This is a genomic window from Paracoccus hibiscisoli (genome assembly GCF_005048265.1).
In the GTDB taxonomy this organism is placed as follows: Bacteria; Pseudomonadota; Alphaproteobacteria; order Rhodobacterales; family Rhodobacteraceae; genus Paracoccus; species Paracoccus hibiscisoli.
Window position 1 is genome coordinate 54,994 of sequence record NZ_SUNH01000005.1, and the last position, 171,594, is coordinate 226,587.

Genomic DNA, 171,594 nt, shown 5'->3' on the forward strand with positions numbered 1-171,594 from the left:
GACATCGAGGCGCAGGAGGGGTTCGCCCCCTGGTTGTGGTCCTTCGTCGGCGGCGCCCCGATCCAGAACGACTGGCCGGACCTGAGCCACGTCCCCACCGACACGCCCGAATCGCACGCCCTGTCCAAGGCGCTGAAATCGCGCGGCTTCGGGTTCTGCGGGCCGGTGATCACCTATGCCTTCATGCAGGCCACGGGCATGGTGAACGACCATGTCGTGACCTGCCACAGGCACGCCTTGGTCAGGGCGATGTCAGCTGGGTGACAAGCGTCTTGGCGGCGTCCGAGTCCCATTCCGCATCGCCCAGATAGCGGGCGACCTCGCGCCCCTCGCGGTCGATCAGGACCGTCACGGGCAGGCCCACGACCCCCATCGCGCGCGCGACCTGCTGGCGCGGGTCCAGCAGCACGGGCAGGTTTTCGACGCCGACCTCCTCGAAGAAGGCGTCGATGCGGTCCACGGCGTTGCGGCCGGTGGCGATGGTCACAACCTCGAAATCGTCGCCGCCCAGGTCGGCCTGCAGACGGTCCAGGGCGGGCATCTCCTCGCGGCAGGGGGCGCACCAGGTCGCCCAGAAGTTCAGCATCACCACCTTGCCCTGCCAGTCGGCCAGCGTGTGCGTGCCGCCGTCGCGGTCGGTGAATTCGGTCTGGGCCACAGGGGCCGGGGTTTCCGCCACGACCAGCTTGTCCAGCCCCCCCTCGCGGGCGGCCTGCCAGTCGGGCTCTGCCGCGAAGGCGGTGTTTGCACCGAAAACAAGGGCCGTATAAAGCAGGGCGGAACGCAGCATGTGACCTCCGAAGGACGAATTCATGACCGACCGGCCCCAGACCTCCGCCAACAGCATGTGGGGCGGGCGCTTTGCCGCCGGGCCGGACGCGATCATGGAGGCGATCAACGCCTCGATCGGGTTCGACCGGCGGCTTTATGCACAGGACATCCGGGGCAGCCGCGCCCATGCCGCCATGTTGGCGGCCACGGGCATCATCGAGGGTAGCGATGCCGAGGCCATCGGGAAAGGCCTGCTCACCGTCTTGTCAGAGATCGAGGCGGGCCAGTTCGCCTTCCGCACCGACCTGGAGGACATCCACATGAACGTGGAGGCCCGCCTGAAGGAGATCATCGGCGAACCCGCGGGCCGCCTGCACACGGGCCGGTCCAGGAATGACCAGGTCGCGACCGATTTCCGGCTGTGGGTGCGCGACCAGTGCGACGCGGCCATCGACGGTCTGACCGCGCTGATCCGCGCGGCTTTGTCGCAGGCCGAGGCGGGCGCCAATTGGGTCATGCCCGGTTTCACCCACCTGCAGACCGCGCAGCCGGTGACCTGGGGCCATCACATGATGGCCTATGTCGAGATGTTCGGACGCGACCTGTCGCGGTTCCAGGACGCGCGCCGGCGGATGAACGAATCGCCATTGGGGGCCGCTGCGCTGGCGGGCACGGGCTATCCCATCGACCGCGACATGACCGCCGCAGCCCTGGATTTCGACCGCCCCATGGCCAATTCGCTGGACGCGGTCAGCGACCGGGATTTCGCGCTGGAATTCCTGGCGGCCAGCAGCATCTGCGCCGTCCACATGTCGCGCCTGGCCGAGGAGCTGGTGATCTGGTCATCGGCGCAGTTCCGGTTCGTGTCGATGTCGGACAAGTGGTCGACCGGGTCGTCGATCATGCCGCAAAAGCGCAACCCCGACGCGGCAGAGCTGATCCGCGCCAAGATCGGCCGCATCCTGGGCGCCACGGTCGCGCTGTTCACGGTGATGAAGGGCCTGCCCTTGGCCTATTCCAAGGACATGCAGGAGGACAAGGAGCAGGTCTTTGACGCCGCCGACACGCTGATGCTGGCCCTGGCCGCGATGACCGGCATGCTGTCGGACCTGACTGCCAACCGCGACCGGCTGGAGGCTGCGGCGGGGGCGGGGTTCTCGACCGCGACCGATCTGGCCGACTGGCTGGTGCGCGAGCTGGGCCTGCCCTTCCGCGACGCCCATCACGTGACCGGATCGCTGGTGGCGCTGGCCGAACAGGGCGGCGTCGATCTGCCCGATCTGTCGCTGGCGCAGATGCAATCGGTGCATGGTCAGATCACGCAGGATGTGTTCAATGTGCTGGGCGTACACAATTCGGTCGCCTCGCGCCAAAGCTATGGCGGCACGGCGCCCGCGCAGGTGCGCGCGCAGATCGCCCGCTGGAAGGAGAAACTGGCATGAGAAACATTGTCATCATCGTCGTCGTGCTGGTTGTCGCGGCCGTGGTCCTGTCGGGCTGCGGCGTGGACGGCGCCCCGCAGCGCCCGGTCGAAAAGCCCCTGCAGCAGCAGATGGGCGTTTCGGTCAGCGGTGACGCGCGGTTCGGCGTGTCGGCCAATCTGTAGATGGACCATTTCCTCTATCGCAACGGAGAGTTGCACGCCGAGGACGTGCCCCTGTCCTGCATCGCAAGCCAGGTCGGCTCGCCGGTCTATGTCTATTCCGCGGCCACGCTGACGCGGCATTTCGGCCTGTTCCGGCAGGCGCTGGACTGGACCGAGCATCTGGTCTGCTTTGCGGTGAAATCGAACAGCAACCTGGCCGTGCTGAAGCTGATGGGCGATCTGGGCGCGGGCATGGATGTGGTCTCGGGCGGGGAATATGCCCGCGCCAAGGCCGCCGGTGTGCCGGGCGACCGGATCGTGTTCTCGGGCGTGGGCAAGACCATCCCCGAGATGCGCATGGCGATCGAGGGCGGCATCCGCCAGTTCAACATCGAGAGCGAGCCCGAGATGCGCGCCCTGTCCGCGCTGTGCGTCAGCATGGGCGCGACGGTGCCTGTGGCGATCCGCGTGAACCCCGACGTGGACGCCAAGACGCATGAGAAGATCGCCACCGGCAAGTCCGACAACAAGTTCGGCATCCCGATTTCCCGCGCCATGGAGGTCTATGCCGAGGCCGCGTCCCTGCCGGGGCTGCGCGTCGTGGGCGTGGACGTGCATATCGGCAGCCAGCTGACCGATCTGGCGCCGTTCCGCGCCGCCTATCTGAAGGTGGCCGAGCTGACCCGCGCGCTACGTGCCGAAGGCCATGCCATCACCCGGCTGGATCTGGGCGGCGGCCTGGGCATCCCCTATCGCCGCGACAATTCCGCCCCACCTTTGCCCATCGAATACGGCCAGGTGATCCGCGAGACTGTGGGCGATCTGGGCTGCGAGATCGAGATCGAGCCGGGCCGCAACATCGTCGGCAATGCGGGCATCCTGCTGTCGCGCGTGATCTATGTGAAAAACGGCGAGGCGCGCGATTTCCTGATCGTGGACGCGGCGATGAACGACCTGCTGCGCCCGGCCATGTATGGCGCGCATCACGACATCGTCCCGGTGATGGAGGCCGCGGTCGGCGCGCCGGTGCGCCCCTATGACGTGGTGGGTCCGGTCTGCGAATCGGGCGACACCTTCCAGAAGGGCGCCGATCTGCCCGCATTGTCGGCAGGGGCGCTGATCGCGTTCCGCTCGGCCGGGGCCTATGGCGCGGTGATGGCGTCGGAATACAATTCGCGCCCGCTGGTCCCCGAGGTTCTGGTGCAGGGCGATCACTTCGCCGTCATCCGCGCGCGACCGACATATGACGAGATGCTGGGGCGCGATAGCATCCCGGCATGGCTTTGATCCGGCGACATCGCGGAACCGAAAGCCCGGGGGCCGACAGCCCCCGGAGCGCCGAGGGCATCCCGACCATGGCGCAGGGCCCGGTGGCCCGCGCCCTGCGCCTGACCCGCTATGGCATGATCTGGGAACGGGGCGCGCGCGCCTTCTGGCCGCTGGCCACGTTGATGGCCTTTGGGGTCGCGGCGCTGGCGCTTGGGGCGGTGGCGGCGCTGCCGGATGCGGTGCTGCCCTGGCTGGTCGGGCTGTGGCTGCTGGCGGTGATCGCGGCGGCGGGGCGCGGGGGGTGGCTGTTTCGCCGCGTGCGCCCGGCCGAGGCCGTGGCCCGGCTGGACGGCACCCTGCCCGGACGACCGCTGATCGCGCTGGCGGATCGCCCCGCCATCGGCGGCGACGGGCCGCTGTGGCAGGCGCATCTGGCGCAGATGCGCGATGCCGCGATGGCCGCCCGCGCGGTGCGGCCCGATGCGGATCTGGCCCCGCGCGATCCCTATGCGCTGCGGCTGGCGGGGATGGTGGCCCTAGTCATGGCGCTGATCTTTGGCGGCGGCGGCCAGGTGGGGCAAGGGCTGCGCGCGATTGCAGCGACCGTGAACCCGCTCGTGGCCGGGACCGCCCTGCCGACCGGCCCGCAATGGGAGGGCTGGGCCGAGCCGCCCGCCTATACCCGCCGCCCGACGATCTATCTGAACGCATGGGCCGAGGGCCAGCCGCTGGACCTGCCCAAGGGCAGCGCGGTCAGCTTTCGCCTCTATGGCGGCGGGGCCGAGGTCATGCAGGATATCGGCCCGGCCACGGGCGACGATCCGACCGCGCCCGCCTTTCGCGCCGAACAATCGGGCAGCATCACGGTCGCGGGCTGGCGTCTGGACGTGACCGTCCTGCCCGATGCCGCGCCGGTGATCCGCGCGGGCGCCGCCCCCACGCGCCGCGCCGATGGCCGCATGATCCAGGATTTCGAGGCCGAGGACGATCACGGCATCGTCCTGGCGCAGGCGCAGATCGCGCTGGACCTGGAGGCCGTGGATCGCCGGTTCGGCCTGGCCATCGCGCCCGAGCCGCGCGAGGCGGTGGCGCTGGACCTGCCCCTGCCGCGCGGCGACCGGCGCGCCGTGCAGGGCCAGCTGGCCGAGGATCTGTCGCGCCACCCCTGGGCGAACCTGCCCGTGCGCATCACGCTGCGCGCCGTGGACGGGATCGAGCAGGTGGGCCAGTCCGACCCGATGGCCCTGGCCCTGCCGGGGCGGCGGTTCTTCAACCCCTTTGCCGCGACGCTGATCGAGATGCGCCGCGATCTGCTGTGGTCGCGCGACAATGCCGGCCGCACCGCCGAGATCCTGCGCGCCGTCACCTGGCAGCCCGACGGGTTCGTCGCGGATGACCTTTACGCCGAACTGCGCGGCGCAGTTGGCCTGCTGGAGGGCGGCGCGCTGGCCCCCGATGATCGCGACCGCCTGGCCGAGGCCCTGTGGGAGGCCGCCGTGCAACTGGAGGATGGCGGGCTGGCCGATGCGCTGCAACGCATGCGCGCCGCGCAGGAACGCCTGTCCGAGGCGATCCGCAACGGCGCCAGCCCCGATGAGATCCAGCGCCTGATGGACGAACTGCGCGAGGCGACCGAGGCCTATACCGACATGCTGGCCCAGCAGAGCCAGCAGCAGGATCAGACCGACAGCCCCGACCGCGGCGGCCAGCAGGGCCAGACGATCACCGGCGACCAGATCCAGCAGATGATGGACGAGATCCAGCGCCTGATGAACGAGGGCCGCATGGCCGAGGCCGAGGCCCTGCTGGAGCAGTTCAACCGCATGATGGAGAACCTGCAGGTCCAGCAAAGCCAGAGCCAGGGCCAGGGAGAGGGCCAGCAAGGCAGCCAGCCGATGAACCGCCTGGCCGACACGCTGCGCGAGCAGCAGCAGCTGTCGGACGAGGCGTTTCGCGACATGCAGCGCCAGTTCGGCCAGGGCGAACAGCCCGGCGAAAGCGGCGACAGTCTGGCCGACCGTCAGCGAAGCTTGCGCGAGGATCTGGGCCAGCAGCAGGGGCTGATGCCGGGGCAGGGCTCTCCCGAAGGGGATGCCGCGCGCCGCCAGCTGGACGAGGCGGGCCGCGCCATGGAGGAGGCCGAACAGGCCCTGCGCGACGGCGATCCGGGGCAGGCGCTGCAGCGGCAGGCCGACGCGATCCAGTCCATGCGCGAGGGGATGCGCGCCCTTGGCGACATGTTGGCCCAGCAGGGGCAGGAGGGTCAGCAGGGCGAACAGGGTCAGGATGGCCAGCAGCCGGGACAGCAGCCCGGCCAGACCGCCGAGGGCGGGCCGGGGCGGCAGCCCTATCAGGGGCGGCCGATGCTGGACCCTCTGGGGCGGGAAAGCTCGGGCGGGGGGAACGTGATCACGAATGGCGATCCGCTGGCCGAAGGCGCCGACCCGGCGCGCCGCGCCCGCGATCTGCTGGACGAGATCCGCCGCCGCAGCGGTCAGCCCGACCGCCCCCAGGACGAGCGTGACTATCTGGGCCGCCTGTTGGACCGGTTCTGAGGGCCTATCGCCCGACCACCTGCGCCAGCCACAGGCGCAGCGCGTCCAGATCGGCGCGCCAGGACAGCAGCTGGCGCGACAGCGCGTCCTCGCGCCCGGCCAGGGCCGGGGCCAGCAGATAGACCGCGACCACCGCCCCCGTGACCGCCAGCATCAGCCCGAACCCCAGGGCAAAGCCGCCGCGTTGCGGCCCGGATACGGCGTCGCGCTGTGGGGCGGTCGGCACGGGCCGCGGCGTCGGATTCGGTTCGGTTGCGGCCTGGGGTTCCGTCCTGGGCTTCGGCTGTGCCACGGGGGCGGGGGATGGCGCGGGGCGGGGTTCCGGTGCGGGACGGGTGGCCGGGTGGCGGATCACGGTCGGCCCCCCGGGATTGGGCGCGGGGCCGCCCGGATCGGGGAGAACCACCGTGGTGGCGGGCCACTCGATCTCATCGGAGGGGTGCCCGGGGGCGGGCTGCGCCTCGGCCTCGCGCAGGCGGCGTTCATGCTCGACCTCGTCGCGCAGGATGTCCAGGACATCGGGGGGCAGGCGCTTGCTGGCCGGGGGCAGGGGTGGGGCGGGGCGCGAGTCGTCCTCGTCGAAGCGCAGGGCGTCGGACGCGCGCGGGCGGGTGAAGCTGCCCAGATCCAGGCGGCCCTCGGGGGCGGGGGGACGGGCCTGCCAGACATGGCCGCAATCGCTGCATTCGACCTCGCGGCCCATGGGGGGGATGGCATCGCGGGGCAGGGCGTATTCCGCACCGCAACCCGGACAGATCAACGTGAATTCAGCCATGCCACCCTCGCATTCGTCGTGGCGCTGTTCTATCAAGCGCAGGTCCGGCTTCCAAGACGCGCCGGCAGGCAGGGCCCGCATCAGACGGGCCAGAGCGGAAAAGAGGTGGCGCTTGATCGAGATGCGGGATGTCGGCTTTGGCTATCACGGCCAGGACGAGCTGTTGTCGGGCATGACGCTGACCCTGCAGCCGGGCATGTTCCATTTCCTGACCGGGCCGTCGGGTTCGGGCAAGACGACGCTCTTGCGCCTGTGCTTTGCGGATCTGCTGCCCAGTTCGGGCCAGATGACCGCATTCGGCCAGGACATGCGCGCCCTGTCGCGCGACGACATCGCCGATCTGCGCCGCCGCGTGGGCGTGGTCCATCAGGACCCGCAATTCCTGGACCATCTGCCCGTGGCCGAGAACGTGGCCCTGCCCCTGACCATCGCCGGAGAGGCCGTGGACATGGAGGCGCTGCGCGATCTGCTGGGCTGGGTTCAGCTGACCCATCACGCCCGCGCCCTGCCGCCGTCGCTGTCGGGCGGCGAACGCCAGCGGGCGGCGCTGGCCCGCGCGGTGATCCTGTCGCCCGACCTGGTGCTGGCGGATGAGCCGACGGGCAACCTGGACTGGGAGATGTCCATGCGGCTGATGCAACTGCTGATCGAGCTGAACAAGTCGGGCAAGACCGTGCTGGTGGCCACCCATGACCTGAACCTGATCCGCGCGACCAAGGCGCAGGTCACGGCGCGCGTCCTGCGGATCACCGGCGGCAGCCTGCATCTGGCGGGGGCGGATCTATGAGCGCGCGCATGAACATCGGATCGCTGTGGCAGGGCCTGATGGGCGACAAGGGGGGCGCGGGCGACCGGATCGTGCCGCCGACCGGGTTCACCGCGCAGCTGACGCTGTTCTCGGCGGGCGCGATGGCGTTCCTGGCGGTCTTTGCGCTGGCGCTGGCGCTGGCCACGGGGCGGCTGGCCGACCGCTGGTCGTCCGAACTGGCCGGCAGCGTGACGGTGCGCGTCAGCGCGCCCGCCGCCGATCAGGACGCGCTGGCCCAGGCCGCGATGACCATCCTGCAGACGACACCGGGCACCGGCACGCCGCGCCTTTTGCCCCCCGAGGATGTCGCCACCCTGCTGGAGCCGTGGTTCGGCCCCGACATGCCGGTCGATGCGCTGCCCGTCCCCGCGCTGATCGACCTGCCCGTCGATGCGGGTTTCGACACCGAGGGCCTGCGCCTGCGCCTGGAGGCCGAGGTGCCCGGCGCGGTTCTGGACGATCATACCGAATGGCGCCGCCCGCTGGTCACGGCCGCGAACCGGCTGCGGATGCTGGGGATCGTGTCGCTGCTGCTGATCGGGGCGGCCTCGGCCGCGATGATCACGCTGGCGGCCAAGGCGGCGCTGGCCGCGAATGTCCAGGTGATCCGCGTGCTGCGCCTGATCGGGGCGCGCGACCTGACCATCGCCACGGCCTTCGTGCGCCGGTTCACCCGGCGCGCGGCGATGGGGTCTGCGGTAGGCACGCTGGCGGGCATGGCGGGCATCGCCATCCTGCCCGATACCAGCGCGGCGGGCGGCTTCATGACGGGCTTGGGCTTTCAGGGCTGGGACTGGCTGCTGCCGCTGACCATTCCGCTGATCGCGGCGGTGGTGGGCTTTGCCGCGACGCGGTGGGCCGCGCTGAACATGCTGGAGGCCGTGCGATGAACGACCCGCGTCCGGGTGCCCTGACACCCTGGCAATACGTTCAGAACATCCTGTTCTATCTGCATGTGGGCCTGGCCACGCTGGTCATCGGCCTGCTGGGCCTGCCCGCTTTGCGCCACGGGCGCGCGGGCGCGAACCGCATCGCCACCCGCTGGATCGCCTATATGGTCTGGGCCGCGCGGGTGCATCTGCGCCTGACCTGCGAGATCCGCGGCACGCCGCCCACCGACGACTGCATCGTCGCGGCGAAACACCAATCGTTCTGGGACATCATGGTCATCGCCCATGCCGTGCCCCGCCGCGCCTTCATCATGAAGCGCGAGGTGATGCGCGTGCCCGTCATGGGCTGGTATGCGTGGAAGACCGGCTGCATTCCCATCGACCGCTCGCGCGGGCGCGACGCGATGGCCGCGATCAGCGCCACCATCAACCAGCGCATGTCGGGCGAGGGGCTGGGCCAGCTGATCATCTATCCCGAAGGCACCCGCACCCTGCCGGGGCAGCGCAAATCCTACAAGCAGGGCGTGGCCACGATCCGCGCCGCGACCGGTCTGCCGGTGGTGCCGGTGGCGGTGAACACCGGCCTGTTCTGGCCGCGCGGCGGGTGGGGCATCCGCCCCGGTCGCGCCGTGGTCGAGTTCCTGCCGGTGATCGGTCCCGACGTGCCCGCCGACGGCTTCATGCCGCGCCTGCAGGCCGAGATCGAGACCCATTCCGACCGCCTGATGGCCGAGGCCGGGCTGGCCCTGCCGGAACCGGGCGACGCCGATGACGCCGCCCGGAGCGATCGCTATCTCAGCTCGTAATAGCGGGGGACGGACGGGCCTGCGGGCGGCAGGCCGATGTCGCGCCGCATATGCGGGCTGAGGTGATAGGGGTCCGGTGGCCTGGGCCGCCTGCGCCGTGGCAGCAGGGCGGCGCGGATCGCGGCCCACAGGACCGCCGTCGCACCATGTCGGGCCATCAGGCGGTGGATCGCGGGACGCAGGCGGGCGCTTTGCGGATTCAGGTCGGCAATCATCGGGCTCTCCGAAAAAGGGACCGGACAGGGCGGGGCCTTGTGCGGTCGTTGGGGTTCAGGGATGGGATGACGCCAAGCGGACAGGCCCGCAGGATGCGGTCGTGTCAGGTCAGGGCGTCGGGTGGATCTGCCTTGCGGCGGTCAGGCGTCTTGTCGCGACGACAGGGCGCGCAGCGGACCGGTGCGGGTCAGGGCGGGGGCATTGGAACGTGATGTCATAAGGCCCCTCCTTTCGCGCATGGGGTGCAGGCAGGCCCCCACGCTGGCCCAGGCTTGCATGTCGCGCAAGATGGCATGTGGAAACAGCCGCCCCGTTTCAGGGCGGCTGTTGCAGGTCGGTCACAGATTCGTGTGCGTCAGGCCGCCAGACCCTTGGAGCCCATGGCCACGAACTTGGCCCGGCGGTCCTTGATCAGTTGGGCGGGTTTCTGGTCGGTCATCTCGGCCAGCATGGCGGCGATTTCTTGGCCCACGGCCTGGATCGCCTCGGCGGGGGCGCGCTGTGCGCCGCCCAGAGGCTCGGGGATGATGCGGTCGATGACGGCCAGCTTCTTCAGGTCCTGTGCGGTCAGGCGCAGCGCCTCGGCGGCGTCGCGCATCTTTTCCGCGTCCTTCCACAGGATCGAGGCGCAGCCCTCGGGCGAGATCACCGAATAGATCGAATGCTCCAGCATGGCGATGCGGTTCGCAGTGGCGAAGGCCACGGCCCCGCCGGACCCACCCTCGCCGATGATGACGCTGACCAGCGGCACGCCGATCTCAAGGCATTTCATGGTGCAGCGGGCGATGGCCTCACTTTGGCCGCGCTCCTCGGCGCCCTTGCCGGGATAGGCGCCGGGCGTGTCGACCAGCGTGATCACGGGCAGGCGGAACCGGTGCGCCATGTCCATGAGGCGGATCGCCTTGCGATAGCCCTCGGGGCGGGCCATGCCGAAATTGTGGTGGATGCGCGATTTGGTGTCGTTGCCCTTCTCGTGCCCGATCACCACGCAGGGCGCGTCGTTGAAGCGCGCAAGCCCCCCCATCACCGCATGGTCGTCGCCAAAGGCACGGTCGCCGGCAAGGGGGGTGTATTCGGTGAACAAGGCGGCGATGTAATCGCTGCAATGGGGGCGGTCGGGATGGCGGGCGACCTGGGTTTTCCGCCACGGGTCCAAGGACTTGTACAGATCGCGCAGCAGGTCGCCGGATTTGGCGTCCAGCGCCGCGGCCTCTTTTTCCAGATCGACGGCCCCCTCGCCCTTGCGGGCCATGGCGCGAAGTTCCTCGGCCTTGCCCTCGATATCGGCGAGCGGTTTTTCGAAATCCAGATAGACCATGCGGGGTGCCTTTGGGGTTCGGGTTTGGCGCTATATAGGGTCAGCGCGTCCGGGTTGCAACGCGGCCGGGGGGGGCGCACAGCCCGGCCACCCCTCATGCACAGGACGTGCACAGGCTGTACACCGACAACGCACGCTGGTGTTGCCTTACTGCAGATCGGCGAAGGCCGCGGCCAGGCGGTCGGTCGCCTCGATCACGCGGGCGCGGGGCGTGGCGATGTTGAACCGCATGAAGCCGTCGCCGCCCCGCCCGAAGGTCGCGCCATGATTGGCGGCGATGCGGGCGTCGGTCTGGATGCGGCGGGTGATCTCGGCATTGGTCATGCCGGTGGCGCGGAAATCGACCCAGGACAGATAGGTTGCCTGCAACGGCATCGACCGCAGCCCCGGAATCGCGTTCACCGCGTCGTCGAAGAGGCGGCGGTTGCCGTCCAGATAATCGACCAGCGCATCGACCCAGGCCGCGCCCTCGGGCGAATAGGCGGCGGCGACCATGTCCTGGCCCAGCATCGCGGGCGACACCCCCGCCGCGGCCAGCGCGCCCTGGAACCGCGCGCGCAGGGTCGGGTCGGCGATGATCGCGTTGCCGATATGGACGCCGGCGATGTTGAAGGTCTTGGTCGCCGCGGTCAGCGTCACCAGGCGGTCGGCCACCTGCGGCGCGACGGTCGCCATCATGCGGTGGCGCGGGGCGCCCGGCAGGACCAGATCGGCATGGATGTCGTCCGAGATCAGGATCAGGTCGTGGCGGATGCAGAAATCGGCGACCTGGCGCAGCTCATCCTCGGACCAGACGCGGCCGCCGGGATTGTGGGGCGAACACAGGATCAGCATGCGCTCGTGTCCGGTCAGCATCGCCTCCCATGCGGGCCAGTCCATGATGTATTGGCCGTCCTCCATGGCGAGTGGCAGCTCGACCAGGTCGCGCCCGCCCGCGCGGATGACCCGGCCAAAGGCGTGATAGACCGGCGCCATCACGATCACCCCGTCGCCGGGCTGGGTATAAGCGGCCATCGCCATCGCCACGGCGTTGACCAGCCCCGCGCAGGTCAGCACCCAGGACGGGTCGATCCGCCAGCCGTGGCGATGCTCCATCCACCAGCCGATCGCCGCCAGATAGGGCGGGTTCGCGCCCGGATAGCCATAGACGCCATGCGCCGCCGCCCGGTCCACCACAGCCTGCACGCAGGCGGGGGGCGCGAAATCCATGTCGGCCACCCACATGGCCAGCCCGTCATCGGGGTCCACGCCATAGGCCGCCTGCATGTCGTCCCATTTGCTGCACTGCGTGCCGCGGCGGTCGATGATGCGGTCGAAATCGGGGTGGGTCATGGCGGCCTCCTTGGGGGTGCGACACGCCTTGCATAGCGGGGTTGTTGCTTATGGTGAAGGCTTGGCCTAAATCCGATGCCATGAGCCTGAGACCCATCCTGATCCACCCCGACCCGCGCCTGAAGAAGGTGGCCCAGCCCGTTTCCCGCATCACGCCCGAGATCGAGACCCTGGCCGCCGACATGCTGGCCACGATGTATGACGCGCCCGGCATCGGTCTGGCCGCGCCGCAGATCGGCGTGGGGCTGCGCGTCTTCACCATGGACGCCACCCGCGAGCCCGAGGCCGAACCCGCGCCGCTGGTGCTGGTCAACCCCGAGGTGGTCTGGCAATCCGAGGCGCTGAACACCTATGAGGAGGGCTGCCTGTCCATCCCCGAGCAATACGGAGAGGTGACGCGCCCCGCCCAGATCCGCATGCGCTGGCTGGGCCTGGACGGCAAGACCCACGAGCGTGAGTTCGACGCGCTGTGGGCCACCTGCGCCCAGCACGAGCTGGACCACCTGGAGGGGGTTCTGTTCATCGACCACCTGTCCGCCATCAAGCGCCAGATGATCACCCGCAAGATGGTCAAGCTGAAGCGAGACCTGGCCCGTGCCTGAGCGCGCGGGTGCCAGCGGCTGGACGCGCCCCGATCTGACGGGCGATCTGGCGGGCGGCACCCTGCGCGACATCGTGCTGTGGCCCGACCCGCGGCTGCGCCTGCGCTGCGAACCGGCGGGCTTTCTCAGCGGGCCGGCGCTGCGCGCGCTGGCGGCCGATCTGCTGGCGACGATGTATCACGCGGGCGGGCGCGGTCTGGCCGCGCCGCAGATCGGCGTCGCGCGGCGCATCTTCGTGATGGATGCGGGCTGGAAGGACGGCGCGCCCGATCCGCTGGTCCTGTGCGACCCCGAGATCCTGGTGCAGTCCCCCGAAACCGAAACCCAGCAGGAGCAGTGCCTGTCCATCCCCGACCGCCCGGTCGCGGTCACGCGGTCCCTGCGCATCGGCATTGCGTGGTACGATCTGGACGGGCGCTATCATCTGCGCGACATGGAGGGACTGCCTGCGCGCATCGCGCAGCACGAGGCCGATCATCTGGACGGCCTGCTGATCGTGAAGGACTGACATGGCCACCCGACCCTTTCTGCCCTATGCCGACCCGCGCCTGCACCGACCCGCCGACCCGGTCGAGGCCGTGACCGACACCGTCCGCATGATCTGGGACGACATGATCGACACGATGGAGGCGATGCCCGGCGTGGGCCTGGCCGCGCCCCAGATCGGCATCATGATGGCGCTGGCCGTGGTCGATGCCTCATCCGCGCGCGGCCAGGCGGTGCGCATGGCCAACCCGCAGGTGCTGCATGCCAGCGGCCAGATGCGCGTCCACGACGAGGCCAGCCCCAACCTGCCCGGCGTGTCCGCGCCCGTGACCCGCCCCCGCGCGGTGACGGTGCGGTTCCTGAACGATCAGGGGGTGATGGAGGATCGCGATTTCGTCGGCCTCTGGGCCACCAGCGTGCAGCATCAGATCGACCATCTGGCGGGCCGCGTCTATGTGGACCACCTGACCCCCCTGCGCCGCAAGATGCTGGTCGCGCGATCGGCCAAGCTGTCGCGGCGCTGAGGGCCAACCGACAAGGAGACGCCGATGCGCGTGATCTTCATGGGCACGCCCGATTTTTCCGTGCCCGCCCTGCAGGCGCTGGCCGCGCGCCATGAGGTCGTGGCCGTCTATTCCCAGCCCCCCCGCGCCGCGGGCAGGGGGCAGAAACCGCGCCCTTCCGCGGTCCAGCAGGCGGCCGAGGCGCTGGGCCTGCCGGTGCGCACGCCCGCCCGGCTGCGCGATGCGGCCGATCAGGCCGATTTCGCGGCGCTGCAGGCGGATGTGGCGGTGGTGGTGGCGTACGGCCTGATCCTGCCGCAGCCGGTGCTGGACGCGCCGCGGCTGGGCTGCCTGAACATTCACGCCTCGATCCTGCCGCGCTGGCGGGGGGCGGCGCCGATCCATCGCGCGATCCTGGCGGGAGATTCGGAGACCGGCGTCGCGATCATGCAGATGGAGGCGGGGCTGGATACCGGCCCGGTCCTGGCGCTGGAACGCACCCCCGTCGGCCCGGATGAGACCACAGGAGCGCTGCACGACCGCCTGTCCACGATGGGCGCCGCGCTGATCACCGACGTGCTGGACCGCCTGCCGCTGTCTGCGGTGCCGCAGCCCGAGGCGGGCGTGACCTACGCCGCCAAGATCGACAAGGCCGAGGCCCGCATCGACTGGACCCAGCCCGCCGAACAGATCGACCGCCAGATCCGCGGCCTGTCGCCCTTCCCGGGCGCATGGTGCATGGTGGGCGACGAACGCGTCAAACTCCTGTCCAGCACGCTGGCGCAGGGTTCCGATACACCGGGCACCGTCCTGCCGGATTTCACCGTCGCCTGCGGCACCGGGGCGGTGCGCATCACACTGGCGCAGCGGGCGGGCAAGCGGCCCATGACACCGGATGACCTGCTCCGCGGCTGGGCACTGCCGACGCGGCTGGGCTAGGGGCGGGAACCGCCCCGTCGCGCCCGACCGTGGTGGGGGCGCAGCCCCCGCCCGGCGGGCGCGGCCGCCGTCGCGGGACGCAATCCGCGCGACGGCTTCGGCTCAGATCGCGCCGTGGCAGTGCTTGAACTTCTTCCCCGAGCCGCAGGGGCACAGGTCGTTGCGCGCCGGGTTCCCCCAGGTCGAGGGGTCCGCCTCGTCGAAACCGGGGCGGGCGCCGATCTGTCCGGCAGCGCCCGGCTGCTCGGCGGGGGCCGGAGGGCTGGCCTCCATCTGCGTCTGCGCGGCCTGGCTCTGGCGGGCGATCTGGGCGGTCATCTCGTCGCGCTCGGCCTGGGTCAGGGGCCGGATCTGGCACAGCCGCTGCGTCACATCGAAGCGCAGCCCGTCCAGCAGCGTCTCGAACAGCTGGAACGCCTCGGTCTTGTATTCCGACAGCGGGTCACGCTGCGCATAGCCGCGGAACCCCACGACCGAGCGCAGATGGTCCAGCGTCATCAGATGCTCGCGCCATTTGTGGTCGATCTGCTGCAGCAGGACCTGCTTTTCGATCTGCACCATCGTCTCGGGCCCGAAGGCCGCGGCCTTGTCGGCCATATAGGTATCGCTGGCCTCGGTGATCCGCTCGCGCATCACGTCATGGTCCACGCCATCCTCGGCCGCCCAGTCCGGGATCGGCAGGTTCAGGTTCAGCCGTTCGCGCACCGCGGTCTTCAGCCCCTCGGCGTCCCACTGGTCGGCATAGCTGCGCGCGGGCATGTGATCGTCGATCAGGTCGTCGATCACCTGATGGCGCATGTCGGCGGTGATCTCGCCCACCTCCTCGCTGTCCATGATCTCGCGGCGCTGGCCAAAGATCGCCTTGCGCTGGTCGTTCATCACGTCGTCGAATTTCAGCAGCTGCTTGCGCGTGTCAAAGTTCCGGCCCTCGACCTTGGCCTGGGCGCGTTCCAGCGACTTGTTCACCCAAGGGTGAATGATCGCCTCGCCCTCCTTCATGCCCAGGGTGGACAGCACCTTGTCCAGACGTTCGGACCCAAAGATCCGCATCAGGTCGTCATCCAGCGACAGGAAGAACAGCGACCGCCCCGGATCGCCCTGACGGCCCGACCGGCCGCGCAGCTGGTTGTCGATGCGCCGCGATTCGTGGCGTTCGGTGCCCAGGACGAACAGGCCTCCGGCCTCCAGGACGCGGGCCTTCTCGTCGGCATGCTCGGCCTCGATGCGGGCGCGCAGCGCGTCGGGATCGGCCTCGGGGTCGGCCTTGAGGGCCTCCATGACCTTCATCTCGACATTGCCGCCCAGCTGGATGTCGGTGCCGCGACCGGCCATGTTGGTGGCGATGGTCACCGCGCCGATCTTGCCGGCATCGGCGACGATCTGCGCCTCGGCCTCGTGCTGGCGGGCGTTCAGCACGTTATGCGGAATTCCGTCCTTTTGCAGCAGCGCCGACAGCATCTCGGATTTCTCGATGCTGGTGGTGCCGACCAGCATGGGCTGGCCCTTGGCATGGGCCTCCTGGATGGCTTCGACCACGGCGGCGTATTTTTCCTGCGCGGTGCGATAGACGCGGTCATGCTCGTCGATGCGGGCGACGCCGCGATTGGTGGGCACCTCGACCACGCCCAGCTTGTAGATCTCGGCGAATTCCTCGGCCTCGGTCGAGGCCGTGCCGGTCATCCCGCCCAGCTTGTCGTAAAGCCGGAAATAGTTCTGGAAAGTCACCGATGCCAGGGTGACGTTCTCGGGCTGGATCTCCACGCCCTCCTTGGCCTCGATCGCCTGGTGCAGACCGTCGGACAGGCGGCGGCCCTTCATCATGCGGCCGGTGAATTCGTCGATCAGCGCGACCTCGCCCTCGCGGACCATGTAATGCTGGTCGCGCAGGAACAGCTTGTGCGCGCGCAGGGCCTGGCTGGCATGGTGGACGATGGTGGTCGATTCCGGATCGTACAGCGTCTGCCCCTCGGGCAGGACGCCATCCGCGGTCAGGCGCTGTTCCAGGAACTCGTTACCCTCCTCGGTGAAGGTCGCGTTGCGCGCCTTCTCGTCCAGCTTGTAATGCTCCTCAGTCAGCAGCGGCACATAGGCGTCCAGCACCTTGTACAGCTCGCTGCGGTCCTGCGACGGGCCGCTGATGATCAGGGGCGTGCGCGCCTCGTCGATCAGGATGCTGTCGACCTCATCGACGATGGCGTAATTGTGGCCGCGCTGGACCATCTCGGCCACGCTGCCCTTCATGTTGTCGCGCAGATAGTCGAAGCCCAGCTCGTTGTTGGTGGCATAGGTCACGTCGCAGGCATAGGCGTCGCGCTTTTCGTCCTCGGGCTGGAAGGGGACGACCACGCCGCAGGTCATGCCCAGCTGGGCAAAGACCTTGGACATCCATTCGGCGTCGCGCTTGGCCAGATAGTCGTTGACGGTGACGACATGCACGCCCTTGCCCGACAGCGCGTTCAGATAGGCGGGGAAGGTCGCGACCAGGGTCTTGCCCTCGCCGGTCTTCATCTCGGCGATGTTGCCCTGATGCAGGAAGATCCCGCCCATCAGCTGCACGTCGAAGGCCCGCAGGCCCAGGGCGCGGCGCGCGCCTTCGCGGCAATTGGCAAAGGCCTCGGGCAGGATGTCGTCCAGCGACGCGCCCCCCGCCACACGGGTCCGAAACTCGGCCGTCTTGTCGATCAGGCCCTGATCGGACAGCGCGCGGAACTGCTCCTCAAGGGCGTTGATTTGCGCCACCAGGGGCCGCGTGCCCTTGACCTTGCGGTCGTTGGGCGTGCCAAAGACCATCTTTGCCAGATTACCGATCATGTTACCTTCGCCATCACGTTGTCGGGAAGGCACGTCACCGGGCGCCCACTTGCCCGCACCGGTCGCCTTGCCGTATCAGGGGCCAGAACGAACGCGGCGGCGGCGCCTTCCACGGAGTTGGTCTGGATGTAGGGCCCGCCTGCCTGACTGTCAATGTTGGCCCGGTCCCGGCAGGGGCGCGCGCCGTGAAAGGACCCGTCCCATGACCCGATCGTTTTTGCTGGCCTCTGCCCTGACGGCGGTGCTGTCCGTGCCGGCCCTGGCGCAGGATGCCGACCAGGTCGTCGCGACCGTCAACGGCCAGGAGATCACCCTGGGCCAGATGATCGTGATGAAGCAGTCGATCCAGGACCCGGCCATGGCGGGCATGCCCGCGCCCGCGCTGTGGGACATGATGCTGGACCAGCTGGTTCGCCAGACCGCCGTGGCCGATGCCGCCGCCGACACCCCGGCCGTGCGCGCCCAGCTGGAGCTGCAGCGGCGCAACACCCTGGCCTCGGCCACCGTGGCCCAGATCGCCGAGGCCGAGCCGACCGATGCCGAGGTTCAGGCCAGCTATGACCGGCTGTTCCAGGACGCGGGCAGCGTGACCGAATACAACGCCGCCCATATCCTGGTCGAGACCGAGGAGGAGGCCACCGCGCTGAAGGCCGAGGTCGAGGGCGGCGCCGATTTCGGCGACGTGGCCGAGGCCAATTCGACCGGCCCCTCGGGCCCGAACCGCGGCGATCTGGGCTGGTTCTCGGCCGATCAGATGGTCGCGCCCTTTGCCGAGGCCGTGTCGGCGATGGAGCCGGGCCAGCTTAGCGACCCGGTCCAGACCGAGTTCGGCTGGCATGTGATCCGCCTGAACGAGACCCGCCTGCGCGAGGCGCCCCCCCTGGCCGAGGTCCGCGACCAGATCGCCCAGATGGTCCTGCGCGAAAAGGTCGAGGCCGAGATCGCCCGCCTGGTCGATGAGGCCGACGTTCAGAAGACCGAGGGCGTCGACCCCGCCCTGCTGGACCGCGCCGACCTGCTGGAGGCGAACTGATGGGCAAGGCGGGACTGCCCGTATCCCCGCTGGCGCCGGCGCGGTTTCCCGACCTGCCGGTGATCGCGGGCGTCGATTTCGCCAGCGCCGCCGCGGGGATCAAGTATCAGGGCCGCAGTGACGTCACGCTGATCCGCATCGCGCCGGGCAGCACGGTGGCCGGGGCCTTCACCCGGTCATCCACGCGCGCGGCCTGCATCCTGGACAACCAGGCCAAGCTGGCGCAGGGGGGCGATGCGCCGGACGGCGCGGCGATCCTGATCAATTCGGGCAATGCCAACGCCTTTACCGGCGCGCGGGGGCAGGCCTCGGTCGATGCGGTCTGCGCGGCGGTGGCCGAGGCGCTGGACCTGCCGCAGGGGCGGGTCTTCACGTCCTCGACCGGCGTCATCGGAGAGCCGCTGCCGCATGAGCGGATCGTGGCCATCACGGGCGATCTGGCCCGCGGTCTGGACGCGGGAGGAGTGGCCGATGCCGCCCGCGCGATCATGACCACCGACACCTTCCCCAAGGGCGCGTCCGCGACCCTGGCGGACGGCACCCGCATCGTGGGCATCGCCAAGGGGTCAGGGATGATCGCGCCCGACATGGCGACGATGCTGGTCTATCTGTTCACGGATGCCGCGGTCCCCGCGGGCGTGCTGCAGCAGGCGCTGTCCTCAGGGCTGGACACGACCTTCAACGCGATCACGGTGGACAGCGACACCTCAACCTCGGATGCGCTGATCCTGGCGGCGACCGGGCAGGGGGCGGGCGCGCCCATCACCGATCTGGACAGCCCGGCGGGGCGCGATTTCGTGACCGCGCTGCATGGCGTGATGCGCGATCTGGCCCATCAGGTCGTCCGCGATGGCGAGGGCGCGACCAAGTTCGTCGAGATCGCCGTGACCGGCGCCACCGATGACGCGGACGCGCATCGCGTGGCCATGGCCATCGCCAATTCGCCGCTGGTCAAGACCGCCATCGCCGGACAGGACGCCAACTGGGGCCGCATCGTCGCCGCCGTGGGCAAGTCGGGCGCGCAGGCCGACCGCGACCGGTTGCGGATCGCCTTCGGTGACATGGTCGTCGCGCGCGACGGCTGGCGCGACCCGGATTACGACGAGGCCGCGGCCAGCGCCTATATGCAGGGCCAGGAGCTGCGGATCAGCGTCCACCTGGGGCTGGGGCAGGGGGCGCGGACGGTGTGGACCTGCGATCTGACGCATGGCTATATCGACATCAACGCGGATTACCGGTCGTGAAGACCGTCCTGGTGTCCGCCGTGGCGCTGATCGATCCCGACGGGCGCGTGCTTCTGGCGCAGCGCCCCGAGGGCAAGCCCATGGCAGGCCTGTGGGAGTTTCCGGGCGGCAAGGTCGAACACGGAGAGACCCCCGAGACCGCCCTGATCCGCGAACTGGAGGAGGAGCTGGGCATCCGCACCTGGAACAGCTGCCTGGCGCCGCTGACCTTTGCCAGTCACAGCTATGACACATTTCATCTGTTGATGCCGGTCTTTGCCTGCCGGCGGTGGGAGGGAATCGTGCAACCCCTCGAGGGGCAGGGCCTGGCCTGGGTCAGGGCAGGCGATTTGCGCAATTACCCTATGCCCGCAGCGGATGTTCCGCTGATTCCCGCCCTGCAGATGTGGCTATAGTGTCGCAAATTCGACGGATCCGGTTGCCTGACTGCTGAAAAAAGTCCTAGATGGTTAAGTTATGAACGCTTCTTTAACCATTTCATGACTAACTTTGTTTCAGGGCACAGAGGAGGGCTTGACATGATTCGCACGATTTCGATCGGCAGCTATATCTCGATCCAAGGGCTTTTCGAGGGGGCAACCTCGAACGGCAACATTCTGGTCCGCGTCGGCAACCGCACTTTCGAGGGCAAGCCGGTCGGCCACTGACAAGATCGGGCGCAAGCGAGGGGTTGCGCCAGATCGACGGACGATAGCGCGGGGGTGATCCGAAAGGATCGCCCCCTTTGCCATGTCGTCCATCGGGCAGGGCTTGGCCCCGGCGGATGGCCGCGCCCGCGGGCATGAAAAAACCGGGCGATGCTGCTGCACCGCCCGGTTCCCGTAATCTGTTGCAGCCTGATCAGAGCGTGCGCACGACCTCTTCGCGCTCGAAGATCTCGATGACGTCGCCGGGGCGGATGTCGTCGTAGTTCTCGAAGGCCATGCCGCATTCCTGGCCGGACTGGACGTCCTTGACCTCATCCTTGAAGCGCTTGAGCGTCTTGAGCGTGCCCTCGTGGATGACCACGTTGTCGCGCAGCAGACGGACGCCGGCCGAACGGCGTGCCACGCCTTCGGTGACCAGACAGCCGGCGACGTTGCCGACGCCCGTGACCCGGAAGACCTCCTTGATCGTCGCGTAACCGATGAAGTTCTCGCGGATCTCGTTGGACAGCATGCCCGAAGCGGCGGCCTTGATGTCGTCCAGCAGGTTGTAGATGATCGAGTAATAGCGGATCTCGACCCCCTTCTGGTTGGCGGCATTGCGGGCCGGAGCGTTGGCCCGGACGTTGAAGCCGATGACCGGTGCGCCCGACGCCTCGGCCAGGCCCACATCGGATTCGGTGATCGCACCGACGCCGTAATGCAGCACGCGGACGCGGACCTCGTCGTTGCCGACCTTTTCCAGGGCCTGCACGATGGCCTCGGCCGAACCCTGCACGTCGGCCTTGAGGACGACCGCCAGTTCGGACACGTTCACGTCCGCCTTGGCCTTGGCCATCATCTGCTCCAGCGTGGTCGCGGCACCGGCTGCGGCGCGCTTGTCCTTGGTCTGCTGGGCGCGGAACTCGGCGATCTCGCGGGCCTGGGCCTCGGTCTCGACCACGTTCAGCACGTCGCCGGCCTCGGGGGTGCCGTTGAGGCCCAGAACCTCGACCGGGACGGACGGGCCGGCTTCCTCGACGCGGTCGCCCTTGTCGTTGATCAGCGCGCGGACCTTGCCCCACTGCTCGCCCACGACAAAGATGTCGCCGCGGCGCAGGGTGCCGTGCTGGACCAGGACGGTGGCCACGGGGCCGCGTCCGACATCCAGCTGCGCCTCGATCACCGCGCCCTGTGCGGCACGGTTCGGGTTGGCGCGCAGCTCCAGCAGTTCGGCCTGAAGCGCGATGGCCTCCAGCAGGTTGTCCAGACCCAGGCCGGTCTTGGCCGAGACCTCGACATCCTGCACGTCGCCGGACATGGCCTCGACGACCACCTCATGCTGCAGCAGGTCGGTGCGGACCTTCTGCGGGTCGGCCTCGTGCTTGTCGATCTTGTTGATCGCCACGATCATCGGCACCTTGGCAGCCTTGGCGTGGTTGATGGCCTCGATGGTCTGGGGCATCACGGCGTCGTCCGCCGCAACCACCAGAACCACGATATCGGTCACGTTGGCGCCACGGGCGCGCATCGAGGTGAAGGCCGCGTGGCCCGGCGTGTCCAGGAAGGACAGGACGGCACCGCTGTCGGTTGTCACCTGATAGGCGCCGATATGCTGGGTGATGCCACCGGCCTCGCCCGAGACGACGGACGCCTTGCGGATCGCGTCCAGCAGCGAGGTCTTGCCGTGGTCCACGTGGCCCATGATCGTGATGATCGGCGGGCGCGGCTGCATGTCCTCGTCGCGGTCGACCGTCGGGGCGATGACCTGCTCGACGTCGCTGTCGCTGACGCGCAGGACCTTGTGGCCGAATTCCTCGATCACCAGCTCGGCGGTGTCGGCGTCGATGGGCTGGTTGGCGGTGACCATCATGCCCATCTTCATCAGCGCCTTGACCACGTCGGCGGCGCGTTCGGTCATGCGGTTGGCCAGCTCCTGGACCACGATGGTCTCGGGCAGGCGCACTTCGCGGAACTGCTTTTCGGCGCGGGCGGATTGGCCCATCGCCTTCTGGCGGGTCCGCTCCTGCTTGCGCTTCATGGCGGCCATGCTGCGCGGGCGGCCGGCCTCGCCGTTCAGCGCCTGGTTCAGCGACAGCTTGCCGCCGCGGCGGGCGTCATCGGTCTTGGCCTTGGCGGCCTTGTCGCGATCAGGGCGATCGGCAGCGCGGTCGGTCTTGCGGGCCACGCCGGTGGAGACGCCCTTGGTCTCGGCGCGCGAGGCCGCAGCCTCGATCGAGGCCTGGTCGGGTGCATCGGGCTTGGCGACGCCTGCGCCGGGCTTGGGACGCTCCTGGCGCGGCTCGGCCTTGCGGCGGGCCTCGTCAGCGGCGTCCTGGATGGCATTGGCCTCGGCGATGGCCTTGGCCTTCTGCGCGGCTTCACGCTCGCGCTCCTCGCGGGCCTTGGCCTCGATCTCGGCGCGGCGGCGCTCGCGCTCTTCGTCGCGGGCCTTCTCGTCGGCCAGGCGCTTGGCGGCGTCATCGGCCTCGCGGGCCTTGGCGGCGGCAAGAGCCTTCAGCCGGCGCTCCATCTCGGCATCGGAGATGCCTGCGGGGCGCTTGGAACTGTCGCCGGCCACACGGGCGGTCAGCGGGTTCTTTTCCTTCTGGGCATCCGTCATCGGCGTGGCTGCCTTGGGCACCACGACGCGCTTGCGCTTGGTCTCGACGACCACACTCTTGGTGCGGCCGTGGCTAAAGCTTTGCTTGACTGCGCCGGGGCGATTGCCGCCACCAAGGCCCAAGGGGGTTTTTCCGTCTTTGTCGCTCATCTGCGTCTTCATTCCTTCCCGACAGCCGTATTGCCGTCGTCATGCCCGCGCAGACCCGTCAGTCTGCCGGCTTCCAAGATCACCTTGTCCGTCAGGCCACCCTTCGCAAGCGCGCCGTGTATGACATGACTGCGCCCAAAGGACAAACCCAATTCTGATGCGGTCATGCAGCCGAACCAGCGTCCGCCCGTGGGCGTCCACAGCTTTCCCTTGCCGCGTTCCGATCCGTCGCTGGCCTGCAGCAGCACCTTGGCGCGGCCTTCGGCCAGCCAGCCCTTGACCTTTTCGAACCCGGCCACCGCGCGCCCCGCCTTGCGGGTCAAGGAGACCAGATCGACCAGCCTGCGGGCCACGCCCGCCTCGACCAGGTCGGCCAGGTCGGGCGCGGCCTGCACCGGTGCCTTGGCGGCACGGGAAAACAGCCCCTTGGTCACCGCCTTGTTCAGCGCGGCCTTGTCGGCCGCCACCCAGATGCCCCGACCGGGCAGCTTTTCGGCCAGATCCGGCACGACCTGCCCGTCCGGGCCGATCACGAAACGGATCAGCCCGCGTTTGGGTTGCACCTCGCCGGTGGCGATGCACCGGCGTTCCGGGTCGTCGTCCCGGTCCTTGTCACGTCCACCACGGCTCAAGCTTGTGTTCCCATCCGGAGCGATCAGGCTCCGGCCTCCTCGTTGTCATCATCATCCTGCAGGTCGTCTTCCGCCTCGGCGCCGTCCATCTCGGTCGGATCGACCCAGCCCAGCAGAACGCGCGCGGTCATGACCATGGTCTGTGCCTCTTCCAAGGTGATCCCATGCGGCTCCAGCAGGCCCTCGTCCTTGACGCGCGCGCCGTTGACGGTGGTCCAGCCACCGGCCAGTTCCCAATCCGCGCAGGTCGCGAAATCTTCCAGGGTCTTGACGCCGTCCTTGGCCAGCGCCTCTACCATCTGGGGGGTCAGCCCCTCGAATTCAATGAGGCTGTCCTCGGCGCCCAGGGCGCGCGCGGCTTCCAGGGCCTCGCGGTTCTTGGCCTCCAGCACGTCGCGGGCGCGGGCCTGCAGCTCGGCGGCGGTGTCGGCATCGACCCCGTCGATGGTCAGCAGCTCGTCCTGGTCGACATAGGCGACCTCTTCGAGATTGGTGAAGCCCTCGGCCACCAGCAGCTGGGCGAAGAATTCGTCCAGGTCCAGCGCCTCCATGAACAGCGCGGTGCGGGTGTTGAACTCGGCCTGGCGACGCTTGGATTCCTCCTCGTCGGTCAGGATGTCGATGTCCAGGCCGGTCAGCTGGCTGGCCAGACGCACGTTCTGGCCGCGACGGCCGATGGCCAAGGACAGCTGTTCGTCGGGGACGACGACCTCGATCTTGTTGGCCTCCTCGTCGAAGACGACCTTGCTGACCTCGGCGGGCTGCAGGGCGTTGACCAGGAAGGTCGCCTGATCCTCGTTCCACGGGATGATGTCGATCTTTTCGCCCTGCAATTCGCCGACGACGGCCTGCACGCGGCTGCCGCGCATGCCGACGCAGGCGCCGACCGGGTCGATGCTGCTGTCATGGCTGATCACGGCGATCTTGGCGCGCGAACCGGGGTCGCGGGCGACGGCCTTGATCTCGATGATGCCGTCATAGATTTCGGGCACCTCCATCTTGAACAGCTCGGCCATGAACTGCGGATCGGTGCGCGACAGGAAGATCTGCGGCCCCCGCGTCTCGCGGCGCACGTCCTTGATATAGGCGCGGATGCGGTCGTTCGGGCGATAGCTTTCGCGGCCGATCTTTTCGTTGCGGCGCAGGATCGCCTCTCCGCGGCCCACATCGACGATGATGTTGCCGTATTCCTCGCGCTTGACGACACCGTTGATGATGCTGCCGGCGCGGTCCTTGAATTCCTCGTACTGGCGGTCACGCTCGGCCTCGCGGACGCGCTGCAGGATCACCTGCTTGGCGGATTGCGCGGCGATGCGGCCCAGTTCCACGGGCGGCACGATGTCGATGATCTCGTCGCCGATCTGGGGGTTGTCCAGATAGGGCTTCGCCTGCTCGACCGTGACTTCGGCCTGATAGTTCTCGACGGCGTCGTCGGCCACGACCGTGCGCACGCGGGTAAAGCTGGCATTGCCGGTCTTGCGGTCGATCTTGACCCGGATGTCCATTTCCGCGCCGTAACGCGACTTGGCGGCGCGGGCCAGGCTGTCCTCCATCGCTTCGATGACCAGCTCGGGCTCGATCATCTTCTCGCGGGCGACGGCTTCGGCCGTCTGCAGCAGTTCAAGCTGGTTGGCAGAGGTGATCGCCATCACTCACTCCTTGGGTTCTGCGGCGGTGGCGCCGGCATCATCGGTTTCGATCGCGTCAAAGGCGGTTTCGTCCAGGTTGTCGATCTCGACCCCGGCTTCCTTCTTCTGACGCAGCATTTCCTTGATCAGCTCGTCGGTCAGGACCAGCTTGGCGTCCGACAGCAGGTCGAACTCCAGCCCGATCGTGTGGGTCTGGCCCTGGTCCTCGATGTTAATCAGCACCTCGCTGCCCTCGACGCCGGCCAGCGTGCCCTTGAACTTCTTGCGCCCGTCGATGGCCTGGTTCAGGTCCAGCCGCGCCTCGTAGCCCTCGAAGGACGCGAAATCCTTCAGACGGGTCAGGGGGCGGTCGATGCCGGGGCTGGACACCTCCAGGTGATAGTTGTCCTCGATCGGGTCCTCGACATCCAGCGTGGCGCTGACCGCGGTCGAGATCTGCGCGCAGTCGTCCACGTTGATGCCGCCATCTGGACGGTCGGCCATGATCTGCAGCGTGGCGGTCTTGCCACCCTGCAGGCGCACGCGCACCAGCTCATAGCCCAGATCCTCGATCACCGGGGTAATGATCTCGGCCAGGCGGCGGTCGATCGCGGTCTTGGCGATCAGGTCGTTCGTGACGGGCAGATCAGCGGACATGGGATCCTCTTGGACAGGAAAAAGGGGCCGTCAGCGGGCCCCATGCGGAAGTTCCGGTGGGCAGGGTTTGGACGCCTGCACCGCTGTTGATCGGTCCTATAGCCGGGGACGGCCCCGAAAGCAAGCGCAATGCATGCGCCCTCAGCGACCGACCGCATCGGGGTTGTCGCGCCAGACGCGCCAGTTCAGCGCCGTGGCGACCCCCAGCCAGGCCAGATAAGGCAACAGCAGCAGCCCCGCCCGCCAATCCAGCGACCAGAAGGACAGCACCATCGCCGCCACCGTCACCAGCAGCGTGGCCATGACGACCATTGCCAGCGCCATCTGCCGTGCGCCGAAAAAGACCGGCGTCCACAGCGTGTTCAGCGCGATCTGGGCCGACCACAGCGCCAGAGCCATCCCCGCGCCGGGCAGGGGCGCCACGCGCGTGGCGGCAATGGCGGACAGCAGGTAGATCGTCGTCCAGGCCACCGGAAAGGCCCAGTTCGGCGGGGTAAAGGACGGTTTGCGCAGGCCCGCATACCAGGCGCCGGGACGAAAGATCACCCCGGTTGCGGCGGCGGCGACGCTGGCCAGCAGAAAGATCGGGAACAGGGAGGCGGTCATGCGGGGGACTTTCGGCTGCGGTCCTCGTCGCGGATCGAATCCATGACGGCGGCCAGTTCGGCGGTGATGCGGGGTTCGGACAGCGCATGCCCCGAGGCCGGGACCAGCCGCAGCTCTGCCCGGTCCCACCCTTCGGCCAGCCTGTGCGCGCTGGCGGGCGGGCAGACCATGTCATAGCGGCCCTGCACGATGATCGCGGGCAGGTGTTCGATGCGCGGCCGGTCGCGCAGCAGCTGCCCTTCGTCCAGAAAGCAGCCATGGCTGAAATAGTGATTCTCCAGCCGGGCAAAGGCGCGGGCGTAATCGGCGGGGGCATGGCTGACGGGGTGCGATTGCAGCCCGGCCAGCGCGTTCTCCCACATCAGCCAGGGCTGGGCAAAGCGCGCCTGGCGGCCCAGATCGCTGTCGAACAGCCGCGTGTGATAGGCCGCGATCATGTCGTGACGCTCGGCCTCGGGGATCGGCTCCTGGAAGCGCGCCCAGAGGTCGGGAAAGAACCGCGCCGCGCCGCCGCCATAGAACCAGTCCAGCTCCTCGCGCATGCCCAGGAACACGCCGCGCAGCACCAGGCCGGTGACATGGTCGGGATGCGCCTGGGCATAGGCAAGCGCCAGCGTGGCGCCCCAGCTGCCCCCGAACAGCAGCCAGCGGTCGATACCCAGTTGCGCGCGGATCAGCGCGATGTCGGCGATCAGATGCGCGGTCGTGTTGGCCTGGACCGAGGCCGTGGGCGTGGACCGTCCGCAGCCGCGCTGGTCGAACAGCACCACGCGGAAATGCGCCGGGTCGAAAAAGCGCCGCATGAACGGGCTGCACCCGCCGCCCGGCCCGCCATGCAGCACCAGCACGGGGCGGCCGCGCGGGTTGCCGCATTCCTCGACATAGAGGGTGTGGCCGTCGCCCACCGCGATCTGGTGTCGGGCAAAGGGCTCGGATGCCGCGTGAAGGCGGCCATGTGACGCGGAGATTTGTCCTGCCAATCGGTCCATCCTGCCACTATAAGCACAGTCTACGCCGCCCGCCAGAAGGACCGCCCCCGAATGAGCACCCCCAGCAGCATCGACCAGGCCGAGATCGCGAAGTTCGAAGCGATGGCCGCCGAATGGTGGGATCCGAACGGCAAGTTCCGCCCCCTGCACCTGATGAACCCGCTGCGGCTGGATTACATCGCGGACCAGATCGCCGCCGAATACGGGCGCGACCGGCGCAGCCTGCGGCCCTTCGACGGGCTGCGGGTGCTGGATATCGGCTGCGGCGGCGGGCTGGTCAGCGAACCCATGGCCCGGTTGGGTGCCGATATGGTGGGCGCGGATGCGACCCAGGTGAACATCGGCGTGGCGCAGGCCCATGCCGATCAACAGGGGCTGACGATCGATTACCGCGCAACCACCGCCGAGGCGTTGGTCGCGGCGGGCGAACGGTTCGACGTGGTGCTGGCGCTGGAGATCGTGGAGCATGTCGCAGACCCCGCGGCCTTTGTCGCGACCTGCCATGACCTGCTGCGGCCCGGCGGGCTGCTGATCCTGTCGACGCTGAACCGCACCGCGCGCAGCTTTGGTGCGGCGATCATCGGGGCGGAATGGATCATGCGCTGGCTGCCGCGCGGGACGCATGACTGGCGGCGCTTCATCACCCCGGACGAGCTGGCCGCGCAGGCGCAGGCGGCGGGGCTGATGGTCGCGGACCGCAAGGGGATGGTGTTCAACCCGATCACCTTCGGCTGGTCGATCTCGGACCGGGATCTGGCGGTGAATTACATCCTGACGGCGCGTCGGGGTTAGGGTTTCGGCGGGTCCGCCTCCAGCCGCAGGCGCAATTCGCGCAGCACGGGCAGGGCGCCGCGCACCCGTTCGGCGCCGATGTCGCGCACCACGCCCGCGATCAGCGGCATGAACCCCGCGATGGCCTGGTCGCGCGCCGCCCGTCCCGCCGTGCTGATCGACACGAATTTCCGCCGCGCATCGTCCCAATCGGGGCGGATATGGACATGGCCCGCCCAGTCCAGCCGCGCCAGCGTGTTGGTCATGGCCCCGCGCGTGACATGAAAGGCCGCGGCCAGCTGGGCCGGGGTGCGTTCCTCGTTCACATGGGCCAGAAGGTTCAGCACCGAGAAATGCGAAATCTGCATTCCCTTGGGCAGCGCCCGCAGGATCAGGTTGCGCGACAGCTGGTCGGCGATCAGCACCTCGGCGAACAGGCTGGCGGCCAGGCGGTCGGTGGACCGGGCCTCAGCCGTCTTGTCGGGGGTGCTTGGGGGTGTCGTCATGGCCGTCCGGGGCCGCGAAGGGCCTGTCATGGGAAAGGGAAGGAATGCGGGACCGTGCCTCATCCACCGCCGAAAGGTCAAGGGAAACAATGGTGACGCCGGGCTGGTCGCCGCCATCGGCCAGCACCCGGCCCCAGGGATCGACGACCAGCGAATGGCCGTGGCTGCGCCGCGCGGGCCGGTCCGGGCTGTGGGGCGCGGCGTGCCGGCCGCATTGCGCAGGCGCCAGCACAAAGCACCCCGTCTCGATCGCGCGGGCGCGCAGCAGGGTCTCCCAATGGGCGGCGCCGGTGACCGGGTTGAAGGCCGAGGGCACGGTCAGCACCCGCGCCCCCGCCTGCGCCAAGGTCCGGTACAGATGCGGGAACCGCAGGTCATAGCAGATCGTCAGGCCCAGCACCGTGCCGGCTGCGGGGGCGATGACGGCCCGGTCGCCGGGGCGATAGGCGGCGCTTTCGCGATAGGATTCTGTATCGCTGATGGTCACGTCGAACATGTGCAGCTTATCATAGCGCGCCGCGATGGTGCCGTCCGGCGCGATCAGCAGGCTGCGATTCGCGAACCGCCCGTCCGCATCGCCCGTGGCCAGCGCCAGCGAGCCGATCAGCAGCCAGATGTCCAGCGCCCGCGCCTCGGCCCGCAGGGCGGCCAGGGTCGGGTCGTCGGCCTCCGGGCGCAGCAGGGCGGCCTGGCGCGCACGGTCGGGCGACAGCAGGTTCGTGGCCTCGGGCGTCAGGACCAGCTGCGCGCCCTGGCCCGCGGCCTGGCGGATCAGGTCGGTCGTGGGACCCAGATTCGCCGCCGGGTCGTCGCCAACCGACAGCTGGACCAGCCCCACGCGCATGATCAGGCGGCGCCTTTCAGCAGCGGGTCCAGCTTGCCCGAACGCTCCAGCGCATAGAGGTCGTCGCAGCCGCCGACATGGGTGGTGCCCACGAAGATCTGCGGGACCGAGCGTTTGCCCGCGCGTTTCGTCATCTTGTCGCGCAGGGCCGGGTCGGCGCCCACGTCGATTTCGGTATAGGACGCGCCCTTCTGGTCCAGCAGCTGCTTGGCGCGGATGCAGAAGGGGCAGGTGCGGGTGGTGTAGATCTCGATGGTCATGATGGTCCTTTTGGTGGCTGCCCTCCTATCTAGGTATCCTTGACCGCGCGTGCCAGCACCGCGACCGAAACCGGCCCCGATCCGGCCGCCAGCAGCGCCAGCGCCGCCGCGTGGATCGTGGCCCCCGACGCCATCACGTCGTCGACCAGCATCACCGGCCGCCCCACCAGCCCCGCTGCCCGCCGCGGATGCACGGCCAGCGCGTCCTGCTGGTTCGAGAACCGGTCGGCCACGCCGCGATGATCCTGCGCAGGCGTGTGGCGCAGCCGCACCAGCAGGTCCGACTGGTGGTCCAGTCCCAGAGCCCGCGCGACGCGGCCCGAGATCTGCGCCGACTGGTTGTATTTGCGCTTTGCCAGGCGGCGCAGATGCAGGGGCACTGGCGCCACGATCATGCCGGGCACAGCCAGCGGCGCCGCCGCCCGCGCCAGCCAGGCGGCCATGGGCGGGGCCAGATCCAGCCGGTCGCCATGCTTCAGCGCCAGGGTCAGCCGCCGCGCCGTGCCGCCATAGACCAGCGCCGCGCGCCCCCGCGACCAGGGCCTGACCGCGCCCAGGCAGTCGTCGCAGACCAGCACCTGCGCCGCCCCCGACCCGTCATCGGGCAGCGGCGCCCCGCAGCAATCGCAGCAGGCGCCGGTGATGAAGGCCGCATCGGGCCAGCAATCGGCGCACAGATGCACCGCGCCCGCGCCGCCATCCGCGACGCCTGCGCCGCAGGACAGGCATTGCGGCGGATAAAGCAGCCGCAGCGCCGCTTTCATCGCGCCCGAAAGCACCCTATGTTCCAGTCCCATGAGTGACCCCCGCCCCGCCCTGACCGACCGCATCGCCCTGACCCGCCAGCGTTGCCGCGCCGCGCGCCAGGGCATCGTGGACCTGTTCCACCAGATCGCCGCCGATGAGGTGCAGGATAGGCTGGCCGAGGTTAACAGAACCTTTACGGCGCCCGCCCTGGTGACCGGTTTTCCCGACCTCTGGGGCCCGCGCTTTCCCGACGCGCGGGTGGTGGCCGACGATCCGGTTCTGGACCTGGAGCCCGGTAAGCATGATCTGGTGATCCACGCCCTGTCGCTGCATTGGGCCGACGATCCGGTGGGGCAGATGGTGCAGTGCCGCCGCGCGCTGGGCCCCGACGGGCTGTTCATCGGCGTGATGTTCGGCGGCCAGACCCTGGCCGAGCCGCGCGCCGCCCTGGCACAGGCCGAGGCCGAGATCACCGGCGGCCTGTCCCCGCGCATCCTGCCGATGGGAGAGATCCGCGAACTGGGCGGTCTGCTGGGTCGCGCCGGGCTGGCCCTGCCGGTGGCCGATCTGCTGCCGCAGCGCGCCAGCTATCGCGACCTGGCGCATCTGGGCCGCGACCTGCGCGCCATGGGCGAGGGCAATGCGATGGCCGCCCGCGCGCGCCGCCCCCTGCCGCGCGCCGTTCTGGCCCGCGCCGCCGAACTGCTGGCCGCCCACAGCCCCGACCGCGACGATCCGTCCCGTGTTGCGGTCACCTTCGATCTGGTCTTTCTGACGGGCTGGGCGCCGTCCGACAGCCAGCCCAAGCCCTTGCGACCCGGCTCGGCCACGACATCCCTGGCCGACGCCCTGGCCAAACTCAGGAAATGATGATGCACAGCTCTGACGTCCCCGCCCCTGCGGCTGCCAAGGTCCCGACCCATGCGGCCCCCGACCATCCGGCGGTCATGCCTGCCAAGACCGGCATCCTGATCGCCAATCTGGGCACGCCGGACGGCTATGACTATTGGTCGATGCGTCGCTATCTGAACGAATTCCTGTCGGACCGCCGCGTCGTCGACATCAACCGCCTGATCTGGCAGCCGCTGCTGCAGCTGGTGATCCTGACCAGGCGGCCCTTCACCTCGGGCGCGAATTACAAGCTGATCTGGAACCACGAGGCCGATGAAAGCCCGCTGCTGACCATCACCAAGGCCCAGACCAAGGCGCTGGCCCAGATGGCCCATGACGAATGGGGCGATCAGGTCATGGTCGATTTCTGCATGCGCTATGGCAACCCGTCGACCAAGGACGTGGTCCGGCGCATGGTCGAGGCGGGGTGCCGGCGCATCGTGTTCCTGCCGCTTTATCCGCAATATGCGGGGCCGACCTCGGCCACGGCCAATGACCAGCTGTTCCGCGTGATGATGGAGGAGACCTGGCAGCCCGCCATCCGCACGGTCGAGCCCTATGTGAACCGCCCCGACTATATCAAGGCGCTGGCCGACAGCGTGCGCCGGGCGCTGAACGGCAAGGTGCCGAAAAAGCTGGTCGCCAGCTATCACGGCATGCCGAAACGCTATCTGATGCAGGGCGATCCCTATCACTGCCAGTGCCAGAAGACCTCGCGCCTGCTGCGCGAGGAGCTGGGCTGGCCCGAGGGGATCATCGACACGACCTTCCAGTCGGTCTTCGGCCGCGAGGAATGGCTGCGCCCCTATACGGTCGAGCATGTGGCCGAGCTGGCCAAGCAGGGCCATACCGACATCGCGGTGATTTCGCCCGCCTTCTCGTCCGATTGCATCGAGACGCTGGAGGAGATCAACGGCGAGATCAAGGAGGCCTTCGAGGAGGCCGGGGGCCACGAGTTCCAGTACATCCCCTGCCTGAACGACGACCCGGCCCATATCCGGGTCATGTTGGAGGTGATCCGCGAGAATATCGGCGGCTGGGCCCACCCCGCCTGAGGCCGCCCGCTCAAGGATGGGCGGCCCCCCACGGGGGCCTGCCCGCGTCACAGCACCAGGACCTGGGTGCCCAGCTTGGTGAAGTTGTACAGCTCGGCGATGTGTTCGTTGTAGAGGCCGATGCAGCCGTTGGACGATTTGCGGCCGATCTTGCGCGTATCATGCGTGCCGTGGATGCGGTAATACTGCCAGGTCAGCCACAGCGCATGGGTGCCCATCGGGTTGTCCGGCCCGGGCGGCACGAATTCCGGCCAGTCGGGGTTGCGTTCGCGCATCGCGGGCGTCGGCGCCCAGGAGGGGCCGTCGACCTTGCGGATGATCTCGGTCCGGCCGGTGCGGACCAGATCCTCGCTGACCGGGATCGAACTGGGATAGACGCGATAGGTGTTGCCGTCCTCGGACCAGAAATGGACCGCGCGCGAGGTCAGGTCGCACAGGATCGCGCCATTGGTCAGGTTCGGGAAATGCGGCCGCCAGTCCTGGCCGCGAAAGCTGGAGATGTTGTGCTGGGGCGCGGGGCCGGTGGCGACCGGCGCGCCGGTGGCGGGGTCGATCTCCTGTCCCAGGGCGGGCAGGGCCAGGGTTGCGGCTCCCAGGGCCGCGGCCGAGCCCAGAAAGGCCCGGCGGTTGAAAGCAGACGACGTGCTCATCGACTCATGTCCTTCGTTCGGATCACCGCTCTTGCGGGGCGGTCTGCAGGGGGAGGTGCCGCAGCGGGCGGCATGGTCGGAAATATAGCCCGGCCCCGGGGTTGCGGCAATTCAATCTGTCGATCGGGCACCACCCGCCCACCAAGCGCGGCGATCACGCCAAGTTGCGTTTGAACCCGTCCCCCACCTTGGATAGGACTGGGACATATGCGCGAGGAGTGTGCCGGAACATGAAGAAAATCAACGCGCTTGCGATTCTGGGGCTGGTGGTGCTGGGGGCGTGCGGGCCGCGCAACCTGGCGCAGATGCCGATGCCCGCCCCCATGGACCCCACCCAGGCCATGGCCCCCGCGGTCGAGGACAATGCCGCGATTGCCGGACGCGTGTTGCAGCAGATCAACACCCTGCGCGCCAATATCGGTGCCGCGGCGCTGATGCCCAACCCTCAGCTGGAGGCTGCGGCCATGGCGCATGCGCGCGACATGTCGGCGCAGAATCGGGCCTGGCATTGGGGGTCGGACGGATCGTCGCCCCTGGACCGCGCGCGGCGGCAGGGTTTCTCGGGCGTGATCATCGGAGAGAACATCTCCGAGAGCTATGAGAACGACATGCAGACATTGGCCGCCTGGATGTCCACCCGCGACACGCGCGACGTGATCATGGACCCCACGGCGACCCAGCTGGGCTTTGCCTGGTTCACCGAGCCGTCGGGCAAGATCTGGTGGACGCTGCTGACCGGCAGCTGAAACAAGGGGCGGGCGCAAAGGCCCGCCCGACCGCCTTTTCAGGGATAGATGACCACGGGCGTGCGCGGCTGCAGCATGGCATAGATCTCCTGGATCTCCTCATCCGTCACGGCGATGCAGCCGGCCGTCCAGTCGCGGGCCTGCGGAAACAGGTGGTTCCCCTGCGGGCCACGCCCGTGGATGAAGATGTCGCCGCCCGGGTTGCGCCCATGCGCCTCTGCAAAGGCGCGGTCGTTGGGATTGGGGTAGGAGATGCCGACCGACAGGTGGAACGCGCTGCGCGGGTTGAAGCGGTCGATGTGATAAATGCCCTCGGGCGTCTTGCCGTCGCCCTCGAACTGCTTGTGGCCGACGGGCTGGTTGCCCAAGCTGATGTCATAGGACCGCACCACGGTGCTGCCGCTGAACAGGTGCATGCGGCGCTGGCCCTTGTTCACCTGGATCTGGGTGATCGGCGGGCCGGAATAGCGCTGGAATTTGGTGGTCTGCTGCGGGCGTCCACAGGCAGCCAGCAAGGCCAGCATCGAAATCGTGAACGTCCGACGGGTCGTTTTGCTCATCACTGCCTCTGAAGCGTTTTTCATTATTTGTGATCCCGGAATATCACGGATAGCACGGCCCTGCCTAGCCGGGCGTTAACGCCGCGACCATTTCGACATGCGGCGAAAACCGGAACTGATCCACCACCCAGAGCCGGTCGATCCGATAGCCCGCATCGGCCAGAATCCGCGCATCCTTGGCAAAACTGACCGGGTCGCAGGAGACAGCCGCCACCCCAGGAACCCGCGTTGCGGCCAAGTGACGCATCTGCGCCTCGGCCCCCGCGCGGGGCGGGTCGATCACGATTCCGTCAAAATGCGCCAACTCATCGGGCATCAGCGGGCGCCGCGCCAGGTCGCGGACCTCGGTCGTGATGCGGTTCAGACCGGGGGTGGCGCGCCAGGCCGAATCAAGCGCGGCCAGCGGTTCGGCCAGCCCTTCGACCGCGTGGACGGCGGCGCGTTCCGCCAGCGGCAGCGCGAAGGTCCCGCATCCCGCGAACAGGTCCGCGACCCGCGTGGCCCCCGCCAGCGCCGCGCGCACCGCCGCCAGCAGCGCCGCCTGACCCTGTTCCGTCGCCTGCAGGAAGGCGCCGGGCGGCGGCACGACCTGGGCACGCCCCATCGGCAGGGCGGGCGCGCGGCGGGTGATGGCCTGGCCGTCCCAGTCCAGCCGGGCCAGATCGCCCTCCTCGGCCAGGGCGGCCAGGGTGGCGAACAGCGCGGGCTCCATCGGCTTGCCGCCGCGCACGGCCACGTCCAGCCCGGCGGGGCCGTGGATCACCACCAGCGACAGCTCTGCCGCCCGCGACGCGCCCGCCGCCACGATGCGCCGCAGCAGAGGCAGCGCGGCCACGATCTGCGGGCGCAGCACATGGCATTTGGCCAGATCGACGATCACCTCGGACGCGCGGCCGTGAAAGCCCACCGTGGCGCCCTTTTTCGTGCGCCGCCCCGACAGCACCGCCCGGCGGCGGCTGTAGGGGGGCGAGACATGCACCTGCGGCACGGGGGCGGCGATGCCCTGTGCGGCCAGGGCGGTCAGTACCACCTGGGTCTTCCAGGCGGTGGTGAAGTCGTCCGTCGCATGCATCAGCGAACAGCCCCCGCAGGCGCGGTAATGCGCGCACAGGGGCCGGATGCGGTCCGGGGACGGGGTGACGATGCGCGGGGCGGCGATGCGGCCGTTTTCGGCCTCGCCCTCGATCACCTCTCCGGGCAGGACCAGGGGGGCCAGCGCGCGGGCGTCACCGGACAGGGCCACGCCGTCGCCCTTGCGGCCAAGCCGCTCGATCGTCCAGAGGGTCATTCGGCGGCCTCCTCGGTGCCCAGGAACCCGCCCGACTGGCGGTTCCAGTAGCGGGCATAGCGGCCGTTCCGGGCCAGCAACTCGTCATGGCCGCCCTGTTCGACGATGCGCCCGTCCTCGATCACCAGGATGCGGTCCAGCTCGGCGATGGTGGACAGGCGGTGGGCGATGGCCAGCACCGTCTTGCCCCGCATGGCGCGGGTCAGGGCGTCCTGGACCTGGGCCTCGACCTCGCTGTCCAAGGCGCTGGTGGCTTCGTCCAGGACCAGGATCGGCGCATCCTTGAGGAACGCGCGGGCCAGGGCGATGCGCTGGCGCTGGCCGCCCGACAGCTTGACCCCGCGTTCGCCCAGATAGGCGTCATAGCCGGTGCGGCCCGCATAATCCTCCAGCGTCAGGATAAACTCATGCGCCTCGGCGGCCTTGGCCGCAGCGATGACATCATCCTGTGTCGCATCCGGACGACCATACAAGATGTTGTCGCGGGCCGAGCGGTTGAACATCGCCGTATCCTGGGTGACCATGGCGATCTGGCGGCGCAGGCTTTCCTGCGTGACGTCGCGCAAATCGTGGCCGTCAATGCGGATCGCGCCCTGTTCGACATCGTAAAGGCGCAGCAGCAGGCCGACCAACGTGGTCTTGCCCGCGCCCGACGCACCGACGATGCCGATCTTTTCGCCGGCCGCGATGGACAGGGTCAGGTCGCGGATGCCGCCCGCATCGCGGCCATAGGCGAATTCGACGTGATCGAAGGTGATCTGACCCTGCACGCGGGTCAGGGCACGGGCATCGGCGCGGTCGGTCAGGGCATGGGGCGGGGACAGGGTCTTCATGCCGTCCTCAACCTCTCCGATGCTGCCCCACATGCCCATCAGAGCCATGCTGACCCAGCCGGTCATCTGCGACAGGCGCATGGCGATCGCGCCCGAGGCGGCGACGTCGCCCACGGTCGCCGAGCCGTCGCGCCACAGCAGGATCGCCCCGCCCACCAGGATCACCGGCAGGATGCCCGCGACGATCATCAGCGACAGGCGGAACCAGGTGGACACCACACCGAAATCCAGCGCGCGTTCGCGGAAACCGGCCATCGCGCCCAGGGCGGCCTGATCCTCATGATCGGCATGGGCGAACAGCTTGACCGTCTTGATGTTGGTGATGGTGTCCACGACTTGGCCCGTGACATTGGCGCGGGCCGAGGCGCGCGCCCCCGATTTCGCGCGGATGCGCGGCAGAAAGAACCGGATCAGCGCGAAATACGCCCCCAGCCAGACCAGAAGCGCCACCGCCCCCCATCCATCGACCGCCAGCAGAAAGGCCGCCGACCCCAGCACCGAGGCGAGCGCAAAGGCCACGACGTTGACCATCTCGGACGCGACATCGGTGACGGCGCGGGCGGTCTGCATCTGTTTCTGCGCCAGCCGCCCGGCAAAGTCGTTGTCGAAGAAGGTGACCGCGTGCCCCATCGTCCAGCGATGCAGGCGCGACAGCACCAGGGGCAGGATGTTCGGCCCGATGATCACGTTCGAGCTGGCCGTGGACAGGCCATAGATCGCGGGGCGGATCACCAGAAAGAAGCCCGCGAACAGCGCGACCAGCCGCCAGTTCTCCTCCCAGAACATCCCCGGCGCGCTGGTCGAGACGGCATCGACGACCATCCCCAGCAGCAGCGCCGAGACGACGTCCGCGACCCCGCCCATGGCCGAGGCCACGGCCGCAAAGCCCAGGCCCCGCCAGGCGCCCGACAGGCACCAGCGGAAAAAGGCCATCAGCGTGGCGGGGGGCGGGCCCTCGGCGGGGCGAAACGCATCGACCATGCGGCCAAAGGTGCGGTGCAGGCTCATGTCGGGTCCTTTCCGGCCATGAGGGCCGCGTCGATCAGGGCAGGGGCAGGCAGCGTAAAGGCCGAGGCGATCCACGCGGCCTCGGCCGCCTTGAGGGCGCGGCCCAAGGCAGGCCCCTGCAGCGGGGCCAGATCGGCGGCGGCGATGGGCAGGGGGGCGTCGGCGCCGCGCGCGATGCGGGCCTGCCAATCGGCGGGCAGGGGGTGGCCGTCGGCTGCGGCCAGCAGGGCGTGATCGGTCGCCAGATCGGCGCCCATGCGGAACGCGGCCTCGTCCAGGGACCAGCCCCGGGCGCGGTGCAGGGCGGTCAGGGCGCGTTGATCGGCGCGCGACAGGCGCAGGTCGGGCGTGGCCGGGCACAGCGCGGCCAGGCGGCGCAGCCAGCCGCCGGGCGCGGGTTCCGCCGCCAGCAGGGCAGCCAGGCGGTCGGGCGTCGCATCGGGCAGCAGCACCGCCAGCACGCCGGTCTGCGCCATCAGCCCGACGGCGGGGCCGGGATTGGGCGCGGCCAGCAGCTTTTTCAGCTCGGCCCCGATTCGTTCGCGGGCGATGCGGCTCAGCCCGTCGCGATGCGCCGCACAGGCCGCGACCGCCGCCGGATCGGCCTGCTGCCCATAGCGCGCGAAGAACCGGAAGAACCGCAGGATGCGCAGGTAATCCTCGGCGATGCGGGCATCGGGGTCGCCCACAAAGCGCAGCCGTCGCGCCGCCAGGTCGGGCAGCCCGCCCATCGGGTCGATGACCGTCCCGTCGCGGTCGGCATAAAGCGCGTTCATGGTGAAATCGCGCCGCGCCGCATCCTCGGCCAGATCGGTCGAAAAGGCGACGACGGCATGGCGCCCGTCGGTCTCTACGTCGCGGCGAAAGGTCGTGACCTCGAACCCGCGCCCGTGGGCGACCAGGGTGACGGTGCCGTGGTCGATGCCCGTGGGCACCGCGCGCAGACCGGCGGCGCGGGCCAGCGCGAGGGTCCGCAGCGGCGGGGCGTCGGTGGCGATGTCGATATCGTCGATGGGCTGGCCCAGCAGCGCGTTGCGCACCGCGCCGCCGACCAGCAGGGCGCGGTCGCCCTGCGCGGTCAGCGCGTCCAGCACGCGCATCAGCGCCGCGTCGTCCATCACATGCGCGGGCAGCCGGGTCATAGCCGGTGCGCCAGTCCCAGCAGGATGCGCGCGGTCGCCCCCCACAGGTAATAGGGTCCGAAGGGCGCCGCGTGATAGCTGCGCCAGCCGCCGCGCCAACGCCGCCGCTCCACCCGATAGCGGGCGGGGTCTGCGACATGGGCAAAGGGCAGGGTGAAGGCCTCCTCGACCTCGCCCGCCTCGGGGATGGGGGCGAAGGGGCCGTCGATCAGCGCCAGGACCGGCGTGACCGAGAACCCGGTGACGGTGCGATGCGGCGGCAGCGTGCCCAGCACGCGGACCTGGGCGGGGTTCAGGCCGACCTCCTCATGCGCCTCGCGCAGGGCGGCGGCGGTGGCGTCGGTGTCGCCCGGATCGACCTTGCCGCCGGGCAGGGCGATCTGACCCGGATGATGACGCAGCCCCGAGGCGCGCTTGGTCAGGACCAGCCGCCCGTCATCGGCGTGAAACGCCGCCAGCACGCCCGCCGGACGCAAGGGCGCGTCGGGCGGCGTGGCATCCGGGTTCAGATCGTAATCCGAACTGGGACCGGATGCCCGGTGCAGGGCCTCGTGCAGGCGGGCCGGTGACCAGAGGGTCACTCGGCCGCCTTGTCGCTGCTGTCCAGCGGGTTGCCCTCGGGGTCGACGGTCGCCTCAAAGCCCAGGCTTTGGGGGTCGAACACGTAATGCGCGCCGCAGAACTGGCAATCGGCGGTCACGGTGCCCTCGGGGGTGGTCATGTGGGCGATGTCCTTGGCCGAATAGATGGCCAGCGTGCCCCGGACCCGGTCACTGCTGCACGAACAGCCGAACTCGACCCGGTGGGCGTCGAAGACGCGCGGGGTCTCCTCGTGGAACAGGCGCAGCAGCAGGTCGGTCGGCCCGACGGTGGGGCCGATCAGCTCCAGCGTCTCGACCGTGTCCAGCAGGATGTTGGCACGGTTCCAGTTCTCGGATTCGGCGCCCTGCAGGATGTCGGCGGCCTCGATCAGGCCGCCCGCGCCGCTGCCGCCCTCGGTCGGTTGGGCCGGATCGCCGGGCAGGGTCTGCAGCATCATGCCGCCCGCGCGCCATTCGGCGGGCTGACCCGACAGCCGCGACTGTCCCGAGGCCAGTTGGAACCGCGTCGGCAGCTGTTCGGATTGCGCGAAATAGGTCTGCGCGCAGGCCGACAGCGACCCGCCCGTCAGCGGCGTGATGCCCTGATAGGGGGTGCTGCCCGGCCCCTGGTCGATCAGGATGGCGAAATAGCCCTCTCCGATCTGCTCAAACGGGGGGCGGGCGTCCAGGCGGTCGGCGTCAAAGCTGGCCCAGGCCCGGATGCGCGCGGGCTTGCCCTCGCCCTCGGGGGCGAAATAGTCGGCGGCCAGCGTGCGGATCGGGCCGTTGCCGCGCACCTGCAGGCTCAGCTTCCAGCGCAGCTTGACGGTCGGGCCGATCAGCGCGGTCAGCAGCGCGATCTCGGCGACCATGGCGCTGACGGCGGGCGGATAGTCGTGCCGCGACAGGATGTGATCCAGCACCCCGTCCAGCCGCACGACGCGTCCGCGGATCGAGCTGCGGTCCAGTTGAAAGGGCAGGACCGTATCGTCCCAGGCTATCTGGTTGATCTTGTTCATCATCTATCCTTGAGGTGGCAGCGGCGCGGCCGTGGCCCGCCCGGTTGCGCCCAATATAAGGCATTTTCCGCCGATCCCAAGGGGGCAGGGGCCGCGCGGGTCGCCACCGCTTTCCCCGGTCGGCCGCGCGCGCTATCACCACCGCACAGCCAGACAGGATGCCCCATGATCCCGCGTTTCGGACAACCGCCCCACAGCGCCCCCCGCTATCGCCGCCGGCCGGGGGCCTATGCGATCCTGTGGCGCGATGGGCGCATCCTGCTGACCCATCAGCAGGCGCCTGTGCCGGAATTCCAGCTGCCTGGCGGCGGCATCGACCCCGGAGAGCACGCGCTGGCCGCGCTCCACCGCGAGGTGGCCGAGGAGACCGGCTGGACCATCGGTGCCGCACGACATCTGTGCAGCTATCGGCGGTTCTGCTTCATGCCCGATTACGACATGCACGCCGAGAAACGCTGCCAGATCTGGGTCGCGCGCCCGATCCTGCGTCTGTCGGAGCCGTCCGAGCCGGGCCACAGCGCGCATTGGATGGGCCCGGACGCGGCGCTGGCGCATCTGGTCGATCCCGGCTCGCAGGCGGCGCTGCGCGGGTTTCTGGCGCGGCTCTAGCCGTCGTTCAGGCGGATCACCTGGCCCGAGGCGCGGAACTCGACCAGGACGGCGGACATGTCGTCCTGTCGTTCGCCTCGGCAATATTCGGATACCGACCAGGCCATCGATTCCAGGAAGGAATGGCCGTGCAGGAAGGCGTTGGTGCGCATCACCGCCTCCAGCCCGTCGCAGCCCAGCTGTCGGCCGCTGGGGGTCGCGGCCTCGGTAATGCCGTCCGAGGCGATCAGCAGGCGGTCGCCCGGTTCCAGCGTGACCTCGATCTCGTCAAAGATGGGGCGTTCGAAAACACCGATGGGCATGCCGCCATTGCCCAGATGGGTCACGCGCCCGTCAGCGCGCTGCAGGGCAGGGTGGGGATGGCCGGCCTGGATCATCCGCACATGGCCGGTGACGTGGTTCAGCTCGGCATAGATCATGGTGAAATAGGTGTCGGTGTTCATCTCCTCCAGCATCATGGTGTTGAAGAAATGCGCCAGCGCGCTGGGCCCCGCGGCGTCGCCTCCGTCCTGCGCGCCGCGCAGCGCGATGTTCTGGTCCGAGGACGCCGACAGGTGCACCGACAGCTGCGCGGTCAGCAGCGCCGCCGTCACCCCATGGCCCGACACGTCCAGCGCATAGAGGCCCAGGCGATCCTCTCCGATGGGGAAGAACCCCACCAGATCGCCGCCGATATGGCCCGCCGGACGCAGCAGCAGGCTGATCTCGAAAGCGCCGAAGACGCCGGATCGTTCGCGGACCAGCCCCTGCTGCAGCTTGCGCGCCTCGCGCAGGTCGCGCTCCATCGCCGCCTGGGTTTCCGACAGCTGGGCCAGGGCGTGGCGCAGCTGGGTGTTGCTGGCGCGCAGCTCCTCCTCGACGCGAAGGATGCGTTCGCCCGCGGCCATGCGGGCTAGCAGTTCCTGGGGGGCGACGGGCTTGGTCAGGAAATCGTCGGCCCCGGCCTGCAGCCCCTCGGTGATGGCGCGGGCATCGGCATTCGACGTCAGCAGCAGGAAATAGCCGTAATTCGGGCGCGGCAGCTTTCGGAAGGCAGCGCAGAATTCCAGCCCACTCATCTCGGGCATCATCCAGTCCGACAGCACCAGATCCGGCACCAGGCGGGTGCACAGGTCCAGCGCCTCGGCCCCGTTGGCGGCCTCGATGACCTCATAGCCGCCCAGCTTCAGCAACCGGGCCAGCAGGCGTCGTTGGGAGGCACTGTCATCGACCAGCAGCACCAGCCGCCGTGTGTTGGGCGGGGTCGGGGCGGGATTGGTCTGGGGGCGATTCGCGGCTGTCATGGGATGTGTTTAGCCGCCGGGTCGTAAACTTGGGGTAAACCGCCCTGTCCATTGCCATTAAATGTTTCGCAACCCGAAGCGGCTAGACAGGAATGGTAACGATTCGAAAGGTATGGGTATGATCGACTGGAGCCGAGTCATCGAACTGCGCGACCAGCTGGGGCCGGACGATCTGGCACCGATCATCGACATGATCCTGTCCGAGGTCGAGGCGCATCTTTCGGCGCTGGATGGCCGGACCCTACACCTGGCCGAGGATCTGCACCTGCTGCGGGGGCTGGCTGCCAATCTGGGCTTTTCCGATTTCTGCGCGCAATGCCGGCGCGGAGAGGAGCAGCTGGCCCGAGAGGGGCATTTCACCCTGGGCCCCGCCGTCCTGCGCGCCAGTTTCGGGCAGACCAAGCAGCTGTTCCTGCGCGATCTGCCGCATGTGATGGGAGGCGAGCCGCCCGATGCGCAGACCGCTTGGGCCTCGTGATCAGACCAACAACTCGGACAGGATGCCGTCATTGGTGATGTCGCGATAGGCAAAGCCCGACTGGTCCAGCCGCGCCATCAGCGCCGTCAGGTTGGCGGGCTCGGAGGTCTCGATCCCGATCAGCACGGACCCGAAGTTGCGGGCCGATTTCTTGAGGTATTCGAACCGCGCGATATCGTCGTTCGGGCCCAGAAGCTCCAGGAAATCGCGCAGCGCGCCGGGGCGCTGCGGCATGCGCAGGACGAAATACTTTTTCACGCCTGCGAACCGCTGCGCGCGTTCCTTGACCTCGGGCAGGCGCTCGAAATCGAAATTGCCGCCCGAACAGACCGCCACGACCGTCTTGCCCGACAGATCGCCCAGATCGCCCAGCACATCCAGCGCCAGCGCGCCTGCGGGCTCCAGCACGACGCCCTCGGTGTTCAGCATCTCCAGCATGGTGCGGCAGATGCGGTCCTCGGGGGCCAGATAAACGTCATGCTCCGAGAACCGCGACAGCGCCTCGAAGGGCAGGGCACCGATGCGCGCGACCGCCGCGCCGTCGACAAAGCTGTCCACCGCAGGCAGGGCCACCGGCGCGCCCGCGCGGAGCGCCGCCTGCAGGCTGGCGCCGCCCAGGGGCTCGGCAAAGGCAAAGCGGGTGTCCGGTGCCTCGGTCGCCAGCAGCTTGGTCACGCCCGCGGACAGACCGCCGCCGCCCACGGGCAGCACGACCAGATCGGGCGCGCGACCCAACTGGGCCAGCATCTCAAGGCCCACCGTGGCCTGGCCCTCGATGATGTCGGGCGCGTCGAAGGGCGACAGGAACTGCGCGCCTTCATCGGCGCAGAAGGCCTGAGCCGCGGCCAGGGTCTGGTCGAAATAGTCGCCGGTCAGCACGATGCGGATGGCGTCGCCGCCGAACATCCGCGTCTTGTCGATCTTTTGCCCCGGCGTGGTGACCGGCATGAAGATCGTGCCGCGCGCGCCGAAATGGCGGCACGCAAAGGCCACGCCCTGCGCGTGGTTGCCCGCGCTGGCGCAGACGAAATGGGCGGGCGCCCCGTTGCCCACCAGCTTGCGCATCGCATTGAAGGCGCCGCGCAGCTTGTAGCTGCGGACGGGGGTCAGGTCCTCGCGCTTGAGCCAGATGTCGGCGCCGTATTTCGCCGACAGGTGGTCGTTGCGTTGCAGGGGCGTGGGCTCGAACAGGTCGCGAAGCGCGGCCTCGGCCAGACGGACGGCGGCGGCAAAGTTTTCCATGCCCCGCCCATGCCGCGAAACGCGGCCCTTGGCAAGCCGTCAGCGCAGCGCACGCCCTTCGACGAAGTGACCCCAGAGCGTAGTGATCAGCGACAGCGACAGCAAGGCGCCCAGCCAGGCGGCCAGAAGCGTGGCCACCAGCCCCACCAGACCGGGAATTTGCGACGCGAGGTTCAGGATGGTTTGCAGGATCTGGCTGAACACGGCCAGAAGGAGCAGGGTGCCCAGATGCGATTCCGTGGCCTTCCAGCCGGTCGTCAGCGGCTTTTCGGCGCCGATGGCCGCCCCGGCCAGTCCTGTTCCAAGGCGCAGGCCGATGATGGCCACGGCGATCCCGATTATCAGGCTGGCCAGCATAGTGACGTAGACGCTGCCGTTCAGCGCCGAGGTCAGCGCCACGATGAGGATCAGGGGCAGAAAGACGATCAGCATGATGACAAGGGTCATCCTGACCGCCGCCCAAAAATAGCGCGCCTCGGAGCGTCCGATGCTGCGGAAGACCTGCGGCCTCTCCTCCAGAAGGACGTGACGATGCCAGGACGCCGCGAGGACCACGATGGCCAGGATAAAGGTCGCGGCGATCGCGATCATCACCGCGCCGAACGCGATTCCGGACGGATTACCGCCCGCCAGGACCAGGCGCGCGACCACCCCGATGCCGATGCCAAGGGCGGCCAGCAGCAGCGGCAGGACAGAGAGTGTCAGCGCCGCGCCCAGATTGCCGGTCAGTTGCAGAATGGAATGGCGGAGAAGTCGAAAGGCCAGCATCAAATCACCCATCTGAAAACGCGCTGACCCTAATCGCCCCCGAACCCTTGTGACAACGCGCAAATCGCCGTATTCCCGCTGAAACTTCGACGAAGGGTTAACCGCATGTCCGACGCGCCGAAAAAAGTCGTCCTCGCCTATTCGGGGGGGCTTGATACCTCGATCATCCTGAAATGGCTGCAGACCGAATACGGCTGCGAGGTGGTGACCTTCACCGCCGATCTGGGCCAGGGCGAGGAACTGGAGCCCGCGCGCGAGAAGGCGCTGATGCTGGGCATCGCGCCCGAGAACATCCACATCATCGACGTGCGCGAGGAATTCGTGCGCGATTTCGTCTTCCCGATGTTCCGGGCCAATGCGCTGTACGAGGGGCTGTACCTGCTGGGCACGTCGATCGCGCGGCCGCTGATCTCTCAGCATCTGGTGCGGATCGCGCAGGAATCGGGGGCGGATGCGGTGGCGCATGGCGCGACCGGCAAGGGCAACGACCAGGTCCGGTTCGAGCTGTCGGCCTATGCGCTGGACCCGTCGATCAAGGTGATCGCGCCCTGGCGGGAATGGGACCTGACCTCGCGCACCAAGCTGATTGAGTTCGCCGAGAAAAACCAGATCCCCATCGCCAAGGACAAGCGCGGCGAGGCGCCCTTCAGCGTGGACGCGAACCTGTTGCACACCTCCTCCGAGGGCAAGGCGCTGGAGGACCCGGCCGTGGCCGCGCCCGATTACGTCTATCAGCGCACCGTGAACCCCGAGGACGCGCCGGATCAGCCCGAATTCATCGAGGTGACCTTCGAGAAGGGCGACGCCGTCGCGATCAACGGCGAGGCGATGTCGCCCGCCACGATCCTGACCAAGCTGAACGAGCTGGGCGGCGCGCATGGCATCGGCCGTCTGGATTTCGTCGAGAACCGCTTTGTCGGCATGAAGTCGCGCGGCATCTATGAGACGCCGGGCGGCACCATTCTGCTGGAGGCGCATCGCGGGATCGAGCAGATCACCCTGGACAGCGGCGCGGGCCACCTGAAGGATTCGATCATGCCGCGTTACGCGGAGCTGATCTATAACGGCTTCTGGTTCTCCCCCGAGCGCGAGATGCTGCAGGCCCTGATCGACAAGAGCCAGGAGCATGTGACCGGCACGGTGCGGCTGAAACTCTACAAGGGCATGGCCACCTGCGTCGGCCGCTGGTCGGACCATTCGCTGTACAGTGAGGCGCATGTCACCTTCGAGGACGACGCCGGCGCCTATGACCAGAAGGATGCGGCGGGCTTCATCCGCCTGAACGCGCTGCGCCTCAAGCTGATCGCCAACCGCAACGCCCGCGTGGCGAAATGACCGCCGGGGCCGCCCGCATCGCCATCGTGACCGTCAGCGACCGCGCGTCGCGGGGCGAATACGAGGACAAGGGCGGCCCCGGTGCCGAGGCTTGGCTGCGGGGTGTCATCACCTCGCCCATGATTATCGACCGCCACATCATCCCCGACGGCCGCGACACGGTGGCCGCCACCCTGCGCGATCTGGCCGATGGCGGCGCCGACCTGATCCTGGTCACCGGCGGCACCGGCCCCGCGCCGCGCGACCTGACCCCCGAAGCCGTCGCCGACGTGATGGACAAGGAACTGCCCGGCTTCGGAGAGGAGATGCGCCGCGCCTCCCTGCGCGAAGTGCCCACCGCCATCCTGTCGCGTCAGACCGCCGCGATCCGCGGGCGCAGCCTGATCATCACCATCCCCGGCAAGCCCTCGGCTATCGTGACCTGCCTGGACGCGATCTTCGCCGCCGTCCCCTATTGCCTGGACCTGATCGGCGCCGCACGGATCGAGACCGACCCCGCCCGGATCACAGCCTTCCGGCCAAAGGGCGCCTGACCCTTCTTCTTCACTCAAATATCCACCTTCAGCCACCCATCAGGCGCAGCGCCACGGGTGCGATGATCGCCGTCAGCACCGCGTTCAGCCCCATCCCGATGCCCGAAAACGCGCCCGCCGTCGCGTTCACCTGAAACGCCCGCGCGGTGCCGATCCCGTGGGCCGCGACGCCCACGGCAAAGCCCCGCGCCCGCCAGTCGCGGATCTTCAGCGCGTTCAGCAGCGGCGTCACCACAATCGCGCCGAAAATCCCGGTCAGCAACACCAGCGCGGCGGTCAGCGTCGGCTGTCCGCCCAGCTGTTCGGCGATGCCGATGGCCACCGGCGCAGTCGTCGATTTCGGCGCAAGCGATGCCAGCACCGACCCCTCGATCCCGAAACCCCGCGCGATCAGCAGGGCCGACACGACCGCCACCCCCGACCCCGCCAGCAGCCCCGCCAGCATCGGCAGCGCCGCGCGCCGCACGCGGGGCAGGTTGTCATAGAGCGGCAGGGCCAGCGCGACGGTCGCCGGGCCCAGCATGAAATGGACGAATTGCGCGCCCTCGAAATAGGTCGCGTAGTCGGTACCGGTCACCCCCAACAGCACCGCCAGCAGGATCACCGCGATCAGCACCGGATTGGCCCAGCTGGCCCGACCCAATCCCCGCGACACGGCGTCTCCGCCCAGATAGGCCAGCAGCGTCGCGGTCAGCCACAGCAGCGGCTCCTGCGCCAGATAGGACCAGATCAGGACCGGATCACTCACGGCCCTGGTCCCTCAGCGCCTCACGCTCTTCCGATCCGGTCAGGCGGGCGACGGCGGTGAAGGCCCAGGCCCCCGCCGCGATGGCCAGCAGCGTCGACCCCATCAGCGCCACCGCCAGCCCCAGCCCCTGATCGCGCAGCAGGTCCCAATGCGCCACGATCCCCACGCCCGCGGGCACGAAGAACAGCGACAGATGCGACAGCAGGCCGGTGGTCGTGGGCCGGATCGCCTCGGCCAAGGCCGGGCGCAGGATGCAGGCCAGGACCAGCGCAATCAGCCCCACCACCGGCCCCGGCAGGGGCAGGCCCAGACCGCGCGAAGTGATCTCTCCGGCCAGCTGGAAGGTCAGGATCAGGGCAAGGGTGCGGATCATCGCGCCAGACTATCGCGCGCGCCGGTCCCGCGCCAGAGGGGCCGGCGCGGTCCTCCGGTTGACTTGCCCCCCCGGCGCATGGAAAATCGCCCCCTGTTTCCTTGTCAGACCGGACCCGACCCTTGCGCTTTGACCGCCTTCGCCTGAATGGCTTCAAAAGCTTCGTGGACCCGACCGATCTGGTCATCCGCGAGGGGCTGACCGGCGTGGTCGGCCCGAACGGCTGCGGCAAGTCCAACCTGCTGGAGGCCCTGCGCTGGGTCATGGGCGAGAACCGCCCCACCGCCATGCGCGGCGACGGGATGGAGGACGTGATCTTTGCCGGCACAACGCGCCGCAGCGCCCGCGCCCATGCCGAGGTGTCGCTGACCGTCGACAACCGCGACCGGCTGGCGCCCGCGGGCTTTAACGACGACGATCAGTTCGACATCACCCGCCGCATCACCCGCGACGCGGGCAGCGCCTACAAGATCGCGGGCAAGGACGTGCGGGCGCGCGATGTGCAGATGCTGTTCGCGGATGCCTCGACCGGGGCGCACAGCCCCGCGCTGGTGCGGCAGGGGCAGATCAGCGAGCTGATCAGCGCCAAGCCCAAGGCGCGGCGTCGCATCCTGGAGGAGGCTGCCGGGATCTCGGGCCTTTATGCGCGGCGCCATGAGGCCGAGCTGAAGCTGAACGGGGCCGAGGCGAACCTGCTGCGCGTGGACGACACGCTGGATCAGTTGTCCGCGCAGGCCGCGACCTTGGCGCGTCAGGCCCGCGCGGCGGCGAAATACCGCGAGATCGGCGCAAGCCTGCGCCTGGCCGAGGGCGTGCTGCTGCTGCGTCGCTGGTCCGAGGCCGAGGCCGCGCGCCTGGCCGCCGTCGAGGCGCTGGCGCAGGCGGTGCGCGCGGCCTCGGATGCGGGGGCCGCTGCCGCTGCCGCTCAGGCGCGCCGCGCGCAGGCCGACGAGGCCCTGCCGCCGCTGCGCGAGGAGGAGCAGATCGCCGCCGCCCTGGTCAGCCGCCTGACCGCCGAGGCCGAGGCGCTGGACCAGGCCGAGGCCCGCGCCACCCAGACCATCGTCGCGCTGTCCGGGCGCATCGCCCAGCTGGACCGCGACATCGAGCGCGAGGAGGCGCTGAACCGCGACGCCGCCGAGGTCGTCGCCCGGCTGGACTGGGAGAAGACCCAGCTGGAGCAGGCCGCCCTGGGCCATGACGACCGGCTGGATCAGGCCGCGGCCCTGGCCGATGCCGCCTCCGAGGCCCTGCGCGAGGTCGAGGCGCGCCTGACCGAACTGACCGACGAATCGGCCCGCCTGGCCGCCCGCCACCAATCGGCCGAGCGTCTGGCCACCGACCTGTGCGCCATGTTCACCCGCGCCGACCGCGCCGCGACCGAGGCCGCCGAGGCGTTGGCGACCGCCAATGCCGCCGGAGAGGCCGCCGCCGCCGCGCTGGATCAGGCCGATGCCGCCCAGGATCAGGCCCGCGACCGGGTCGAGGCCGCCGAGGATGCGCTGGCCGCCGCCGAAGCCGCCCGGGCCGATCTGGAGACGCGCGAGGCCGCCGCCCGCGCCGCCCGCGCCGCGGCCGAGGGCGAGGCCGGGGCCCTGGCCGCCGAACGTACCGCCCTGCAGCGGCTGGTCGAACGCGGCCAGTCGGGGGGTGCGACCCTGCTGGACCGGGTGCAGGTCGCGCGCGGATACGAGGCCGCCTTCGGTGCCGCCCTGGGCGACGATCTGCGGGCGGGGGTGACGGGCGACGGGTCGGGCTGGCACGCGCTGCCCGGTTGGGACACGCCGCAGCCCTTGCCTCAGGGCGTGCATCCGCTGGCCCCGCATGTCGCGGGCCCCGACCTGCTGGCGCGGCGGCTGTCCCAGACCGGGCTGGTGCTGGACGCGGCGCAGGGGGCGGCGATGCAGGCCGCGCTGGCGCCCGGTCAGCGGCTGGTGACCCCTGCGGGCGATCTGTTCCGGTGGGACGGGATGCGGGTGATGGCGGGGCAGGCGACCTCGGCCGCGGCGCTGCATTTGCAGAAGGTCAACGAACTGGCGCAGATCGCCGCGCAATCGGACGAGGCCCGCGCCCGCGCAGACACCGCGCGCGACGCGCATGAGGAGGCCCGCGCCGCCCTGTCCGATGCTGCGGCCCTTGAGAAATCCGCCCGCGATGCGCGCCGCGAGGCCGAGCGCCTGCTGTCGGATGCCGCCCGTGCCGCGACGCGGGCCGAATCGGATCTGGCCATGGCCGCCAGCCGTGCCGACGGGGCGGGCGCCGAACTGGCGCGTCACCGCGCGGATGCCGATGACGCGCGCCTTCGTCTGGTCGATGCCGAACAGCAGCTGGCCGCCCTGCCGGACCGGGGCGATGCGGCGGCGGCGGTCGAACATGCCCGCACCGGGGTCGAGGCCGCGCGCATCGCCACCATGAGCCGCCGCGCCGCCCTGGACGAACTGAAGCGCGAGGCCAATGCCCGCCTGAAACGCCTGCAGGAGATCGCGCGCGAAGAGTCCGGCTGGCGGCTGCGGCTGTCTCAGGCGGGCACGCGCGCGGCAGAGCTGGCCGCCCGCCGCGACGCCACCGCGGATGAGCTGGCCGAGGCCCAGGACCAGCCCGCCATTCTGGCCGACCGCCGCGACGCCCTGACCGCGCGCGAGGTGCAGCTGACCGCCCGCCTGACCGCCGCCCGCGACGCGCTGCACACAGCCGAGGAGGCCGCCCGCAGCGCCGCCCTGGCCGAGCGCGAGGCCGAGCGTCTGGCCTCTGACGCCCGCGAGGCCCGCGCCGCCCGCGAGGCGCGCACCGAGGCCGCCCGCGAGGCCGAGGTCATGGCCCGCGCCCGCATCCATGAGGAGACCGAGCAGACCCCCGACCAGCTGCGCACAGCCCTGGGCCAGATCGACGACAGCGCCCCTGCCGACGCGCTGGAGGCGCAGATCGCCCGCCTGCGCCAGGCCCGCGACGCGCTGGGCGCCGTCAACCTGCGTGCCGACGAGGACAAGCGCGCGCTGGAGGAGGAGCGCGACACCCTGGCCGCGGAAAAGACCGACCTGGAGGCCGCGATCGCGAAGCTGCGCGCCGGTATCGGCAGCCTGAACCGCGAGGGGCGCGAGCGCCTGCTGGCGGCGTTCGAGACGGTGAACGCCAATTTCGCGACGCTGTTCACCACGCTGTTCGGCGGCGGCGAGGCGCGGCTGGTGCTGGTCGAATCCGACGACCCGCTGGATGCGGGGCTTGAGATCCTGTGCCAGCCGCCGGGCAAGCGGCTGTCGACGCTGTCGCTGCTGTCGGGGGGCGAACAGACGCTGACCGCGATGGCGCTGATCTTTGCGGTGTTCCTGGCCAATCCCGCGCCCATCTGCGTGCTGGACGAGGTGGACGCGCCGCTGGACGACGCCAATGTCAGCCGCTTCTGCGACCTGCTGGACGAGATGACGCGCCGCACCGACACGCGGTTCCTGATCATCACCCACCATGCGGTGACGATGGGTCGGATGGACCGGCTGTTCGGCGTCACCATGGTCGAGCAGGGCGTCAGCCAGCTGGTCAGCGTGGACCTGAAACGCGCCGAGGCTCTGGTCGCCTGACGCGGCCCGCGCTAGGGTCGCCCCGAACCACGAGCGAGGACCCCATGAGCATCGAGCAAACCCTGGCCGACAAGGGCATCACCCTTCCCGCAGCCCCCATGCCCGCCGCGAATTACGTGCCCTTTGTGCAGACCGGCAACCTGGTCTTCATCTCGGGGCAGATCAGCGCCGATGAGAACGGGCTGATCACCGGCAAGCTGGGCGACGGCACCTCGGTCGAGGAGGGCGTGGCCGCCGCGCGCCGCTGCGGCCTGGCGCTGATCGCGCAGCTGAAGGCCGCCGTGGGCGACCTGGACCGCGTGACGCGGGTGGTCAAGCTGACCGGGTTCGTGAACTCCACCCCCGATTTCACCGACCAGCCCAAGGTCATCAACGGTTGTTCCGACCTGATGGTCGAGGTGTTCCAGGATGCCGGCCGGCATTCCCGCGCCGCCGTCTCGGCCCCGTCGCTGCCCTTTGGCGTCGCGGTCGAGATCGAAGCGATCTTCGAGGTCCGCTGATGCTGGACCCCCGCTTTCTGACGGTGCCCATCACCCATCGCGGCCTGCACGAGGCGGGGGTTCCGGAAAACAGCCTGGCCGCCGCCCGCGCCGCGATCGAGGCCGGATACGGCATCGAATGCGACATCCAGCCCGGCCCCGACGGTGTGCCGATGGTCTTTCACGACTATCAGCTGACCCGGCTGACCGGGGCGCAGGGGTTCATGGCCGCGACCGATTCGGCGACGCTGGCGGGCCTGCGCCTGCTGGGCACGGACGAGCCGGTGCCGACGCTGGCGCAGTTTCTGGAGCTGGTTGCGGGGCAGGTGCCCCTGCTGATCGAGATCAAGGATCAGGACGGCGCCTGCGGCCCGAATGTCGGCACGCTGCCTGCGCGCGTGGCCGAGGCGCTGGCGGGCTATGACGGTCCGGTTGCGGTCATGTCCTTCAACCCGCACATGATCGCCGCCTTTCACGAGGCTGCGCCCGATGTGCCGGTCGGCCTGACCACCTGCGCCTTTCCCGAGGCCGACTGGACCCGCGTGGCCCCGGCCCGCCGGGATGATCTGGCGCAGATCCGCGATTTCGACGCGGTGGGTGCCTGCTTCATCTCGCATGATAAGGGCGATCTGGACAATCCGCGCGTCGACGCGCTGCGCGCGCAGGGGGTGGCCGTCCTGTGCTGGACCATCCGCAGCGCGGAGGAGGAGGCGCAGGCCCGCCGCGTCGCGCAGAACGTGACCTTCGAGGGCTATCGCCCGGTGCCGTGATGCCGGAAAATGCGGCGGGGCGCCCCATTCGGTGCCCCGCGACACAGGCGGCCCCTGACAAGGCGCTGCGGACCGCCTATCTTGCGGGCATGAGCGACATGCTGACCCTGACGACCCATCCCTCCATCGCCGCCATCGACCCGCATGTCTGGGACGGGCTAGGCGACGGCAACCCCTTTACCTCGCACCGCTTTCTGCTGGCGCTGGAGCAGTCGCGATCCGTTGGCACGGGTAGCGGCTGGCAGCCCCTGCACCTGACGGTGGAACGCGACGGCGCCATCGTCGGTGCCGCGCCGCTTTATGCGAAATCGCACAGCCAGGGCGAATATATCTTCGACCATAACTGGGCGCAGGCCTATGTGCGGGCGGGGGGGCGCTATTACCCGAAATTGCAATGCGCGGTGCCCTTTACCCCCGCGACCGGCGCGCGGCTGCTGGCGCGCGACGACATGGCGCGGGCGGCGCTGCTGGACGGGATGATGCAGGTCGCCGGGCGGCTCGATGTGTCGGGCACGCATGTGACCTTCTGCACCGAGGCCGAGGCCGCCCTGGGCGCCGCGGCGGGGTTCCTGCCCCGCATCACCCAGCAATATCATTGGCTGAACCGCGGCTATGCCAGCTATGATGATTTCCTGGGGGCGCTGTCCTCGCGCAAGCGCAAGGATCTGAGGAAGGAACGCGCCCGCGCGCAGGGCTTCGGCGGCACGATCCGGCACCTGACCGGCGACGATCTGAGGCCGCATCACTGGGATGCGTTCTGGGAGTTCTACCAGGATACCGGCGCGCGCAAATGGGGCCAGCCCTATCTGACGCGGGCGTTCTTCGACCGCATCCACGAGACGATGCGCGACGACATCCTGCTGGTTCTGGCCGAGGCGGACGGAATGCCCATCGCGGGGGCGCTGAATTTCCTGGGTCCCGACGCGATCTATGGCCGCTATTGGGGCTGCGCCGAGGACCACGCCTTTTTGCATTTCGAGCTGTGCTATCACCAGGCCATCGACCATGCGATCGCCCATGGACTGGCGCGGGTCGAGGCGGGGGCGCAGGGCGATCACAAGCTGGCCCGCGGATATGAGCCGGTGCCGATCCATTCGCTGCACTGGGTGCGCGATCCGGGCTTTCTGCGCGCGCTGGAGGGCTATCTGCGCCAGGAGCGCGACGCGATGGGCGCCGAGATCGAGGCGCTGGCCGAGTTCACGCCCTTTCGCAAGGGCGACCTGTCGCCGTGACCGGGCCTTTTGCGTCCCGCGACGGTCCGGGGGGCCAGCCCCCCGGACCCCCCGGTGTCGTGCGGTGGATCAGACCTTGTCCAACAGGGCTTCTCCGGCGCTGACGGTGCAGTTGCCGGGGCTGTCCTCGACGTCGATGGCCTTGATCTCGCCATCCTCGACCAGGGCGGCAAAGCGCTTGCAGCGGCCGAAGAAGCCCACCGGGGGCGCGGTGAAGTCCAGGCCCAGGGCCTTGGTCATGCTGCCATCGGCATCGGCCAGGACCTCGATCCCGGCCTCGGTCGCGCCGGTCTGGTCGGCCCAGGCCTTGACCACGAAGGGGTCGTTCACGGTGATGCAGACGATGCGCAACACGCCCTTGGCGCGGAACGCGTCGGCATGGCGCACAAAGCTGGGCATATGCGCGTTGGTGCAGGTGCCCGTGAAGGCGCCCGGCAGGCCGAACAGGGCGACCTTGCCCTTCATCAGTTCGGCGGTGTCGACGGCCTCGGGGCCGGCCTCGCCCACACGCAGCAAATGGCCCCTGGGCAGTCTGTCTCCGGCGGTGATGGTCATGGAACGCTCCTGAATTGCAACGGATTCGCGGCGACTATAGGGTGCTGCCGACGGACAGGCCAGCAGGGGACGCGGGATGCGCATCGTGATCGTGGGTGGGGGGCAGGCGGCGGCCTCGATGGCGGCGCGGCTGCGGGCCAAGGGGCACGAGGGGCCGCTGACCGTCATCGGCAATGAACCCGCCGCCCCCTATCAGCGCCCGCCCCTGTCCAAGGCCTATCTGCTGGGGCAGATGGGGCTGGACCGCCTGACGCTGCGGGCGCCCGACTGGTGGCGCGATCAGGGCATCGGGCTGCACCTGTCGGAGACGGCGCTGTCGATCGACCCGGCCGCACGGGTACTGACGACCGACCGGGGCACCTATCCCTATGACGCGCTGGCGCTGACGACGGGGGCGGTGCCGCGCCGCCTGCCCGCGGCGATGGGCGGCGATCTGCCGGGCACGCATGTGATCCGCACGCTGGCCGATGTCGACGCGCTGGCCCCGCAGATGCGCGAGGGGCGGCGGCTGGTGGTGATCGGCGGCGGCTATATCGGGCTGGAGGCGGCGGCGGTCGCCCGCAAGCTGGGGCTGGAGGTCACGCTGATCGAGGCCGCGCCGCGCATCCTAGGCCGGGTTGCGGCGGCAGAGACGGCGGATCTGATCCGCGCCCTGCACCGCGCGCATGGCGTCACCATCCTGGAAGGCGCGGCCATCAGCCGCATCACCGGAGAGGCGCAGGCCGACGGCGTGGCGCTGACCGATGGGCGGCAGATCCCGGCGGATCTGGTGATCATGGGCATCGGGGTGCTGCCCGACACGGCGCTGGCCGCGGCGGCGGGGCTGGCGCTGGACAACGGCATCGCCACGGACAGCCGGGGGCGGACCTCGGACCCGGCGATCTGGGCGGCGGGTGATTGCGCCAGCGTGCCGTGGCAGGGCGGCAGGCTGCGGTTGGAGAGCGTGGGCGGGGCCATCGACATGGCGGAATGCGCGGCCGACGACATGTTGGGGCAGGGCCGCGATTATGCGCCCAAGGCCTGGTTCTGGTCCGATCAGTTCGACGCGAAGCTACAGATCGCGGGGCTGAACGCGGGCCATGATCAGGTCGTGACGCGGGCCGAGCAGGGCGATCACACGGCCTCGGTCTGGTATTACCGGCAGGGCAAGCTGATCGCCGTGGATGCGCTGAACGACGCCCGCGCCTACATGATCGGCAAGCGGCTGATCGAGGGCGGCCTCAGCCCCGATCCGGCAGCCATCCCCACGGTGGCGGATCTCAGGGTGCTGCTGTCATGACCGGGTCCGGCCCGTTGGGCGGCCCAGGGGGGTGCGGGGGGCAGGATGCCCCCGGCTGCCACCGCGGGACGCAATCATGAGGATCGTCGGCGGCACGCTGCGCGGCCTGAAGCTGGCCGAGCTGGGCCAAGGCGACCCTGCCGCCCATCTGCGCCCGACGACCGACCGGGTGCGGGAGTCGATCTTCAACCTGCTGATCAACGGCAGCCACGGCAATCCGCTGCCCGGGGCGCGGGTGCTGGACCTGTTTGCGGGGACGGGGGCCTTGGGGCTGGAGGCCCTGTCACGGGGGGCGGCCCATGCGACATTCGTCGATGACGGGGCGCGGGCACAGGCGCTGATCCGGCAGAATGTGGACAAGGCGCGGCTGCAGGGTGCTACGGATCTGCTGCGCCGGGATGCCACCCGGCTGGGGGAGTGCCGGGGGGGTGGCTATCAGGTGGTGTTCCTGGACCCGCCCTATGCGCAGGGCCGCGGAGAACGCGCGCTGGCCTCTGCGATGGACGGAGGGTGGCTGGCGCCCGGCGCGACCGTGGTCTGGGAGGAATCGCGCCCTCCGCTGTTGCCGGCGGCGCTGACCCTGCTTGATCGGCGGGTCTATGGCGATACGGTGGTGACCCTCGCGCGGCTGGCCGCTCCGTCCTGAGGCGGGCGGGATGCGTCCATCCGCGTGGTCGCGGGCCGCGGCAGCGCCTGACGGCGCGGGGCCGCTGCGGTGGCGCCGGGCCTGCCTTCGGCGGCCCGGCGCGGCAGTGCCGGCCGCCGGTGGCGGTCAGGTCGTGCGGGCGATGCTGGCCGCAGCCGCCTCCAGCGCGCCGGTGCCGTGCGGGATGTCCAGGGCGGTCATGCCGGCCTCGATTGCACCAAGCGTGCCCAGAAGGACGCCTGCGTTGCAATGGCCCATATGCGCGATGCGCAGCGCGCCGGTCGGGTCGGGCGCGCCCAGACCCACCCCGAGCGTCACGCCGCATTCCCGCACCGTCCAGGCCCGCAGCGCATCCGCCCCCGGCAGCGTCACCGCCGTGACTGACAGCGCCCGCGCGGCCGGATCGGCCACCGACAGCCGCACACCGCCCGCGCCCACAGACCAGGCATCGACCGCGGCCCAGGTCGCGCGGGCCAGGCGGGCGTGGCGCGACCAGACGGCCTCCAGCCCCTCCTCGTCCAGGATCATCGTCAGCGCCTCGGACAGGGCGAAGATCTGCTGGACGGGCGGCGTGCCGCCCCAGAAGCGCCACAGCGCATCCGCCCCCGCCCGCAGATGCCAGTCCCACCAGGGCGAGGTCAGCGCCGTGCGCCCCCGCGCCGCCGCCCGGTCCGAGAACCACACGAAGACCGCGCCCGGCGGGCACATCATCCCCTTCTGGCTGGCCGCGATCAGCACGTCGACGCCCCAATCATCCATCCGCATCGGCGCGCAGCCAAGCGACGCGATGGCATCCACCACCAACAGCGCCGGGTGCCCCTCCATCGCCGCGCGGATCGCGGGAATGTCGGCCATGGTCGCGCTGGCCGTGTCGGTCTGGCAGACCATTACCGCGCGGATGCGCCCCTCGGGGTCGCGGGACAGGCGCTCGGCCAGGCGGGCGGGGTCGGGGGGCAGGGCGCCGAAATCCAGCCGCTCGACCGTGATGCCCAGGCCCTCGGTCATCTCGGCCCAGGAGCGGCCGAAATGCCCGCTGGTCACGACCAGCGCCAGATCGCCGGGCGCGAAGATGTTGGCGGATGCGGCCTCCCACCCGGCATGGCCGTTGCCGATATAGGGGGCCAGATGCGCCCGCGTGCCAGCCAGCCGCTTCAACTGGGCCATCAGGTGCAGGTTCACCTGCGCCAGATCGGCCCCGTAGATGTCGGGAGACGCGCGATGCGCCGCGTTCAGCACGCGCGCGGGCACCGGAGAGGGGCCGGGAATCGCAATCAGGTCGGGGCCAGGGGGCATCGCAAATCATCCTTCACAACGTGCAAGATCGGTAGGGCCACACCCTGTCCGCGTCAACGGGGGGCGGCCTTGTGGCACGGGGCCGGAACGGGGTATGGCTGGGCCCTGACCAGGAAGGGGCGCGCGCGCCCGCCACCGAAAGGCCCGACGACACCGTGGACCCGCGCCAAGACAGCCCCGCCCGCCTGATCGCCGCCGCCACGCGCGGGGGCACGGTCCCGCCCGGCCCCGACGCCGCCCGCGTGCCCGGCCTGCTGCGGCGGCTGTGGGACGATTACCTGCACCCGCACAAGGGCAAGATGGGCCTGGCGTTCTTTCTGATGACGCTGGAGGGGTCGACCCTGGCGCTGATCAGCTGGATGCTGAAGCCGCTGTTCGACCTGGTCTTCATCGGCCGGCAGGAGGGCGCGATCTGGTGGGTCGGCGGCGCCATCTTTGGCATCTTCGTGCTGCGGGCGGTGACGCTGGTGTCCAGCCGCGCGCTGCTGACGCGGATCTCTCTGTCGGTGTCGACGGCCATGCAGACGCAGTTGCTGGCGCATATCCTGACGCTGGACAGCCGGTTCTTTCGCGACAATTCGCCCGGAGCCATGATCGAGCGCATCCAGGGCGACACGATCGCGGTGCAGGGAGTCTGGGCCACGCTGATCACCGGGGCCACCCGCGACGCGATCAGCCTGGCGATGCTGTTCGGCGTGGCCATGACCATCGACCCGATCTGGACCCTGGGCGCGCTGGTGGGGGCGCCGATCCTGATCATGCCGGCGGCGCTGGTTCAGCGCTACATCCGCCGCAAGATGCGCCAGAACCGCGCCAATGCCAGCCTGCGCGCCACCCGCCTGGACGAGGTTCTGCACGGCATCGCCTCGATCCGCCTGAACCGGGCCGAGGCGGACCAGACCGCGCGTTTCGCGGGCATCGTGGGCCGCATCCGCGATGCCGAGACCAAGGTCGCGGCGACCTCCAGCGTGATCCCGGCGCTGACCGACATCGTCACCGGCATCGGATTCGTCGCCGTGCTGGCCCTGGGCGGCAACGAGGTGATGGAGGGCAACCGCAGCGTCGGCGACTTCATGGCGTTCTTTACCGCACTTGCCTTGGCGTTCCAGCCGATGCGGCGGTTGGGGGGGCTGGCGGGCATCTGGCAGACCGCCGCCGCCAGCCTGGAGCGGATCTATCAGGTGTTCGACACCCGGCCCACCATCGTGTCCGGCCCCCGCCAGACCCCGCCCGAAACCACCCGGATCGCGCTGGACGATGTCTGGCTGTCCTATGACGGGCAGGTGGTGCTGCACGGGCTGTCTTTCACCGCCGAGGCGGGGCAGACCACCGCGCTGGTCGGTCCGTCGGGGGCGGGAAAATCGACGGTGTTCAACCTGCTGACGCGCATGGTCGACCCGGACCGGGGGCAGGTCACCTTGGGCGGCGCGTCGGTCGCGGACTATGACCTGGGGGTGCTGCGCGACCAGTTCTCGACCGTGGCGCAGGAATCGGCGCTGTTCGACGAGAGTCTGCGCGACAATATCCTGATGGGCCGGCCTTCGGCATCCGATGCCGATCTGGCGGCGGCGCTGGATGCGGCCAATGTCAGCAACTTTCTGGACGATCAGCGCACGCTGGACAGCCCCGTGGGCCCGCGCGGATCGGCCCTGTCGGGCGGTCAGCGCCAGCGGGTGGCCATTGCCCGCGCGCTGCTGCGCGATGCGCCCGTGTTGCTGCTGGACGAGGCGACCAGCGCGCTGGACAGCGCCAGCGAGCGGTTGGTCCAGGACGCGCTGGACCGGCTGTCGGCGGGTCGCACCACGCTGGTCATCGCGCATCGGCTGTCGACCATCCGCAATGCCGACAAGATCGTCGTGATGGAGGCGGGCAGGGTTGTCGAACAGGGCAGCCATGACCAGTTGATGGCGGGGGGCGGTGCCTATGCCCGCCTTGTCGCGCTGCAATTCGGAGACCATGAATGACCCGCCAGATCATCCGCCTGACCGGCGAGGACCGCGTGCCCTTTCTGCAGGGGCTGGTGACGAATGACGTGACCCGCGCCCCCTGCTGGGCGGCGATCCTGACGCCGCAGGGCAAGTATCTGGCCGATTTCCTGGTGATCCCCGACGGCGACGCGCTGCTGATCGACGTGGATGCGCGGCTGTCGGATGACCTGATCCGCCGCCTGTCGATGTATCGGTTGCGCAGCAAGGTCGCGCTGGAGGCCGTGGACATGCCCGTGGCCCGCGGCACCGGTCCCGCGCCCGAAGGCGCCGTGGCCGACCCGCGCCACCCGGCACTTGGCTGGCGGCATTACGGGGTGGCGGGCGATGACGGCACCGATTGGGACGCGATCCGGGTGGAGCACTGCATCCCCGAGACGCTGATCGAGCTGATCCCGAACGACACCTATATCCTGGAGGCCGGGTTCGAACGCCTGCACGGCGTCGATTTCCGCAAGGGCTGCTATGTGGGGCAGGAGGTCACCGCGCGGATGAAGCACAAGACCGAGCTGCGCAAGGGCCTGACCACGCTGCGCATCGACGGCGCGGCGCCCATCGGCACGCCCATTACCGCCGAGGGGCGCGAGGTCGGCGCGGTCTTCACCCAGTCCGGCGGGCAGGCCATCGCCCATGTCCGCCACGACCGCGTGGCCCCCGCGATGCAGGCCGGCGAGGCGCGGCTGTCCCCGCTGTGACCGACCCCGCGCCGGGGCCGCGCAAGATCATCCATATCGACATGGATGCCTTCTTCGCCTCGGTCGAACAGCGCGATTTCCCCGAACTGCGCGGCAAGCCGGTGGCGGTGGGCGGATCGGCCGCGCGCGGCGTGGTCGCCGCCGCCAGCTATGAGGCGCGGGTCTTTGGGGTGCGCAGCGCGATGCCCTCGGTGACGGCGGCGCGGCTGTGCCCGGACCTGATCTTCGTGCGCCACCGCTTCGATGTGTATAAACAGGTCAGCCAGCAGATCCGCGAGATCTTTCTGGACTATACCCCCCTGGTCGAGCCGCTGTCCTTGGACGAGGCCTATCTGGACGTGACCGACCATCTGCAGGGCCGCACCGCGACCAAGATCGCGGCCCAGATCCGCGCCCGCATCCGCGAGGCGACGGGCCTGACCGCCAGCGCGGGCGTCAGCTACAACAAGTTTCTGGCCAAGCTGGCCTCGGATCAGAACAAGCCCGATGGGCTGTGCGTGATCACCCCCGAGCAGGGGCCGGGCTTCGTGTTGAACCTGCCGGTGGGCAAGTTCCACGGCGTGGGGCCAGCTACGGTGGCCAAGATGCAGGCCATGGGCATCGCCACCGGGGCCAACCTGCACGCGCAGGACCTGGATTTCCTGTTGCGCCGTTTCGGCAAGGCCGGGCGCTATTACTGGAACATCGCACGGGGAATCGACCACCGCCGCGTCAGCCCCGACCGCATCCGCAAGTCGGTGGGCGCCGAGAACACCTATTCCGCCGACATCATCACGCTGGACGCAGCGCTGGAGGCGCTGGAGCCGTTGGCGGCCAAGGTGTGGGCCGCCGTGGCGCGCCACGATCTGCGCGGGCGGACCGTGACCCTCAAGGTCAAGTTCAGCGATTTCCAGCAGATCACCCGCGCGCGCAGCCTGGGCCACGCGATAGCCTCACAGGACGAACTGCTGGCGGTGGCGCGCGATCTGGCGGCGGGCGTGCTGCCCGATCCGCGCGGCGCGCGGCTGCTGGGCGTGACCCTGTCGGGGTTCGAGACCCCCGATGACGGCCCCGCCCAGCTGTCGCTGTTCGATTAGCGCCAGCGCACCCACCGGCCCGGCCCCTGCGCCGCCAGGATTAGAAGGCCCCCGGCCACGGCCCAGTTCTTGACCACGATGGTGACCTGCCAGGGGTCGGCGCGCAGCTGCCAGTGAAACCAGCTGGTCCCGATGCAATAGACCGCCAGGATCAGCGCCCAGGCCCGCACGCGCGGCCCCAGGATCAGGCACAGCCCCGCGACCAGATTGAAGGCCGCCACCGGCCAGACCAGCGCGCCGGGCAGGCCCAGCCCCTCGATCATGGCGATGACCTGGGCGGGGTCGCGGAGCTTCTGCACCGCGCCGCCGATGAACAGCACCGCGATCAGCAGGCGGCCCGTCAGGTTCAGGGCGGGGTTCATGCGCGGGTCGCGAACCAGTCCTCGGGGACCCAGGCAAAGGCGTCGCCGCGCGATTCCACATGGCCGATGCCGGGAAAGGGCAGATGCGTGCCCGCCACGGCGATCCGGTCGGCGGTGACCATCTGCAGCAGGTTGCGCCGCGTCGTGGCCGCCTGAGCGCCGTCGATGTCAAAGGCGATGCCTGCATCGGGGTGGCGGAACTGCAGCGCGGCCAGCGCGGCCGCGTCGCCCAGGATGACCATCTGCGCATCGCCGTCCGACAGGCGCAATCCGCTGTGCCCCGGCGTGTGGCCGGGCAGGGCCATCACCGACACGCCGCCGCCCAGATCGGCATCGTCCGCGAAGGTCTGGACCCGGTCGCCATAGGCGTCGCGCACGCCCTGGGCCAGCGCGAAGAAGGGCTGAAAATCGGCGGGGGCTGCGGCGGCGGCCTCCTCATCGGTCCAGAAGGCAAGCTCGTCCTGGTGGACATGCAGGCTGGCATTGGCAAAGACCGCGCCCGCATCGCCGATCAGCCCGCCCGCGTGGTCGGGATGCAGATGCGTCATCACGACCCGCCCGATCTGGTCGGGCGCGACGCCGATCGCCTCCAGCGAGGCGGCCAGATGCCCGGTGGTCGGGCCAAAGGCCGAGCCGCCGCCCGCATCGACCAGGGTCAGCTGGTCGCCCTGGCGGATCAGGTGCACGCTGACTGGCACGCGGATGGGCTGGGCGGGGTCCAGATAGGCGGCGCGCAGCGCGGATTGATAGGCCGCGTTGTCCAGGTTTACGATTAGATCCTGCGCGAAATCGAAATGCCCGTCGGCGATGGTGGTGACCGTCATGCCCCCCAGAGCGCGGGTGTGGACCGTGGGCAGGAAGGCGGTCGGGGCGGGTTCCTGGGCAAAGGCCAGGCCACGACCCAGAAAGGGCAGGGCCAGGGCGGCGCCGGTGGCGGTCAGCATCAGGTGGCGGCGGGACAGGGTGGTCACGGGCATCTCCTTCGGGGGCGGTCGGGTTTTGACCGAATCTTCCCGCACAGGCACGGCCTGCACCACGGTTCCCGCGCATCCTCACGCAAAGGTGAGAATGCAAGGCGCCCCGCAGCGGGGCTGCGGGGCGCGCATGCGTCAGGCGGCAGCGATCAGGCGCGTTCGCTGTATTCGAACATCTCGGTGTTGACGATGATCGCCTCGCCCTCGCCGACGAAGGGCGGGATCATAATGCGCACGCCATTGTCCAGGATCGCCGGCTTGTAGCTGTTGGCGGCGGTCTGGCCCTTCACGACCGGCTCGGTCTCGGCGACGGTGCAGGTGACCTTTTGCGGGATCGAGACCGACAGCGCCTCCTCGCCGTAATATTCGATGGTGGCGGTCATGCCGTCCTGCAGGAAGGGGCGGCGGTCGCCCAACAGATCGGCGTCCAGCTCGGTCTGCTCGAACGTTTCGCTGTCCATGAACACCAGCTTGCCGTCGGTCTCGTACAGGAACTGCTGGTCCTTCTGGTCCAGGCGGACGCGCTCGACCTTGTCCTCGCTGCGGAACCGCTCGTTCAGCTTGCGGCCGTCGCGCAGGTTCTTCAGCTCGACCTGGGCGAAGGCGCCGCCCTTGCCGGGCTTGACGTGGCTGACCTTGACGGCGCCCCACAGGCCGCCGTCATGTTCCAGGATGTTGCCGGGGCGGATTTCGTTGCCGTTGATCTTGGGCATGGGATGGGTCTCGTGCGTTTGCGGAAATTTCGGGCCGTCCGGCCGGGGCCAGCCGTTGAACGACAATATCGGCCCCCTATATCGAGGCCTGATGTCACAGGCAACCAGAACGGATCTGCGGCGTTGTCAAGGCGGCACAACACACGCCGCAGCGTCAGCGGTGCAAGGCGGTCACGATTTTTGCCGCAATTTGCGCGGCATGCAGTAAGGACATGGCAGGCATGCGGCTGAGGGGATACCGAATCGGCGTCGATAAGGGCTAAGCCCGCTGGCACCGTCAGAGAAACGGATTCAAGAAACAGGGGGAACGTCAAGTTTCCCCCGCAAGGGCCCTGTTCCCCCAAAGCCGGGCCCCAAGAGATGGACGAAACAAGATGCGCGATTTTGTTGACGGCTCGGCTTTCAATTTCGAACAGGGCCAGCGGGCCCGCAAGCTGTTTGCGGCGGTGGTTCTGGCGGCACTGGATGACGCCATTGCCGATGACAAGAAATACGGCAACGGTCCCGAACAGATCGCCCGGTGGGCGCGGTCGCGCGATGGCCGCGAGGTACTGTCCTGCGCCGGGATCGACCCGAACGAGCGTGTCGTGAAGGGCCTGATGGAATTCGTCTCCAAGGGCGTGCGCACCTCGGTCGCGCTGTCGCGCGAGGAGAGCGAGCGCCGCATGGCCGCCGAGGCCGAAGAGGCCGAAGCCGCCTGAGACCCTGCGCATCGCCGGAACAGGGGCCGTCCTTCGGGGCGGCCTTTGTCGTTACAGGCGGGTGACGACGCGCTGCGAATAAAAATGGCGCACGTCCTCAGCGTGGCACAGCTCGGTCGCGGGGGTCATCACGGCGGCGGATGCGGCGGCGGCGCCCAGGGCCAGCGCCTCGGGGGCCGGCCAATCGCGCGCCATGGCCAGCACGAAGCCCGCGACAAAGCTGTCGCCCGCGCCGACCGCGCTGACCACCCGGACGGGCGCGGCGGCCGCGTGCCACGCACCATCCGGTCCGGCGATGACCGATCCGTCAGCGCCGCGCGCCACGATCACCGATCGGGCGGCCCCGTTGCGCACCAGCCCCGCCGCGAATTCCGCGCTGTCGGCACGGGTGGGCAAGGGGCGTCCGGCCAGGCCCTCGGCCTCGTGGCTGTCCATGCGCAGCACGTCCACCGGGATCGACGACCCCGCCAGCGCGCGCAGCGCATCGCCCGACGTGTCGACCAGCAGCCGCGCCCGCCCGTCCTTGAGGCGCACGGTCAGCATCTGTTCGAACCCCGGCGCGATGCCCGGCGGGTTCGACCCCGACACCACCACCCAGCCCCCGGCCAGGGCGGCCTCGGCGATGGCGGCGATGGTGCCGGCGACCTGGGTCATGTGCCATTCGGGGCCGGGCATGACAAAGCGGTACTGGCCCCCCGTCGCGCGGTCGGTGACGGCCAGCGACTGGCGGGTCTCTCCGGGTGCGGTCAGGCGCAGGATGTCCAGGCCGGATGCCTTGAGCATCTCGGCCATGCGCTGTCCGGTCGCGCCGCCCAAGGCCACCATGGCGGTGGACTTGCCGCCGATGATCTTGATCGCGCGGCTGACATTGATGCCGCCGCCGCCGGGATCGACCACCGGCTTGTCGCAGCGCAGCTTGAGGTCGGGCATCACGCTGTCGGCGGCGGTGGACAGGTCCAGCGCCGGGTTCAGCGTGACGGTCAGGATCGGGGCCTGACCGCTCATCTCATTCCCACCACTGGTCGATGGTGGCGATGTCGTCGTCTGACCAGCCGAAATGATGCGCCATCTCGTGCGTGACGATATGGACCACCAGATCGCCCAGGCTCACGTCCCCGCGCGACGCCCATTCGTCCATGATCGGGCGGCGGTACAGCCAGATGATGTCCGGGCCGGCCGGCTGGTCGCTGATCGACTTCTCGGTCACCGGGATGCCGTCATAGATGCCGGTCAGGTCGAACGGATCGTCGATCTGCAATTCGTCCAGCACGTCGTCGGGGGCGAATTCGGCGACGCGGATGGCGACCTGGGCGGCGGCTTCGCGAAATTCGGGGGGCAGGGTGGTCATGGCGTGCCGGGCCATGGCCTCGATCTCGGCCGCGTCGGGGGCCGTGCGGCCGTTCCAGTCACTCATTCCAGCGCCTCCTGCATGGTCCCCCCGATATGGACAAAAATGCCCGTCTGTGAAAGAGCAACAGCAACAGGAGACGCCCAATGACCATCACCCGTTTCGCGCCATCGCCCACCGGCCACATCCATGTGGGCAACCTGCGCACCGCGCTGTTCAACTATCTGATCGCCCGCAAGACCGGCGGCACCTTCATCCTGCGCCTGGACGACACCGACCAGGAGCGCAGCAAGCAGGAATATGTCGACGGCATCCAGCGCGACCTGGAGTGGCTGGGCCTGCACTGGGACCGGGTCGAGCGTCAGTCGCTGCGCATGGACCGCTATCGCGCCGAGGCCGAGGCGCTCAAGGCGTCGGGCCGCCTGTATGAGGTGTTCGAGACCCCGGTCGAGCTGGACCTCAAGCGCAAGAAGCTTTTGAACATGGGCAAGCCGCCGGTTTATGACCGCACCGGCCTGTCGCTGTCGGATGCGGACCGCGACCGCCTGCGCGCCGAGGGGCGCGAGGGATACTGGCGCTTTCTGCTGGAGCAGGAGCGGATCGAATGGACCGACGGCATTCTGGGCGACATCTCGATCGACGCGGCCTCGGTCAGCGATCCGGTGCTGATCCGCGCCGACGGGCAGGTGCTGTACACCTTCGCCAGTTCGGTGGACGACACCGACATGGGCGTGACGGATATCGTGCGCGGGTCCGACCATGTGACGAACACCGCGACCCAGATCCAGATCATCCAGGCCATCGGCGGCACGCCCCCGCGTTTCGCGCATCATTCGCTGCTGACCGGCGCCAAGGGCGAGGAGCTGTCCAAGCGCATCGGTGCTCTGTCGCTCAAAGACCTGCGCGAGGCGGGCGTGGCGCCCGAGGCGCTCCTGGGTCTGATGGCGCGTCTGGGGTCGGGGGTGCCGGTGGGGCTGGCCTCGCTGGAGGAGCTGGCGCAGGCCTTTGATCTGGGACAGTTTGGCGCGTCTCCGACCAAGTTCGATGCCGAGGACCTGTGGCCGCTGACCCGCGAGCGCAACCAGTCGCTGCCCTTTGCGGCCGTCGCCGAGCGGATCGCGGCTCTGGGCGTGCCCGACGATCAGGCCGAGCGGTTCTGGCGCGTCGCGTCCCAGAACATCACCCGGCTGGACGATCTGGCCGATTGGTGGCGCATCTTCAACGAGGGCGCCGAGCCGCAGATCGACCCCGAGGATGCCGATTTCATCGCGCAGGCCATGACCCTGCTGCCCGAGGGACCGTTCACCGACGCGACCTGGGGCGAATGGACGGCCGCGGTCAAGGAGGCGACCGGCCGCAAGGGCAAGGGCCTGTTCATGCCGCTGCGCAAGGCCGTGACCGGCCAGGCCCACGGCCCCGACATGTCGGACGTGATGCCGCTCTTGCGCGTGGTCAAGGCGCGCGCCTGATTGCGTCCCACGACGGCGGGGGGCCTGCTGCCCCCCGCACCCCCCGCCCCGCGCGAGACGCCTCCGGGTCGCGCGGAAAAACCCGTCGAAACCGCTTGACGCCCCCGCGGCATTCTTTTAGATCGCCGCTACTCTGTGGCGGAGTAGCTCAGTTGGTTAGAGCAGCGGAATCATAATCCGCGTGTCGGGGGTTCGAGTCCCTCCTCCGCTACCAAGACCCTCCTCACAATCGTCTGTTCAGATTGAACGCCCTGACATGGCGGTCAGTGGCGATTTTCCGCTGTCCGTCGGATGTCTTGAGGCGGGCACGGGTTTGATGAGCCGCCTTGGGGTTCGTCACGTATCGTCCGGGGCACATGATGCGCAGGCTTTCGTGATACAGTTCTGTTCCTTGACGAGATGCGCCTGATGAAGGCGCTGGATCGAGCCGTCGTGAGCCCTCGGGCTAAGGGCAATAGCTAGGGTCAGGACTCGTTCTTGATCACAGCCAGAACAGGACGGTTGCGGCCAATGCGATTGCGGAGAGGTAGGTTTCCGGGCACCTGTCGTAACGCGTGGCGGCACGTCTGCAGTCCTTCAGACGACCGAACATGATCTCGATGCGATTGCGGCGTTTATAGCGGCGCTTGTCGTATTTCACGGTTTTCTTGCGGGACTTCCGGCCGGGAATGCAGGCTTTTATCCCTCTGTCCTGCAACGATTTTCGCAGCCAGTCAGCATCATAACCCCGGTCCGCCAGGAACCAGTCGGCCTGCGCCAGACTGTCCAGAAGCGGCGCCGCTCCGGTGTAGTCGCTGACCTGTCCTGCCGACAGGAAAAACCGGATAGGTCTTCCTGTCGCATCGGTGACAGCGTGCAGCTTTGTGTTCCGTTCTCGGGCAAAACTGTCCACTGGACAGTTTCTTTCTCCCTCGAACCCTTTCGTTCGACCGATCAGACGTCCGCGCGTGTCATCGGACCCCCCTTTTTGGCGCGCAGGCTACAAGCCGTGCGATGCGCCTTCAGATACGTGGCATCGATCATGATCGTCTTGGGATCGGCGCCTTCGGCGGCCAGACCGACCATGATCCGCGCGAAGACCCCATTATCGCTCCAACGCTTCCAGATGGGATGGTTGCCGCCCTCTCCGGACGGCATCGCGATGTGCCAAGATCGTGGTGTTCAACGCCACGCAAGGGAGAGGACGGCGAGATGAAGGATATTATGATCGGGGTGGATTTGGCCAAGCAGGTTTTCCAGCTCCACGGTGCACAGAGGAGTGGCGAGATTGTGTTCCGCAAGAAGCTGTCGCGTGACCAGTTTCAGGGCTTCATGGCAGCGCAGCCTGCCTGTCTGGTGGTGTTCGAAGCCTGCGGCAGCGCACATCACTGGGCGCGTCAAATGGCGGTGCTCGGTCATGACGTCAAGCTGATCGCACCGCAATACGTGCGCCCTTTTGTGAAGCGCCAGAAGAATGACGCTGCTGATGCCGAGGCTATCGTGATCGCTGCGCGGCAGCCGGAGATGTGCTTTGTGATGCCCAAAACAAAGGAGCAACAGGCCAAGGCCGTCGCATTCCGGAGCCGCGAACGGCTCGTCCACCAGCGCACAGAGCTTGTGAATGCGCTCCGTGCCGTGTTCTATGAATATGGACATGCCTTTCCGATCGGCATCGCTCATCTGAAGCGGATGGAAGCCGTGGTCGAAGGACCGGGCATCGACCTGCCTGAGCTTGTCATCGATGAATGCCGTGATCTGCTGGCGCAGATTGCCGAGAAAACAGAAAGAATTGCGGCGAAGACCAAGACGCTGAAGGCACTTGCGGCCCAGACCGAAACCGCACGCCTCCTGCAAACGATGCCTGGCGTCGGCCCTTTGACGGCGCTGGCGGTCGAGGCCTTTGCGCCCGACATGGCGGAATTCAAAAGCGGCCGAAACTTCGCGGCGTGGTTGGGGCTTGTCCCGCGCCAAAACTCCTCCGGAGGCAAGGCGCGGTTGGGGCGTCTATCGAAAGCTGGCCAGAGCGATATCCGGCGCCTGCTGATCATCGGCGCGATGACCAGGACCACGGGGGGCGCACGCAGAAGGATTGCGGCTGATGGTTGGATTGGGCGGCTTCTGGCGCGCAAGCCAGGGATGTTGGTCGGGATCGCACTGGCCAACAGGATGGCCCGGCAGATCTGGGCCATGATGACACGGCGCCAAGCCTACAGGGATCCGGCGGTGGTGGCTGCGGCATGAACATCATGACGTGATCGCTCCTCACGGATGAAGGGGAGTGTGAGAAGCCGACGACCTTGAATGGGCACAACGATCGAACAGATCCGGATCAGGAAAACCAGGACAATCGCCAGAGCCAGACAGCTCGGCTTCCAGATCAGGACCTGATCCGCTGATCACCATACCGGCCCGCGGCTTCTGAAAGTGCCGCACCGAGAGGCCTGAAAGAAGACCGCACTCGATCACTTGCCGACAGGGACGAAAGCCTCTTGCATTACGGGCGGCAGCCAAAGAAGCGATTGTAGAGCGTCTTGGCCGGTCCGTATTCTCCGTTCGGGCATTCTCTCGAACCGGTGGCGTTCATGCCCTCACCATCGCACCATCGCACCATCGCAGGCCATTGCGATTGATGAAGATAATGCCGCTCAGAACCCGCAGATCATCGACTCGCGGAGGGCCGTGGGACTTCGGGAAAGAACGGGCGAAGACGCGCCATCTGCGCCTCCGTCAGCCAGAAGAGGTTGCTTATTGATCAGGTCTCCTTGCGGCGGCCTGAACCATCCAAAGAGCGTAAAATCAATGGGTCTGGGGTCTAGCGAAAACAGCCGTTCCAAGATGATCGCCGCCGATCTGACGCCGGATCGGGTAGACGGTGAGCGTGTGGGCGCCACCGGTCCGAGAGAACCCGCGAACGGACGCCATCTGCCGACAGGCCGCCAGCCGTCTTGGACGCATGGGCCTGCGCCGACGACGTCACCCTGAAGTTTTCATGCCTTTGGAAGGTTATAGCGGTGCCATCGGTTTAAGCCTGATCGTCCTGCATCATCCCGCCGGCGAGGCCAGCCTGTCGCTATGACAGGGCCGGAAAGCTCCAGCATCCGGTAGCCAAGGTCGAAAGGCGGCGCAACCTCAGGTGAACCCTTGTTGTGGACGAAGGACCAATGTGGGGCAGGTGAAGCCCGGCGTATGGTCGGTTGGCTACGGTCGCCCGCGTGGAGCATGACCCCGCGATTGACGGCCCGGCACCCGGCACGGGTGACCGGCAACGTCGCGTTGGGTTTGTCATGCCGGATGCAGGTCGCACGAGCGGCAGGGCGAGCCTGAGGCGTTGGTCGGGAAACCGGTCGGTCCGGGTTCGGTAAACAGCCGCGGAATTCGGCACAACGCGATGGCGGAGCGCGAATCTGAACCAACGGCAGTCGTCTGCGTGCTGTCCATGTCCGACGCGTCAGTCGTAATCCGGCCAGCCGCAGGGCAATCCGGCCAGTCGCCAGGTTCCCGAGAGGCCTTAGGGCCTTGCCCTGTTACGAGAGCCCGATTCCCGTGACCGGCGCGCCCTCGTTTCAGCCGGCTAGGGGCGCGAAAGTGCCCGTCTAGGCGATTTGCATGAAGGCTTGTTCATGGCCCGCCTGATTTCGTTGAGCCAGTGGTGTGTGCCGTATCCAAGTGCTCGCCATCACCCTTTGACGTGTCGCCGGGTTTGGGCCGCGCCCCGAGGGCATGGGGTCGACTCGGCCAAAGGCGCCTTGCAGGCCTTGGGCTGATGCGCCTTCCGCGCCATCGCGCCTTGGGTTGCGCTCGGAAGGGGTCTGCTCATATCCATCCGTTGCGATCTTGTGGCATGGCCGCGACAGGGCCCCCTGATCGGCCGCAATGCGGTCTCGGCATCGTATGCGGGGCGCGCCTGCAGCCGCGCCGCTTCGGGACGGAAAAGTGGCCTGCCAGCCATCTGACCCCACGTTTGGATGCGCATGATGGAATTGTCCTTGGCGCGGGCGGTGCGTAATCTTGGCGCCAATCGACCATCAGGGACCGAACTCATGAAGCCAGCCTCCGCGCCCCGCAGATCCGTCCTGCCCGTCCTGGTCCTGGCCCTTCTGGCCGCGCTGGTGATCGCCGCCGTCTGGTGGGCGACGCGTCCCGGTCCGCTGCTGATCCAGGGTGAGGTCGCCGCGCCGCGTGTCGATGTGTCGGCCCGGACCTCGGGGCGGGTCGTGCGGATCGACGCCGATCTGGGCCAGCGCGTCGAGGAGGGTCAGCCCATCGCCGGGCTGTCGAACCCGCAGCTGGTGACCGCCCATGCCGCCGCCGCCTCGGGCCTTGAGGTCGCGCGCGCCTCGGAGGCCGCGGCCGGCGCCACCCGCCCCGAGGTGATCCGCGCCCGCGAGGCCGAGCTGGCCGCAGCCCAGGCCGACCTGCGTCTGGCCGAGGAGCAGCTGGGCCGCGACACTGGCCTGTCGCAGCAGGGGTTGCGCCCGCAGGCGGCGCTGGACCAGTCCACGCGCAACCTGGATGCCGCCGCAGGCCGGGTCGAGGCCGCCGAGGCGCAGCTGGACCTGGCCCGCGCCGGGGCCTCGCCCGAGGAACGCGATGTCGCGGCCGCCCAAGTCGCCCAGGCCGAGGCCGCATTGGCCCAACGCCAGGCGGATCTGGACGAGCTGGAGATCTTTGCACCCCTGTCCGGCGAGGTCTCGGGCCGGATGATCGAGCTGGGCGAGAATGTCGGCCCCGGCGCGCCGCTGTTCACCATCGTCGATCTGGACCAGGCCTGGTTCACCTTCAACCTGCGCGAGGATCTGCTGGCGGGGCTGGAGATGGGCGACCGGCTGACCATCCGCATCCCCGCCCTGGACCGTGAGGCCGAGGCCCAGATCACCCTGATCAACGTGCAGGGCCAGTTCGCCAGCTGGCGCGCCACCCGCGCGACGGGCGATTTCGACCTGCGCAGCTTTGAACTGCGCGCCCGCCCGGTCGAACCGCTGGAGGGCCTGCGCCCCGGCATGTCCGCGCTGATCCAGCTGGACCGCTAGGGCCATGCTGGCCGTCATGGCACGCGAAATCCGCCTGCTGCCGCGCCGCCCGGCACTGGCGGGGCTGGTGATCGTGCTGCCGGTGATCATGCTGCTGGTTCTGGGCGGCATCTTTCGCGCGGGCATTCCCACCGGCATGGCGGTGGCGGTGATCGACTTGGACCGCTCGGATCTGTCGCGGGCCGTCACGCGGATGCTGGACGCCGCGCCCGAACTGACCGTGACCCATCGCGCCTCGGACTTGTCCGAGGCGCGGTCGCTGATCGTGTCCGGCGCGGTGCGCGGCGCGGTCCTGATGCCGCCCGATCTGGAACGCGACCTGATCCGCGGCGATCGCCCCGAGATCGTCACCTTCTACGACAACCAGCACATGAGCGCCGGATCGCTGGTCGCCCGCGGCGCCCGCAATGCCATCGACACCGCGCTGGCCGGGCTGCGCCTGTCGGTGCGCCAGGGCCAGGGAGAGGCGCCCGTGCAGGCGATGGTCGCCCTGCAGCCGATCCCGATGCAGGCGCATGCCCTGTTCAACCCGGCCTTCGACTATGTGCATTTCCTGCTGGCCGCGCTGATCCCCACGGTGCTGCAGATCATCGCCGCCGCCGCGACCGCCTATGCGGTATCGCTGGATTTCGGGCCGGGGCGGCATCCGCGCGTGCTGATGCGCATGGGCGGGGGCATCCTGCCTGCGATGCTGGGCAAGATCCTGCCCTATACAATCATCTTCCTGCTGATCCTGGGCCTGTCGGATGTGGCGCTGTACGGCTGGCTGGCCGTGCCTTTGCGCGGGTCGCTGTGGCTGATGGCGCTTGGGGCGGTGCTGTTCGTGCTGGCCTCGCAGATGATCGGGGCGCTGGCCTTCGTGCTGACCCGCGACATGGGCCGGGCGGCCAGCATGATCGCGCTGATCACCGCGCCCGCCTTCGGCTTCATGGGCCTGGGTTTCCCGCGCGAGGCGATGTCGACGCTGGCCCAGGCCTGGGGCGCGGCCATTCCCGGCACCTGGTATGTGCAGCTGCGCATCGACCAGTCGCTGCGGGCGACGCCCCTGGACATATCCGCCATGTCGGTCCTGTGGCTGGCGGTGATCGCGGGCGTTCTGGCGGCGCTGATCCTGGCGCAGCTGTCGCGCCTGGCCCGGCAGGAGGCCGCGCCATGAGCCCGCTTGCCACCGCCTTTCGCGCGGAACTGGCCGCCGTGCTGGGCGACAAGCAGGTGCGGATGATCGTGCTGCTGGCGCTGATCCTCTATGCGGTGATCTATCCGCTGCCCTATCGGGCCGAACTGCTGCGTGACGTGCCGGTGGTGCTGGTCGATCAGGACGGCTCGACCGCATCGGCCGATCTGGCGCGGCGCGTGGACGCGTCGGAGGCGGTCGCCCTGACCCACCGCGCCCCCGACATGGCCGAGGCCACCCGGCTGGTCCACGAACGCCGCGCTTACGGCGTCATGCTGATCCCCGACGGGTTCGAACGCGCCCTGCTGCGCGGCGATCAAAGCCCCGTCGCGCTTTATGCCGATGCCAGCTATTTCCTGATGTATCAGCGCGTGATGCAGGGCGCCGCCGTGCCCCTGCGCCAGATGGGCGCCGAGATCGAGGCCGGGCGCCTGATCGCCCAGGGCACGCCCCGCGCCGTGGCCACCGCCCAGGTCAGCCCCGCCGTCCAGGTCGAGGTGCCGCTGTTCAACCCCGCCGCCGGTTACGCGACCTATGTGCTGCCCGCGGCCTTCGTGCTGATCCTGCAGCAGACGATGATGATGGGCCTGGCGCTGGCCGCGACCCGGCGGGGGCCGCTGCCCGGCCATCCGGTCTGGCGGCTGATGGGCCGGGCGGGGGCGTGGCTGGCGATCTGGGCGGGGCTGCTGCCGATCTATCTGATCGTGCTGCCGGTCCTCTATGGCCTGCCGATCCTGGGCGGGCCGGGGGCATTGATGATGCTGGGCCTGCCCTTCGTGCTGGCGGCCGGGTTCCTGGCGCAGCTGGTCGCGGCGCTGTTCCGGTGCGGAGAGGTCGTGCAGGTCGTGCTGCTAGCGCTTGGGCTGCCGTTCTTCTTTCTGTCGGGCTTTGCCTGGCCGGTCGAGGCGATCCCGGCGCATCTGAACGCGGTGGCGCAGCTGATCCCCTCGACCCCGGCCATCGACGGGCTGGTGCGGGTGACGCAGATGGGCGCGACCCTGCCGCAGATCGCGCCGGTCCTGTGGCATCTCTGGGCGCTGGCCGGAGGGCTGGGCCTGACCGTGCTGGCGGTCGAGACGCGCCGCACCGCGCGGCAAGGCCACCGGCTGCCCACCTGACGGGCAAAGGGGTGTTTGCGAAACCGCGTGGCCTGCCCTAGGCAGGGCACCAGCACTGCCCGGCCCCGGAAGGACCCGCACCGTGAACGCCGATGCCGCCCACCAGAACAACATCATCGGCGCTGCCTGGATGATCGCCGCCATGGCGGCCTTTGCCGTCGAGGACGCGCTGGTCAAGGCCGTGACGACCGCGCTGCCCATCGGGCAGATCCTGATCGTCTTTGGGCTGGGGGGCGCGCTGATCTTTGCGGTCATCGCCCGGCGCCGGGGCGACGCGCTGATGACCCGCGATGTCGTCTCGCCCGCCATGCGCGTTCGCGTCATCTTCGAGATCACGGGGCGGCTCTTCTATGTGCTGGCGCTGGCGCTGATCCCGCTGTCGACCGCGACGGTGATCCTGCAGGCCACGCCGCTGGTCGTCGTGGCCGCGGCCGCCGTGATCTTTGGAGAGCGGGTGGGCTGGCGGCGCTGGACCGCCATCGGGCTGGGGCTGTCAGGCGTGCTGATCATCCTGCGTCCCGGGACCGAGGGCTTCTCGGCCCTGTCGCTGCTGGCCGTCGTGGGCATGTTGGGATTCGCCGGGCGCGACCTGGCCAGCCGGGCCGCCCCGCGCAGCCTTAGCACGGCGATCCTGGGCCTGTACGGCTTTCTGGCGCTGGCGGTCGCCGGGCTGATCGTCTGGCTGTGGCAGGGCGAGGCGTTTCGCCTCCCCGATGCGCAAGCGGGCTTGGCGCTGGCCGGGACCATCCTGGTGGGGGTGGGCGCCTATTCCTGCCTGATGAAGGCCATGCGCACCGGGGCCGTCTCGGCGGTCACGCCGTTCCGCTATACCCGGCTGCTGTTCGGCGCGGCCCTGGGCATCGTGCTGTTCGGAGAGACGCTGACCCTTGGCATGCTGGCGGGGTCCGGGCTGATCGTGCTTTCGGGCCTGTTCATCCTGTGGCGCGGCCAAAGGCGGGCAGCGGTCGGCTGACCCGCGCGCATCAGGCCGTGTGGCGCGCCCCTGGCGGTCTTGACCGGCCCGCGCCCGGACGGTTACGCTGGGGACCTGGATGAGGAGTGCGTGACGATGGACAGACCGGACCGGTAACCCCAGCCCCATGCAGGCCACGCGGCCTTCCGACCATCCGCATTCAGGAAATGATCATGCCCCGACTGTCAGGAAAGACCGCCCTCGTGACCGGGGCCGCGCGCGGCATCGGCGCGGCCATCGCACGCGCCTTTGCCGCCGAGGCGGCCCAAGTCATCGTCACCGATATCGACATGCCCCTTGGCCAGGCGATCGCCGCCGAAATCGGCGGCACCTTTGCCCGCCTTGATGTCGCCTCCGAGGCCGATTGGTCCGACATCGCGGACCGGTTCCCCGGGGTGGACGTGGTCGTCAACAACGCCGGCATCACCGGTTTCGAGGGGCCGTCCGACGCAATCCCGCCGGCCCATGACCCCGAACATGCCACGCTGGCCGACTGGCGCGCCGTGCACCGGGTGAACCTGGACGGGACGTTCCTGGGCTGCCGCTATGCGATCCGCGCGATGCGGGGCCGGGGCGCGGGGTCGATCATCAACATCTCGTCCCGCTCGGGTCTGGTCGGCATTCCGATGGCCGCGGCCTATGCCTCGTCCAAGGCGGCCATCCGCAATCACACCAAGACGGTGGCGCTGTATTGCGCGGCGCAGGGCCTGAACATCCGCTGCAACTCCATCCACCCGGCCGCCGTGATGACGCCGATGTGGGAGCCGATGCTGGGGCACGGCCCCGACCGCGCGGACCGCGAGGCGGCCATGGTCGCAGACACGCCGATGCGCCGCTTTGGCAGGCCCGAGGAGGTCGCGGCGCTGGCCGTCCTGCTGGCCTCGGACGAGGCCGCCTACATGACCGGCGCAGAGCTGACCATCGACGGCGGCATCCTGGCCGGATCAGCCGCCGCGCCGGGCAGCTAGGCGCAGGGCGCGTCAGCCGATCTGCGCTCTCCGGGCCTCACGGACCGACCTCCAGCCCCGCGATGGATGCGATCCGCACCGGCATGGGGTCTGCGGCTGGCGTGACGCCGCCGCCCTGCAGATCCACCGGAGGCGCGGCGGATCAGGGTTGGTGCCCGGGCACACCCGGCATGGGCTTTCGGTGCGGCCCGGCGCCTGGCCTGCGATCACCTGCCACAGTTCGGTCACGGGGTGGTCGGGGTCCAGCTGCTGGATCTCTCCCTCGATGCGGGTCTGGGGCGGGTATTCGACAAAGATCCCGGCACGATGCAGGATCGCGGGGGCCAGTTCCGTCTTGCCGGGACAGTCGCCGCCGACCGCGTTCAGATGGACCCCGCCGCCGACCATGTTGTCGGTCAGGATCGTGGCATATTGCTTGTCCGCGGTGCAGGTGGTGATGATCTGCGCGCCCAGGATCGCCTCCTCGGCGCTGGCGCAGGAGGTCACGCGCAGGCCGCGCCCGGCCAGGTTCGCGGCGCATTTGGCCGTGGCGGCGGGGTCGATGTCATACAGCCGCACCTCGCTGATGCCGCAGACGGCCTTCATGGCCAGGGCCTGGAACTCGGCCTGCGCGCCGTTGCCGATCATCGCCATGACGCTGGCGTCGCGGGGCGCCAGCCATTTCGCGGCCATGGCGCTGGTTGCGGCGGTGCGCAACGCGGTCAGGATGGTCATTTCCGACAGCAGCACCGGATAACCGGTCGCCACATCGGCCAGCACGCCAAAGGCCGTGACCGTCTGCAGGCCGCGGCGCATGTTGCCGGGATGGCCGTTCACATATTTGAACCCGTAATGCGTCCCGTCCGATGTCGGCATCAGCTCGATCACGCCGATGTCGGAATGGCTGGCCACGCGGGGCGTCTTGTCGAAGTCGGGCCAGCGGCGGAAATCGGCCTCGATGGCCTCGGTCAGCTCGACCATCAGCGGCTCGATCCCGATGTGGCGGACCAGGCGCATCATGTGATCGACGCTGACAAAGGGCACCATCGCGTGGCGGGAGGGCGGGGTCATGATGTGGGCTCCTGCGGGAAGGGGCGTTGCGGCCTTTGGGGCAGGATGCTGTGCGAAACGGGCCGGTTTCAACTGGACAATCCGTCAATCCGGTGGCCCTGCTGGCCGAAACGGACAGCAAAAGTGCCGAAATGGACGAACTGGACCAGAGGCTGATCGCCGAGCTGCGCCGCGACGGGCGCGCCCCCGTTCAGGCCTTGGCCGAGCGGTTGGGCGTCAGCCGCGCGACCGTGCGCCTGCGCCTGGCCCGCCTGCAGCAAGCGAACGAGATCCTGGGCTTTACCGCCATCACCCGCGGCGATGTGGCGGATGCGCCGGTGCGGGGGCTGATGCTGATCGGGATCGAGGGGCGGGGCGGTGACCGGATCATGGCGCGCCTGTCCGGCATGCCTGAGGTTACGGCGGTCCATGCCACCAATGGCCGCTGGGACCTGATCGTCGAGATATCGGCCCTGTCGCTGGCCGAACTGGACGAGGTTCTGCGCCGCATCCGCAATCTGGAGGGGGTCATGACGTCCGAGACGAACCTGCTGCTGTCGTCCCGCCGCGCGCGGTCGCGGGGGTAGAACTCTTAATGATGTTAAAAAACGGGATGAAACGATAAGAATTGTTGCGCGCATGCGCAGTTTGTGACTAATTGTGACAAACCGTGAGGGAGAGGGCATCATGACCGTGAATTCCAGCTATCGTGTCTGCGTGATCGGCCTGGGGTCGATGGGCATGGGGGCGGCGTTGTCCTGCCTGCGCGCCGGGCTGGCGACCAACGGCATCGACCTGGATGCGGGACGCCGCGACGCCTTTGCGGCGCAGGGCGCCGAGGGCGTCGCCGACGCGATCACGGGCCTGACCGGCGCTTTCGACGCGGTGATCGTGCTGGTCGTGAACGGCGCGCAGGCGCGGCAGGTGATCCTGGGTCAGGGGGGCGTCGCGGATCGCGTGGCACCGGGCGGCGCGATCATGGTCAGCTGCACCCAATCGGCCGATGATGCGCGCGCCCTGGGCGCCGATCTGGCGGCGCGCGGCGTGCTGATGCTGGACGCGCCGGTGTCGGGCGGGGCCGCCAAGGCCGCGCAGGGTGCGATGACGGTAATGGCCTCGGGTCCGGATGCGGCCTTTCACGCGCTGGCCCCGGTGCTGGAGGCGGTGGCCGCCAAGACCTATCGCATCGGGTCCGAGATCGGCCAAGGCGCGACGGTCAAGGTCATCCATCAGCTGCTGGCGGGCGTGCATATCGCCGTCGGCGCCGAGGCGATGGCCCTGGCCGCCCGCGCGGGCATCCCGCTGGACACGATGTACGACGTGGTCACCAACGCCGCCGGCAATTCCTGGATGTTCGAGAACCGGATGAAGCATGTGGTCGACGGCGATTACACGCCCACTTCGGCGGTCGACATCTTCGTCAAGGATCTGGGGCTGGTCACGGAAACGGGCCGCGCCATGGGCTTTCCCCTGCCGCTGGCATCGGCGGCCTTTGCCATGTTCCAGCAGGCGTCCAACATGGGTCACGGGGCCGAGGATGACAGCGCGGTCATCAAGACCTTCGCAGGCATCACCCTGCCGGAGGGCAAAGCATGAAGATCGGCGTCATCGCGGATGATTTCACCGGCGCGACCGACATCGCCGGTTTCCTGGTCGCGGGTGGCCTGACCACCACGCAGATGATCGGCGTGCCGGACGCGGATGCGCAGGTCGATGCCAATGCCGTGGTGATCTCTCTCAAAAGCCGCTCGAACCCTGCGGCGGAGGCGGTGGCCGACAGCCTGGCCGCGCTGGACTGGCTGCGCGCGCGGGGGTGCGCGCAGATCTATCAGAAATACTGCTCGACCTTCGATTCGACGGCTGAGGGCAATATCGGCCCGGTGGCCGATGCGCTGATGCAGGCCTTGGGCACCGACATCACGGTGATCTGCCCGGCGCTGCCGGTGAACGGGCGGTCGGTCTATCTGGGCCACCTGTTCGTCGGGCGCGACCTGCTGCAGGATTCGGGCATGCGCGATCACCCGATCACGCCCATGCGCGACAGCAGCCTGATCCGGCTGATGGAGGGGCAGGCGCAGGGCCGCTGTGGCCTTGTCGATGCGGCGACGGTCGATCAGGGGCCGCAGGCCGTGCGCGACCGCATCGCCGCGCTGCGGGCCGATGGTGTGCGTTACGTGGTGCTGGACGCGATCAGCGACGCGCATCTGGCGACCTTGGGGCAGGCCGTGGCGGACATGGCGCTGGTCACCGGCGGGTCGGGCCTGGGTTACGGCATCGCGCGGGCGGTGTCGGGCGGGGCCTGCGCGCAGGCGCAGGATGCGGGTGCGCCGCTGGACGGGCCGGGGGTGGTGATCTCGGGCTCGTGCTCGGTGATGACCAACCGGCAGGTCGCGGCCTATCGCGAATTGGCGCCGACGCTGGATGTGGACGTGGAGCGTTGCCTGGCGGACGCCGACGCCTATGGCGTCGAACTGGCCGACTGGGTGCTGGCGCAGCCGCAGGGCCGCGCGCCGATGATCACCGCGACCGCCGCTCCGGCGCGCCTGCGCGAGATACAGGGGCAGCACGGCGCCGCCGCGTCGGAGGCGGTCGAACGCACATTTGCTGCCGCCGCCGCGCGTCTGGCAGAGGGCGGCATCACCCGCTTCATCGTCGCCGGGGGAGAGACCTCGGGCTCGGTCACACAGGCGCTGCAGGTCACCGGCTTCGCCATCGGCCCCCAGATCGCGCCTGGCGTGCCGTGGGTCCGCGCGGTGGACAAGCCGCTGTCGCTGGCGCTGAAATCCGGCAATTTCGGGGCCGAGACCTTCTTCACCGACGCCCAGCAGGTGCCCGCATGAGCGCCGCCGACCGCATGGTGCTGCTGTGCCGCAGCCTGTTCGACCGCGGCTATTCCGTGGGAGGGGCGGGCAACGTGTCGGTCCGCAACCCCGATGGCGGCTTTATCGTGACGCCCACGGGCAGCAGCCTGGGCCGCCTGTCCGCCGATGCGCTGTCGGTGATCGGCGCGGATGGCGAACCGCTGCCGGGACCCAAACCGTCTAAGGAGTTCGCGTTCCATCGCGCGTTGTACGATGTGCGGCCGCAGGCGGGGGCCATCGTGCATCTGCATTCGACCTATCTTACCGCCCTGTCCTGCCTTGAGGGGTTGCCCCGCAACAACGCGATCCGGCCCTTCACCCCCTATTACGTCATGCGTATCGGGCACATGCCGGTCATCCCCTATTCCCGCCCCGGATCGCCGCAGATCGGGCTGGACCTGGCCGCCGCCGCGCAGGGCAGCAGCGCGCAGGCCTTCCTGCTGGCATCCCACGGGGTCGTGGTGCTGGGCCGCGACATCGACGATGCCGTCAACAATGCCGAGGAGCTGGAGGAGACTGCCAAGCTGCAGTTCATCCTGTGCGGCGAAAAGCTGCATTACCTGACCGAGGCCGAAATCGCCGAACTGGGCGGAGGATACTGACATGACCCGCATTGCCGCGAACCTTTCGATGCTGTTCACCGACGCGCCGTTTCTGGACCGGTTCGACCGGGCGGGCGCTGCGGGCTTTGACACGGTCGAGTTCCTGTTCCCCTATGACCACCCCATCGACGTGGTGAAGACCCGGCTGGACCGCAACGGGTTGCGCCTGTCGCTGATCAACGCGCCCGCAGGCGATTGGACGGCGGGAGAGCGGGGCTTTGCCGCGCGTCCGTCCAAACGCGCCGAATTCCGCGCCAGCGTGGAGCAGGCGATCACCTATGCCACGGGCCTGGGCTGTCCGCGCATCCACGTGATGTCCGGCATCACCGCGGGCGAACCCGACCGCGCCGCCTGCGAGGCGGTCTGGACCGAAAACCTGCGCGAGGCCGCCGACATGGCCGCAAGCGCCGGTCTGTTCATCAGCATCGAGCCGCTGAACAGCCGCGACGTGCCGGGATACTTCATCGCCCATCAGGACCCGACGCTGGCCCTGATCCAGGGGCTGGACCGCCGCAACGTCATGCTGCAGTTCGACGTCTATCACACGCAGATCATGGACGGCGACATCATCCGCCGGATCGAGCGGCTGAAGGGCGCCTATGGCCATGTCCAGATCGCGGGCGTCCCCGACCGCCACGAACCCGACACGGGCGAGCTGAACTACGCGGAGATCTTCGCGGCCTTCGACCGGACCAGATTCGACGGGCCGATGGGCTGCGAATACAACCCGCGCGGCCGGACCGAGGACGGTCTGGGCTGGGCCGCGCCCTATCTGCGCACGCCCGCATGATCCCCGCCGAACGCCAGCAGTTCATCCTGTCCTGCCTGGCCGAACGCGACATCGTCAGCATCGCCGACCTGGTGGACCGCCTGGGCGTGTCGCACATGACCGTGCGCCGCGACATTCAGGTGCTGGAGGATGCGGGCCGCGTCACCTCCGTCACCGGCGGTGTGCGCCTGTCGCGTAGGTTGGCGCAGGAGCTGCCGCACCTGCAGAAGGCCGCGATCAACACCGACGCCAAGCGTGCCGTGGGGCAGGCCGCGGCCGATCTGGTCCGCGACGGCATGGTGATCTATCTGGACGCGGGCACGACGCTGCTGGAGCTGGCGCGCCAGATCGCCGGGCGGCGGGGGCTGACGGTGGTGACGAACGATTTCGTCATCTGCGCCTGGCTGTCGACGCATTCCGACTGCACGCTGTATCACAGCGGCGGGCTGGTCGAGCGCGCGAACCAGTCCTGCGTGGGGGGCGCCGCCTCCGAGGCGCTGGCGCGGTTCAACTATGACATCGCCTTCATCTCGACTTCGTCCTGGACGGTGGCGGGGCTGAGTTCGCCCTCCGAGGCCAAGGGCCCGGTCAAGCGCGTCGCGGTCGATCGCGCGCGGCGCGCCGTGCTGGTGTCGGATTCGACGAAATACGGCGCGGTGGCGGCGATGAACATCCTGCCCGTCTCGGTCTTCGACACGGTCGTGACCGATGCGGGCATCGACGCAGAGGCGGCGGACGCCCTGCGCGAGATGGGCGTCCAGGTGATCCTGGCCCCCGACCTGAAGGGAGAGAGAGCATGACCATCGTGGTGACCGGCGGCGCCGGTTTTCTGGGCGCGCGCCTGATCGCCGCCCTGCTGAAGGACGGCGCAGAGCGCATCCTGTCGCTGGACCGGGTGGCCTGCCCGGTCGACGACGCGCGGGTGCACAGCCTGGTGGGCTCCATCGACGACGCGGATGCCGTGGCGCGGGCGCTGTCGGGGGGCGCGGAGACGGTCTATCACCTGGCCGCCGTGCTGTCGGGCCAGTCGGAACAGGATTTCGACACTGGCCTGCACATCAACGTCGATGCCACCCGCCTGCTGCTGGAAGCCTGCCGCAGGCTGGACCGCGCGCCACGGTTCGTGTTCACCAGCTCGCTGGCGGTGTTCGGCGGAGAGATGCCGCAGATCGTGCCGCCGACCATGGCGCTGATGCCCCAGTCCTCCTATGGCTGTGGCAAGGCCATTGGGGAACTGCTGGTCAGCGAATACAGCCGCAAGGGGTTCGTCGACGGGCTGACCGTGCGCCTGCCCACGATCTGCGTGCGCCCCGGCGCGCCCAATTCCGCGGCCTCCAGCTTCGTGTCCGGCATCATCCGCGAACCGGTGGCGGGGCAGGCGTCGGAATGCCCGGTGCCGCTGGACACGCGGCTGTGGATCAGCTCTCCGGGCGTGGCGGTGGACAACCTGGTCCGCGCGGGCCGGATTCCGGCCGCCGATCTGGGCCTCAGCCGCGTCATGGACATGCCCGGCATCACCACGACGCCCGCAGAAATGCTGGACAGCCTGGAACGGTTGGCGGGCCCGGAGGCCCGCGCCCGCGTCGCCCTGACCCGCGAGCAGCGGATCATAGACATCGTCTGCAGCTGGCCTGGCGCCTTTGACGTGACCCGCGCGCGTGCCCTGGGCTTTGGGGCGGATACCGATTTCGACGCGATCCTGCAGCAGTTCCTGGCAGATCGCTGAGCGTTTTCAACTGGAGGCGCCCCAACCGGGCGCAGTGGAGGAGTAACCCATGGCTGAACCCGGAATGGAGTTCCAGCTGATCGCAGGGCTTGGCTTTGCCATCTTCCTGCTGATCTTTCTGGTCGTAAAGACCAAGGTCCACGCGATCATCGCGCTGATCATCGCCGCATCCGTGTCGGGCCTGATCGGCGGCATGATGCCCGCCGACGTGATCAATTCGATCACCACCGGTTTTGGCCGCACGCTGTCCACCATCGGCCTGGTCATCGGCTTCGGCGTCATGATGGGCCGCATCCTGGAGGTGTCGGGCGCGGCCGAGCAGATGGCCTATTCGCTGATCCGCTGGGTCGGGAAAAAGCGCGAGGATTGGGCGATGGTCCTGACGGGCTATATCGTGTCGATCCCGATCTTCTGCGACAGCGCCTTCGTGATCCTGTCGCCGCTGGTCAAGGCGCTGGCGCGCAATTCCGGCAAGTCGGTCCTGACCCTGGGCATCGCGCTGGCGGGCGGTCTGATGCTGACCCACCATGCAGTGCCGCCGACCCCCGGCCCCCTGGGCGTCGCGGGCATCTATGGCGTCGATCTGGGGCTGATGATCTTCTGGGGGATCGTGTTCACCATTCCGGGCATGGCGGTCATCGTCTTCTACGCCCGCGCGATGGGCCCCCGGCTGGAGCGGATGATCCTGGCCGATACCGGAGAGGACATTGCCGCCGCCTATCGCCAGTTCGAGACCGCCGCCGATGACCGCCAGAAGGTCCTGCCGTCGCTGGGCCTGTCGGTCCTGCCGCTGGTGCTGCCGATCGTGCTGATCTTTATGAACACCATCGCCACGACCATCGTGCGCCTGTCCGACGACCCCGAACTGGCCAACAACATCGCGGTGCAGGCGATGTCGTTCTTTGGCAACCCGGTGATCGCGGTGGCGATGGGCCTGCTGGTCGCGATCTACACCCTGCTGCCGGGCTGCCCGCGGGAGGAGGTCCTGCGCTATATGGAGCAGGGCGTCGAAAGCGCGGGCATCATCCTGCTGGTGACCGGTGCGGGCGGGGCCCTGGGCTCGGTCCTGCGCGATTCGGGGGTGGGTGACGTGATCGGCCAGGCGGTGGCCGGGCTGGCCATTCCGGCGGTGCTGATCCCCTTTGTCATCAGTTCGCTGGTGCGGCTGATCCAGGGGTCGGGCACGGTCGCGATGATCACGGGCGCGTCGATCTCGGCGCCGATCCTGATGAACATGCCGGACGTGAACATGGTCTTTGCCGCGCAGGCGGCGGCTATCGGGTCGATGGTCTTCGGCTATTTCAACGACAGCTATTTCTGGGTCATCAACCGGATGCTGGGCGTGAAACAGGCGAAACACCAGATGCTGCTGTGGTCGGTGCCGACCACGCTGGCCTGGGGATCGTCGCTGGCGATGCTGCTGATCTGCAACGCGCTGTTCGGCTGACACGACCCCGAGACCGGCGGGCAGGGGCGGGCGCGACGTGCCCGCCCCTTGCCATGTCGGCCGCGCGGAACCAAAATGGCGCGACAGGGTTCCGCTGTCGCGCGCGATTGCGACACAGCAACAGAGGGTTGGCGAAACAGGATGGATGCTTCGAGTGACCGGCTGGCCCGTCCGGGGTGGAATTGCTGGCGGGTCGAACAGTCGGGGCGCTTTGCCGTCATTGCCGATGCCGACGAATATTTCCGCGTGGTGCGCCAGGCGATGCTGCAGGCGCGTCACAGCATCCTGATGATCGGGTGGGATTTCGACGCCCGCATTCATCTGGGCGACGCCTCGGACGGCGGCCCCCCCGCCTTGGGCGATTTCGTCATGTGGCTGGCGCGCCGCAGCCCCACACTGCATGTGCGTCTGTTGCGGTGGGATACCGGCGCGCTCAAGGCGCTGTTTCGCGGATCGACCCTGCTGACCATCCTGCGCTGGAAGATGCATCCGCGCATCACGCTGCGTCTGGACGGCAAGCATCCCTTTGCCAGCAGCCACCACCAGAAGATCGTGGTGATCGACGATTGCCTGGCGTTCTGCGGCGGCATCGACATGACCGAGGGCCGGTGGGACACGCGCGAGCATATCGACGACGATCCCCGCCGCACCAGCGCGGGCGGCAAGCCGCTCAAGCCATGGCACGATGCGACCAGCGCCTTTGACGGACCCGCCGCGCGGGCCCTAGGCGATCTGGCGCGTGACCGCTGGCGCATCGCCTCGGGCGAGGTGCTGGCCCCGATCAGCGATTCCTCGGGCTGCTGGCCCGAAGCGCTGGTGCCGACGTTCCGCGATGTGGCGCTGGCCATCGCGCGGACCCGCCCCGAGATCCCGGACGTGCATCCCGCCTTCGAGATCGAGCAGATGTATCTGGACCTGATCGCCCGCGCGCGGCGGGTGATCTATGCCGAAAGCCAGTATTTCGCATCCCGCCGCATTGCGCAGGCCATCGCCAAACGGCTGATCGAGGACGATCCCCCCGAGATCGTGATCATCAACCCGGTCAGCGCGCAGGGCTGGCTGGAGCCGCTGGCGATGGACACCGCCCGCGCGCAGCTGATCGAGGCGCTGCGCAAGCTGGATCATCGCGACAGGCTGCGCATCTATCACCCGGTGACCGATGCGGGCGCCGAGATCTATGTCCATGCCAAGGTCACGATTGTGGACGACACCTATCTGCGGGTGGGTTCGTCCAACTTCAACAACCGCTCGATGCGGCTGGACACGGAATGCGACGTGATGCTGGCGGCTGAACGCCCCGGCGCCGACGCCACCCGCGCCAGCATCACTGCCCTGCGCGACGACCTGCTGGCCGAGCATCTGGCCATGCGCCCCGAGGAGGTCGCCCCGGCCATCGCCGAACACGGCAGCCTGATCGCCATGATCGAGGCCCGCCGCGGGCCGCAGGGGCAGGGCCGCACCCTGATCCCCTACGAGATCCCCGAGCTGAGCGATTTCGAGGCCTGGCTGGCCGACAATGAGATCCTGGACCCGGAAGGGCCCGACAAGATCTTTGAGCCTCTGGGTAAGCGCAAGGGACTGATCCGCCGCATCCACTGGCCGCGCCGGCTGACCTGGCGGCGCAGGGCAGAGCGCCGCAAGGCGGGTTAATCCCCGTCAGGTCCGGTCGGCAGCCCCTTGCTGAGGCCGGACACGCTGACCCCGTTCAGCAGTCCCGCATCGATGGCCTTGCGGATCGCATGGCCGTTATCTTCGACCCCAAGGGCGGTGCGGGCCTGCCCCAGCCGGTACCGCAGCGCCGTCCGCGAGATGCCAAGCGCCGCGCAGGCCTGATCATAGGTCATGCCGCAGGCGATCGCCTCCAACGCGTCCACCAGGATCGGGCGCAGCGAGGCACCGCGTTCGACGATGTCATGCGCGCGGCGCAGCAGCTGGCTCATCCGGGTGATCTCGGTATCAGTGAAGTCGCGGTCGTCGCGAGCGGCCCCGATATAGGACCGCGATTCCGGCGGACCCCAGGACAGCGCCACCCCGTGGGTCAGGCCGTGGTCGCGGGCCTGGCCCATGACGTTCAGCGGGTCGGGCATGATGCGGGCCAGATCGCTCCAGCGGATGCTGCCCTGGTGCAGCACGCACCAGATGACCATCGGGTCGCCCACCCCCAGATTCGCGCGGGTATAGGCCTGGATCCAGCGCGACGGATAGGTCGAGATGCGCCGCACGGGCCGCGAATAGCGGATGTGCAGACCGATCGTAAAGCCGCGCGGCGCCAGCGCGGCCAGCGCCTCGTCGATCTGTTCGAGGGAAGAGGGGGACATGATGCGGACCCGGTCACCGTTTATGTGCAGGCATGTAGGCCCATGAGCCGGTCGCGGGCAAGGGCCGTGTCCTTTGTGCAACATAGCCTTCTGGGGCTATTTCGTTGCGGGGTGCGGGCGGGGTAACCCCTGTCGGGCGCAGGTTGCGCTTATTTTACCGGTAAAGGGCGACTTGCCCCGCTTTTCAGTTTTTCGGGGACGCCTTTCGGGGCGTCCCTTTTTTCATGCGCGGCCAAGACGATGCCCGGCCTTGCGCCCGGCTGGCGGATCGCTAGCCTGCGCGCCGGAACAGCATCGAGGAGGCGACGGATGGAACGCGTGACATTGGGCGGCAGCGCGGTCGAGGTCAGCCGGATCTGCCTGGGCACCATGACCTTTGGCAACCAGACCGACGAGGCCGGGGGCCACCAGCAGATGGACATGGCGCTGGAGGCCGGGATGACCTTCCTGGACTGCGCCGAGATGTATCCGGTCAACCCCGTTCGCCGCGAGACGATCGGCGTCTCGGAGGAGATCATCGGCCGCTGGCTGGCCCGCACCGGCAACCGCGACCGCGTCGAGATCGCGACCAAGATCACCGGGCCCAGCCAGATGGTCCGCGACGGCGCGCCCTTTGACGGGGCGACCGTGCGCGCGTGCATCGACGCCTCGCTGCGGCGGCTGCAGACGGACCGCATCGACCTGTATCAGCTGCACTGGCCGGTGCGCGGCTCTTATGGGTTCCGGCAGAACTGGGGCTTTGACCCCTCGGGTCAGGACAAGGCGCAGACCCTGGCGCATATGCGCGACGTGCTGGAGGCGCTCAAGGAGGCCGTGGCGGCGGGCAAGCTGCGCGCGGTGGGCCTGTCCAACGAATCGGCCTGGGGGCTGACGCGCTGGTGCGACGTGGCCGATGCGATGGACGCCCCGCGCATGGCCGCGATCCAGAACGAGTATTCGCCGCTGTACCGTCTGTACGACACCGACCTGGCCGAGGTGGCGGTGAACGAGGATGTCACCCTGCTGTCCTATTCGCCGCTGGCCGCGGGCCTGCTGACCGGCAAATACGCCGAGGGCGCGCTGCCCGAGGGCAGCCGCGCGGCGGTGGACAAGGCCACCGGCGGGCAGGGCAACCTGGGCGGGCGCAAGACCGGGCGCGGGCTGAAGGCCGCGGCCGCCTATGGCGCGCTGGCGGCCGAGCATGGCTGGGACGTGATCCACATGGCCATCGCCTGGCAGCTGACTCGGCCGTTCAAGGTCGTGCCGATCATCGGCGCCACGACGACCGACCAGCTGCGCCATCTGATCGCGGGCCTGGACCGCGACCTGCCTGACGAGCTGCGCCGCGGGATCGAGCGTCTGCACCGCGCCCATCCGCTGCCCTATTGATGTGAACCGCGTGGTCTCTATCTTGAGAGACAGGCAGACGAAGACAAGGATATGGCAATGGCAGGCGATCCCTATGCGGCCCTGGGCGTGTCGCGCGGCGCCAGCGCGGACGAGATCAAGCGGGCCTATCGGCGCATCGCCAAGACCGATCACCCGGACCTGAACCAGGACCCGGCCGCTGCGGCACGCTTTGCCGCGGCCTCGGCGGCCTATGACCTGCTCAAGGATCCCGAACAGCGCCGCCGGTTCGACGCGGGCGAGATCAACGATCAGGGCCAGGACCAGGGCCCGCGCTGGAGCGGGCGTCCCGGCGCGCAGGGCAACCCCTTCGGCCAGGGGCCGGGGCATGGCGGGGACCCCGACCTGTCGGACGTGTTCGCCGACCTGTTCGGCCAGCGCCAGACGGGCGGCCAGTCGGGCGGCCCGCGGGGCGGGTTCGGAGGCTTTGGCGGTTTCGGCGGTTTCGGGCGCGGCGCGGACATGCGGGGGCAGGATCTGCGGCTGGTGCTGCAGGTCGATTTCCTGACGGCGGCGCGCGGGGGGCGCACGCGCATCACCATGCCCCAGGGCGGATCATTGGAAGTGGCCATTCCCAAGGGCGTGCGCGAGGGCCAGGTCATCCGCCTGCGCGGCAAGGGAGAGCCGGGCCTCGGGCGCGGCGAGGCCGGCGACGCCTATCTGGAGGTTCGCGTGGGCGAGCATCCCCAGTTCCGGCGCGACGGCGACGACATCCATGTCGTGCTGCCGATCAGCCTGGACGAGGCGGTGCTGGGCGGCAAGGTCGCGGCACCGACCATCGACGGGCCGGTGAACCTGACCATTCCGCGTGGCGCCACCTCGGGTCAGCGGCTGCGGCTGCGGGGGCGGGGGATCAACGGCGGCGATCAGCATGTCGAGCTGCGCATTGCCATGCCGCCGCACGTGGACCCGGCACTGGCGGCCTTTTTCGAGGAATGGCGCCGCGAGAACGCCTATGACCCCAGGCGGGGCATGTCCGACGTTTCCTGACGGGCGGGCAGGTCCGCCATGACGCGGGCGCGGGCGGCGGGGGTCATGCGGCCCCAGGCGGCGATCTCGTCCAGGGTGCGGTGGCAGCCGAGGCACAGCCTGCTGTCGGGGTCGATGCGGCACAGCTTGATGCAGGGGCTTTGAGTCACGAGCGTCGGTCTTTTCGGGAGGGTGTCGGGGAGAGCGGGGGACGGGTCGGGCACAGCCCGACCCGGTCGCTGCCGCTGGGCCGCGCGCCGCGCTGGCGCGCGGCGGTCGTGCGGTCAGCCATGGGTGGCGATGTGGCGCAGCCGGTCCAGCGCGCCCTGCAGGATATAGCCGGCGGCGACCTGGTCGATGACCTCGGCCCGGCGCTTGCGCGAGGTGTCGCCCTCCAGCAGGGCGCGTTCGGCGGCGACCGTGGAGAGGCGTTCGTCCCAATAGGCGATGGGCAGGTCGGTCAGCCGCGTCATGTTGCGGGCAAAGGCGCGGGTGGCCTGGGCGCGCGGGCCTTCGGAGCCGTCCATGTTGCGCGGCAGGCCGAGGACGAGGCCCGCGAGGCCCCGGTCGGCGATCAGCGCCAGCAGGGCCTGCGCGTCCTGCGTGAACTTGGTCCGGCGGATCACCGTGATGGGCGAGGCCACGCTGCGCAACCCGTCGCTGATGGCCACGCCGATGGTCTTGGTGCCCAGATCCAGCCCGGCCAGGGCGCCGTGGCGGGGCAGGCTGGCTGCGAATTCGGTCATCTCTTCGTGGATCATGGGGTCAATCCGGCGCGTTCGGCGGCGGCCTCGATGGGGGCGATGGCCTCGGGGGTGGCGCCAAAGCGGTTGCGGGCCTCGGCGAGGATTCGCCGGGCGTGATCGTCGCGGTCCAGGACCGACAGCGCCGAGATCAGCCGCGCCCATTCGTCCGGCGTCCCGCCCTGGCTTGCCAGGCGGTCCTGCAGGCGGGCGACCATGTCCTCGGCCATGCGGGCCTGATCCGCGGGGGTCATGTCACGGGCGGCCTCCAGGTCCAGGGCGTCGGGGCCGGACTGGTCCGAGGGTGCGCGATAGCCGGCCTCTCCGGCCAGCCAGGCCAGTTCCTCGATGGCGGCGCGGATCGAGGGGACCCAGGGCGCATTGGCCGGCCCCTCCTCCAGCAGGAGGCGCCAGATCGGAAAGGCCAGATCGGGGCGGCCGTTCTGGATCAGCATGACGCCGCGCAGATAGCGGGCCTGGGGCTGGTCGGGGTCCAGGGTCAGGGTGCGGGCCAGCACGGCCTCGGCCTCGGGGGTGACCACACCGGCGGCGGCCTCGACCATCAGCGTGGCCAGCTGCATCAGCTGCACCGGATCGGCCTGGTCGCCCCGCAGGTCGACCAGGCGCTGCTGGGCGTCGCGTGCGGCGGTCAGGTTGCCCAGACGCATCTCGTTCGTGGCCAGCAGCGCCAGGCCCTGCTGATCCTGCGGGTTGCGGGCGACGGCGGCGCGCAGCTGGTCGATCATCGCCAGATATTCGGGGTCGGCCTGCGACAGGTCGGGCGCGGGGCGGGCGGGGGCCTGCGCCTCGGCCTCGGCCTGGGCGGGGCGGGCGCGATAGGCGGCATCGGCGGCGGCCACGCGTTCGGCCAGCGGCATGTCGGGCGCGCCGGGCACGCCCTCGCGCAGATACAGCACGACCGCCCCGGCCAGCATCAGCGCCAGGACCAGCGCGGGCACCAGCGCGCGACCGGCCCGGCCCGCAGGCCCCGCCTGGCCAAGACGGCGGTCGGCATCCAGCACCTTGCGGCCGATCTCGGCGCGCAGGCGCTGCGCATCCTCGGGGCCGATCACGCCACGTTCCAGGTCGCGCTCGACCTCGGCCAGCTGGTCGCGATAGACGCGCAGGTCGTAGGAGGCGGCAGGCGCAGGCCCGGCGCGGCCCTTGCGCAGCGGCGACAGGATGGCGAAAGCCGTGATCGCGGTCAGACCCGCAGCCAGTATCCAGAACATGCGTCACCTCCAGTTGGCCCGTTCCTATCGCGGATGGCCGCCGACCGAAAGCGCGCGCCGTCATCGCGGGCTGGAACAGGCCCGCCGGATTGTCGCATGTCGCATTTCGCCGCGATCTGCCGCAAGCCGCCTTGAGGGTTCGGCCCCGCCCCGCCATGGTGCCAGCAACCCACCCCCTGAGAGGCCCCATGCCCGACACCCCCCGCGCCGGCCGCTATTCCGTCTTTGCCATCGCCCGAGAGGCGCTGCGTCAGCATACCGGCTGGAAACGGGCCTGGGCCAGCCCCGAGCCCAAGGCCCGCTACAAGGTCATTGTCGTGGGTGCGGGCGGGCACGGTCTGGCCACGGCCTATTACCTGGGCAAGAACTTCGGCATCACCGATGTTGCGGTCATCGAAAAGGGCTGGCTGGGTGGCGGCAACACGGGGCGCAACACCACGATCATCCGGTCGAACTATCTGCAGGACCCGTCGGCGGCGCTGTATGAAAAGGCGCGCAGCCTGTACGAAAATCTGTCGCAGGACCTGAACTACAACATCATGTTCAGTCCGCGCGGTCTGATCATGCTGGCCCAGACCGAACACGAGATCCGCGGCTACAAGCGCACCGTCTATGCCAACAACCTGCAGGGCGTCGCCACCGAATGGCTGGACCCCCAGCAGCTTAAGGCCAAGGTGCCGATCATCAACCTGGACGGGCCGCGCTATCCGGTGCTGGGGGGCCTGTATCAGGCCCGCGGCGGCACGGCGCGCCATGACGCGGTGGCCTGGGGCTATGCCCGGGCCTGTTCCGACATGGGCATGCACATCATCCAGAACTGCGAGGTGACGGGGGTCGAGACCGAGGCCGGACAGGTCCGCGCCGTCAACACCTCCAAGGGCCGCATCGGCTGCGACAAGCTGGCGATCGTGGTCGCGGGCCATTCCAGCCAGCTGGCCGAGATGGCCGGGTTCCGCCTGCCCATCGAATCCGTCGCCTTGCAGGCCCTGGTCAGCGAACCGATCAAGCCCTGCATGGACGTTGTGGTGATGGCCAACACGGTCCACGGCTACATGTCGCAATCCGACAAGGGAGAGATGGTGATCGGCGGCGGCACCGACGGGTTCAACAACTTCACCCAACGGGGGTCCTGGCAGCATGTCGAGGAAACCGTCCGCGCCCTGATCGAGACCTTCCCGATGATCAGCCGCCTGAAAATGCTGCGCCAGTGGGGCGGCATCGTCGACATGACCGGGGATCGGTCGCCCATTCTGTCCACCACGCCGGTGGGTGGCATCTTCGTCAACTGCGGATGGGGCACGGGCGGGTTCAAGGCGATCCCCGGATCGGGCTGGGCCATGGCCGAACTGGTCGCCAAGGGCACGCCCGGCCCGCTGGCCGCCGATTTCGGGCTGAACCGCTTCCGAGAGGGTCGGTTCATCGACGAATCGGTCGCCGCCGGCGTCGCGCACTGACCGGGGGGGCGCGGGAATGTCCTTTTCGAACGGAACCTTGGGGGCGGCGTGCGACTTTGTCAGGCATGACAGGTTCGACCGAAAGGGTTCATCATGGCTGACCGCAACAACAATGGTCTCTACTTCATCGTCGGCGGCATCGTTGTCGTCGTCGCGCTGCTGTTCTTCTTCATGTCGGGCAGCGATACCGGCGTGGCCACGACCGATCCGGTCGCAGGCGACACCACGACCATCAATGTCGACACCCCCGACGCCGATCCCGCACCCGCAGCGCCCCCCGTCACGGTCGAGACCGACAGCCCCCCGGCCGTCGAATCGCCTGCCGAACCGGCCGCGCCCGCTCCGGCCAACTGACGGCCCGACGCGCGCGCAGCCCCTGGCCGCGTGCGCTGCAACGGGGGTCCGGGGGCAGTCAGCCCCCGGCCATCGTCCGACAGCATGTCGGACAGACGGCACCGCCGGCTTGCGCCGCTGCGGTGCCTTTTCGCATCCGCAACTCTCGCACCCCAAGGAAGCCCGATGCTGATCCTGACCTGTCCCTATTGCGGTGTGAACGCCGAGGAAACCGAGCTGCATCCCGGAGGAGAGGCGCATCTGGCCCGCATCGGCCCGAACGGCACCGACGACGAGTTCGAGGCCTATCTGTTCGCCCGCAAGAACGCCAAGGGCGTGCATTTCGAACGCTGGCGCCATGCCTATGGCTGCGGCAAGTGGTTCCTGGCCGCGCGCTGCACCGCAACGCTGCAGGTGTTCGGCACCTACCGGGCGCAGACGCCCCACCCGCCTGCCGACATCGTGGAGGCGATCCGCAAGGCCCGCCCCGACTGGACACCCGACTGGACCCCCGCCGAAGGCACCGCCGAATGACCCACACGCCCCCCTTCCGCCTGCCCGCCGGTGGCCGCCGCATCGACCGTGCCTGGCAGGTCCCGTTCCGCTTTGACGGCCGCCACCTGCGCGGCCTGACCGGCGACACCATCGCCTCGGCGCTCTTGGCCAACGGCCAGATGCTGATGGGCCGGTCCTTCAAGTATCACCGCCCGCGCGGCCCGATGGCCTCCGGCTCCGAGGAGCCGAACGCCCTCCTTGGCCTGGGCCAGGGCGGCCGGTTCGAGCCGAACCAGCGCGCCACCACGACGCCCCTGACCCATGGCATGATCACCCGCAGCCAGAACTGCTGGCCCAGCCTGGAGGCCGATATCGGCGCCATCAACAACTGGCTGTCGCCGGTCTTTCCTGCGGGTTTCTACTACAAGACCTTCATCCATCCGCGCCCCTTCTGGAAGCATGTGTTCGAACCCATCATCCGCCGCAGCGCGGGTCTGGGCCGGGCGCCGACCGATCCCGATCCCGACCGCTATGAACAGGCCTACGCCTTTGCCGACACGGTCGTGGTCGGCGGCGGCATCGCGGGCCTGACCGCCGCGCGCGAGGCGGCCGATGCGGGCGGCACCGTGCTGGTCCTGGAACAGGACGGGCATTGGGGCGGGCGCACGCCCACCGACCATGACGGCGGACAGGCGGCGATCGACGCGGCTCTGGCCGACCTGCGGGGCCGCAAGGGTGTGACCCTGCGCCGCAACACCATGGCCACGGGCCTCTACGATCACGGCTATCTGATCGCGCGGGAATCGCTGGCCGATCACGACCCGAACCAGGGCATCCCCCGCCAGCGCCTGTGGCGCATCCGGGCGGGCCGGGTGATCGCCGCGACGGGCGCATTGGAACGCCCGCTGTCCTTTGCCTGTAACGACGTGCCCGGCGTGATGCTGGCCAGTGCGGTTCGCGACTTCATCGCCGATTTCGGCGTGGCGCCGGGTCGGCGCATCGTGGTCGTCACGAACAATGACGACGCCTATCGCACCGCCCTGACCGCCCATGCCGCGGGGCTGGAGGTGCCGGCCATCATCGACGCGCGGCCCCTGGCCGACGGGGCGCTGCCGCAGGCCGCGCGGGACGCGGGCATCACCGTGCTGACCGGCACCGCCATCGCGAAGGTGAAGGGCGCCAAGCATGTCGAGGGCGTGGTGCTGTGCAGCCATCAGGGCGACGGCCGCCCCACGCAGACCATCGACTGCGATGTGGTGGCGATGTCGGGCGGCTGGTCGCCGGTCGTGCACCTGTATTCCCATTGCGGCGGCAAGCTGATCTGGGATGAGGGTCAGTCGATGTTCCGCCCCGACCCCGACCGCCCGCCCTTGGGCGCGGACGGGCAGGGCAACGTGACCGTCGCGGGCGCCGCCAATGGCGATCTGCGCTGCGCCGGCGATCTGGAACACCCCGAGGCCCCGACCATGCCCGTCTGGGTCATGCCCGCCCGCGCGCCCTACACGCTGCGGGCCAAGATGTGGCTGGATTTCCAGAACGACGTGAAGGTCACCGATGTCGAACTGGCCGCCCAGGAGGGCTATGCCAGCGTCGAGCATACCAAACGCTATACCACCCTGGGCATGGCGACCGATCAGGGCAAGCTGTCCAACATCAACGGGTTGGCGGTCCTGTCCAACGCGCTGAACCAGCCCATCCAGGCGACCGGCACCACGACCTTCCGCCCGCCCTATACGCCGCTGACCCTGGCCACCATCGCGGCCGAGGCCAAGGACGACGCGTTCCAGCCCCTGCGCAAGACGCCGATCCATGCCTGGCACGAAACCCACGGCGCCAGCTGGGAGCCTGTGGGCCACTGGCGCCGCCCCTATGCCTATCCCCGCGCGGGAGAGGACCGCCACACCGCCGTCCACCGGGAGATCCTGGCGGTGCGTGCGGGCGTCGGCACGCTGGACGCCTCGACCTTGGGCAAGATCATCGTCAAGGGACCGGATGCGGGGCGGTTCCTGGACATGCTGTATACCAACATGATGTCCACGCTGCCGGTCGGCAAATGCCGCTATGGCCTGATGTGCAACGAGAACGGGTTCCTGATGGATGACGGCGTGGTCGCGCGCCTGTCGGACGACACCTGGCTGTGCCACACCACCACCGGCGGCGCGGACCGCATCCATGGCCACATGGAGGATTGGCTGCAATGCGAATGGTGGGACTGGAAGGTCTATACCGCCAACCTGACCGAGCAGTTCGCCCAGATCGCCGTCGCCGGACCCAAGGCCCGCGACGTGCTGGAGCGTCTGTCCGGCACGATCGACCTGTCGGCCGAGGCGCTGCCCTTCATGCAATGGGCCGAAGGGGAGCTGGCGGGCATTCCCGCGCGCGTCTTCCGCATCAGCTTTTCGGGCGAGCTCAGCTATGAGATCGCCGTGCCCGCCAATCGCGGCCTGGAGCTGTGGGAGGCGCTGCACCTGGCCGGGGCCGATCTGGGCATCACCCCCTATGGGACCGAGGCGATGCATGTCATGCGCGCCGAAAAGGGCTTCATCATGATCGGGGACGAGACCGACGGCACCATCATCCCGCAGGATCTGGGGCTGGACTGGGCGATCTCGAAGAAAAAGGCCGACTATATCGGCAAGCGCGCCCAACGCCGCAGCCACATGACCGATGGCACCCGCTGGAAACTGGTGGGCCTTGAGAGCCTGTCGGACAAGGTCATTCCCGACGGCGCCTATGCGGTGGCCGAGGGGGTGAACGGCAACGGCCAGCGCAAGACCCAAGGCCGCGTCACCTCCAGCTATCATTCGCCGACCCTGGGCAAGCCCATCGCGATGGGGCTGGTGCGGCACGGACCGTCGCGCATGGGGCAGGTGCTGGATTTCCCGATGCCCGACGGCACGGTGATGCAGGCGCGGATCGTCGATCCGGTCTTCTACGACAAGGAAGGAAGCCGTCAGAATGGCTGAAGCGCTGGCTACCATCACCCGCGTCGCGGGGCTGGGCATGATCACCCTCCGTGCCGACCTGGACCGCGCCGGTGATGCCCTGGCCGAGGCCGCGGGCCTGGCCATCCCCGACACCACCGGCGCCACCACCGATGGCAGCCGCACCCTGGCCTGGATGTCCCCCGACGAGCTGCTGCTGATCCTGCCGCAGGCGGAGCTGGCGCAGGCGCTGGACGACCTGACGCAGGCGCTGATGGGCGAACACGGGCTGGTGGCCGATGTGTCGGATGCCCGCGCGGTCTTCGACGTGATCGGCGCGGGGGCCGCGGATGTGGTCGCCAAGCTGGCGCCGGTCGATGCCGCCGCCATGCCCCAGGGTCATCTGCGCCGCACGCGCATGGCGCAGACGGCGGCGGCGATCTGGCGGGTGGATGGCGGGTTCCGGGTCATCGGGTTCCGGTCGACCGCCGATTACCTGGCGCTGATCCTGACCAATGCGGCCATCCCCGGCAGCGGGCTGGCACCCCGCTAGCGTCACGGGGACGCGGGCGGGCTGGAACCCCCGCCCGCCCCTTGCGTTGGTCCCCCGAATGCGCGACCTTTCGCGCCGAGCCGACCAACCGTTTCGAAAGGACCGCAAAATGGCCTTCACCCTTCCCGATCTTCCCTATTCGCACGACGCCCTGGAAGCCGCCGGCATGTCGCGCGAGACGCTGGAATACCACCACGACAAGCACCACAACGCCTATGTCACCAAGCTGAACGAGCTGGTGGCCGGGACCGAATGGGACGGCAAGTCGCTGGAGGATATCGTCAAGGGCACCTATCAGAAGGGTGCCGTGGCGCAGAACGGCATCTTCAACAATGCCAGCCAGCATTGGAACCACGCCCAGTTCTGGGAGATGATGGGCCCCAACAGCCACGCCATGCCCTCCGAATTGGAAGCGGCGATCAAGGACAGCTTTGGTTCGGTCGACGACTTCAAGAAAAAGTTCACCGAGGCTGGCGTCGGCCAGTTCGGGTCGGGCTGGGCCTGGCTGGTCAAGAACGCCGATGGCGGGCTTGAGGTGACCAAGACCGAAAACGGCGTGAACCCGCTGTGCTTCGGTCAGACCGCCCTGCTGGGCTGCGATGTGTGGGAGCACAGCTATTACATCGACTTCCGCAATGCGCGCCCGAAATACCTGGAGAACTTCTTGGACAAGCTGGTGAACTGGGAGAACGTGGCCTCGCGCCTCTGACCCCTGCTGCCATCGCGACCGAAGGCCCGTCCCGCAGGGGGCGGGCCTTTCGCGTGGGCCCTGCGCCGGCATTGGCATTTCCCCGCGCGCCGGTATAAGACCACGGGAACGCAAGACAGATCGGGCAGGGCGGGCATGGCCAACCAGAACGACACCTTCATCGACGAGGTCACCGAGGAACTGCGCCGCGACCGGCTGTATGGCCTGATGCGGCGCTATGGCTGGATCGTGATCCTGCTGGTGGTCGCGGTCGTAGGCTATACCGCCTGGCGCGAATACGACCGCGCCCAGGACCGGGCCGCGGCCCAGGCCTGGGGCGACGCGGTCCTGACGGCCGAGGCCGGGGGCGACCCCGCCGCGATCCTGGCGGTCGATCCGCAAGGATCGGCGGGCCGCCAGGCGCTGTCCGGCCTGCTGGCCGCGGGTGCCCAGCAGGACGCGGATGCCGCGGCCCAGGCCCTGCGCGACGTGGCCGCCGCCCAGCCCGACACCGTGTTGGGAGAGCTGGCCCAGCTGAAGCTGGTGATGCTGCAGGGCCAGCAGATGGACGTGGTCGAACGCGACGCGATGCTGACGCGCCTGTCGCGCGCCGGCGCCCCGTTCGAGCTGCTGGCACTGGAGCAGAAGGCCGTGGCGCTGATCGGCGCGGGGCGGCCCGACGACGCGATCACGCTGATCCGCCAGATCCAGGACAAGGACGGCCTGACCGAGGCCTTGCGCCGTCGCCTGTCCGAGATGATGATCGCCCTGGGCACCGAGCCCGAACCCATCGAATAACGGCCGCCCGCGCGGCCAAGACGGATTGCTTGAGGGATAGACAGGGATGACCGCCATGCTGCGACTGACCTTGGCGATGGCCGCCGGACTGGGACTGGCGGGCTGCGCCGACCGCGACATCATCCTGCCCGGAGAGCGTCTGGACCCGATGGCGGTCACCTCGCCCGACGGGCCTGCGGTCCAGGGCGCGCCCGGCGTCAGCAGCACCGCCCTGTCGCTGGCGGCCCCGGTCACCAATGGCGAATGGACCCATCGCGGCGGCAATGCGGCCCATGCGCCCGGCCATGTGGCCCTGGGCACCGCCAGCCAGCGACTGTGGTCCGCGCCCATCGGCCAAGGCGACACCCGGCGCCACCGCATCACCGCCGATCCGATCGTCGCGGGCGGGCGCATCTTTACCCTGGACAGCCGCGCCCGCGTCACCGCCACGGCACTGAACGGCGCCCGCGCCTGGTCCACCGACGTGACGCCCGCGCTGGAGAACCCCGACAGCGCCTCGGGCGGCGGGCTGGCGCATGAGGGCGGGCGCGTCTTCGTCACCACCGGCTTTGGCGAACTGGTCGCGCTGGACGCGGCCAGCGGCGGCGTGCTGTGGCGCCAGCGGGTCAATGCCGCGATCGGCGGCGGCCCTGCGGTGCAGGACGGCGTCGTCTATGTGGCCGGGCGCAATTCCGTGGGCTGGGCGGTGCGCGCCAGCGACGGGCGCGTGCTGTGGCAGACCTCGGGGACGGGCTCTGGCTCGGGCGTGATGGGCGTGTCGGTGCCGGCGGTTCAGGGCGGCACGGTGGTCTTTCCCTTCTCGTCGGGGCAGATGCTGGCGGTGGATCGCCAGTCCGGCCTGACCAACTGGACCGCGCAGATCGCGGGCACCCGTCCCGGCCGCGCCATCGCGGTGATCCGCGACGTGACCGGCGATCCGGTGATCGCGGGCGGCCGCGTCTATGCCGGGACGTCGTCGGGGCGCATCGCCGCCGTTGATCTGGCCAGCGGGCTGGAGGACTGGTCCGCGCGCGAAGGGGCGAACAGCCCCGTCGTCGTGGCGGGCGGGTCTGTCTTTGCGGTGAACGACCAGGCGCAGCTGGTGCGGCTGGATGCGGCCACCGGCGGAGTGATCTGGCGGCAGGCGCTGCCCTATTTCACGACCGAGCGGGTGCGGCGTCAGGATGCCATCCACGCGCATTACGGCCCGGTGCTGGCGGGGGGACGGTTGCATGTCACTTCCAGTGATGGCATGTTGCGCAGCTTCGATCCCGCCTCCGGCGCGCTGGTCGGTCAGGTGGCGATCCCCGGTGGGGCGGCATCGGCCCCGGTGGTTGCCGGTCAAACCCTTTACGTCGTTGCGCGCAACGGCCAGTTGCATGCGTTGAGATGACATTCACACTCGCCATCGTCGGGCGGCCCAATGTGGGCAAGTCCACCCTGTTCAACCGACTTGTCGGGAAAAAGCTGGCCTTGGTCGATGACCAGCCCGGCGTGACCCGCGACATCCGCGAGGGCGCGGGCCGCCTTGGCGACCTGCGTTTCGTCGTGATCGACAGCGCCGGCCTCGAAATGGCCGAGGATGACAGCCTGCAGGGCCGCATGCGGCGCTTGACCGAACGCGCGGTCGATGAGGCCGACATCTGCTTGTTCGTGGTCGATGCCCGCATCGGCATCACCGCCGCCGACGAATATTTCGCCGAGATCCTGCGCAGGCGTGCGAAACACGTCATAGTCGCCGCCAACAAGTCCGAAGGCCGCGCCGGGGAATCGGGCGCGATGGAGGCCTATGCCCTGGGCCTGGGCGAGCCGCTGCGCATTTCGGCCGAGCATGGCGAGGGGATGGACGATCTGTATCGCGTCCTGATGCCCTTGGCCGACCAGCTGGAGGCCGAGCGTCCCGCCCCCATCGAGGCCGTGACCGACCTGGACCTGTCCGAGGAGGACGCCGAATCTGGCGCAGGCTCCGAGGAGTGGCGCCCGTCCGAGGCGCGCCCGCTGCAGATGGCCGTGATCGGTCGCCCGAACGCGGGCAAATCGACGCTGATCAACAAGATCCTGGGCCAGGACCGCCTGCTGACCGGCCCCGAGGCCGGGATCACCCGCGATTCGATCAGCGTGACCACGAATTTCATGGGCACGCCCATGCGCATCTTTGACACGGCAGGCATGCGCAAGCGCGCCCGCGTGACCGAAAAGCTGGAAAAACTGTCGGTCGCGGACGGGCTGCGCGCCGTGCGCTTTGCCGAGGTCGTGGTCGTGCTGCTGGACGTCGAGATCCCCTTCGAGACGCAGGACCTGCGCATCGCCGATTTCGCCGAGACCGAGGGCCGCGCCGTCGTCATCGCCGTGAACAAGTGGGATACCGAGGACGACAAGTCCCACAAGCTGAACGAGATGCGCGCCAGCTTCGAAAAGCTGCTGCCGCAGCTGCGCGGCGCGCCGCTGGTCACCGTGTCGGCCAAGACCGGCAAGGGGCTGGACCGGCTGCACAATGCCGTCATCAAGGCGCATGAGGTCTGGAACCGCCGCGTGCCGACCGCCCGCCTGAACCAGTGGCTGGGCGCGATGACCGAAAGCCACCCGCCCCCGGCACCCGGTGGCCGCCGCATCCGCCTGCGCTATATGACGCAGGTCAAGACGCGTCCGCCTGCCTTCATCGTGAAATCGACCCATACCGACCAGATCCCCACCAGCTATCAGCGGTATCTGATCAACGGGCTGCGGACCGATTTCGACATGCCGGGCACGCCGATCCGGCTGTTCTTCCGCGATCAGGGCGGGGAAAACCCGTTCAAGGCCAAGGCCACCAAGATCGTGCAGTCGGGCGCCCTGTCCAAGCACAAGAACCGCCAGAAGCCCAAGGGCAACTAACTGGCGGCACGCACCAGAACCGACGCCATGGCCGAGATCCCCAGGATCGCGGCCAGGGCGATCATCGGATCGGTCCCCATGGTCGAGATGGCCAGCCCGCAGAACGCCCAGATCAGCGCCGCCGAATAGCCGATGCTGGGTCCGATCCAAAGCTGGGCGGCCATGCCGACGGCGGCTGCGGGCAGGATGGCGATGACGGGAATGACATGGCCCGGCAGGCCCAATTGGGTCGAGGCCAGTTGCGCCAGCGCGGCGGATGCCACCGCCGTGGCCCAGCCCGCGAAAAATCCGATGGCCGGGCGATGTCGCCCCGCCGCACGCCGCGCGCCCATGATCATCAGCCCCGCGCCGGCCCCCGCGACCACGGTCAGCACCGCCGGATGGCCCGACAGGCCCGGCCACAGCGCCGCCCCGCCCACGGCCACCACGATCAGCGGCCAGACGCGCGGGCGCCCGTCACGCAGCGCGTTGGAATCGGTGGGGTCGATCCATTGCCCGACCGCATCCAGCAGCACCATCGCCCAGATCGCGATCAACAGCGCCCACATCAGCGGATTGTCCGGGTCCAGATAGAACGAGGGAATCGGCACCTGCGGCATCACCGGCAGGGGCAGCAGCGGCCCCGCCAGATGCGCGGAATCGGTGACCACCGCGCGCGGCGCAAACAGCGCGTGCCGCAACCCGGCGATCACGAAGATCGCCGCCGTCACCAGATGCAGGAGTGAACCGTTCCGTGTCATGCGGGCCAACGCGCGCCGGGGTCCGGCAGTTTCGCATGGCCCGCAATCGCGTCAGTCCAGCGCGCCTTCCGCCGTCAGCCGGGTCGCGCCGCCCAGATAGCGGTGCAGCACCGCAGGCAGGGTGACCGAGCCGTCAGCCTGCTGGCCGTTCTCCAGCACCGCGATCAGCGCGCGGCCCACCGCCAGGCCCGATCCGTTCAGCGTGTGCACGAATTCCGGCTTGCCGCCGCCCGTCGGGCGATAGCGCGCGTTCATCCGCCGCCCCTGATAATCGCCGCAATAGCTGACGCTGCTGATCTCGCGATAGCGGTTCTGGCCGGGCAGCCAGACCTCCAGATCATGGGTGATCCGCGCGCCCGCGCCCATGTCGCCGGTGCACAGCACAATCGTGCGATACGGCAGCTCCAGCGCCTCGAGGACGGCCTCGGCGCAGCGGGTCATGCGGTCATGTTCGGCAAGGCCCGTCTCGGCATCGGTGATGGACACCATCTCGACCTTTTCGAACTGGTGCTGGCGCAGCATGCCGGTGGTGTCGCGCCCCGCGCTGCCCGCCTCGGATCGGAAGCACTGGCTGTGCGCGACCATGCGGCGGGGCAGGGCTGTCTGATCCAGCAGGTCGCCATGCACGGTGTTGGTCAGCGTGACCTCGGCGGTGGGGATCAGCCAATATCCCTCGCGGGTCTTGTAGCTGTCCTCGCCGAACTTGGGCAGCTGGCCGGTGCCCAGCATCATGTCCTCCAGGACCAGGACCGGGGTCCAAGTCTCCTCCAGACCGTGTTGGTCGACATGCAGGTCCAGCATGAACTGCGCCAGCGCGCGGTGGATGCGCGCCACCGCGCCCTTCAGCACGACAAAGCGGCTGCCGGACAGTTTCGCGCCGGTCTGGAAATCCATGCCGGGGATGACGCCCGCGATCTCGAAATGCTCGCGCGGGGTGAAATCGGGCGTGGCAGGGGTGCCCCACCGGCGCAGCTCGACATTGTCATCCTCGTCGCGGCCATCGGGCACCTGCGGCAGCGGCAGGTTCGGGATGCCCAGCAGCAGATCGCGCAGCTGGCCGTCCAGATCGGCGGCCTCGGCCTGCTGGCGGGCGATGTCGGCCTTGGTCTGGGCTACCAACGCGCGCAGACGCTCGAACTCGGCATCGTCGCCGCGGGCCTTGGCGGCGCCCACGTCCTTGCTGGCCTTGTTCTGGGCGGCCTGCGCGGTCTCGGCGGCGGCGATGCGCGCGCGGCGCGCCTCGTCCAGCGACAGGATCTGGGCGGTCAGGCCGGTCAGCCCGCGCCGGTTCAGCGCAGCCTCGAAGGCGTCGGGATTGTCACGGATCGCACGGATGTCATGCATGGCGGCACCTTCGCGGGTCAATTGGGTCACGACTGCCTAGCGCAACCGCGCGGCAGGCAAAAGCCCAAGCGCCACCCTCAGGCCGCGCAGAACAGCCGATACATCAGTGCCACGACCTGGGCCGCGCGGGGGTCGGACACGGAATACAGCCGCGTCTTGCCCTCGCGGCGGCAATCGACCAGCCCCTCGGCCCGCAACCGGGCCAGCTGCTGGCTGACGGCAGCCTGCCGCTGGCCCAGCAGGGCCTCCAGCTCGGACACGGTGCGCTCTCCGCCCGACAGGTGGCACAGGATCATCAGCCGCCCCTCATGGGCCAGGGCCTTCATCAGGGCGCTGGCCTCGGTCACGCTGGCCTGCATGTCGGCGGCGGTGGGCTGATCGGGCGCGGTCATCAGGATGCCCCCGGCAAGGCCAGGCCGGCCTCGCGCATCATCGCCTCCAGCACCGGGTGGAAATGCCGGGCACCGACATAGCCCTCGACCCGGCCCCGTTCGAACCCGTCCGACAGCAGAACGAAGGTGGGCGTGATCCACGGCCTGCGATCCAGCGCCAGCCCGTCGGGATAGGGGCCGTCGACATCGACATGGATCATCGGTGCCGCCCGCCCGGCGCGCGATGCGGCATAGCCAGGCCCGATCTGGGCGTGCCAGGCGCGGCAATGATGGCAGGCAGGCGATTCGACCATCATCAGCCGCCAGCCCGGGGGCGGGGCTGCGCGTCCCGAAACCGGCAGGACCGCGACGGCCGCGCCCAGCAGGATCGCGCGGCGGGACAAAAGCCGGGATGGGGTGGGCATGGGCGGACCTTTGGTTGCACGCTTCACAGTTAGGCAGGCGGCCTGTCGGGCACAAGCCCGACGGGCTTGCCCCCCGGCGGGCGCTGGTCCACTGTTTGGCGCAAAGCGGGGCGTGCGTAGGGCTGCGATGACGGACGATCTTCTGACACCTTTGCTGCAGGGCGACCGCCGTGCCCTGTCGCGGGCCATCACGCTGGTCGAATCGACCCGCCCCGATCACCGCGACCGGGCGCAGGCGCTGATCGCCGCGCTGCCCGATGGCGGGGCGCTGCGCATCGGGTTGTCGGGGACGCCGGGGGTCGGTAAATCGACCTTCATCGAGGCGTTCGGCACGCGCCTGACCGCCCAGGGGCTGCGGGTGGCGGTGCTGGCGGTGGACCCCTCCTCGACCCGGTCGGGGGGCTCGATCCTGGGGGACAAGACGCGGATGGAGCTGTTGTCGCGCAACCCGCGCGCCTTCATCCGGCCCAGCCCCTCCAGCGCGCATCTGGGCGGCGTCGCCCGCCGCACCCGCGAGGCGATCCGCCTGTGCGAGGCCGCGGGCCATGACATCGTCCTGATCGAGACCGTGGGCGTGGGCCAGTCGGAAACCCTGGTCGCCCAGATGTCGGACCTGTTCATCCTGCTGCTGGCACCTGCGGGCGGCGACGAATTGCAGGGCGTCAAGCGCGGCATCATGGAGATGGCCGACCTGATCCTGGTCAACAAGGCCGATGGCGACCTGCTGGCCCCCGCCCGCCGCACGGTCGCCGATTACGCGGGCGCGCTGCGCCTGCTGCGCAAGCGGGCGCAGGACCCCGAGGGCTTTCCCAAGGCGATGCCGGTCAGCGCCACGACCGGCGCGGGCCTGGAGGAGGCCTGGACCCAGATGCACGATCTGACCGCCTGGCGGCGCGATCACGGCCATTTCGACCGCATCCGCGCCGAACAGGCCCGCGACTGGTTCATGGCCGAATTGCGCGGCGGTCTGCTTGCGCAGCTTGATGCGCCCGCCGCGCGCCGGCGCATCGCCGATCTGGGCACCCGCGTGGCCCAGGGCGGCCTGCCCCCGGTCGAGGCCGCGCGCCAGATGCTGGACTGGCTGCGCGCGCCGCGATGAGATGCCCGAAACGGCACCCCATGCCATCCGCGAATCGGCTATGACCGGTCGGGCTGGACAGGAGGGAGCGATGCCCGATCACGATACGCTTTATGCAGCGCTGCTGGCGCGCGATCCGCGGTTCGAGGGGCGGGCGCTGGTCGGCGTCACCTCGACCGGGATCTTCTGTCGCCTGACGTGTCCTGCGCGCAAGCCGCGCGCCGACAACTGCCGCTGGTTCGCGGATGCCGATGCCGCGCGGGCCGCAGGCTTCCGTCCCTGCCTGCGCTGCCACCCCGAGGGACGCCTGCCGCCGCTGGTCGCCACGCTGGAGGCGGCGCTGGCCGCCGACCCCGCCCGCCGCTGGTCCGAGGGCGATCTGCGCGCTTTGGGCCATGACCCCTCGACCGTACGGCGGCTGTTCCTGCGCCATCGCGGCACCAGTTTCCTGACCTTGGCCCGGGCCGCCCGTTTGCGCCAGGGCCTGGCCGCATTGACGAAAGGAAGTGCCATGATCGACGCACAGCTGGAGGCCGGGTTCGATTCGGCCTCGGGGTTCCGCACGGCCTTTGCGCGGCTGTTCGGCCACCCGCCGCACCGGATGCAGGGGGCGGCTGACCTGCGCGCGGACTGGATCGACACGCCCCTGGGCGGCATGATCGCCATCGCCGACGATAATGCGCTGCACCTGCTGGAATTCACCGACCGCAAGGCGCTGCCCCAGGGGCTGCGGCGGCTGTCGGTCCTGGCGGGCGGGCGCATCGGGCTGGGCCGCAGCGCCGTCACCGACCGCACCGAGGCCGCGCTGCAGGCGTTCTTTGCCGGGCGCTGCGGGCGCCTGGACGTGCCGGTGGCGCTGCGCGGCACGCCGTTCCAGGTCCGCGTCTGGCAGGAATTGCAGGCGATTGCGCCCGGCGCCACGCGCAGCTATGCCCAGCTGGCGGCGGCCATCGGGCGGCCCACGGCGATGCGCGCGGTGGCCGCGGCCAATGGCGCGAACCGGCTGGCGCTGGTCGTGCCCTGCCACCGGGTCATCGGATCGGATGGCAGCATGACCGGATATGCGGGCGGTCTGTGGCGCAAGGAACGCCTGATCGCGCTGGAACGCGGCTATGGAATCGCCTGATCAGGCTTGACGGCGACCCCCTCATGCGGTAGCCACCCGCGAACGGAATTCCGGGCGCTGCCTCGCGGCGCCCTTTCACATTGGGACGGACCCCCCGCCCGCACAGCTGAGACGAAGGAACACACCATGTCGCGCGTCTGCGAACTGACCGGCAAAGGCCCGATGAGCGGTAACAATGTCAGCCATGCCAACAACAAGACCCGTCGCCGGTTTCTGCCGAACCTGAACGAGGTCACGCTGCTGTCCGAAAAGCTGGGTCGCGGCTATTCGCTGCGCATCTCGGCCGCGGCGCTGCGTTCGGTCGATCACCGTGGCGGCCTGGACGCCTTCCTGGCGAAGGCCAAGGACACCGAGCTGTCCGACCGCGCCCAGAAGATCAAGCGCGAGCTGGTCAAGGCCGAATCGGCTGCCGCCACCGCCTGATCGCACGGCATCTGATCGGACACTGCATCGCCCCGCCCCTTCCGGCGGGGCTTTTGCATGGGCGGCTGCCCCGTGCCGCTGCCGCTGATGCGGCCGATTGTCTGCTGACCCCGCCCCGCCGACCGGTTAGAGTGCGCGCCATGTTCCGACCCGTGCCCCTGATCCTGATCCTGGCCGTGATGCTGACCAGCATCGGGCTGGGCGCTGCGCGGGGCACGGTCCGCATGGACGACCAGATCGTCCTGTGCACCGGCCATGGTGTCATCGTCGTGCCGCGCCCCGACGGGCAGGGCGAGCGCGTGCATCTGTGCCCCGACATGGCGCTGTCGCTGATGGCGGGGCTGGCCCCCGCCGACGTGGCCCTGCCGCAGCGCGTGGCCGTGCCGCGCGCGCTGTCCCGCGATTCCGGTCCGCCCGCCACTCCGCAGGCGCGGGCGCAGGTCCGGGTGCGCGACCCCCCGCAGGGGTCGCCCGCCTGAGCCCAAGCCGACCCTATCGAAGGACCAAGACATGAAGACCCTGACCCTTGCCGCGCTTGCGGCCCTGATGCCCGTGGCCGCCCTGGCCCATGACGGCATGCACGCCAACGATGCCTATGCCCGCAGCACGAACCCGATGGTGGGTGCCGTGTTCCTGGAGCTTGAGAACCACCGCGAAGTGGATTGCACCCTGCAATCGGCGGCCTCCGACGCGGCCGAGCGGGTCGAGCTGCACACCCATCTGGAGGAGGATGGCGTGATGAAGATGACCCGGATCGAAGACGGCATTCCCGTCGCCGCCGGCCAGACCCACGCCCTGGACCGGGGCGGCGATCACATCATGATGCTGGGTCTGACCACGCCGCTGACGGATGGCGACACGGTCACGTTGACGCTGGATTTCGGCGATTGCGGCACAGAGACCGTGGAGGCGGTGGTGGATAATCAGCGCGCCGCGGACGGGCATGACCACGGCCACGCCCATGGCGCGGGCGATCACGCCGGGCACTGAAAGGCCGCCTCAGCCCAGCTGGGCCACCAGCTGGGCCGCGACCGGTCCCAGGTGCTGCACCAGCACCCGCACCCCTTCAGCCGAGGGATGCACCCCGTCGCGCAGCAGCAGCGGCGCGCGCTGCGCCGCAGGCACCTGCGCCAGCGGCGCATACAGGTCCTGCAGCAGAAGCGTGCCGTGACGCTCGGCCAGGCGCGGCCACATCCGGCCCCAGGCCCGCCGCCATTCCGGGTCGCCCGCAGGCGCGTGGATGCCCACCAGCAGCGCGGGCCTGCCCCCCGACCGGGCCGTGGTCAGGATCGCGTCCAGATTCTCCTCGGCCTGGGCGGGCTGCCAGCGACGCAGCATGTCATTGCCGCCCAGCTCCACGATGACGGCGTCGGGGCGGTGGCGGCGCATCGACACCGGCAGGCGCACGCGACCGCCATAGGTCGTGTCCCCCGACAGCCCTCCGTCGATCAGATCGGCAGGCCGCCCCGCCGCCTCCAGCCAGGCCGACAGCTGGGGCACCAGCCCCTCGGACCGCGCCAGGCCATAGCCCGCGGTCAGGCTGTCGCCAAAGCACAGGATGCGGGGCAGGGTCTGCGCCCGCGCGGGGCGGGCCAGCGGCAGGGCGGCGGCGGCGGCCAGCAGGGATCGGCGGGTCAGGGTCATCGGGCAGCAGTCCTCAGGCGCAGGGCATTGGTCACCACAAAGACCGAGGACAGCGCCATCGCGCCCGCCCCCAGCATGGGCGACAGTTGCGGTCCACCAAAAGGCACCAGCACGCCCATGGCAACCGGGATCAACGCAACGTTATAGGCGAAGGCCCAGAACAGGTTCTGGCGGATGTTGCGCATCACCGCCCGCGACAGGCGGATGGCGCGCACCACCCCCTGCGGATCGCCCGACATCAGCACCGCATCGGCCGATTCGATGGCGATGTCGGTGCCGGTGCCGATGGCCAGCCCGGTCTCGGCGGCGGCCAGCGCCGGGGCGTCGTTGATGCCGTCGCCCACGAAGACGCTGCCCGGGCCCAGATCGCGGATCGCGTCCAGCTTGGCCTCGGGCGACAGGCCGCCCTGGATGCGGCCCAGCCCCAGGCGCGCGCCCACCGCCTGCGCGGTCGCAGACAGATCGCCCGACAGCATCACCGTCTGCAGCCCCATCGCGTCCAGGGCGGCGATGGTGGCCGCGGCCTCCGGACGCTCGGGGTCGGCCAGGGCAAAGACCCCGCGATGCGTGCCGTCCACGGCCAGATGCACGGGCGTCGCGCCTTGGCGCGCGGCCGCGTCCGCATGGGTTGCCAGCGTGGGGTCCAGGGCGATGCCCGCCTCTGTCAGCGCCGATGCGTTGCCGATCAGCAGGGCGTGGCCCTCGACCGTGGCGGTCAGGCCGCGACCGGGGGCGGCGGTCACCGATTGCGCGGGCGGCAGGTCCAGGTCGCGCGCGGCCTCCAGGATCGCGGCGGCGAGGGGGTGTTCGGACCGCGCCTCGGCCGCGGCGGTCAGGCGCAGGGCCTGATCGGGGGCGATCCCCGCGACCCAGGTCCCGGTCACGCGGGGGTGGCCTTGGGTCAGCGTGCCGGTCTTGTCAAAGGCCACGACCCGCGCGCCCGCCAGCTTTTGCAGCGCGTCGCCGCGCCGAAACAGCACGCCCAACTGCGCGCCGCGCCCGCTGCCCACCATGATCGAGACCGGCACCGCCAGCCCCATCGCGCAGGGGCAGGCGATGATCAGCACCGATACGGCTGCCACGACCGCATGCGCCAGATCCGGCCCGAATGACAGCCACAGCGCGAATGTCAGCGCCGCCAGCCCGATCACCACCGGAACAAAGACCCGCGTGATGCGATCGACCAGCGCCTGCACCGGCAGGCGCGCGGCCTGCGCCTGTTCGACCAGCGCCACGATCCGCGCCAGCACCGTGTCGCCGCCGGTGGCCGTCACCCGGCAGGTCAGCGCCGCATTGCCGTTCACGGTGCCGCCCGTCACCCGGTCGCCGGGCAATTTCACGACGGGAACCGGCTCTCCGGTCAGCATGGATTCGTCGATGGCGCCAGTCCCCTCGGTCAGGACGCCGTCCAGCGCGATGCGTTCGCCCGGCGCCAGCAGGACGGTGTCGCCGGGTCGCAGATCGGCCACCGCGACGCGCACCGGCCTGCCGCCCCGTAGTGCGGTCGCGTGATCGGGGGCCAGCGCCACCAGCGCGCGGATCGCGGCCCCGGCGCGGCCCTTGGCGCGGGCCTCGAACCAGCGGCCCATCAGGATCAGGGTGACGATGACGGCGGCGGCCTCGAACCAGACATGGCGGGACTGCGCGGGCACCAGATCGGGCGCCAGCGTGACCACGGCCGAGAACAGGAACGCCGCCCCCGCGCCCAGGGCCACCAGGCTGTTCATCTCGGGCGCGCCGCGACGCAGCGCCGCCAGCCCCGTGGCAAAGAACCCGCGCCCCGGCCCCGCCAGCACCGCCAGCGTCAGCGCCATCTGCACCAGCCACAGCCCGCGCATCGGCACCAGCCCGTGCAGCCAGTGATGGAAGGCCGGGACCAGATGGCCGCCCATCTCCAGCACCACGACGGGCAGTGACAGGGCGGCGGCGGTCAGAAAGGCGCGGCGCAGGGCGGGCGCCTCATCCACGGGCGGGGGCGCCGGGCGGTCATCTGCCACGGTCGCGGGATAGCCCAGATCGGTCACGATCCGCGCCAGCGCCTGCGGGGTCAGGTCGGGGGCATGGGTGATCTGCGCGCGATGGGTGGCCAGCTTCACCTGCGCCTCGGCCACCTGCGGATGGGCCGACAGCACGCGGGCGACGCGGCCCGAACAGGCGCCGCAGCTCATCCCCGCGATGTCCAGCCGGGTGACGGGCAGATCGGCGGGATAGCCCGCCTGATCCAGCGCGGCCTGCACCTGCGGCAGGGTCGCGCCGGCCAGGCGCATCCGCGCATGTTTGGTGACCGGGTTCACGGTCAGGTCGGTGATGCCCGGCAGGTCGCTCAATGCGCGGGTCACGCGGCCCGCGCAGGCGCCGCAGCTGATCCCTGGCAGGGGCAGGTCAAGGGTGATGTCTGTGGTCATGTCCATATCCGCTGATGATGCAAAGGGTGTGCTGCATCATCGCGGCAGGTGGGGCCTGCGGTCTGGCGGGGGCGCGGTCGGGCTGATCGCGCCGCGCCCAGGCATCGGCCACGCGCGGGGCGGGCCGGGGCGCGGGGCGCGCATGGCGGGGTCGCGCCGACAGGTGGCACCGGCAGGCCCGGTCGCCCCGGCCCCGGCACAGATGCGTCGGACGGGAGGTCGCCGCGCGAGCGCGGCAGCAGGGGCGGGGGTTGTCCATTCCCTACAGATGTGGCCGCAGGGCCGCGCGGTCAAGCCCGCCTGCACCAAGAACGCCGACGTGAGTTGCGGGCGGGGGCGGTTTGGCTGTATCCGGGGGAAAACCACGGACTAAGGACCACGCCATGAACCGTCGTCAGATGATCTCGCTGGCCGCCCTGATGGCCGCCGCCCCCGCCCTGGCGATGGCGCAGGCCGCCCCCACGGCCACCGGAGGCGACCGCTTTGCCCCTACAGAGGTCGCCATCCGCGACGATTTCGAGACCGGCAGCATCGTCGTGGTCAGCCGCGATTTCTATCTGTATCACGTCGTGGCCCCCGGCCGGGCGATCCGCTACGGCGTGGCCGTGGGCACCGCCGAACTGGTCTGGAAGGGCAAGGCCACCATCGGCCGCAAGGTCGAATGGCCCAGCTGGCGCCCGACCAACGACATGATCGCCCGCAACCCCGACGCCTATCAGAAATACGCCGACGGCATGCCGGGCGGGCCGCAGAACCCCCTGGGGGCGCGGGCGCTGTATCTGTATGACGACCGCGGCAACGACACCGCCATCCGCATCCACGGCACGACCGATCCCGGCTCCATCGGGCGGGCGGTGTCCAACGGCTGCCTGCGCATGCGCAACGAGGCCGTGATCAGCCTGTTCGACCAGGTGCCGATCGGCACGCCCGTCTACGTCTTCTGATCTTGGACGCGCTGCGGCTGGCCAGTGCGGCGGACCCGGTCCTGGCCGGGTATGACGACATCATCGATGTCCGCGCCCCCGCGGAATATGCCGAGGATCACCTGCCCGGTGCGATCAACCTGCCGGTGCTGTCCGACGACGAACGGGCGCAGATCGGCACGATCTACAAGCAGGTGTCTCCGTTCGACGCGCGCAAGCTGGGCGCGGCGCTGGTCGCGGCCAATGCCGCGCGGCATCTGCAGGGGGTGCTGGCCGACCGGGGCGGGGCGTGGAAGCCGCTGGTCTATTGCTGGCGCGGCGGGCAGCGCTCGGGCAGCTTCGGCACCATCCTGGGCCAGATCGGCTGGCGCGTGGGTCGGGTCGAGGGTGGCTACAAGGCGTGGCGGTCGCTGGTGGTGGACCGGGTGCAGAACGGGCCCATCGCGGCCCCGGTGATCGTGCTGGACGGCAATACCGGCAGCGCCAAGACCGCGATCCTGCAGCGGCTGGCGCTGCGCGGCCATCAGGTCATCGACCTGGAGGGCCTGGCCAACCATCGCGGCAGCCTGTTCGGCGGCCACCCCGAGGGCCAGCCCAGCCAGAAGATGTTCGAGGGCCGCCTGGCCGTCGCGCTGGAGCGTCTGGACCCCACCCGCCCCCTGCTGGTCGAGGCCGAGAGCAGCCGCATCGGCCAGATCACCGTCCCCAAGGCCATGTGGCAGGCCATCTGCCGCGCGCCGCGCCTGCAGTTGCGGGTGCCCGTCGCGGCCCGCGCGGCCTTTACCGCCGCCACCTATCGCGACATGGTCGCGGACCCCGATCAGGTCGCCGCCATCCTGGACCTGATGGCACCCCTGCACCCCGCCGAGCGGGTCGAGGCCTGGCGCGCGGCGCTGGCGCAGGGCCAATGGCAGGCCCTGTCCGAGGGGTTGCTGCGCGACCATTACGACCCGCGCTATGACAAGCACCGGTCGCGGCATGACGATGGGCGCGGACAGATCGTCGCACTGGAGGGGCTGTCCGACCTGGACGCCGCGACCGGTCAGGTCGAGGCTGCGCTGGCGATCATGACCCTCTGAGGGGTCATTGGCCGCAGGGCCGCGCGGCACAGGTCGCCCTTTTGTGATCGGGCGGGGGCGCGGGTTCGGCCTAGGCTGCGCGTCGTGCAACCCAAGGAGAGCCCGATGACCCGGATGAGTGCCAAGGATTTCCCGCAGGAATTGCTGGAGCTGTATGACTTTTACGCCCACGGCCGCATCACCAAGCGGCAGTTCCTGGACCGTGCGGGCAAGTTCGCGGTGGGCAGCGTGACCGCGCTGGCGCTGCTGAACATGCTGCGCCCGAATTATGCGCTGGCCCAGCAGGTGAACTTCAACGACCCCGAGATCGTGCCGGAATACGTGACCTATCCCTCGCCCGAGGGGCACGGCGCGGTGCGCGCCTATCAGGTCGCCCCTGCAGGCGACGGCCCTTGGCCCGCCGTGCTGGTGATCCATGAGAATCGCGGGCTGAACCCCTATATCGAGGATGTCGCGCGCAGGCTGGCCAAGGCCGGCTATCTGGCGCTGGCCCCCGACGGGCTGACCTCCAAGGGCGGCTATCCGGGCAATGACGAGGAGGGGCGGGCTTTGCAGGCCGAGGTGGACCCCACCCTGCTGATGAACGATTTCTTTGCCGGGGCCGAGCATCTGATGGGCCACGACGATGCCACCCGCGTGGGCGCGGTGGGGTTCTGCTATGGCGGCGGGGTCTGCAACGCGCTGGCGGTGGCCTATCCGGAGCTGGGCGCGTCGGTGCCCTTTTACGGGCGACAGGCGCCGGTGGCGGATGTGCCCAAGATCCAGGTGCCGCTGCTGTTCCAGTTCGCCGAGATCGACGAGAACGTCAACGCCACCTGGCCCGCCTATGAGGCCGCCCTGCAGGCTGAGGGCAAGACCTATGAGGCGCATGTCTATCACGGCACGAATCACGGCTTTCACAACGATTCGACGCCGCGATACGACCCCGAGGCCGCCGATCTGGCGTGGCAGCGGACGCTGGACTGGTTCGCCCGCTACCTGACCTGACCCTTCAGGAACCGGCGCAGCACCGCCTCCAGCTTGGCCGCGCCCAGGGGGGCCATCGCCTTGGTGTGGTCGTGGCTGATCGATTCGTCGGACAGCCCGGCCCCCATGTTGGTGATGACCGAGATGGCCGCCGTGCGCAGCCCCAGGAACCGCGCCAGGATGATCTCCGGCACGGTGGACATGCCCACCGCATCCGCGCCCAGCACGCGGGCGGCGCGGATCTCGGCCGGGGTCTCGAAGCTGGGGCCTGAGAACCAGCAATAGACCCCCTCGGGCATCTCGACCCCTTCGGCGGCGGCGGCGTCGCGCAGGGCACCGCGCATCTCCGCGTCATGGGCGTCGGTCATGGGCACGAAGCGGGCGTCGGTTGCCTCTCCGATCAGGGGGTTGGTGCCGGCAAAGGCGATATGGTCGTTCAGCAGCATCAGCCCGCCCGTCGGGATGTCCGCGCGCAGCGATCCGGCCGCATTGGTCAGGATCAGCTTTTGGCACCCCAGGGCCGCCAGCACCTCCAGCGGCAGGCGCATCGCGTCCGCCCGCCCCGATTCGTAGTAATGCGACCGCCCGCCAAAGACCGCGACGCGCCGCCCCTCCAGCTGGCCGATGACCAGTTGGGGGACATGGCCCGACACGCCCGCATGGGGAAAGCCCGGCAGATCGTCATAGCGGATCGCCACGCCATCGACCTGGGCCGACAGATGCCCCAGGCCCGATCCCAGGATCAGGCCGTATTCCGGGGCCTCCGGACCCGCGCGGTCGCGGATCAGGGCGGCCAGCTCAGCGCTCTTTGACATAGGGCTCTCCTCCGGCGCGGGGCGGGATGGCGCGGCCGACGAAGCCCGCCAGGATCACCACCGTCAGGATATAGGGCAGCGCGTTCATGAACATCGACGGCACCACCACGATCCCCAGATCGAGGTTCGGATAGAGGTTCGCGATCGCCTCCAGCAGGCCGAACAGGAAGGTCGCAAACAGCGCCTGCCAAGGCCGCCACTTGGCAAAGATCAGCGCGGCCAGCGCGATGAAGCCGCGCCCGGCGGTCATCTCCTTGACGAAGCCCGCCGAAAGGCCGGTCGCCAGATAGGCGCCCGCGATGCCGCACAGGATGCCGCAGATCGCCACCGCCGTATAGCGTAGCCGGGTGACCGACACGCCCGCCGTATCCACCGATGCGGGGTTTTCCCCCACCGCGCGCAGGCGCAGGCCGAAGCGGGTGCGGAACAGCACCCACCAGGTGATCGGGACCATGGCAAAGGCCACATAGACCAGGATCGTCTGCCCCGAGATCAGCCCCGAATAGATCGGCCCCAGCACCGGCACATCGCGCAGGGCATCGGCCAAAGGCAGGGTGATCGGCTGGAACCGACCCGCCCCGGTCAGGGACGGCGTCCGCCCGCCCAGACCGAATGCGTTCTGCCCGATCAGCACCGTCAGCCCCGAGGCCAGGAAGTTGATCGCCACGCCCGAGATCAGCTGATTGCCCATGAAGGTGATCGAGGCGAGGCCGTGGATCAGCGACAGCGACAGCGACCCCGCGATGCCCGCCGCCAGTCCCAGCCAGGCACTGCCGGTCAGATAGGCGACCGATGCGGCGGTAAAGGCCGCCATCAGCATCTTGCCCTCCAGCCCGATGTCAAAGACCCCGGCGCGTTCGGAATAAAGCCCCGCCAGACAGGCCAGCAACAGCGGCGTCATCAGGCGCAGCGCGCTGCCGATGCCCTGCTGGGCGGCGGCCCCGTCGGCCAGCGCCCAGATCACGCAGATGGACAGGACGATGATCGCGATCAGCGATTCGCGGATGTTCATTTCACCGCCCCCCGGCTGGTCCGTTTCATGGTCAGGAACAGCCGCTCCAGCGGCATGCGGACCATGTTGTCCAGCGCGCCGGTGAACAGGATGACCAGCGCCTGGATCACCACGATCAGCTCTCGCGGGATCGAGGTCCACAGCGCCAGCTCTCCGCCGCCCTGATAGAGGAACCCGAACAGCAGCGCCGCCAGCAGGATGCCCAGGGGGTGGTTGCGGCCCATCAGGGCCACCGCGATGCCGATGAAGCCCGCACCCTCGACCGCGTTCAGGACCAGACGCTCGGCCTCGCCCATGACGTTGTTGATGGCCATCAGGCCCGCCAGCCCGCCGGAAATCAGCATGGCGATGACGGTGATGCGCACCGGGCTGATGCCCGCATAGACGGCGCCGGGTTCCGACCGGCCCAGGGCGCGGATCTGATAGCCAAGGCGCGTGCGCCAGATCAGCACCCAGATCAGGAAGCAGGCCAGCACGGCCACCAGAAAGGTGATGTTGGCGGGCGTGTTGCGCCCCCAGGTGATGCCGATGGCTGCCGCCATGTCGGTCAGGGACGGCAGGTTCGTGGAGGCCGGGAACCGCGCCGTGGCGGGGTCCATGCTGCCCACCGGGCGCAGCAGGTTCACCAGCACATAGTTCAGCGTCGCGGCGGCGATAAAGTTGAACATGATCGTGGTGATCACGATATGGCTGCCACGTTTCGCCTGCAAGATCGCCGGGATAAAGGCCCAGGCCGCGCCAAAGGCCGCCGCCCCGATCATCGCGGCCGGCAGCGCCAGCCCCCAATGCGGCAGCGGCAGGTACAGCAGCACCAGCGCGACCCCCAGGCCGCCCATCGCCGCCTGCCCCTCGCCGCCGATATTGAACAGGCTGGCGTGATAGGCGACCATCACGGCCAGCCCGGTAAAGATGAAATTGGTCGCGTAATACAGCGTGAACCCCCAGCCATAGCTGGAGCCGAGCGCGCCCTGGACCATCGTCTTGAGCGCCTCCCACGGGCTTTCGCCGATGGCCAGGATCACCAGCGCGGAAATGCCCATCGCCAGGATCAGAGAGATCAGCGGCGTCAGGATCACGTCCGCCCATTTCGGCATCTTGTCCATCAGGCGCGTCCTTCCGGCATGTCATGGGTCGTCTCGGGCGGAATACCGGCTTCGGCGGGGGTGTTCTGCGTATCGGTGATGCCCGCCATCAGCAGGCCCAGCTCGCCCGTGGTGGTCTGGCCGGGCAGGCGTTCGCCCATGATGCGGCCGTCGAACATCACGGCCACGCGGTCGGACAGGGCCAAAATCTCGTCCAGCTCGACGCTGACCAGCAGGATCGCCTTGCCCGCATCGCGCAGCGCCACGATCTGCTTGTGGATGAACTCGATCGCGCCGATATCGACGCCGCGCGTGGGCTGGCCGATCAGCAGCAGGTCGGGGTTGCGTTCGATCTCGCGCGCGACGACGATCTTCTGCTGGTTCCCGCCCGAAAAATTGCGCGCCGCCAGATGGCAGTCGCGCGGGCGCACGTCGAAACGCTCCATCTTGGCCTGGGCGTCGCGGCGGATGGCGTCATTGTCCATCAGCCAGCCCTTGTTGAACTCTGGCGCATCGTGCCAGCCGAAGGCCACGTTCTCCCAGGCGGTGAAATCCATGATCAGCCCCTCGACCTGACGGTCCTCGGGGATGTGGCCCACGCCGTCGCGGCGGCGCTGACCGGCATCGCAGCCGCGCCCGGACAGGGGCAGGGGGGCGCCGTTCAACTGCACATCGCCGCTGACCTTGGCGCCCTTTTCGGGGTATCCGCCCAGAATCTCCAGCAGCTGCGTCTGACCGTTGCCCGACACGCCCGCGATCCCCAGGATCTCTCCGGCGCGGATGTCCAGGTCGATGCCGCGCAGACGCTCGACCCCGTCGATATCCACCATGGTCAGGCCGCGCACCTCAAGCACCGGGGCCTGGGGCCGCGCCGGTTGCTTGTCCACGGACAAAAGGACCTTGCGGCCCACCATCAGCTCGGCCAGCTGCTCGGGGCTGGTCTCGGCGGTCCTGACCGACGCCACCATCTCGCCGCGGCGCATGACGGACACGTTGTCGGTGATCTCCATGATCTCGCGCAGCTTGTGGGTGATCAGGATGATCGTCTTGCCCTCGTCGCGCAGCCCCTTGAGGATGCGGAACAGGTGGTCGGCCTCAGCGGGCGTCAGCACGCCGGTCGGCTCGTCCAGGATCAGGATGTCGGCCTGGCGGTACAGCGCCTTGAGAATTTCGACCCGCTGCTGGTGGCCGACGGACAGGTTCTCCACCACCTCGTCGGGGTCCACGTTCAGCTGGTATTCGGCCGCCAGCTGCTTCAGCACGCCGCGCGCCTTGGACAGGGAGGGGCGCAGCAGCGCGCCATCCTCGACGCCCAGGATGATGTTTTCCAGCACGGTGAAGTTCTGCACCAGCTTGAAATGCTGGAACACCATGCCGATGCCCGCGCGGATCGCGGTCTGGCTGTCGCTGATGCTGATCGGCTGGCCGCCCACCAGGATCTGCCCCGCATCGGGCTTGTAGAACCCGTAGAGGATCGACATCAGCGTCGATTTCCCGGCGCCGTTCTCTCCGATGATGCCGTGGATGGTGCCGCGGGGCACGGACAGGCTGATGTCGCGGTTCGCCTGAACCGCCCCGAACGCCTTCGAGATGCCGCGCAGCTCGATGGCAGCGGGGGCGGCCGTGTCCGACCGCCCCCCCAACATGTCGCTTGCGGTGGTCATTACGAGGCCGGGCAGGCGTTGTCGGTCATGTAGTCATGCACCACGACCTCGCCCGAGGCGATGGCGGCGCGCGCCTCGTCCACGGCGGCCTGCATCTCGGCGGTGACCAGATCGGCGTTGTTGTCGTCGATGGCGACATCGACGCCCTCGGCGGCCAGGTCCATGACGCGGATGCCCGCCTCCAGCTCGGTCCCCGCCGTGAAGGCGTCGAACACCGCGTTATCCACGCGCTTGACCATCGAGGTCAGCACCTGCCCCGGATGCAGCGCATTCTGGTTGCTGTCCACGCCGATGGACAGCACGCCCAGATCGGCCGCCGTCTGCAGCACGCCGATGCCGGTGCCGCCCGCCGCCGCGTAAACCACGTCGGCGCCCTGCGAGACCTGCGCGCGGGTCAGCTCTCCGCCGCGGACCGGGTCGTTCCAGGCCGCGGGCGTCGTGCCGGTAAAGTTCATCAGCACGGTCCCCTCGGGCTGGACCGCCTTGAAGCCCTGCGCAAAGCCGCAATGGAACTTGTGGATCAGCGGGATGTCCATGCCGCCGATGAATCCGACGGTCCCCGATTCAGACGCCTGACCGGCCATCACGCCCGCCAGATAGCTGCCCTCTTCCTCGGTGAAGACGATCGACTGGACGTTCGGCGCCTCGACCACCATGTCGATGATGGCGAATTTGGTGTCCGGGTAATCGCCCGCCACCTGGGTCAGCACGTCGCCAAAGGCAAAGCCCACCATCACGATCGGGTTCGATCCGCTTTCGGCCAGGCGGCGGAGCGCCTGCTCGCGCTGCGCCTCGGACTGCATCTCCAGCTCGCGATAGGTGCCGCCGGTCTCCTCGACCCACCGCTGCGCGCCCATGAAGCCCGCCTCGTTGAACGACTTGTCGAACTTGCCGCCAAGATCATAGATCAGGGCCGGATCGGCCAGCGCTGCGCCGGTCGACAGCACCGCCAGGGCCGAGCCCGCCAGAAGCGATTTCATCAGGGACATGTAAGCAACCTCATCCTGTTTTTCGCGGGCGATTCAACGGGCCCGCTGATCGCCCGATTAGGGCGCATCGCATGGGGCCGGTCAACCGCCTTCTTGGGTGGCACGCAGCGTCAGACGCATGACGATCGCATCCGTCGCGGGGCCGTAATATCGCCGTCTGACGCCCGCTTCCAGCCATCCCGTGGCCTCATACAGCCGCCGTGCCGCAAGGTTGTCTGCCGCGACCTCCAGATAGGCCGCATCGGCCCCCATCCGGGCGGCTCTGCCTGCGAAATCGGCAACCAGACCACGCCCGATGCCCGCCCGCCGCGTATCCGGGTCCACCGCCAGGGTCAACAGTTCGGCCTCACCGGCGATGGCGCGGCCCATCAGGAACCCGCCCGGCGCGGTCAGCAGGAACACCCCGCGCGTACCCAGCAGACCCGCGAATTCCGCAGGCGACCACGGGCGCGGCCGTTTGAAACAGCGCGCATGCAGGGCGGCCAGCGCCTCGGGCGTCGCGCCGGTCACGCCAGGATCACCGGCGGCGCATCACGCGCGGGCGCCGCATCGGCGGGCCGCAGATAGACGGGCGCGGGCCGGGGCTGCGGATCGCCCGCGCGCGCGGCCGCCAGACGCGCCACCCCCTCGGCGATCCCCACCGCCGGCGCAGCCGGCGCGGGGCCGGGCGGCAGCGCGCCGGTCGCAGCTTGCTGCGGCCGGCCCCCTGCGCCCTCGGCAAAGTCCTGCCAGATGACCATGTCGCCCTTGCCCGCGATCACCACCCGGCAGGGCCGGGGCAGCCCCCAGGCCAGCGCCTCGGGCGCGCCCACGCCCACCGCCGGGATGCGCAGCGACAGTGCCAGCCCGCGCGCGGCCGCGACCGCCACGCGGATGCCGGTGAAATTGCCCGGCCCCGTGCCGACCCCGATCCCGTCCAGATCGCGCCAGCCCAGCCCCGCCGCGGCCAGCATCTCCTCCAGCATTGGCATCAGCCGCTCGGCCTGGCCCTTGGCCATCGGCTCATGGCGCAACGCCAGAACCGCATCGCCGCGCAGCAAAGCGGCCGCGCAATGCGCGGCCGATGTGTCGAAACCCAGGGTGATCCGCTCAGGCAACGGGCCTGACCTCGACCACCTCGGGGATGTAATGGCGCAGCAGGTTCTCGATCCCCATCTTCAGCGTCAGGGTCGAGGACGGGCAGCCCGCGCAGGCCCCCTGCATGTGCAGATAGACGATCCCGCGATCGAAACCGTGGAACGTGATGTCGCCGCCGTCCTGCGCGACCGCAGGGCGCACGCGCGTGTCCAGCAGCTCCTTGATCTGCACGACGATCTCGGCATCGGGGCCGGCCTCATGGGCGACATGGCCGCCATTGTCGGATGCAGCCCCCTCAATTGCCGGGGCGCCCGACTGGAAATGCTCCATAATCGCGCCCAGGACCGACGGCTTCAGATGATCCCACGGCACCTGGTCGGCCTTGGTCACGGTCACGAAATCGCGGCCCAGGAACACGCCGGTCACCCCGTCCACCGCAAAGATCCGCCGCGCCAGGGGCGATGCGGCCCCGGTCTCGGGCGAGGGGAAATCGGCCGTGCCGCTGCCCAGCACCGTCTCTCCGGGCAGGAATTTCAGCGTTGCGGGGTTCGGGGTGGTCTCGGTCTGGATGAACATGGGGGCGCTCCTTTGATCCCGATATGGCGATCCGGGGGGCTTGGGTCAACCCGCCCGCCCGCCACGCGCCGGGCCATGCCGCGGCAAGGCTCAGGTGATGGCCTCCAGCCGCTCCTTGGACAGATCGCCCGGCACCAGAGAGATCGCGCAGGGCAGCGCCGTGGGGTCGCGCAGCAGCCGCGTCAGCACCGGGTTCGTGCTGCTCTTGTCGGAGGACAGGCCCAGCACGACGACGCCCACCTCGCCATCCTCGGTGATCTGCGCCAGCAGCTCCTCGGCGGTGTCGCCCTCGCGGATGACCAGCGCGGGCTCGATCCCCTGGCGGGACCGCATCCATTTGGCGAACACCTCGAAATGCGCCTCGATCCGCTCGCGCGCCTCGGCGCGCATCACGTCGGCCACGCCGAATCCGTGCTGGATCTCCTCGGCGGGAATGACCGACAGGATCACCACCGACGCGCCCTGCGATTTCGCCGCCCGCATCGCGGCAAAGCGCATCGCGTTCAGGCATTCCCTGCTGTCGTCCAGCAGGACCAGAAATTTCCGCATCGTCACCCGGACCCCTGTTTCCTGTCCCCGGACAGTGGCCGATGTGCCATGCACGCGCAAGTGATTGCCGAGACGGCAGGCCGGGCGGTTCCCAATCTCTGCACGATGTGCTAGCGGCGACGTATATATTCTGGAAATCGCAAAGCGGACGGTGTCGTGACGATCCACCATGACTGGGACAAGACGGACGCCGTAGGCATCGCGGGTTCGCAGATGGCTTGGTTCGCCCGGCTCAAGATCGCCGACCGCAATCCTATGCCGACTTCCAAACGGCTGTTCGACATCGTCTTCGCCATCCTGCTGCTGATCCCGCTCTCGCTGTTGATGGGCGTGGTCACGCTGGTGCTTTTGGTGACGCAAGGTCGACCGATCTTTTACGCAGCGCCGCGTATGCGCGGTCCGAACCGGCCCTTTACCCATCTGAAGTTCCGCACCATGCTATGCACCGAGACGGATTCGGGCGTGACTGGCGGACATAAAAAATGGCGGATTACGCCGCTCGGGCATTTCCTGCGCCGCACGCGTATCGACGAATTGCCGCAGCTGTTCAACATCCTCAAGGGCGACATGAGCTTTGTCGGACCCCGCCCGACCATTCGCGAGTATGTCGAGCGGTATCCCAGCATTTACGGCCAAGTGTTGAAAAGCCGTCCCGGCGTCACGGGGCTCGCCACGCTGATCTATCACCGCCACGAGGATCGGATTCTTGCCAGCTGCAAGTCTGCCGAGGATACCGAGCGCGCCTACGCTCGCCGCTGCCTGCCAGCCAAGCTCAAGATCGACCTGATCTATCAGCGCCACCGCTCCATGCGGCTGGACCTGTGGATCCTGTGGCACACGGTCAAGATTGTCGTCTCCTCGCGAGACGAGCGCCCGCGCCGTCGCCGCCGAGGCCATTCCTATCTGCCGGTCGGCCCCTCGCCACGCGCGCCGAACGGATCGCGCGGGTAACCCACCCCCGTCAGATACAGCCCGTGGGGCGGACAGACCGGCCCGCAGGCCGCGCGGTTGCGTGCCTCCAGCGCGTCGCGCACCCGGTCCGGCGCCCATGATCCCGCGCCCACCCGCTCCAGCGTGCCGACGATGCTGCGCACCTGATTGTGCAGGAACGACCGCGCGCGCAGGTGGAACCGGTATTCCATGCCCTGCGGAATGGGCTGCGCCTCGATCCGGATCTCGTCCAGCGACTTCACGGGGCTTTTCGCCTGACAGATCGACGACCGGAAGGTCGTAAAGTCGTGATGCCCGACCAGATGCGCCGCCCCCGCCCGCATCGCGCCCACATCCAGCGGGTTCAGCACCTGCCAGACCTGCCCCTTGCCATGGGTCATCGGCGCCCGCCGCGCCACCAGCCGGAACAGATAGCGCCGCTCGACCGCGGAAAACCGCGCGTGGAAATCGTCATCGACCCGCGCCGCCTGCAGGATCGCCACGGGGGCGGGCTTCAGGTGCCAGTTCAGCGCCTCGGACAGGCGGAACGGGTCCCAATCGCGGTCCAGATCGGCATGGGCCACCTGTCCGGTCGCATGCACGCCCGCATCGGTGCGCCCGGCGGCGGCAATGCGGCGGGTCGCGAAACCGGGGTCCAGCCGCGCCAGCGCGGTTTCAATCGCACCCTGGACCGAGGGCTGGTCAGCCTGCGCCTGCCAGCCGGCAAAGGGCGCGCCGTCATATTCGACCTGCAAGGCAAAGCGGGGCATCAGTCGCGCGGAACCTTCTGCCCCGGAAAGGGCGTGCGCAGCAGATCGTCCAGCGTCTGCGCCTCGGCGCTCTGCAGGGCGGGGCGGTCGGCGGGGTCGACGCGGGTCGCGGCGCCGGTCAGCCCCTCGCGGGCCAGGCGGTCGCGCAGGACCGACATCTCGATGTCCAGCGCGTCGCGGTCGCCATCCAGAAGCCGGTCGGCGCGGGCGATGAAATCTTTTTCCAGATCGTCCAGGAAACTCTCGTAATCGGCCCGCGCCGTCTGGTCCTGGGTCAGCGCATAGAGGTCCGCGAAGCGCATCGTCGCGTCCCGCGCCCCCATCAGATAGACCCCCAGATAGCGCCGGGCAGAGGACAGCCCGCCGGGATTGTCGCGCACCCGGTCGAACAGGTGCCGGACGGATGCGTCGAACATCGCCACCCGCGCCTCCAGCCGCCGGTCGCCGGTGCGGGTGATGGCCGCGCGCATCTGCTCCAGATGGCCCTCGGCCTCGTCGATCATCCGCTGCGCGCGATCCTGCTGAAAGCTGTCCACGCCGGCGGCGGTCTTGTCGCGCCAAGGGTCCAGGCCAAAGCTGATCTGGTGCAGCGCCAGGCCCGCAGCCCCGATCAGCCCGGCCTCGGCCCAGATGCCGGGTTCAGCGGCGCCCAGACCCAGGCCCAGCCCCGCCAGCACACCGCCGAACAGCTTGCGCGGGATGGCGGGCCGCTTGGCGATGCGGCGCGCCTGAAAGGTGGCCTGCGCCACCAGCCCCTCTCGGGTCATCCACATGCCGCTGGCGACCAGGCCAAAGGCCGCAAGGTCGGTGACCATGCCCGCAGCCCCCTGAAAGAACGCGCCCAGCAGAAAGGGCGTCGCCGCCAGGGTGATCCATTTCGGCCGCCCCTCATGGGGGTGGCGCGGCGTGGGGGGCAGGGCGGGCTGCGTGCGGGTTCCGGGCGAAAAGCGCCCTCCGAATCGGTTCGACATGATCCCCCCTCAGCCCCCGCCCGCCATCGAGGCATAGAGCGTCAGCACCAGCAGCAGATAAAAGCTCAGCCGAGCCTGGGCATTGCGAGACATGGCCATCCTTTCGCATCCAGCGCCTTATATCGGCATCACGCCCGGAAATTCAAACGGCGCGCGGAAACAGCCGGTCCAGCGCCGCAGTCAGGAGCGCGTCATCCGTCAGGGCCAGCCGCACTGGCAGGGCCATGACCTTGGGGCGAAAGGCGCGGGGCAGGCGGGCCGCGTCCTTTTCGGTGGTGACCAGCTGTGCGCGGGTCATCCGCGCCTCGGTCTCCAGCCGGGTCAGCAGGGCGGGGGTGAAGGGCTGGTGGTCGTCCAGCCCCTCGGCCCGGACGATCTCGGCGCCCAAGGACCGCAGCGTGGCAAAGAACTTCTCCGGGTGGCCGATGCCGGCAAAGGCCAGCACCCGGTGCCCGCGCCAGTCGAAGCCCATTTGCAAAGGCGCCAGTTGCCCGCGCAGATGCGGTGGCGCGCCGGGGGGCGGGGCAAACCCCGCCTGCGCCGCATCCGGCCCGATGGACAGCAGCAGGTCGGCCCGCGCCAGACCCACGGCGACCGGCTCGCGCAGCGGACCCGCAGGGATGCACAGCCCGTTGCCGAACCCCTTGGCCGCATCCACCACCACCAGCGACAGGTCATGCGCCAGCGCCGGGTCCTGGAACCCGTCATCCAGGATGATCGCCTGCGCCCCCGCCGCCACCGCCGCCCGCGCGCCCGCCCGGCGGTCATCGGCCACCCAGACCGGGCCAAAGGCCGCCATCAGCAGCGGCTCATCCCCGGTCAGGGCGGCGTCATGGGCGCGCTCGTCCACGCGCAGCGGCCTCGTCGCGCTGCCGCCATACCCGCGAGAGACCACATGCGCGGCGATCCCCCGCGCCGCCAGCGCCATCTGCAGATGGATCACGGTGGGCGTCTTGCCGGTGCCGCCCGCATTGACGTTGCCCACGCAGATCACCGGCACGCCCACCCGCTCGCGCGGCCCCTGCGCCAGGCGGCGGGCGGTGGCCCGCGCATAACCCGCGCCAAGCGGCGCCAGCAGGCGCGCGCGCATCGTCGGAGGGGTCAGGAACCAGAAGCCGGGGGCGCGGGTCATGCGGGCTGCCTTTCGGGACGCTCCAGCGTCTCGGCGACGCGGGTGGCGATGCGCAGGGCGACGTCGGCGCCCCCCGTGCTGACGGTCCAGGCGTTGCTGGCCAGGGTGGCGATGGTTTCGGGCTGGGTCAGTTCGGTGACGGCCAGGGCCAGATCCTCGGCATGGCGCACCTGGCGTGCGGCCTGGGCGCCCGACAGCTGCTGCCATTCGGTGGCATGCGGGCCGGTCTGCGGGCCATGCACGATGGCCGATCCCAGGGCGGCGGGTTCGAACGGGTGGCGCATCGCGTCGGCTTCCCCCGACAGCGTGCCGCCCATGAAGCTGACGGGCGCCAGGCGATACCACAGCCCCATCTCGGTCGGGCCGTCGGTCAGCAGGACCTGGATCTCGTCGCCGAAATCCTCGTCCTCGCTGCGCCGGGCGACGGTCAGGCCCTGCGCCTCGATGTCGCGGGCCAGGGCGTCCATACGGGTCGGATCGGCGGGCGCGATGATCAGCAGCGCACGATGCGACCGCCGCAGCGCCGCCTGATGCGCGGACAGCACGGCCTCCTCCTCGGCCTGCGGCAGGCAGGCCGCGAACCAGGCGTGGCGCCCGTTCATCTGCTGCGCCATCGAGGCGCGCTCGGTCTCGGAACAGCGCAGCGGCTCGCGGATCTCAGAGACGGGGCCGGTCATGGACAGCCGCCCCTCGGGCAGGGACATGCGGCGGGCGATGATCAGGCTGGGCATGTCGGTCAGCAGAATCGCCTCCATCTGCGACAGCAGCTGACGGCGCATCAGCGCCTGCAGCCCCCAGCCCAGATCCGCCGCGCTGAGCCGGCATTCGGCCAGGATCACCGGCACCCGCCGCGCGGTGGCCGCCGCGATCAGCGCGGGCGGCAGATCGGAGCCCAGCAGCAGGACGGCACGTGGGCGCGCCTGGTCCAGCAGCTGCGCGGCCACGACCGGGTCGTCGGCCCCGCCCTCCGCGTCCAGGCGCAGCCCGGCGCGCGCGCGGGTCAGGCAGGCGATGATCTGGGGCGCGGCCCGGGCCGCGTCAGGGGCGGTATGGACCACCAGCGCGGGGCCGGTGCCGGCCGGGATCGCGGGCAGGGACGCGGCGTCGGTGCGGCGGCCGCGCAGATGCAGCCACAGCCCCAACTGGCCCAGCCCCGATCCCGGCCGGGTCATCAGCCGCCCAGTTCCTCGGTCGGGCTGACCTCACGCTGTTCGTCGCGCAGGCGGTGCAGATGCGCGATGAAATAGCGGGTATGGGCGCTGTCCACGGTGCGCTGCGCCTCGGCCTTCCAGGCGGCGAAGGCGCTGTCGTAATCGGGAAAGATGCCGACCATGTGGATCTGTTTGGTGTCGCGGAACTTGGTGCTCTGCGGATCGACCAGCTCGCCACCGAAGACGAGATGCAGGCGCTGACTCATGGGACCTCCTGAGGGGGGATACGGGGTATCGGGACGGGGGCGAACCTAGCGCGCGCCGCCCCTGCGGTGAAGCGGAAACGCATAAAATTCGAGGTGTTCCGCCTTTGCCTGCCCGGCGGACGGGCGTCTAGGATCGGGCCCGAGGGCAGAAGGCCCGGAACCATCGCGGGGACAGGGGTGTGCCCGCATCACCGCGCTTTGCCCCCTTGGCAGGCCAAAGCGCGGCGCGACAGACGGACCGGGGGCCTGCCGCCCCCGGCGCCCCTTCCGCGAACGCGATCAGCCGGGGACGGTCAATCCGGGGCGTCCGCGCCCGACAGCTCCATGATGACGGCCCATTCGGCCTCGGTCACCGGCTGGACGGACAGGCGCGAATTGTTCACCAGCACCATGTCGGACAGGCGCGGCTCGGCCTTGGCCTCTTCCAGGCTGATGGCGCGGGGCAGGCGGGACAGGGCGCGGATGTCCACGCATTCCCATTTCGGGTCCTCGGCGGTGCTGTCGGGATGGGCCAGCGCGATCACCTCGACGATGCCCACGGCCTCCTTGCCGATGTTGGAATGATAGAACAGCCCCCGGTCGCCCAGGGCCATCGCGCGCATGTTGTTGCGCGCCTGATAGCTGCGCACCCCGTCCCATTCCTCGCCCCGATCGCCCTTGGCGACCAGATCGTCCCAGCCAAAGACGTCGGGTTCGGATTTGAACAACCAATAGGCCATCAGCCGATCACCTTGTTCCACTCGACCACATCGACCGAGGCGAACAGCCCCGCCGACTTGTAGGGGTCGTTCGCGGCCCAGGCCTGCGCGGCCGGCAGGTCGTCGGCCTCCAGGATCACCAGCGATCCGCGCATCTCGCCCTCCTCCATCAGGGGGCCGGCCATGCGGACGATTCCGGTCTCGCGGATAAAGCCCAGATGGGCGTCGCGGGTGTCCAGACGGGTTTGCAGGGCACCGGGCTTGTCCCGGCAGATCACGGCGAACAGGGGCATCATTCCTCCTTGAGGGGTCGGGCCAGCAGGCGGTCCATGGCCTTTTCCACCGAAACGTCGCCTTGGGCAAGGCGCGCGACCATCGCGGCGATGGGCAGGTCCAGCCCGTCGCGCAGCGCCATCCGCGCCAGCGCGCGGGCGGTGGCGGCGCCTTCGACCGTGGTGGCGCTGTCCCAGGCCGACCCCGACCCGATCGCGCAGCCGAACCGGAAATTCCGCGACCCCGCCGAGGTGCAGGTCAGCGTCAGGTCGCCCAGGCCCGACAGCCCGGTCAGCGTCTCGGGGCGCGCGCCCAGATGCGTGGCCAGCCGCGTCATCTCGGCAAAGCCGCGGGTGATGATCGCGGCGCGCGCGCTGTCGCCCAGACCCGCGCCGATCACCACGCCCGCGGCGATGGCGATGACGTTCTTCAGCGCGCCGCCCAGCTCGGCCCCGGTCACGTCGGTGGTCCGGTAAAGTCGCAGGACCGGCGTCGACAGCCGCGTCTGCAGCGCCGCGCCCGCCGCCGCATCCGCGCAGGCCAGCGTCAGCGCGGTGGGCAGCCCGCGCGCGATATCGGCGGCAAACGACGGCCCCGTCAGCACCGCGACCACCGCATCGGGGGCCGCCTGCGCGATCAGCGCGGATGGCCCGGTCAGATGCGCAAGGTCGATCCCCTTGGCCGTGCTGACCAGGACCCGGCCCGCCAGCCGCGCGCCGTGTTCGTCCAGAAACCCGCCCAAAGCCTGCGCGGGCAGCGCCAGCAGGATCGTGTCGCAGGCCAGCGCGGCGTCCAGATCCTGGGTGACCGTCACCGCACCGGGCATGGTCACGCCGGGCAGGCGCGGATTTTCGCCGCGCCAGTCGATGCGCCGCCCCCACAGCGTGACCGGCCCGTTCGCCGCCAGCGCCACCGCCAGCGCCGTGCCAAAGGCGCCTGCGCCCAGAATGCCGATCATGCCTTGGCCCCCCGCTTGCCGCTGCCCAGCATGGGTGCGGCGCCCTGATCCAGCGGCCAGCGCGGGCGCGCCGACAACGTCATGTCGTCGCGATGACCCATGCGGAACCGCTCGATCCCGGCCCATGCGATCATCGCGCCATTGTCGGTGCACAGCCGCAAAGGCGGGGCCAGAAACCGCGCGCCCGCCGCCGCCGCGACCTGCTGCAGGGCCGCGCGGATCGGCCCGTTGGCGGCAACGCCCCCCGCCACGGCCAGCACCGGCACCGGCGACAAAGCCAGCGCGCGGCGCGATTTCTCGGCCAGCACATCGGCCACCGCCGCCTGGAACGCCGCGCACAGATCGCGCCGGTCGGCCGTGCGCAGGCCCCCCTGATCCGCAATCAGCGTGTCGCGGGCGCGCAGCACCGCCGTCTTCAGCCCCGAGAAACTCATGTCGCAGCCGGGGCGGTCCAGCAGCGGGCGGGGCAGGGGGATGCGGTCCGCATCGCCGCCCGCCGCCTCGGCCTCGACATGCGGGCCGCCGGGCTGGGGCAGGGCCAGCAGCTTGGCGACCTTGTCAAAGGCCTCTCCGGGCGCGTCGTCGATGGTGCCGCCAAGGCGGGTGAAGGCGTCCGGCCCGTCCACGCGCAGGAACTGGCAATGCCCGCCCGACACCAGCAGCATCAGATAGGGATAGTCGATCCCATCGGTCAGCCGCGGCGTCAGCGCATGCCCCGCCAGATGGTTCACCCCCACCAGCGGCAGCCCGGTGCCCGCGGCGATGCCCTTGGCGCACATCACGCCCGCCATCACGCCGCCGATCAGCCCGGGTCCGGCGGTGACCGCGATGCCGCTCAGCGCGTCCAGGCCCAGACCGGCATCAACCAGCGCCTGTTCGACGACCAGGTCCAGGCGTTCGGCATGGGCGCGGGCGGCGATCTCGGGGACCACGCCGCCGAAATCGGCATGCAGGTCGGACTGGCTGCTGACCACGCTGGACAGGATCTGCCGGTCGCCGGTCACGATGGCGGCGGCGGTGTCGTCGCAGCTGCTCTCGATGCCCAGAAAGATGGTCTGTGTCATGGCTCTTGCCCGGATGATGGCTGAGGCGTAGCCACAGGGCGTAACACCCGCCCGACAGGATGCCAATGCCGCCCGCGCCCCGCCCCCTGCTGCTACTGACCCGCCCCCGCCCCGATTCGGAGCGGGACGCGGCGCGTCTGGGCCATGACGCGCTGATATCTCCGGTGCTGCGCATCGTGCCGGTCGATCATGATGGGGCGCTGCTGGCGCAGGCCCACGGGCTGGTCTTCACCTCGGCCCATGCGGTGCCGTCGGCGGGGCCGGGGCGTGGGCGCCCGGCGATCTGCGTGGGCGAGCGCACCGCCCAGGCCGCCCGCGATGCGGGCTTTGCGGTGACGGTCGGGCAGGGCACGGCGGACAGCCTGGCGCCGCTGATCGCGGCCTGCCCGGTGCCGCTGGTCCATGCGCATGGCCGCCACCTGGCGCAGCGGCTGCCGGTGCCGGGGGTGGTGGTCTATGATCAGCAGCCGCTGGCGCTGACGCCTGTGGCGCGGGCGGCGCTGATGGGCGCGCGGCCGCTGGTCGTGCCGGTCTGGTCGCCGCGTTCGGCGCGGCTGCTGTCGGCGATGGCCGCCGGCGCGCGGGCGCCGCTGCGGCTGGTGGCGATCAGCGCGGCGGCGGATGCGGCCTGGACCGCGCCCGCGGCGCTGCGGATCGTGGCGGAGACGCCTTCGGGACCGGCGATGGATGCGGCAATTCGCCGGGCCATGATCGCGGAACCAAGGTGACGACGGCGGGTTGAGCGTTCAGCCCGCGCTGATTAGGCTGCGCAGGATGCCCGCGCGGCCAGACCCGTTCTGGAGACGCAAGGGCGACCCATTCGGGCATGAGACGGGGACAGGGACGTGAAGAAACCAAAGACCACCACCGGGGGCACCGCCCCCACCAGCGATTCCACCATCCCCGCGGCGGGCTCTGCCGCCGATGCCGGACCCGAGATCCGTCGGATTCCCGCCCATGTCGGCGTGATCGACCATGCCGCGGTCGGCGCCGGAACCCCCGCCCAGGCCGGCCAGCCCGGAGAGGTCCGCCCCGTCGGATCGACGCTGGTCGGTGACGGCACCGATGGACTGGCCCCGGCCGCCGCCCGCAGCGCCAGCGCCGGGCCGTCGCCCTTCGCGGCCAAGGATGCAGAGGCGCCCAAGCCCCGCACCGCCCCCGCCGACAGCGCATCCCCCCGGCCCGCCGCCGCGCCGATGCGCAAGACGGGGTTCTGGCCCGTGGCCCTGGGCGGCGTCGTGGCCGCCGGTCTGGGCGCCGCCGCGACCATCTATGCGCTGCCGCACCTGCCCGCCGCCTGGCAGCCCGCCCCGGTTGCCGCAAACGGTGACGCGCAGGACGCCGATCCGCAGGCGATGATCGACGCCGCCGCTGCCGCAGGCCGTGACGCCGCGCGCGAGGAACTGGCCCAGACCCAACCGGACGCGGCCCTGCCCGACGATCTTCTGCCGCGCATCGAGGCGCTGGAGGAGCAGGTCGCGGCCCTGTCCCAGGCCCCGGCCGACACCCCCGCGCCTGAGGCCGACACCGCTGACGCCGACGCGCCTGACGCCGACACTCCCGTCGCCGCCGCCCCCGCGGTCGATCCCGACCAGTTGGCCGATCTGCGCCAGCGCCTGGACGAACAGCAGGCCCGCCTGGACGAACTGTCCGCCCGCCCCGCCTTCGACCCCGAGGCCGCCCAGGCCCTGCAGGAGCAGATCGAGACCGCCGCCGCCGATGCGCAATCCAGCCTGGATGCCACCCGCGCCGAGGCCGAGGCCCTGCAGGAGGCCGCCGCCGAAAGCACCCGCCGCGCCGAGGCCGTGGCCGCCATCGCCGCGCTGCAGACCGCGCTGGACGCGGGCGTGACGCCCGAGCAGGCCCGCACCGCGCTGGAAGGTGCGGGGCTGGACACGCCCGACGCGCTGCAGACCCCGGTGCCCAGCCTGACCGAATTGCAGACCGATTTCCCCGAGGCCGCCCGTGCCGCCCTGCGCGCCAGTCTGCGCGACAGCAGCGCCAGCGGTCAGGGCAACCTGCTGACCAATTTCCTGCGCGCCCAGACCGGCGCCCGCTCGGTCGCGCCGCGCGATGGCGACGATGCCGACGCGATCCTGTCGCGCGCCGATGCCGACGTGCAGGCCGGGCGCATCGACGCCGCCCTGACCCAGATGCAGGCCCTGCCACAGCCCGCGATGCAGGCCCCGGCCATGGCCGACTGGATGTCGCGCGCAACCGCCTATTCCCAGGCACGGGCGGCATTGACCGACCTGTCCTCGGGCTCGAATTGAGGGTCGTCCGATGCTGTTGTCGCTGTTGAAAATCCTGTTCTTCTTTGCGGTCGTCCTGGCGCTTGCCCTGGGGGCCGTCCAGCTGTCGGAAACCGGGCAGGTGCTGCGCCTGGAATATGGCGGCATGGAATACGCGCTGTCGCCGCTCAAAGCGCTGGCGGCGCTGTTCGTGCTGATGATTGCCGCCTGGCTGATCTTCAAGCTGGTGGGCCTGCTGATTGCGGTCCTGCGGTTCCTGGTCGGCGACGAGACCGCCATCAACCGCCATTTCGCCCGCTCGCGCGAGCGCAAGGGCTATGCCGCCTTTGGCGAGGGGATGCTGGCCGTCGCCTCGGGCGAGGGCAAGCTGGCCCAGGACAAGGCCGCGCGGGCCGCGAAATACCTCAACCAGCCGCACCTGACCAATCTGCTGGCGGCGCAGGCGGCCGAGACCTCGGGCGATACCCGCCGCGCCATCGACATCTATCGCACGCTGCTGGATGACGACCGCACCCGCTTTGTGGGCATCCGCGGCCTGATGCGCCAGAAGCTGGCCGAGGGCGACACCCACAAGGCGCTGCTGCTGGCGCAAAAGGCCTATGCGCTGAAGCCGCGCCACAAGGAGGTTCAGGACACCCTGCTGGATCTGCAGACCCGCGAGCATGACTGGAAGGGCGCCCGCCGCACCCTCAAGGACAAGCGCAATCAGGGCGACCTGCCCAAGGACGTCGCGCTGCGTCGCGACGCCGTGCTGGCCCTGCAGGAGGCCAGCGACGTGCTGGCCAAGGGCAACTCCATCAGCGCGCGCGAAGCTGCCATCTCGGCCGCCAAGGCCTCGCCCGACCTGATCCCGGCGGCGGTGCTGGCCGCGCGCAGCTATGTCGCGCAAAAGGATTATCGCAACGCCTCGCGCATCCTGGAAAAGACCTGGTCGGTGCGCCCGCATCCGGATGTGGCCGCCGCCTATGCCGAGATCGTGCCCGACGAATCCTCGGCCGCCCGGCTGGCGCGCTTTGACCGGCTGATCTCTCAGAATCGCGACCACGAGGAATCGCGCCTGCTCAAGGCCGAGCTGCTGCTGGCCGCCGAGGACTTTCCCGGCGCCCGCCGCGCCTTGGGCGATCTGGCCGAGAAACATCCGACCGTGCGCACCCTGTCGATCATGGCCGCGATCGAACGCGGCGAGGGCGCTGATGACAGCGTCGTGCGCGGCTGGCTGACCCGGGCGCTGTCGGCGTCGCGCGGCCCGCAATGGTGCTGCGACACCTGCCACAACGTGATGCATGCCTGGGCGCCTGTCTGCGACAGCTGCGGCGGTTTCGACACGCTGACCTGGAAAGAGCCCGACGGCCCCCGCAGCGGCGCCACCACCCCCACCGGCGCCGAGATGCTGCCCCTGCTGGTCGGCAGCCCCAAACCGGCCGAGCCCGATCTGGCTGATGCGCCGGACCTCAGCAGCCCGGTCCAGCCGCATCCGCCCGGCCCCGCACCGCGCCGGGTGGAACAGCCGAAGGTCGCCCCCGGCATGGTCCCGCGCGAAAGCGATTACGTGGCCTATGACCACCCGTCCTCCACGGTGACCACGCCGGAACCCGTGCGCGTCGAGGCGCCCGCCCCGCAGCCCGCGGTCGCAGCGCCGGACGCACCCGTGCCCGACCTGACCGGCCCCGTCACGGACCCGATGCCCCAGCCCGAGCATTCGGAACCCGCGCCCGACCCCAAACCCGAGCCGGTCAACGAACCGGTCATGGTCCGCCCCGATGTCGAACCCTCCGACGAGGCCGACTGGACCGAGGGTCGCACGCGCCCCTGAGCGGCGCATCCCACCGGGCATGGCGCAAAAAATCCGCCATGCCCCCTTTCGCCCTTGGCGCGAAGATGCTATCCGCGCGCCATGACCAGCGGCCGGTGTAGCTCAGCTGGTAGAGCACATCATTCGTAATGATGGGGTCGGGGGTTCGAGTCCCTTCACCGGCACCACCTTCCCGGTGGTCATCCTGCCAAAAGGGCCGCCCTCCGGGGCGGCCCTTTTGCATTGGGGCGCGCGGGAACAAATACGCGTGATCGCCGTTGGCCTTACATGCGCATCATTCCCGTCCTCCCGCTTCTCCTCCTTGCCGCCGGTGCCGTGCTGGCGGGCATCGCCTTTGTGGGGCCCTTCGGCAATACCGGCGTGGACCTCACGCTTGGCGCCGGGCTGGCCCTGCTGGGCAGCGTGGCCGCGACCCTGCTGGCGGGCATCGCGACGCTGGCGCATCCGCGCCGGGGCTGGCGCAGGGCGTTGATCGCGCTGGCGGTGCTGGCCGCGCTGCTGACGGCGCTGGCGGCGGTGTTCCTGATGCAGACGCTGCTGGCGGCGGCAATGCTGGCCGGGGCCGCCGGGCTTATCGCCGCGCCCTTTTTCGAACGGACCCCCCGATGATCAGATCGCTGATTCCCGCAGCCCTGCTGCTGACCGCCACGGCCGCGCAGGCCCAGCAGGACAGCTGGACCGCCTTTCACGGAGACCTGGCCTCGACCAAGTTCTCGAACGCGCGCAGCCTGACCCCCGACAGCGTGGGCCGGCTGGAGCGGGCCTGGGACTATCGCACCGGCGACGTGTCGGACGGCAGCGGCGATCTGGCCGAAACGGTCTGGTCGGCCACCCCGGTCTATGCCGACGGGACGCTCTATCTGGGCACGCCCTTCTACCGCATCGTGGCGCTGGACCCCGCGACCGGAGAGGAACGCTGGACCTATGACAGCACCTCGACCTTGGAGCCGCTGACCCAGCCCGCGCTGAAGAATCGCGGCGTCGCTTATTGGAACGGCGGCGACACCGGCGTTTGCGCGCGGCGGGTGTTCCTGGGCACGATGGACGCCGAACTGCACGCGGTCGATGCCGAAACCGGCCAGCGCTGCGCCGATTTCGCCGATGGCGGGGTGCTGAACGTGAACCAGTGGAACACCGTCAACGACGTGTTCCCCTTTTCGCTGCTGCAGCCGCCGCTGGTGGTGGGGGACACGCTGCTGCTGGGTTGGGCGGGCGCCGATTGGGAATATTCCGTCGCCCCGCCGGGCAACCTGCTGGCCATCGACGCCCGCAGCGGCGATCTGCTGTGGGAGGCCAGCTTCATCCCGCCCGAGATGATCGACCGCACCGGCACCGCCAATATCTGGACCGCGATGACCGCCGATCCCGATCTGGGGCTGGTCTATGCGCCGGTCTCGTCGCCCAGCCCGAATTACTGGGGCGGCGCGCGGACCGATCCGATCCCGATGGCGACCTCGGTCACCGCCGTGGACATCGCCAGCGGAGAGGTCGCCTGGACCTTTCAGCATGTCCGCCACGACATCTGGGATTACGACACGCCCTCGGCGCCGACGCTGGTGGACATCCCGCGCGACGGCCAGATGATCCCCGCGCTGGTCCAGGCGACCAAGCAGGGGTTCCTGTTCGTGCTGGACCGCCGCACCGGAGAGCCGCTGTTCCCCATCGAGGACCGCCCCGTCCCCGCCAGCACCGCCACCGGAGAGGTGACCGCGCCGACCCAGCCTTTTGCCATGACCCCCACCCCCGTCGGCAACCCGCTGGAGCTGCCGCCGGTCTGGCGTCTGTCGGACATCGTCAGCCTGGGCCAATGCTCGCGCGACCGCGAAAAATACCTGTATCAGGGAATCTTCACGCCCCCGTCGGAACAGGGCACGCTGTTCTTTCCCGGCACGGCGGGCGCCACCAACTGGGGCGGCGTCTCGGTCGATCCGGACCGCGCGATCCTCTATGTGAACGCCTCGCGCATCGTCCAGCTGATCCACCTGATCCCGCGCGACGAATACGACAGTGAGGCCCGCGAGGGCGGCAATGAGGAGGGGTATCACCCGCAGGAGGGCGCGCCCTATGGCATCCACCTGACCGATTGGAGCAACTGGGCCGGCATGCCCTGCTGGGCGCCGCCCTTCGGCACCTTCTCGGCCATCGACCTGACCACGGGCCAGACCCTCTATGAGGTGCCCTTTGGCAAGGCGCAGTTCCACGGCTTTTACGGGCTGGGGGATTGGGGTTCGCCCACGCTTGGCGGGCCGGTGGTGACGGCGGGGGGCGTGGTCTTCATCGGCGCGTCGATGGATTCCCGCGTGCGGGCGCTGGACGCGGCCACCGGCCGCGAGCTGTGGTCCGACCTGGTCGAGGCGCCCGCCGTCTCGATCCCCGCGGTCTTTACCCATGAGGGGGTCGATTACGTCGTCTTTGCCGTGGGCGGCAACTCGATCCTCAAGCCCGAGGTCTCGGACCAGGCCGTGGCCTATCGCCTGCCGCGCTAGGCGCGATCAACCCGCATCGAACCCCTCGGGGATGCGCAGGGGCCCGTGCGGCGCCAGCCCGGCCTCGGCGATCTGCTCCTCGGCCATCGACGCCGCGTTCGGCCCCGCCGCCGCCAGATGCGCCCAGATCTGGCGCACGGGGTCCGCGATGCGTGGCTCGGCCACGGTGCGGGCGCTGTGCATCCAGACGGCCAACCCGTCGCTGCTGTCGTAGTCCCGCGCCTTGCGCAGCACCGCGATCCGCGCCAGCGCATCGGCCGCGAACCGCGCCGCCTTGGCCTTGGGCCAGGTCGCGATGCTGTGCAGATCCTGCCCCTGATCGCGGAACACCGCCTGCCACAGCAGGGCAGCGGCTGCATGGGCCTCGACGATATGGGGCTTGGTTCCGGCCAGCTTGTCGGCCAGGGCCTGCGCCTCGGCGACCAGTCCGGCGGTGGTCTTTTCCTGCTTCCAGGCGGCAAACATCGGTGGTCCTTTCGCGCAGTGCCCGCCGACCCTACAGGTCCGGGGGCGCGCTGTCACGGCGCGACCCGCAGCCGGTACAGATCCAGCATCCGCACCAGCGCCGCATCGAACCCCTCCAGCGCCTCGTCGCGCGCCGACCAGGCGTCCCAGACCGCGCAGCCCGCCTGATAGCCCTGCGGCAGCGCAGCGGGCGAGCCCAGATCGACCGGCCCCGCGCGGAACCCGTGCCCCGGCAGCGCCGCCCGCGTGGCCGCCGCCTGTGCGCGCAGATGGCGCAGCCCCGCGTCGGGGCCATGCAGGCGCAGCGCATCCGCCGCCCCATGCTGCAGCGACAGGACCACGCCCTCGTCCCGCGCATTCACGAACACCGCCACATACAGCCCGTGCCGCATGCTGCGCGTCACCTGCGGCGCAAAGAACGCCAGCCACGGCACCGCCGCCCAGCCCGGCGCGCCGGTGCTGGCCCGCACCAGCAGGCGTTCCGGACGCGCCGCGATGGCCGCGCGGCCCATCGCCGCCACATCGCGGCGAAAGAACCCGGCCAGTGGGTTGCCCGCCACGGGATGCGCGCGTTCGAACGCATAACGCCGCGCCGTCAGGGACAGCGCGGCGTCAAGCCGGTCGGGCCAGGCGGCGGTCAGACCAGCCGCCCTTCCTCCATCGCCGCGCGCACGAACCCTGCGAACAGCGGCGCGGGGGCAAAGGGCTTGGACTTCAGCTCGGGGTGGGACTGCACGCCGATGAACCAGGGGTGGTCGGCATATTCCACGACCTCGGGCAGCTTGCCGTCCGGCGACATGCCCGAAAACCGCAGCCCCGCCTGCTCCAGCTGTTCGCGATAGGTGGCGTCCACCTCATAGCGGTGGCGGTGGCGGTCCTCGATCTCGGTCGCGCCGCCATAGACCTCAGAGATGCGCGAGCCTTCGGTCAGCACCGCGGTATAGGACCCCAGACGCATCGTGCCGCCCTTGTCATCGCCGACCTTGCGGCTGACGGTGTAATTGCCCTGCACCCATTCCTTCAGGTGATAGACGACGGGGGTGAACCGGGTCTGCCCGGCCTCGTGGTCGAATTCCTCGGAGCCCGCATCGGGCATCTGCGCCAGATTGCGCGCGGCCTCGATCACGGCCATCTGCATGCCCAGGCAGATGCCCAGATAGGGCACTTTCTTCTCACGCGCGTAACGCGCTGCGGTGACCATGCCCTCGGTGCCGCGTTCGCCAAAGCCGCCGGGCACGATGATGCCGTGATAGCCGTCCAGCAGATGCGCGCCGTCACCCTCCAGCTTTTCGCTGTCGACCCAATCGGCCTTGACCCGCACCCGGTTGGCCATCCCGCCATGGGTCAGCGCCTCCGAGATCGACTTATAGGCATCCTCCAGCTGGGTGTATTTGCCGACGATGGCGATGTTCACCTGGCCCTCGGCATGCTCCAGCCGGTCCATGACATCCTCCCACCGCGACAGGTCGGGTCGCGGCGCGGGGCTGATCGCGAAGGCGTCCAGCACCGCCCGGTCCAGACCGGCGCGATGATAGGCCAACGGCGCCTGATAGATCGTCTTGAGGTCATAGGCCGGGATCACCGCATCGGGCCGCACGTTGCAGAACAGCGCGATCTTGGCGCGTTCCTTCTCCGGGATCGGATGTTCCGACCGGCAGACCAGCACGTCGGGGGCCAGGCCGATGGATTGCAGCTCCTTGACGCTGTGCTGGGTGGGCTTGGTCTTCAGCTCTCCGCTGGCGGCCAGATAGGGCAGCAGCGTCAGGTGCATCAGGATGCATTCGCCGCGCGGCCGCTCGTGGATGAACTGGCGGATCGCTTCGAAGAAGGGCAGCCCCTCGATGTCGCCCACCGTGCCGCCGATCTCGCACAGCATGAAGTCGACCTCATCGTCGCCAATCGACAGGAAGTCCTTGATCTCGTTGGTGACGTGCGGAATAACCTGGATGGTCTTGCCCAGATATTCGCCCCGGCGTTCCTTCTCCAGCACGTTGGAATAGACACGCCCGCTGCTGATGCTGTCGGTGCGCCGCGCGGCGACCCCGGTGAAGCGTTCGTAATGCCCCAGATCCAGGTCGGTCTCGGCGCCGTCATCGGTGACGAAGACCTCGCCATGCTCGAACGGGCTCATCGTGCCGGGATCGACGTTCAGATAGGGGTCCAGCTTGCGCAGCCGGACGGTGAACCCCCGCGCCTGCAGCAGCGCCCCCAGTGCCGCCGATGCCAGCCCCTTGCCAAGGCTCGACACGACGCCGCCGGTGATGAAGATGTAACGCGCCATGAAGGCCCCCGTGATGTGCAGTTCAGGTTCGGCCGGTCCGAATGACGATGACCACGGGACTTGCGAAATAACCGATTCGCCCCGTGGCCGCAACGGACCGCAAGTGGATGAGGGGGGCGACGGTCATCGCGCCCCCGGATGTCATGTCGCTCAGTTGGCCGGCGCGGGGGCCGGTTCCTCGGTCTGCGGGGCCGGGGGCGTCAGCGCGTCGGCGGCCGGTGCTTCCGTGGGGGCCTCGGCCGCAGGGGCGGGCGGGGTCACGACGGCGGGGGCCTCAGCAGCCGGGGCCTCGGCGGCGGGGGGCGTCACCACGGCGGGCGCCTCTGCTGCGTCGGCGGGCGGGGTCTGTGCTGCCGGCGGCGTGGCCGCGTCGGGGCTGGGCGGGACCAGCGGGTTGCCCTCGGTCGTGGGGGGCGGGGTATAGGCGGGCAGGCCGGGCAGGGTGCCTGCAGGCTGGCTGGCCGGTGCCGTGCCGCCGAACTGGTCCATGATCGAGCTGTTGGACGCGCTGCGGGCCGCCAGGATGGTCAGCGTCAGCGAGGTCGCAAAGATGGCCACGCCCAGGATCCAGGTCGCGCGCGTCATCACATTGGCCGCCGCGCGGCCCGACATCACGCCGCCCCCGGCACCACCGCCGCCGCCCATGCCCAGCCCGCCCCCTTCGGAACGCTGCAGCAGGACAACCCCGACCAGCACCAGGGCCAGGATCAGATGGACGGTCAGAATGACGTTTTCCACGGCTTTCGGCCTTTCATTTGCGGACGCGCCTATCTAGTCACCGATCAGGGTGATGGCAAGCAAGACTGTCCCTCATGCAGGCGGTGTTTGGCGGGGGGTGATCGAATGACGGCGGTGATGATCCAGGGCACCGGCTCGAATGTGGGCAAATCGGTGCTGGTGGCGGGCCTGTGCCGCGCGGCCCGCAGGCGGGGCCTCAAGGTCGCGCCCTTCAAGCCGCAGAACATGTCGAACAACGCCGCCGTGACCGCGGACGGCGGAGAGATCGGCCGCGCCCAGGCCCTGCAGGCCCGCGCCTGCGGGCTGGAGCCGCTGACCGACATGAACCCGGTCCTGCTGAAGCCCGAGACCGAGATGGGCAGCCAGGTCATCCTGCAGGGCCGCGCCATCGGCCGCGCCCAGGCCCGCGATTATCAGGCGATGAAGCCGCGCCTGCTGACTGGCGTGCTGGACAGCTTTGCCCGTCTGTCCGCCGCCCATGACCTGGTCATCGTCGAGGGCGCAGGCAGCCCGGCCGAGGTCAATCTGCGCCCCGGCGACATCGCGAATATGGGATTCGCCCGCGCGGCGGGGGTGCCCGTGCTGCTGGCGGGCGATATCGACCGCGGCGGGGTCATCGCCCAGATCGTGGGCACCCAGGCGGTGATCGACCCGGGCGATGCGGCGATGATCCGGGGGTTCCTGGTCAACAAGTTCCGCGGCGATCCGCGCCTGTTCGATGACGGCTATCAGTTGATCGAACGCCACACCGGCTGGCCCGGCTTTGGCGTGGTGCCGTGGTTCGCGGGCGCGCATCGCTTGCCCGCCGAGGATGCGGTCGATCTGCGCCAGGGGCGCGGGACGGGGCTGCACGTCGTCTGCCTGACCCTGTCGCGCATCGCCAATTTCGACGATCTGGACCCGCTGGCCGCCGAACCGGGCGTGCGCCTGACCATGCTGCGCGCCGGTCAGGCGATCCCCGGCGACGCCGATCTGGTGATCGTGCCGGGCACGAAATCGACCCTGGGCGATCTGGCCTTTCTGCGCGCGCAGGGCTGGGACATCGACCTGGCCGCGCATCACCGGCGCGGCGGCCATGTGCTGGGCATCTGCGGCGGCTATCAGATGCTGGGCCGGGTGATCGACGATCCGTCCGGCGCGGACGGGGTGGCGGGGCAGGTGGCGGGGCTGGGCCTTCTGGACGTGGCCACCGTCATGTCCGCCGACAAGCGGGTGATCCGCGTGACCGGCACCGCGATGGGCCGGCCCGTCAGCGGATACGAGATCCACATGGGCCGCACCGACGGCCCCGATTGCGCCCGCCCCTTTGCCCATGTCCCCGATGCCGATGGTGCGACCGCCCCCGATGGCCGCGTCATGGGCAGCTATCTGCACGGCCTCTTTTCCGACGATGCCTTCCGGGCCGCGTTTCTGGCGCGGATGGGCGCGTCGTCGCAGCCGGGATACGAGGCCGGGGTGGACGCCGCGCTGGACGATCTGGCCCTCCACCTGGAGGCGCATCTGGACGTGGCCCGCCTGCTGGGTGTTGCGCGCTGATCGTTAACGATGCGTGCGTTGTCGGTGTACAGGCTGTGCACGCGTGGTGCAGCGGTTGTGACCTTCTGGTGCTGGACGAAACCGGGGCTTCGCGCTACCTGAGGGGCATGGAACAGATCAAGCCCCCCCTGAAGCTCTTTCTGGCCGCGCCGCGCGGCTTTTGCGCCGGCGTCGACCGCGCGATCAAGATCGTCGAGATGGCGCTGCAGAAATGGGGCGCCCCGGTCTATGTCCGCCACGAGATCGTTCACAACAAATACGTCGTCGATCAACTGCGCGAACAGGGCGCTGTTTTCGTTGAGGAATTGGACGAATGCCCCGATGACCGGCCGGTGATCTTCTCGGCCCATGGCGTGCCCAAGGCCGTCCCGGCCGAGGCGCAGCGCCGCCAGATGGTCTATGTCGACGCGACCTGCCCGCTGGTCAGCAAGGTCCATATCGAGGCCGAACGCCACCACGCAGCCGGTCTGCAGATGGTCATGATCGGCCATGAGGGTCACCCCGAAGTCCTTGGAACCATGGGACAATTGCCCGAAGGCGAGGTGATCCTGGTCGAGGATGCCGCCGATGTCGCCGGCATCACGGTCCGCGACCCCGAGCGTCTGGCCTTCATCACCCAGACCACCCTGTCGGTGGACGACACGGCCGCCGTGGTCGCGGCCCTGCAGGCGCGCTTCCCGGCCATCGTCGGCCCCGCAAAGGAGGACATCTGCTATGCCACCACCAACCGCCAGGCGGCGGTCAAGGCGGTCGCGCCGCATGTCGATGCACTGCTGGTGATCGGGGCCGAGAATTCCAGCAACTCCAAGCGGTTGGTCGAGGTCGGGCGCGCCGCCGGATGCGGCTATGCGCAGCTGGTGATGCGCGCCGCCGAGATCGACTGGCGCGCGCTGGACGGCATCCGCAGCATCGGCGTGACCGCCGGCGCCAGCGCGCCTGAGGTGCTGATCAATGAGGTCATCGACGCCTTTCACGACCGCTACGACGTGACCGTCGAGATCGTCGAGACCGCCGTCGAGCGGGTCGAGTTCAAGGTGCCGCGTGTGCTGCGCGAGGCCGTGGCCTGAGGGCTGAGGCGAAAGCGCCGGGGCTCTGCCCCGGGCCCCGGGATATTTTTATGAAGAAGAAGGGGTTTCCCTTGAAGCTCTATTCCATGCCGTCCTCCGGCAACAGCTATAAGGTGCGGCTGCTGCTGGCTTTGTTGAGCCGTGCTTGCACAGTGGTCGATGTCGAATACGGCAGCCTGGCGCTGGAGGCGGCGCAGCGGGATGGTCGGCTGCCCTTTGGCAAGGCGCCGGTGCTGGAGCTGTCCGACGGGCGGCTGCTGCCGGAATCGAATGCGATTCTGTGCTGGCTGGGCGAGGGGACGCGGTTCTGGCCCACGGATGCGGTGGAACGGGCCGAGATGCTGGCCTGGATGTTCTGGGAACAGAACCAGCATGAGGGCGTGATCGCCGTGCGGGCCGCGCTGGCCTGCTATCCGCATCGGACAGCGGACGCCACGCCCGAGCGGATGGCCGCGCTGCTGGAGGCGGGGCATCGGCTGCTGGGGATCATGGAGGCGCATCTGGCACGGCGCGACTGGCTGGCGGGCGATGCGGTCAGCCTGGCCGACATCTGTCTGTATGCCTACACCCACAGCGCGGGCAGCCGGGGCGGATTCGACATGGCGCGCTTTCCGGCGGTCGGGGCGTGGCTGGACAGGGTCGCGGCGCTGCCGGGGCATGTGACGATCGATGCCTGACCTGTTCGCCTGGACCGACGGCGCCTGCAGCGGCAATCCCGGCCCCGGGGGCTGGGGCGTGCTGATGCGCGCGCTGGACGGCGCGACCGTGGTCAAGGAGCGTGAGCTGCAGGGCGGCGAGGCGCAGACCACCAACAACCGCATGGAGCTGATGGCCGCGATCAGCGCGCTGGAGACGCTGAGCCGCCCCAGCCAGATCGTGATCGTGACCGACAGCAATTACGTCAAGAATGGCGTGACCCAGTGGATTCACGGCTGGAAGCGCAACGGCTGGAAGACCGCCGACCGAAAGCCCGTCAAGAATGTCGAGCTGTGGCAGCGGCTGGATGCCGCGCAGGCCGCGCACAAGGTCGAGTGGCGCTGGATCAAGGGCCATGCGGGGCATGCCGAGAACGAGCGCGCCGATGAATTGGCCCGCGCGGGCATGGCGCCGTTCAAATGACGCTGGCCGCCTTGGTCACGGCGCTGGATTACGGATCGGTGCTGATCTTTGCGCTGACCGGGGCGCTGGTGGCCAGCCGGGCGCAGCTGGACCCGGTGGGCTTTGTCTTCATGGCGGCGCTGACGGCGGTGGGGGGCGGGACGCTGCGCGACCTGATCCTGAACCGCGAGGCGGTGTTCTGGGTCGCCAACCCCACCTATGTGCTGCTGGCGGCGGGGGCGGCGCTGATCGTGTTCTGGACCGCGCATCTGCTGGAAAGCCGCCAGCGCTGGCTGGTCTGGCTGGACAGCGTCGCGCTGGCCGTGGCGGTCGCCGCCGGGGCGGGCGTGGCGATGGAGATGGGCTCGCCCCCGATGATCGTGGTCATCATGGGCATCGCCACGGGCACCTTTGGCGGGCTGATGCGCGATGTCGTGGGCAATGAGGTCCCGCTGATCTTCAAGCAGGGAGAGCTGTATCTGACCGCGGCATTCGGGGGCGCGGTGGCTGCGGTGACGCTGGACTGGCTGGGGGTCGCGCGGGCCGAGGCGCTGATCGCGGGCGCCGTCGTGGTCTGGGTGCTGCGCGCGGGCAGCCTGACATTCGGCTGGCGGCTGCCGCTGTATCGGCCCCGCCCGCCGCGCCGCTAGCGCAGCACCGGCGGCCCGGCGCGGCCCGCGTCGATGTTCTGCACGCCCGCGCGCAGCCCCTGGCCGATGCGATGCGCCATCTGCGACCAGGCGCGGGCCGACCAGGGGGGCAGGGTGCGGCGCAGCGCCTCATCGAAGAGCGCCAGCCAGATATCGAAATGCTCGGGGCGGACATTGCCCGCCGACAGATGTGCGCGCATCGGGCTGCCGTTATAGCCCGCCTTGTGCAGGATCGCGCCCTTCCAGAAGGCGGCAATGCGGTCCTCATGCGCGGGCCAGTCGCCGACATGGTCGGCAAAGATCGGGGCCAGCACCTCGTGCCGGCGCACGGCACCGTAGAAGACGGCGACCACGCGGGCGATCTCGGCTTCGGTGATGTCGAAACGGGGGTCCATCCGTCGCATCTGGGACAGAGGCCGCCTGGTTGCAAGGGGTTTCGCGCGGGCTTATGGGGGGCCACCGGTCGCAGCCCACCCGGTCAAAACAGGAGCAGAGCCATGAGCCATTACACCGACGCGCTGACCCAGCTGGGGGCCGACACGCCCCTGCCGCAATCCCCCGAGGAGGCCGTGCTAGAGCGCGTGCCCAACCCGCAGCCCGGCCAGACCTATGCCGTGCGCTTTACCCAGCCCGAATTCACCAGCCTGTGCCCGCTGACCGGCCAGCCCGATTTCGCGCATCTGGTCATCGACTATGTCCCCGGCGACTGGCTGGTGGAATCGAAGTCGCTGAAGCTGTTTCTGGGCAGTTTCCGCAACCATGGCGCGTTCCATGAGGATTGCACCGTGGGCATCGGGCGCCGCATCGCGGACCTGCTGGACCCCCAGTGGCTGCGCATCGGCGGCTATTGGTATCCGCGCGGTGGCATGCCCATCGACGTGTTCTGGCAGACGGGCGCCGTACCCGCGGGCCTGTGGCTGCCCGATCAGGGCGTGCCGACCTATCGCGGCAGAGGCTGAAGGCGCGGCTGAGGCGGCTTGCGGGGCCGTCGGTCAGTTTCTATAGAGGGGCCATGATTTTTCAGGCGTCCCGCATTCGAATTAGCAGCCCGGCGGCGTGAGGTTTCGCGCCGCCGGGTTTGCCTGTGCGAGAACGACCGACAAAGGACCGCCCCCATGAGCGACGCGACCCCCGATTACCGCGACACCGTCTTTCTGCCCCAGACCGATTTCCCCATGCGCGCGGGCCTGCCCGCCCGCGAGCCCGAATGGCTGGAGCGGTGGGCGCGCATCGGCGTCTATGACCGGCTGCGCGCGACCGCGGCGGGGCGAAAGCCCTTCGTGCTGCATGACGGCCCTCCTTACGCGAACGGGCATCTGCATATCGGCCACGCGCTGAACAAGACCATCAAGGACATCGTGGTGCGGTCGCATCAGATGATGGGCTTCGATGCGCGCTATGTGCCGGGCTGGGACTGCCATGGCCTGCCCATTGAATGGAAGATCGAGGAGAAGTACCGCAAGGAGGGTCGCGACAAGGACGCGGTCGACATGGTCGAGTTCCGCCAGGAATGCCGCCGTTTCGCCGATGAATGGGTCGATATCCAGCGCGAGGAGTTCAAGCGTCTGGGCATCACGGGGGCCTGGGACCGGCCCTATCTGACGATGGATTTCCACGCCGAGGCGGTCATCGCCGCCGAGTTCATGAAGCTGGTGATGAACGGGTCGCTCTATCAGGGGTCCAAGCCCGTGATGTGGTCGCCCGTGGAAAAGACCGCCCTGGCCGAGGCCGAGGTCGAGTACCACGACCACACCAGCCACACGATCTGGGTGCGGTTCAAGCCGTCATTTGCCATGAGTTCGGGCAGTAGCCCTGATCTGGTTCAGGCGTCAAATGATGAACTTCAAAGTGCGTCAGTCGTCATCTGGACCACCACGCCTTGGACGATTCCGCAAAACCGTGCTGTCGCGTTCAACCCGAGCATTGAGTACGGTCTGTATGTCGTTGATACCGTCGCTGATAACTCTACAGCCGTTGCAGGCGAAAAGCTGATCTTGGCTGATGCATTGGCCGATGCTGTCATGAAGTCAGCGAAAGTTGAAACATTCACACGAGTGCGAAGCGTCCCTGCTACTCAGCTTGAAAAGATGCGGCTTATGCACCCCCTGCGCGGGGTCGAGGGGGGCTTGGGCGAGTGGGACTATGACGTCCCCATGCTGCCCGGCGATCATGTCACCGACGAGGCGGGGACGGGCTTTGTCCACACCGCGCCCAGCCATGGTGACGACGACTATCAGCTGGGCCTGCGCTTCAAGCTGCCGATGACCTACAACGTCGAGCCGGACGGTAGCTATCGCAAGGATCTGCCGCTGTTCGGTGGAGAGGCGATCGTGGCGCCCGACGGCAAGGACGGCCCCGCCAATGTCAGTGTGATCAAGCAGCTGGCCTGGGCCGGCGCGCTGCTGGCCAAGGGCAAGATCAAGCACTCCTATCCGCATAGCTGGCGGTCCAAGGCGCCGCTGATCTATCGCAACACCCCGCAATGGTTTGCGGCCATCGACAAGCCCCTGGATGACGGCATGGGCGCGCATGGCGACACGATCCGCACGCGGGCGCTGACCAGCATCGACCAACTGGTGAAATGGTGGCCCCAGACCGGGCGCAACCGCATCCATTCCATGGTCGAAAACCGCCCTGATTGGGTTCTGTCGCGCCAGCGGGCCTGGGGCGTGCCGCTGACCTGTTTCGTGCGCCGGGGGGCCAAGCCCACGGACGAGGACTTTTTGCTGCGCGATGCGCGCCTGAACGACCGCATCACCGCGGCCTTTGAGGCGGATGGCGCGGATGTCTGGTACAGCGCGGGCTTCAAGGCGCGGATGCTGGAGGGGATCGTGGACCCCGAGGCCTATGATCAGGTCATGGACGTGCTGGACGTGTGGTTCGATTCAGGCTCGACCCATAGTTTCGTGCTGCGCGACCGCGAGGATGGCGCGCCGGACGGCATCGCCGACGTCTATCTGGAGGGCACGGACCAGCATCGCGGCTGGTTCCAGTCCTCGCTGCTGCAGGCCAGCGCGACCAAGGGCCGCGCGCCCTATCGCAACGTGGTCACGCATGGCTTCACGCTGGACGAGAAGGGCATGAAGATGTCCAAATCGCTTGGCAACACCATCGTCCCCGCCAAGGTGATCGAGCAATACGGCGCCGACATCCTGCGCCTTTGGGTGGCGCAGGCGGATTACACCGCCGACCAGCGCATCGGCCCTGAGATCCTGAAGGGCACTGCCGACAGCTATCGCCGGCTGCGCAACACGCTGCGGTTCCTGCTGGGCGCGCTGGCGGGGTTCAGCGACGCCGAGCGCGTCCAGCCCGCGCAGATGCCCGAACTGGAGCAGTGGATGCTGCACCGGCTGGCGCAGCTGGATCACCAGGTCCGCAAGGGCTATGCCGCGTTTGATTTCCAGGGCGTGTTCCAGACGCTATTTCAGTTCTGCACCGTCGATCTGTCGGCCTTCTATTTCGACGTGCGCAAGGATGCGCTGTATTGCGACGCGGCGGACAGCGACCGCCGCCGCGCGTCGCGGACGGTGCTGGACCTGCTGTTCCACCGCCTTGTGACCTGGCTGGCGCCGATCCTGCCCTTCACCATGGAGGATGTCTGGCTGTCGCGCTTCCCGTCCGACGATGACAGCGTGCACCTGCACGATTTCGCGGCCACCCCGGCCGATTGGCTGAACGAGCCGCTGGCTGCGAAATGGGAGCATGTCCGCCGCGCCCGCCGCGTGGTGACCGCCGCGCTGGAGGTCAAGCGGTCTGACAAGACCATCGGCGCCAGCCTGGAGGCCGCCCCCGTCGTCCATGTCGAGGATGCGGACATGCTGGCCGCGCTGAAATCGGTGGCCTTCGCGGATGTGTGCATCACCTCGGACCTGTCGCTGAGCGCGGACCCCGCCCCGACCGAAGCGTTCCGCATGGCCGAGACCCCCGGCATCGGCGTCGTCTTCGAGACCGCGGACGGCGAGAAATGCCAGCGGTGCTGGAAGATCCTGCCCGATGTCGGCACGCATGCCCACCCGGGCGTCTGCGCACGCTGCGACACGGTTTTGGGATGACCGATGACGACCTGCGCGGGGCCATCCTTGCGCAGGTCGCCCGGCTGCGGCCGGGCACCACCTGCTGTCCCAGCCAGGTGGCCCGCGACCTGGCCGCCGACTGGCGCCCGCTGATGGAGCCCCTGCGCCGCATCGCCCTGAATCTGGCGGCCGAGGGGCGCATCGCCGTCACGCAAAAGGGCCGCCCGGCCGGACCCGACCCGCGCGGGCCGATCCGCCTGGCCCCGCCCACCAAGGAGGACCCCGATGTATTACCCTGACCCCACCCGCCATGACCGCATGGAATACCGCCGCTGTGGCCGCACGGGCCTGAAACTGCCCGCGATCAGCCTGGGGCTGTGGCACAATTTCGGCCATGACACGCCCCACCAGACCAAACGCGACATCTGCCGCACGGCATTCGATCTGGGCATCACCCATTTCGACTTGGCCAACAATTACGGCCCACCCCCCGGCAGCGCCGAGGAGGCGTTCGGAGAGATCCTGCGGACCGATTTCCACGGCCTGCGCGACCAGTTGGTGATCAGCAGCAAGGCGGGCTATGACATGTGGCCCGGCCCCTATGGCGTCTGGGGCAGCCGCAAGTCGCTGATCGCCAGCTGCGACCAGTCGCTGAAGCGGATGGGGCTGGATTACGTCGACATCTTCTATTCGCACCGTTTCGACCCCGAGACCCCGCTGGAGGAGACGATGGGCGCGCTGGACCATATCGTGCGGTCGGGCCGGGCGCTGTATGTCGGCATCAGCAGCTATAACAGCGCGCGCACCCGGCAGGCGGCGGCGATCCTGCGCGATCTGGGCACGCCCTGCATCATCCACCAGCCCAGCTACAACATGCTGAACCGGTGGGTCGAAAACGACGGCCTGCTGGATACGCTGGCAGAGGAGGGGATGGGCGGCATCGTCTTCACGCCGCTGGCGCAGGGGATGCTGACGTCGAAATACCTGGGCGGCGTGCCCCAGGACAGCCGCGCGGCGCAGGGCAAGTCGCTGTCGCCCGACTGGCTGAGCGACGAGATGATCGCCCGCCTGAACGGGCTGAACGACCTGGCCGCCAGCCGCGGTCAGAGCCTGGCGCAGATGGCCGTGGCCTGGGTGCTGCGCGATGACCGCGTGACCAGTGCGCTGATCGGGGCGTCGCGGGCCGAACAGCTTCGCGACTGCGTGGGGGCGCTGCAGAACCGCGATTTCACCGCAGATGAGCTGGCCCGCATCGACGATTTCTCCGCGATGGGCGACGTCAACATCTGGGCGCAATCGTCTGAAGGGGCGGGGCAGTAGGCCTTAGACCAGCCACCACCCCCGCGCCTTGAGCTGGTTGCGAATCATCCGCTCCGGGGCGCCGGGGCGGTCGGCAAAGATGGGTCGGACCTTTTGGCGGCCCTTTTCCTGATAGGCCAGCTTGCGCGCGGGTTCCCATTCGCGCAGCACGCGCTTGATCTCGCGCGGGGCGATGGCGGATTCTAGGGCCGCGATGGCGGCATCGGAATGTTGCGCGTAAAGCAGCGGCAGCTTGCGGTAATGGCAGGTGATGTCGCCATCCAGACCGGCCAGAGCCGGCCCCGGACGCCCGCCGCCCAGGCTGGCGATGACCACCGGCAGGACCACCTGATCCAGCCAGGGGTCCATGACCTGACAGGCCAGTTCGTCATGCGGCGTGTCGCGCAGCGCCAGCGCCCAGTCCAGATAGCGGCGCCCGAATTCCGCCGGATCGGCACCGAAGAACCAGCCCGCGTTGAAATACAGATAGCGTTCCCAATGCTCGTCCGGCTGCGACAGGTCCAGCGTGTCGTCGAAGGACACGCCAAAGCGGTCATAGATCGACCGCCAGATGGCCTGATAGCCCGGCCCGTACAGCGGCGGCTTGGGCCAGGTGCCCTCGCGGCGCATCGACGCGGAGGGGCGGGTCGGGTCCAGACGGACCTGGTCCAGCGGCCCGGTGATCAGCGTGTCCGTGTCGAAGAACAGGAACGGCTCGCCCGCGGGCAGAAGGGCCAGGGCCTCGATCTTGTTGCCCTGGGGATAGGCCGCGCCGAAATGGCGTGCGGTAAAGGGCAGGATCTCGGCGCCAAACCCGGTCAGCAGGTCGCGGCAGGGCTGAGAGATGGCGGTCTCATGCCCGCTCCAGGCGCCGTCGGGGGTGGGTTCGGCGATGATGACGCGGCCGGTCCAATCCGGTGCGTGGGCCCGCAGGCTGGCCGTGAAGATTACGGCCTCGTATTCCAGCCGCCCGGCCTGCCCCACGATCAGCAGATTGGGCTGTTCGCGTTTCTTGGCTGGCACTTGAAAACCCCGGCACTCGTGATGATGCGGGCAGATTAGCCGGGGCATGGCCGCAGCAAAACCCCCTGCCGGACCTGTGCGGCGGTTTTATTGCCGCGCCGCGGCGGGGTCGCCTGAAGGGTGTCGGGGGAGGGGAAGTGGTGGGCGACCCTGGAATCGAACCAGGCGTGGGTCTCCCCGGCGGAGTTACAGTCCGCTGCCGCACCTTGCAGCACGTCGCCCGCCGATCGCTTTCGGCGTGCGGGGTGATTAGCTGCCCCGCCGGGGGGCGTCAAGCACATTTCCGGGGCTTGCGCGACAGGCCCGTCCCGCGCACAGAAGGGGGGACGACGAAAGGAGGCCGCGCATGGCCGAAAGACCGGCAAACCCCAAGAAACCCACCTGGGTCATCGACAAGGAACGCGCCCGCCGCGCCGCCGCCGCCGAGACCGTCTGGCTGTTCGGCCTGCATGCCGTGCGCGACGCGCTGGCCAACCCCGTGCGCGAGAAGCTGCGCCTGGTGGTGACCCAGAACGCGGTCACCCGCCTTGGCGACCTGCACGGGATGGAGCCCGAGATCACCGATCCGCGCGTCTTCGACAAGACCGTGGGCCTGGCCGCCGAAAGCGTGCATCAGGGCGCCGCGCTGGAGGTCAAGCCGCTGAAATGGGGCAGCCTGTCCGAGGTCGCCCTGCGCGAGGCCCCCGGAGAGACGCGGCCCCTGCTGGTCGCGCTGGACCGGGTGACCGACCCGCATAACGTGGGTGCGATCCTGCGCAGCGCCGAGGTGTTCGGCGCCCGCGCGGTCATCGCGCCCTCGCGCCATTCCGCCCCCGAGACCGGGGCGCTGGCCAAGACTGCGTCGGGCGCGCTGGAGCGGCAGCCCTATCTGCGCGTGCCGAACCTGGCCGAGGCGCTGACCCAGCTGAAGAACATGGGCTTTATCCTGGTCGGCCTGGACGGCACCGGCACCGAATCGCTGCCCCAACTGATGTCGGACCTGTCGGGCCGCGCGGTCTGCCTGGTGCTGGGCGCCGAGGGGCCGGGCATGCGCGAGCTGACCATGAAGACCTGCGATCATGTCGCGCGCATCCCCTTTGCGGCCGATTTCGGGTCGCTGAACGTGTCGAATGCCGCGGCGGTGGCGCTTTATGCGGCGGGGCGTGCCTGAATATCACATCGCTGCGACGATTATGTCACGCGCGTTGAGATTCGGTGCGGCAGGTGTCACACAGGCCCGACCCCTAACGCCCGAGTCGCCATGCGTGCCCTTGCCCTGTCCCTTCTGCTGACCCTGGTGCCCGCCCTGCCTGCGGCGGCGCAGGACTGGGCCGTGGGCGGGTTCGACCCGGTGGGCTATGCGCAGGCGGGCCGCGCCCTGCCGGGGCGCAGCGACATCGCGACCATGTGGCGCGGTCAGCTGTGGCATTTCTCCTCGGAGGAGAACCGCGCCCGGTTCGAGGCCGACCCCCGCAGCTATGCGCCGGCCCTGGGCGGCATGTGCCCGGTCTCGGTGGTCGAGGGGCGGCCCCAGCCCGGTGATCCGCGCCATTTCGCGCTGGTGGGCGGTCGGCTGTACCTGCTGGAATCGGGGGCCGCCGAACGACGCCTGATGCAGGACCCCACGGGGATCACCCAGGCCGCGCGTCAGATCTGGCGCGAGTGACCGCGGGGGACCTGCGAATCACGAAACCGCGATCGCTCTGGAACTTTTGTGGCTGATGCCCATTTACATCTCATGGCATGACCCCGGAACGGTCATGTCCAGATCACTGTCCCTCGTTCCGCGACTTGCGCCCGGCCATCATGGACCGGGCGCTTTTTCTATGAGAGGCTGCAACCCAGAGCTGTGGCCATGCGGGAGGGCATCATGGACATCGATACGGTCGAGGATCAGGACATCGCGCGCATCGCCCGCGACACGCGCATCGTCGCCATGGTGGGCCTGTCGCCCAACGAGGCGCGCCCCAGTTGGGGCGTCGCGCGCTATCTGCAGTCGCAGGGAATCCGTGTGATCCCGGTGAACCCCGGCCATGCCGGCGGCACCATCCTGGGAGAGCCGGTCCACGCCACGCTGGCCGATATTCCTGCAGATGCCGGGGTGCAGATGGTCGACGTGTTCCGCCGGTCGGATGCGGTGGAGGCGATCGTGGATCAGGCCCTGGCGCATCTGCCGGACCTGCGCGTCATCTGGACCCAGCTGGGCGTGCGCGATGATGCTGCCGCCGCGCGGGCGCGCGCCGCCGGGGTGACCGTGGTCCAGGACCGCTGCCCCAAGATCGAGTTTCCGCGGTTTCTGTGACGGTGGCCCGGCGGGGAAGGGCGCGCTTATCTGCTTGACGCCCGCGCGGGGTGGTTCTAATCAGGCCCGACCTCAGGGGTATAGCTCAGTTGGTAGAGCATCGGTCTCCAAAACCGAGGGTCGTGGGTTCGAGTCCCCCTGCCCCTGCCAGGTCCTTCCGCCATCAGCGACCTGCGCCGTTCAGGGTTGAAGTGCCGCCGTCATGGCGCTAGACCCAGCCTCGCATCTGCTCAAGGAGCCGCCCGTGGCCAATCCCGTCCAGTTCATCAACCAGGTCCGTGCCGAGGCCGCCAAGATCACTTGGCCGACGCGTCGCGAGGTGATCACCACCACCATCATGGTGCTGATCTTTGCCTCGATCACCAGCCTGTTCTTTTTCCTGGTCGACCTGGCGATCCGCACGGGTCTGACGCAGGGGCTGCGCCTGATCAGCGGCTGATCGGGGGTTGCAATTTCCCGGCAGGGGCGGTATCTGCCCCCGACTGTCCGGGAACACGGCGTGCATCGAATGCGCATGCGCGCCGATATCTATATTTTCGGACGTTATGGAATTCAAAGGGTTGGCGCGTCCGCGCGTGATTCCCGAAAAGATGAGCAGGGGTCGATCGAGACATGGCAAAGCGTTGGTATTCGGTCAGCGTCCTGTCGAACTTCGAAAAGAAGGTCGCAGAGGCGATTCGCCAGGCCGTCGCCGAGAAGGGTCTTGAGGATCACATCGACGAGGTGCTGGTCCCGACCGAGGAAGTGATCGAGATCCGCCGCGGCAAGAAGGTCACGTCCGAGCGGCGCTTCATGCCCGGTTACGTGCTGGTCCACATGGAAATGTCGGATCGCACCTATCACCTGGTCAATTCGATCAACCGCGTCACCGGGTTCCTGGGCGCGCAGGGCAAGCCGATGCCCATGCGCGACGACGAGGTGAACATGATGCTGCACCGCACCGGCGACGGTGAGCCGGTGGCGCCGCGCAACCTGATCCGCTTTGACGTGGGCGAGAAGGTCAGCGTGACCGACGGCCCGTTCGAGGGGTTCTCGGGCATGGTCGAGGAGATCGACGAGATTTCCTCGCGCATCAAGGTGACGGTGTCGATCTTTGGCCGGCCCACGCCGGTCGAGCTGGAATTCACGCAGGTCTCCAAGACCGCGTGATGCAACTGCGGGAGGCCCTTGTGCCGCACCGCTAAGTCGGCCCCGCATCCCGGGGCGTGATGATAAGGAGAAGGCCAGATGGCCAAGAAAGTTGTCGGCAGCCTCAAGCTGCAAATCAAGGCGGGTCAGGCGAACCCGTCGCCCCCCGTCGGCCCGGCTCTGGGTCAGCGCGGAATCAACATCATGGCGTTCTGCAAAGAGTTCAACGCCAAGACCCAGGAGATGGAGCAGGGTTCGCCCGTGCCCGTCGTCATCACCTATTACGCCGACAAGTCGTTCACCTTCGAGACGAAGACGCCCCCGGCGTCCTTCCTGCTGAAGAAGGCGGCTGGCCTGAAGCCCGTGGGCAAGCGCAACCGCGCCAAGGGTTCGGACAAGCCGGGCCGTGCGAATGCCGGTTCCGTGACGGTCAAGCAGATCCGCGAGATCGCCGAGACCAAGATGAAGGACCTGTCCGCGAACGACATCGACGCCGCGATGAAGATCATCGTCGGCTCGGCCCGTTCGATCGGTATCGAGGTGAGGGGCTGATCATGGCAAAACTGTCGAAGAAAAAAGCCGCCGCCCGCACCGCATTCGAGGGCAAGGCCAACCTGACCGTCGAGGACGCCATCAAGCTGGTCAAGACCTCGGCTTCGGCCAAGTTCGACGAGACCGTCGAGATCGCGCTGAACCTGGGCGTCGACCCGCGTCACGCCGACCAGATGGTCCGTGGTGTGGTGACCCTGCCCGCAGGCACCGGCAAGGACGTCCGCGTCGCCGTGTTCGCCCGTGGCCCCAAGGCTGACGAAGCCAAGGCAGCCGGTGCGGACATCGTCGGCGCCGAGGACCTGATGGAGACCATCCAGTCCGGCAAGATCGAGTTCGACCGTTGCATCGCGACGCCGGACATGATGCCGCTGGTCGGTCGTCTGGGCAAGATCCTGGGCCCGCGCAACCTGATGCCGAACCCCAAGGTCGGCACCGTGACGATGGACGTGAAATCGGCCGTCGAAGCAGCCAAGGGTGGCGAAGTCCAGTTCAAGGCCGAGAAGGCCGGCGTGGTCCATGCCGGCATCGGCAAGGTCTCGTTCGACGAGGACAAGCTGGCCCAGAACCTGCGCGCCTTCGTGGACGCGGTCAGCCGCGCCAAGCCGACGGGTGCCAAGGGCACCTACATGAAAAAGGTTTCGATCAGCTCGACCATGGGTCCGGGCGTGTCGGTGGACGTCGTTTCGGCGACCGCCAACTGAGACCACAGGATTTCCCTGCCTGAAAGGGCAGGGGATGGCGGGGCCGCACGCGGCCCTGTCCTGTCCGAGACGGAGGGTGCGGGGGAAACCCCGCTTAATGTCCTTCCTGAGATGGGGAAGCGTTTTTCCGGAGGTTCCGACCTTCGGGTGATCTTGCCCTAACGGACCCGACCCGGCCCCTCTTGGCCGGGAAAAGTGAGAGCCGGGGGGATACCCCCCTACTTGGAGTGAAACCGTGGATAGAGCACAGAAAGAACAGCTGGTCGACGAACTCGGCCAGATCTTCGAAAGCTCTGGCGTCGTGGTGGTTGCCCACTACGAGGGGATGACGGTTGCACATATGCAGGACCTCCGCGCGCGCATGCGCGAAGCGGGTGGTTCGGTTCGCGTTGCCAAGAACAAGCTCGCCAAGATCGCCCTGGAAGGAAAGCCTTGCGCAAGCATCGCCGACTATCTGACGGGCATGACCGTGATCGCCTATTCGGAGGATCCGACCGCTGCTGCGCGGATCGCCGACAAGTACGCCAAGGATAACGAGCGTTTCGTGATCCTGGGTGGTGCGATGGGTGACTCGGCTCTGGATCCGGCCGGTGTGAAAGCCGTCGCCTCGATGCCGTCGCGTGAAGAGCTGATTGCTCAGATCGTGTCGTGCCTCGGTGCGCCCGCTTCGAACATCGCCGGTGCCATTGGCGCGCCTGCTTCGAACATCGCGAGCATCCTCACGACCCTCGAGGAACGTGAGGCTGCGTAAGCAACCTGATCCCTACTGGTGGTTGAAGACCCGACGTTGGAACATTAACTGGAAAGAACGGAAAAATGGCTGATCTGAAGAAACTCGCCGAAGAAATCGTGGGCCTGACCCTGCTGCAAGCCCAGGAACTGAAGACCATCCTGAAGGATGAGTACGGCATCGAGCCGGCCGCCGGTGGCGCCGTCATGATGGCTGGCCCTGCTGCTTCGGCAGAGGCCGAAGAAGAGAAGACCGAATTCGACGTCGTCCTGGTCGAAGCCGGCGCCAACAAGATCAACGTGATCAAAGAAGTTCGCGGCATCACCGGTCTGGGCCTGAAAGAAGCCAAGGACCTGGTCGAAGCTGGCGGCAAGGTCAAAGAAGGCGCTTCCAAGGCTGACGCCGAAGAAGTGAAGAAGAAGCTGGAAGCAGCCGGCGCCAAGGTCGAGCTGAAGTAATCGGTCATCTGATCGGTTGAAGACAGGCAGGGTCCGGGGTTTCCCGGTCCCTGCCGAACCTGTCTTGAAGGGCGGTCCGGCTGGCGGACATTCCTTCAGGGCATGTTCGAGGTTCGGGAGCCGCGCGGTGGGACGCGTGGCACGAATGGAACCTCACCCCTGCATTCGTAGGTGCGTTCCGGGGGCCCCGACCCGGACGCGCGCGAAGACGAAAGGTGACAAGACCCCATGGCGCAAGCTTATGTCGGCCAAAAGCGGATCCGCCGCTATTATGGCAACATCCGTGAAGTTCTGGAGATGCCGAACCTGATCGAGGTTCAGAAATCCTCCTATGACCTGTTCCTGAACTCGGGCGAGGGCAGCGGTCATAACGATGGTGACGGCATCCAGGGCGTGTTCCAGTCGGTGTTCCCGATCAAGGACTTCAACGAGACCGCGACGCTGGAATTCGTGAAGTACGAGTTGGAAAAGCCGAAATACGACGTGGACGAGTGCCAGCAGCGCGACATGACCTATGCCGCGCCGCTGAAGGTCACCCTGCGTCTGATCGTGTTCGATGTCGACGAGAACACCGGGGCGAAATCCGTCAAGGACATCAAGGAACAGGACGTCTTCATGGGCGACATGCCCCTGATGACGACGAACGGCACGTTCATCGTGAACGGCACCGAGCGTGTGGTCGTGTCGCAGATGCACCGCAGCCCGGGCGTGTTCTTCGACCATGACCGCGGCAAGACGCATTCGTCGGGCAAGCTGCTGTTCGCCTGCCGCATCATTCCCTATCGCGGATCGTGGCTGGATTTCGAATTCGACGCGAAGGATCTGGTGTTCGCCCGCATCGACCGCCGCCGCAAGCTGCCGGTGACGACGCTGCTCTATGCCCTGGGCATGGATCAGGAAGCGATCATGGACGCGTTCTACGAGACCGTGACCTATACCCTGCGCCGCGAGGGGCGCGAGCAGGGCTGGGTGACGCGGTTCTTCCCCGAGCGCGTGCGCGGCACCCGCCCGGCCTTTGATCTGGTGAACGCCGATACCGGCGAGGTCATCAGCAAGGCCGGCGAGAAGGTGACTCCGCGCCTGGTCAAGAAGCTGCTGGAGTCGGAAGAGCAGCTGAACCTGTTCGTCCCGTTCGAGCGCATCGTCGGCCGCTTTGTCGCCAAGGACATCGTCAACGAGCAGACCGGCTTCATCTATGCCGAAGCGGGTGACGAGATCACCGCGGAATACGACAAGCAGGGCGAGATGAGCGGCGGCCTGCTCAAGGTGCTGCTGGACAACGACATCACCGACGTGCCGGTGCTGGACATCGACCACGTCAATGTCGGTCCCTACATCCGCAACACGATGGCCGCGGACAAGAACATGGGCCGCGAAGGCGCGCTGATGGACATCTATCGCGTCATGCGCCCGGGCGAGCCGCCCACCGTCGAGGCCGCGTCGAACCTGTTCAACTCGCTGTTCTTCGACAGCGAACGCTATGACCTGTCCGCCGTGGGCCGGGTCAAGATGAACATGCGTCTTGCGCTGGATGCCCCCGATACGCAGCGCACGCTGCGCCACGAGGACATCGTCCACTGCATCAGCGGCCTGGTCGAACTGCGCGACGGCAAGGGCGAGATCGACGACATCGACCACCTGGGCAACCGCCGGGTGCGTTCGGTCGGCGAGCTGATGGAGAACCAGTACCGCGTCGGCCTGCTGCGCATGGAGCGTGCCATCCGCGAGCGTATGTCCGGCGTCGAGATCGACACCGTCATGCCGCAGGACCTGATCAACGCCAAACCCGCAGCGGCGGCGGTGCGTGAATTCTTCGGCTCCAGCCAGCTGTCGCAGTTCATGGACCAGACCAACCCGCTGTCCGAAGTGACGCACAAGCGCCGCCTGTCGGCCCTTGGGCCGGGCGGTCTGACGCGCGAGCGTGCGGGCTTTGAGGTTCGCGACGTCCACCCGACCCATTATGGCCGGATGTGCCCGATCGAGACGCCGGAAGGTCAGAACATCGGTCTGATCAACTCGCTGGCCACCTTTGCGCGGGTCAACAAGTACGGCTTTATCGAGACCCCCTATCGCAAGGTGATTGAGGGCAAGGTGACCGACGAGGTCGTCTATATGTCCGCGACCGAGGAGATGCGTCACACCGTGGCGCAGGCCAACGCGACGCTGGACGCCGAAGGCGGGTTCGTCGACGAGCTGATCAGCACCCGCCAGTCGGGCGACTTCATGCTGAACCCGGTGGATGCGATCGACCTGATCGACGTGTCGCCCAAGCAGCTGGTGTCGGTCGCGGCAGCCCTGATCCCGTTCCTTGAGAACGACGACGCCAACCGCGCGCTGATGGGCTCGAACATGCAGCGTCAGGCGGTCCCGCTGCTGCGGGCCGAGGCGCCGTTCGTCGGCACCGGCATGGAGGCGACCGTCGCCCGCGATTCCGGGGCCGCCATCATGGCGCGCCGCGGCGGCGTGATCGACCAGGTCGACGCGCAGCGCATCGTTGTCCGGGCGACCGAGAACATGGGCGCGGGCGATGCGGGCGTGGACATCTATCGTCTGCGCAAGTTCAAGCGCTCGAACCAGTCCTCGACCATCAACCAGCGTCCGCTGGTCAAGGTCGGCGAGAAGGTCGTGGCCAACCAGGTCATCGCGGACGGTCCCTCGACCGACCAGGGCGAACTGGCGATCGGCCGGAACGTGGTCGTCGCGTTCATGCCGTGGAACGGCTACAACTACGAGGACTCGATCCTGATCAGCGAGCGGATCCACCGCGACGACGTGTTCACCTCGATCCATATCGACGAATACGAGGTTGCGGCCCGCGACACCAAGCTGGGGCCGGAGGAGATCACCCGCGACATCCCGAACGTGGGCGAAGAGGCCCTGCGCAATCTGGATGAGGCTGGCATCGTCTATATCGGCGCCGAATGTGGACCGGGCGACATCCTGGTGGGCAAGATCACCCCCAAGGGCGAAAGCCCGATGACGCCGGAAGAAAAGCTGCTGCGCGCCATCTTTGGTGAAAAGGCGTCCGACGTCCGCGACACCTCGCTGCGTCTGCCGCCGGGTGCCTATGGCACCATCGTCGAGGTGCGGGTCTTCAACCGCCACGGCGTCGACAAGGACGAGCGCGCCCTGCAGATCGAGCGCGAGGAAGTCGAGCGTCTGGCGCGCGACCGCGACGACGAACAGGGCATCCTGGACCGCAACATCTACGCGCGTCTCAAGACGTTGATCCTGGGCAAGACCGCGCTCAAGGGCCCCAAGGGCATCCGCTCGGGGACCGAGATCACCGAGGAGCTGCTGGGCACCATGTCGCGTGGCCAGTGGTGGCAGCTGGCCGTGTCCGAAGAGGACGTGGCCAAGGATGTCGAGGCCCTGAACGGCCAGTACGACACCCAGAAGAAGCTGCTGGAAGCGCGTTTCGAGGACAAGGTCGAGAAGGTCCGTCAGGGCGACGACCTGCCGCCGGGCGTGATGAAGATGGTCAAGGTCTTCGTCGCCGTGAAGCGCAAGCTGCAGGCGGGCGACAAAATGGCCGGTCGTCACGGCAACAAAGGCGTCGTGTCCAAGGTGGTCCCGATGGAGGACATGCCGTTCCTGGCAGACGGCACCCCCGTCGACCTGGTTCTGAACCCCCTGGGCGTGCCGTCGCGCATGAACGTGGGTCAGATCCTGGAGACCCACATGGGTTGGGCCAGCCGTGCCCTGGGCCTCAAGATCGACGAGGCGCTGGAGGATTACCGCCGCAATGGCGACATGACTCCGGTCCGCGAGGCCATGCGCATCGGTTACGGCGACGAGCTGTATGCCGACACCTTCGAGGGCATGGAGGATGAGCAGCTGCGCGAGCACGCCGATACGGTGCGCGCCGGTGTTCCCATCGCCACGCCGGTCTTTGACGGCGCCAAGGAGGCGGACGTGAACGACGCGCTGACGCGTGCCGGGTTCGACACCTCGGGTCAGTCGGTGGTGTTCGACGGCCGCACGGGCGAGCAGTTCGCCCGCAAGGTCACCGTGGGCATGAAGTACGTCCTCAAGCTGCACCACCTTGTCGATGACAAGATGCACGCGCGTTCGACAGGTCCGTACTCGTTGGTCACGCAGCAGCCTCTTGGCGGCAAGGCCCAGTTCGGTGGCCAGCGTCTTGGCGAGATGGAGGTCTGGGCCCTGGAGGCCTATGGCGCCGCCTATACGTTGCAGGAAATGCTGACCGTCAAGTCGGACGACGTCGCCGGCCGCACCAAGGTCTACGAGTCCATCGTCAAGGGCGAGGACAACTTCGAGGCGGGTGTGCCGGAATCGTTCAACGTGCTGGTCAAGGAGGTCCGGGGTCTGGGCCTCAACATGGAACTCCTGGATGTGGACGAGGACGAGTGAGGGCGAAAGCCCTCACCACCCCTTCCTCCATGCCCTTCATTAGGAATTGAGAATGAACCAGGAACTTGCCACGAACCCCCTGAACCCGCTGGCCCCGCCGCGGCAGTTCAATGAAATCAAGATCTCGCTGGCCTCGCCCGAAGAAATTCTGGCCTGGTCCTTTGGCGAGGTGAAGAAGCCCGAAACCATCAACTATCGCACGTTCAAGCCTGAGCGTGACGGCCTGTTCTGCGCGCGCATCTTTGGTCCGATCAAGGATTACGAATGCCTGTGCGGCAAGTACAAGCGCATGAAGTATCGCGGCCTGGTCTGCGAGAAATGCGGCGTGGAAGTGACCCTGCAGAAGGTCCGCCGCGAGCGGATGGGCCATATCGAGCTGGCCGCCCCCGTGGCCCACATCTGGTTCCTGAAGTCGCTGCCGAGCCGCATCGGCCTTATGCTGGACATGACCCTGCGCGATCTGGAACGGATTCTGTACTTCGAGAACTATGTCGTCATCGAGCCGGGTCTGACCGACCTGACCTATGGTCAGCTGCTGTCCGAGGAAGAGTTCCTGGACGCGCAGGACAACTTTGGCGCCGACGCCTTCCAGGCGGATATCGGTGCCGAAGCCATCCGCGCGATGCTGGCCAATATCGATCTGGCGGCAACCGCTGATCAGCTGCGCGAGGACCTGAAGGCCGCCACCGGCGAGCTGAAGCCCAAGAAGATCATCAAGCGCCTGAAGATCGTCGAGAGCTTTCTGGAATCGGGCAACCGTCCGGAATGGATGGTCCTGACCGTGATTCCGGTCATTCCGCCGGAACTGCGCCCGCTGGTCCCGCTGGACGGCGGCCGGTTCGCCACGTCGGACCTGAACGACCTCTATCGCCGGGTGATCAACCGCAACAACCGTCTGAAGCGGCTGATCGAGCTGCGCGCGCCGGACATCATCGTGCGCAACGAAAAGCGCATGCTGCAGGAATCGGTCGATGCGCTGTTCGACAACGGCCGCCGTGGCCGCGTCATCACGGGCAACAACCGTCGCCCGCTGAAGTCGCTGTCGGACATGCTGAAAGGCAAGCAGGGCCGCTTCCGCCAGAACCTTCTGGGCAAGCGCGTCGATTTTTCGGGTCGTTCGGTCATCGTGACCGGCCCCGAGCTGAAGCTGCATCAGTGCGGCCTGCCGAAGAAGATGGCCTTGGAGCTGTTCAAGCCGTTCATCTATTCGCGACTTGAGGCGAAGGGTCTGTCCAGCACCGTCAAGCAGGCCAAGAAGCTGGTCGAGAAGGAACGCCCCGAGGTCTGGGACATTCTGGACGAGGTCATCCGCGAGCATCCGGTTCTGCTGAACCGCGCGCCCACGCTGCACCGTCTTGGCATCCAGGCGTTCGAGCCGATCCTGATCGAAGGCAAGGCGATCCAGCTGCACCCGCTGGTCTGTTCGGCCTTCAACGCCGACTTTGACGGCGACCAGATGGCCGTGCACGTCCCGCTGTCGCTGGAGGCGCAGCTTGAGGCGCGCGTCCTGATGATGTCGACGAACAACGTTCTGTCGCCCGCCAACGGCGCGCCGATCATCGTGCCGTCGCAGGACATGATCCTTGGTATCTACTACGTCACGATGATGCGCGACGGGATGAAGGGCGAAGGCATGGCCTTCTCCAACATCGACGAGGTCGAGCATGCGCTGGCCGCAGGCGAGGTGCATCTGCACGCCAAGATTCAGGCGCGCATCAAGCAGATCGACGAGAACGGCAATGAGGTGTGGCAGCGGTTCGAGACTACGCCGGGCCGGCTGCGGCTTGGCGGTCTGCTGCCGCTGAATGCCAAGGCACCGTTCAGCCTGGTCAACCAGCTGCTGCGCAAGAAAGACGTTCAGGTCGTCATCGACACCGTCTACCGCTACTGCGGTCAGAAGGAATCGGTGATCTTCTGCGACCAGATCATGACGCTTGGGTTCCGCGAGGCATTCAAGGCCGGCATCAGCTTTGGCAAGGACGACATGGTCGTTCCCGACACCAAGTGGGAGATCGTCGGCGAGGTCCAGGATCAGGTCAAGGAGTTCGAACAGCAGTATCTGGACGGTCTGATCACCCAGGGCGAGAAGTACAACAAGGTTGTCGACGCCTGGTCCAAGTGCAACGACCGCGTGACCGAAGCCATGATGACCACCATCTCGTCCAAGAAAAAGGACGAGAACGGCGCCGAGATGGAGCCGAACTCGGTCTATATGATGGCGCATTCCGGTGCGCGGGGTTCGGTCAACCAGATGAAGCAGCTGGGCGGCATGCGCGGCCTGATGGCCAAGCCGTCGGGTGAGATCATCGAGACGCCGATCATCTCGAACTTCAAGGAAGGTCTGACCGTTCTTGAATACTTCAACTCGACCCACGGCGCCCGCAAGGGTCTGTCGGACACGGCGTTGAAGACCGCGAACTCGGGCTATCTGACGCGTCGACTGGTCGACGTGGCGCAGGACTGCATCATCCGCGAGCATGATTGCGGCACCGAACGCGCCATCACGGCATCCGCCGCGGTGAACGACGGCGAGGTCATCAGCCCGCTGGCCGAACGCGTGCTGGGCCGCACCACCGCCGAGGACGTGCTGGTCCCGGGTGAGGACGAGATCATCGTCCGCGCCGGCGAGGTGATCGACGAACGCCGCGCCGACGCCATCGAGGCGGCAGGCGTGCAGACCGTGCGCATCCGCTCGGCGCTGACCTGCGAATCCGAGGATGGGATCTGCGCGCTGTGCTATGGCCGCGATCTGGCCCGCGGCACGCTGGTCAACATCGGCGAGGCTGTCGGCATCATCGCCGCGCAGTCGATCGGCGAACCGGGCACCCAGTTGACGATGCGGACCTTCCACATCGGCGGCATCGCGCAGGGCGGCCAGCAGTCGTTCCAGGCCGCGTCCCATGAAGGCACAGTGTCCTATCGCAACGCCAATATCCTGGGCAATGCCAATGGCGAGCAGGTGGTGATGTCGCGCAACATGCAGCTGCTGGTCCTGGACGACCAGGGGCAGGAGCGGGCCAGCCACAAGCTGTTCTACGGCTCCAAGCTGTTCGTGAAGGAAGGCGAGCGGGTCATCCGCGGCGCGAAGCTGTTCGAATGGGACCCCTATACCCTGCCGATCATCGCGGAGAAGGGCGGCGTGGCCAAGTTCGTCGACCTGATGTCGGGGATCTCGGTCCGCGACGAGACCGACGATGCGACGGGCATGACCCAGAAGATCGTGACGGACTGGCGGTCGGCGCCGAAAGGCAACGACCTCAAGCCCGAGATCATCATCATGGACGCCAACGGCGAGCCGGTGCGCAACGATCAGGGCAACCCGGTCAGCTATCCGATGTCGGTGGATGCCGTGCTGTCGGTCGAGGACGGCCAGGAGATCCGTCCCGGCGACGTGGTGGCCCGCATCCCGCGTGAAGGCGCGCGGACCAAGGACATCACCGGTGGTCTGCCGCGGGTGGCCGAACTGTTCGAGGCCCGTCGTCCCAAGGATCACGCGATCATCGCCGAGATCGACGGCTATGTGCGCTTTGGCAAGGACTACAAGAACAAGCGCCGCATCACGCTGGAGCCGTCTGAGGAGGGTCTGACCCCCGTCGAATACATGGTGCCCAAGGGCAAGCACATCCCGGTGCAGGAAGGCGACTTCGTGCAGAAGGGTGACTATATCATGGACGGCAATCCCGCGCCGCATGACATCCTGCGCATCATGGGGATCGAGGCCTTGGCCGACTATCTCATCGACGAGGTGCAGGACGTCTATCGCCTGCAGGGCGTGAAGATCAACGACAAGCACATCGAGGTGATCGTTCGCCAGATGCTGCAGAAGATCGAGATCCTGGACGGCGGCGACACCACGCTGCTGAAGGGCGAAAACGTCGAGCGTGACGAATTCGTCGAGGAGAACGCCAAGATCGAGGCACGCGGCGGACGTCCCGCCACGGGCGAGCCTGTCCTTCTGGGCATCACCAAGGCCAGCTTGCAGACCCGCAGCTTCATCTCGGCCGCCTCCTTCCAGGAGACGACCCGCGTGCTGACCGAGGCTGCCGTCCAGGGCAAGCGCGACAAGCTGGTCGGCCTCAAGGAGAACGTCATCGTGGGCCGCCTGATCCCGGCGGGCACCGGTGGTGCGACCACACGCGTTCGCCGCATCGCGGCCGAGCGGGACGCCGAGGTCATCGAGGCGCGTCGCAGCGCCGCCGAGGCCGCGGCTGCCCTGGCCGCCCCCGAGCCGAGCTTTGCGCCCTCTGCCCCCGAGGCGGTGGATGTGCCCGAGGATCGCAACGAGGACTGATCGTCCCGGATCATGACTGGCAAAGGCCCGGCACCCTGTGTCGGGCCTTTGTCTTTTCGGTTGACCGACCGGACGCCGTGCACATACTGCATTTGCCGTTCAAGGAACCGTGATGCGCATTCAAGTCCTGGGCCTGTGTCGTTTTTCGCTGCTGACGCAGGGCGATTTCCAGACCACCGGCGATGATCTGGACCGCAACCGGGCCATTCTTTACGACCCTGCCCGCATGGAGCAGCGGATGCGCTGGTTCGAGGCCGTCTGCATCCCGCCGTTGATGTGGCAGACCGACCCCGATTTCCTCCTGATCATCGTCACGGGCTCGGATCTGCCCGCGCGCTGGCTGGCCCGCCTGCAGCGGTTGGCACAGGTGATGCCCCAGATCCGGATCGAGCAGCTGCCCCCCGCCCGCCATGCCCCGTCCTGCCGCGAGGCCCTGGCGCGCCACATCGATCTGACCGCCGACGTGGTGGTGCGTTTTCGCATGGATGACGACGATGCGGTCGCGGTGGATTACGTGCGCCGCGTGCGCGCCGATCATCGCCTGGCCGAGCGGTTGGCGGGCCAGCATCATCCCGTCGTCATCAACTATATCAGCGGCCTGGTGGCCGAGGTGGCGGACGGCCGCTTTGCGCTGCATGCCGAGATGGCGCAGAACTGGGTTCCGGCGCAGACCTTCTATTTTCCGGGGGGCGCAGTGCGGTCGCTGATGAATTATCGCCATGACAAGGTCTGGACCAAGGCGCCGACCATCGCCATGCCGGGCCGGGCGATGTGGATTCGCGGCCATCACGCCACCAATGACAGCCGCGGCCACCTGATCGGCCGCAATCGCATTCCCACCGACGAGGCCGAACTGGCGCAGGTGCTGAGCCGCCGCTTTGGCCTGGATCTGCCTGCGCTGAGTGCGGCGCTGACAGGCACCGAAGATCCGCTGGCCTGACATTCCCGCAACCGCCGCATTCACCGGAAAGCCCCCATGCCCTCGCCCCTGATCTCTCCGCTGCGCCGGACTCGCCCCGCCTCGATCCGGCCGGAACCGCTGCAGCCGGGCGACAACCTGCGTGGCGCGGGGCTGATGACGCTGTCGATGATCGGGTTCACCTGCAACGACGCGATCATCAAGTTCGTGACCCAGGACATGCCGCTGTATCAGGCGATCACCCTGCGCGGGCTGTTCGTGATGCTGGCGCTGGTCGCGCTGGCCAGTCGGACGGGGGGGCTGCGCCTGCGCATCCCGCAGGCCGCACGACGCCCCATGACCCTGCGTCTGATCGGAGAGATCGGCTCGACCCTGCTGTTCCTGAACGCGCTGCAGCGCATGGCCATCGCGGACTTGACGGCGGTGATGCAGTCGCTGCCGCTGGTGGTGATGCTGGGGGCGGCGCTGTTCTTTGGCGAAAGCCTGGGCTGGCGGCGGGTGCTGGCGGTGGGGGTGGGCATGCTGGGCGTGCTGATCATCCTGCGCCCGGGGGGCGGCACCTTCGGCATCTGGTCGCTGGTGGCGCTTGGGGCGATGCTGATGGTCGCGCTGCGCGACCTGTCCACGCGGCAGTTCGGGCGCGACGTCGCGTCATCGACCATCGCCTTCTACGCGGCGGTTCTGGTGACGCTGACCGGGCTGCTGTTCAGCCTGGGGCAGGGCTGGGTTCTGCCCACGGGGGCGCAGATCGGCCTGCTGCTGCTGAGCGCCGCGTTCCTGACCGTCGGATATGTCAGCGCGGTCGCCGCCATGCGCGTCGGAGAGATCTCCGCCGTGTCGCCGTTCCGCTATACCTCGCTGTTGGCGGCGATCGTGCTGGGGCTGGTGATCTTTGGCGACTGGCCGGACCTGTGGACCTGGGTCGGATCGGCCCTGGTCGTGGGGGCGGGCATCTATACGATCTGGCGCGAGGCGCAGCTGGGGCGGCGACGCTGATGCGGGTCCAGATGCTGGGATTGTGCCGGTATTCCTATCTGGGCCTGCGCGGCTATCAGGTCGAACACGACAGCATCGCCGCCCGGCGGGCCTACCTTTACGACCCGGCCCGGCTGGAGCGGCGCTGGCACTGGTTCACCACCGTCGCCCTGCCCGGATGGCTGGCGCAGACCGATCCCGACTATACGCTGGTGGTGATGACCGGGCCGGACCTGCCCGAGCCGTGGCTGGGCCGCCTGCGCGCCCTGTGCGACCGGGTGCCGCAACTGCGCCTGTCGCTGGTGCCGCCGATGGATTATCACCTGCAGGCCTGCCGCGCCGCCGTGGCCCCGCATGTGGACCCCGACGCGGATGTCATCGGCCATTTCCGCCATGACGACGACGATGCCGTGGCGGTCGACTATGTTCAGGCCGCGCGCCGCGATTTCGCCCTGATCGCGGGCCTGTGGCAGGCCGAGGGCAAGCTGTCGCTGGATTACGGGCGCGGCCTGATGGTCGAGGCGCGGGACGGCCAGCTGAAGATCACGCCCCGCATCTGCCACAACATGGGCGTCGCCCTGACGATCTTTCTGCGGCCCGATGCGGCGGAAACCGCCCTGCATTACAACCACACCAAGCTGGGGCAGTGGATGCCGGGGGTCCAGATCAACGGCCCGCTGATGTTCATCCGCTCGATCCACGGCGACAGCGACTCGGGCGATATGGGGCCCGGCCTGCCCTGGCAGCCCGAGGAGGGCCAGATGAACCGCCTGCTGCGCACCCGGTTCGGCCTGCGGCGGGGCGATCTGGCGGCCCTGGCGCGGTCGCTGACCTGAGGGGTGGGGCAGGGGGGCCGTGTTGACAGGCGCGGGGATTCACCCTATAGCCACGCGACCTGACGGGAAACCGTTCCGGGTACCAGAACCTGTGAGGTCTGGGCCGAACCGCCCTTATCCTCTGGAAGAATGCCCGTCAGCCCTTTATGGGCGGGACGGGCTTGGCATTTTGCGATTCGCGCAAGATGCCGTCGAGAAGCGGCGCAACCGATCGGTTGCGAGTATTGACAGAGCAAGACGGGGAACCGAATGCCGACGATCCAACAGCTGATCCGCAAGCCGCGGCAGCCGAAAGTGCAGCGCTCCAAGTCGCAGCACCTTCAGGGCTGCCCGCAGAAACGCGGTGTCTGCACGCGCGTCTACACCACGACGCCGAAGAAGCCGAACTCCGCTATGCGTAAGGTCGCCAAGGTGCGCCTGACGAATGGCTTCGAGGTCATCTCCTACATTCCGGGCGAAAAGCACAACCTGCAGGAACACAGCGTCGTGCTGATCCGCGGCGGCCGCGTGAAAGACCTTCCGGGTGTCCGTTACCACATCCTGCGCGGTGTGCTGGATACCCAGGGCGTCAAGGATCGTCGCCAGCGTCGTTCGAAATACGGCGCCAAGCGTCCGAAATAAGGAGAGGCAGATATGTCCCGTCGTCACGCCGCTGAAAAGCGCGATGTCCTGCCCGACGCCAAGTATGGCGATCGCGTGCTGACCAAATTCATGAACAACCTGATGGTTGACGGCAAGAAATCGATCGCCGAGCGGATCGTCTACAACGCGCTGGAGCGCGTCGAGATCCGTCTCAAGCGCGAGCCGATCGAAGTCTTCCACGAGGCGCTGGAAAACGTGAAACCCTCGGTCGAGGTGCGTTCGCGCCGCGTCGGTGGTGCCACCTATCAGGTCCCCGTCGAGGTTCGCCCGATCCGTCGCGAGGCGCTGGCCATCCGCTGGCTGATCACCGCCGCGGCCAAGCGCAACGAGAACACGATGGAAGAGCGCCTTGCAGGCGAGCTGTCCGATGCCGTCAACGGCCGCGGAACCGCCGTGAAGAAGCGCGAAGACACGCACAAGATGGCCGACGCCAACAAGGCGTTCAGCCACTACCGCTGGTAAGGCGAAAGGATCCACTTCATGGCACGCGAATATCAGCTTCCCCGTTATCGCAACTTCGGCATCATGGCCCACATTGATGCCGGCAAGACGACGACGACCGAACGCATCCTTTACTACACCGGCAAGTCGCACAAGATCGGCGAAGTGCATGACGGCGCTGCGACCATGGACTGGATGGAGCAAGAGCAGGAGCGCGGCATCACGATCACGTCTGCCGCGACCACCACGTTCTGGCAGCGTCAGGAAGACCCCACCACCGAGGGGACTTCGGACACGAAATACCGTTTCAACATCATCGACACCCCCGGCCACGTGGACTTCACCATCGAGGTCGAGCGTTCGCTGGCGGTGCTGGACGGCGCGATCTGTCTGCTGGACGCCAATGCCGGCGTCGAGCCGCAGACCGAGACCGTGTGGCGCCAGGCCGACCGCTACAAGGTTCCGCGGATCGTGTTCGTCAACAAGATGGACAAGATCGGCGCCGACTTCTTCAACTGCGTGAAGATGATCAAGGACCGCACCGGTGGCACCCCCTGCCCGATCGCCCTGCCGATCGGCGCCGAGGACAAGCTGGAAGGCATCATCGACCTGATCAAGATGGAAGAATGGGTGTGGGAAGGTGAAGACCTTGGTGCATCCTGGTTCCGTCGCCCGATCCGCGCAGAGCTGCAGGACCTGGCCGCCGAATGGCGCATGAACCTGCTGGAACTGGTGGTCGAGCAGGACGATGCGGCCATGGAGGCCTATCTGGAGGGCACCGAGCCCGACGAGGCAACCCTGCGCGCCCTGATCCGCAAGGGCACTCTGTCGCTGTCGTTCTTCCCGGTCACCGCCGGTTCCGCGTTCAAGAACAAGGGCGTGCAGCCCCTGCTGAACTCGGTCATCGACTTCCTGCCCTCGCCGCTGGACGTTCCGGCCTATATGGGCTTCCTGCCCGGCGACGAGACCGAAACCCGGAACATGGAACGCCGCGCTGATGACAGCCAGCCGTTCTCGGGCCTGGCGTTCAAGATCATGAACGACCCCTTCGTCGGTTCGCTGACCTTCACGCGCATCTATTCGGGCGTGATGAAAAAGGGCGATCAGATGCTGAACGCCACCAAGGGCAAGCGCGAGCGCGTCGGCCGCATGATGATGATGCACTCGATCAACCGTGAGGAAATCGAGGAAGCCTTTGCGGGCGACATCATCGCGCTGGCGGGTCTGAAGGACACGACCACGGGCGATACCCTGTGCGATCCGGCAAACCCCGTCGTTCTGGAAACGATGACCTTCCCCGAGCCGGTGATCGAGATCGCCGTCGAACCCAAGTCCAAGGCGGACCAGGAAAAGATGGGCCTGGCCCTTCAGCGCCTGTCGGCAGAGGACCCGTCCTTCCGCGTCGAGACCGATCTTGAATCGGGACAGACGATCATGAAGGGCATGGGCGAACTTCACCTCGACATCCTGGTCGACCGCATGAAGCGCGAGTTCAAGGTCGAGGCGAATATCGGTGCACCCCAGGTGGCATACCGCGAGACGATCTCGCAGTCGGCCGACATCGACTACACGCACAAGAAGCAGACCGGTGGTACCGGCCAGTTCGCGCGCATCAAGCTGACCATCACCCCGACCGAGCCGGGCGAAGGCTATTCGTTCGAATCCAAGATCGTCGGCGGTGCGGTGCCCAAGGAATACATCCCGGGCGTCGAAAAGGGCATCAAGTCGGTCATGGATTCCGGTCCGCTGGCAGGCTTCCCGGTCATCGACTTCAAGGTCGCGCTGACGGACGGTGCGTTCCACGACGTCGACTCCTCGGTGCTGGCATTCGAGATCGCGGCCCGTGCCGCGATGCGCGAAGGCCTGAAGAAGGCCGGCGCCAAGCTGCTTGAGCCGATCATGAAGGTCGAGGTCGTCACGCCGGAGGAATATACCGGCTCGATCATCGGTGACCTGACCAGCCGTCGTGGCATGGTCCGGGGGCAGGACAGCCGCGGCAACGCGAACGTCATCGACGCCTTCGTGCCGCTGGCCAACATGTTCGGTTACATCAACAACCTGCGTTCGATGTCGTCGGGCCGTGCGGTGTTCTCGATGCAGTTCGACCACTATGAGGCCGTGCCGCAGAACATCTCGGACGAGATCCAGAAGAAATACGCCTGATCTTGCGGCGGGGCATCGCGCCCCGCCCCTTTACCAAGCATTGAAGAACAAGGAGCCATTCCATGGCAAAGGCAAAGTTTGAACGGAACAAACCGCACGTCAACATCGGCACGATCGGCCACGTTGACCACGGCAAGACGACGCTGACGGCGGCGATCACCAAGTATTTCGGCGAATTCCGCGCCTATG

At 68.7% G+C, this 171,594-nt stretch carries 172 protein-coding genes, 4 tRNA genes and 2 pseudogenes (1 of these 178 only partly in view); 105 read left to right on the plus strand and 73 right to left on the minus strand.

What is annotated here, in order from left to right; all coding sequences use genetic code 11:
- On the plus strand, positions 1 to 264 hold the end of the coding sequence (locus FA740_RS03110) for a DNA-3-methyladenine glycosylase I (protein WP_136855322.1). It extends 312 nt beyond the left edge of the window; only the last 264 of its 576 coding nucleotides appear in the window; the start codon falls outside the window, past its left edge; its stop codon occupies positions 262 to 264.
- Here the strand turns inward: FA740_RS03110 and FA740_RS03115 are convergent.
- Complete coding sequence (locus FA740_RS03115; protein ID WP_246053442.1) at positions 242 to 790, minus strand: TlpA disulfide reductase family protein; 549 nt, start codon at positions 788 to 790, stop codon at positions 242 to 244. The two genes, FA740_RS03110 and FA740_RS03115, sit on opposite strands and share 23 nt — an antisense overlap.
- A 22-nt stretch (positions 791 to 812) precedes the next feature.
- On the opposite strand from FA740_RS03115, the gene argH reads away from it, so the two are divergent.
- Genes argH through FA740_RS03135 form a run of 4 tightly spaced genes read left to right on the plus strand, consistent with a single transcriptional unit; the run spans position 813 to position 6,180 of the window.
- The gene (gene argH / locus FA740_RS03120) at positions 813 to 2,213 is read left to right on the plus strand and encodes an argininosuccinate lyase (protein WP_136855324.1); all 1,401 of its coding nucleotides are present in this window, start codon (positions 813 to 815) and stop codon (positions 2,211 to 2,213) included.
- Positions 2,210 to 2,377, plus strand: a complete 168-nt coding sequence (locus tag FA740_RS03125) for an argininosuccinate lyase (RefSeq protein ID WP_136855325.1) — start codon at positions 2,210 to 2,212, stop codon at positions 2,375 to 2,377. Before argH ends, FA740_RS03125 begins: the two co-directional genes overlap by 4 nt.
- The gene (gene lysA, locus FA740_RS03130) at positions 2,378 to 3,643 is read left to right on the plus strand and encodes a diaminopimelate decarboxylase (RefSeq protein WP_136855326.1); all 1,266 of its coding nucleotides are present in this window, start codon (positions 2,378 to 2,380) and stop codon (positions 3,641 to 3,643) included.
- Entirely contained in the window at positions 3,634 to 6,180 is a 2,547-nt protein-coding gene (locus FA740_RS03135) for a DUF4175 domain-containing protein (RefSeq protein ID WP_246053444.1), read from the plus strand. The genes lysA and FA740_RS03135 overlap by 10 nt, the downstream gene beginning before the upstream one ends.
- 4 nt (positions 6,181 to 6,184) lie before the next feature.
- Here the strand turns inward: FA740_RS03135 and FA740_RS03140 are convergent, their stop codons facing one another.
- The gene (locus tag FA740_RS03140; RefSeq protein WP_169306203.1) at positions 6,185 to 6,955 is read right to left on the minus strand and encodes a zinc-ribbon domain-containing protein; all 771 of its coding nucleotides are present in this window, start codon (positions 6,953 to 6,955) and stop codon (positions 6,185 to 6,187) included.
- A gap of 112 nt (positions 6,956 to 7,067) precedes the next feature.
- On the opposite strand from FA740_RS03140, the gene FA740_RS03145 reads away from it, so the two are divergent.
- Genes FA740_RS03145 through FA740_RS03155 form a run of 3 tightly spaced genes read left to right on the plus strand, consistent with a single transcriptional unit; the run spans position 7,068 to position 9,459 of the window.
- Positions 7,068 to 7,742 (plus strand): cell division ATP-binding protein FtsE, encoded by a 675-nt coding sequence (locus FA740_RS03145; RefSeq protein ID WP_136855328.1) that lies wholly within the window; start codon positions 7,068 to 7,070, stop codon positions 7,740 to 7,742.
- Positions 7,743 to 7,750: 8 nt separating this feature from the next.
- Positions 7,751 to 8,653, plus strand: a complete 903-nt coding sequence (locus FA740_RS03150) for a cell division protein FtsX (protein ID WP_136855484.1) — start codon at positions 7,751 to 7,753, stop codon at positions 8,651 to 8,653.
- Positions 8,650 to 9,459, plus strand: a complete 810-nt coding sequence (locus FA740_RS03155) for a lysophospholipid acyltransferase family protein (protein ID WP_136855329.1) — start codon at positions 8,650 to 8,652, stop codon at positions 9,457 to 9,459. The genes FA740_RS03150 and FA740_RS03155 overlap by 4 nt, the downstream gene beginning before the upstream one ends.
- Here the strand turns inward: FA740_RS03155 and FA740_RS03160 are convergent.
- The 3 genes from FA740_RS03160 to FA740_RS03170 all read right to left on the minus strand — a co-directional run bounded on the left by FA740_RS03160 (position 9,444) and on the right by FA740_RS03170 (position 12,325).
- A complete protein-coding gene (locus tag FA740_RS03160; protein ID WP_136855330.1) occupies positions 9,444 to 9,674 on the minus strand; it encodes a hypothetical protein in 231 nt (76 codons plus the stop codon). The genes FA740_RS03155 and FA740_RS03160 overlap by 16 nt on opposite strands.
- A 356-nt stretch (positions 9,675 to 10,030) precedes the next feature.
- Positions 10,031 to 10,993, minus strand: a complete 963-nt coding sequence (locus FA740_RS03165; RefSeq protein WP_136855331.1) for an acetyl-CoA carboxylase carboxyltransferase subunit alpha — start codon at positions 10,991 to 10,993, stop codon at positions 10,031 to 10,033.
- 147 nt (positions 10,994 to 11,140) lie between these two features.
- Positions 11,141 to 12,325, minus strand: a complete 1,185-nt coding sequence (locus FA740_RS03170; RefSeq protein WP_136855332.1) for a MalY/PatB family protein — start codon at positions 12,323 to 12,325, stop codon at positions 11,141 to 11,143.
- Between the two features lie 80 nt (positions 12,326 to 12,405).
- Between FA740_RS03170 and def (FA740_RS03175) the strand changes: the two genes are divergently transcribed.
- From def (FA740_RS03175) to fmt, 4 genes are read left to right on the plus strand one after another with little or no spacing between them, the layout of a single operon-like run.
- Positions 12,406 to 12,927: a peptide deformylase gene (def, locus tag FA740_RS03175; RefSeq protein WP_136855333.1), complete on the plus strand. Its 522-nt coding sequence runs from the start codon at positions 12,406 to 12,408 to the stop codon at positions 12,925 to 12,927.
- Positions 12,920 to 13,435, plus strand: a complete 516-nt coding sequence (locus FA740_RS03180; RefSeq protein WP_246053447.1) for a peptide deformylase — start codon at positions 12,920 to 12,922, stop codon at positions 13,433 to 13,435. The genes def (FA740_RS03175) and FA740_RS03180 overlap by 8 nt, the downstream gene beginning before the upstream one ends.
- A 1-nt stretch (position 13,436) precedes the next feature.
- On the plus strand, positions 13,437 to 13,937 hold the full coding sequence (def, locus tag FA740_RS03185; RefSeq protein WP_136855334.1) for a peptide deformylase: 501 nt from the start codon (positions 13,437 to 13,439) through the stop codon (positions 13,935 to 13,937).
- Between the two features lie 24 nt (positions 13,938 to 13,961).
- Positions 13,962 to 14,855 carry a methionyl-tRNA formyltransferase gene (gene fmt / locus FA740_RS03190; protein WP_136855335.1) on the plus strand — a complete coding sequence of 298 codons (894 nt, stop codon included), beginning with the start codon at positions 13,962 to 13,964 and terminating at the stop codon, positions 14,853 to 14,855.
- Positions 14,856 to 14,957: 102 nt separating this feature from the next.
- Here fmt and secA read toward each other — a convergent pair whose 3' ends face one another.
- Positions 14,958 to 17,666 (minus strand): preprotein translocase subunit SecA, encoded by a 2,709-nt coding sequence (secA, locus tag FA740_RS03195; RefSeq protein WP_136855336.1) that lies wholly within the window; start codon positions 17,664 to 17,666, stop codon positions 14,958 to 14,960.
- A gap of 202 nt (positions 17,667 to 17,868) precedes the next feature.
- Between secA and FA740_RS03200 the strand changes: the two genes are divergently transcribed.
- The 4 genes from FA740_RS03200 (at position 17,869) to FA740_RS20310 (ending at position 20,590) form a co-directional block, all read left to right on the plus strand.
- A complete protein-coding gene (locus FA740_RS03200; RefSeq protein ID WP_136855337.1) occupies positions 17,869 to 18,699 on the plus strand; it encodes a peptidylprolyl isomerase in 831 nt (276 codons plus the stop codon).
- Positions 18,699 to 19,943 (plus strand): bifunctional glutamate N-acetyltransferase/amino-acid acetyltransferase ArgJ, encoded by a 1,245-nt coding sequence (argJ, locus tag FA740_RS03205; protein ID WP_136855338.1) that lies wholly within the window; start codon positions 18,699 to 18,701, stop codon positions 19,941 to 19,943. The genes FA740_RS03200 and argJ overlap by 1 nt, the downstream gene beginning before the upstream one ends.
- Positions 19,940 to 20,338 carry a (deoxy)nucleoside triphosphate pyrophosphohydrolase gene (locus tag FA740_RS03210; RefSeq protein ID WP_136855339.1) on the plus strand — a complete coding sequence of 133 codons (399 nt, stop codon included), beginning with the start codon at positions 19,940 to 19,942 and terminating at the stop codon, positions 20,336 to 20,338. The genes argJ and FA740_RS03210 overlap by 4 nt, the downstream gene beginning before the upstream one ends.
- A gap of 123 nt (positions 20,339 to 20,461) precedes the next feature.
- Positions 20,462 to 20,590: a hypothetical protein gene (locus FA740_RS20310; RefSeq protein ID WP_277024411.1), complete on the plus strand. Its 129-nt coding sequence runs from the start codon at positions 20,462 to 20,464 to the stop codon at positions 20,588 to 20,590.
- Positions 20,591 to 20,783: 193 nt separating this feature from the next.
- Here the strand turns inward: FA740_RS20310 and infB are convergent, their stop codons facing one another.
- From infB to pip, 6 genes are all read right to left on the minus strand, one after another.
- Entirely contained in the window at positions 20,784 to 23,339 is a 2,556-nt protein-coding gene (infB, locus tag FA740_RS03215) for a translation initiation factor IF-2 (RefSeq protein ID WP_136855340.1), read from the minus strand.
- 8 nt (positions 23,340 to 23,347) lie between these two features.
- The gene (locus tag FA740_RS03220) at positions 23,348 to 23,971 is read right to left on the minus strand and encodes an RNA-binding protein (RefSeq protein WP_136855341.1); all 624 of its coding nucleotides are present in this window, start codon (positions 23,969 to 23,971) and stop codon (positions 23,348 to 23,350) included.
- Between the two features lie 23 nt (positions 23,972 to 23,994).
- Positions 23,995 to 25,620, minus strand: a complete 1,626-nt coding sequence (nusA, locus tag FA740_RS03225) for a transcription termination factor NusA (RefSeq protein ID WP_136855342.1) — start codon at positions 25,618 to 25,620, stop codon at positions 23,995 to 23,997.
- Between the two features lie 3 nt (positions 25,621 to 25,623).
- Positions 25,624 to 26,256, minus strand: coding sequence for a ribosome maturation factor RimP (rimP, locus tag FA740_RS03230; RefSeq protein ID WP_136855343.1), 633 nt, complete (start codon positions 26,254 to 26,256; stop codon positions 25,624 to 25,626).
- 141 nt (positions 26,257 to 26,397) lie between these two features.
- Positions 26,398 to 26,862 carry a tryptophan-rich sensory protein TspO gene (gene tspO / locus FA740_RS03235; RefSeq protein WP_136855344.1) on the minus strand — a complete coding sequence of 155 codons (465 nt, stop codon included), beginning with the start codon at positions 26,860 to 26,862 and terminating at the stop codon, positions 26,398 to 26,400.
- Positions 26,859 to 27,851, minus strand: coding sequence for a prolyl aminopeptidase (pip, locus tag FA740_RS03240; protein ID WP_136855345.1), 993 nt, complete (start codon positions 27,849 to 27,851; stop codon positions 26,859 to 26,861). The genes tspO and pip overlap by 4 nt, the downstream gene beginning before the upstream one ends.
- Positions 27,852 to 27,902: 51 nt before the next feature.
- On the opposite strand from pip, the gene ubiG reads away from it, so the two are divergent.
- Complete coding sequence (ubiG, locus tag FA740_RS03245) at positions 27,903 to 28,643, plus strand: bifunctional 2-polyprenyl-6-hydroxyphenol methylase/3-demethylubiquinol 3-O-methyltransferase UbiG (protein ID WP_136855346.1); 741 nt, start codon at positions 27,903 to 27,905, stop codon at positions 28,641 to 28,643.
- On the opposite strand, the gene FA740_RS03250 is transcribed toward ubiG, so the two are convergent.
- From FA740_RS03250 to FA740_RS03265, 4 genes are read right to left on the minus strand one after another with little or no spacing between them, the layout of a single operon-like run.
- Positions 28,640 to 29,128 (minus strand): MarR family winged helix-turn-helix transcriptional regulator, encoded by a 489-nt coding sequence (locus FA740_RS03250; protein WP_136855347.1) that lies wholly within the window; start codon positions 29,126 to 29,128, stop codon positions 28,640 to 28,642. The two genes, ubiG and FA740_RS03250, sit on opposite strands and share 4 nt — an antisense overlap.
- Positions 29,091 to 29,972 carry a carbon-nitrogen hydrolase family protein gene (locus FA740_RS03255; RefSeq protein ID WP_136855348.1) on the minus strand — a complete coding sequence of 294 codons (882 nt, stop codon included), beginning with the start codon at positions 29,970 to 29,972 and terminating at the stop codon, positions 29,091 to 29,093. The genes FA740_RS03250 and FA740_RS03255 overlap by 38 nt, the downstream gene beginning before the upstream one ends.
- Positions 29,973 to 29,974: 2 nt before the next feature.
- The gene (gene grxC / locus FA740_RS03260; protein ID WP_136855349.1) at positions 29,975 to 30,235 is read right to left on the minus strand and encodes a glutaredoxin 3; all 261 of its coding nucleotides are present in this window, start codon (positions 30,233 to 30,235) and stop codon (positions 29,975 to 29,977) included.
- Positions 30,236 to 30,261: 26 nt separating this feature from the next.
- Positions 30,262 to 30,996, minus strand: coding sequence for a ComF family protein (locus FA740_RS03265; RefSeq protein ID WP_136855350.1), 735 nt, complete (start codon positions 30,994 to 30,996; stop codon positions 30,262 to 30,264).
- A 31-nt stretch (positions 30,997 to 31,027) separates the two neighbouring features.
- Between FA740_RS03265 and FA740_RS03270 the strand changes: the two genes are divergently transcribed.
- Together FA740_RS03270 and hemH are read left to right on the plus strand one after the other, a co-directional pair.
- Positions 31,028 to 31,849 carry a class I SAM-dependent methyltransferase gene (locus FA740_RS03270; RefSeq protein WP_136855351.1) on the plus strand — a complete coding sequence of 274 codons (822 nt, stop codon included), beginning with the start codon at positions 31,028 to 31,030 and terminating at the stop codon, positions 31,847 to 31,849.
- 2 nt (positions 31,850 to 31,851) lie between these two features.
- Entirely contained in the window at positions 31,852 to 32,925 is a 1,074-nt protein-coding gene (gene hemH / locus FA740_RS03275; RefSeq protein ID WP_246053449.1) for a ferrochelatase, read from the plus strand.
- A gap of 47 nt (positions 32,926 to 32,972) precedes the next feature.
- Here the strand turns inward: hemH and FA740_RS03280 are convergent, their stop codons facing one another.
- A complete protein-coding gene (locus FA740_RS03280; RefSeq protein ID WP_136855353.1) occupies positions 32,973 to 33,575 on the minus strand; it encodes a L,D-transpeptidase in 603 nt (200 codons plus the stop codon).
- 230 nt (positions 33,576 to 33,805) lie between these two features.
- Between FA740_RS03280 and dalA the strand changes: the two genes are divergently transcribed.
- Positions 33,806 to 34,321, plus strand: a complete 516-nt coding sequence (dalA, locus tag FA740_RS03285) for a divisome-associated lipoprotein DalA (RefSeq protein WP_136855354.1) — start codon at positions 33,806 to 33,808, stop codon at positions 34,319 to 34,321.
- A 38-nt stretch (positions 34,322 to 34,359) separates the two neighbouring features.
- Here the strand turns inward: dalA and FA740_RS03290 are convergent, their stop codons facing one another.
- The 6 genes from FA740_RS03290 to hslO all read right to left on the minus strand — a co-directional run bounded on the left by FA740_RS03290 (position 34,360) and on the right by hslO (position 40,752).
- On the minus strand, positions 34,360 to 34,881 hold the full coding sequence (locus tag FA740_RS03290) for a L,D-transpeptidase family protein (RefSeq protein ID WP_136855355.1): 522 nt from the start codon (positions 34,879 to 34,881) through the stop codon (positions 34,360 to 34,362).
- Positions 34,882 to 34,945: 64 nt separating this feature from the next.
- On the minus strand, positions 34,946 to 36,169 hold the full coding sequence (locus FA740_RS03295; protein ID WP_136855356.1) for a class I SAM-dependent RNA methyltransferase: 1,224 nt from the start codon (positions 36,167 to 36,169) through the stop codon (positions 34,946 to 34,948).
- A complete protein-coding gene (locus FA740_RS03300; protein ID WP_136855357.1) occupies positions 36,166 to 38,010 on the minus strand; it encodes an ABC transporter ATP-binding protein in 1,845 nt (614 codons plus the stop codon). The genes FA740_RS03295 and FA740_RS03300 overlap by 4 nt, the downstream gene beginning before the upstream one ends.
- Complete coding sequence (locus FA740_RS03305) at positions 38,007 to 39,152, minus strand: CCA tRNA nucleotidyltransferase (RefSeq protein WP_136855358.1); 1,146 nt, start codon at positions 39,150 to 39,152, stop codon at positions 38,007 to 38,009. The genes FA740_RS03300 and FA740_RS03305 overlap by 4 nt, the downstream gene beginning before the upstream one ends.
- Entirely contained in the window at positions 39,149 to 39,733 is a 585-nt protein-coding gene (locus FA740_RS03310) for an NUDIX hydrolase (RefSeq protein ID WP_136855359.1), read from the minus strand. Before FA740_RS03310 ends, FA740_RS03305 begins: the two co-directional genes overlap by 4 nt.
- Positions 39,730 to 40,752: an Hsp33 family molecular chaperone HslO gene (hslO, locus tag FA740_RS03315; RefSeq protein ID WP_136855360.1), complete on the minus strand. Its 1,023-nt coding sequence runs from the start codon at positions 40,750 to 40,752 to the stop codon at positions 39,730 to 39,732. Before hslO ends, FA740_RS03310 begins: the two co-directional genes overlap by 4 nt.
- 165 nt (positions 40,753 to 40,917) lie before the next feature.
- On the opposite strand from hslO, the gene FA740_RS03320 reads away from it, so the two are divergent.
- On the plus strand, positions 40,918 to 41,361 hold the full coding sequence (locus tag FA740_RS03320; RefSeq protein ID WP_136855361.1) for an NUDIX domain-containing protein: 444 nt from the start codon (positions 40,918 to 40,920) through the stop codon (positions 41,359 to 41,361).
- Here FA740_RS03320 and FA740_RS03325 read toward each other — a convergent pair.
- A complete protein-coding gene (locus FA740_RS03325) occupies positions 41,358 to 42,644 on the minus strand; it encodes a PP2C family protein-serine/threonine phosphatase (protein WP_136855362.1) in 1,287 nt (428 codons plus the stop codon). The genes FA740_RS03320 and FA740_RS03325 overlap by 4 nt on opposite strands.
- 118 nt (positions 42,645 to 42,762) lie before the next feature.
- On the opposite strand from FA740_RS03325, the gene FA740_RS03330 reads away from it, so the two are divergent.
- Positions 42,763 to 43,122 carry an Hpt domain-containing protein gene (locus FA740_RS03330; protein ID WP_136855363.1) on the plus strand — a complete coding sequence of 120 codons (360 nt, stop codon included), beginning with the start codon at positions 42,763 to 42,765 and terminating at the stop codon, positions 43,120 to 43,122.
- Here the strand turns inward: FA740_RS03330 and ilvA are convergent, their stop codons facing one another.
- Together ilvA and FA740_RS03340 are read right to left on the minus strand one after the other, a co-directional pair.
- Complete coding sequence (gene ilvA, locus FA740_RS03335; protein ID WP_136855364.1) at positions 43,123 to 44,364, minus strand: threonine ammonia-lyase IlvA; 1,242 nt, start codon at positions 44,362 to 44,364, stop codon at positions 43,123 to 43,125.
- Positions 44,365 to 44,403: 39 nt separating this feature from the next.
- Complete coding sequence (locus FA740_RS03340; protein WP_136855365.1) at positions 44,404 to 45,132, minus strand: hypothetical protein; 729 nt, start codon at positions 45,130 to 45,132, stop codon at positions 44,404 to 44,406.
- 105 nt (positions 45,133 to 45,237) lie between these two features.
- Here FA740_RS03340 and FA740_RS03345 point away from each other — a divergent pair, with 105 nt between their 5' ends.
- Complete coding sequence (locus tag FA740_RS03345; protein ID WP_136855366.1) at positions 45,238 to 46,467, plus strand: argininosuccinate synthase; 1,230 nt, start codon at positions 45,238 to 45,240, stop codon at positions 46,465 to 46,467.
- The gene (mog, locus tag FA740_RS03350; RefSeq protein WP_136855367.1) at positions 46,464 to 47,000 is read left to right on the plus strand and encodes a molybdopterin adenylyltransferase; all 537 of its coding nucleotides are present in this window, start codon (positions 46,464 to 46,466) and stop codon (positions 46,998 to 47,000) included. Before FA740_RS03345 ends, mog begins: the two co-directional genes overlap by 4 nt.
- 28 nt (positions 47,001 to 47,028) lie before the next feature.
- Here the strand turns inward: mog and FA740_RS03355 are convergent, their stop codons facing one another.
- Together FA740_RS03355 and FA740_RS03360 are read right to left on the minus strand one after the other, a co-directional pair.
- Complete coding sequence (locus tag FA740_RS03355; protein WP_136855368.1) at positions 47,029 to 47,748, minus strand: LrgB family protein; 720 nt, start codon at positions 47,746 to 47,748, stop codon at positions 47,029 to 47,031.
- On the minus strand, positions 47,741 to 48,121 hold the full coding sequence (locus tag FA740_RS03360; RefSeq protein WP_136855369.1) for a CidA/LrgA family protein: 381 nt from the start codon (positions 48,119 to 48,121) through the stop codon (positions 47,741 to 47,743). The genes FA740_RS03355 and FA740_RS03360 overlap by 8 nt, the downstream gene beginning before the upstream one ends.
- A gap of 122 nt (positions 48,122 to 48,243) precedes the next feature.
- Here FA740_RS03360 and FA740_RS03365 point away from each other — a divergent pair, with 122 nt between their 5' ends.
- From FA740_RS03365 to FA740_RS03380, 4 genes are all read left to right on the plus strand, one after another.
- On the plus strand, positions 48,244 to 51,693 hold the full coding sequence (locus FA740_RS03365) for an AAA family ATPase (protein ID WP_136855370.1): 3,450 nt from the start codon (positions 48,244 to 48,246) through the stop codon (positions 51,691 to 51,693).
- A gap of 44 nt (positions 51,694 to 51,737) precedes the next feature.
- Positions 51,738 to 52,193, plus strand: coding sequence for a RidA family protein (locus tag FA740_RS03370; RefSeq protein ID WP_136855371.1), 456 nt, complete (start codon positions 51,738 to 51,740; stop codon positions 52,191 to 52,193).
- Complete coding sequence (locus tag FA740_RS03375) at positions 52,193 to 52,942, plus strand: glycerophosphodiester phosphodiesterase family protein (protein WP_136855372.1); 750 nt, start codon at positions 52,193 to 52,195, stop codon at positions 52,940 to 52,942. The genes FA740_RS03370 and FA740_RS03375 overlap by 1 nt, the downstream gene beginning before the upstream one ends.
- Before the next feature lie 89 nt (positions 52,943 to 53,031).
- Positions 53,032 to 54,174: a GNAT family N-acetyltransferase gene (locus tag FA740_RS03380; RefSeq protein ID WP_136855373.1), complete on the plus strand. Its 1,143-nt coding sequence runs from the start codon at positions 53,032 to 53,034 to the stop codon at positions 54,172 to 54,174.
- A 69-nt stretch (positions 54,175 to 54,243) separates the two neighbouring features.
- Here the strand turns inward: FA740_RS03380 and FA740_RS03385 are convergent, their stop codons facing one another.
- On the minus strand, positions 54,244 to 54,729 hold the full coding sequence (locus FA740_RS03385) for a peroxiredoxin (RefSeq protein ID WP_136855374.1): 486 nt from the start codon (positions 54,727 to 54,729) through the stop codon (positions 54,244 to 54,246).
- A 76-nt stretch (positions 54,730 to 54,805) separates the two neighbouring features.
- Here FA740_RS03385 and FA740_RS03390 point away from each other — a divergent pair, with 76 nt between their 5' ends.
- Positions 54,806 to 56,008: an NAD(P)/FAD-dependent oxidoreductase gene (locus tag FA740_RS03390; RefSeq protein ID WP_136855375.1), complete on the plus strand. Its 1,203-nt coding sequence runs from the start codon at positions 54,806 to 54,808 to the stop codon at positions 56,006 to 56,008.
- Positions 56,009 to 56,084: 76 nt separating this feature from the next.
- The gene (gene rsmD, locus FA740_RS03395; RefSeq protein ID WP_136855376.1) at positions 56,085 to 56,654 is read left to right on the plus strand and encodes a 16S rRNA (guanine(966)-N(2))-methyltransferase RsmD; all 570 of its coding nucleotides are present in this window, start codon (positions 56,085 to 56,087) and stop codon (positions 56,652 to 56,654) included.
- Between the two features lie 126 nt (positions 56,655 to 56,780).
- Here rsmD and FA740_RS03400 read toward each other — a convergent pair whose 3' ends face one another.
- Positions 56,781 to 57,947, minus strand: coding sequence for a pyridoxal-phosphate-dependent aminotransferase family protein (locus FA740_RS03400; RefSeq protein WP_136855377.1), 1,167 nt, complete (start codon positions 57,945 to 57,947; stop codon positions 56,781 to 56,783).
- Positions 57,948 to 58,246: 299 nt separating this feature from the next.
- Between FA740_RS03400 and FA740_RS03405 the strand changes: the two genes are divergently transcribed.
- The 3 genes from FA740_RS03405 to dinB are packed head-to-tail and all read left to right on the plus strand — an operon-like array spanning position 58,247 to position 61,703.
- On the plus strand, positions 58,247 to 59,911 hold the full coding sequence (locus tag FA740_RS03405) for an ABC transporter ATP-binding protein (RefSeq protein WP_136855486.1): 1,665 nt from the start codon (positions 58,247 to 58,249) through the stop codon (positions 59,909 to 59,911).
- Positions 59,908 to 60,627: a CAF17-like 4Fe-4S cluster assembly/insertion protein YgfZ gene (ygfZ, locus tag FA740_RS19875; protein WP_136855378.1), complete on the plus strand. Its 720-nt coding sequence runs from the start codon at positions 59,908 to 59,910 to the stop codon at positions 60,625 to 60,627. The genes FA740_RS03405 and ygfZ overlap by 4 nt, the downstream gene beginning before the upstream one ends.
- The gene (dinB, locus tag FA740_RS03415) at positions 60,624 to 61,703 is read left to right on the plus strand and encodes a DNA polymerase IV (protein ID WP_246053451.1); all 1,080 of its coding nucleotides are present in this window, start codon (positions 60,624 to 60,626) and stop codon (positions 61,701 to 61,703) included. The genes ygfZ and dinB overlap by 4 nt, the downstream gene beginning before the upstream one ends.
- Here the strand turns inward: dinB and FA740_RS03420 are convergent.
- The 3 genes from FA740_RS03420 to efp all read right to left on the minus strand — a co-directional run bounded on the left by FA740_RS03420 (position 61,700) and on the right by efp (position 63,752).
- Positions 61,700 to 62,065 (minus strand): DoxX family protein, encoded by a 366-nt coding sequence (locus FA740_RS03420; protein ID WP_136855379.1) that lies wholly within the window; start codon positions 62,063 to 62,065, stop codon positions 61,700 to 61,702. The two genes, dinB and FA740_RS03420, sit on opposite strands and share 4 nt — an antisense overlap.
- Positions 62,062 to 63,036, minus strand: coding sequence for an MBL fold metallo-hydrolase (locus FA740_RS03425; RefSeq protein ID WP_246053452.1), 975 nt, complete (start codon positions 63,034 to 63,036; stop codon positions 62,062 to 62,064). The genes FA740_RS03420 and FA740_RS03425 overlap by 4 nt, the downstream gene beginning before the upstream one ends.
- A gap of 152 nt (positions 63,037 to 63,188) precedes the next feature.
- Positions 63,189 to 63,752, minus strand: coding sequence for an elongation factor P (gene efp, locus FA740_RS03430; RefSeq protein ID WP_136855380.1), 564 nt, complete (start codon positions 63,750 to 63,752; stop codon positions 63,189 to 63,191).
- Between the two features lie 374 nt (positions 63,753 to 64,126).
- Here efp and FA740_RS03435 point away from each other — a divergent pair, with 374 nt between their 5' ends.
- The gene (locus FA740_RS03435) at positions 64,127 to 64,453 is read left to right on the plus strand and encodes a DUF6280 family protein (RefSeq protein WP_042251710.1); all 327 of its coding nucleotides are present in this window, start codon (positions 64,127 to 64,129) and stop codon (positions 64,451 to 64,453) included.
- A gap of 51 nt (positions 64,454 to 64,504) precedes the next feature.
- Here the strand turns inward: FA740_RS03435 and FA740_RS03440 are convergent, their stop codons facing one another.
- Together FA740_RS03440 and FA740_RS03445 are read right to left on the minus strand one after the other, a co-directional pair.
- A complete protein-coding gene (locus FA740_RS03440; protein ID WP_136855381.1) occupies positions 64,505 to 65,458 on the minus strand; it encodes a 1-phosphofructokinase family hexose kinase in 954 nt (317 codons plus the stop codon).
- Between the two features lies 1 nt (position 65,459).
- The gene (locus tag FA740_RS03445; protein ID WP_136855382.1) at positions 65,460 to 65,867 is read right to left on the minus strand and encodes a metallopeptidase family protein; all 408 of its coding nucleotides are present in this window, start codon (positions 65,865 to 65,867) and stop codon (positions 65,460 to 65,462) included.
- A gap of 80 nt (positions 65,868 to 65,947) precedes the next feature.
- Between FA740_RS03445 and gltX the strand changes: the two genes are divergently transcribed.
- Entirely contained in the window at positions 65,948 to 67,270 is a 1,323-nt protein-coding gene (gene gltX, locus FA740_RS03450) for a glutamate--tRNA ligase (protein WP_136855383.1), read from the plus strand.
- A 137-nt stretch (positions 67,271 to 67,407) separates the two neighbouring features.
- Positions 67,408 to 67,484 (plus strand) — tRNA-Met (locus tag FA740_RS03455).
- Positions 67,485 to 67,751: 267 nt separating this feature from the next.
- Here the strand turns inward: FA740_RS03455 and FA740_RS03460 are convergent.
- A pseudogene (locus tag FA740_RS03460) lies at positions 67,752 to 68,374 on the minus strand (IS5 family transposase); the annotation flags it as partial.
- An 87-nt stretch (positions 68,375 to 68,461) separates the two neighbouring features.
- On the opposite strand from FA740_RS03460, the gene FA740_RS03465 reads away from it, so the two are divergent.
- Complete coding sequence (locus FA740_RS03465) at positions 68,462 to 69,490, plus strand: IS110 family RNA-guided transposase (RefSeq protein WP_136855384.1); 1,029 nt, start codon at positions 68,462 to 68,464, stop codon at positions 69,488 to 69,490.
- A 271-nt stretch (positions 69,491 to 69,761) separates the two neighbouring features.
- On the opposite strand, the pseudogene FA740_RS20475 reads toward FA740_RS03465, so the two are convergent.
- Positions 69,762 to 69,998, minus strand: a pseudogene (locus FA740_RS20475) (hypothetical protein); the annotation flags it as partial.
- Positions 69,999 to 71,289: 1,291 nt separating this feature from the next.
- On the opposite strand from FA740_RS20475, the gene FA740_RS03475 reads away from it, so the two are divergent.
- The 5 genes from FA740_RS03475 to FA740_RS03495 all read left to right on the plus strand — a co-directional run bounded on the left by FA740_RS03475 (position 71,290) and on the right by FA740_RS03495 (position 76,512).
- Positions 71,290 to 72,279 carry an HlyD family secretion protein gene (locus FA740_RS03475; RefSeq protein ID WP_136855385.1) on the plus strand — a complete coding sequence of 330 codons (990 nt, stop codon included), beginning with the start codon at positions 71,290 to 71,292 and terminating at the stop codon, positions 72,277 to 72,279.
- Between the two features lie 16 nt (positions 72,280 to 72,295).
- On the plus strand, positions 72,296 to 73,435 hold the full coding sequence (locus tag FA740_RS03480; RefSeq protein WP_169306204.1) for an ABC transporter permease: 1,140 nt from the start codon (positions 72,296 to 72,298) through the stop codon (positions 73,433 to 73,435).
- Positions 73,432 to 74,571 (plus strand): ABC transporter permease, encoded by a 1,140-nt coding sequence (locus tag FA740_RS03485; RefSeq protein WP_136855387.1) that lies wholly within the window; start codon positions 73,432 to 73,434, stop codon positions 74,569 to 74,571. Before FA740_RS03480 ends, FA740_RS03485 begins: the two co-directional genes overlap by 4 nt.
- 82 nt (positions 74,572 to 74,653) lie before the next feature.
- Positions 74,654 to 75,544 (plus strand): DMT family transporter, encoded by an 891-nt coding sequence (locus FA740_RS03490; RefSeq protein WP_277355189.1) that lies wholly within the window; start codon positions 74,654 to 74,656, stop codon positions 75,542 to 75,544.
- Between the two features lie 173 nt (positions 75,545 to 75,717).
- Positions 75,718 to 76,512, plus strand: coding sequence for an SDR family oxidoreductase (locus FA740_RS03495; RefSeq protein WP_136855388.1), 795 nt, complete (start codon positions 75,718 to 75,720; stop codon positions 76,510 to 76,512).
- 12 nt (positions 76,513 to 76,524) lie between these two features.
- Here the strand turns inward: FA740_RS03495 and FA740_RS03500 are convergent, their stop codons facing one another.
- Positions 76,525 to 77,562 (minus strand): ornithine cyclodeaminase, encoded by a 1,038-nt coding sequence (locus tag FA740_RS03500; RefSeq protein ID WP_136855389.1) that lies wholly within the window; start codon positions 77,560 to 77,562, stop codon positions 76,525 to 76,527.
- A gap of 131 nt (positions 77,563 to 77,693) precedes the next feature.
- On the opposite strand from FA740_RS03500, the gene FA740_RS03505 reads away from it, so the two are divergent.
- From FA740_RS03505 to FA740_RS03545, 9 genes are all read left to right on the plus strand, one after another.
- Positions 77,694 to 78,128 (plus strand): Lrp/AsnC family transcriptional regulator, encoded by a 435-nt coding sequence (locus FA740_RS03505; protein ID WP_136855490.1) that lies wholly within the window; start codon positions 77,694 to 77,696, stop codon positions 78,126 to 78,128.
- 100 nt (positions 78,129 to 78,228) lie between these two features.
- Positions 78,229 to 79,137, plus strand: a complete 909-nt coding sequence (gene ltnD, locus FA740_RS03510; protein WP_136855390.1) for an L-threonate dehydrogenase — start codon at positions 78,229 to 78,231, stop codon at positions 79,135 to 79,137.
- Positions 79,134 to 80,381 carry a 3-oxo-tetronate kinase gene (gene otnK, locus FA740_RS03515; protein ID WP_136855391.1) on the plus strand — a complete coding sequence of 416 codons (1,248 nt, stop codon included), beginning with the start codon at positions 79,134 to 79,136 and terminating at the stop codon, positions 80,379 to 80,381. Before ltnD ends, otnK begins: the two co-directional genes overlap by 4 nt.
- Complete coding sequence (gene otnC, locus FA740_RS03520) at positions 80,378 to 81,004, plus strand: 3-oxo-tetronate 4-phosphate decarboxylase (protein WP_136855392.1); 627 nt, start codon at positions 80,378 to 80,380, stop codon at positions 81,002 to 81,004. The genes otnK and otnC overlap by 4 nt, the downstream gene beginning before the upstream one ends.
- Position 81,005: 1 nt before the next feature.
- On the plus strand, positions 81,006 to 81,794 hold the full coding sequence (otnI, locus tag FA740_RS03525; RefSeq protein WP_136855393.1) for a 2-oxo-tetronate isomerase: 789 nt from the start codon (positions 81,006 to 81,008) through the stop codon (positions 81,792 to 81,794).
- On the plus strand, positions 81,791 to 82,573 hold the full coding sequence (locus FA740_RS03530) for a DeoR/GlpR family DNA-binding transcription regulator (protein WP_136855394.1): 783 nt from the start codon (positions 81,791 to 81,793) through the stop codon (positions 82,571 to 82,573). The genes otnI and FA740_RS03530 overlap by 4 nt, the downstream gene beginning before the upstream one ends.
- Positions 82,570 to 83,499, plus strand: a complete 930-nt coding sequence (denD, locus tag FA740_RS03535) for a D-erythronate dehydrogenase (RefSeq protein WP_136855395.1) — start codon at positions 82,570 to 82,572, stop codon at positions 83,497 to 83,499. The genes FA740_RS03530 and denD overlap by 4 nt, the downstream gene beginning before the upstream one ends.
- 49 nt (positions 83,500 to 83,548) lie before the next feature.
- A complete protein-coding gene (locus tag FA740_RS03540; protein ID WP_211243635.1) occupies positions 83,549 to 84,946 on the plus strand; it encodes a GntP family permease in 1,398 nt (465 codons plus the stop codon).
- Positions 84,947 to 85,087: 141 nt separating this feature from the next.
- Entirely contained in the window at positions 85,088 to 86,596 is a 1,509-nt protein-coding gene (locus FA740_RS03545) for a phospholipase D-like domain-containing protein (RefSeq protein ID WP_136855396.1), read from the plus strand.
- On the opposite strand, the gene FA740_RS03550 is transcribed toward FA740_RS03545, so the two are convergent.
- On the minus strand, positions 86,593 to 87,264 hold the full coding sequence (locus FA740_RS03550) for a helix-turn-helix transcriptional regulator (protein ID WP_169306205.1): 672 nt from the start codon (positions 87,262 to 87,264) through the stop codon (positions 86,593 to 86,595). The genes FA740_RS03545 and FA740_RS03550 overlap by 4 nt on opposite strands.
- A gap of 309 nt (positions 87,265 to 87,573) precedes the next feature.
- On the opposite strand from FA740_RS03550, the gene FA740_RS03555 reads away from it, so the two are divergent.
- Complete coding sequence (locus FA740_RS03555) at positions 87,574 to 88,632, plus strand: aldo/keto reductase (protein WP_136855398.1); 1,059 nt, start codon at positions 87,574 to 87,576, stop codon at positions 88,630 to 88,632.
- Between the two features lie 57 nt (positions 88,633 to 88,689).
- Entirely contained in the window at positions 88,690 to 89,640 is a 951-nt protein-coding gene (locus tag FA740_RS03560; protein ID WP_136855399.1) for a DnaJ C-terminal domain-containing protein, read from the plus strand.
- Here the strand turns inward: FA740_RS03560 and FA740_RS03565 are convergent.
- The 3 genes from FA740_RS03565 to ccmI form a co-directional block, all read right to left on the minus strand.
- Positions 89,604 to 89,789, minus strand: a complete 186-nt coding sequence (locus tag FA740_RS03565; RefSeq protein WP_136855400.1) for a DUF1289 domain-containing protein — start codon at positions 89,787 to 89,789, stop codon at positions 89,604 to 89,606. The genes FA740_RS03560 and FA740_RS03565 overlap by 37 nt on opposite strands.
- A 114-nt stretch (positions 89,790 to 89,903) precedes the next feature.
- Complete coding sequence (ruvX, locus tag FA740_RS03570; protein WP_136855401.1) at positions 89,904 to 90,380, minus strand: Holliday junction resolvase RuvX; 477 nt, start codon at positions 90,378 to 90,380, stop codon at positions 89,904 to 89,906.
- Positions 90,377 to 91,594, minus strand: a complete 1,218-nt coding sequence (gene ccmI / locus FA740_RS03575; RefSeq protein ID WP_136855402.1) for a c-type cytochrome biogenesis protein CcmI — start codon at positions 91,592 to 91,594, stop codon at positions 90,377 to 90,379. The genes ruvX and ccmI overlap by 4 nt, the downstream gene beginning before the upstream one ends.
- A 188-nt stretch (positions 91,595 to 91,782) precedes the next feature.
- Between ccmI and FA740_RS03580 the strand changes: the two genes are divergently transcribed.
- From FA740_RS03580 to der, 9 genes are all read left to right on the plus strand, one after another.
- Entirely contained in the window at positions 91,783 to 93,048 is a 1,266-nt protein-coding gene (locus FA740_RS03580) for a sarcosine oxidase subunit beta family protein (protein ID WP_136855403.1), read from the plus strand.
- A gap of 93 nt (positions 93,049 to 93,141) precedes the next feature.
- A complete protein-coding gene (locus FA740_RS03585; protein WP_136855404.1) occupies positions 93,142 to 93,402 on the plus strand; it encodes a hypothetical protein in 261 nt (86 codons plus the stop codon).
- Positions 93,403 to 93,567: 165 nt separating this feature from the next.
- The gene (locus FA740_RS03590; protein ID WP_136855405.1) at positions 93,568 to 93,915 is read left to right on the plus strand and encodes a sarcosine oxidase subunit delta; all 348 of its coding nucleotides are present in this window, start codon (positions 93,568 to 93,570) and stop codon (positions 93,913 to 93,915) included.
- On the plus strand, positions 93,912 to 96,842 hold the full coding sequence (locus tag FA740_RS03595; RefSeq protein ID WP_136855406.1) for a sarcosine oxidase subunit alpha family protein: 2,931 nt from the start codon (positions 93,912 to 93,914) through the stop codon (positions 96,840 to 96,842). Before FA740_RS03590 ends, FA740_RS03595 begins: the two co-directional genes overlap by 4 nt.
- Positions 96,835 to 97,353 (plus strand): sarcosine oxidase subunit gamma, encoded by a 519-nt coding sequence (locus FA740_RS03600; RefSeq protein WP_136855407.1) that lies wholly within the window; start codon positions 96,835 to 96,837, stop codon positions 97,351 to 97,353. Before FA740_RS03595 ends, FA740_RS03600 begins: the two co-directional genes overlap by 8 nt.
- A gap of 109 nt (positions 97,354 to 97,462) precedes the next feature.
- On the plus strand, positions 97,463 to 98,062 hold the full coding sequence (locus tag FA740_RS03605; protein ID WP_136855408.1) for a superoxide dismutase: 600 nt from the start codon (positions 97,463 to 97,465) through the stop codon (positions 98,060 to 98,062).
- 135 nt (positions 98,063 to 98,197) lie between these two features.
- Positions 98,198 to 98,839, plus strand: coding sequence for a tetratricopeptide repeat protein (locus FA740_RS03610; protein ID WP_136855409.1), 642 nt, complete (start codon positions 98,198 to 98,200; stop codon positions 98,837 to 98,839).
- A 55-nt stretch (positions 98,840 to 98,894) separates the two neighbouring features.
- A complete protein-coding gene (locus FA740_RS03615; RefSeq protein ID WP_136855410.1) occupies positions 98,895 to 100,211 on the plus strand; it encodes an outer membrane protein assembly factor BamB family protein in 1,317 nt (438 codons plus the stop codon).
- The gene (gene der, locus FA740_RS03620; protein ID WP_136855411.1) at positions 100,208 to 101,692 is read left to right on the plus strand and encodes a ribosome biogenesis GTPase Der; all 1,485 of its coding nucleotides are present in this window, start codon (positions 100,208 to 100,210) and stop codon (positions 101,690 to 101,692) included. Before FA740_RS03615 ends, der begins: the two co-directional genes overlap by 4 nt.
- Here der and FA740_RS03625 read toward each other — a convergent pair.
- The 4 genes from FA740_RS03625 to FA740_RS19880 form a co-directional block, all read right to left on the minus strand.
- Positions 101,689 to 102,432 carry a hypothetical protein gene (locus tag FA740_RS03625; RefSeq protein ID WP_136855412.1) on the minus strand — a complete coding sequence of 248 codons (744 nt, stop codon included), beginning with the start codon at positions 102,430 to 102,432 and terminating at the stop codon, positions 101,689 to 101,691. The two genes, der and FA740_RS03625, sit on opposite strands and share 4 nt — an antisense overlap.
- 51 nt (positions 102,433 to 102,483) lie before the next feature.
- A complete protein-coding gene (serS, locus tag FA740_RS03630; protein WP_136855413.1) occupies positions 102,484 to 103,776 on the minus strand; it encodes a serine--tRNA ligase in 1,293 nt (430 codons plus the stop codon).
- A 77-nt stretch (positions 103,777 to 103,853) separates the two neighbouring features.
- Positions 103,854 to 104,168, minus strand: a complete 315-nt coding sequence (locus FA740_RS03635) for an ArsR/SmtB family transcription factor (protein ID WP_420873129.1) — start codon at positions 104,166 to 104,168, stop codon at positions 103,854 to 103,856.
- Positions 104,168 to 104,572, minus strand: coding sequence for a thioredoxin domain-containing protein (locus FA740_RS19880; RefSeq protein WP_211243636.1), 405 nt, complete (start codon positions 104,570 to 104,572; stop codon positions 104,168 to 104,170). Before FA740_RS19880 ends, FA740_RS03635 begins: the two co-directional genes overlap by 1 nt.
- A 127-nt stretch (positions 104,573 to 104,699) precedes the next feature.
- On the opposite strand from FA740_RS19880, the gene meaB reads away from it, so the two are divergent.
- The 5 genes from meaB (at position 104,700) to FA740_RS03665 (ending at position 108,189) form a co-directional block, all read left to right on the plus strand.
- Positions 104,700 to 105,671 (plus strand): methylmalonyl Co-A mutase-associated GTPase MeaB, encoded by a 972-nt coding sequence (meaB, locus tag FA740_RS03645; protein WP_136855414.1) that lies wholly within the window; start codon positions 104,700 to 104,702, stop codon positions 105,669 to 105,671.
- 70 nt (positions 105,672 to 105,741) lie between these two features.
- Positions 105,742 to 106,776 carry a bifunctional transcriptional activator/DNA repair enzyme AdaA gene (locus FA740_RS03650; RefSeq protein ID WP_136855415.1) on the plus strand — a complete coding sequence of 345 codons (1,035 nt, stop codon included), beginning with the start codon at positions 105,742 to 105,744 and terminating at the stop codon, positions 106,774 to 106,776.
- Positions 106,777 to 106,902: 126 nt separating this feature from the next.
- The gene (rpmB, locus tag FA740_RS03655) at positions 106,903 to 107,199 is read left to right on the plus strand and encodes a 50S ribosomal protein L28 (protein WP_136855416.1); all 297 of its coding nucleotides are present in this window, start codon (positions 106,903 to 106,905) and stop codon (positions 107,197 to 107,199) included.
- A gap of 140 nt (positions 107,200 to 107,339) precedes the next feature.
- Positions 107,340 to 107,678, plus strand: coding sequence for a hypothetical protein (locus FA740_RS03660; RefSeq protein ID WP_136855417.1), 339 nt, complete (start codon positions 107,340 to 107,342; stop codon positions 107,676 to 107,678).
- Positions 107,679 to 107,709: 31 nt separating this feature from the next.
- Positions 107,710 to 108,189 carry a copper chaperone PCu(A)C gene (locus FA740_RS03665; protein ID WP_136855418.1) on the plus strand — a complete coding sequence of 160 codons (480 nt, stop codon included), beginning with the start codon at positions 107,710 to 107,712 and terminating at the stop codon, positions 108,187 to 108,189.
- A gap of 9 nt (positions 108,190 to 108,198) precedes the next feature.
- Here the strand turns inward: FA740_RS03665 and FA740_RS03670 are convergent, their stop codons facing one another.
- The gene (locus FA740_RS03670) at positions 108,199 to 108,843 is read right to left on the minus strand and encodes an arylesterase (RefSeq protein ID WP_136855419.1); all 645 of its coding nucleotides are present in this window, start codon (positions 108,841 to 108,843) and stop codon (positions 108,199 to 108,201) included.
- On the minus strand, positions 108,840 to 111,248 hold the full coding sequence (locus FA740_RS03675; protein WP_136855420.1) for a heavy metal translocating P-type ATPase: 2,409 nt from the start codon (positions 111,246 to 111,248) through the stop codon (positions 108,840 to 108,842). The genes FA740_RS03670 and FA740_RS03675 overlap by 4 nt, the downstream gene beginning before the upstream one ends.
- Before the next feature lie 383 nt (positions 111,249 to 111,631).
- Between FA740_RS03675 and FA740_RS03680 the strand changes: the two genes are divergently transcribed.
- From FA740_RS03680 to yghX, 3 genes are all read left to right on the plus strand, one after another.
- Positions 111,632 to 112,192 (plus strand): L,D-transpeptidase, encoded by a 561-nt coding sequence (locus FA740_RS03680; RefSeq protein WP_136855421.1) that lies wholly within the window; start codon positions 111,632 to 111,634, stop codon positions 112,190 to 112,192.
- A gap of 2 nt (positions 112,193 to 112,194) precedes the next feature.
- Entirely contained in the window at positions 112,195 to 113,250 is a 1,056-nt protein-coding gene (gene mnmH / locus FA740_RS03685; protein WP_136855422.1) for a tRNA 2-selenouridine(34) synthase MnmH, read from the plus strand.
- A gap of 105 nt (positions 113,251 to 113,355) precedes the next feature.
- The gene (gene yghX, locus FA740_RS03690; protein ID WP_136855423.1) at positions 113,356 to 114,237 is read left to right on the plus strand and encodes a YghX family hydrolase; all 882 of its coding nucleotides are present in this window, start codon (positions 113,356 to 113,358) and stop codon (positions 114,235 to 114,237) included.
- On the opposite strand, the gene FA740_RS03695 is transcribed toward yghX, so the two are convergent.
- The 9 genes from FA740_RS03695 to FA740_RS03735 all read right to left on the minus strand — a co-directional run bounded on the left by FA740_RS03695 (position 114,225) and on the right by FA740_RS03735 (position 121,980).
- Positions 114,225 to 115,031 carry a purine-nucleoside phosphorylase gene (locus FA740_RS03695; protein WP_136855424.1) on the minus strand — a complete coding sequence of 269 codons (807 nt, stop codon included), beginning with the start codon at positions 115,029 to 115,031 and terminating at the stop codon, positions 114,225 to 114,227. The genes yghX and FA740_RS03695 overlap by 13 nt on opposite strands.
- Complete coding sequence (locus FA740_RS03700; RefSeq protein ID WP_136855425.1) at positions 115,015 to 116,043, minus strand: ABC transporter permease; 1,029 nt, start codon at positions 116,041 to 116,043, stop codon at positions 115,015 to 115,017. Before FA740_RS03700 ends, FA740_RS03695 begins: the two co-directional genes overlap by 17 nt.
- On the minus strand, positions 116,040 to 117,146 hold the full coding sequence (locus FA740_RS03705) for an ABC transporter permease (RefSeq protein WP_136855426.1): 1,107 nt from the start codon (positions 117,144 to 117,146) through the stop codon (positions 116,040 to 116,042). Before FA740_RS03705 ends, FA740_RS03700 begins: the two co-directional genes overlap by 4 nt.
- Complete coding sequence (locus tag FA740_RS03710; RefSeq protein WP_211243637.1) at positions 117,146 to 118,789, minus strand: ABC transporter ATP-binding protein; 1,644 nt, start codon at positions 118,787 to 118,789, stop codon at positions 117,146 to 117,148. Before FA740_RS03710 ends, FA740_RS03705 begins: the two co-directional genes overlap by 1 nt.
- Entirely contained in the window at positions 118,789 to 119,778 is a 990-nt protein-coding gene (locus tag FA740_RS03715; protein WP_136855427.1) for a BMP family lipoprotein, read from the minus strand. Before FA740_RS03715 ends, FA740_RS03710 begins: the two co-directional genes overlap by 1 nt.
- Before the next feature lie 81 nt (positions 119,779 to 119,859).
- Positions 119,860 to 120,288 (minus strand): GNAT family N-acetyltransferase, encoded by a 429-nt coding sequence (locus tag FA740_RS03720; RefSeq protein ID WP_136855428.1) that lies wholly within the window; start codon positions 120,286 to 120,288, stop codon positions 119,860 to 119,862.
- Positions 120,285 to 120,875, minus strand: coding sequence for a tRNA (adenosine(37)-N6)-threonylcarbamoyltransferase complex dimerization subunit type 1 TsaB (gene tsaB, locus FA740_RS03725; RefSeq protein ID WP_136855429.1), 591 nt, complete (start codon positions 120,873 to 120,875; stop codon positions 120,285 to 120,287). The genes FA740_RS03720 and tsaB overlap by 4 nt, the downstream gene beginning before the upstream one ends.
- Positions 120,868 to 121,431, minus strand: a complete 564-nt coding sequence (locus FA740_RS03730) for a NifU family protein (protein ID WP_136855430.1) — start codon at positions 121,429 to 121,431, stop codon at positions 120,868 to 120,870. The genes tsaB and FA740_RS03730 overlap by 8 nt, the downstream gene beginning before the upstream one ends.
- Positions 121,432 to 121,521: 90 nt before the next feature.
- Positions 121,522 to 121,980 carry a universal stress protein gene (locus FA740_RS03735; RefSeq protein WP_136855431.1) on the minus strand — a complete coding sequence of 153 codons (459 nt, stop codon included), beginning with the start codon at positions 121,978 to 121,980 and terminating at the stop codon, positions 121,522 to 121,524.
- Positions 121,981 to 122,235: 255 nt separating this feature from the next.
- Here FA740_RS03735 and FA740_RS03740 point away from each other — a divergent pair, with 255 nt between their 5' ends.
- Positions 122,236 to 122,931 (plus strand): sugar transferase, encoded by a 696-nt coding sequence (locus FA740_RS03740; RefSeq protein WP_136855494.1) that lies wholly within the window; start codon positions 122,236 to 122,238, stop codon positions 122,929 to 122,931.
- On the opposite strand, the gene truA is transcribed toward FA740_RS03740, so the two are convergent.
- The 9 genes from truA to tsaD form a co-directional block, all read right to left on the minus strand.
- A complete protein-coding gene (gene truA / locus FA740_RS03745; RefSeq protein WP_136855432.1) occupies positions 122,880 to 123,680 on the minus strand; it encodes a tRNA pseudouridine(38-40) synthase TruA in 801 nt (266 codons plus the stop codon). The two genes, FA740_RS03740 and truA, sit on opposite strands and share 52 nt — an antisense overlap.
- Positions 123,680 to 124,651 (minus strand): 5-bromo-4-chloroindolyl phosphate hydrolysis family protein, encoded by a 972-nt coding sequence (locus FA740_RS03750; protein ID WP_136855433.1) that lies wholly within the window; start codon positions 124,649 to 124,651, stop codon positions 123,680 to 123,682. Before FA740_RS03750 ends, truA begins: the two co-directional genes overlap by 1 nt.
- 142 nt (positions 124,652 to 124,793) lie before the next feature.
- Positions 124,794 to 125,783, minus strand: a complete 990-nt coding sequence (gene lpxK, locus FA740_RS03755) for a tetraacyldisaccharide 4'-kinase (RefSeq protein ID WP_136855434.1) — start codon at positions 125,781 to 125,783, stop codon at positions 124,794 to 124,796.
- Entirely contained in the window at positions 125,780 to 126,955 is a 1,176-nt protein-coding gene (locus FA740_RS03760) for a 3-deoxy-D-manno-octulosonic acid transferase (RefSeq protein ID WP_136855435.1), read from the minus strand. The genes lpxK and FA740_RS03760 overlap by 4 nt, the downstream gene beginning before the upstream one ends.
- On the minus strand, positions 126,955 to 127,200 hold the full coding sequence (locus FA740_RS03765; protein ID WP_136855436.1) for a DUF4170 domain-containing protein: 246 nt from the start codon (positions 127,198 to 127,200) through the stop codon (positions 126,955 to 126,957). Before FA740_RS03765 ends, FA740_RS03760 begins: the two co-directional genes overlap by 1 nt.
- Before the next feature lie 293 nt (positions 127,201 to 127,493).
- On the minus strand, positions 127,494 to 127,919 hold the full coding sequence (locus FA740_RS03770) for an EVE domain-containing protein (RefSeq protein ID WP_136855437.1): 426 nt from the start codon (positions 127,917 to 127,919) through the stop codon (positions 127,494 to 127,496).
- The gene (locus FA740_RS03775; RefSeq protein ID WP_136855438.1) at positions 127,919 to 128,191 is read right to left on the minus strand and encodes a YciI family protein; all 273 of its coding nucleotides are present in this window, start codon (positions 128,189 to 128,191) and stop codon (positions 127,919 to 127,921) included. Before FA740_RS03775 ends, FA740_RS03770 begins: the two co-directional genes overlap by 1 nt.
- Positions 128,191 to 129,129, minus strand: coding sequence for an NAD(P)H-dependent glycerol-3-phosphate dehydrogenase (locus FA740_RS03780; RefSeq protein WP_136855439.1), 939 nt, complete (start codon positions 129,127 to 129,129; stop codon positions 128,191 to 128,193). Before FA740_RS03780 ends, FA740_RS03775 begins: the two co-directional genes overlap by 1 nt.
- The gene (tsaD, locus tag FA740_RS03785; RefSeq protein ID WP_136855440.1) at positions 129,126 to 130,193 is read right to left on the minus strand and encodes a tRNA (adenosine(37)-N6)-threonylcarbamoyltransferase complex transferase subunit TsaD; all 1,068 of its coding nucleotides are present in this window, start codon (positions 130,191 to 130,193) and stop codon (positions 129,126 to 129,128) included. Before tsaD ends, FA740_RS03780 begins: the two co-directional genes overlap by 4 nt.
- A 65-nt stretch (positions 130,194 to 130,258) precedes the next feature.
- Here tsaD and FA740_RS03790 point away from each other — a divergent pair, with 65 nt between their 5' ends.
- The 6 genes from FA740_RS03790 to FA740_RS03815 all read left to right on the plus strand — a co-directional run bounded on the left by FA740_RS03790 (position 130,259) and on the right by FA740_RS03815 (position 136,744).
- The gene (locus tag FA740_RS03790) at positions 130,259 to 130,921 is read left to right on the plus strand and encodes a uroporphyrinogen-III synthase (RefSeq protein WP_246053455.1); all 663 of its coding nucleotides are present in this window, start codon (positions 130,259 to 130,261) and stop codon (positions 130,919 to 130,921) included.
- A gap of 117 nt (positions 130,922 to 131,038) precedes the next feature.
- Positions 131,039 to 132,466, plus strand: a complete 1,428-nt coding sequence (locus FA740_RS03795) for an ABC transporter C-terminal domain-containing protein (protein ID WP_136855442.1) — start codon at positions 131,039 to 131,041, stop codon at positions 132,464 to 132,466.
- Positions 132,467 to 132,476: 10 nt separating this feature from the next.
- Complete coding sequence (locus FA740_RS03800) at positions 132,477 to 134,258, plus strand: heme biosynthesis HemY N-terminal domain-containing protein (RefSeq protein ID WP_136855443.1); 1,782 nt, start codon at positions 132,477 to 132,479, stop codon at positions 134,256 to 134,258.
- 91 nt (positions 134,259 to 134,349) lie between these two features.
- Positions 134,350 to 134,425: transfer RNA gene (locus tag FA740_RS03805), tRNA-Thr, on the plus strand.
- A 100-nt stretch (positions 134,426 to 134,525) separates the two neighbouring features.
- Positions 134,526 to 134,867 (plus strand): hypothetical protein, encoded by a 342-nt coding sequence (locus FA740_RS03810; RefSeq protein ID WP_136855444.1) that lies wholly within the window; start codon positions 134,526 to 134,528, stop codon positions 134,865 to 134,867.
- On the plus strand, positions 134,864 to 136,744 hold the full coding sequence (locus FA740_RS03815; RefSeq protein ID WP_136855445.1) for an outer membrane protein assembly factor BamB family protein: 1,881 nt from the start codon (positions 134,864 to 134,866) through the stop codon (positions 136,742 to 136,744). Before FA740_RS03810 ends, FA740_RS03815 begins: the two co-directional genes overlap by 4 nt.
- 6 nt (positions 136,745 to 136,750) lie before the next feature.
- Here FA740_RS03815 and FA740_RS03820 read toward each other — a convergent pair whose 3' ends face one another.
- The 4 genes from FA740_RS03820 to secG form a co-directional block, all read right to left on the minus strand.
- On the minus strand, positions 136,751 to 137,209 hold the full coding sequence (locus FA740_RS03820; protein WP_136855446.1) for a hypothetical protein: 459 nt from the start codon (positions 137,207 to 137,209) through the stop codon (positions 136,751 to 136,753).
- Positions 137,210 to 137,262: 53 nt separating this feature from the next.
- Positions 137,263 to 137,958: an MrcB family domain-containing protein gene (locus FA740_RS03825; protein WP_136855447.1), complete on the minus strand. Its 696-nt coding sequence runs from the start codon at positions 137,956 to 137,958 to the stop codon at positions 137,263 to 137,265.
- Positions 137,847 to 139,490 carry a CTP synthase gene (locus FA740_RS03830; RefSeq protein ID WP_136855448.1) on the minus strand — a complete coding sequence of 548 codons (1,644 nt, stop codon included), beginning with the start codon at positions 139,488 to 139,490 and terminating at the stop codon, positions 137,847 to 137,849. The genes FA740_RS03825 and FA740_RS03830 overlap by 112 nt, the downstream gene beginning before the upstream one ends.
- 150 nt (positions 139,491 to 139,640) lie before the next feature.
- Positions 139,641 to 140,228, minus strand: coding sequence for a preprotein translocase subunit SecG (gene secG, locus FA740_RS03835; protein WP_136855449.1), 588 nt, complete (start codon positions 140,226 to 140,228; stop codon positions 139,641 to 139,643).
- Positions 140,229 to 140,333: 105 nt separating this feature from the next.
- Here secG and FA740_RS03840 point away from each other — a divergent pair, with 105 nt between their 5' ends.
- From FA740_RS03840 to FA740_RS03860, 5 genes are all read left to right on the plus strand, one after another.
- A complete protein-coding gene (locus FA740_RS03840) occupies positions 140,334 to 141,764 on the plus strand; it encodes a cobyric acid synthase (protein WP_136855450.1) in 1,431 nt (476 codons plus the stop codon).
- A gap of 107 nt (positions 141,765 to 141,871) precedes the next feature.
- Positions 141,872 to 142,831: a 4-hydroxy-3-methylbut-2-enyl diphosphate reductase gene (gene ispH, locus FA740_RS03845; RefSeq protein ID WP_136855451.1), complete on the plus strand. Its 960-nt coding sequence runs from the start codon at positions 141,872 to 141,874 to the stop codon at positions 142,829 to 142,831.
- Between the two features lie 71 nt (positions 142,832 to 142,902).
- Positions 142,903 to 143,508: a glutathione S-transferase family protein gene (locus FA740_RS03850; protein WP_211243638.1), complete on the plus strand. Its 606-nt coding sequence runs from the start codon at positions 142,903 to 142,905 to the stop codon at positions 143,506 to 143,508.
- Positions 143,501 to 143,950: a ribonuclease HI gene (gene rnhA, locus FA740_RS03855; RefSeq protein ID WP_136855453.1), complete on the plus strand. Its 450-nt coding sequence runs from the start codon at positions 143,501 to 143,503 to the stop codon at positions 143,948 to 143,950. Before FA740_RS03850 ends, rnhA begins: the two co-directional genes overlap by 8 nt.
- A complete protein-coding gene (locus FA740_RS03860; protein WP_136855454.1) occupies positions 143,947 to 144,579 on the plus strand; it encodes a trimeric intracellular cation channel family protein in 633 nt (210 codons plus the stop codon). Before rnhA ends, FA740_RS03860 begins: the two co-directional genes overlap by 4 nt.
- On the opposite strand, the gene FA740_RS03865 is transcribed toward FA740_RS03860, so the two are convergent.
- Positions 144,576 to 144,974 carry a group III truncated hemoglobin gene (locus tag FA740_RS03865; RefSeq protein WP_211243639.1) on the minus strand — a complete coding sequence of 133 codons (399 nt, stop codon included), beginning with the start codon at positions 144,972 to 144,974 and terminating at the stop codon, positions 144,576 to 144,578. The genes FA740_RS03860 and FA740_RS03865 overlap by 4 nt on opposite strands.
- Positions 144,975 to 145,076: 102 nt before the next feature.
- Between FA740_RS03865 and queF the strand changes: the two genes are divergently transcribed.
- The 4 genes from queF to mgrA all read left to right on the plus strand — a co-directional run bounded on the left by queF (position 145,077) and on the right by mgrA (position 149,912).
- On the plus strand, positions 145,077 to 145,538 hold the full coding sequence (gene queF, locus FA740_RS03870; RefSeq protein ID WP_136855456.1) for a preQ(1) synthase: 462 nt from the start codon (positions 145,077 to 145,079) through the stop codon (positions 145,536 to 145,538).
- 156 nt (positions 145,539 to 145,694) lie between these two features.
- Positions 145,695 to 148,631, plus strand: coding sequence for an isoleucine--tRNA ligase (gene ileS, locus FA740_RS03875; protein WP_136855457.1), 2,937 nt, complete (start codon positions 145,695 to 145,697; stop codon positions 148,629 to 148,631).
- Positions 148,628 to 148,891 (plus strand): DUF3253 domain-containing protein, encoded by a 264-nt coding sequence (locus FA740_RS03880; protein WP_136855458.1) that lies wholly within the window; start codon positions 148,628 to 148,630, stop codon positions 148,889 to 148,891. The genes ileS and FA740_RS03880 overlap by 4 nt, the downstream gene beginning before the upstream one ends.
- On the plus strand, positions 148,878 to 149,912 hold the full coding sequence (gene mgrA / locus FA740_RS03885; protein WP_136855459.1) for an L-glyceraldehyde 3-phosphate reductase: 1,035 nt from the start codon (positions 148,878 to 148,880) through the stop codon (positions 149,910 to 149,912). The genes FA740_RS03880 and mgrA overlap by 14 nt, the downstream gene beginning before the upstream one ends.
- A 3-nt stretch (positions 149,913 to 149,915) precedes the next feature.
- On the opposite strand, the gene FA740_RS03890 is transcribed toward mgrA, so the two are convergent.
- Positions 149,916 to 150,914, minus strand: coding sequence for a hypothetical protein (locus tag FA740_RS03890; protein ID WP_136855460.1), 999 nt, complete (start codon positions 150,912 to 150,914; stop codon positions 149,916 to 149,918).
- Positions 150,915 to 151,052: 138 nt separating this feature from the next.
- Positions 151,053 to 151,136, minus strand: a tRNA-Tyr gene (locus tag FA740_RS03895).
- 124 nt (positions 151,137 to 151,260) lie between these two features.
- On the opposite strand from FA740_RS03895, the gene rlmB reads away from it, so the two are divergent.
- The 19 genes from rlmB to FA740_RS03990 form a co-directional block, all read left to right on the plus strand.
- Positions 151,261 to 152,064, plus strand: coding sequence for a 23S rRNA (guanosine(2251)-2'-O)-methyltransferase RlmB (gene rlmB, locus FA740_RS03900; protein ID WP_136855461.1), 804 nt, complete (start codon positions 151,261 to 151,263; stop codon positions 152,062 to 152,064).
- Positions 152,065 to 152,154: 90 nt separating this feature from the next.
- Complete coding sequence (locus FA740_RS03905) at positions 152,155 to 152,559, plus strand: YHS domain-containing (seleno)protein (RefSeq protein WP_136855462.1); 405 nt, start codon at positions 152,155 to 152,157, stop codon at positions 152,557 to 152,559.
- 204 nt (positions 152,560 to 152,763) lie between these two features.
- Positions 152,764 to 153,195, plus strand: coding sequence for a CoA-binding protein (locus FA740_RS03910; RefSeq protein WP_136855463.1), 432 nt, complete (start codon positions 152,764 to 152,766; stop codon positions 153,193 to 153,195).
- Between the two features lie 74 nt (positions 153,196 to 153,269).
- Positions 153,270 to 153,345, plus strand: a tRNA-Trp gene (locus FA740_RS03915).
- A 52-nt stretch (positions 153,346 to 153,397) separates the two neighbouring features.
- Positions 153,398 to 153,634, plus strand: coding sequence for a preprotein translocase subunit SecE (secE, locus tag FA740_RS03920; protein WP_136855464.1), 237 nt, complete (start codon positions 153,398 to 153,400; stop codon positions 153,632 to 153,634).
- Between the two features lie 173 nt (positions 153,635 to 153,807).
- Positions 153,808 to 154,344 (plus strand): transcription termination/antitermination protein NusG, encoded by a 537-nt coding sequence (gene nusG / locus FA740_RS03925; protein ID WP_136855465.1) that lies wholly within the window; start codon positions 153,808 to 153,810, stop codon positions 154,342 to 154,344.
- Between the two features lie 78 nt (positions 154,345 to 154,422).
- Positions 154,423 to 154,875: a 50S ribosomal protein L11 gene (rplK, locus tag FA740_RS03930; protein ID WP_136855466.1), complete on the plus strand. Its 453-nt coding sequence runs from the start codon at positions 154,423 to 154,425 to the stop codon at positions 154,873 to 154,875.
- A gap of 2 nt (positions 154,876 to 154,877) precedes the next feature.
- Positions 154,878 to 155,576 (plus strand): 50S ribosomal protein L1, encoded by a 699-nt coding sequence (rplA, locus tag FA740_RS03935; RefSeq protein WP_136855467.1) that lies wholly within the window; start codon positions 154,878 to 154,880, stop codon positions 155,574 to 155,576.
- A gap of 235 nt (positions 155,577 to 155,811) precedes the next feature.
- Entirely contained in the window at positions 155,812 to 156,327 is a 516-nt protein-coding gene (gene rplJ / locus FA740_RS03940) for a 50S ribosomal protein L10 (protein ID WP_136855468.1), read from the plus strand.
- A 65-nt stretch (positions 156,328 to 156,392) separates the two neighbouring features.
- Positions 156,393 to 156,764 (plus strand): 50S ribosomal protein L7/L12, encoded by a 372-nt coding sequence (gene rplL / locus FA740_RS03945; protein WP_136855469.1) that lies wholly within the window; start codon positions 156,393 to 156,395, stop codon positions 156,762 to 156,764.
- 228 nt (positions 156,765 to 156,992) lie between these two features.
- Positions 156,993 to 161,138 carry a DNA-directed RNA polymerase subunit beta gene (rpoB, locus tag FA740_RS03950; RefSeq protein ID WP_136855470.1) on the plus strand — a complete coding sequence of 1,382 codons (4,146 nt, stop codon included), beginning with the start codon at positions 156,993 to 156,995 and terminating at the stop codon, positions 161,136 to 161,138.
- A 52-nt stretch (positions 161,139 to 161,190) separates the two neighbouring features.
- A complete protein-coding gene (gene rpoC / locus FA740_RS03955; RefSeq protein WP_136855471.1) occupies positions 161,191 to 165,429 on the plus strand; it encodes a DNA-directed RNA polymerase subunit beta' in 4,239 nt (1,412 codons plus the stop codon).
- A 112-nt stretch (positions 165,430 to 165,541) separates the two neighbouring features.
- The gene (locus FA740_RS03960; protein WP_136855472.1) at positions 165,542 to 166,369 is read left to right on the plus strand and encodes a glycosyltransferase; all 828 of its coding nucleotides are present in this window, start codon (positions 165,542 to 165,544) and stop codon (positions 166,367 to 166,369) included.
- Positions 166,370 to 166,405: 36 nt separating this feature from the next.
- Positions 166,406 to 167,344 carry a DMT family transporter gene (locus FA740_RS03965; RefSeq protein WP_136855473.1) on the plus strand — a complete coding sequence of 313 codons (939 nt, stop codon included), beginning with the start codon at positions 166,406 to 166,408 and terminating at the stop codon, positions 167,342 to 167,344.
- On the plus strand, positions 167,344 to 168,159 hold the full coding sequence (locus FA740_RS03970; RefSeq protein ID WP_136855474.1) for a glycosyltransferase: 816 nt from the start codon (positions 167,344 to 167,346) through the stop codon (positions 168,157 to 168,159). The genes FA740_RS03965 and FA740_RS03970 overlap by 1 nt, the downstream gene beginning before the upstream one ends.
- A gap of 249 nt (positions 168,160 to 168,408) precedes the next feature.
- Positions 168,409 to 168,780, plus strand: coding sequence for a 30S ribosomal protein S12 (rpsL, locus tag FA740_RS03975; protein WP_022705687.1), 372 nt, complete (start codon positions 168,409 to 168,411; stop codon positions 168,778 to 168,780).
- Positions 168,781 to 168,792: 12 nt separating this feature from the next.
- Entirely contained in the window at positions 168,793 to 169,263 is a 471-nt protein-coding gene (gene rpsG / locus FA740_RS03980) for a 30S ribosomal protein S7 (RefSeq protein ID WP_136855475.1), read from the plus strand.
- An 18-nt stretch (positions 169,264 to 169,281) separates the two neighbouring features.
- The gene (gene fusA, locus FA740_RS03985) at positions 169,282 to 171,405 is read left to right on the plus strand and encodes an elongation factor G (RefSeq protein WP_136855476.1); all 2,124 of its coding nucleotides are present in this window, start codon (positions 169,282 to 169,284) and stop codon (positions 171,403 to 171,405) included.
- 62 nt (positions 171,406 to 171,467) lie between these two features.
- A partial coding sequence (locus tag FA740_RS03990; RefSeq protein ID WP_232017738.1) for a GTP-binding protein occupies positions 171,468 to 171,594 on the plus strand: 127 nt, incomplete at its 3' end.

Excerpts from the sequence above, each read along its gene's own strand:
- FA740_RS03115 (WP_246053442.1), bottom strand. The coding sequence starts at position 790 with ATGCTGCGTTCCGCCCTGCTTTATACGGCCCTTGTTTTCGGTGCAAAC.
- argH (WP_136855324.1), top strand. The coding sequence starts at position 813 with ATGACCGACCGGCCCCAGACCTCCGCCAACAGCATGTGGGGCGGGCGC.
- FA740_RS03125 (WP_136855325.1), top strand. The coding sequence starts at position 2,210 with ATGAGAAACATTGTCATCATCGTCGTCGTGCTGGTTGTCGCGGCCGTG.
- lysA (WP_136855326.1), top strand. The coding sequence starts at position 2,378 with ATGGACCATTTCCTCTATCGCAACGGAGAGTTGCACGCCGAGGACGTG.
- FA740_RS03135 (WP_246053444.1), top strand. The coding sequence starts at position 3,634 with ATGGCTTTGATCCGGCGACATCGCGGAACCGAAAGCCCGGGGGCCGAC.
- FA740_RS03140 (WP_169306203.1), bottom strand. The coding sequence starts at position 6,955 with ATGGCTGAATTCACGTTGATCTGTCCGGGTTGCGGTGCGGAATACGCC.
- FA740_RS03150 (WP_136855484.1), top strand. The coding sequence starts at position 7,751 with ATGAACATCGGATCGCTGTGGCAGGGCCTGATGGGCGACAAGGGGGGC.
- FA740_RS03155 (WP_136855329.1), top strand. The coding sequence starts at position 8,650 with ATGAACGACCCGCGTCCGGGTGCCCTGACACCCTGGCAATACGTTCAG.
- FA740_RS03160 (WP_136855330.1), bottom strand. The coding sequence starts at position 9,674 with ATGATTGCCGACCTGAATCCGCAAAGCGCCCGCCTGCGTCCCGCGATC.
- FA740_RS03165 (WP_136855331.1), bottom strand. The coding sequence starts at position 10,993 with ATGGTCTATCTGGATTTCGAAAAACCGCTCGCCGATATCGAGGGCAAG.
- FA740_RS03170 (WP_136855332.1), bottom strand. The coding sequence starts at position 12,325 with ATGACCCACCCCGATTTCGACCGCATCATCGACCGCCGCGGCACGCAG.
- def (WP_136855333.1), top strand. The coding sequence starts at position 12,406 with ATGAGCCTGAGACCCATCCTGATCCACCCCGACCCGCGCCTGAAGAAG.
- def (WP_136855334.1), top strand. The coding sequence starts at position 13,437 with ATGGCCACCCGACCCTTTCTGCCCTATGCCGACCCGCGCCTGCACCGA.
- fmt (WP_136855335.1), top strand. The coding sequence starts at position 13,962 with ATGCGCGTGATCTTCATGGGCACGCCCGATTTTTCCGTGCCCGCCCTG.
- secA (WP_136855336.1), bottom strand. The coding sequence starts at position 17,666 with ATGATCGGTAATCTGGCAAAGATGGTCTTTGGCACGCCCAACGACCGC.
- FA740_RS03200 (WP_136855337.1), top strand. The coding sequence starts at position 17,869 with ATGACCCGATCGTTTTTGCTGGCCTCTGCCCTGACGGCGGTGCTGTCC.
- argJ (WP_136855338.1), top strand. The coding sequence starts at position 18,699 with ATGGGCAAGGCGGGACTGCCCGTATCCCCGCTGGCGCCGGCGCGGTTT.
- FA740_RS20310 (WP_277024411.1), top strand. The coding sequence starts at position 20,462 with ATGATTCGCACGATTTCGATCGGCAGCTATATCTCGATCCAAGGGCTT.
- infB (WP_136855340.1), bottom strand. The coding sequence starts at position 23,339 with ATGAGCGACAAAGACGGAAAAACCCCCTTGGGCCTTGGTGGCGGCAAT.
- nusA (WP_136855342.1), bottom strand. The coding sequence starts at position 25,620 with ATGGCGATCACCTCTGCCAACCAGCTTGAACTGCTGCAGACGGCCGAA.
- rimP (WP_136855343.1), bottom strand. The coding sequence starts at position 26,256 with ATGTCCGCTGATCTGCCCGTCACGAACGACCTGATCGCCAAGACCGCG.
- tspO (WP_136855344.1), bottom strand. The coding sequence starts at position 26,862 with ATGACCGCCTCCCTGTTCCCGATCTTTCTGCTGGCCAGCGTCGCCGCC.
- pip (WP_136855345.1), bottom strand. The coding sequence starts at position 27,851 with ATGGACCGATTGGCAGGACAAATCTCCGCGTCACATGGCCGCCTTCAC.
- ubiG (WP_136855346.1), top strand. The coding sequence starts at position 27,903 with ATGAGCACCCCCAGCAGCATCGACCAGGCCGAGATCGCGAAGTTCGAA.
- FA740_RS03250 (WP_136855347.1), bottom strand. The coding sequence starts at position 29,128 with ATGACGACACCCCCAAGCACCCCCGACAAGACGGCTGAGGCCCGGTCC.
- FA740_RS03255 (WP_136855348.1), bottom strand. The coding sequence starts at position 29,972 with ATGCGCGTGGGGCTGGTCCAGCTGTCGGTTGGCGACGACCCGGCGGCG.
- FA740_RS03265 (WP_136855350.1), bottom strand. The coding sequence starts at position 30,996 with ATGAAAGCGGCGCTGCGGCTGCTTTATCCGCCGCAATGCCTGTCCTGC.
- FA740_RS03270 (WP_136855351.1), top strand. The coding sequence starts at position 31,028 with ATGAGTGACCCCCGCCCCGCCCTGACCGACCGCATCGCCCTGACCCGC.
- hemH (WP_246053449.1), top strand. The coding sequence starts at position 31,852 with ATGCACAGCTCTGACGTCCCCGCCCCTGCGGCTGCCAAGGTCCCGACC.
- FA740_RS03280 (WP_136855353.1), bottom strand. The coding sequence starts at position 33,575 with ATGAGCACGTCGTCTGCTTTCAACCGCCGGGCCTTTCTGGGCTCGGCC.
- dalA (WP_136855354.1), top strand. The coding sequence starts at position 33,806 with ATGAAGAAAATCAACGCGCTTGCGATTCTGGGGCTGGTGGTGCTGGGG.
- FA740_RS03290 (WP_136855355.1), bottom strand. The coding sequence starts at position 34,881 with ATGAGCAAAACGACCCGTCGGACGTTCACGATTTCGATGCTGGCCTTG.
- FA740_RS03295 (WP_136855356.1), bottom strand. The coding sequence starts at position 36,169 with ATGACCCTCTGGACGATCGAGCGGCTTGGCCGCAAGGGCGACGGCGTG.
- FA740_RS03300 (WP_136855357.1), bottom strand. The coding sequence starts at position 38,010 with ATGAGCCTGCACCGCACCTTTGGCCGCATGGTCGATGCGTTTCGCCCC.
- FA740_RS03305 (WP_136855358.1), bottom strand. The coding sequence starts at position 39,152 with ATGACCCGGCTGCCCGCGCATGTGATGGACGACGCGGCGCTGATGCGC.
- hslO (WP_136855360.1), bottom strand. The coding sequence starts at position 40,752 with ATGAACAAGATCAACCAGATAGCCTGGGACGATACGGTCCTGCCCTTT.
- FA740_RS03320 (WP_136855361.1), top strand. The coding sequence starts at position 40,918 with ATGATCCCGCGTTTCGGACAACCGCCCCACAGCGCCCCCCGCTATCGC.
- FA740_RS03325 (WP_136855362.1), bottom strand. The coding sequence starts at position 42,644 with ATGACAGCCGCGAATCGCCCCCAGACCAATCCCGCCCCGACCCCGCCC.
- FA740_RS03330 (WP_136855363.1), top strand. The coding sequence starts at position 42,763 with ATGATCGACTGGAGCCGAGTCATCGAACTGCGCGACCAGCTGGGGCCG.
- ilvA (WP_136855364.1), bottom strand. The coding sequence starts at position 44,364 with ATGGAAAACTTTGCCGCCGCCGTCCGTCTGGCCGAGGCCGCGCTTCGC.
- FA740_RS03340 (WP_136855365.1), bottom strand. The coding sequence starts at position 45,132 with ATGCTGGCCTTTCGACTTCTCCGCCATTCCATTCTGCAACTGACCGGC.
- FA740_RS03345 (WP_136855366.1), top strand. The coding sequence starts at position 45,238 with ATGTCCGACGCGCCGAAAAAAGTCGTCCTCGCCTATTCGGGGGGGCTT.
- mog (WP_136855367.1), top strand. The coding sequence starts at position 46,464 with ATGACCGCCGGGGCCGCCCGCATCGCCATCGTGACCGTCAGCGACCGC.
- FA740_RS03360 (WP_136855369.1), bottom strand. The coding sequence starts at position 48,121 with ATGATCCGCACCCTTGCCCTGATCCTGACCTTCCAGCTGGCCGGAGAG.
- FA740_RS03370 (WP_136855371.1), top strand. The coding sequence starts at position 51,738 with ATGAGCATCGAGCAAACCCTGGCCGACAAGGGCATCACCCTTCCCGCA.
- FA740_RS03375 (WP_136855372.1), top strand. The coding sequence starts at position 52,193 with ATGCTGGACCCCCGCTTTCTGACGGTGCCCATCACCCATCGCGGCCTG.
- FA740_RS03380 (WP_136855373.1), top strand. The coding sequence starts at position 53,032 with ATGAGCGACATGCTGACCCTGACGACCCATCCCTCCATCGCCGCCATC.
- FA740_RS03385 (WP_136855374.1), bottom strand. The coding sequence starts at position 54,729 with ATGACCATCACCGCCGGAGACAGACTGCCCAGGGGCCATTTGCTGCGT.
- FA740_RS03390 (WP_136855375.1), top strand. The coding sequence starts at position 54,806 with ATGCGCATCGTGATCGTGGGTGGGGGGCAGGCGGCGGCCTCGATGGCG.
- rsmD (WP_136855376.1), top strand. The coding sequence starts at position 56,085 with ATGAGGATCGTCGGCGGCACGCTGCGCGGCCTGAAGCTGGCCGAGCTG.
- FA740_RS03400 (WP_136855377.1), bottom strand. The coding sequence starts at position 57,947 with ATGCCCCCTGGCCCCGACCTGATTGCGATTCCCGGCCCCTCTCCGGTG.
- FA740_RS03405 (WP_136855486.1), top strand. The coding sequence starts at position 58,247 with ATGGGCCTGGCGTTCTTTCTGATGACGCTGGAGGGGTCGACCCTGGCG.
- ygfZ (WP_136855378.1), top strand. The coding sequence starts at position 59,908 with ATGACCCGCCAGATCATCCGCCTGACCGGCGAGGACCGCGTGCCCTTT.
- FA740_RS03420 (WP_136855379.1), bottom strand. The coding sequence starts at position 62,065 with ATGAACCCCGCCCTGAACCTGACGGGCCGCCTGCTGATCGCGGTGCTG.
- efp (WP_136855380.1), bottom strand. The coding sequence starts at position 63,752 with ATGCCCAAGATCAACGGCAACGAAATCCGCCCCGGCAACATCCTGGAA.
- FA740_RS03435 (WP_042251710.1), top strand. The coding sequence starts at position 64,127 with ATGCGCGATTTTGTTGACGGCTCGGCTTTCAATTTCGAACAGGGCCAG.
- FA740_RS03440 (WP_136855381.1), bottom strand. The coding sequence starts at position 65,458 with ATGAGCGGTCAGGCCCCGATCCTGACCGTCACGCTGAACCCGGCGCTG.
- FA740_RS03445 (WP_136855382.1), bottom strand. The coding sequence starts at position 65,867 with ATGAGTGACTGGAACGGCCGCACGGCCCCCGACGCGGCCGAGATCGAG.
- gltX (WP_136855383.1), top strand. The coding sequence starts at position 65,948 with ATGACCATCACCCGTTTCGCGCCATCGCCCACCGGCCACATCCATGTG.
- FA740_RS03465 (WP_136855384.1), top strand. The coding sequence starts at position 68,462 with ATGAAGGATATTATGATCGGGGTGGATTTGGCCAAGCAGGTTTTCCAG.
- FA740_RS03475 (WP_136855385.1), top strand. The coding sequence starts at position 71,290 with ATGAAGCCAGCCTCCGCGCCCCGCAGATCCGTCCTGCCCGTCCTGGTC.
- FA740_RS03480 (WP_169306204.1), top strand. The coding sequence starts at position 72,296 with ATGGCACGCGAAATCCGCCTGCTGCCGCGCCGCCCGGCACTGGCGGGG.
- FA740_RS03485 (WP_136855387.1), top strand. The coding sequence starts at position 73,432 with ATGAGCCCGCTTGCCACCGCCTTTCGCGCGGAACTGGCCGCCGTGCTG.
- FA740_RS03495 (WP_136855388.1), top strand. The coding sequence starts at position 75,718 with ATGCCCCGACTGTCAGGAAAGACCGCCCTCGTGACCGGGGCCGCGCGC.
- FA740_RS03500 (WP_136855389.1), bottom strand. The coding sequence starts at position 77,562 with ATGACCCCGCCCTCCCGCCACGCGATGGTGCCCTTTGTCAGCGTCGAT.
- FA740_RS03505 (WP_136855490.1), top strand. The coding sequence starts at position 77,694 with ATGGACGAACTGGACCAGAGGCTGATCGCCGAGCTGCGCCGCGACGGG.
- ltnD (WP_136855390.1), top strand. The coding sequence starts at position 78,229 with ATGACCGTGAATTCCAGCTATCGTGTCTGCGTGATCGGCCTGGGGTCG.
- otnK (WP_136855391.1), top strand. The coding sequence starts at position 79,134 with ATGAAGATCGGCGTCATCGCGGATGATTTCACCGGCGCGACCGACATC.
- otnC (WP_136855392.1), top strand. The coding sequence starts at position 80,378 with ATGAGCGCCGCCGACCGCATGGTGCTGCTGTGCCGCAGCCTGTTCGAC.
- otnI (WP_136855393.1), top strand. The coding sequence starts at position 81,006 with ATGACCCGCATTGCCGCGAACCTTTCGATGCTGTTCACCGACGCGCCG.
- FA740_RS03530 (WP_136855394.1), top strand. The coding sequence starts at position 81,791 with ATGATCCCCGCCGAACGCCAGCAGTTCATCCTGTCCTGCCTGGCCGAA.
- denD (WP_136855395.1), top strand. The coding sequence starts at position 82,570 with ATGACCATCGTGGTGACCGGCGGCGCCGGTTTTCTGGGCGCGCGCCTG.
- FA740_RS03540 (WP_211243635.1), top strand. The coding sequence starts at position 83,549 with ATGGCTGAACCCGGAATGGAGTTCCAGCTGATCGCAGGGCTTGGCTTT.
- FA740_RS03545 (WP_136855396.1), top strand. The coding sequence starts at position 85,088 with ATGGATGCTTCGAGTGACCGGCTGGCCCGTCCGGGGTGGAATTGCTGG.
- FA740_RS03550 (WP_169306205.1), bottom strand. The coding sequence starts at position 87,264 with ATGTCCCCCTCTTCCCTCGAACAGATCGACGAGGCGCTGGCCGCGCTG.
- FA740_RS03555 (WP_136855398.1), top strand. The coding sequence starts at position 87,574 with ATGGAACGCGTGACATTGGGCGGCAGCGCGGTCGAGGTCAGCCGGATC.
- FA740_RS03560 (WP_136855399.1), top strand. The coding sequence starts at position 88,690 with ATGGCAGGCGATCCCTATGCGGCCCTGGGCGTGTCGCGCGGCGCCAGC.
- ruvX (WP_136855401.1), bottom strand. The coding sequence starts at position 90,380 with ATGATCCACGAAGAGATGACCGAATTCGCAGCCAGCCTGCCCCGCCAC.
- ccmI (WP_136855402.1), bottom strand. The coding sequence starts at position 91,594 with ATGTTCTGGATACTGGCTGCGGGTCTGACCGCGATCACGGCTTTCGCC.
- FA740_RS03580 (WP_136855403.1), top strand. The coding sequence starts at position 91,783 with ATGCCCGACACCCCCCGCGCCGGCCGCTATTCCGTCTTTGCCATCGCC.
- FA740_RS03585 (WP_136855404.1), top strand. The coding sequence starts at position 93,142 with ATGGCTGACCGCAACAACAATGGTCTCTACTTCATCGTCGGCGGCATC.
- FA740_RS03590 (WP_136855405.1), top strand. The coding sequence starts at position 93,568 with ATGCTGATCCTGACCTGTCCCTATTGCGGTGTGAACGCCGAGGAAACC.
- FA740_RS03595 (WP_136855406.1), top strand. The coding sequence starts at position 93,912 with ATGACCCACACGCCCCCCTTCCGCCTGCCCGCCGGTGGCCGCCGCATC.
- FA740_RS03600 (WP_136855407.1), top strand. The coding sequence starts at position 96,835 with ATGGCTGAAGCGCTGGCTACCATCACCCGCGTCGCGGGGCTGGGCATG.
- FA740_RS03605 (WP_136855408.1), top strand. The coding sequence starts at position 97,463 with ATGGCCTTCACCCTTCCCGATCTTCCCTATTCGCACGACGCCCTGGAA.
- FA740_RS03610 (WP_136855409.1), top strand. The coding sequence starts at position 98,198 with ATGGCCAACCAGAACGACACCTTCATCGACGAGGTCACCGAGGAACTG.
- FA740_RS03615 (WP_136855410.1), top strand. The coding sequence starts at position 98,895 with ATGCTGCGACTGACCTTGGCGATGGCCGCCGGACTGGGACTGGCGGGC.
- der (WP_136855411.1), top strand. The coding sequence starts at position 100,208 with ATGACATTCACACTCGCCATCGTCGGGCGGCCCAATGTGGGCAAGTCC.
- FA740_RS03625 (WP_136855412.1), bottom strand. The coding sequence starts at position 102,432 with ATGACACGGAACGGTTCACTCCTGCATCTGGTGACGGCGGCGATCTTC.
- serS (WP_136855413.1), bottom strand. The coding sequence starts at position 103,776 with ATGCATGACATCCGTGCGATCCGTGACAATCCCGACGCCTTCGAGGCT.
- FA740_RS03635 (WP_420873129.1), bottom strand. The coding sequence starts at position 104,168 with ATGACCGCGCCCGATCAGCCCACCGCCGCCGACATGCAGGCCAGCGTG.
- FA740_RS19880 (WP_211243636.1), bottom strand. The coding sequence starts at position 104,572 with ATGCCCACCCCATCCCGGCTTTTGTCCCGCCGCGCGATCCTGCTGGGC.
- meaB (WP_136855414.1), top strand. The coding sequence starts at position 104,700 with ATGACGGACGATCTTCTGACACCTTTGCTGCAGGGCGACCGCCGTGCC.
- FA740_RS03650 (WP_136855415.1), top strand. The coding sequence starts at position 105,742 with ATGCCCGATCACGATACGCTTTATGCAGCGCTGCTGGCGCGCGATCCG.
- rpmB (WP_136855416.1), top strand. The coding sequence starts at position 106,903 with ATGTCGCGCGTCTGCGAACTGACCGGCAAAGGCCCGATGAGCGGTAAC.
- FA740_RS03660 (WP_136855417.1), top strand. The coding sequence starts at position 107,340 with ATGTTCCGACCCGTGCCCCTGATCCTGATCCTGGCCGTGATGCTGACC.
- FA740_RS03665 (WP_136855418.1), top strand. The coding sequence starts at position 107,710 with ATGAAGACCCTGACCCTTGCCGCGCTTGCGGCCCTGATGCCCGTGGCC.
- FA740_RS03670 (WP_136855419.1), bottom strand. The coding sequence starts at position 108,843 with ATGACCCTGACCCGCCGATCCCTGCTGGCCGCCGCCGCCGCCCTGCCG.
- FA740_RS03675 (WP_136855420.1), bottom strand. The coding sequence starts at position 111,248 with ATGACCACAGACATCACCCTTGACCTGCCCCTGCCAGGGATCAGCTGC.
- FA740_RS03680 (WP_136855421.1), top strand. The coding sequence starts at position 111,632 with ATGAACCGTCGTCAGATGATCTCGCTGGCCGCCCTGATGGCCGCCGCC.
- yghX (WP_136855423.1), top strand. The coding sequence starts at position 113,356 with ATGACCCGGATGAGTGCCAAGGATTTCCCGCAGGAATTGCTGGAGCTG.
- FA740_RS03695 (WP_136855424.1), bottom strand. The coding sequence starts at position 115,031 with ATGTCAAAGAGCGCTGAGCTGGCCGCCCTGATCCGCGACCGCGCGGGT.
- FA740_RS03700 (WP_136855425.1), bottom strand. The coding sequence starts at position 116,043 with ATGAACATCCGCGAATCGCTGATCGCGATCATCGTCCTGTCCATCTGC.
- FA740_RS03705 (WP_136855426.1), bottom strand. The coding sequence starts at position 117,146 with ATGGACAAGATGCCGAAATGGGCGGACGTGATCCTGACGCCGCTGATC.
- FA740_RS03710 (WP_211243637.1), bottom strand. The coding sequence starts at position 118,789 with ATGACCACCGCAAGCGACATGTTGGGGGGGCGGTCGGACACGGCCGCC.
- FA740_RS03715 (WP_136855427.1), bottom strand. The coding sequence starts at position 119,778 with ATGTCCCTGATGAAATCGCTTCTGGCGGGCTCGGCCCTGGCGGTGCTG.
- FA740_RS03730 (WP_136855430.1), bottom strand. The coding sequence starts at position 121,431 with ATGTTCATCCAGACCGAGACCACCCCGAACCCCGCAACGCTGAAATTC.
- FA740_RS03735 (WP_136855431.1), bottom strand. The coding sequence starts at position 121,980 with ATGCGGAAATTTCTGGTCCTGCTGGACGACAGCAGGGAATGCCTGAAC.
- FA740_RS03740 (WP_136855494.1), top strand. The coding sequence starts at position 122,236 with ATGCCGACTTCCAAACGGCTGTTCGACATCGTCTTCGCCATCCTGCTG.
- truA (WP_136855432.1), bottom strand. The coding sequence starts at position 123,680 with ATGCCCCGCTTTGCCTTGCAGGTCGAATATGACGGCGCGCCCTTTGCC.
- FA740_RS03750 (WP_136855433.1), bottom strand. The coding sequence starts at position 124,651 with ATGTCGAACCGATTCGGAGGGCGCTTTTCGCCCGGAACCCGCACGCAG.
- lpxK (WP_136855434.1), bottom strand. The coding sequence starts at position 125,783 with ATGACCCGCGCCCCCGGCTTCTGGTTCCTGACCCCTCCGACGATGCGC.
- FA740_RS03760 (WP_136855435.1), bottom strand. The coding sequence starts at position 126,955 with ATGACCCGGCCGGGATCGGGGCTGGGCCAGTTGGGGCTGTGGCTGCAT.
- FA740_RS03765 (WP_136855436.1), bottom strand. The coding sequence starts at position 127,200 with ATGAGTCAGCGCCTGCATCTCGTCTTCGGTGGCGAGCTGGTCGATCCG.
- FA740_RS03770 (WP_136855437.1), bottom strand. The coding sequence starts at position 127,919 with ATGGCCTATTGGTTGTTCAAATCCGAACCCGACGTCTTTGGCTGGGAC.
- FA740_RS03775 (WP_136855438.1), bottom strand. The coding sequence starts at position 128,191 with ATGCCCCTGTTCGCCGTGATCTGCCGGGACAAGCCCGGTGCCCTGCAA.
- FA740_RS03780 (WP_136855439.1), bottom strand. The coding sequence starts at position 129,129 with ATGATCGGCATTCTGGGCGCAGGCGCCTTTGGCACGGCGCTGGCGGTG.
- tsaD (WP_136855440.1), bottom strand. The coding sequence starts at position 130,193 with ATGACACAGACCATCTTTCTGGGCATCGAGAGCAGCTGCGACGACACC.
- FA740_RS03790 (WP_246053455.1), top strand. The coding sequence starts at position 130,259 with ATGCCGCCCGCGCCCCGCCCCCTGCTGCTACTGACCCGCCCCCGCCCC.
- FA740_RS03800 (WP_136855443.1), top strand. The coding sequence starts at position 132,477 with ATGCTGTTGTCGCTGTTGAAAATCCTGTTCTTCTTTGCGGTCGTCCTG.
- FA740_RS03810 (WP_136855444.1), top strand. The coding sequence starts at position 134,526 with ATGCGCATCATTCCCGTCCTCCCGCTTCTCCTCCTTGCCGCCGGTGCC.
- FA740_RS03815 (WP_136855445.1), top strand. The coding sequence starts at position 134,864 with ATGATCAGATCGCTGATTCCCGCAGCCCTGCTGCTGACCGCCACGGCC.
- FA740_RS03820 (WP_136855446.1), bottom strand. The coding sequence starts at position 137,209 with ATGTTTGCCGCCTGGAAGCAGGAAAAGACCACCGCCGGACTGGTCGCC.
- FA740_RS03830 (WP_136855448.1), bottom strand. The coding sequence starts at position 139,490 with ATGGCGCGTTACATCTTCATCACCGGCGGCGTCGTGTCGAGCCTTGGC.
- FA740_RS03840 (WP_136855450.1), top strand. The coding sequence starts at position 140,334 with ATGACGGCGGTGATGATCCAGGGCACCGGCTCGAATGTGGGCAAATCG.
- ispH (WP_136855451.1), top strand. The coding sequence starts at position 141,872 with ATGGAACAGATCAAGCCCCCCCTGAAGCTCTTTCTGGCCGCGCCGCGC.
- rnhA (WP_136855453.1), top strand. The coding sequence starts at position 143,501 with ATGCCTGACCTGTTCGCCTGGACCGACGGCGCCTGCAGCGGCAATCCC.
- FA740_RS03860 (WP_136855454.1), top strand. The coding sequence starts at position 143,947 with ATGACGCTGGCCGCCTTGGTCACGGCGCTGGATTACGGATCGGTGCTG.
- FA740_RS03865 (WP_211243639.1), bottom strand. The coding sequence starts at position 144,974 with ATGGACCCCCGTTTCGACATCACCGAAGCCGAGATCGCCCGCGTGGTC.
- queF (WP_136855456.1), top strand. The coding sequence starts at position 145,077 with ATGAGCCATTACACCGACGCGCTGACCCAGCTGGGGGCCGACACGCCC.
- ileS (WP_136855457.1), top strand. The coding sequence starts at position 145,695 with ATGAGCGACGCGACCCCCGATTACCGCGACACCGTCTTTCTGCCCCAG.
- FA740_RS03880 (WP_136855458.1), top strand. The coding sequence starts at position 148,628 with ATGACCGATGACGACCTGCGCGGGGCCATCCTTGCGCAGGTCGCCCGG.
- mgrA (WP_136855459.1), top strand. The coding sequence starts at position 148,878 with ATGTATTACCCTGACCCCACCCGCCATGACCGCATGGAATACCGCCGC.
- rlmB (WP_136855461.1), top strand. The coding sequence starts at position 151,261 with ATGGCCGAAAGACCGGCAAACCCCAAGAAACCCACCTGGGTCATCGAC.
- FA740_RS03905 (WP_136855462.1), top strand. The coding sequence starts at position 152,155 with ATGCGTGCCCTTGCCCTGTCCCTTCTGCTGACCCTGGTGCCCGCCCTG.
- FA740_RS03910 (WP_136855463.1), top strand. The coding sequence starts at position 152,764 with ATGGACATCGATACGGTCGAGGATCAGGACATCGCGCGCATCGCCCGC.
- secE (WP_136855464.1), top strand. The coding sequence starts at position 153,398 with ATGGCGCTAGACCCAGCCTCGCATCTGCTCAAGGAGCCGCCCGTGGCC.
- nusG (WP_136855465.1), top strand. The coding sequence starts at position 153,808 with ATGGCAAAGCGTTGGTATTCGGTCAGCGTCCTGTCGAACTTCGAAAAG.
- rplK (WP_136855466.1), top strand. The coding sequence starts at position 154,423 with ATGGCCAAGAAAGTTGTCGGCAGCCTCAAGCTGCAAATCAAGGCGGGT.
- rplA (WP_136855467.1), top strand. The coding sequence starts at position 154,878 with ATGGCAAAACTGTCGAAGAAAAAAGCCGCCGCCCGCACCGCATTCGAG.
- rplL (WP_136855469.1), top strand. The coding sequence starts at position 156,393 with ATGGCTGATCTGAAGAAACTCGCCGAAGAAATCGTGGGCCTGACCCTG.
- rpoB (WP_136855470.1), top strand. The coding sequence starts at position 156,993 with ATGGCGCAAGCTTATGTCGGCCAAAAGCGGATCCGCCGCTATTATGGC.
- rpoC (WP_136855471.1), top strand. The coding sequence starts at position 161,191 with ATGAACCAGGAACTTGCCACGAACCCCCTGAACCCGCTGGCCCCGCCG.
- FA740_RS03960 (WP_136855472.1), top strand. The coding sequence starts at position 165,542 with ATGCGCATTCAAGTCCTGGGCCTGTGTCGTTTTTCGCTGCTGACGCAG.
- FA740_RS03965 (WP_136855473.1), top strand. The coding sequence starts at position 166,406 with ATGCCCTCGCCCCTGATCTCTCCGCTGCGCCGGACTCGCCCCGCCTCG.
- FA740_RS03970 (WP_136855474.1), top strand. The coding sequence starts at position 167,344 with ATGCGGGTCCAGATGCTGGGATTGTGCCGGTATTCCTATCTGGGCCTG.
- rpsL (WP_022705687.1), top strand. The coding sequence starts at position 168,409 with ATGCCGACGATCCAACAGCTGATCCGCAAGCCGCGGCAGCCGAAAGTG.
- rpsG (WP_136855475.1), top strand. The coding sequence starts at position 168,793 with ATGTCCCGTCGTCACGCCGCTGAAAAGCGCGATGTCCTGCCCGACGCC.
- fusA (WP_136855476.1), top strand. The coding sequence starts at position 169,282 with ATGGCACGCGAATATCAGCTTCCCCGTTATCGCAACTTCGGCATCATG.